This window comes from Bacillus sp. FJAT-27225 (genome assembly GCF_001685025.1).
In the GTDB taxonomy this organism is placed as follows: Bacteria; Bacillota; Bacilli; order Bacillales; family Cytobacillaceae; genus Bacillus_D.
In genome coordinates, this window is sequence record NZ_MAYU01000022.1 from 227,641 (window position 1) to 458,326 (window position 230,686).

The following is a 230,686-nucleotide window of genomic DNA, read 5'->3' on the forward strand; positions in this document are numbered from 1 at the left end:
CGACTTATTTTAACGCACAAAACTCCTCCTTCCTGCCTATACAGGCACATAAAAAGCCGCCTTCATCTAGGCAGCCTCGTGTTTAGTTTTTGTATAAAAAATGCTTAACACATACCCATAAAGCGCATGGCCCACTAGCCAATAAAACATTGCCTTGAAATCCAATAATCCTGGTGTTCGGTTAGACAGTAATGTCGTCGGATATAAAACTACACCAATCACCATTCCAGCAAAAATATAAAACGCCTTGCTGTGGGGTCTCGCTCCAAGAATTACGCTGATTAGGATGGATATAAACAAATGAAAGCCAAACTCCACCGACTCAGGAAATGCTATACGATTAAGTATTGGAATATAGTCGACGTTTAAAAGCAGGACATATACGTTTGTACCCGTAAATCCCTGAGCTGCTTTAAGAAAAAGTCCAAGCACGCATCCTGATGTCAGCCCCCGCAACAATATCGTTTGTCCGATTGCAGCTTTTCACCATCCTCACCTCTCCTCCCCCATACCCATTCTATTCTATTGGCCAATCATTCCGTTTATCCTAGTCATTGGTTAAGGCTGTTTGAATGCCACTGAACTAGGAAATGCTAGTGTAAGCATCAAAGTGAAGGATGTGTGGTTTATGGAATTTTTACACGGCCAGGAAACTCTTACGGCTCTCCAATGGGTGCTTCGGGCAGCAACTGGCTTCCTTTTTTTAATCATCATTGCCAAGGTGTTGGGGCAGCGTGCCATTTCCCAATTAAGGCTGCTGGACTTTGTGATTGCCCTCGTCATTGGTGATATCATCGCTCATCCTCTTTCTGATCCTGGCCTTGGCATGAAAGGGGCAATGATCACGACAATTGTACTCGTCATCCTCTATCTCTTGGGAATCTTCGGCATACTCAACTCCCCCCGATTTCGGACGTTGGTCAACAATGCACCTATCACAATTGTAGAGAACGGCGAAATTATTTATTCAGGTATGAAGAAGGCGAGAATTTCTCTGGATGTGCTGCTCGAAGAGATGCGTGAACGCCAAATCGACTCTATCAAGAAAGTAGCCTTATCGCTTTGGGAAGCAGACGGGAAAATATCCTTTTTTATTGATCCGAAGCATCAGCCGCTTACCCCATCCCAAACCCAGATTGAAACGGAACCATTTGATTTGCCGAGGACGATTATTAAGGAAGGATATCTAAATAGTGAAGAAATAAAACAAAGCAGGCGGGATAAAGATTGGATTATAGCGAGGCTTGCGGAGATGTACGGTGTAAATGTGGAAGATGTCCTTCTAGGAACACTTGATAAAAAGGACAACCTTACCATCTTTTTGTATAAAAATAACTAAAAGGAGTGCCCCGACACTCCTTTCGTTTATTCATCATCGACTTCCCCATCACTAATTTCGTCTTCTTCCTCGACGTCCTCGATTTGTTCGTCTTCCTTCGGCCGTTCATCATTGCCACAGCCAGCGATGGAAAACAATGAGAAGGCCAGGGTAAAGATCAAGAAATAATTTTTCACATTTTTCACCATCCTCTTTTGCCTTAGCTTTTCCAGCAGGGTGGCTGATATGTGTTTTCAGAAACTTAATTTGGAACTGATGCGTATCATTCAAATCATTGTCAACTCAGTTACAAATGTTACTGTTCTGCGGTTGAAAAAATTCATTTTTCCAGGCAGAAAAGACGAATAAAGAACATTTGTTCGTGTATAATAGGAATAGAAAGAAGGTGTTGGGTATGAATGGAATGCTGCTCCGTTCCATGGAAGATAATATGCCTCTTGAAGTAATTTACCTGTCTAAGAAAAATGAGCTCACACAGCGGAAGATGATCATCCGAGCAGTAAAAGGCAATGAAGTCTACGCCTATTGTCTTCTGCGCGGAAAGATGAGAACATTTAAACTTGAAAATATCCTGTCAGCCAGGCCTGAAAAGCCTAAGCGTGCAAGCTAAATAGAGAGAATGGGCCCTGCTCGATTGCAGGGCTTTTTTTGTTTGAGAAGAGCATATGTGCCACTATAAATTTACATTTCTTAACGGTCAAAGATGCGATAATCGGAGACATTATGGTAACGTTAATTTGTAAAGAAAATAGGGTACGTTAATCAAAAGAAGGGAGTTGTTTACGATGGCAGAAATCAAAAAGGGTAACAATGAGTTTTATATTGAGGAAGGCGGCGAGAAAATCGCCAGGATTGAATATGTACCCCAAGGACCTGATGAACAAGGCAAGGACATCATAACGGTCACCCACACGGTTGTAGATGAGGCACATGGCGGAAAAGGCCTGGGCAAGGAACTTGTTAACAAGATCGCCGAGTACGCACGTGCTGAAGATAAAAAAATCAATGCCCAATGCTCCTATGCACATCACGTTCTTGGCAAGGATGAAAATAAGGATCTATTGGTCTAATTAAATGAAAAGGGACCATGGCTGGAAGACCCGGCCATAGTCCCTTTTAATCTTGTTTATTGAACTCGATAAGCGCCTGCTGGACAGTTGAGAATGTCCTTAATGAATTGAAATTGATTCCCCTTGAAATAATGTCGGTTGCAAGCTGAGGCCTTAAGCCGGTGATAATGACTTTTATCCCCAGTAAATCAAGAACCTTATGGATATTAAAGACATGACCAGCTGCATCTATATCGATATTCGCTACCCCTGAAAAATCAAGAATGAGTTCATTTACTTCAAGCCTGGGGAATTTTGGAATCACATTGTTCATTAAATGTTCTGCTCGCTCGGAATCAATTGTCCCTATCAGCGGCAGAACAGCCAGGCCGTTTTGTACAGGAACAATCGGTGCCGACAACTCCAGGAATTCTTTTCTGTTTTTGGCAGCAATTGTGGAGCGGTACTCTTCATAAAAAATAATCGATTCAGTCAGGCTTATATCAAGCGAATAATTCAGCCTCGTTGTAATCGTTTTAAACTCTTCAAGGGACAGCCCGTTTTCCCGGCTAATTTCGTACATTATTTCTGCAAGAAGCATTCTGATTTCAGGATATGGCTTGATCAGGCTCGAAACTTTATCCAGCAGGACTGTTTCTTCGTGCTGTGCATGTGCATTGTTCCATTCCATGAAGCCCTTCGCTACCTGTTCTTCATCTTCAAACGTAATTGCCTTTGATATGAATTCAAGGAAGTCCTGCTGGTAGGAAATTGATTTCGTTATAATTTCCTCGGGCACCTCAAAGTCAAGTTTATCCAAGTTAAATGTTACTACCCTTTCGGCCAGTTGCTTTGCATGATCATGAATATAACGGGAAACTTCAGTCAGCTTGTCCATCCGTATTTGTATCCCCCTGCCCCTGTTTCATTTTGGTAGAAAAAATGACTTTATGTGGAATATAATGCATTTTCAGAATATCTGCAACTGTAAAGAGGGACGGTTCTGGTCTGCATCGGCAAACCAGAACCGTCCCCCCTTGCTACACGATTAAATCTGCTTCGAGTTCTTCCTGGGCCTCTTCCCAGTCACGCTTACGATGAGCGAGCCTTGATGCTGCCGTGGCTGCAATTGAGGCAACTATATCATCAAGGAATGTATGCACTCCGGTTCCAGTGTCAAGCTCTTTAATGATCCCGATTTTATTTTTATCAAGATGGCCAAAGGTAGTGACTGCAATGCTCCCATAGCCGAGAGTGGCTCCAAACGCAATCGTTTCGTCTATTCCGAACAGCCCTTCATCTCCCTCAATTATTGATTGAAGAGGTTCTGACAGCTTTTTTTGCTCAGCAAGCCTGTCCAGTTCGACACCGACAAGGATGGCATGCTGAATTTCCCGTTTTAATAATACTTTTTCGACACTATCCATGCACTCGGCAATGGTAAGTCCATCGTGATATGGAACTTGCATTTCAAAAACGATTGCTGCAATCGATTCAATTGAAACACCGCGTTCTAGTAAAAAGTTGCGTGCCGCTTCAGTTACAACCCTGCTATTTACTCTAGTCAATCTAGGTTCCTCCGTTCTTTAAAACAATAACACTATTATAACATTGAAAATCTCATATTATTGTGAATCTTTTGGAACTGCTTTTTCAACAATCCTATGGTAAAATGCGAGTGTTATGGGCCAACCTTACGCGACAAAGGTTAGCCGATGCTACTAAATAGGCGGAGGAAAATCTAATGGAATACCCACGTGGCACAGTTCAGGATTTGGTAATTAAAAGCGCTGCATTAGGTGAGGATGTGCAGATACTGGTCCATTTGCCAGCCTCCTTTTCACACCTCTACAAATATTCCTTGCTGATTGTCCAGGATGGCCACGATTATTTCCGACTAGGCAGAATTGGAAGAATGGCCGATGAACTTTTAGCAAAAAAGGAAATTGAAAATCTTATTATTGTTGGCATTCCCTATAAGAATGTGGAAGATCGGCGCAGTAAATATCACCCGGATGGTGAGAAAAATAGTGCGTACATTCGCTTCCTCGCCCACGAGCTTGTTCCTTATCTTGACAGAGAGTTTCCGACCCTGCAAATGGGCTCGACCAGGGCACTCGGCGGCGATTCACTTGCTGGCACCGTTTCGTTAATGGCAGCACTTGCTTATCCGCACACATTTGGCAAAGTCATGATGCAATCTCCTTATGTTAATGACAGGGTCCTTCAGGCTGCCAAAGAGTTCAATGATCAATTTACACTCGATATCTATCATACAATTGGACAGGAAGAAGATAAGGCAAAGCTTCCGAACGGAAGAATAGCCGATTTCTTGACTCCTAACCGTGAATTGACTGCTGCTCTGTCCGGGAGGTCGATCAATCATATGTATAAGGAAATTGACGGAGGCCATGCTTGGACATATTGGCAGCCGGGGATTCGCGACGGGCTGAGATCTCTATTCTAAGGAGTAGTTTTTATGGATAGGAAAGAGGGAACCCCCACAGAAACCTTTCTGTTGTACTTTACCTTGCAATTGATAAGTTGGACCATGGCGAGTGAGTTAAATGAAAATACAAACGATAAGCAAAACTAAGCCGATTTTCCAATATATTAGGGAAAATCGGCTTTCATTTATTCCTTTGTTTTGAAAAATGTGGGAAGGCATCGCTACAAACTATCCCAACAAATAATCTTTCAACTCTTGGTCAATATTCCGCTTTCTTTAGTTTGTCCAGATAGACGTTTTGTCTTGTATATCACCGTTCCTAATGAATCGATAATAAATGAAGTGTTGATCCCACATAACCGTAATGTTGGGAAAACTATTTAAATTATGTAAATCGCTTCTTCAAATTATATTTTCAAGAGCATATTTGCTATAATATTCAGAAAGACAAATACCAGGGGCTCTTTTTGGGCTTCATGGATCTTGGAGGTAGGTCGTATGAGATTCGGAGTTGCACTTTTTCCATCAAAAAAGCTTCAGGATTGGGTAAATTCATACCGAAAACGGTATGACCCCCACTATGCCCTGATTGCACCGCACCTTACTCTCGTCAATGCGTTTGAAGCAACTGAAGAAGAAGCGGGGACATTGGCCAGAAAGCTTCGCAATGCTGCAAGGCAGCACGAACCATTCACAATCAGGACATCCAAGATTAGTTCCTTTCATCCAGTTAACAATGTAATCTATCTAAAGATAGAACCAGATGAAAAGATTGAAGCACTTCATAAAGGTTTAAATGAAATCACCGGAGCTCCTGGTACGGAATATTCATTTGTCCCGCATATCACAATAGGCCAGAAACTTTCCGATGCCGAACATTCTGATGTATATGGCAACCTGAAAATGCAGGCAATTACTCACGAGGAAGAAGTCGATCGTTTCCACTTGCTCTACCAGCTTGAGAATGGGCAGTGGACCGTTTATGAAACATTCCGGTTTGGAAAGGAAGCAGAATAAAAGATGGATGTCGTTTTAGTCAGCAGCGAGAAGGAAAAGCAGGATGCCTTTTCCGTCAGAAAAACCGTATTTATTGAGGAACAACACGTTCCTGAAGAAGAGGAAATCGATCAGTACGAAGATGCGTGCGCCCATTTTGTCCTTTATGACGGAGCAAATCCTGTCGGAGCGGGCAGATTCAGAGTAATAGACGATTACGGTAAAGTACAGCGAATTTGTGTGTTAAAAGACGCCCGTGGTACAGGCGCAGGTTCAGCGATTATGAACAAGATTGAGGAGTATGCCAAAACCCAGGGGGTAAAAAAGCTGAAGCTGGATGCACAGGTTCATGCAATCCCATTCTATTCGAGGCTCGGCTATGAAGTCGTTTCCGAGGAATTTCTTGATGCTGGAATCCCCCATAAAACAATGGTTAAAAAAATATAATCAAACAAGCTCCGCCCAGATTGTGCTGGCGGGGCTTTTATTTTCTCGGGCTTATCTCGCAAATAAAACTATTCCTTCACACGTAGGATGCAGTTTTTAAAATTCAGCATTTTTCTACTATCGGTTTTATTAGATTATTCTCCTTTCGCCCACCTGCGATTAATCTATTCAAGGTCCCTTTTTGTTTTTAAAATTTTCCTGCTATTCCAATCTTAGTGAACTAAATCTGGGAAATTCGAAACTTTCGGGAGTCCCTTTTCTCTGGTATGATAGAATTTGTGTACTTTTTACTAGATATGGGGAATTGCAATGAAATCAGCTCTTTATCAAAACTCAGCGATCCATCTGGATACAGTTGGACGAGACCGTTACCAACATTATTATCTTTCCGGCCGGAATGGCGAATTATCGTGCCCTTCCTGCCGCGAACCGGTTCGCCTCTATCTTGGAATAGAAAAGGAACCGCATTTTTATCATATATATAATCCTGACAAAAAATGCGCGGAGGCTCCCTCTCAACCGGAACCTTTGAATGCTGGTGAGGTTCAGGGCTTCAAGCTGCCTAAAGGCCGACCAATCGGCGGGGCTGTTGCCAACTCTGCATTTCAGGCTGCACAGGCTTTGGCAATCAGCAGCAGAGCGAGTGCGTCGGCCATGCCAATACTTGATAACCCTCCCGACTACATAAAACTTCTAGAAACGGAAGGGTTCACGCTTGATGGCAATCAGGCGGCTGCTGTTACACAAACAGAAGGTCCAATCCTTGTTCTAGCGGGAGCTGGCAGCGGGAAAACGCGCGTATTAACAGCAAGGACGGCCTACATGATTGACGTTGCCGACATTGATCCTTCAGAAATTATGCTGGTCACTTTTACAACAAAGGCTGCCCAGGAGATGAAATCGCGGCTGCTCCGCTATCCGAACATGAAAAGCAATTTGCTTTCAAAACTTGTTTCCGGTACATTCCACAGCATTTTTTACCGCATCCTCATGCATTCAGATGGTGCGAAATGGCGGCAGGACAAGCTTTTGAAAAAAGAATGGCAGCGTGAAAAAATTGTTAAGGATGCCGGCAGGGAACTTGGTTTTTCCGAGAAGGAGTATGCCTATGACCTTGCCTTGCAGCAAATCGGCTTTTGGAAAAACTCCCTCCTTTCACCAAAGGATGTAAAGGCTGAGTCCGACTGGGAAGAAACAGCACTTCTCCTTTATGAACACTATGAAAATTTCAAGCAGCAACACGGTTTGTTTGATTTTGATGACATGCTGACCGGCTGTTATGAGTTGTTCCGGACAAATCCCGATATACTCGGAATGTACCAGAACCGCTTCCATTATTTCTTGATTGACGAGTTCCAGGATATCAACAAAGTACAGTACGAATTAATCAGGATGCTGTCAGCTCAATCCAAAAATGTTTGTGCGGTTGGCGATGATGACCAGACCATCTATTCATTCCGCGGCAGCTCCCCGGAGTTTTTGCTTAACTTTGAGAATGACTTTCCGGGCACACGGCTCGTCCTGCTCAGCCAGAATTACCGCTCCTCCAATGAAATCGTCGCTGCCGCAAACCGGATTATTTCCTACAATAAAAAGAGGCGAAGAAAAGAAATGGCGGCCAATATGTCAGCGGGCCTTCCGCCAGTCGTCTTCTTTCCTCACGACGAGGAAGAAGAAGCAACGATGATAGTGACCGATATCCAGGAGAAAATTGCTGAGGGTGCTGATCCAAGTGAGTTTGCAGTCCTGTATAGGACCCATGCCGGTTCGCGGGCAATTTTTGAAAGGCTCGCCTCCTCCAACCTTCCTTTTCGGATTGAGCAGGATGCAGAGTCCTTTTATGAACGGCGGACTGTCAAAACCGTACTGGGATTCCTGCGGCTTGCCATCGATGAGGATGACATTGAGGCAGTCGCCTCAGTCCTTCCTGCCCTGTTTTTAAAGCAGGAGGTGCTGACAGACATTAAAGCGGCCAGCATCCTTGACGATTGCAGCGCACTTGAAGCACTTGGAAAAGTAAAAACCGCTCATGCGTTTCAAATGAAGAAGCTCCAAACCGCTGTAACTGCTATTAAAGCGATGAAGGGCATTTCCCCCTTCACTGCAATTGAACGGATTGAAAAAGACCTTGGCTACCTGGACTATCTGAAGAAGCGGGGCAGCGAAGGCAATAAGCTTGAAAAAGGTTCAGATGATATCAAGGACCTAAAGGTTGCTGCGAGAAGTTTCTCCAGTATCCATGCTTTACTTGAGCATGCAGACCACATGGCGGCAATGAACAGGGAAATCAAGAGCCTCAGCAAGCATTTTACAAGTTCGATTACTTTAAGCACAATCCACCGTGCCAAAGGCCTAGAATACAAGACGGTGTATATTATTGGCGCCGTCGATGGAAGTTTGCCCCATGATTATGCATTGGACAGCCTTCGCAACGGCGACCCGGCTCCACTGGAAGAGGAAAGGCGGCTCTTTTATGTCGCCATCACCCGGGCAATGGAGCGGCTGTATATTTCGGTTCCATCAATGCGCCGGAACCGGAGTGCTAATCCGACTAGATTCTTGACACCGATTAAGAAGGATTTGAAGATATAATAAAAGAGCCATCAGATGGACTTGACCATTCGCCTTGTACATCCGTTAGGACCTTTTCGGCCGCTGATACAGCCTATCAGCGGCGTTTTTTTTCTTTTTGTTAATGGTTCTTAATGTATATCAATGCAGTATCATCAGCAGGACTCCTGAAGGCTACATTTTATTACCACTCCAGTCCCTTAATCAGTCACTTTTCACTAGTAGTACTCTGAGACTCACTAGTCATTCCGCTGAAAAAATTAGTAGTACTCTGAGTAGTACTAGAATGACTATATATCGGAGGCTACACTTTATTACTACTGAATGTATATATTGGTAACTTATCACTAGCAATACTCAGAGACTCACTAGTCATTCCACTGAAAAAATTAGCAGTACTCTGAGTAGTACTAGAATGACTATATATCGAAGGCTACACTTTATTACTACTTGAATGTATATATTGGTCACTTATCACTAGCAATACTCGGAGACTCACTAGTCATTCCACTGAAAAAATTAGTAGTACTCTGAGTAGTACTAGAATGACTATTTATCGGAGGCTACACTTTATTACTACCTGAATGTATATATTGGTCACTTTTCACTAGCAATACTCAGAGACTCACTAGTCATTCCACTGAAAAAATTAGCAGTACTCTGAGTAGTACTAGAATGACTATATATCGAAGGCTACACTTTATTACTACTCAAATGCATTAATCAGTCACTTTTCACTAGCAGCACTCGGAGACTTACTAGTCAATCAACTGAAAAAATTAGCAATACTAAGAGACTCACTACTCATCCTTACAAAAAAACCAGCAGTTATCAAAAATCGACATTCTGTAGATAATTCATCCCGAAAATGTTTTGAGCTTTTACATCACCCAGCTCGCAATGTACTCCGTGTGCACATTGGGAACTTCCAACCCAGGATTCACTTTCGCCCAGCTTCCCTTTATCCCGAGCTCTTCGCACGCAAGCTCAAACTGGCACATGGCGATTCCAATATCAAGCAGCTGCATGTTATAGCCTAGTGACGCGCTATAGTTTGGCGTATATTCAATAAAAAAATGGCATGTTCTCCGGTCATCCGTTACAACAAGCCTCCACGGCTGTTTGTTGGATGCAGAAGGCCCAAGCCTGACCATTTCAATTGGTGTTTCAAATGAGCCGGCGTTTTCCTGTATCAATGGAATTTCAAAACTTGTGTCAAAAAAGAGTTTATCCCATGGCTTTTTGTTATCTGATTTAACAACTGCCCTTACCGCTTTATCAAACAAACGCCGGTTCTCTTTTGGATAGCCAATTGGTGTAACACAAGGAATGAAAGAGCCTGAAGGAATTGACAGCTCCCGCTCAAATGAGTGTCTAGTGAAAGTCCCGCCCATCCAGCATGTCCCCAATCCCAGGCTGCATACATGCAGGACCAATTTATGAAAGCCATATCCAAAATCAATTAGTGAATCTTTTTCATTTGCACAAATTCCAACAAGATAGGCGCGCGGATTTTTGATAAATCCATATGTTCCAACCTTCAGCCCTTTATCCGTTTCATTGTTGGTTACCCGGACAAATTCTGCCTTGCCTTCTCTGCCTAAAGGACCAGCAATGCTCTTATTCCTTCCGAGGTATTCCCGTATACTCTGGACAAGCTCATCCGGCAGCTCATCGGCACTAAATGTCCGGATTGACTTCCTTTTCTGCATTATTTCAATTTGAGACACTGGACCACTCCTTACTGAATCGAAATCTTCCAAATCATATGATCCTGTCCTTTTCCCCAATAATCCTTTAGCCAATAATCAGGGGAACCGAACTTGTTTTTCCAGATAACCTGGGAACTTAGATACCCGCTGTCGAGGCAATATTCATCTATACCTTCCTCCAACAAATGACCAGCCATGGCGGCCAGCAGCTTATTTCCTATCCCCTTGCCCTGATAATCGGGATGAACAAAAATGGTTCCGACCTCAACCAGCTCCTGTAATACCCCCTTGGTAAGTTCATTAATCAAACTGCTTGCAGGGCCACATTCAATTGAACCAAGAATCATTCCGTTCTCTGAAGCAACCAGGAAGTAACGTTCAGCTCCCCCACTTGCAAAATCCTCTTTAAGATACTTCTTCTTAGTGTCTATTTCTTCCTCCATATCGTACACAAGTTCACTAATGCCATTTTTCTCAAACGTATCGGTTATAACCGCCTTGAAGAAGCGGTACAATTTCTCCCTATCAGCCAATATCGGCCTTTTAATTTCCAATTTGACTGCCTCCCCTCCATATAAAAAAGCGCAGCTGCATCGCAGTGCGCCATTTATATGATCACTTTTATTATACCAGGAATATCCAATTATTATCAGCCTTTTTCTTTTAAAAATTTCTGATAGCGTTGATTGAAAGGGGGCTGCGGAATGATTGATTATCGTATTGTACAAACTGAAGGGTTTACTGAAAAAATAGGGGAACTTGTATCCATGCTCAGCCATACTAGGGATGTTACTTTGGCTGATTTAGAAGGTTTATCAAAGGAAGAGCTAGACTATTTGCCGAGCCCGGGGGGCAATTCTATTGGGGCACTGCTGCTTCATATAGCGGCTATTGAGGTTGCTTATCAGGTCATTACCTTTGAAAACAGGGACTTGAACGAACAGGAATTGCAAATATGGGGAGCTGCGCTCGACCTTGGGGAACAAGCGCGTGAAACGATTAAAGGAAAACCGCTAGACTATTATCTGGAGGTGCTTTCCGATGTTCGGACCAAAAGCCTTGCACTTCTTTCCGTTTGCAAGGACAGCTGGCTTTTTGAGGAGGGCAAATGGGAGAATGGTGTAAGATACAACAATTACTGGCGCTGGTTCCATGTCATGGAGGATGAGCTGAACCACCGGGGCCAGATTAGAAGCATCAAACGACTGCAGACAAAATGAAAGAATCCGGCCTTGGGGGAGTCGAGGCCGGATTCTTTCCTATTTTTTATTCAGCATATTCGAGATCGTATTAAAATCGAGTTGTTTCCCATCCTTAATAATTGATTGGACGATTTTATCCTCTGTTTCCCGGTTCACTGGTTTATTAGCAATTTTGGAAACCCGCTGGATGACACTGCGAACAGTTCGTTCATCCTGGAAATTTGCATTTTGCAGGGACGCGGCAAGGTCGAAGATATCCTTCATGTTCACGCCGGTCTTTTTTTCAAGGTTTTTGAAAAATCCGTTATCCATTCAATTGTCACGCTCCTTCATAGGCTACTCTTATCATATGAAGGCAATATGAAATGGTGAAAAATACTTTAAAAGAAAATGGCCTGGAGGGAACGTCCCACCAGGCCATTTCTTTATTCTTAATAGAAGCTAGCTCCAACGATAATCAAAAGGATGAACAATACTACGATTAACACAAACGTTGAACCGTAGCCGCCACCGCCGTAGCCGCCACCGCCGTAGCCGCCATATCCGTAACCGCCGCCACACCACATAGGTTTGTCACCTCACTTTTCTGCTTTCACCACTACTGTATGTAAAAAGCTGAAAAGTGTATAGGTTTGTACCTATTTAGAAAGATTTCAATTAGCCTTTGGGCTTGAATAGAAGTGCGCCAATAAAACCGAAAACAATCGCAGCTGAAATGCCCGAACTTGTTACCTCAAACATGCCTGTCAATACGCCGACAAGCCCGTGCTGTTCAGCTTCCTGCATCGCTCCATGGACAAGTGAATTGCCAAAGCTCGTAATGGGTACAGACGCACCTGCACCGGCGAAATCCATAAACGGTTCGTATAGGCCGAAACCATCAAGAATTGCCCCCAATACAACCAACGTACAAAGCATATGCCCAGGGGTTACCCTTCCTATATCAAGGATTAGCTGGCCGACTACACATAAAAGCCCCCCTACAACAAAAGCCCAAAAGAACATCGCCAGCATCGTTATTCCCTCCCGTCCATCTCAATTGAAACTGCATGTGCTATACATGGAATCGACTCTTTCTGCTGAAAGGTCAATGGCGACAGCAAGGCTCCAGTCGCAACAACGAGAATGCGTCTGTATGTTCCTTTTTTCATTTCATTCAAAAGATGGCCATACACAACTGTCGCTGAACAGCCTGCGCCGCTCCCTCCTGCCTGGACTGGCTGGTCTTCTTTATAAATCATCAACCCGCAATCCCTGAACTTTTCCTCTTCAAGCTTAATGCCTTTTTCGGAAAGAAGATCCATTGCGGCACTTCTGCCTACTTTGGCTAGATCCCCTGTAACAATCAAGTCATAGTAAGACGGATCGAGTCCTGTATCCTCAAAATGAGCTTTTATTGTGTCAGCAGCTGCGGGAGCCATGGCCCCGCCCATATTGAATGGATCGGATAGCCCCATATCGACAACTTTGCCGATAGTTGCCGAGGTTACAACTGGCAGCTCGCCTTTGCTTTGATTTTTTTGCAAAAGTGCCATGCCCGACCCGGTTATGGTCCACTGGGCTGTCGGAGGTTTCTGTCCGCCATATTCGGTCGGATACCTGAATTGCTTTTCCACAGCAGCATTGTGGCTTGTTGCACCGGTCAGTATGTACTCCGCTCCGCCATGATTCACAATGAAAGCTGAAAGCGCAAGGCCTTCCATTGACGTCGAGCATGCACCAAACAGCCCAAAGTATGGAATTTGGGCCGTCCTGGCCGCAAAGCTTGTCGGTGTAATCTGGTTTATCAGATCTCCCGCCAATAAAAATTGGACCTCGCTGCCATGGACATCCCCCTTTTTCAATGCAATGTCTATAGCCTTGTCCATTAAGAGCCGATGTGCTTTTTCATAAGAGTCCTCACCCATCCACAAATCTTCATGGAGGATATCAAAGTCTGCAGCCAGATTGCCTGCTGCCTCAAATGGGCCCCCTGTTACACCTGTCGAACGGATTTCAGGGCGATTATCAAAAATCCATGTCCGTCTGCCTCTTAGCATCAAATAACCCCCCACATAATCAGCAAGGTTTTAATCAATGCAACTACAAATGCCGAAAACACACCAAATAAAATAACCGACCCGGCGAGCTTGAACATGTTGCCGCCAACACCCAGAACCCAGCCCTCTGTCCTGTGTTCGATCGCAGCCGAAATCACGGCATTCCCAAACCCAGTGACAGGCACCGCACTCCCGGCTCCTGCATATTGGCCTAGATGGTCGTAAACCCCAAAGCCTGTTAGGAGCATCGATAGAAATACCATTGTTGCGACTGTTGGGTTGCTTGCTGTTTGTTCCGTAAAATTAAAAAAATAAATATAAAAATAGGTAAAAGCCTGCCCGATAAGACAGATTGTACCCCCTACCCAAAATGCTTTGATACAGTTTTTAAAAACTGGCCTTCTCAGCTCATGCTTTTTTTGAAGTTGGCCATATTGTTCCTGTTCTGCAGTCTTCTTTTTCCCGGCCATCATGGTTCCTCCTCACGTTTTCTCTTTTTGGAGCTTGACGATCTCCTGAAGCCGTTTTTCAGCCTCTTTGCCGTTATAGTTTCCGTTTTTAATTTTTTCTTGTAGCCTGGTTGCCTCAAGGAAGATTTTATAATCACTTGAAACTGTAAATTTTTCCTTTGGGAACTTTTTTTCAAGCCTGGTGGTCAGTTTTTTTTCAATGTTTTTCATTCTGAATCGCTGCAAATGTCTGACCTTATAGGCAACAAGGAACTCCTTTTTGCCTTTGATTACAGCAACGTCGTAAAGCTCCGGCAGGGACTCAACTTCCTTTTCAACTTTCTCCTCAGAGACTCTTGAACCATTGTCCTCAGTATGTACAGGCTCTGGATTTGTCCTATTCATCAGGGCAAGATTGCTGCTTCCTTCATTTTGGCCGCAGCCAGCCAGAAGCATGGTAAAACCTACAATTAGAATGACTGATTTTTTCATTGTCCATACCCTTCCTGCAAATTTCCATTTGTTTTTTTATTGTTTGCACGAAGGGGGTTTTTATGCTCTTCAGCTTGAAAAGAGAATAACCAGTAGAAGAAAGAAAACGATTTGGTTTAAGGAACATCCGGAATTTATTCGTATATTTTGTGTCAGGGTTTGTTTTTACTTTCCTATTAACAAAAAAAGAAGCTAGCCAAACGGCAGCTTCCTTACTATGCTCCATATCCCCGCTTGCGGCGTTTTCTTCTTCCGCCGCCGCATCCGCAGCCTCTTCTTTTCTTTTCTACAGGTTTATGGGCCTGCTGTTCGGAGTACTGTTGCCCCTCACGATGCTGATTGTTTTCTGTGGCCATGTCCAATTCTCCTTTGCTTTATGCTTCTCAAGGTTACTATATGTGCAAGGAGAAGAGTTGCACAGTTCAGTCGCCCAGCAACCTGCCTATTATTGTTTCAATGATGCCACTAATGGCTGCTACGGCAAAAATTACAATAACGGCAATCCCTGCTTTAGGCAAAAAAACATAAGAGGCGAGCAGCCCGGCACTCACCCAGACCCCCGTGCACCAATAGCAGCTTAGCAGCTTTCCTATCCAGCTTCGGATCGGGCCTTTCCTTGGTACACTATACACCTCGTCTCCTTCTATTACTTCTTCAATGAACGGGGCGCGAATAAATTCGGCAATTTTGTCAAAAACAAGCAGTCTTGTCAGCCGAAAGGAAGCGAGCCCAATAATAAGCAGGATGTTTAATGTAAAATTCCCCATTTTCATATTCTCCTTTACATTTGTCCAATAGGCTTGTATTCCTAATGAAAATAACTAAAATTGGGCTGTTTGCCCATCCCATATGACTCCTCCATACATACTCTGATAATGCAAATAATTATTTACCTAGAAGGAGGATAATCCATGAGTTGTGGTTCAGAGTTCTTCACAAGCAATTGCGTGTGTGATACCCTGCTCGCAATCGTGAAGGCCCAGGAGAAAGTAAGTCCAATTATGGAAGATAACGATTGTGAATTTGGCTGCGAAAGGGCAATTCAAGAGTTGGTGGGCGGAGTTCAGAACAATGCTCCAATGAATGACACAATACCGGTCATTCTGATTTGCAAAAGCACATGTGAGCCATTCAAAGGTGTCGGCGTTAAAAGGAGCGGCAATCAACATAAGCCGTTTAAAGTTGTAACTGGCTGTATTTTCAGAGTTGTAGACGTAGATCCAGAAACCTGCTGTGCGACCCTTGAAATTTTAGTAAAGGATGGTTCCCACGGTTCAGGTTCGGGCGATTCGGAAGATACATTTGACTGTGTAAAAGACCTTGAGAAAGCGCATGAGCTTAAACCTACAGGGGTGTGCATTACAATTGACCTTAATTGCTTCTGCGGAGTATCTTGTATCTTCCCACAAAATTTATTCTAACAAGTGCGCAGACTGTTTCACTTTATGAAACAGTCTTTTTTTGGTTTTAATTCGGTTTGTTCTTTCTTACTTTATGATGAATGACTTTAGTTCTGACCTTTGCTGGCACAAAAATTTAAACAGGGAGCTGCAATGGGCAGCTCCCTGTTATTAATCCAAAACTTTTATTGAAGTGATATCATCGATCGTAATCGTCTTATATTTTTCATCCATTTTCACGAGCAATTCCCTATTACGTTTGCGGTGAACTTCGAAAATCATTTTTTGGCCGCCTACAACGGCTTCGGCCAATGGCTTCTTTAGAAATATTGGATACCTGGATAAACGGGTGACAGTCTGCCAAATTTCCCTTGTCTCTTCATCCCCGGCTTCTAACGGATTTGTTGTTGGCTGTTCTGAACTTAATACGGGCAAATCCACTTGGTTTCTGTTCGCTTCTTCAAATTGCTTCATAAATTTTTCCACTAAGCTTTGGTTTACTGGATGTGCTGATTGTTCTTCCTGAGTAGGAATCTCTTCTATTAAGCCATTGCCAGGTTGCAGTTCGGGTTCTTCCAGGATCCTATCTTTTGTTTCGCTCTGCTGTAATTCAGTTTCTCTTTTAACCGGTTTCTTCAGTGGGCGTTGCTCTTCTAGTTGGTCTTTATCCTCGATTATCTTTTCTGGAATGATTGTTTGCATCTCATTTGAATCTGTTTTTGGTACTTCCTTCAATTCCAACTGTTTTCTCCATATGAACCTGTCCTGCATGTTTGTATTTACAGTCGTAAACTCCGGTTGAATAATATAAAGCAGCGGCTTGGCTATTATTTTTCTTTCCATCCTCATCCCTCGTTTCTTTAATGGGCAAAACTCTACAATCCATGTGTATGCAGGGACAGGCCTGGGCGTTAAAGGACAATTCATATAGGCATTTTTTCAAAAAAAAAGATCCTGCCCAAGTAAAAGAGACAGGATCGATGTTTATTAAAGAATGTGGTATCCAGAGTCGACATGGATATTTTCGCCGGTAATTCCGCGGGACATATCGCTGAACAGGAATACAGCGGTATCTCCGACTTCTTCAGTAGTTGTCGCACGGTGCAGCGGAGCCTTTTCCTCGATTTCCTTGAGGATTTGGTTGAAGTCGCTGACTCCTTTTGCAGAAAGTGTCCGGATTGGTCCGGCAGAAATCGAATTAATGCGGATGTTTTGCTGGCCAAGGTCGCGGGCCAGGTAGCGGACACTCGCATCAAGAGATGCCTTTGCGACACCCATGACGTTATAGTTCGTAATCGCTCTTTCGCCACCAAGGTACGTGAGTGTAACAATGCTGCCACCGTCTGCAATCATGTCACGCGCTTCCTTCACAACCGCAGTCAGTGAATAAGAAGAAATGTTATGCGCAAGCAGGAAGCCGTCACGGGTTGTGTTCAAATATTCGCCGCTAAGCTCTTCTTTGTTTGCAAACGCAATACAGTGGGCGATGCCATGAATTGTTCCAACTTCCGCACGAATCGTATCGAAGCACTGTTTAATTTCTTCATCAGAAGAAATATCGCAAGGAAGGACAAGTGTGCCTTCTGCTTCAAGGGAACCAGCAAGCTCCCGGACTGAATCTCCGAGGCGTTCTCCAGCATAAGTGAAGATAAGGCGCGCGCCTGCATTGTGGAGCGACCGTGCAATCCCCCAGGCAATACTGCGCTTATTAGCAACTCCCATTACGACATATGTTTTCCCTTTAAGTGATATTGTCATTGTGAAAAAATCCCCCTATTAATACAAGTTATTAGTAGTTGGTACTAATTGTACACTACTATCTTTAAAAAGAAAAGTCTCCGGCATGACAATTGTCATATTTACTATCTGAGTAGTGTTTTTGATTTATAAGCGGGGTCGGATCAGGACAATTTTAGGGTCTCCCTAGTTTCCAGTCTGGTAAAATACAACTATTATCATAATGCAAATTTCCCTGGAATTGTCTGTTGCCCGCCACTATACAATGGGTACTAGCTGACCAATACTAATATGATTAGGGGGCTACTGTATAATGAATAACGTTTCCCTTATTAGATTAATCTCCCTTTTCACGGATGTATCTTAATCCAATTGGATGGCTATTAGATTATTCTCCCTTTTCACGATTAGTTTAATCTAATTGGATGGCTTTATTAGTTTCCACAACCTCATTGCATTTAATGAATCCCCAACCGGCTCCATTACGAAAGAAATGAGCATACTAAATCACAGTGTTGGCACTTAAATTGAGGGTAAACTATATAAGAAGAAAGTACCTCGGAGGTTAGAAATGAAGATTGATATCATTGGTGATATACATGGCTGCTATGAAGAATTTGTTGAACTAACCAAACTGCTTGGATACAAGTGGGATACGGGTGTGCCTTTTCATCAAGGAGGGCGGCGTCTTGGTTTTGTCGGCGATTTGACCGACCGGGGCCCGGCGTCCCTTAAAACAGCAGACCTGGTATGGAGGCTGGTTGTTGAACGCAGCGAAGCCTATTATGTACCAGGAAATCATTGCAATAAATTGTATCGCTATTTTCTGGGCAACAAGGTTCAAATCTCGCATGGGCTTGAGACGACGGTCGCAGAATACCTGGATTTGGGCAGTCAATCACAAGAACAGATAAGGAGCCGTTTTATTGAGTTATATGAACGCAGCCAACTTCACCTCGTCCTGGACGGGGGCAAACTTGTCATCGCACACGCCGGGATCCGCGAAGATCTTATTGGTAAAACTGGCTCTAAAGTAAAGACATTTGTGCTTTACGGAGATATAACGGGAGAAAAGCATCCAGATGGATCACCGGTGAGGAGGGATTGGGCAGCAACATACAAGGGGAAGTCCATCATTGTATATGGCCATACACCGGTCAGTGAACCGCGCATCCTGAACAATACATACAATATTGATACAGGTGCTGTCTTCGGCGGGAAACTGACTGCGCTTAGGTACCCAGAATTGGAGCTCGTTTCTGTCCAGTCTTCCATGCCGTATATCCAAGAAAAGTTCCGGGAAATTGAATGAGCCGACTTTGAAGGAAAACGTCGATGTAATTAATTCAGCGATTTTTGAATTAATTCAGCGGGTTTGAAAATAATTCAGCGATTTTTGAATTAATTCAGCGGGTTTGAAAATAATACAGCGTTTACGCTGCTACAAAAAACAGAAAAATAAGCCGGCAGTTCAGCCGGCTTTCACGTGTGTAACAAAGTGGCCATATCGGCAGGCATGTCTGCCCGAAAGGTCATCTGCTCGTTGTAAAACGGATGGACAAAACTGATTTCCAGGCAATGAAGCGCCTGCCGTGAAATTCTCCCGACACTTCCGCCATACAGGGTATCGCCAAGCAGCGGGTGCCCAACATAGGACATATGTACACGAATTTGATGTGTCCGGCCAGTCTCCAGACTTAACTTAAGATGGGAAAATGCTTGCCCAATCTCCCGCAGAACCTTGTAGTGCGTTGCCGCGTATTGTCCATCGCTTCGGACTTCCCGTTCAATGATGCTGTCAGGCTTCCGTCCGATTGGCGCTATGACCGAGCCTGTTTTTTCCACGAAAAGCCCCTGGGCAAATGCTTCGTACGTCCTTTTCACCTTTCCCTGCTTTTGGAGTTTGCTGAAAAGATGGTGGACATGGCGATGCTTGGCGACCAGAACAATTCCAGACGTATCCCGGTCAAGGCGCGTTACGATATGGGTGGTTGCAATAAGTCCAATCGATTGATAGTAACCTATCAATGCATTGGCGAGACTTCCTTTTGGATGCTCCCGGGATGGGATTGTATTCATGTCAGGAGGCTTGTTGACGACTAGCAGGTAGTCATCCTCATACAGAATCTCAAGCGGAATATTCTCCCCCGCCATTCCCTGTGATGGCTCCTCAAGCGGGAAAAATACTTCAAGTGTGTCCCCCTCTTTAAGCCTGTATAGGACATTCACTTCAGCTCCGCCGACAAGAATGGAACCTCCGCGGAATTTGATATCTGTCAGTGAAGCTGAACTAACATCGTTTTCCTTCAGGAATTCCTTTATTAATTTCTCTTGATCATCAGCTTGTATGTTCCATGTTAAAGTAAAGCGGCTTGAAGCCATATCGTTTGCCCTCTGTTTTGTATCTAGTCTTATCGTTAGTCAGAATCTGAAATGAATGAATCATGGACCCGTTTCCAGAATGGGAAAGGCCTGAAGCGTGCAAAGCGGATTTTTTCCTCCGGCACTCGGAACTGAATCGACTTCACTTCTTTATGAAGCATCGTCAAGTGATCAATTGTTACCTCAAAATCGGTGCGGTTGACTGGTTTTAGCATACACGTATGATGGGAAGGCAAGATAAGCGGCGAGCCGACGGTCCTGAACACGCGGTTGTTGATTGAAGCCATTTCAGTGAGCTGAAGTGCTTCAATTGAAGGATGAATAATCGCTCCGCCCAGCGCTTTATTATAGGCCGTACTCCCAGAAGGTGTCGAAACACACAGCCCATCACCTCGGAACCGTTCAAAATGCTGGCCGCGAATGTCCACATCCATGACAAGTGTTCCTTCGAGCCCCTTGACAGTCGATTCATTAAGGGCCAGATACCGCGACTCTTTGCCGGCATGCTGGTAGCGGATAATCACTTCCAGAAGCGGATATTCAACAATTTGATAGGGTGTTTTGGCAATGGCAATGACAAGTTTCTCTATTTCCTCCGGCACCCAGTCCGCATAAAAGCCAAGATGCCCTGTATGAACACCAACAAACGCAGTTTTGGATAACCGGCTGCTATAGCGGTGAAACGCATAGAGCAGCGTTCCGTCACCGCCTATGGAAATGACGATATCCGGCTGGTCTTCGTCATACACAAGATCAAAATCGAGTAAATACGTCCTCATCTTATGCATCAGTGTATTCGATTTCTCATCGCCCTTTGTCGTAATCGCAAATTTCATTTCACTGCTCCTCAACTTAGAACTTTTACCGCATGAACATTGCCGGTCAGGATTGGTCCTCTTTATCTTGCTGGGCTTCTTTTTTTCGTGTAAAAAAGGCCTGGGCTTCCTGAATTTCGCCGCGGATGAGCGACATTTCCTCATCCAGGCGGAAAGCCGCCTCAGCCGCGCGCTGCAGTCTGTTTTTTATATCTTCGGGGAACTGGCCTTTATATTTATAATTTAATGAATGCTCAATCGTCGCCCAGAAATTCATCGCTAGCGTCCTGATTTGAATTTCAGCAAGAATATTTTTTTCACCGGTAATGGTTTGGACGGGGTAGCGGATCACCACATGATAGGAACGGTAGCCACTTGTTTTTTCATGGGAGATATAATCGCGCTCCTCGACTATTTCAAAATCGTTCCGGTTCCGGAGCAGCTGGACAACTGTCCGGATATCATCCACGAACTGGCACATCAGCCTAAGCCCGGCAATGTCCTGCATTTCCTCCTCTAATCTATCAAGCGGAATGGCCTTTTGGTTCGCTTTGTCGAGAATGCTTGCAATCGGCTTGACCCGGCCAGTTACAAATTCGATTGGGGAATGGCTTGAATCCAGTTGAAACTGGCTCCTCATCCCTTTTAGTTTAATTTTTAACTCCTCTACAGCCTGTTTATATGGTGCGAGGAATGTTTCCCAATTCTTCATTCCATCTGTCCCCCCAAAAGTGAAAACGGGGCAGCGTCATATGCTGTAGCGCTGGCGTTGCCACATGTTTTAAAATATACTCTCTACTTTTGCCACCATTTCATCGCCGTAATTCCCATTGCCTTTTATATTTTCAATGAGGTATTCAAGCTCATTATAAAAATTGTCCATCTCCACCCGGCTTCCATTTGATTGTAAGAAGACATTTACCGGCTGGCCAAGTCCATTTTTCAAATCTCCCCAAATTTCTTCCGGCAGGCTTATGTATATATATACTTCATCCTTTTCCATCAAATAAATAAACGATAAATTGTCCGAATCTACAAGCATTTGGCCCCTCGGACTCAGGCCTTCGATACTTTCAGCTGTTTCGAGGATAAGCTCCCCTTCCAGCATGTTTGCATTTGTTACAGTTAGTTTTGTTTTCACGAAATCAACCTCCATCTATCAATTCACTATTTTAGCATATCTGGTGCCATTCTCCCAAAAATTGCATCAATGAAAAAAACAAAGGATAATGGACTCAGGAAATCGAAAGCGGGTGTTGATGTGGGACAGAATATCGAAATTGAATTTAAGAACCTTTTATATAAAGAAGAGTTTAACAAAATCGCCGGCAAATTCTCGCTTGGTCAATCAGACTTCAAGCATCAGGTTAATCATTACTTTGATACTGATTCATTCGATTTAAAAAAAGCCGGTTCAGCTTTAAGGATCCGTGAAAAAGGCGGCAGCTATATTCTAACGTTAAAGCAGCCATATGGTGACGGCCTGCTTGAAACCGATCAGAGACTCACACTGGAGGAAGCCACGGATGCAATCCAAGGCGGCTGCCTGCCTGCCGGCGAGGTTAAGCATGAAGTTGAAAAACTGGGTATTCAGTTTAATGGGCTGGCTTATTTTGGCACTCTTGAAACGTCCCGTGCTGAGGTCGAATATCAAGGCGGCCTCCTCGTACTTGACCATAGTCGCTATTTGGATACAGAAGATTATGAACTGGAGTTTGAGGCTGAGGAATTTGATATAGGAAGAAGAACGTTTACCTCGCTTTTAGAGAAACTGGGAATCCCAAAACGGGAAACACCGAATAAAATACGGCGATTTTACACAAGAAAACTCGTGCTACAAGATGAGAAAGACAAATGAGTACCGAACGCACGCATCCAAAAAGGGAACGAGGTACTCACCAGGCTACCTATCTAAAGACTCAGAAAAGCAAAAGCGAATTTCGAACTGGCAGGGTATTTCCTTTTCAAAGCGATTTATTTGAGATATAAATAGGGCATTGCTAAAATAGAGAGACATTCCACACGCTTTATAGTGGAAAAGCTATCAGCACACTAAAGGAGTTGTCAACATGACCGGGAAAATGCCTGTGCCTTATGAGGCCCTCGGGAAAGAAACATTGCATCGGCTTGTAGATGCTTTTTATAGACGCGTTGGACAGCATCCTGACCTTGCCCCTATTTTTCCGGATGATTTAACGGAAACGGCGAGAAAACAAAAGCAATTCTTAACACAATATCTTGGGGGCCCAGCCCTTTATACTGAAGAACACGGACATCCGATGATGCGTGCAAGGCATCTGCCTTTTCCGATAACTCCCAAACGTGCCCGTACCTGGCTATCGTGCATGAGTCGGGCAATGGATGAAGTGGGCTTGGAAGGCCCGCTTCGGGACGATTTTTTTGCCAGGTTGACTTTGACCGCCCAGCACATGATCAATACGCCCGAGAGCGGAGAAGATTTGGGTGAAGAAGAATGATGGAACACGATAAACGGTTCTTAGGCAGCCAATCGCCCCATCATTGCCACGGTGTGGAGAAAAAGCCCCTTGAGATTTATATTTTCATCGACCCACTCTGCCCTGAATGCTGGGCAATGGAGCCGATTATGAAAAAGCTGCAAATTGAATATGGACGTTATTTTACAATGAAAACGGTCTTGAGCGGTAAGCTGACAATGCTCAATATGGGGAAAAAGAAAAAGTTTGAAAGCATGGCTCAGCTATGGGAAAAGACGGCGAGCCGATCCGGCATGTCATGCGATGCCTCGCTATGGGAAGAAAATCCGGTTATATCGCCTTATATCGCATCCATTGCGATTAAAGCAGCCGAACTGCAGGGCAGGAAGCCGGGTGCCCGCTTCCTAAGAAGACTTCAGGAAGTACTTTTTCTTGAAAAACAAAACATTTCCAACTTTGATGTCTTAAAAGATGTAGCCCGTACAGTCGGTCTTGATGTTGAAGAATTTATCACGGATATTCATTCCGAAACAGCCGCAAAGGCATTTCAGCAGGATTTGAAAATAACAGCCGAAATGGAAGTCGATGAAATTCCAACCCTCGTTTTCTTTAATCAAAACTCGGATGAGGAAGGCATCAAGATTGCTGGATATTATCCATACGAGGTTTACGTCCAGGTCCTGCAGGAAATGCTTCCTGAGGAGCCTCAGCAGGCCCCGCCCCCGTCTTTGGAAGCATTTATGAAATTCTTCCGCCTGGTGGCATCCAAAGAAATCGCTGTCGTTTATGACTTATCAATCCCTCAAGTCGACCGGGAAATGAAAAAATTGCTCCTTAAGCAAAAAGTAGAACAAATCCCGGCAAAGCACGGAACATTTTGGAAATATGTAAATTATTAATTAAAAAGGCCATCCCCGGCAAGCGCCAGGGATGGCCTTTGTGTTTAGTAAAATTAGATTATAGAATGTCTGTGGTTACCCCCACATTTACATATCATTAAAATGAAAAATGCCCCGCTGCGGCAGGGCATTTTTCTATTATACGAACAAAGGGGATGGGAGAAATTTTTCACGGTTCAAACAAAGGGGTATATGTTTGTTGTGATCAACTTCACGTATAAAATATAACATGGTAAGCTGATTTGTTTCAACAAGAATGTGCCTTTTTTCACATAATTGTCATATTCTCCACCCAACCCTTTCCAGTAATCGTTTTCAGCCAGGCAAGAATATTGACAACTTAAAAATATCCCTTTTTATTCTCATGATATTCTACTTTGGACAATACATTTTAACTAAAGATTGCTGATTGGAGGCTGTGGTTGATGAGCGGGTTTAAACTGTCTATCTTGATTTTATTATTCGTTTTTTCTTTGTTCCTGAATTTTCTTGGACTTATGAATATTTTCCCGGTCCTTGTAAGCGGACCACTCTTGTTCGTGTCTATCTTCTTTCTCGTATCCATGTTTAATAACCGCCGCAGATTCCGGGGCTTCTAGGAGAATTTCGAAAATACGCACTGCCTTCCTCCATCTCCATCCTAAAAAATGAAAAACCCCCATCTTCCTGGGTTCAGACACCCTGGAAGATGGGGTTTTTTTGCTCCTAGCTTAGCAGCTGCTCCATTTCGTTCAGCTTTTCTTCGAACACTTTGCAGGCACCCTTGACCGGCTCTGGGCTTGTCATATCGACGCCCGCCTTTTTCAGGACTTCAATTGGGTAATCGGAGCTTCCTGCTTTCAGGAAGTCCAGATAACGGTTTACAGCTGGCTGTCCCTCCTCGAGGATCTGCTTGCTCAGTGCAGTCGCAGCACTGTACCCGGTCGCATACTGATACACATAATAGTTGTAATAGAAATGCGGAATCCTTGACCACTCAAGGCCAATTTCCTCATCAATGATTACATCCTTGCTGCCAAAATACTTCTTGTTCAGTTCATAATAATCTTTTGTCAGTGATTCGGCTGTCAGCGGCTCATTGTTTTGTGCCTTGACATGGATTTGATGTTCGAACTCAGCAAACATCGTCTGGCGGAACACAGTGCCCCTGAAGCCTTCAAGGAAGTGGTTCAGGAGGTACAGGCGCTTCTGCTCATCATCAATCGTTTTTAACAAATAATCATTAAGCAGTGCCTCATTGCAGGTTGAAGCTACCTCCGCAACAAAAATGCTGTAGTTGCCATATGGATAAGGCTGGTTTTTCCTCGTATAGTAGCTGTGGACTGAATGGCCGAACTCATGGGCAAGCGTGAACAGGTTGTTGACGTTGTTTTGCCAGTTCATCAGGATGTATGGGTTTGTGCCATACGCACCAGACGAATAAGCGCCGCTCCGTTTTCCTTTATTCTCGTTGATGTCGACCCAACGGTTTTCGAATCCCTCTTTCAGAATGCCCTGATACTCTTCGCCGAGAGGTGCCAGCCCTTTCAGCACATACTCTCGCGCTTCATCATAGGAAACATCCATCTTAACGTCCTTTACAAGTGGAGTATAAAGATCATACATATGCAATTCGTCCAAACCGAGCACCTTTTTGCGCAGCTTCACATAGCGGTGCAGCAAGTGAAGGTTTTCATTAACGGTGTCTACAAGGTTGTCATAGACACTTTCAGGAATGTTATTGGCTGATAGTGCAGCATGGCGTGCAGAATCATATTTCCGGACACGTGCATAGAAATTATCCTTTTTAACCTGGCCTCCGAGCGTCGAGGCAAATGTATTGCGGAACTTTCCATACGTATCGTAGACAGCCTTGAATGCATCACGGCGGACACGCGGGTCGGCGCTCTCAAGGAAGCGGGAATAGCGGCCGTGTGTTACTTCAACCTCTTCGCCGTTCTCATCCTTAATGGAAGGAAACTCAAGGTCTGCATTGTTAAGTGACCCAAACGTATTCGATGATGCACCCATTACCTCGCCAGCTTCAGCAAGAAGCGCCTCCTGATCTGCAGTTAATACATGCGGGCGCTGCAGGTTGATTTCTTCGAGTGCATGCCCATACAGCTTCAGTTCCGGTTTTTCTTCAAGGAAACCATTAATCTTTTGCTCATCCACCGCGAGAATTTCCGGGACAATATAAGCCAACTGGCTCGCAGCCTGTGAATATAAGGCCTTCATCCTGTCATCCAAGCCTTGGTAGAAGGAATTGCTTGTATCCTGGTCGTAGCGCATATGCGCATATGTATACAGCCTTCCAAGCCGCTCCAAGAGCTGATCCTGCTCCTGTAAAGCTGTAAAAAGATTTTCCGCACTCTCGCCAAGCTTGCCGCGATGTGCTGCTACACCAGGAATCAGGCCTTTCACTTCCTGAAATTCCTTCTCCCATTCGTCATCTGTTGCAAAAATATCTTCCAGGCGCCATGTTTCTTCAACAGGAACCTCGCTTCTCGCCGGCAGTTTCTTTACTGCAGTTTCGTTCGTCATGTTCATCCTCCATTCGACATTTCGGTTAACGAAGTAATACCATAATACTATTCTCGCCTTTTCAGCAAATTCCTGCAACGATTTTGAAAAACATGCTGCCCTTCTATCTTTCCCAAAGATTTGAATTACTTCACATCAGGAGATTTTCATTTTTGTGATGAGGGTTAGTGTCAGTTAAAACAGAATAAAAATTCTCTTCCATCTCCCATTGTTCCGCAGCCGTTTTAGGAAAGGACACTTCCTTCCGAAACAGAAACAGCCCGTTTTGGTTCCGTTCGAGAAAGCCCTGTTTAGCCAGACGAAACAAGTATTCATAAGCAAGCGTTCTAAGGGTGATATCCTTGGCCAGCGGGAGCTCGCGAAGTTGGATATCCCCTTTCGACGCACGCTCTGCCAAGCATTGAACAATCTCTTCAACTGCTACTGTGGTACCCGCGGTTCTTTCGGATAAAACATCCAGAAAAACATAGGTCTGCCAGATAACCGGAAAGCTCGTTATTGGAACAGAAAACAACCCCGGGATGCCGATTTCAGGTGGGAGAAGGAATATATTTTTACGGGCAGAGTAAAGTTGTTGAAGGAATGGTTTGTACGGAGAGTGCGGATTGGCTCCGATTGCCAATTTGCTTTGGCGAACTTTTCTTTTCCATAAAGAGACGAGCACCTCTTTTGGTTGAGGCGGTACGAGAATATCCAGGAGGCCAACCTGCTTGATCCCAAACTGTGCCTTTTTCGCAAATGCCTTCAAGGGGGAGGCCGGTATTATGCTGTGGAGGATAGTGAAACTGGCTTTCTCCGGGCAAAAAAACGGAATATAGCCGGGACTGCCTGGTGAGCAGCGATAAAACAAATAATGAAATCCTGATAGCTTGAAAACCTGCGCTGAATGGGTTGGTGACTGGTTTCCGCCGAGAATCCATAACGGGATATAGCCCCGTTTTTCATAGTTGGAAGTCCGCTTTACAAACAATTCTTGCGGGATTGGGCTGCACTGGAATTCCAGTGCATAGTGACGGTTTTCGTAGAGGAAGACAATGTCGGGGCGCTGTTGAATGCTGGAGTCATATTGTTCAAGAGCTGCGGGTATTCCCAGGCTCCTAAGCCAGTGGAAGAGGGCCTGTTTACCAGAAAGGTGGTACTGGGATTCCCTGTCGTACATACTTTCCGCGCACCCCTCTCGCAGATGCGCAAAATGAAATATTTTTTTTGTACCGAGTTTAAGGATTACTTTCTCTCGGCAGCAAGGACAATAAAATTCCTCATCTTCGCGAAGCTGTTTCAGCGCCTCACGGCTATAGCCAATTGCGAGGTTTATGGTTTGGCCATTCTTTGTTTTGGCAGTCAGCACATGTAATCTCCTCCTTTTCTACTATGTTACATTCTCCTATTGGGCAGCGAACTCCTTCTTCAAAAAGCGGCCTCTTTTGACAAAATTCTGCTGGATTACGTTTATTTTAAAAGTGCTCGGATTGGATTTTTCATTTCCCAATCGCTGGCATAATAATCAGGACAAACTCTAACGTACGCAAAAAACCTCGCCTTTCCAGCGAGGTTTTCAGAAGAAGTTTAGCTTTTTTATTCCAATCCCTTATGGCCCCAGTTAGTTTAGAGTAATGGCGACAACAGCCTTGAGGTGGATTCAAGCAGCCTGTAACCAAAATGGCGCTTGTTGAAGGTTTCGAGTTCGAGCCGTTTTGAATCTTTTAAGTCTTTCCCGTAATCAGCAACTAGTTTCCTTGTGCTATCGGTACGGTAAAGAAAGGCATTCACCTCAAAATTCAGGTGGAAGCTTCTCATGTCCATATTGGAGGTACCTATCGATGCAAGCTCGCCGTCAACAATGACAATTTTACTGTGCATGAAGCCGCGGGTATATTCGTATATTTTCACACCGGCCTCCAGCATGTCCGGGAAGTAAGAACGGGACGCATGAAAGACGATCCATTTATCTGGTTTATTCGGCATAAGAATCCTGACATCGATTCCACTTAGTGCAGCTATTTTTAAGGCAGAAAAGATATCTTCATCTGGAATGAAGTACGGAGAGGCGATCCAAACAGATTTTTCAGCTGCTGTGATCATTGAGAATAGCATATTCTTGATGGTTGTATATTCGTTATCAGGCCCTCCAGCAATGAGATGGACACCGCCCTGGAATCTGCTTCCTTTACCCTGGGGCAGGTATTCCTCAGTAAGCAGGCTGTGATTGGTCATATAATACCAGTCTTGGGCGAAAATAACCTGAAGGCTTCTTACAGCTTCACCCTTCAGCATTAAATGGGTGTCCCGCCAAAATCCTATTTTTTTGATTCGGCCAAGGTATTCATCCCCAATGTTGAGTCCTCCGACAAAACCGACGACTCCATCGATGACAATGATTTTACGATGATTCCTGAAATTGAATTTACTGCTAAGGAAAGGGAGCTTTACCGGACCAAATGGCACAATTTCCACACCGGCATTTTTTAAGTCATTGATATATTTTCTGGAAAGCTTCCATGAACCTACATCATCGAATAAAACCCTGACTTTTACACCTTCCCGTGCTTTATTGGCAAGTACTGATTTTATTTCTTTTCCGATTCCATCATCACGGATAATATAATATTCAAGATGAATATGATGCTTTGCTTTTTTTAATTCCCTAAGGATATTGCCAAACGTTTCTTCTCCATTCGTGAGTGTCTTCGTTTCAGTTGTAAATGAAATTGGTGAGTTGCCAAGCTTTTGTGCCAATGAAACAAGCCTGTGCTGCTGGCCGACAAATTCGGGAGGAGTTTTAGGATTTGGGAGCGGTTCTCCTTCAACTGTAAGATAAGCCTGCTTGTCAAGAAGGTATTTTTTTCGATACATCCGCTCTTTTTTGTAATTCCTTCCAAATAAAATGTAAAAAATAAAGCCAAGAAGCGGAAGGCTCCCAAGCACTACAAGCCACGTAATGGTTTGGGTCGGATGCCGATTTTCAAGGAAGATGACAAGGCTAATAAAAACAACCGATAAAGACAACAAAACGCTTATAGTTCCAAAGATATCCCATTCAAGATAATCCCTAAATAAAAAAATAGCTCCTGCAAGGATTCCAGCAAAGAAGATGATTCTTACTGTGTTTTTCAACCGTTATCACCGCCGTTATACTACAATACGATACAGAAGTTAAAAAGTTTCGATTCTGGTGGCCAATCACCCACCACCATCATGCCATAGTTATGAATTCTTTCAAAGGAAATTGTAAAAAAAGCACAAGCTTTCGTTTAGGGCTTTGTTTGACTTGAATAAATAGCTCTGGAAACAAAAAAAGCCGGCGTCAGTGCCTTTCCGGCCTGGGACGACGGCTTATATTTAGAAGTGCTTCCTAATTTCCATGAATACATTTTGGTTCATGACTTCTTTTCCATACTCCTCGAGGCGATGAATTGTGATTTGGCTCTCCTCACCATATTCAAGGAGAATGCTAAGAAGATCGTCAATTTTATCCTCTTCAAATTCCCCTTCAGGGAATTCGATGTATAAATAATATTTACCTTCAAAGTGGAATAGCCTCGTTTGAATTTCATCCAGGCCTCCACGTTTCGAAAGATGGATAAGGTCTTCAAAATCTTTGAATGAAAGCAGGAAATCCATTGCTTCTTCTTCGCCAATTCCTTCCTCATCACCAGGGGTAAAATGATGCTCGAGGATATCCTCAAGATGCTCCTCCATGTGAAGCTCCTTTATTTTATCATTCGGAATTGGCAATTCAAACTTTTGCCCATCCTTAGACATTTGTGCTTTGGTAACCAGGACCTCAAGCCCCTTATCAAGAGCTTGAACCTGAATCCATAGCGGACCTTCGACTGTGAACTCTTCCTCCTGATGAATTTCATCCATCATTTCCCAAAAGAGTTCTTCGCTTCGTTCGCGGTTATACCAGATTTCCTCACGATCGAAGCCGCGTTCTTCTATATCTATATACGAAATGTAAAACTTTACAGTATTTTCATTGATACGTTCTATCTCCATTTTTAACTCTCCCTTCCGGCAGCAAGAGTGAAGGGACTGATTACCCCCATGCAGACGGTATTGCTTATCTATTACCCATACGAAGGCTGTTTATTCCAGCATTTGTCTTAGTACAGCCTTGTACTTTTATTTTATGACAATCCAGAGAATTAGGGAAACAAAAGATACCAATTCCAGAAAAATGAGCAAATGCCCTTGGTGTTGTCGCAAAACTGGTCCCTGCTCCTTATAACCCGACTGGAATAGTAAGCTGCTTTTTAAGTTTCCTTCTAGTTTATCAAAGGCCTGGACGTAATACAACGAAAATTTACTGGGAATTTTCTATATTTTCAGGACAAAAAAAACCTCCACATCTCATGGAGGTCGTAAGTTCATGTTTAATTGACCAGCTTCTGCGCCTCGCGCAACTGGAATGTCCGTACCTTCCTTGGCAGGAAGCGGCGAATTTCATCTTCATTATAGCCTACCTGCAGCCTTTTTTCATCGAGGATAATCGGCCGGCGCAATAATCCAGGGTTTTCCTTGATTAACTCAAATAAGTTTTGCAACGGCATTGTTTCAAGATTAACATCCAGCTTTTGGAATGTCTTTGAACGGGTTGAAATGATTTCATCCGTTCCGTCTTCTGTCATCCGAAGAATTTCTTTAATTTCGTCGATTGACAAGGGTTCGGAGAAGATATTCCTTTCTTTGTATGGAATTTCATGCTCTTCCAACCATGATTTAGCTTTTCTGCATGATGTGCAACTTGGTGAAGTGTATAGCGTTACCATTGGTTTTTCACACTCCTTCTAAATTAAGGCCATCTATATGGTAGTACTAGAAATGACAGTTAACAACTTAATTATAATAATTACAATAAAGTAATATCTACTATTAATTATACAATACTAAGGAGTAAAACGATATAGTTTTTTACAAATTTACAAGTACGGCATTTCACTCATACTTTCTTATAGACGATTATTCTCGGGAAAAGTTTCATTTTTTCAAAAAATTATTATTGGTAAATGTCCTCAACTCCCCAAATCGATATAAGATTCGAAACCAATGATTCAGTTTATGTACGTATTCTGCAAAAATTTTAAAGATATAATCAAATACCCCTTTTAATCCGGTTTAAAACATTTTTTTGTAAAAAATTCTTTTCTCAATTAATTTTTTAAATGAAAATAATGATCTCATATACTGGACCCCCTCACTTTTTCTTTGAAACATGCTTGTTTTTCTTTTAATATTTGTAAATTTCTATTAAACTATAAGAAGATACATAGGGTACTGACATTATGAGGGGCAGGGGAAAGAACCATGGGTGAATATTTATTTGACTTTGCAGTTGTGACAATCCTGATTGTCGGGATAACAGCGGTGATGGGCGTCCTGACCAATGGAATTGGCATTAGTTTATTTGGAAGAGGAAAAAAGAATGAATTTGTCGACCAGATAGCCGGTAATCAAAAAGGCTGGAAACAGATTGGCGGTAAACGAAAATAAATGGCTGCTGTACCCTCAAAAGGGTGCAGTTTTTTTTACAGATAAAGTGAAACTTCAATCAGAGGGGGAAGGCTTTATCCCCCTACTGATTGTTAGTTGAACCAATCGGGCTTTTACGGGCTGTTGTCCCCACCCACGCTTCTTAGATTTATCTAAAGCCTTAAGGTGGGGACTTACAGCGCGTTAATGCGGGATAAAGTGAAACTTCAATCAGTGGGGGAGGGCTTTATCCCCCACTCATTGTTAGTTCCATTCTACTGCCGCTAATCTGCCGAAGAGCGCGGCGACTAAGCGGCACTACCAATCCGATTGGTTCAACTATGCCGCTGAATTTCTCATCGGCAAGCTTCACTGTATCTCACCAAATCGGGCTTTTACGGGCAGTTTATCGATAAAATGGAGCGGCCCCTGAAATCATCCAGGGGCCGCTCCATTTTTTTTTATTTATACTGTGCCTTATACTGCTGGAATTCCTTCTCTGAGCAGAGAACAAAGTGGCCAGGGGCTACTTCGCGCATCTCGATGTTCTCATTTTCAGCATAGTTATGGACATCCGGGTTGTACGCTTTACGTCTCCTTGTTCGCTCACTATCAGGGTCTGGAAGCGGGATTGCAGACAATAGCGATTGGGTATAAGGATGAAGAGGATTCTTGTACAAATCTTCAGCCGGTGCCAATTCAACAAGTTTCCCAAAGTACATAACACCAATTCGATCGCTGATGTATTTAACCATTGATAGGTCGTGGGCAATGAATAAATAGGTCAGGCCCTTTTCACGCTGAAGTTTTTTCAAAAGGTTGACAACCTGTGCCTGAATTGAAACATCGAGTGCGGAAATAGGTTCATCGGCAATAATGAAGTCAGGCTGGACTGCCAGTGCACGGGCAATTCCAATCCTTTGCCTCTGGCCGCCAGAGAATTCGTGCGGGTAACGGTTCGCGTGCTCTTTGTTCAATCCTACAGTTTCAAGGAGGTCGTAAACCTGTTCCATCCGCTCTTTTCTATTCTTGGCAAGACCGTGGATGTCAATGCCTTCAGCAATGATATCGGCAACCGTCATCCTAGGGTTAAGAGAAGCATAAGGATCCTGGAAAATCATTTGCATTTTCCGGTTAAATTCCTTTAGTTTCTTTTTGGACTTATGGCCATGGACATCCTCACCATTAAAGAGGACCTGTCCATCGGTTGCATCGTAAAGGCGGATGATGGTTCGGCCAGTAGTTGACTTACCACAGCCTGATTCACCAACCAGTCCAAGTGTTTCGCCTCTATAAATATCAAAGGTAACGCCATCTACAGCCTTAACCATATTTGGGCGACCTACATTAAAGTGCTGCTTTAAATTCTTAATTTCAAGTAATTTATCGGTCATTATTTCCCCTCCTTAACAAGCTGGGGCTGCTCAAACGTGTTTGCTACTTTCCTCATCCGCTTTTTGACAGCTTCCGGCGGCTCAACCTTTGGCGCATCCGGATGAAGGAGCCAAGTCCTCGCAAAGTGTGTCTCTGAAATTTGATACAATGGCGGCTCTTCTTCAAAGTCAATTGCCATTGCATATGGGTTTCTTGCAGCAAACGCATCACCCTTCGGAGGGTTCGTCAAGTCTGGCGGAGTACCCGGAATGGCTGCTAGCTCCGATTTATCATCGCTGTCGAGGCTAGGCATGGATGCCAGTAAGCCCCATGTGTATGGGTGGCGCGGGTCATAGAAGATTTCATCTACTGTGCCCATTTCAACAATTTGGCCTGCATACATGACAACGACCCGATCGGCGACATTGGCTACTACACCAAGGTCGTGAGTAATGAAGATGATCGATGTATCCATTTTGCTTTGCAAATCATTCATCAAGTCAAGAATTTGCGCCTGAATGGTAACGTCCAATGCAGTTGTAGGTTCATCAGCAATTAGAAGCTGTGGATTTGCTGCGAGAGCTATCGCAATCATCGCACGCTGCCTCATACCACCGGAAAACTCATGGGGATATTGGTCCACACGGCGTTCAGGCATTGGAATACCAACAAGGCGAAGCAATTCAATAGCGCGCTCCCTTGCAGCCTGCTTGCTCATATTTTGGTGCTTAATCAGGCCTTCCATGATTTGAGTTCCTATTTTCATAGTTGGATTCAAAGATGTCATTGGGTCCTGAAAAATCATACTGATTTCTTTTCCGCGGATTTTCTCCATCTCACGTTCTTTTTTAGGTACAATATCCTCTCCGTTAAAAAGAACCTGGCCGCCTTTGATTTTACCAGGTGGCATCGGAACAAGTTTCATCAAAGTCTGGGCTGTAACACTCTTTCCTGAACCAGATTCCCCTACAATTGCAAGGGTTTCTCCTTTATATAGATCAAAGCTGACACCACGGACAGCTTGAACTTCTCCGCCGTAAGTCTGGAAGGATACTTCCAGGTTTTTTACTTCTAGCAATTTTTTGCTCATTCCTCATACCCCCCTATTTTCGTAGTCTTGGATCAAGTGCATCTCGCAGGCCGTCACCGATAACGTTGAATGCAAAAATAGTCAAACAGATAAACGTTGCCGGGAAAAACAGCCTCCATGGATACGATTGAAGTGCCGGCAGTCCGTCAGAAGCCATCGTTCCCCAGCTTGCAAGCGGAGGTGTCAATCCAAGTCCAAGGTAACTCAGGAATGATTCTGTAAAAATGGCAGAAGGAACAGAAAGCGTCATTGTGACCAGAATAGGCCCCATTGTATTTGGAATTAAGTGTTTTCCCATAACACGTGGCAAGTCTGCACCGAGCGTCCGGGACGCCAGAACGAATTCCTGATTTTTTAAAGAAAGCACCTGTCCCCTCACAATCCGGGCCATGTTAATCCAGCCTGTGATGGTCATTGCCAATACCATTGTCGCGACACTCTGTCCCAAAACAACCATGAACAGAATAACGAGCAAGAGGTATGGTACGCCCCATAGGACATCGGCTATCCTCATCATTAAATCATCGGTCCGTCCGCCTTTATAGCCTGCAAGACCTCCATAAATAACCCCAATGAAAAAGTCAATTAGAGCAGCAGCTACACCGATGAATAAGGAGATCCTCGCCCCTGCCCATGTACGTGCAAACACGTCACGCCCAAGGTCATCAGTTCCGAACCAGTGTTCACTGCTTGGTGGCTTGTTTGTATTCATCAAGTCATTTGTCCTATAGTCATGCGGAGTCATATATGGTCCGAAAATCGCCATGAATACAAGAAGGATAAGAAGAACCATCCCAAACATGGCAAGCTTATTTCTTTTGAAACGAATGGACACGTCTTTCCAGAAGGATAGACTCGGCTTTTCAATTTTTTCAGCCGCAGAAGCATGTCCGCCAACGATCTGAAATTTTTCTTTAGGTATCTGCATGGTCTATTCTCCTTTCTTCCCGCCAGCCAATTTAATCCGCGGATCAATTAAGCCATATGCGATATCGACAAGGAAAATGGCCATTAGCAAGATGATACTATAGAAGACGGTAACACCCATAATCACTGTATAATCGCGGTTGTTAATTGACGTTACGAAATGTGACCCAAGGCCTGGAATACCGAAGATTTTTTCGATAACAAAGCTTCCTGTGACAACGCTGGCCGTAAGCGGGCCTAAGTAGGTAACTACCGGAAGCAAAGCATTCCGGATCGCATGCTTGACGGTTATTACACGTTCACTAAGCCCTTTGGATTTAGCTGTACGGATATAGTCATTCGCCATGACCTCAAGCATGCTGGAACGGGTCAGGCGGGCGATGAATGCCATTGGCGATGAGGCTAGAGCCAATGAAGGCAAAATCGTATGCGCAAAGCTTTCCCATCTCGCAACTGGAAGAAGTTTGAGTTCAATTGCAAATATATATTGAAGTACGGATGCCATAATAAATGATGGTACAGAAATTCCTAAAACGGCAATGATCATTGCTGTATAGTCCTGCCACTTATTATGCCTTAGAGCTGCGATAATCCCCAGAAGGACACCGATCGAAACAGCAATTAAAATAGCTTGAAGTCCAAGAGCCAATGAAACAGGGAAACCAGATTCAATCAAGTCATTGACAGTACGGGACTTCCATTTGAATGAAGGACCAAAGTCAAATTGAGCTACCCGTGCTAGATAGTCTCCGTATTGGACATACCATGGTTGATCCAAACCATAATGTTCATTTAAAGCAGCCTGAATCTCAGGTGGAAGCTGCTTTTCCGATGCAAACGGGTTACCTGGCGCCATCCTCATAAGGAAAAATGTGGCCGTGACAATCAGGTAAAGAGATAGCAAGATAAAAAGTAAACGTCTTACGATGTATTTCGCCAAAGTACACACCTCCATTAATTCTTGGGCTTACATGCAGGAAAATCTGATATTGATACCAGCTTTACAGGAACACCTAATTTTTGAAAGATACGGGTTCATTTTCCAAAAAACTCTGAAAGCCTAGAAAAACTTGGCATTCAACGCCAAGTCACATAAATGATGCCTAACTTTTCTATGTTTCAGAATTTTTGTTTAATAAGCTCTCATTCAGAAAGGAAGGTATATGGGGAGCAGCCCCATATACCTACCGTGTTAGTATTTCTATTTACGTTTTTTTACTCGATATAAGCCCACTTCAGCTGAACATCGCCAAGACCGGATACTACAACACCCTTAACGTTCTCGCTTTGCAGCCAGGAGTTTGTGTAGAAGTAGATAGGTGCAACAGGCATTTCATCCATGAAGATTGCTTCTGCATCTTTCAGCATTTGCATACGCTTAGCTGAATCGCTCTCTTTTTGAGAATCGTTCAACAGTTGCTTGAATTCAGCATTTTCCCAGAATGTGTTGTTGTTGCCGCCCAATTTATCACGGTATAGCTCAAGGAAGTTGATTGGGTCGTTAAAGTCACCAAGCCAGCCCATACGGCCAACCATGTAGTCACCTTTGTTTAGCTTGTCAATATAAACTTGCCACTCAGCGTTGTCAAGAGTTACTTCTACGCCAAGCTCCTTCACCCACATATCCTGGATTGCCTGTGCAATCTTTTGGTGAGCTTCGGAAGTATTGTAAGAAAGAGTGATGGCAGGAAGTTCACTTACATCCTTATAACCTAGTTCTTTCAAGCCTTGTGCAAGGAATTCCTTTGCCTTTGCTACATCGTTATCAGCAAAGTAGCCTTTTTCGTTTTCCTCGATCATGGATGGAGGAACGATTGCCATTGCAGGCATCTGGCCGCCTTGTGTAATGTTTTCTACGATAGCCTTACGGTTGATTGCGTAAGCAAGTGCCTTACGAATATTCTTGTTGTTCAATGGTGGCTTTTCAGTTTGGAACTTGTACCAGTAAGTACCGGCAATTGCCTGGTTGTGGTAGTCGTCCCTATCCTTCATTTCTGCCATACGGTCAGTTGGAAGGCTTCCGAAAGGAGATCCGGCCCAGTCAAGCTCGCCATTTTCAAACATGGAAAGTTCGGTGTTAGGGTCGTTGATCATAACCATTTGGATTTTATCAAGCTTAACACTTTTGGCATCCCAGTAGTCCTTGTTCTTTTCAAGATTGATTTCGTTTTGGTGATCCCATGCAGTCAACTTGAAAGGACCGTTGGAAACATAATCTTCACCAGCTTCTGTATGCCAGTCAGGATTTGCAGTTGCAACTTTTTCGTTTACAGGGAAATACGTATAGAACGCAGTCAGCTCCAGGAAGTATGGAGTTGGGTTTTCCAGAGTGACTTCAAGAGTCTTTTCATCGAGAGCTTTTACGCCAAGAGTGTCAGGGCTTGCACCTTCAAGGTTGATAGCCTGTGCACCTTTCACGTAGTAAAGCTGGTAAGCGTATGTTGACTCGTTTTTAGGGTCAAGAGCCCATTTCCAGGCATAAACAAAGTCTGATGCCTTAACAGGATCCCCATTTGACCACTTTGCATCGCGAAGTTTAAATGTATAAGTAGTCAGGTCATCGGAAGTCTTGATATCTTCTGCCATTGCTGGTTGTGGCTTACCGTCTTTATCAATACGTGTCAAACCTTCGAAAGCCTGAAGCAATACGCCGCCAGAAGTTGCGTCACTAGCCAGCCCTGGATGGAGGGAATATGGCTCGGAGTTGATGTTTACACGGAATAACTGTTCTTTCTTCTCGTCTTTCTCGTTGCTAGCATTGTTGCCGCTGCCTGCACATGCAGTTAGGAACATGCTCATAACAAGAAGCAAGCTAAAAAAGATAGAAAATCTTTTCTTCACGGTCTTACCCCCTATTTTTATATTTTCCGCAAACAGATAACACAAGAATGTCCACCATTAGGAATACATTTGTACGCTCCAGATGTATTGATTAAATAGTCCGACAATTTTCTTTAAAAAGAATATGCTGACTATTAAAAAATCAATAAAAAAAAGCAATTTCATAGTTTTGCAGGTTTCTAGTCCCCAAAATTCAGAAATAGGCTCTTTTTCTCTACTTCCGATATTAACGTACAAATGTAATAAATGTGACAATTTCGTAAAGTTATCGTTTGTTAGGTTTATTATAAATAGTTTAAATATTTAATGCAAGTACCAATTTATCGAGAAAATATATTATTCCAAAATAACTTTGGCTATATTATCAAAAAAGCAGTCAAAATCTACATCCTCAGTCATGCAGGTAATTATTGGACATATCGTCTAGATGTTTTTACAAAGCTTGATTTTACAGGTTTTTTCGTGTATTTTATAACTACGGAAAATTAGATTTTAGATATCTTTTAAACGTACCTTTGAAATATAACTAGTTAATTAAATAGTAATGGCTATGATAAAGAATAGTACTGTTCGATCGCGTTTCCAGAGAGTTTGTGGTTGGTGAAAACAAACAGCCGGTGTACAGGAATGGGCTTTTGAGCCCCGGGAAGGAACTGCAGTATGTCCCGGCGTATGCCAAGCGTTACATTGGCACCCCATTTCGCATGGGGATTAAGAGGCTTGAACAAGCAATTAGGGTGGCACCACGGACCATTCGTCCCTATCCATAGGGGACGAATGGTCTTTTTTTTATTTTAGTAACAAAAAAAGGAGGCATTTTCTTATGAAAACCATATTTTCCGGCATTCAGCCGAGCGGCACGATTACTCTTGGAAACTATATCGGAGCCTTAAAACAATTCGTGGAACTTCAAGAAGAATACAATTGTTATTTTTGCATAGTTGATCAACATGCAATAACTGTCCCTCAGGACCGTCTTGAGCTGCGCAAAAATATTAGGAGCCTTGCCGCTCTCTACCTTGCAGTCGGCCTTGACCCTGAACGTGCAACTTTGTTTATTCAATCCGAGGTTCCGGCCCATGCCCAGGCAGGATGGATGATGCAATGCATTTCCTATATAGGAGAGCTTGAAAGAATGACTCAATTCAAAGATAAGTCAGCGGGCAAAGAAGCCGTATCGGCAGGACTTCTGACATATCCTCCGCTAATGGTTGCAGATATCCTTCTTTATAGCGCCGACCTTGTTCCTGTTGGGGAAGACCAAAAACAGCATCTTGAGCTAACACGTGACCTTGCTGAACGGTTTAATAATAAGTATAACGAAATATTTACTATTCCGGACGTGAGGATACCTGAGGTTGGCGCAAGAATCATGTCTCTTCAAGATCCGACGAAAAAAATGAGCAAATCTGATCCTAATACAAAATCGTTTATTTCTATATTGGATGAACCGAAGCTTATTGAGAAGAAAATTAAGAGTGCTGTAACAGACTCAGAAGGAAAAGTCCGTTTTGACAAAGACAACAAACCTGGTGTTTCTAACTTGTTGACTATCTATTCCATCCTTGGCGAAAAGTCGATTGCTGAGATTGAAAAAGCCTATGAAGGACAAGGCTATGGAGAATTTAAAGCTGATTTGGCTGAAGTGGTTATTCAAGCACTCAAACCAATCCAGGACAGATATCATGAGCTTATGCAATCGACAGAGCTCGACGAAATTCTTGACCGCGGCGCGGAAAAAGCGAACCGTACAGCATCTAAAATGCTTAAAAAAATGGAAAACGCCATGGGTCTTGGCAGGAAAAGGCGTTAACCTATCTGGTTTTAGAAAAGTATAGCAGCAAAAAAGGCATTCCCCTTTGTACGAAGGGAAATGCCTTTTTAGACTGATACATTTCGGAACTCAAACTATCTACTATTATATAGAAGAAACGGAACCGCTTTCAAGGAACAAAAGCGTAAGCGCCTCCGTGACAGGCATAATGCACCTTCTCTTCGTCCATGACTTATCGTAGGGAGGAGACCTAAAGTTTGTGCACACGTAGGCGCTCCTCTAAAAAGCTTTGTTTTTTCTTTGTGCAATGATTATGCTGTCGAAGCTTTCCTTGTGGTGCTTAGACGCGGACAATCTCGATAAAGAGTTATCCAAAAATACCAAATCTAACTGTCAGTTCACTTTTGGCCCTGTTTCCATTTCCCAGAGTTTTTCAAAAAACGGCTGCCCTTTAATCAAATTTTCACAGAATTGCTCATGCTTCTCACTCCAGCCGAGTTTTACATTTGCAAAAAGCTGCCGCCACGCTTCATCAAATGTCAGCCGTTGAATGGCTTCATATCGTTCAGGAGACCATTCTGTAAACCAATAGCGGACTTCCGCATCATTTCCTGATGATTGAAGCTGGTCAAGTGCCATGAACAATAATTGTTTTAATTGCCGTTCTTTCCGTGTAAGGCCTGTCATTAATTCAGGTTCTGGAGAAAGAATATGGAATTCTTTACTGCCTTGGAACTCCTTAAAGGAATAGCGGACACAATCGTGGTTTTCAACCATTTCATAAACAAGCTGTTCTTGCCTAGGAATTAATCGGCTTTTTCTGACAGGTATATTATATCCTATCGTATCAACTACAAGAATTTCGTTACCATCCGTGACAATAAAGCAATATTCGAGTTGGACGCGCTCGTGGTTTTTCCTTAAGTAGGCTTTCTGGAATACATCATCGAGAAGCTGTTGAGGGAGTGGAGCCAAGTCATTTTCAATATAGTTAAAAAGGACAGGCTCTATTTTAAGCAGAGGAACCTGGTCTAGCAATTCAACTCCATCATCTTTTCTCCATTCATGAAAATGGCAGACATTATAGCCATTTTCTTCGCCTTCAAACCAATTTACCCAGACATCATGAAGATATAGCATAGATCGACCCCTCACTTCAAGAATCCATTTGTCAATCAGTATAGGCAGTCTCAAGTTAAATTATTCCTCCCATTCCATTCATTTGGCCTGGTTTTTCATAGGATATTTTTTCAAACCCCAAATTTATAAAAGAACAGTCTATATAGAACGAACTATTAGTTAATGTACATTCACAGGAGAAAATGCGATTTTTGAAATTTCGAACGAGACTTCAGGATGTCCGCTCCAATAAATTAGGTATCTTTTTAGAAAAACCTATATAGTTTTATTTTTTAAAAATGAAATGTCTAAACTAATCGGATGGCCAAAAAATACTTATTGTTATAATCGAGATTCCTATAGGAAGCAAATAGCATTCCGGCCTATACATGATGAAGCTTAAGTATTCTTCGTAGGTATAGCCGGCAGCAAGCAAATTTAAATAGGCAATTACGCTTATTCCTCCAGAAACAGCAATTCCAAATCCAATCAGCAAAAACAATCCCCTGATTACCATAGCTTGTCCCCTTTTTAAAGCTAAAACCTGCTTGGCCCTCCTGGTTAATCTATATGCAGCTTGCTTTCAGGTTATGAATTATGCCGGGTTCGCCAGAATATGATGCCATTCTTTTTTGGAATAAAAAAAGGCACTCGCCAGTATTACAGGCGAATGCCATCGTTATACTCATTCCTTTAGAAAGCATGGCTGTATGCATTCCTAGAAAGCAAAAAAATCTACCATGTTGGCATGGTAGATTTTATCTTCTCGATTTAGGGTTGAATGCATCTTTCAAACCCTCTCCAATAAAGTTGATGGATAAGATGGTCATTGTAATGACCAAAGCGGGCGGAACCCAAATCCATGGCTTTGCTGAAAGCACATCCGGCTCGTTCGCACTTGATAACATGTTGCCCCAGCTAGGAGTTTCCTGAGGTACCCCGAATCCCAGATAGCTAAGCCCTGTTTCTGCGACAATCATGCTTGCGAAAAGGATTGTGGCCTGTACAATTATTGTCGACATGACATTCGGTAATAGATGCTTTGTGATGACTTTATACGGTGAACAACCTATTGAGACTGCCGCAATGATATATTCATTTTCCTTTTCAGAGAGAATTTTACTGCGGACAATCCTGGCTACTCCTCCCCAGCTCAAGAGGCTGATGGTACCAATCAAGACCCATACACCAGAAACAATTCCAAAAAGGATTGTGTTCAGGACTATGACGAATACCAGGAACGGGAAGTTCAGGATGAAGTCCGTAAACCTCATCAAAAGGTTGTCAACTGTTCCGCCGAAGTAACCTGCAATTGAACCAACCAATGTTCCCAGGAAGACAACAAAGACCGTACACGAAATCCCAACCATCAAGGAGATCCGGCCGCCGTATAGCAGCCTTGTGAAAACATCCCTGCCGCTTTTATCTGTCCCAAGCCAGTGGTCGGCAGATGGTTTCAAGGACATTTCACCAATGTTAATCCTGGTTATATCGATAGTTGTAATATATGGCGCCAAAAACGATACAATTGACACAATAATTAGGAATATAAGGCTGCTCATTGCAAGCTTATTCTTTAAGAATTTCTTACGGGCAAGCGCCATTGGAGACAAGCTTCTCTTAGGGGGCGCCACGTTTACTTCTGAATCTTTATGTGTTGCAATTTCCATTTTTCGTTCCCCCTAATCCAGTCTGATTCTCGGATCGACTACACCATACAGGATGTCCGCTACTAGGTTGCCAATCAACGTCAAGAATGAAAATAGCATAGTAAGCGCCATCATGACCGGATAATCACTCGTCCTTACTGACTGAAGGAACAGCTGGCCGATACCGGGATAGGTAAAGATCGTTTCTGTAATAATAGCTCCACTGATGATTGCGACAATATCAAAACCAAGAAAGGTTATCAAAGGGATAATGGAGTTCCGGAGAATATGTACATTGTATATCTTCTTTTCCGGTGTTCCTTTTGCCCTGGCTGTTCTTACATAATCCTTGCGGCTGTTTTCAATAATGTCATTGCGCAGGAACTGGGTATAGCTGGCTGTGCTTAGCAAGCCTAGGACAACTGCAGGAAGAAGAACATGGTGAAGCTTACTTAGATAGTAATCCAAGGTGCCATCCTGAATTGTAATATCGACAGATCCGTTGGATGGAAACCAGTTCAGCCAAAAAGAAAAAATATAAATCGCGAATACACCAGCAATAAATGAAGGTATCGATAGACCGAGGTAATTAGCACCTGCTATCAGGTTATCCCCAAGGGTGTACGGTTTTCTTCCGGAAAATGTCCCCATTATAAAAGCAAGAATATACGTAATTAGAATTGCCGTACCCCCAAGCATCAGGGTATTTGGCACTTTCTCCATGATGACATCCGCAACCGGTACCTTAAAACGAGTCGATTGGCCGAAGTCGCCCTGGACAAAGTCTGAAATCCAGTTAAAATATTGAACTGGAAGCGGGTCATAATAGCCCAGTTTCTGCCGCATTTCTTCAATATATTGCGGATCCGTGTTGTTAGGGTCAATTTCTCCACTGAGGCCATCACCTGGCATTAATTTTGCAAGTGTGAATACAACAATGGAGATAAGGAGTAACATTGGGAGCATGCCCAACAGTCTTCGGAGCGAATATTTCAACATATGAATTCTCCTTACCTTTGCTGCGCCTTTAGCCGCGTTTAATACCTGCTTAAAGGACATAGTGGCTCCCACCACTGCCCTTAGGCTTGGGTGGAAGCCAGCTGCCCTTCTTTATTCAGGTTCGGTACTTTAATTGGTTCCCGCTGCGGCTTACAGCGGTTTTCCAAACCATCAGTGAGGCAGATGCCCCACTGATGAATCAACTTTTATTATTGCTTAAGCCACCATTCGTGCGGACGGTTAGAGCCTGAAACGTCGTACTCAACGCCTTGGACACGCTTGTTTAGAGCAACAATTTCTTCAAGTTCAGCGATTGGAAGAGCTGGCAGCTCATCCATGAAATGTTTTTGCCATTCAACATAAAGTGATTTACGTTTCTCCTGGTCTGTGCCTACAACAGATACATCAAGAGCCTGGTCAAGAAGCTGATCGCTCTTCTCGCTTACCCAGCGCGGGTAGTTCCAAAGTGCGTCAGATTTCCAAAGACCTGATGGATCTGGATCTGCACCAGTAGACCAGCCGCCGAAGAATACTTCCATTTTCTTGTCGGACTTTTCAAGCATGTCGTAGTACAGGCCTGCATCAGTCATAGTAAGTTTAGACTTCAATCCGATTTCTTCCCAATATTGAGTCAATGCTTTTGCACGGGCTTCGAACGTTGGGTTCTGAGTAGCATAGTGTGCGAAGTTCACTTCGAATTTCTTACCTTGTGGATCTTCACGGAATCCATCTCCGTCTTTATCTTTCCAGCCTGCATCTTCAAGGATTTGTTTTGCTTTCTCTGGATCATACTCGAATTGTTCAAGGTCCTTGTTGTCAGCAGCAATCCAGTGGCTTGAAGGGATTGGACGGTTAACCGGCTTGCCTACGCCATAGAAGAATGCTTTAACCCACTCTTCGCGGTTGATTGCATGGTACATAGCCTGGCGAAGTGCCTTGTCTGCATACTTTGGCTCGTCCATTACGTTTTTCTTGCCATCCCAGTTACCAAGTTTGAAACCAACATAGTAGTAAGATAGGCCTGGATATTTAACAACATTAACAGTATCAAGTGCAGAAACTTGATCGATGATGCTTGGGTGGAACGAAGTCATATCAAGTGTACCGTTTTGAAGTTCCCCAACAGTAAGGGAAGGATCGATAACCTTCATAACTACCTTTTCGATATGAGGCTTGCCAAGGAAATATTCATCAAAGCGCTCAAGTTCGACGGATTCACCTGGAACAACTTTTGTTACCTTGAATGGTCCAAGGCCGACTGGCTTAGTACGAACCTGCTCGGAAGCCATCATGTCTTTTACAGCTACGCCTTCGAATTCTTTACGGGACATTGCGTATGTCCAGAAGTTTTCAAGGTTGTTTACACGGGCTTTGTCAAATGTAACTTCCATTTCGTAATCGTTTAGGATTTTGATACCGGAAATGGAGTCAGCTTTGCCATCTTTGTATTCAGGAACACCTACTACAGTTTGGACGTTCACATAACGTGGGCCTTCATAATCTTTGTCAGCAAGAACTTTGATTGCAAATTCCCAGTCCTGGATTTTCAGTTCCTCACCGTTATGCCATTTTACGCCTTCTTTGATTTTGAACTTGTAGACTTTGTTGTCAGTTGTTTCCCATGAAGCGATGTGCTCCTGTGGCTTCAGGTTTTCATCAAAATCAATCAAGTTTTCATCGAAGAAATCAATTACATACGCGTCAGTTGCAGTGCCATAGAAGTTGATATTAAACTTTCCTTCTGGTGAAGAGTCAAGAGAGTAAGTAAGGGTACCGCCATCTTGCGGCTTATTCTCTTCAGTCTTTTTTCCATCATCTCCGCCCTTAGGCTTTTCGTTAGTGCCAGCTTTTTCTCCTCCGCTGCATGCCGCTAGGAACATTGATAATACAAGGACCAGCGCAGACAGCCATAACCAATTCTTCTTCATTTCTTTTCCCCCAGTTAAGTATTTGGTACTGCAAACGCCCGGGATATGTAAGGTGGGCGCGTTCAAAACTCGGCATAAGCCGGGTTTGATTAAATTGGGTAAAGCTCATCGGCAGTGCTGCCGCAAAACAAGTGCTTGCGTGATTCTATTTCTAGTATAGGTGGCAAGCCACTCGGTGCGATGGCTTCACCTCCTTTAATTCCGGTTTTGTTACGGAACATTGCTCCATTGCCATTGGGCAGCGCGGATGGAACGGGCATCCCGTTGGAGGATTCAATGGGCTTGGCACATCGCCTTTCAAAATGATTCGTTCCTTTTTCTTTCTTGGATCCGGAGAAGGGATGGCGGATATCAATGCTTGGGTATATGGGTGAAGCGGTTCGGCATACAAGCTGTCCTTTTCCGCCATTTCAACCATGTTGCCCAGATACATAACCCCGATCCGGTCGCTCATATGCTTTACGACACTTAAATCGTGGGCAATGAACAGAAAAGTAAGGTCAAATTCTTCCTGCAGGTCTTTCAGCAGGTTCAGCACCTGTGATTGGACCGATACGTCCAGTGCGGAGACCGGCTCATCGGCAATAATCAGTTTTGGGCGGAGGGCAAGTGCCCGGGCGATGCCGATCCTTTGCCTTTGCCCGCCTGAAAATTCATGGGCATACTTGTAATATGCATCCTCTGGAAGGCCTACCTTTAGAAGCAATTCCATTACTTCCTTTTTCAGCTCTTCCTTTGGCTTTTTCATATAATTATAGATTGGCTCAGCGATAATATCGCCGACCATTTGCATCGGGTTAAGAGATGCATATGGATCCTGGAAGACCATCTGCAGGTCTTTGCGGATATCGCGGAGCGTCTTTCCGCTCAGGTTTGTAATATCCTTGCCGTCAAACAGGATTTTCCCATCAGTCGGCTTCAGCAGCCTCAGTATTGTCCGGCCCGCTGTCGATTTCCCGCAGCCGGATTCACCAACAAGGCCGAGGGTCTCACCTTTTTTTATTTCAAAGGAGATATCGTCGACAGCCTTAACGTTGCCAACAGTCCGTCTAAAAAATCCGCCTTTGACAGGATAATAGGTTTTGAGATTCTTTACTTCAAGCAAGTTATCTCCGCTGGGTACAGCCTGTCCCTTGTTTGCTTCTGCTGTCAATGTACCGCTCATCGGCTGGCCACTCCTTCCTTTGGTCTGGATGTTTCGAAGAGCAGGCAGGCAACCTCATGTCCGCCGCCGGTATCGGCAAGCTTCGGAGTGACCGTATGGCACTCCGGCATCGCCATAGGGCAGCGGTTTGCAAACCTGCAGCCGGTCTTCTTCATGTTGGTAAGCGAAGGAACGATTCCCTGAATCGAACTTAAACGTTCAGTTTCTTCCTCCATCTTCGGAATAGCGCCGAGAAGGAGTGTCGTATATGGATGCTTTGGATTATAGAAAAGTGTTTCTACATCTGTACGTTCAACAATTCTCCCTGCATACATGACGAGGACTTCGTCGCACATTTCAGCAACAACGCCAAGATCATGAGTGATCAGGATGACAGACATATCATTGACTTCCTGGATTTCCTTAAGGAGTTCAAGAATTTGTGCCTGAACTGTAACATCAAGCGCTGTAGTAGGCTCATCGGCTATCAGAAGCTTCGGCTGGCAGGCAATGGCCATTGCAATCATGACACGCTGCCTCATACCGCCCGATAGCTGATGCGGATATTCGTCAACAAGCTTCTCTGGGCGGGAAATCCCTACGCTCTCTAACAGTGCGATCGACTTTAGCCGCGCTTCTTTTTTACTGATTTTTTGATGGTTAAACAGGACTTCCTGTATTTGGTATCCAATTGTAAAGACCGGATTAAGGGATGTCATTGGTTCCTGGAAAATCATTGATATATCTTTTCCACGAATCTTATTTACTTCATTTTCATTCAGCTCTGCTATATTGGTGCCATCAAAAATGATTTCTCCGGCTTTAATCTTTCCGATTCCCTTAGGGAGGAGCTGCATGATGGAGAGGCTCATGACGGACTTCCCGCAGCCTGATTCTCCTACGACACCAACAATCTGGCGGGGCTTGACCGTAAATGATACATTGTCAACCGCATTATAGTATGTACCGTCAATATCAAAGGCTGTTTCCAAATTCTTCACTTGCAGTAATGGTGTTCCGCCTTGTTGGGAAATTTTTGTGTTCAATACGACACCTTCTTACTTTTAAATTATTCTGTCAATTCGTTATATTTAAATAAATACTATTACAAAATTGTTACAATTGCAAGACTTTTTTGCATTTACTAACAATGGGGCTGGTAACCGTTTCCAACTATGTTTGCTCAGGGTTTCTGCCCTTTTTGTTGGGAAAATATTATGGAAAAAAAGAAATTTTTTTAATTTTGAATGAGTTCTTTACATCAAATTTACGTTTGTGATAATAATTTTTGACTAGCCAGAACCCAACAGAGTAACCGGCGAGGGCTGGAATTCTTCCTCCTCCAAAAAGGAGCCTGTCATGTGACCTGTCCTTTTTTTTAAGATTGAGATTATGTTGGAAAAATTCCTTCCACATCTGCTCTGTTTTCCAATCCGGGTATTTTTTGCTCCATTCAGCTAGATATCCCTCACCGCATTCAGCCAAAACCGCATGTTCTGCCAGTCCTTCCATCACCATTGAATCCATTAGTGTATTCTCCTCAATTTTCCCTTCTGAAAAGTTCATACGGCAGACATGGTGGTACTCATGCACGAAAATGGCTTTCAGTTCTTTTTTTTCAATATCGTTGGGCAGAAATAGAAATAGCTTATCCTTATAGGCAACGCCTGATTTCCTCATGGTTTCCTTCCTGAAAAGATGTTTCTTATTGGCGACTGGAAAAATAAACAATGGGATTTCAGGCCCCTCCCACTTTTTCATATAGATTTCCAAAAACTCCTGTGCCCATTCCCATATTTCTTTTCTGTCTGTAAGTCTGTCAATATCTTCTTTAACTCCGGGATAAGTCCTATACATGCCAAAATGGGCAAGTTCCCTTTGGATTTTTGCATGGTCCTTTTCAGGATAATAGCTTTGGAGTTTCCTGCAAATCTCATTAAGGTTATTTCCATCTTTCTTTAGCCATTCATCCGTATTGATTACGCCCACTATCCACACCCCGCTTTTTGATTTCTTTACATTGTATGTTCGGTTTATGGCACTGACCCTCGACAGGATAATTTAAGATTGAGGATCTGGTTATTTATCCAGCTCATATCAAAATAGCTTTACATAGGGAATCTTCAACGAAAATACATAACATAAAAGAAATTATTCGTTAGCATAATTAAGGGCCATAAGGATTTCTTATAAGGCTTCACGCCTTCCTTTTTATAACCAAATTGCTTTAATTCACAAAGATAGCTAAGAAAAAGAATAAATAATTCAAAAAAAAAGAAGGGCAGTCCGGCTTAAGGCCGAATGCCCTTCTTTTTGTTAATCAATCTTATCATTATTTTAAAAATTTTATTTTAAAAATTTCAGCAGAGCTTTCGTAGGCTGACAGCCACCCCGCCTGTTTACTCGTATTTCTTGAAAGTGAGTGTTGCATTATGGCCGCCGAATCCTAATGAATTGCTGATGGCTGCCTTAATTTCCTTTTGCCTCGATTGATTCGGAACGTAGTCAAGGTCACATTCCGGGTCTGGTGTTTCATAGTTTATAGTTGGCGGAAGGATTGAATCCCTCATTGCAAGTACAGTGAAGATAGCCTCGACCCCGCCGGCAGCTCCGAGCAAATGTCCTGTCATCGACTTTGTTGAACTGATTGCCAGATTGTACGCATGTTCTCCAAACACTTCTTTGATTGCAAGTGTTTCGTACTTGTCGTTATATTCGGTACTTGTACCGTGGGCATTGATGTAGTCAATATCTTCAGGGTTCAAGCCCGCGTCCTCAATGGCCATTTTCATAGCCCTGACGCCGCCTTCTCCGCCTGGTGCCGGCGCTGTGATATGATAGGCATCCCCAGTGGCTCCATAGCCGACGATTTCGGCATATATTTTTGCTCCCCTTGCTTTGGCATGCTCCAGCTCCTCTAAGACAAGGATACCGGCACCTTCTCCCATAACAAAGCCATCACGGTTTTTATCAAACGGCCTGCTTGCAGTTGCCGGGTCCGGATTCGTTGACAAGGCTGTGTTTGCACAGAAGCCCGCTACTGCCATTCTCGTAATTGGCGCTTCAGTTCCACCCGTGATCATAGCATCCGCGTCACCACGCTGAATTACTTTAAAAGCATCTCCAATCGAATTTGTTCCAGTGGCACATGCGGTAACCGTACACGAATTAAAGCCTTTTGCGCCAAGCATAATCGACACCTGGCCGGCTGCCATATCCGGAATCATCATCGGTACAAAAAATGGGCTTACCCTTTTGTATCCCCGGTTTTGAAAAACTTCGAATTGATTTTCGAACGTCTCCATACCGCCAATTCCTGAGCCAATCCAGACACCGACCCGATCGGCATTTTCGTCAACAATTGCGAGGCCTGAATCTTCCACAGCCATTTTGGAGGCTGCAATAGCATATTGGGTGAAGCGGTCCATTTTCCTTGCTTCCCTCTTCTCCATATAGCTTTCGGGATTAAAATCATTAATTTGCGCAGCTACCTTTGCCGGATACTCATCAGCGTTTACCCTTGTAAGGGGACCGACACCGGATTTTCCGGCAATGATATTTTTCCAGGTTGTTTCAGCATCATTGCCTAGTGGCGTTACAGCGCCAACACCTGTTACAACTACCCTACGATTTGCCATTTATTAGAGACAACTCCTTTACAGTGTTTTTTCTTTAAAAGGGGACAGCCCTTATTATTTCAATACGTTTCTGATTTTAGCTTCAGTTCCTTGCTGTATTGGACAACCGGAAAACCTAGTTGGTGGACATTTACTCAAATTCAAACAACCACATTCTCCACGAAAGCCTTGTTGCTCTATTTGCCCCATTTCATCGCAATGGCTCCCCAAGTAAGCCCGCCGCCGAAACCGACCATTACAACAATGTCATCGTCCTTAATCTTCCCTGCGGCGATATCATCGACAATTGAAATCGGAATTGATGCGGCCGAAGTATTTCCATACTTATTGATTGTATACGAGACTTTTTCAACAGGCAATTCCAGGCGCTGCCGGGCTGCTTCGATGATCCGGATATTAGCCTGATGGGGAACAAGATAATCAACATCTTCCTTCGTCAATCCCGCTTTTTTCACGACATTCAAGCTGCTCTCACCCATTTGGCGGACCGCGAATTTAAACACTTCCCGGCCATTCATGATGATGTGTTCTTCCTGATAAAGATGCTTCCCGCCTGTGCCGTCTGCTCCCAGTTCAAACGACAGGATTCCCCTGTCCCCTGAAGCTGGCCCAAGAACAACAGCACCTGCTCCATCTCCAAATAGGACTGCCGTATTACGGTCTTCCCAATTCGTGATTTTAGAAAGTTTTTCAACCCCTACTACTAGGATGTTCTTATAAACGCCAGTTTCAATAAACTGCTTTCCGGTAATGATACCGTACATGAATCCTGCACATGCAGCACTGACATCCATCGCAGCAGCTTTTGTTGCCCCAAGCTTTTCCTGGAGCATGCATGCCACCGACGGGAACGGCCTGTCAGGTGTAACGGTTGCGACAAGAATCATATCGATTTCATCGGCAGCAACGCCTGCATCTTTTAGCGCACAAACAGCGGCTTCATACCCCATGTCCGATGTGTCCATCGATTCATCTGCCATTCGCCTTTCCTCAATTCCAGTCCGGGTACGAATCCACTCATCAGATGTATCCATTCTTTTTTCAAGATCAAAATTTGTTATGACTTTTTCCGGTACATATTTTCCTATCCCAATTATGCCAGCTCGCATGGCGGCCAACTCCTTATTTAAAAGATTATTTTTTTATTATCAATTATTATGACTTGGTACTAATTTTAACAATCAAACTGGATATTGGCAATAGCGATTTCAAAACCATCTCCGCATTTGTCCTTGCATTTAACTTACCCTTACATACTTTAAAGTAAGAGATAAATTTGATAAGGAGGGCCATTATGGCGGATGAATATTTGGAACAAAACGAACCAAAAGAAAGTGAAGGTTCTGCTGCACACGAAGACCGCTTTTCAAGGATGATGTTTGGAACAGGCAGGAGGCCGGTACAGCCCCAAAAGAACGAGAATCCACTTTTTGAACTATTTGGGAGCGGTCAAGGCAAAGAATCAATTGATTATGCACTCTTGCTGGATGTAATTGAAGGCCTTGCCAATTCAGCAGAGAAATTGAAGCCTGTTATTTCAAAGATTTATCCACATATTCAGCAATTCTTGAAAAAATAAAGACGTCTGGCCCAATCATGCTGTTGGGTCAGGCGTCTTTTGGATAATGTGAATAGAGTTGCAGTGAATACCGGTTGCGATTTTACTTAACCTAGTTAATAAACAAATGAAGTGCCTAGAGGAAAACGCAAACTTTATGTCTATGGCAAAAACCAAGAGCCACTCATTGCCCCCATTGAAACGCGCTTTTGCAAATCAAGGCCCTCCTCATTTGTTATCGAAGCAGGCACTTCCACTATTTCCAGTCCGGCAACCGGTTTAAACCGGCTTTGATTCCGGATTGGGGTGGGTATTCCCAGTATTTCAGCACACGCCTGCCAGTTGGCCCCAGAGCTGCTCTTTAATAAAACATCCCTTTTCCGCCCCTGTTCAATTAGTTCGATAGCTTTTTCAGCAGCGTCCTCGCAATATAGTGCATCTTCTATATATTCCTCAGAAGGGTCATGGTCACGAAACCCGGAAATGGCCTTTTGAAATGCATATCGTTCTGGCTGGTAAGGGCCAAAAAGGGTGGGGAGGTAAATAGTAAGGGTGTTTTTTTGCTCTTGCTGAATGAGGTCAACAATCATAGCGGCCTTTTCTGAATTGAGTGCCAGTTCAATTGGTACGGCCAGCACAGTTTTCCTTTGGTTGTTTGGGGAAATCGTCTTTCTAAGCAACTCTATTACATCGCTCTCATCCTCACAATAAATCCAATCATAAAGAGACAGAATAAGAACTTCTGATTGGCTTCCACCACCTGGGACCTCATTGAACGTCTTTTGAAAGTTCCCATTCCTGCCAATTAGATCTTCCATTTCATCCTGAAAGGAGGCGGATTCCTTCCCGTATGCAACACCTGCGACCTCATAACCTTTCTCCAGCATTTTTTTACAGAGATGAAATCCAAAAAAACCAAATGCCCCAACAATTACTGCCTTTTCCATCACAGCTCCTCCTTGAAGATTTCACTGATCCTTCTGCCTTTACCTTTTTACCTTTACTTGAAGCTGCCTTTTATAAAACCTTTTCATACCTTGACATAAATTTGGCTATTTCTCCGCCTATCTGAGTCACTTTTTCAGGAAGCATAAAGGTTTCGGTTATTTGTGCTTCGCCCCGTGCAGCCTCAAGAAGATCTTTGCAAGTGCGTGACTGTTTATACGCTCTTCCCCCAGACAGAATATAAAATATTCGGATTGGTGCGCCAACCGCCATGTCTGGCGGGGGTTCGGCCTCGATTTGCCGCGTTGCCTCCTTACTGTCGACCTCATAAGCTTTTGCTATCTCAAACAGGACCTTTTTATAAAAGAACTTATGCTCCTTTTCCTGTTCTAAATGCAACTTTAAAGAAAGAATTGGGTTAATTAATACAATTGACCTGATTTGCCCTTCCATTTCCTTTGCGAACTTCAAGGCAGCCAATGCTCCCATTCCTTCTGCCAGGATATGAATCTTTCCATTGAGGATTTCATTTTTCATAACATAGCTATAAAGCGTTGAGGCAAGCAGGACAGCTTTCGTGGAACCCCAATGCTTCCCATGGAAATTGGAAGTAAACAGCGTATAGCCGGCTCCCTTCAAAGCGGAGAGAATTTGGCGCTTTCCGGTATTTTGCTTCCAAAAGCTTGTTTTACCATTCACAAAATGCCTTTCATCCCCAAATACCATTACCCCGAATCCGGTCGGCTTCTCAGGATAATAAATTGCACTCCATTCGTTTTCCAGTTGAAAATGACGGTTTTCCATACGTAAAACTCCTTTTGCCTTTTTCCACTAACTAGTGTATGTAGCCGTGCAAGGAATGAGATAGGGACTTATCCCAAAAGTGTATACGTTCTCATATTTTGGTTTTCTTCTTTTTGGACAGTATGATAAGATGAAAAGAGATTATGACGGGTTGAGGTGACAATATGAAATATTTCTGGACATTTTTCTGGGTAATTTTGTTGGTTGAAATGTTAAGCTATGTTGTAACATCGATGATTGGCGCTGCTTTTGATTTCAAAAATGCTGCAGTAGTTGGAGTGATTACCGCTGCAATTATTTCAATCGCTCCTGTTTTGCTCCCAAACGATCCGGTTGAACACCAGAACCATTAAGCCAGAATGGCCATCCAAAGAAGGATGGCCATTTATTTTTCACCTATTCCCATTCCTCTTACCCGGAATGAAATTTGTTCAACCGTAACCAACTCCGGTGAGGGAAAGATTTTTCTGTGGTATATAGTATGGGGCAAAGGAAAAAGCCATCCGCAGTGATGGCTTTTTGCTTACTAATTTAGTGACCCCGTTTATCTGTATAGGTCCATAGCCTTTCATGGTTTGATGCTTCAGGGAATGGCTGCCCCTTCTTCAGATGAATTTTTTGCGGGTTGATCACTCCGCTCCCGGTATCGCCTATTTCAATATACGTACCATTATTAGGTGCCTTTTGGCCAGGCTTGAATTGACGATTTTGCCCCATGGAATTCCTCCTTGTCTAACTTCTTTACTGCCTACCATTAGTATGACCGCCGATTTCCTCATCATTTAGGGAAAGTTTTTACATTCCCAGCCAATAGTGATATTTGTCATTTGTATGAACCTTCTCCTTGACATATAGTTTTTTTATTTTGTAAGCAATATAATTATAGTAATAACTATTATTGACATATGCAGAACTATCCATTTAAAGGTAGGTGGCGATCGTGCATTCTCTTGCAGGAGCACCGGTAAAACTTAATGAGGTTTTAAAACAGACTCATCATATCCAAAAGTTTGAAAAAGGGAGTTTCCTTTTCCAGGAAGGCTCGCCTTCAAAAGAGATATATGTCCTTCTAAGTGGATTAATTCAAATAGGCAAAATCATTCCGGATGGAAGGGAATTGACTCTGAGGATTTGTTCGGAAGGAGACCTCATCGGCGAGCTGAACATTTTTTGCGCTACACCAAGAAACCTCTTAAGCGCAAAGGCAGTAGAAAGCGGAGAAGTGGCTGTCATCATGAAGGACCAACTTGAAGCAAAGCTTGCCGAGGACAACGAGCTGGCGCTGGAATTTATGAAATGGATGAGCCAGCAATATAGAAAAACGCAAACCAAATTCCGTGATCTGGTTCTTCACGGCAAAAAAGGTGCTTTATATTCAACATTGATTCGGATGGCCAACAGCTACGGAGTCAGAACAAGCAATGGTATTATGATTGACTTGCTCTTAACAAACCAGGAAGTCGCAAACTTTTGTGGCACTTCCCGGGAAGTGGTAAACCGGCTTTTGAGCGAGCTTCGCAAACAAGGAATCATCTCGATTGATAAAGGAATCATCACAATTCATCAGCTTTCCTTCTTGAGACGCGAAATTGACTGCGAAAACTGTCCAAAGGAAATTTGTAATATTGATTAAAGACAAAGCCTGCCGGCATTTGACCCGGCAGGCTATTTTTAATTTGGGTGTGTTTAGAGGCGTTTGATTCTCACTACAATGTAAGGGTAAGCTAAAAAAAAGAGGAGCAGGTTTTCGGCCCTCTCCTCGTTTGCTTATATAAGATGAATGGTGACAAAAATGAAGAACAACACTGAGTTTACAATTTCTGCGATACCGATTTGGCTTGGGCTCATCTTTTTTCCATAAAACACGATTGCCCGACCCAGGCTTGGCAGGAAGGCTAACGCGAGCAGCCAATGCCCAAGAAACGCCAGAACAGCTGGTACAGCAGCATGATATCCCCATGAAATCCACTTAAAATGAACGTTTTTCTTTTCCCTAATCATTGTTTTCACGAAGAATGTACTTCCAATAAAGAAAAGAGCGGAAAGTATGAAAATGAGCATAGCATCAGCGGTTATTATTCCCTCGGGGAGATATGCGCTTGCCAGTCCGGCAAATGAAAAAGCGAAGATTGCGCTAAAATCATTCAATAAATGCCGATCCTTATTTTTGGATGAAAAATAACCGTTAATTGCAAAAAACGGAAGCATCATTAGGCCAAAATAGACAATCGATGGACGTTCATACAAAGGGAACAATAAAAGCAAAAGCGCCGGGATTATATAAATTACCGTCCACTTGATATGGAAACCCATTTTCTTTTTCTTAAAAAGAAGGAGCATTGGGTATGTCGCTAAATACAAGAATATCCAGCCAAGAAAGAATGGAACATGCTCCCAGACAAATCCGGAAGCCACAACTCCCAACCAGAAAGGTACAATCAGCATCGCCCACGCCCCGTGCTGTTTAGGCATAAATAATTTCATATTAAACACCCCTGTTAGCTATTTCATACCTCCATCATAGGCTAGCAACATGAGTGAAAAAGTGAAGTTCGTCACAGATAGTGTTAATTAAAATGGCGAAATTCGTAACGAAGCAGATTCAATTTGAAACTAAGGAGTTCGGGAACAAAACGGTCTGGCGGAAATGTGAAAATGTCCTTGAGCGGCACCTTCAAGAACAAAACGGCATGTGAAATTAGGAAAATGTCCTTGAGCAAGTTGCTCCTCAGTAAACTCAACAAAAAGACACAAAGGCTTTTCCCTTTTGTTTTTGTATGCACAAATTGTCATTAAAAATCGGCATGGCTTTCAGCCTCTTTAAGTATAATTTCCGATATGTGTTCCACTGCTTCTTCAGACTTAATCCAGAAAGCCGGTACGCCAGGAATTTTTTCGGGTGCAGTTTCCCAATAAAGGACAGCCAGAGTTCCATCAAGGCGGCTTAGCAGTTCTTCATCTTCCTTGTTGCGGACAAGGACAATTTTCGGATAACCCGCCCGTTTATGGCCTTCTATCAGGATAATATCCGGTCCAAGCGTATCCAAAAGTGTAATCTGCTGTTCCAGCTTCCAGCTTTCCTGTACCGCCTGCAATAAAAGAGTTCCGTCCCCTTCGACAATGGAGGCTTCAGCTCCGGCAGCTAGATGCCTGGATGAATCTTTCCCTTCCGGAACCGATGGCCTGCCTCCATGACCATGATGTTTGATGGTTGCCACCTTGAGGCCTTTTTTCGAAAGAATTTGAATTAAGCCCACTGACAGAGTCGTCTTGCCGCTGTTCTGGTAGCCGACAATTTGAAAAACGAATGGCCTTACCATGGCCATTCGCTTCCTTCCTGGTCTTCAAGCAAAAGGGTTTCCACTTCCGTTCCCGCTTTAAATCCTCTTGTTCCGCCTGGAAGAATCATAAGTGAATTCGCCCCGGCAAGACTCATAACAATATTTGATTTATCCAGCCCGCTTGGTGTTGCGAACAGTTTCCCCTTTTGATAGGAGATTGTACTTCTGACAAACCTGGTAAATGGATTTGCCTTCGCGAAATCGGTATCTAGTACCGCAAGTTCCTTACGGAGATGCGGCTTTTCAGAGCAAAGCATTGTCCGGATAACAGGCCTTGCAAATAGCTCAAACCCCACATAACAGGCAGATGGATTCCCTGAAAGGCCAAATAACAGCTTTCCATTGTGATGGGCTACTGTTGTCACGCTTCCAGGCCGCATTCCCACTTTATTAAACAAAATTTCAGCTCCAAGTTTTTCGTAGATGGCAGGCATATAATCAAAATCACCTACCGAAACGCCCCCTGTTGTGACAAGCATATCGACTTGATCCAGTGCTTCCTTGACAGCTTCAAAACAAGTATCAAAATCATCGGGAAGGCTGCCGAGATAGTTTACTTTCGCTCCGGCACGCTCAATTTGTGCGGCAATCATATAGGAGTTGCTATTCCGGATTTTACCTGGTACAAGCGGATCATTGACTTCGAGCAGCTCGGTGCCCGTCGCATAAAGCCCGACAACCGGTTTCTTGGCAACCGGTACTTCTCCATAGCCAAAAGTTGCCAGCATTGCCTGAATTCCCGGATTAATGATCGTCCCTTTCTTTACAAGGACTTCCCCTTCCTTCGCATCCTCGCCCTGGAAGGATACATTTTCACCTTTTTTAATTTTGCGTTTTATTGTCATGTAGCTTTTTCCATCGCGTTCAGAGGTTTTGGCAAGCTCAAGCATCATGACAGCATCTGCACCTTCCGGCATCATCGCTCCTGTCATAATTCTGACAGCCTGTCTTCTGCCCAGTACTTTAGAGGTTGTTTGGCCGGCTCCAATATGGTCGATAACCTCAAATTCAATTGGGTTTTCCAAGCCTGCTTCAAGTGAATCTTCGGCGCGAATCGCAAAGCCATCATATGGCGCGCGTGTAAAGTGTGGAACATCACTAGTCGCAATTAGATTCTCTGCCAAAAAGCGTCCAAAACTTTCGTTAATTGATATAAATTCGGCCTGGCCGGTTTGTTTGATTGACATGATTCGTTGAACGGCTTCACTAATCGAAATTGGCTTTCTCATTTCGAGCATCTAATCATCTCCTGAGCCATATCTTTATTTACCTATCTCCACTATAAGGGTACTTGAAACAATCCCCTATGGCAAACGTGCAAATCGTGAATATTTTATGTCCAAATCACTAATTTCCTAAAATTAATTTAATAGTGTGATGCGCGTCACCAACTTCTATTTTCCTATGCTGTATCTTACATATATAAGCTGAATTACTACCTTTTACAAGGAGGATATATTGCAAATGTTAAAAACATATTCTGAACAGACACTTGTCCGAGATCTCGTGAATGATTTTCCAAAAACGGCTGATGTATTCAAGAAAGTACGAATCGATTTTTGCTGCGGAGGCGCCACTCCAATAGCAGAAGCAGCGGCTTCAGGAAATGTAAACCTTGAGACACTGATGGCCAACCTTAATGAAGTAATCGAAAAAAGCAGCGGAGCCGCCAGTGACATGAAGGTTTGGATCGATTCTGATTCAAACACAATTATTGACCATATCATTGTTCAATACCATAACCCGCTCCGCGAAGAATTTGCCACTCTGAGCCCATATGTTACAAAAGTAGCACGTGTCCACGGTTCTAATCACCCGGAACTGCTTAAAATGAATGAACTTTTTTACGAATTGAAAAAGGAAATGCTTGAGCATGTGGATAAAGAAGAAGCATCTGTCTTCCCGCTCATTAACCAGCTTGACACTGACACCATTGAAGACCGGGAGCAAGCACTCCATTACATTAAGGAGCTAGAGCAGGAGCATGACCATGCAGGGGCGATCTTGAAACAGCTTCGTGAGGTAACAGGTGACTTTACCCCTCCACTGGATGCATGCGGAACATACCGTCTCGTATACCGCCGCCTCGAGATGCTGGAAGAGCAAACTTTCATGCATGTCCACCTGGAAAACAACATCCTGTTCCCTAGATACTTTTAATATAGAAAAAGCTTGATTCAAATGGAGGCTGGCCCAAATAAGTTTTTGGGGGCCTCTTTATGTTGGGTTGAAAATCGAAGAAGTGGTGATCGCACACTTCACTGAAGTCCTGCCTCTTGACGACCCTGCCGGTGAGAAAATTGAGTGCACAGTCGTCAATAGGAGTTCTTGACGACTTTATGGTAAAAAAATTGAGTGCACTGTCGTCAATTGAGTGACCAATACGAGCTGGACTTTTTATAGTAGAGTTATATTTCGTTTCATAGAGTTTACGTGTTGCCGGGATGTGTCTGAAGTGTGAATAGGGGCGATATATGGTTCGTTCAGGGCGATAAAATGGTGAAAACGGGTGATAAATTTTTGGCCCGATTGTGGTGCGGATTTTAATCCTACTAAAAAACTGCCCGAAGCTCTTGCTCCGGGCAGTTTTTCTATATCTATCCACCAATATAAGACATTTCAATTTTTTTGCGAGTGGCGGCTGATTCTTCGGTCCGTTCATCCGAATACCGGTCGGCGCGGCCGTTCCAAATCGATGTAACCCGCTCGGCGATTTCCTCATCTGTGGCACCATTTCTCATGAAATTGCGCAGATCGTGGCCATTTCCGTTGAAAAGGCAAGTAAAGATTTGGCCATTGGCTGATAACCGTGACCGTGTACAGCTTGAGCAGAATGATTCCGATACTGAGGTTATGAAGCCTACTTCCATATCTGTCCCTTTATATCGATACAACTTGGCTACTTCACCAAAGTATGCGGGATCTACAGGCTCGAGCTCATACTTTTCACAAAGCATTTCGTAAATCTGCTTTTTCGTAACGACATCATCCATTTTCCAGCCATTAGTGCTGCCGACGTCCATAAATTCAATATAGCGAAGCTGAAGCCCATTGTTCTTGCAGTATTCAGCCATCGGGATGATTTCCTGATCGTTCAGGCCTTTTTTGACAACCATATTTACCTTTACACCCAGGCCGGCTTTGCGTGCAGCGGCAATTCCGTCAAGAACAGGTTTAGTCCCGACATTCCTCCCGTTGATTTCACCAAAAAGTTTGTCGTCTAGGCTGTCAAGGGAGACGTTCACACGTTTCAGACCCGCTGCTTTCAACTGCTCCGCAAACTTAGGCAACAAGACTCCATTCGTTGTCAGCCCAATATCGCTCAATCCTTCAATCTTTGACAGCTTTTCAACGAGAATCGGCAAGTCCATGCGCAGAAGCGGTTCGCCGCCTGTAAGCCGGATTTTTTCGACACCAAGACTGACAAATATATTTGCGAGTCTTTCAATCTCTTCATAGCTAAGCAGGGCAGCCTTTGGCAAAAACACAAAATCAGGACCAAACTTATCAGCCGGCATGCAATATTGGCAGCGGAAGTTGCAGCGATCAATGACCGAAATCCTCAAATCCCTCAATGGCCTGTTCAATTTATCTTTAATAATGGTTTTATCCACTTTATCAACTCCAATATATGGGGTTTGTTTTCAGTCAAAGCTTGGTGTATATGCTCACACTAACGCCTGGTTACCAGTAAAAAGAACTTTACGATCGCTAAACCCATTCAAGGAAAATTTATATACTATTAAACTTAATTTAAACATATACATATTGTTTACTTTATTTTCTTATTTTAGCATAGATAGACTCTGTTGGGTTACGTCTTTGCCTATTTAAAAGCAGTTGTCAAAGAATGTTCACCGATTCTGCCTATTATTTGAGGTTTTCACTATATTGTCATTGTTAATCAGTTTTTAACCTTTTGAGCTGATGTAGAATGATAGTAACAAAAATCACAGACGGACTTACAAAAATCCTAAGCAAAGAGGTGGCTGCCATGGGTGCTGTTAAAGTAATGAAACCAACCCACTCAATTGAAATAAAAGAGATTCTTCACTTTGCAGACCGGAAGTTTAAAACGGAACGCGGCACATTTTTATTTCAGGAAGGCATGGAGGCACAGGAACTCTATATCGTTCTTTCTGGAAAAATTCAAATCTCTAAGATTACGTCAGATGGCCGTGAGCTTTCACTTCGCATTTGCGGGGAAAATGATATATGCGGTGAGCTGACTTTATTTACCGCCAATCCGAAATACCTTCTTAGCGCAAAAGTTATTGAGGAAGCCGAAGTCGCGGCTATCCGAAAGGAAATCATTGAAACTGAAATTTTCCAAAACAGCGCCCTCGCCTTTGAATTCATGAAATGGATGAGTGACCATTTCAGGAAAACACAAACGAAGTTTCGTGACCTTGTCCTGAACGGTAAACGGGGAGCCTTGTTTTCTACGCTGATCCGAATGACCAACAGCTATGGCATTCACAAGGATGATGGCATATTAATTGATTTACCCCTTACAAACCAGGATCTAGCTAATTTTTGCGGTACATCCAGGGAAAGCACGAATCGAATTTTAAGCGAACTAAAGCGGGACGGAATCGTCACAATTAAAAAAGGGAAAATTACTGTTCATGATCTTGATTACCTTAAGCTTGAAATTGGCTGCGAAAACTGTCCTGCGGTTTATTGCAGTATTGAATAACGTCTAACCTGCAGGGGGTGTTTCGACGCCCCTTTCATTCGATACAAATACAGGAAGCCCTGAAGCTGAGGGCTTCCTGTTTTTCATTTATGCTTGGTTTGCTTTTTCTCTCATTGCTTTAGGAATGTATACACAGAACGGTTCGCTCTCAAGGTAATCCCCAGTCATGGCGTAAGCCCTTGAGCGGGAACCGCCGCAAACATGGCGGAATTCGCAGACACCGCATTTGCCCTTGTATTCGTCCGGATTGCGCAGCGACTTGAATACTGGCGAGTTTCGATAAATTTCCGCAAGCGGGGTTTCCCTCACATTTCCTGCCTGGATTGGCAGCAATCCACTCGGATACACATCACCGATATGGGATATAAACACAAAGCCATTTCCATCGTTTACTCCCTTTGGCGCACGGCCAAGGCCATCGATCGAACCGGTCAGGCCATGCTCGGTCAATGCATCAAGATACTCGATTTTTCCTCGTTGCTGCCTGGCTTCGCGTGCTTTCTGCTGAATGACAACCCGCCGGTAATGCTGGCCGGCTGTTGTTTTAATATCAAATGAAACACGCTTGCTCAGGTCGTACAGCCAGCGGAATACATGCTCATGCTGTACAGGGGATATCATATCGCTTTCTTGTCCTCTTCCAGTTGGAACAAGGAAAAATACGCTCCACAGCACACACTGCAGTTCTTCCATCAGCTGAGCCATTTCCTCCAGGTAGTCGATATTGTACCTTGAAATGACGGTATTGATTTGAATCGGAATTTCAAGCTCATGCAAATAGTTAATCCGTTCAAGGGTCAAATCAAAGCTTCCCGCAGTTCCCCTGAAGTGGTCATGTATTTCAGCATTAGGGCCGTCAAGGCTGAATGCCCATCGGGAAAGGCCGACTTCCTTCGCCTTTTCAATCGCTTCCTTCGTTACATTTGGTGTCGCACTTGGTGTCATCGAAACGCGGACACCTTTTTCGACAGCATATTTGGCAATATCAAATACATCTTTTCGCATCAGCGGATCCCCGCCTGTAAATACCAGCATTGGGTTCTGCATTTCGTAAATTTGATCGATCAAATTCTTGCCTTCTTCAAATGTTAGTTCGCGGGGGTCGCGCATATATTGAGCTTCTGCCCGGCAGTGCAGGCACTTAAGCTGGCACGCACGCGTCAGCTCCCATATAACAATAAATGGATTTTCATTAAAATCCCTTGCGAATGGATTCTTTTTCATTATTAGTTCAGGATCAAAAGCCATATTTGGACCAAATGCCATATTAAAAACGCCTCCTAATTGGCTGGCAGTTACTAGCCTTGTTACTCGTTATTATAAAACTGTATGGATAGTGGAAATGTGAGGTAGGTCACATCAGGAGAGGTTTCTTTGACGTATTTGTGAAAGAATACAACATAAACAACATGTGTATATTTGAAAGAGGTATGAATCTTTGGAGAGTCGTGGAACATTTGGTTGTGAAACAAGAAAAACCGGGGCGTGCCTGGCACTGTTCGCATTTTTCAGCAAAAAAACAGCAGCCGCACTGGCTGCTGTTTTTAAGATATGGTCATTATTTCATATTTTGCGGAAAGTTCGACGAATTCACCCATTGTGCTAATTTTCCCAACTGAAATCGAGTCTGTGAGTCCATAATGCTCGACACACGTCTTGCAGGCAAGGATTTCGACGCCTTTCTGCTCAAGCTCCTTCAAATGGACTGACACAAAGGAATCATCGGTCATCAAGTATACTCCGGAGTTCATACAGAAAACTGCTCTTGGAAGTTCATCGCGCTGCTTCAGCAATGTGAAAAAAGTTTCGAGCACATTGACACCAAGTTGCTCGTCCCCTCTGCCAAGCTGGTTGGAGCTGGCTAGTATAACCTTATTCTTCATATCATTAGCCTGCCTTCCGTCTAATTACCTTATTCCTAATGCGATTTTTGCATAACGGGACATCATTTCTTTGCTCCAAGGCGGATTGAACACAATGTTAACCTCTGTATCCTTAACCTCCGGAATATCAGCAAGCGCACGCTTTACCTGATCAACAATCGTTCCCGCAAGCGGGCAGCCCATTGATGTCAATGTCATTGTTACCGTGGCTACGCCTTCCTCATCCATTGTTACATCATAAACCAATCCCAGGTTAACAATGTCAACTCCGAGTTCCGGGTCAATAACAAGCTCGAGTGCACCCATAATACTGTCTTTTAATTCTTGATCCATCTTTATCGCTCCTTACGTTAGTTTGATTTCTATACATTACTTACTATTTCAATACCCATATTTACCTGCTCTTCATCCTGTGAAATTCCAGTTCCGAGATGAAGGCTAAACCAGTCCACAAGGCCGTATGTACCTTGTCGTGTCACCTTATGGCCAGCGTGCTGTTCGGATATAAATTTCACGTCGCCTTGCCCGTTTTTGCCAGCAAGAAGTGATTTATAAAAATCCCAGGCAAACCGGTGCGGAACAGTCGTATCTGCTTGGCCATGCCAGAACAATAGAGGCCTGCCTGCCAGTTTTTCCGGTTGAAGCGTTAGGTCGTATTCCTTTAATGCTTCAAGCTGAACCATTAATTCCTCTTCAGATTGTGGAAGCTCATAGCCGAGCCTTTTCAGCTCGGAAACTTGCCAATTAGCCATATCATAATAACTTGGAGAGCCCATCAAACTTACGGCTGCACGAACCCACTCAAACTTTGTCAGCGCCCCGAGCGTAATAATCCCGCCCATTGATGTGCCGGCAAGCCCTATCCGGTCCGGGTCGGCAAGTTCTTTTTTTACATAAAAGTCCTTCACGCCATTTACTTCATGGATTGTATTTATTACGATATCCCAAAAGCGAATGGATAACTCATTTTGAGAGAGGCCCTGTTCACGTTCACCATGGTGAACAGCTTCTGGAAGGACTACCCGAAAGCCTTTCTCAGCAAGTAAATAGGCAATATGGAGATTGTTTTCCTTTGCACTCCCAAAACCATGCACGAACATGACAAATGGCAAACGTTCCGCCTGCAGGTGCTCATCAACTACATGCAGGACGGGAATACTGTTTACAACTTCCTTGCTTATTCCGATCAACTGAAAAACCCTCCCACATATTTGCATTATATCGGATAAAAAATCCGTTTGGTGTGAATTTTTTTACACCTTGGCTGTTTTATTGGTAACATGATGATTATAACCGCTGTGATTAAAGTCTCAACCTTAGTGTATCATTTTTGCAGCGTGAATCATAAAGAAGTAACTTGTATGCAAATTCCCCATTTTGAGAAGGAGATGCCATGACAGAAAAACACTTGATCGCACTTGATTTAGACGGGACGCTGCTTACGGATGACAAGGTCGTCTCAGAAAAGACGAAAGATGTTTTAATGAAGGCGAAAGCTGAAGGCCATATCGTTATGATTTCAACAGGCCGGCCGTACCGTTCCAGCGAAATGTATTATCACGAGCTCGGGCTTGAAACTCCAATTGTTAACTTTAACGGCGCTTTCGTCCATCATCCTCTTGACCATAGCTGGGGTGCCTATCACACTCCTCTGGATATTAAGACTGCGAAGGATATCGTAGAGGCATGCCGGAATTTCACATTCCACAATATTATCGCTGAAGTCATTGATGATGTGTATTTCCACTATCACGATGAAAAGCTGATTGACTTGTTTACCTTTGGCAACCCGAAAATTACATCCGGCGACCTTGCAGAGAAACTTGAGGATTCCCCAACTGCTATGCTGATTCACAGTGAGGAAGAAGATGTTAAAAAAATCCGGGCTCATCTAAGCGAGGTCCATGCCGAGGTGATTGACCACCGCAGTTGGGCGGCTCCGTGGCATGTTATTGAAATTATTAAATCCGGCATGAATAAAGCTGTCGGAGTGAAGCGCGTTGCAGACTTTTACGGCATTCCGCAGCAACGTGTCATTGCTTTCGGAGATGAGGACAATGACCTAGAAATGATTGAGTATGCTGGTAAAGGCGTGGCCATGGGGAATGCTATTGATGCCCTAAAGACCATTGCCAAGGATATAACATTAACCAATCAGGAAGATGGGATTGGTGTGTACCTTGAAGAAACATTGAATTTAAAAACAAAAATATATTAATCAGTTTTTTCCTTGCCCGCCACAGTTGGCTGGGCTTTTATTTTTCCATTGTATTCGTATTACCTGTCATCGTTTTCCTATTTAGGCATTGCCCCATAAGAGCATACTAGCAATGAAACAGCTTTCTGTTTCATCAGCTCATAAATGGAGGGATTTCGAATGGGTCGACGATCAAGGCGCTTTGTAAAGCAAGGATCGGATTCAGTAGAGAGGCATAGCCAGCGCATCCCGTACCATATGACGTTTGCCGAGGCTGAAGAACGTAAATTGGCCAATGCCCGTGAAAACGCAAACGGGGGGTTATAACGGATGGCGAATCAACTTTTTCAGCAAGCCAGGCATTATACAGCTGCCGCGCTGACTGCATCGCCGGAAGGAAGGCAGGAGGCAATCGCCAAAGCGAAAAATGCGCTTAGCTCTGCCTATGCCAATTCAACAAGGGCTGAGCAAATCCAGCTTGGCGAAATGCAATCAAGGCTTGATAACCTTGAACAGTAGATTATACGGGCAGTTGTGTGCGTCACAATGAGCGAAGAAAGGCCGGCACAGCAGCCGGCCTTTTCTATTCCTAATTGGTTCCCCTAAATTGCTGAAGGACGATGGCCACTGGCTCTCCTGTAATCGATCCTCCGGCAGTCTTTTCATATAAATTCAATATGAGCGTGCCATTTTTAGGGAGCTGTTTGGCTGGAATCGTCAGCTTTAATTCAAATTCGGCCCAATCGGGGTATTTGCTCCCCGACACAACTTTCATTTCTTTTATCAGCTGGTTATGGCCATCTTCAACCGTGTAAAAGAATTCTCCTGTCCGTGGCCTGGCCTTCCCTGTCACTGTATAGCTGCCATTGGAACCAGTTACGTTTATTTCATGGAAAACAGTGTTTTCCCCAGGTGCTTCCGATCTGGAATCGCGCTCTTTGCCAGGCACCTTGATATCGATAGAAGCTTCCATCCCTTGAGGGTCTACCGGCTTCCCGCTAAGCTTTACAGCTTTAACATTTACAGTGGCTTTATAGAGCCCCGCAGGAACCCGAATTCCATCTGCCGAATAGTTCCAGGCCTCCTTCCACTGCTTCGATCCGCCTGGCGGAATCGTTATATACTGGAATGCCTGGAGAAAGGCTTTTCCTTTCGAGGATGAATAGACTTCACTTCCACTATTGTCGAGAACCACGACTTCATAGAATTCCGATGTTGGAAACTCAAGCTTCACCGGTGCGTTTGTTGCATTCGTAATTGTAATCGTTAGCTGGGCGGCCTCTGTACCGGGCTCGGCCTGGATTGCCACTGAAATACCTTGGCCCGGGTTTCCTTGGTTTTGAGTAACCGGCAGCCAGAAAGAAAGAAGCAGCCAGGCAGCAATTAGCAGATTCAAACATATCCCTCCATATCGTTATATTGGCTCCATTCATATGTTCTTTTTTTCTGGCTGAAAAAATACATCAGTCGCGCCGAAACAATCCAAGTACAGCGGTGGTTGGCATAATATTGGTAAATGCCTTCGGGTCTATTTGTTTAATAACCCGCTCAAGATCAAACAGCTCATAGCGGGTAATGACAACCATTAGGATTTGCTTCTGTTCATTGGTATAACTTCCCTTGGCCGGAATTTCTGTTATACCCCTGACCAGGGCTGATTGAATCGCTTTGCTTAACTCGTCGCTTTTTTTCGAAACAATCATGGCGGTGAGTTTTTGGGCACGGGTATGGATTGCATCTATGACCCTGGTTGAAGCATAGAGATTCACCAGCGTATACAGTGCCTTCTCCCAACCAAACAAATAACCTGCCGATATTGTAATGATGGAATTGAGTGCGAAAATATAGATTCCGACTGGTTTGTCCTTTACCCTCGAAAGAACCATCGCAATAATATCGAGTCCGCCCGTGGATGCCCCCCACTTCAAGGTAATCCCAATTCCAACCGCAGCGATCACCCCGCCAAAAACCGCGTTTAAAAGGATATCATTTGAGATATGCCTTATTGGGATTAATTCAAGGAAAAATGACATGAGGACAACACTAATAAAGCTGTAAATGGTAAAGGACTTCCCAACCTTTTTCCAGGCAAGGATGGTAACCGGAATATTCAGGATCAGCACCAAGAAGCCAGTTGAAATGGAAAATGGGGTGATTCCTGTCAATATTCTTGAGAGAAGTTGTGCCGCACCGGTGAATCCTGAAGCGTATACATCCGCCGGGATTAAAAATAAGTTCATGCCAATGGCATTTAGAAATGATCCAATAATAACGATCGATAATTTCTTTGCGTGAAGCCAATACATATTTTTTTCTCCTTTCATCCTTCTTTGTATATTTCCCGTTTTAGGTTAATTATGCCGAACTTCATTGTATTTTTTAGGTAAAACCGCTAAACTGAGGAAAGAGAATGAGATTTGAAAGCAGGTGAATTTTATGTCAGTAAGACTATTTGCGGACAGTGCTTGCGATTTGCCGCTGTCATTTTATGAAGAGAATGGGGTGGGCCTTTTCCCATTGAAAGTCCATCTGGACGGGGAAGAATACGAGGATGTACGTACCATTTCATCAAAGACGGTTTTTGAAGCGATCCGGAACGGCAAAATGCCAAAAACATCACAGGCCTCACCTGCAGGTTTTGAAAAAACCTTTACCGAAATGGCAGAAAACAAGGAAGATGGTATTTACATAGCATTTTCATCCGAACTATCAGGCACGTACCAGACCGCTGTGATGATGCTTGAGCAGGTTAAAGAGAAATATCCGGATTTCAACCTAACGATTGTTGATACAAAAAATGCATCTCTCGGCTATGGCCTGATCGTCCTTGAAGCATCCAAGCTTGCCGCATCAGGGGCTACCAAGGAAGAAATACTCGCCGATGTTGAGTTCCGCAGCACACATATGGAAAGCTTATTTACTGTTGAAGACCTCGATCATTTGGCCAAAGGCGGACGTGTTTCCAAGGCATCCGCATTTCTTGGCGGACTATTGAACATTAAGCCGCTTCTCAATGTGGAGGACGGCAAGCTCGTTCCTATTGAAAAAATCCGCGGCAAAAAGAAACTGTTGCGCCGTGTGATTGAAGTGATGGAAGAGCGGGGCCGCGATATGGATCAGCAAGTGATTGGAATCAGCCATGCCGATGACCTTGAAACTGCGAATGAAATGAAGAGAATGATTGTGGAAGCATTCACACCAAAGGAAGTTTTTATTACTGAGATTGGCGCTGCAGTTGGCGCACATACCGGCCCTGGCACCATTGCGATCTTCTTTTTGAACCAGCTCCCCGAATCCTGATTTTTCTTGGCAAAAACACTTGTCTTGCATACTCCTTTCTGGCAATACAGACACTAAGACTGTATTTCCCGGAAAGGAGTTTTTACTATGCCCCACACTTCAGACAATGACAAAAAGGCAAAAGACAATAACGCGCTCCGCCACGAAAAGAACATGATGCGCGAAAAGAACCGCAAAGCTGGCAGGGATTCGTATTCTAAAAAAACGGATCATTTGTAAAGTTGAACGGCCCGTATTGATCGGGCCTTTTCGTTTTTTCTGGGATGTGGCTGCTCGGATTTAGTACAAGTTTTCGCTAAATTCGGTTTGGGATATAGCTGTTTTTCACTAGTACTACTCAGAGACTTACTAGTTATTCTGTGAGAAATTATAGTCGTACTCTGAGTAGTACTAGAAATGACTATTCGCCGGGACCACACTTTTTCACTAAGTCCGGTTCAGATATAGCTGTATTTCACTAGTACTACTCAGAGACTAACTGGTCACAGTTTGCTACTTAATCTGACGAAACAAAAACCGGACCCACTATATTGGATCCGGCAGCAAAATGATTATTCTTCTTTCTTATACGTCCAGGCACCCTCCTGATAGACCTTTCCATCCTTCATCAATTTCCCAAGCGCACGCTTGAACGCACCTTTACTTATTCCAAAGCGCTCCTGAATATCCTCGGCCTGGCTTTTATCGTTAAACGGCATTGCGCCATTTCTCGAAAGCAAGTAGTCGTAGATTGAAGCTGCATCCTCATCAAGCGCATCCTGCTTCCGTGCCAAAAGCGACACGTTGACAGTGCCATCTTCCTTGACATCAATAATCCTTCCCTCGACCATCTGTCCAAGGCGCGGTTCCTCCGCCCGCTGTGATTCATGGATAAAGCCACGGTATCCCTCGATAGTGTAGATCCAACTTCCAACCTTTGCGGTCCTGTAAATATGGCCCTGTACATTTTTATTAAAATCAGATCGTGTTGCTTTTGATGAAATCTCCTGTATCACAGGGTCTGTCGCAAGCTTTGCGTAAAGCCGGTACTGCCTGTTGACGCGAATAGTCGCATAGACCATGTCGCCAACTGTCGGCCAGATGGACTTATGTACTGGCAAGTCCTCTTCACCAAGAAGAATGTCCTTCTGAATGCCAATATCAAGGAACACACCCACTCCCGCCTTGGTGTCGACTACCTTAAGCCAGCCGTATTCCCCTGCCTTAATTGAAGGCATTTTCGATGTTGCAACGACTCTGCCGTGTGAATCTGGATAAAGGAACACTTCAACCTTGTCCCCTTCTCCATACTCTTCCGCTGCTTCATTGCTGTGAAGCAGGACATCCTCTTCTCCATCTGTTAAAAAATATCCATAAGCAGCTGTTCTGGCCACCTCGAGGGTAACTGTCTGTCCTACCTGTTCAATTAATGCCATTTCTTTAACCTCCATCTATTTAATCCTGGGACAAGGGTATTCCGTTTGGAAATTTCCCTCTCCTGTGCCATTTGTTGTTTCACCTTTTATATTCTACTATAATGGAACAAGGAAAGAAAAATTGTATCGGAGGTACCACATGTCAAAAGATAGCTCATTCGATATTGTATCCAAAGTTGATTTCGAAGAAGTAAAGAATGCACTGACAGCGACAGCTAAAGAAATTTCAACCCGCTATGACTTTAAGGGCTCTAAAAGCCAGGTAACGCTTGATAAGGAAGAGCTTGTGCTAGTATCGGATGATGAATACAAGCTGGGCCAGCTGAAGGATGTTCTCCTCAGCAAATTGATCAAGCGCGGTGTGCCAATCAAGAATCTTGATTACGGAAAAATGGAAGGTGCTTCCGGCGGGACTGTCCGCCAGCGTGCAAAGCTCGTTCAGGGCATTGACAAGGACAACGCAAAGAAAATCAACACCATCATTAAAAACAGCGGCCTAAAGGTAAAAAGCCAAATCCAGGATGACCAAATCCGGGTAACCGCAAAAAGCCGCGATGACTTGCAGCGCATCATTGCGGCAGTCAAGGAAGCAGACCTTACAGTTGATGTTCAGTTCATCAACTATCGCTAATACCTAATGAAAGCAACCGGGATGAATTCGTCCCGGTTGCTTTTTACAATCATTATTCTTTTAAATAGTCTCTGGAACCATTCAACTTTGCTCTCTAGGCCTTCATTTTCTGGCCAGCCATTCTCCCCAACTGCCTCACCACATTTTTCACTTACTACTAAGACGACTAAAAATGTTTTTGGTTTCATTATTTAGGCTCAGGCTGTGCGAACTCAACCTCCCCTTCTGATGAAGGATGGAGAGCCATGATTTTTCCAGCTGTTCCCGTCTTCTAATTGGATACTTCTATTTTTTTCCACGTTATAATCCCTTTCAAAAAAGGAATTATGGGGGTAGGACTAATTATAGGAGGCTGATACGATGAACGAAGAAAAACTTCCAAAGGAGTTCCCGCCACAGGAGCAGGATCACCAGCCAGGTGTTGAAGGAAAAATGCATCCTGAGCCAATTTCTGTCGACCCGAACTATAAGGGCAGCGGCAAGCTGAAGGATAAAGTGGTTTTAATTACCGGAGGTGACAGCGGCATTGGGAAATCCGCTGCGATTTATTTTGCCAAGGAAGGCGCAGATGTGGCGATTGTATATTTGGATGAAACCTCTGATGCAGATGACACGCGGCGACAGATTGAAGATGAAGGCAGGAAATGCCTGCTGATTCCCGGCGATGTAGGCAATGAATCGTTTTGTAAAGTGGCAGTTGAAAAAACAATTGAGAAATTTGGCAAACTCGATGTCCTAGTCAACAATGCTGCAGAACAGCATCCGCAGCAAAGCCTGCTCGATATCTCAGCCGAGCAGCTAGAAAAGACATTCCGAACAAACATTTTCTCAATGTTTTACCTAACAAAGGCCGCCTTGCCGCACCTGAAAAAAGGTGCTTCCATCATTAATACAGCATCCGTTACGGCGTATGAAGGAAGTCCAACGTTAATCGATTATTCATCAACGAAAGGGGCTATCGTGTCGTTTACACGCGCGCTCTCCAACTCCCTTTCAAAGGACGGAATCAGAGTGAATGGAGTTGCTCCAGGGCCGATTTGGACTCCGCTCATTCCGGCGACATTCGATGCTGAAAATGTTAAAAAATTCGGCACCGATACACCAATGGGACGCGCGGGACAGCCATTTGAGCTTGCGGCTGCCTACGTATTCCTGGCTTCTGATGATTCTTCCTATATCAGTGGACAAATGATTCATATTAATGGTGGTAAAGTCTTAAATGGCTAATGACACCAAAAAAGAAGCCGCCTATTTCGACGGCTTCTTTCATATTTTTAAGATAGTACAATTCTTTCTCCACTAGGGCCAGCTGAGGAACTGCGTTTAACAAGATGATGTTTGATGATAATCCTTTTTGTCGGTTCATCCGGTTTCTTGATCATCTGAATTAAGCTTCTCGACGCCTGGAAGCCAAGGTCGAAAATATTGATATCAACAGAAGTCAATGGCGGCCGGGCCAGCTCTGCCAGAAGGACATTATTGAAACTGACAACCGAAATATCCTCTGGAATCCTTACACCAAGCTCATCAAGCATATTAAGTACTCCAAGTGCCATAAAGTCATCGGCGACGAGCATGGCTGTCGGCTGATTCTCCAGCTCCATCAGTTCGCGGACAGCCTCCATCCCGCCCTCCCGAAGGAACTCTTCATGCGATATATACTCGTTGCATAGTTCAATTCCGTTTTCCTTTAATGCAAGCTGATAGCCATGCAAACGGTCAATCGTTACTACTAGCTCCTTGCTTCCACCAATGAAAGCAATTTTCTGATGGCCAAGGTTGATTAGGAATTCGGTCGCTTGTTTGGCTGCCTGAACATTATCATTATCGACATGGGTGATTTGGCCAACAGCTTTATAAGGCTTCCCCACTACCACAAACGGAAAATCCCGGTCAATCAAGTAATTGATGACTTTATCCTTCACCTTTGAATATAGAAGGACGACACCATCAACACGCCTTCCCTGGACCATATGAATCACTGCATCAAGTATTTCCTCATCCGTACCTCCAGTTGTCATCTGGAGCGCATAATTTTTCGCCCTCGCACCTTCACTGATTCCTTGAAGGACGACCGGGAAAAATGGATTCTGAAAACCAACATCCGCCGCTGGCATGATGACGCCTATCGCCTGAGTGGATTGGCTGGCAAGGCTCCGGGCAATAAAATTCGGATGGTATCCCAGCTTGTTCATTGCATCTTTTACTTTCTGCTTCGTTTTTTCACTAATCCGCGGATTATTGGCGATTACCCTTGAGACGGTTGAAGGGGCCACATTTGCCAATTTAGCTACATCTTTAATTGTAACAGCCACGCTATTCCCCCTTTCCAACTGTACTATATCGTTCAAGCCTAAAGTTTACTAATAATACTATTTTTCAATAATTCTTAAAGAAATGCTACCGTTTTTTCATTTTGGACGAATTATTTTTAATTTGGCTACCGCTGCCTTCATACAGCATATTTCCCATGTTATTTTAGGTTTGAAATCTTGCTTATCATTTCCTGGCTCTATTTCTAAAAAAGAATAATCCTGTTGCTGCAGCCAAGAAGGCTGCCGTGCCGAAAATAATAGGGATAGAATTGGAGGTTTGCTCCTCAAGTGAATAGATTTCTGCTACTCCACTCTCAAGCGATAGTTCGTATCCATCATCGAGGGCTTGACCAGAATAGCCGATAAGCAAACCTTGCAGTCGTTTGTTTTCACCGAGCTTCTCAATAGGAATTGTAACTTTTTGGCCTTTGGATGTATTATTGATGGCGATGAGGGTTGTTTCTCCCTTATAGTCCCTTTTATAAACGGCCATGCCGTCCTTCTCGTGAAGCTTTTCCATATCGCCTCTTGTCAGCGATATCCGTTTTTCGCGGAGTTCCCCAAGCTTGGAAATATACTCTACCAGCCCGTTATCGGCTGTAAAATCCATCAGCCTCCGGTTATCCGGATCATTTGCCCCATCCATGGCAATTTCACTTCCATAGTAGATGATTGGGATTCCAGGAGCTGTATACATATAAGCAAGAGCCAGCTTCCAGCGGGCCACCGGATCCTCCTTGGCAAGCAGCACCTCGCGCGTAAAGCGGACCATATCATGATTATCAATGAATGTCCCCATTAAATATGGGTCCTCATACAAAACTTTATTCCTTGCGGCAGTCGAAAACAGCCAATCGAGTGTTTGGTCTGGCTTGGCAAAAGCCTCCCGAAGCTGTTCGTGAAGCGGGAAATCAACAAAACCATCTATTCCAGCCTTATCATATTGGGCGATATAGTTCGGATCATCCGTCCACACCTCTCCAATCAAATAGAAATCTTCTTTTTGTGCCTTTACTTCCTTTGAAAATTCTTCCCAGAAACTGACTGGTACATGGCGGACAGTATCGAGACGATAACCATCTACCCCTGTTTCGTTGATCCACCATTTGGCTGCATCGAGAAGAAATTTTCTCACATCAGGATTGTCCTGATTGAAATCGGGAAGGTCATACAGCCAATTATTTTCAAGTTCGTCCTGGCTCTCCCAGTTTACAATTGGTTTCTTTTCATGAAACCAGCCCAGCTTTTCAGGATCCATCTGCCATGGATGAGAAGGGCCGACATGGTTGACAACGAAGTCCAAGATGATTTTAATGTCACGCTTATGGGCTTCTTTTACCAATTGCTTGAACTCATCGATGGTTCCGAAATGTTCATCGGTTTTATAAAAGTCGTTAATCCAATAGCCATGGTATCCACCTTTTTCATTGTCAAAAACAGGTGTCATCCAGATGGCTGTAAAACCCATGCTTTTCAAGTAATCAAGTTTGGCGATGATTCCCTTAAAATCACCGCCATGGTAAGCCTTTGGATCGTTCGGGTCGGAATCAAAATCATTGCTTTTATCCCCATTATTGAACCGATCAACCATCAGGAAGTAAATGGTTTCGTCCTGCCATATCGTTTTTTCTTTCCCAGTCGCTTGAGTTTGTAAAGCTCCCATCACAAACCAAAGTGCCAAAAACAGCACTGCCGCCCTTTTCCCCATAGTACATGATCTCCTTTAGCTAATAGGGACGGTTTTCCCCTACCTTCAGCAAAGGAGAACCGTCCCTATTTGTTTACCCTTTCGTACCGCCGGCGGTCAGGCCTGATACGAAGAAACGCTGGAAGGATAGGAACAATATTGCAATCGGTACAGCGATTAACACTGCTCCGGCTGCAAATGTTGTAAACTCGGCGCCAAATTGCTTGGCAACCATGTCATAGAGCCCCACAGCAAGCGTATATTTTGTTTCAGTCCTAAGCAGGATGCTCGCAATAATAAAGTCACCGAATGGTGCAATAAAAGCGAACAGTGCAACGACAGCTATGATAGGAGTTGCCAGAGGCATGACAATCTGAAGAAAAATCCTCATATGGCCAGCACCATCAATTTTGGCTGACTCATCCAGTTCCTTGGGAATGGTATCCAAATACCCTTTCATCAGCCACGTATTCATTGGAATCTGGCCGCCCGCATAGACAAGTACAAGGCCAAAATGCGTGTCCAAAAGTCCTGTTAGCTGCGCCAGAATAAAGATAGCAATCAAGGCTGCAAAGTTAGGAATCATTTGCAGAACCAAGAATGTCATCAAGCTATTTTTCCTACCCACGAAGCGGTAACGCGAGAAAGAATAGGCTGTCAGGCTGACGAGGACAACGGTAAGCACCATTGTCATCACACTGACCTTCAATGAGTTCCAGTACCAATGCAAATAATTGCTTTGAGTTAAATCGAACAGCTCACGATAGTGTGCTGTCGTCGCATTTTTCGGGATAATGGACGATCCTGAAAGGCTTTGGCCCGGATTGAAGGAGGAACCGACAATCCATGCGAGCGGGTATAAAATGATAGCAAACATAATTGCTACGACTAAATACGTTAGGGACAGACGGATTATTTTCTGTTTTTTCATATCCATAGTTACATCATATCCTCTTCCTGGAATGACTTCGTCTTCTTAAACTGCCACACGGCTACTGTAATGACGATGATAGATAACAGTAGGGTGATGGCTGCCGCTTTTGAATACTGCGCTGATGTCATTGTCAGGCGGTAAATCCATGAAATCAATATATCGGTACCGCCGGCGTTTTGCCCAGTAATTGCGGGGCCGCCGCCATTGAATAGATAAATAATGTTAAAGTTATTGAAGTTAAATGTATATTGCGTAATCAGGATTGGCGCGGTTGCGAACAAGACAAGCGGCAGTGTAATGTTCCTGAACTTCTGCCAGATTGTCGCACCGTCGACCGTGGCAGCTTCGTACAGTTCATTCGGAATGGCCTGAAGCACGCCAGTCGTCATCGCAAAAATGAACGGGAAACCCAGCCAGGTCTGAATCAGGATTAAAGCAAGCCTTGTAAAGAAAGGCTCGGTCATCCACGGAACATTCTCAATCCCAAAGAAAGCTAGAATATGAATATTGATTGTACCGAAAGACTCATTGAACATACCAGCGAACACCAGGATTGAAACAAATGCAGGTACCGCCCAAGGCAGGATGAACACAGTACGGATTATCGCTTTGCCTTTCAAGTCTTTCTGATTTACCAGGATGGCCAGGAAAATCCCAAGGGCAACCTGGAAAGTCGTCGCAATGAACGTCCAGACTATTGTCCAGCCAAATACACCAAAGAATGTTTTCCTCCAGATATCGACTTTAAAAATATCAAAAAAGTTTTTGAGTCCTACCCAATCAACCAGCTTTGCAGGCGGAGAATGGTAAAGATCATAGTTGGTAAACGCAAGCAGGATGACGAAGATGATCGGGAAAATAACAACGAATACAAGCAACATAAAGCCTGGCGACATGATTAAATAGGGAAAGCCGTTGTCAATCAGGTTTTTGTATTGTTCCCTGATCGTGCTGATCGGTTCATTTTCATCACGCTTTTTGCCAATTTTGTAGGCGTCATTCAAATTGAAAGCGTAAAAACCGAGCCCGAAAATAGTAATGATGATGGCAAGGATGCCATATACCATATAAAAAATGGAATGGTCTTCGAATGGAATTTCTCCGAGCGTAAAAATCCCCCAAAATCCGTAGTCCAGCAAATTGCCGAACACGATGAAGAAAGACACTGCCAGGATGAGAAAAACACTTCCCTTTAGGGCTTGTTTGTTATAAAACTGCCCCAGCCCCGGAATGATGGATAATAGCAATGCGGTTTTGCGGTGTTTGGTTGAATAGGAATCAGACATCCTCTATTCCCCTTTCTTTTTCTCTAAAAAACTACTAAACTTCCATAGTCCCGAATTCAAGGATTCAGGCCTTCCCGCAGTGGCTTTCCATGTTGTCAGGTGGGTAAACCAAACCGGGGCTCCAAACTATTCTTCGTTCAGAGACTTGGTCAAAAAGGAATGGCTTTCTTTCTCAACAAGTATCTGAGGAATATTTTGGTACGTGAAATTTTTAAAAAAGATAGCAGTATCCCTTTGCCAGGGATACCGCTATGCTTCTTAAACTGCATTACTTGGAGTGGTTAGCTTCAATGTTTGCGTTGATTTGCTCAACTGCGGACTTCATTGCAGCATCTGGCTTGTTTTTGCCAGTGGCAATAGTTTGAAGTGCGTCAGCCATTGGCTTCCATACTTCAGCCATTTCCGGAATGTTTGGCATTGGAATCGCCACTTGAGTTTGAAGTGCTACCGCTTGTGCACCTGGGTCATTCTTGATCGCTTCATCTTCAACAAGCGCTACGTTTGTTGGAACTTCAGCAGTTTGCTCAAAACGGTATTTTGCATTTTCATCGTTCGTGATGAACTCAAGGAACTTTGTTGCCCACTCTTTATTTTTCGAATGAGCAGATACGTGCCAGCCTTTAACACCCATGAACGTAGTCATTGGAGTGCCATCAGCGAATTTTGGAAGTGGAGCAATACCGATATCAATTCCGGCATCGCGGTAAGGGCCAAATGCCCAAGGACCACTCATGACAGAGTAAGCGTTGCCATCCTGGAACAATCCATCCATTGCCGAGCCGCCAGACTCACCAACGATACCAGCTGGGAACAATTTTTCTGAATACCACTTGGAGATATACTCGGCACCTTTGATTGCGCCATCATTTGCAAGGCCTACATCTTTAGGGTCTAGAGTGCCATTATTGTCTTTGAAAACATATCCGCCGTTTCCGCCAATTACAGCATGAGCGAAGTAGTAGTTATCCCAAAGAGCAAGGAAACCGAATTTGCCGCCTTTTGAGTTTTCTTTTGAAAAATCATAAAGTTCTTCCATTGTTCCAGGAACTTCAGTCATGAGAGCTTTGTTATAAATGAACACTGGAGTTTCTGCAGACTTTGGAAGTCCATAAAGTTTTCCATCAAATGTTTGTGCAGCGATGGATGATTCAGAGAATGTTCCCTTTACAGAATCGCTGACTTCTAGCGGGGTAATTAAGCCTTCAGTTGCCACCTGGCCGATTTGGTCATGTGGGAGAGTTACGATATCCGGGCCAGTTCCTGCAGGTCCATCCAAGCGGAGCTGGTCACGCATTTTAGTTGCCATCTCTACTTCTTTGAATTCGATCTTGACGCCTTCTTTGGCTTCGAAGTCTGCCGCTACTTTTTCTAGCCATTTGGATTTGTCTTTATCTTCCCAGACTACTAGCTTTTCAGGTTTTGATGTCTCTTCTTCCTTCTTGCCGCCGGTCTCTGTACCTCCGGTCTGTTTGCGCTCTGGTCCGCAAGCTGCAAGGACACCAAGGACTAGAACGACCATCAAAAGCATGGATAAAGCTTTTTTCATTTGAACCCCTCCTGGAATGTCTTCCATTTATTAATAGATTGTTCAACCCGCTTCCGACACCATGCAATAAAACGTTTACATTTAGTGAAAACGATTGCACAACTTAATTTTTATTATAGAGCATTTGGGCGATTTGACAACTAATTTTTTTACACCCAATGAAGTTTTATTATCTTTTTTTGGCTATAAATTAGCAAAATACTCTTCTAGCATAGTTTATTACTAGAATAATTGCTTAAAAATTAACAACAAGCTTTCTGTCTTGCCTTTGGCCAGATGAAATAACCCGGGCATACGGTTGCACATTTTCACTATAGGATTATAGCAAACGGTATTTATTAACGGCTGGATTGTCCTTCCAACTAAAAAGAGCCAACCCAATGGGCTGGCCTCTTTTCTTCAATATGAATCAAGCGTTGTTTTTTCGCTGGCTGCGCTTTGCCAGAATGACTAAAAATACGGCAAAGAGAATCCAGACGAGTGCGACACCGCCAATCAAACCAAGATTCAGGCCCTGTTTTTCCATCAGGACATAAACCTCACTTTCTTCGCGGTCAAGAATTAGCGTATAGCCTTCCTTGCTGCCTTCCGCCTCATCCCCCATCAGCAAGCCTCTCAGTTCCATGCCGTCGCTTTCAACCTGCTGCGCATCAAGGTTAATCTTTTGAGTTTTACTGGAATTATTTATTGCAATGATAGCTGTTTCCTGGTCATATTCTCGTTTAAAAACAGCTACTCCATCCTGCTCATACAGCTTTTCCATTGTCCCTCTTGTAAGCGACGGAAGCTTCTGGCGTAAAGTACTCAATTTCCCGATATGGTCAATCAATTCTTTGTCAGATCGGAAATTCATCAATTTCCGGTTATCAGGCGCTTCTCCCCCATCAAGGGCAATTTCACTGCCGTAGTAGACAATCGGGATGCCCGGGGCAGTAAACAAATAGGTTAAAGCCTGCATCCAGGGCGCCCCCGGAAAAATGTTATTAGAAATAATATCCCTGGTAAATCTCACTGAATTTTCATTATCAACGAAGGTTCCAAGTTCAAAAGGATTTTGAGCGGAAACTTGTGCATGTTCCCATTTAGTAAAAATCCCTTCCAATTCCTGGTCAGGTTTCGAAAAACCCTTCCTTATGTCATTTAGGGAAGTGTAATCATAGTATCCATTAAAACCAGCATTCTTGTATTCCTGAATGAGTCCCGGATCTGATGAATTTAAGTCGGCTATTAAATAGAAATTTTCCTTTTCTTCCTTTACTGCTTGTTCAAAAGCAGTCCAAAAGCTTGCAGGCACTCTGTCAGCAGCGCTTAACCGGTACCCATCAATACTTGTCTCTTTAATCCACCATTTAGCGGCATCAATCAAATACTGTTTAACATCCGGGTTTTCATGGTTTAGGTCTGGCAGCCCATCAACCCACTCAGCCAGCTGTTGTTCCCGGCCGGATAAACCTGCAGCTTCTTCTTTATTATTGAACCATTCCTCGCCCTTTTCACGTACTAATTTGCTGTTTTCCCCAACACTATTAGCAGGAAAATCCACGATTACCTTCATATCGTAGTTATGAGCTTTATTGACAAGCTCCTTAAATTTCTTCATGGTGCCAAAATGCTCTTCTGTTTTATAATAATCGTTTACCCAATATCCATGGTAACCATTTTCCACATTGTCAACTACTGGTGAAAGCATAATTGCCGTGAAACCCATATCCTTTATATAGCCAAGCCGGTCAATGATTCCCTGGAAATCCCCTCCGTTGTACGCGTTCGGATCGTTTGCATTGATGCCTGCATGATCCTTGCTGCTATTGTTAAAGCGGTCAATCATGATGGAGTAAACCATTTCATCCTGCCATAGCCTTTCCTCTTTTTCCAGCGCCTGAACCGGCAATGCCCATAGAAGCAGTAACAGTATCAGGATGCATCTCGCAAGTCTCCCTTTCATAATCCCATCCCCTTATATCCAGGCAGCAGAACTGCCATTAGTAGAAAATTCATTCTTATTGCCCTATAGTATTTTACCATACTCCTAGTCATTGTCAGCCATCGCCTAATAATTGATTTTTCTGGAACCGTTTAGTACCCTGTTTCTATTGGTATAAATGAATAGATTGATAGGAAGGGAGCAACCAGATTGTTTAAAGAAGCCATTTACCACCGTCCGCTTGATAATTATGCCTACTTATCCAAACATGATGAATTACATATTCGCCTCAGGACAAAGAAACAGGATGTTACGTCCGTTACCCTTATTCATGGTGATCCATATGGGTTTGAGGATAACACGTGGCAATTCGAAGAAACCGAAATGGTGAAAACCGGAACGGATTCGTTGTTTGATTATTGGTTTATCGCAGTTGTTCCACCGCTTCGCAGAATTCGATATGGGTTTAAAATCGTTAGTGGAGACGAAACAATTATTTATGGTGAGCGTGGTTTTTCAGAAGACGTTCCATCTGATATCGGGTTTCTTTTTGCTATCCCTTATATGCATTCCTCCTCCTTATTTCAAGCTCCTGAGTGGGTGAAAGATACGGTTTGGTATCAAATTTTCCCGGAGCGCTTTGCCAATGGCGATCCTGATAATGATCCGGAAGGCGCACTTCCATGGGGAAGCGCCGAGCCTGAGCGTGACAACTTCTTTGGCGGGGACCTGCAGGGAGTTATCGACCATATCGGCTATCTTAAGGAGCTGGGAATCAACGGGATTTATTTCACTCCAATTTTTAAAGCGTTTTCGAACCATAAATATGACACAATTGATTATCTTGAAATCGACCCGGCATTCGGGACGAAGGAAACATTGAAAGAACTTCTCAAAACCTGCCACGAAAACGGCATAAAAGTCATGCTCGATGCGGTCTTTAATCATAGCGGCTTTTACTTCCCTCAATTTCAGGACGTTCTTGAAAAAGGTGAAAAGTCCAGCTATAAGGACTGGTTTCATCTTTGGGAGTTCCCAGTAAAAACAAAGCCGCTCCCGAATTACGATACATTTGGGTTTGTTGCAGAAATGCCAAAATTGAACACCGAGAATCCAGAAGTGTCCGAGTATTTGCTCAAGGTCGGACGCTATTGGATTGAGGAGTTCGACATCGACGGCTGGAGGCTCGATGTTGCCAACGAGGTAAGCCCGGAATTTTGGAAGCTTTTTAACAAAGAAGTGAAAAAGATTAAACCTGACTTGTATGTACTTGGTGAAATCTGGCATGACTCAATGCCATGGCTGCGCGGCGGACAGTTTGATGCCGTCATGAATTATCCTTTTACGATGAACGTTCTCGATCTTTTCGCAAAAGAAGCGATCACTCCAAAACAATTTGTTGAAGGCATGACTTCAGTTCTCCATATGTATCCCGAAAATGTCAATGCAGTTGCATTCAACCTGATTGGCAGCCATGATACACCAAGGATACTGACCGAATGTGGCGGAGACATGGATAAAGTGAAACAGATTTTCACGATTCTCTTAACCTTCAATGGCACTCCATGCATTTATTATGGTGATGAAATTGGAATGGAAGGTGAGCAGGATCCTGGCTGCCGCAAATGCATGGAATGGGATGAGGATGAACAAAACATCCAGCTTAAGGAACATGTCCGAAAGCTGATTGCTTTGAGAAAAGAAAATCCAGTTCTGGCTAACAGCGGCAGCCTCCGGTTTCTTGATCCAGCCGAAGATGATCAGTGTGTGGCATACAAACGGACTGATGGGAAAAATACATTCCTAGTTGTCCTGAATGCAACAGATAAAGAAGCCACTTACCGCCTGCCGGAAGAGTTTGCTGGGAAGAGAGCTAGGGATGCTTGGACGGGGAAAGACTTGGACACAGGCAGTGGTCCGCTTGAACTGGACAGCATGGGATTTGCAATTATTGAGTTTGTTTAAAAATATACGTGCAAAACGCCAGCCTACCCGGCTGGCGTTTTGCATATTTCCCCGGAAATTGTAGAAACTAGTTTTCTACTATGTTTACATTGTACTTTGCAAACTAGGAGAAAAGCTGGACAAATTGAGCCCTCAGTTTAGGTCCCCATCAGTTGCCCGATTCTTCCGCTTTTTAGCAAATCCTGTGAAAGTTTTTCGAAAGAAGAACGGATGATTGGTGGCTAAAGCCTTCCTTGTCATTCTTCCTTTTAAGACTTCAGCTTGCCAACGCCTTTTTCATTCCCAAAGTAAAATGAAGGCAACACCTTCTGTATCAGAATGGCGATTAAAAGAATATCCTTTAAGGAGGAGTTCTTTTCGCAGCTCCTCAATGTTGGCGATTCATAGTTGCAGCAAATTGCATATGTATCGATGGCCCTTATTTCGCCATCGCTTTCTGCCCCTGCCAAGTCTACTGCAGCAAGTCTTCATCGCCAAAACCGTTGTCACGGTCGGTCCAACTAATCTTGTCATCCAAGCCTCGTTTTGATGATTGTTTTTGCCATTTCTTCAAGGATGGCCTTCGCCTTTTCCATATTCCGCCGAAAACCAACCGCCGGCATTTCCGCACATACTTCCGCTCCTCATATACAGTTCCTGTGGACGCCTTCACTGGAATCCGAATTCCACTGTTATGAAGAAATCCGCTCTTCCTATGGTGGTTATAGTGTATGCAGGTTTTAAAAATGGGTTAATTGTCCGGGTTTTGCTGGCAAGAGTTATAAAAAAGGAGGATTATGTCTACAAAGAATATAGCACCGTTCACGGAGGTAAAGTGATGAATCGACAGCAGCGCGAAAAAATATACGAACTACAGGCAAGAGCCTATACCGAAGGGTCTATTGAACATATTAATGGCCAATGGGTATTTTTTGATGAAGAAACGGAAGAAGCCTCGCTGCTTGATGACTATTTGCTTCAGGAAGTGGAAGTACTCAAAGTAAACCGCTGGAGAAAAGGTTTACTGACCGAGCCAGGCAAGGTAACCTTTAATGATGACAGCCTGTTCCTTCGCGACCATGACCAGCTCAGAGTGAGGAAGCATTTAATTTATTCGCTGGAAAGGCTGCTTGAGCAAATCAATGACGATGCTTTCTTCCAGTTCATCACGACCCTGAATTCACTGGAATTCTCCTTATTCGACTGCCTGTACTGCTATAATCATTTGAACTTTTTAAGCGATCATTCCAAGCGAAATGGAGTCAATATCATGATTTTTGATAACCAGGAAGAGATTTGCAATGTCCAGCACCATTTCACCTATTTCGAAAAAGAAAGCGACCGGTTTGAATTCACGCTGAATACTGGGAAAAGGCTGATAATTGAAAAGCTTGCTTCTTCTTAGGAAAAGTGTAAGCGTGTTTTAGGCTAGATTTATGCAACCCGATTTGAGGGAAAGGTGTTCTTACATGCGATTTGTGGCGAAAATGTGAATTTCTCGGATATCTAGCGGAAACTCTCGGATATATGAAGATTTTCTCGGATATATTCGGATTTTCTCGGATAAATGCTCAGAAATTTCGGATATAATGTTTTGAGCGGAAATCCCAACCCAGGTAAACTAAAAAGCTGCCAGGCTGAAGTGACCCCATAAAGTTAGACACGGGTATTTCATTAGGCAGCTTTTTGCATTATTCATTAAATTTAGAACCAGTCAAAGCCCATCGGCATGCTTAGGCCAAGCAGCAAGACAAGAACCAATGCAATCACGAATTGAATCCAAAGGACTTTCGCATCTACCTTTTTCCCTGTTTTAATTAGCAGCATTTCCATAATGGCTATTACCCAAAGTCCAACTGCTGTTTTAAGGATATAAAGTAGTCCAATCTTACTTAAATCGAATAAAATCATGAAGCCTGTTACTAAAATAAGAATGTACAGAACTCTCAAAATCATGTGGGTTATTTTTGCCCCTTTTTCATTGCCGCCTTTGTACAGGTTAAGCGCAACGAAGAATAGGATTAAACCTAACACCCATGTAGTAATATGAGCGTGCGTCATTGTGTTCCCTCCTCTATCTATTTCGCAACCTATCATAACATAGCCACAGTGCAAATCCTAAAAATTAAGAGAAATTTAATAAGTGGCAGCCTATGGTGCAATAATGTTTTTTAATACCCCAATACCTTGAATTTCAATCTCGACTGTATCCCCAGGATGGAGGAATTTCGGGGGCTTGAAGCCTTTTCCGACGCCTGCTGGGGTTCCGGTTGCGATGATATCACCCGGTTCAAGTGTCATCCCTTTTGACAAATCCTCAATCAGATTTTCAATTGGGAAAATTAGATGCTTTGTATTGGAATCCTGCCTTACTTCCCCATTTACTTTTGTTTGGATCTGCAGGTTACCATGGTCAGGAATTTCATCCTTTGTTACAATCCACGGGCCCATTGGACAGGAACCATCAAGCCCTTTTCCAAGGAAGTACTGTTTGTGCCGTTTTTGTAAATCTCGAGCCGTAACATCGTTCAGGATTGTATAACCAAATACATACTCCAGTGCGTCTTCCCTGGAAATTGATTTGCCCTTTTTGCCGATAATGACAGCAAGTTCACCCTCATAATCAAGCTGTTCAGTAACATCCGAATGAGAAGGAATTTCAGTATTAGGTCCACTGACTGCTGTTGGAGGCTTGGTAAACACCATGACATGCTCCGGAATATCCTCCGCACTCCCCATTTCAATTGCATGCTCCTCATAGTTTTTCCCAATACACATAACATTTTTAGCAGGACGTGGAATTGGAGCGAGGAGCTTAACATCGCTAACAGGAATCCAAAGCGCCTTCGCTTCTTCTGATATGGCAAAGGATTTCACCTTTTCCTTAAAAACTTCACCTTGCTCGATGCAGCCCAGGATGGTTGCCGGGAATTCAATACCCGCATGAGATTTTAACGGCAAAACGGCTTGGCCATCCTGACTGACTAACGCAGGAAGAGTTTCCTCATTATGTATGACTGTTGCAAGTTTCAATTCTTTCTACCCCCTTTACATTTGTTACCTTAAGTATACAAAAAGAGCCCTTCCTTCTGAAAAGGAAAGGGCTTGGAAATTATTAAATACCGTTCAAAAATTGTATCACCACTGGGCCTAGCAGGACGATAAATAAGCTAGGGAATATGAACAAGACGAGCGGAAAAAGCATTTTGATTGGCGCCTTCATTGCAGCTTCCTCAGCCCTTTGCTTCCTTTGAGCGCGGACTTCAACAGATTGAGCCCTCAACACCTGGACCATTCCAATTCCCAGCTTTTCAGCCTGAATGATACTGCTAATAAAATTCTTTACCGCGTCCACTCCTTCAAGCCTGTCACGGACACCACCCAACGCATCCCTCCGTACCTTTCCAAGGCGCATTTCTTCAAGGGAGCGCTGGAATTCATCGGAAAGCACACCCGTTCTTTTTGAAACAAGCTTGGCTACAGCTGCATCAAACCCTAATCCTGCTTCCAGGCTTACGGTAAGGAGGTCAAGCGTATCAGGAAGTTCCTTTAAGGCAAGAGTTTCCCTCGTTTTTGCTTTTTGTTTCAAATAATAGTGAGGGGCAATTCCACCTAGTGCCAATCCAACAAAGGCAGCAATAAATACCTTAGAGGAAGAAAGTTCTATCAGCAATCCATAACCGGCAAATGCTAATGGAAACCCTATACTGCATGCCGCCTGAAGAAGCCTGAAATCAACTGGTGTCATGCCAAAAGGATTGCCTGCCCTCTGAAGTTTCCTTTCAATTTTCGCTTCTTTCTCCCCCGGCATTCTTTTCTTAAAGCTCTTTTTAAAGTCGTTTAAAATGGGCAGTAAAAATCTCTCGTTAAAGGATGCCTGTACTTCCTTCCCTGTTTTAGTATCTGTGTTTTCTGTTTGGCCAAGGTAGTGCTCTAGCCGTTTTTCCAACTTTTCCTTTTTCTTATATCTAAGCGAGAGAATACCGTAGAATAATAAGCTGAAAGTTATGAAAAATGTAAGGTAAATCACCTCTTACACCTCAATCTGCGTAATCTTTTTAATGACCACAAGCCCGACTCCACAAGAAATAATGCCCGCTGCAACCATACCTAAACCAATAGGATGCTTAAACATCGGCCCAATGTAGGATGGATCCATTAAATACAAGGCTCCACCAAGGAGAAATGGCAGCAATCCTATTACCAAGCCCGACATTCTTCCTTGTGCAGTCAACGTTTTAATCTGACGTTGAATTTGTGTTCTATCTCTGATGGTTTCAACTATTTTTTCTAAGACTGCAGCAAGGTTTCCACCAACCTGACGTTGAATCAGGATTGCTTGAATCATTAAATCAAGGTCATCACTAGGCATCCGTTCCTTCAATTCGTTTAATGCCTCTTCAATGCTGCTGCCGTATTGCATTGATTTAATAACGGACTCAATTTCATCTTTTATAGGTGAAGGGGATTCTTCCGCAACGGATTTCAATGCTTGCGGGAAACTGAAACCCGCCCTGAGAGATCCAATAATAGTAGAAATCATATCGGCGAGTCCTTCATTGAATTTGTCCATCCGTTCCTTTTCCTTCTTCTTCACTATAAACCCTGGCAACAAATATCCCGTAACTGCTCCTGGAATGAACAATATCCAATGTTCAAAAAGCAGGTAAAGGAAAAACCCTCCGAATGCTGTCGAAATCCACTGAAAAGCAACAAACTCATCGGGTTTAAGAGGCACCCCAGATCTTGCAAGCATCATTTCTAGTTTGTTTGTTTTTTGTTTTGTTACCAGCTTCTTTGTAATGTTCTTTCTAGCTGCCGTATATCTCGTTAAAAAGTCCATATCCTCATTGCTAATTTCAACCTTTTCTGTTGAAGACAAATACCTCTGCATTCTTTGTTCAATTTTTTGGTTTCGGTTAACAATAAGCTGGAGCAATCCATAATAAATTAAAAAGGATGATAGAAGGATGAGAACCAGAAGTATCAATTTCATTTTCTAGGCCTCCTGCTCAATAAATACGGTAGGCGGGATATGGATGCCTGTATTTTCAAGCCTTTCATAAAACTTAGGGCGGACCCCGGTTGGAACAAGCCTTCCGACATACTTCCCTTGTTCATTCACACCCAACTGCTGATAAACAAAGATATCCTGAAGGACGATTACATCACCCTCCATGCCTTGCACCTCTGTAATATGGGTTATCTTCCGCGAACCATCCTTTAATCTTGTTTGCTGAATGATGACATCAAGCGCACCTGATATTTGTTCGCGGATTGCCTTGATGGGCAAATCCACACCGCCAAGCAATACCATTGTCTCAAGCCTCGAAATCATATCCCTTGGAGAATTTGAGTGGCCGGTCGCAAGTGAACCATCATGTCCCGTATTCATTGCCTGAAGCATATCCAGTGCTTCGCCACCCCTTACTTCACCTATGACGACTCGGTCGGGGCGCATCCTCAGGGAGTTCCTGACTAGATCCCTTATTGAAATAGCCCCTTTCCCTTCAATATTTGGAGGCCTTGACTCTAAGGAAACAACATGATCCTGCCGAAGCTGAAGTTCCGCGGCATCCTCAATTGTAACAATGCGCTCATCATTCGGGATAAAGTTGGAAAGCACATTCAGCGTGGTAGTCTTACCAGAACCCGTTCCTCCACTGACAAACATATTTAGCCTTGCTTTGACACACGCATCAAGGAAAACAGCCATTTCCTTTGTGATAGTGCCAAAGTTTATTAAATCGTCAATCATAAACGGATCCTTTGAAAACTTACGGATTGTGATGGTCGGACCATTCAACGCAAGAGGCGGTATAATCGCATTGACACGGGAACCATCTGGAAGCCTCGCATCAACCATGGGAGAGCTTTCATCAATTCTTCTGCCTATTGGAGCAACAATCTTTTCAATTACATTCATAACATGTTCGTTGTCACGGAATTTAATATCAGTCAGGACCAATTTCCCTTTTCGCTCGCAATACACCTGGTTAGGCCCATTCACCATAACCTCCGAAACCGCGTCATCCAACAGGAGGGGGTTGATTGGGCCAAACCCCGTTAAATCATTCGCCAATTCGTTTACTACTCTTTTGCGGTCAACAATTCCCCGGAAGGTTTCATCTTCCTTGATTGCCTCCATTGCCATTCCGTCCAGTTTTGTAACAATCGCGTCGACTTCCTGGTCCTTTAATTCCTGAAGGATTTTTTTATGAAGGATGCTTTTTAACTCTTGTTCCTTGTCATATTGTTTTTGGCGGATGGGTTCAACTTTAGGCTCCTTTGCATGTTCTTTCTCTAAATTTAGTTCCCGTGTTTCTACTTTAGGTGGAATACTGGTGAGAGCAGCCACCTCCAACTTAGCTGTAGACTCTTCATTTGCCGGTTGGTTGGTTTTCTGGTTTATACGGTCAAGCAGCTTCATTGGGTTACTCCTCCCTTCTTGCGTTTCCAAGGAAATATCGATTTAGATTTCGTCTTTTTCTTAATGGTTTTTTCAGGGGACATTGAGGCAATCATTTCTCCCATTTTAAACATTGCTTTGGCAATATCCGATTTTGAATGACTAATGACAAATGGTACCCCTACGTTCAAGGATCTTGAACAAATTTGAAAATCATTAGGAATATATATCGGTGCTTCTTCACCCAAAATCTTGGCCCCATCCTCAGCCTTTAAGACACTTTCCATATTGGCCCTGTTGAGCACAACCCTCACTTTTTCCCGCATCCCTAAGATTCCCAACGTTTCCAGCATTAGTTTGGTGTTCTTCATTGCCGCCATTTCCAAAGTGGTGACAACAAGAATTTCATCCGCTTTTTCTAAAAGAGAAAGTGTGTGCTCGTTTAACCCTGCACCAGTATCACATACAACAAATTCATTTTTTATTAATAAAAGATCAATAATTTTAAGACAGGCTTCTTTCGTGACTAAATCCGCATATTCCGGGCGTTCCGGAGCAGGCAGAACGCGAACTCCGCTTGTATGGGTCGACATGTATTCTTCCAGTCTACTTTCATCAAGGCTTGTGATGCCCTCCATTGCTTCCTTTATTGTAAAAACAGGCTGGAGATCCATTGCCAGTGATACATCACCAAATTGAAAGTCGCCATCAAGTACAGCAACTGAATTATTTCGTTTCGATAATGCAACAGCTAAATTGACGGAAAGGATGGTGCGGCCAATTCCGCCCTTCGCGCTGCAGACTGCAATCATCCTTCCTCGGGCGGGGGGATTGCTATTTTCTGAAGTTCTCATTTCAATATTCCCTGCCATCCTTATCACCTTTCATCAATTAGCTTTCTTTCTCTGTTTCCAACGGGGTTCCATCATCGTTCATTACTGGTCTGGTATGAAGGGTAAAATGAAGCTGCCCTTCCTTATAAGCATTCACTAATTTGAGAGCGTCGTTTGGATTCAATTCAAGGGTGACAGTCGTATATTCCTCAACTTGTTCCTCTGTATTTTCTCCATCCTTGACATCCTCCGCCAGAACCAACTTTTTGCCTACTGCAAGAACCCTTGCTTTTTCCAACAAAACGATTGATTTAAATACTGGCTTCTCTTTTGCCTGCTGATCTTCCTTAGAAACTATCACATCCACAAAATCTTCCACTTCGATAAGATTGGAGACTGTCTGTGGTAAATTCGCAGATACAGAAACAGCTCGAAAACCGTCTCTAACCTTACGAGAGACGTATACCTCTTCTTCTATTTGTGAAATAAGACGGTGGGCAAGTATTGGCTCACCTTTTTCAATCTTTGCTTCGGCCAGTTTCCCTTCAGCTTCTGAAATAGAATTGATTGATTTAGCCAGAACGCTTTCCTTTGGTACCTGAACAACTTCAAGCATTTCCGCAGTTATTTTTTTATTTTTATTTATCGTTTCTTTTGCTACAATCACATCTGTCATTGGTGTGGCAGCCACTGTCTCTTTTTTGACGGCTTGATTCATATATTGAAAGAAGAGGGCTGTCGTAATGATTCCCATGACAAGGGACAAAAGTAAAACCGTTTTTGACTTCATTCTCTCCACCTACTCTGTTAACCGGATGCTATAAGCTCCTCTGTCCGGGCTGCCTTCACCGGCAAATCCTTTTCCAGTTCTCTTAATAAACATTCCGGTGATTGATGTATCATTGTTGGACATTGGCTCGGTGATGTAAAAATAGGCAAAGCCGGTGATTTTTACTTGCTTCAGTTGATTCGTATCATACTGATAAGGCTGGTAAACTGGGATGAGGAGCACTCTTGAACACTTCTGGTTCCCAAGATCATCTACCGGAATGGAACAGCCTTTTATTAATTCATTTACTACTAATTGAGTTTTCCCAGCAATATTACCTGTTTGAGTGTTAAAAATATCACCTTGCTTTACCTCCTGCTGAAACCCGTTGCGAAGATTATCCTCGTAAATCTTCGCACCCGGGCCCTCAAGTGCAAGAACACCAAAGCTTCCGCTTACAGTAGAATCCGGTTCAATTTTTAATTTATAAGTCTTTTTATACTCAAGGGGAATGCTTTCATCAATACCCAGTGGCGCTGCACCTGCTGCTCGTCCCATTGGTTTTATGGAAGCGGCCGCCGCCGCCTTAATATCGACAATATCAAAGCCAAACAAGCCAGCAAATGAAGTTTTCGCCTTTCTGTTCAGGACTACTCTAACACTTTGGTCCTTAACAACCGTTACACTTTCCAACGAGCTTGTTTCATTATGGGATCCTAATATATCATTTACAATTCTTTTTACTTTTTCTTCCGAGGTAGTAAGCTCCTGGGAACCAGAAAGGACTGCTGCATTGGCAGCCTTTTGCAATTTGGTTTTTGTCATATAAAGCATGCTTCCATCAATCGCAAGCCCTACCATGCCTAGTATTGCAACCATTGCCAGCGCCACTATAACCGCAGCATTTGCTTTTTCTTCTCTGCAAAATTTCCGCATCTCTCACCTCTCCTCACTCAACACGTATTGTGGAATTTGTTTCAGCGTAAAACGGGGAGGGGAAGAGGCTTGAGACGAACGGAGTAAAAAGCTTGATAGGATATTTCAGCTTGACGGTCACATATTCCCCTGAACGCCTATTTGTACCGGTAGGAGAAATTTCAACAATTAATTTACTTGATTCCCCTAAATGAACGTAATTCCTCGCAAACTCTGTAACTTGTGTATCTGTTGCGCCTAACCCGGCTTTTCTGACAGTTTCCTGGGCGGCCATGTGTAGATGTGCATAAGAGTAAGTGACCCTGCCTATATCAAGAATACCTGAAATTAGCAACACCAGAATTGGGAGGATAAGGGCTGTTTCCACTATGGATTGGCCGCGCTCATCCTTTCTCATGGCAGCATCCCGGCCTGAAAAAACTGAATTGTTGCCCCTGCTGCAATTGCAACCCCATATGGATAGGTTGCTTGCATGGCTGCCTTGTCCTGAAAGAGCGGAAGTTTAAGCCCGTTCAACAATCCTAAAATACAAAGGACCATTCCCCTAATTCTTTCCTTTGCTCCTTTCTTGAACAAAATGACCAAGATGGCAATTGCTCCGCCAACCAGGGCCATATATACGGCTGACAGGAAAACAAATTCCGGTCCCATTAATGCACCGATAACGGCTAGCAGTTTTACATCGCCTGCACCCATTCCACCCATCAAATATGGAATTAATAGAATTCCCAGGCCTATAAGCATTCCGAGGAGAGCGTCTCCCAACCCTTGAACCCCCCCGGTAAAACTGTTAACAATAAGAGCTATAAGCAGGAATGGAAAAAGGACAACATTGTATATTTTTCGTTCCCTCATATCCGTAATGACACAAATAACCAATAAAAGAAAAAGCATGATTGCGTTTATCATCTATGAAACCTCTCTCCCACAGGAACCTTATTAAAAAAAGCCTCACGTCTCTATTCAACGCAAGGCTTTCAGCTGTCTGCAAAGACACGATAAAATTCAAGTTTATTAATCAATGGCTGCCAGGAAATCCCCTTTACTATAGCGGGGAAGGTTTAGCAAAAAGCTATTTGTCAGCATTTTTAGAATGCTATTAAAATATATATTAAGTTGGAGTACTTCCACCAGTGATTTTGCCAAGTTCAGTAACTGCTTTGTTGAAAACTGCAATGATTTGATCCTTGAATGTTCCAAGTACAACAACTACACCTAGTGCGATAACACCCAAAACCAACCCATACTCAGTCATACCCTGTCCTTGTTCTTCTTTAAGCAATGCTTTCATTTTGTTCATCATTCTCAAAAACTCCCTTTTTTAATATATTTTTAAAAATTAATTAAAAGATAAATGATTACCTACTTTAAGTTCTGTATCCCGGATAGTTCCATCTGGCAGTTCCAGCACACTGGAAGCCTTCCGATACACCTTTCCAACCTTTGATGGCTTCATGGATTGGTCCAGGGCCACAATTTCGTTGTTTCCGTCCAAATATACAACGTCGATTGGATAGTTCATGAAAAATGTGTGGATCGATTGGCAGGGCTTGATCAACAGGCCGTGTCCTGCTGGCAGGCTTTTCGTGAACATCAGCCCTTTTAGCCTTCGAAAGAAGCTGTCAGCGTTCTCGATGTTGTCTGCAATTTCTGTCCCGTTCGACAGATTCACGACCTTCAACAAATTTCACCTCCGGAAAAATAAAATGACCCCGCCTTTACCGAAAGGGGGATCATGGGAAGACATACCTATGGTGCACCCTGATCTTTCGGTAACTGGCTGGCGTAGTACGAAAGTACCTTAGCCCCTGTAGCTTTGCGTCACTGATTTTCATCAGCTTTGCCTTTATCGAGATACAGTGCATTATTTGTCGACTGTTCTCTTATATCCATAGTAAATCGTTTATGGGGGTAATAGAATCAGACTTTTTTACCATTTTTAATAAAAATTAACTAGGTAAAAAGTACTATTTTTGATTATTTTAACATTAAAAGGTATTTTATTCTAGTTTATTACTAAAATCAATGGCTTTTGTACCGATTTATTCCTTCCAATGTTTTCCTGCTCCTTCATACTGCTCTCTTTTACGGTTTTTTTGCCAAGAAAGGTAGGTAAAACTCCTCCATACCCATTCAACAGGCCCAAACCTGTAGTTTCTAAGCCAAAGCTTGCTTAAAAGAATCTGAAGCATATACCCCCCGATTACCATCAGGGTACCTTGAGCCAATGAAATCTGTCCGTATAATCCAAGGCCATATCCATAAAATATAAAGGTTGATACAAGTGACTGGAGCAGATAGTTGGTCATCGACATTCGCCCAACACTGGTAACGTACCCTTTCCCAGGTCCTCTTACCTCATAATAGATCGCCACTATTCCGGCATAAGCTAGCGCCAGAAGTGGGCCACCAAAGAAATCCTGGAAAAACTCAGCAGAATAGCTGCCCGGCAATATGTAAGGCAGTACCTTTATGAGGGTCCCCAGTAAAAATACTGCAGTTGTCACCTGCTTTAGTCGTCTGAAATGACTGGACACATCCTCAAGCCATTTTAATTTTGCAAAAGCAGCTCCAATTAGAAACAACGGGAGGAGTGAAAAGAGCAAAATCGGTGCGGTTTCCAGGTTGTTGTTTGAAAGCCATTCCTCTGACCGCATCCCGGTCACTTCCCAGAAAGAACCTTCCCCGTAGATAATTAGCGCTTTTTCAGCCTGCTCAGGTTCATTGGGAGTCGCAGCTCCAGGATTTATGATATCCACCAACACTAGCAGCAAGCCAAGCATCAAGTTCGGTATCACATACATGGCGGCCCCCACCATAAGGAGTACCTTCTCCCTCAAGCGAAGAAAAAATAACGTTAGTAAACCAATAATTGAGTAGGTAATTAAAATGTCTCCCGTCCAGACAAAAAAAGCATGGAGAAATCCCACTGCAAGCAAGAACAATAATCTTCTGGCAGCGAGAACGGGGAATCTCCCGCCCCTTGCAAGTACACGTTCCCTCGTTAAAGCTAGTCCGTAACCGAACATCATTGAAAAAAGCGGGTAAAAGCTAGCTTGAACAAATACATCAATTATGGTGTAAACGAACCTGTCTAGCCCGCTATCCCACCATTCCAATGGGTTTATATACAAGTAAGGAGAGTGGAAGGCCATCATATTGACGAAGTAGATTCCTAGAATTGCCAATCCCCTCATTGCGTCCAATGAGGGGATTCTTCCTTTTTCCCCAGTAGGAACCACACTATTTTTCATCTATATATCTTCCGCCTTTCTATACATCAGAACTTTCATTATACAGGAAAAACCATCCATCAGGATGGTTACTGTCCGGGAAAATTCGGGCTGATTGCTCACAATTACGCCCTGTATACATACGATAAAAGAAGAATGATGAAAAAGGGTGTAACTGATGCCAGCAATTGTGGGAATTGTCCAAGTCATTTCACTAGGAACCAGCGCAATCTTCAATATTGGGGATGTATACAGTATCGCACCGATTTCTAACGCGAAGACATTTTCCGGTGCAGGATCGTTCAATACGGGGGATGCGATTCACAATCTAAACCATTTATCTTCAACAAATGTTTATGACACCGATGGAATTGACCAGCCTATTTCATTCAATGTCTAAGGAGGCTGTAAATGAATATCTATATCCAACAATCAATTCAGATTCAAAGCATCCGAATAGGCGGCATCTCGAACTCTTCTGTTTTTCAAATAGGCAGTTCCGGTATCATTAAACCAGCATCCTATCTTTACAATACAGGCGGCTTTACGGGTCCGGCCCCAAAAACTCAAAAGCCGTTTCAGCCACAACAGCAGCAACAGGATTTTAGCAGCCAGTTGCCTTTATCGCAGGCCCCAGCTGTTCCTCTAAGACTCAGCGATTTATAAGCGAGGTGTTACGATGGATATTTACCAGGTGCTTCAATGGATGCAAGGCCAAATCCAAGCGTTTGGGCAAAAAATAGCAACGTTGGAGGAATCGCTCCGCTGTGCAGAAGAGGAAATCAGGCTCCTGAAGGAAAAGCCTGCTATCCAGGTTGGCACCATTCAATATAAATTTGACCAATTAAAAGTGGAAACGCTTGATGGTACCTTAAATATCGGCTTAAATCCAAAAGACCTGCAGGGGATTGAGGAAATGGCTATTGCCGAAGGACAGCAGGGGCTCGCAGGGCAATCTGGATTTCCAGGTCAGCCAGGATTTCCAGGCCATTCAGATTTTAATAGCCAGCAACCGTTTGGCCTTAACCCCGGGTACTATCCGCACCCTATCCAGCCTGTACAAGGAATGGATGGATTGCAGCGAAACCAGGAAATTGAAAATGCGATAGACGTGTATCTTGAGGAGGACCTTCCTCCACTCATTGAAAGTCTCAAGGAAAATCTCGGTCTTCAAAAGCCGGATGATTATCTTTCCTTTATTAAAAATGATGTAAAAAGACAGCTGCCCGCAAGAATAGACTCTCATGTAAGGCGGGCGGAAGCATCCGGCCAAACAGTGGACGACGGAATCATTATCTCTTCATTGAAAAAAGAAATTGAAAATGGTGTCCGAACCTTTCTTGCTAATCTTCCAGATACTATGAAAGGGGGATCTTCGTGATTTTCCAAGTTTATAACAACGAACTAACCGTTGGCAGCATAAAAGTGCTGGGTGTATCCAGCTCCTCCATGCTCCTTGTCGGGGATGCACAAACAATCCAGCTTGCCTCCGCTTTCGATACACCGGCAGAATCATTGATTATTGGACCATTCGTCCCTCTTCAGTCAGAGGGACGCTAATGTTACAGAGAGTTTCTTCCGTCGACACTATTTCTGTTAAATCGATGCTATTTTCCTCTGTGCTGCAGATAGGCGATACATCGAGGATACAGAACTTTTCGAGGGCACTCGCTGTCCAAAGGGAAAGGGATCAATTTTTTGATAATGAAGGGAATTTCATCCAATTCCCTATATTCACTAGGGAGATTCCTCTTCGTGATATATATGAGCCAGTACAAATGCTTTCATTCAATGAAAAGCCGCTCATTAAAGTAGGATCAATCACTATAAAAGGGATTTCAGCCGCCTCTTTTTTGCATATTGGCAACGTTGGATCTGTTAGCCTTGAGGGAAGGATTAAGCATATCCGCCAGCTAGAAGACCGGCCCGATCGCCAAGGGAGATAGAAAAAACTTATATAGGAAAGTGAGATGAACGTATGCCAGCACTTGTTGGCCCAGTGGTCATTCATAATGTCAGCGGAGGGTCCGTTCATTTTGGCGATGCATTGAACATTTCACCAAAAAGTACAGGTAAAACCTTTGCTGGAGCCGGAAGCAGCAATACAGGGGTATTGATTGGAACAGGGAGCGCTGTAAGCGGTACAAATGTGCTCGATACAAAGCTGCTTGACCAGCCGATAGCCGGAAACAAATAAATGGCATGAACCAATTGGTTCATGCCATTTTCTATTTACCCTTTTTTCTGGCTGACTTGCTTACTCTCGGGAGTTTGCCCGATGGCTGTTTTCTAATCCATTTTAGAAATTTTCCTATTTGCGGATCGTCCTTCAGCCGTTCAATCGTATTAAGACGAAATGCCAATTCTTCGTTAGAATAGAGGGCGTGAATCTGCTTATGGCAAGGTTTGCACAGGTTTGCAGTGGGCAAGAAGGTCCCGCCCATCTCCCTTGGAGTCAGGTGGTGAGTTGTTGTTTCAACATCCTCGCGCAAACAAAGCTCGCACTGCCTTATTGCTGACTTCATCCCGCTTCACCCTTCCTGGTGCATTAATCCAAGCTTTCCCTTTCCAGCTTTAGAATATGGGCACCATCAAAGAAAAACAGATACCGCTCATCCACACGGCGCCTCCAAATTTTTTCAAGTGCCTTCGTGTATAGCTCAATTTGAAGCCTATACCGGTCTTCAAGGATAGGCGCCGCGCCTGCCCAGCCGCTGTGGTAACGGCCGGTAATGCGATCCGATTTAAAGTCAATCATGACCAGTCCCTTGCTATCTTCAAACAGGCAGTCAATGATACCCTGAATGAAAATTTGTTCATTTTCATCCTTCCAGTCAGGGTACACCTCTCTTGCAGTTAGAGAAGCTGTAAACGGAACCTCACGCTGAATCTTTTCTGCTGCAATCATCCGCCTGCCGATTTCGGTTTCAAAGAATTTAACAATCAGGCTTGGTTCAATCACTTCCGCCTGTTCCGCGGTAAGCAATTCGTTTGAAACCATCCCTTCAACGAGATGTCTTACTGATTCCACAGTAATCGGCCCAGAAAGGTTAATATGCTGCATAACACTGTGAAGGGCTGTCCCTCGTTCTGCGGGGCTAAGCGATTTTTCCTGCATGAAACGGGGGCGCTCAAGGACTTGTTTCGCTGTTCTTGTTCTTCTCAGGATGTCAGTCCCGCTTTGCTCATCGGCTATTTCACGATTCCGTTTCATTTCGGATACGGTTTGTTTTGCCCTATGGGTAGACGCATCCTCAAAAGCATAGTTCCAAGTCAGCCTTTCAATGACTCTGGCCTCCTTGTCAGATGCGGCAGGAACAGGTTTCATCTCTTTTACAAAGTCGAGCCATCCATCCTGTTCCTCCCCGCCCTGTTCAGATTCAAGCCTTATATCAGCGGCGTCTATCATTTCTACTGACCAATTTGAAGGATCGCGCGATATGCTTTCATCAACCTCAGGGCCAATTTCCTTCCTGCGCAGCGTGACGCAGTCGGCATGGCGGACAAGCGCAGGCCCGACCCAGTCGAAATATCCCGAGGCAGCCGCCCGGTCGGAATCATCAAGCAGCCAATTAGGATAGCTGGCAATATCCTCCCACTGCTCAAGCTTTTTGTCCGCATCCTTTAGTGTCGCAAGCATAAATAGCTTTTCTTTTGCCCGAGTCATTGCAACGTACAGGACACGCATTTCCTCCGCTAGCATTTCCATTTTCTTTTTACGCTTGAAAGCAAGCTGTGGAAGTGATGGATACGAAATCCGCTTGTCCGGATTGATATACTTCGATGCAAACCCGAACTCCTTATCAAGCATGTAAGGACTGCGGATATCCATCATATTAAAGCTCCTCCCAAGGCCAGCCATGAATACAACAGGAAATTCAAGCCCCTTGCTTGAGTGGATTGTCATAATCCGGATAACATCTTCCTGTTCACCAAGCGCCCGGGCAGCCCCAAGATCATCGCCGCGATCCATCATCCGCTCAATGAACCTGAGGAACCTGAACAGCCCTCTAAAAGATGTTTCCTCGTATTGCCTTGCCCTGTCATAAAGGGCCCGCAAGTTTGCCTGGCGCTGTTTTCCCCCTGGCAACCCGCCAGAAAAATCATAAAACCCGGTATCTCGGTAAAGCTGCCAGATAAGCTCGGATAGTGATCCTTGCCTTGCCAGTGAACGCCAGCCTTCAAGGTTTTCGCTGAATCGGCAGATTTTTTCATGAAGCTCTTCGCGCCCTGATGGTGCTGCATTTTTGCAAAACGCTATTACACTATCCCAATAAGAGCCTTTATTATTCTGGATTTTTATAAAAGCAAGTTCTTCCTCGTTCAAGCCAATAATTGGCGACCGCATTACTGCCGCAAGCGGAACATCCTGATATGGATTATCGATGATTCTCAGAAGGGACATCATGACCGCAACTTCGGTTGCCTGGAAATAACCGGTCGACAAATCCGCATAGATTGGCAGACCCTGCTGCTTGAATTCTTCCATGATTTGCGGTGCCCACGTCATCGAGCGGAGCAGAATCACAATATCCCTGTACCGGACTGGCCTTGAACTATCCTTTTTTGCCTCATAGACAGGCCGTCCGGCTGAAATCATTTCTTTGATTTTCGCAGCCATCACCCTGGCCTCCAGCTGGGATTGTTCAAGGTCTTCCGCATCAAGCAGCTCATCTTCAAATTCCTCGCTCGTATCTTCCCTTTCACCTTTCGAACCTTGGTCAATGATAAGCATTTCGGCCGGGAACGGCTCATCTGGATACTTTGCGCCTTCCTTCAGCTCGGCAGATTCATCATAGACAATCTCGCCAACCTTTTCCCCCATAATCTGGCGGAACAAATAGTTGGTTGCATCAAGGATTTCCCTGCGGCTTCGGAAATTTCGGGCAAGATCAATCCTCAATCCTTCCGATACCGTCCCTTCTCTTGAAAAACGATTATACTTTCCTAGGAACAAGTTAGGTTCGGCAAGCCGGAACCGGTAGATGGATTGCTTTACATCCCCGACCATGAACAGATTGCCGTTTTCGCCATGCCCCCCGGATACGAGCTGCAGAATTGTTTCCTGAACCATGTTCGTGTCCTGATACTCATCAACCAGCACTTCCCGGAACCTATTCTTATAAGATAGCGCCGCCGCTGAAGGAATAAGAGTACCTTTCTCTGTTTCTTCCTGGCCAAGAATGTCAAGGCAATAGTGTTCAAGATCGGAGAAGTCCACAAGTCCCCGTTCGCGCTTTGCCGCTTCAAATCTGACCGCAAATTTCCTGACTAGGGAAGTGAGCGTTTCGATGACTGGCTTCATGTCGGCCATGTCACGAAGAAAGCTTTCAGGCCTTCTTGAAAAAAGCTCATCACGGAGGTCATTGATGATTTTTTTGGTTTTATCCCTAAATTTGCCGGCCTTTTTCTTCAATTCCTCATCAACTGTGCCTTTCCTGATGGAGCTGGCCTTGGCAAATGTATAGGATTGCATTGCAGCATAGAGCGAATCCCAGGAATCACAGACCGCCAACATGGAATCAATCAAACTGATGTCTGAAAGAAAGGCTTCGGCATGGGGTGCTGGTCCATCTGGAAGCTTTGAAACAGCCAAAGCCTTCTCCGCAAAGTGCCTTGCAGTTCTTAATTGAAGCTGAATATCGAACAGAAGAGAGCCGATGAATGGCAGCTCTTCGACCTTAGCGATTTTCGTTGTGTCATACATCGAAACAATATCTTCAAGATAACGCTCCGGATTCGGATTTGAACGGGCAAAGTTAAAAATATCGGAGACGATTTCCTGAAGCGCATCATCGCTCCTGTCCGATGTAAACGTGTCGACAAGCCGGAAAAAAGGCTCGTTGCCTTTTGTTCCATACTCTTCCTCAAGCAAGCTGTCCATCACTTCATCCCTTAGCAGCTGGGCTTCAGTATCATCCGCAATCCGGAAGCCTGGATCGACATCAATCAAGTAATAATATTTCCTGACTACGTCAAGGCAGAATGAATGAAGCGTTGAAATGGACGCTTTGTTCAAAAGGCTGAATTGTTTGCGCAGATGGCGGGATTCAGGATTCTCGTTAATTGCCTTTTCGAGCGCTTCCCCGATCCGGTGCCGCATTTCGGCAGCAGAGGCATTTGTGAATGTAACAACGAGCAGCTCGTCCACATCCATTGGGTTATCAGTCGAAATGATTTTGCGGATGATCCGTTCAACAAGGACGGCAGTTTTTCCCGAACCTGCAGCAGCCGCGACAAGAATGTCCGTGTCTTTTGCCATAATTGCCTTCCACTGGTCATCCGTCCATTTCAGCCCCTGCGGCATCGGGGGTATCATTACCTTACTCATGTTCATTTACCTCCTTCCGAATCAATTCCATTGCTTCCTTATCATTCCTTGGCACAAGCCTGCGGAACTTCGAGCCCTCAATCGACTCATCGAACTGGCAGACAGACTTATAAGAGCAGAACTGGCAAGGATTTTTATCCTTCATCCTATAAGGGTCAATTCCAACTTCGCCGGATATAATCGCATTTCCGGTATCCTCATATATCTTACGGACGAACTTCCTTAAGTCTTTCATTTCCTCGGCTGTTGCGGTTTTGGAGCCGTTCCTGATTGAGCCATTGGCATTAATTCCCGCTGAAATGATATGGGACACACCAGTCTCCAGGCTTTTATCCATAAGCCGGATGACTTCCTCATCCTCGAGGACCAATCCGCTCATTTTGAATTGCTTAAGGATTTCACGTTCAAGCTCCTCTTCGGACATGTTTTTCTTAGCCGTAATCATTGGATTATGAACATGGAAGTAAAATACGCCCGCAGGCTCTGCATCCCTTCTAGTCAGCTCAGTTGAATTGGCGATCGCAATATCAAGATAGGTCAGCATCTGCAGAGCGATCCCGTAGTAAACCTCGGAGAGATTCAAGCCTTTGCTGCTGGACTTGTAATCAATGACTCTTAAAAACAGCTCCCCATTCTTTCCTTCGCCGCTGTCAATTCGGTCTATTCTGCCGGCAAGCTCCATTCTTCGCCCGTTCTTCAGGCCGAATGTAAGAGGCGGGAGCTGTCCGCCGCGCCCGAAACCAACCTCAAGCCCGATTGGCTCGAATTCACTCAGTTTCGAATGCTCGCTGAGGACGAGCGATGCCCTCGTAATGATTTGTTCCAGCTTTCTTTTTATATAGTGATGGCGCTCAGAGCTTAGCAATATTTCATTTTGAAGCCTTGGGGCAATTGCCTCGACAGCCTGTTTTGCGAGGCTTTCACACTGTTCGCGAGATAGCTGGGCCCAGGCAATATTCTGTTCATTGACTGTTTCGGCAATATACTTTAAAGCCGCATGGAAAAGCTCACCAATATCCGGTGCCTCAAGCCGGTATATCTGCCGGTCGCGAAGCTTTAAGCCATGCTGGACGTAATGGGAGAATGGGCAGCTATTGAACAGTTCCATCCTTGACACACTTCCCTGGATATCTTCCCCGTACAGCTCTTCTGCGAGTTCCTGCGGCAGGCTCACTGTTCTGTTTGTATAAAACAGACTTGATAGGACAGTATCCGCCCGATTTTTCCAAGCAGGATTTTCCACAAAATAATTGTACACATCCCACCAGAAGGTGTAGACTGGATAATTTCTTTGTTTTTGCTGCAGCTGGGATGTCAGATAGGACAATGCTGTCCCCTTGTTTGAAATAAATGCAAGCTGCTCGTCTTCATGCTGGTCGGCAGGGTCGGCAGCGTACATCCTCTCTTTTGATTCAGGGAACAAATCTTTTACCCTTGAAATATAGGAAGATGGAATAAGTGATTTCCCTTCCGCATTTGCAAGAGGGTAGCTCACATACAGAGCGTCAGCAGGAGTCACAAATGCCTTATAGGCAATGAAATTTTCATCAAGCAGCCGTTCGGTGCTGCTTGGGCCGAGCTTGAGTCCGGCGCTGAGAAGCAGTCCCCTTTCTGCATCGCCGATGATTCCATCGTCACTGACTTTTGCAGGCAGGACACCCTCATTCAGCCCTATTACAAACGCAACCTTGATTTCTGCCAATCTTGATTTATCGAGATTGGCAACCATTACTTGATCAATTGCTGGTGGAATTAACGAGAATTCCAGGGCTTCTATTCCCGCTTCAAGAATGGATGCGAATGCTTTAGGAGTAACCTTTTCATCTCCCAGCATTTCAACATACTGGTCCAGAAGGTCAATGACAGCATTCCAGACCTGGTCATGCTCACGCCCTCTAATCAGGTTCCCTTCCTCTTCAGCTTCCGCTCTCCATCTTTCAAGCTTCGTTGGAACATCCAGTTCCTCAAGCAGCAAATAAACAGCCTCACACATTTTCCGCCCCGAGTCCGCCCTTTTCAGCCGCCTGGAGAACCTCATCAATGGTGCCGAAATGATTAAGCGTAGTTCATTTAGCTCGCGCTCTGTTCTTATTTCCTCATCAGTCTGTTGGCGTGAAACAAATTCAAGGCCGCGGACTCTCCTGAAATGCCAGCGGTCTTTCTTTGTCCATTTACTGCCCTGTATTCCGTGTGAAAGAACATAGTTCTCGAGCCTGTCCATTTGCCTTCTTATTGTAGCCGCATTGATTTCAGGCGGAAAAAGCAGTTCGGTTTTAACGGCACGAAATACAGGCTCATAGCGCCAATTGCCGTTCACGGTCTCAAGAGCGGATCGGATAAATTCAACAAGCGGGTGGTTAAGCATCGTTCTCTTTTGGTCTATGAAATAGGGAATCTCATAATCAAAGAATACTGGTTCAATCGTTTCATGATAATCCTGGCCGTTCCGGACAAGGACGGCGATGTCCTTATACCTGTAGCCCTTTTCCCTGACAAGGCTTCTAATTTCCCTTGCAATTCCTTCTACCTCTGCACGCCGGTTAACAGCCTGAATGATGGTAACTGCGGAATCTCCTTCATACGAAACAGCCGGCCTTGAATCAAAATGTGCTTCAAGGTGGCGAAGTGAACCATTACGAAAGCGCTTTTGGCCTTCAAGTATGACAGGAGCTTCCATTTCGATGTTTCCGTTCCTGGCAAGGTCAAAGAAGTTTTTGCATGCCACCCCGGACATCCTGAATAAATTCAGCTCATCAGGTGCCATGTCGGGGCAAGGTTTATCAAGAGTCAGGGTCACCGTAACCCTTTTGCATACCTTTAAGAGTTCTTCAATTACTCTATATTCCTGAGGAGTAAAGCTGTAAAAGCCGTCAATATAGACTTCGGCATCCTTCAGGTAGGATGACTGGGCAGTCTTCTCTGCAAGCAGGCGGAAATAGTCCTCCGAATCTATGTACTTGCCTGAAGCTGCCTCCTCGAAATGCTTGTAGATGATTTCCAAATCATGCATCTTATCGGCAAGCGATTTTGCATCATTGCGATTTCCATCGATCCTGTTTCGGCCTTCTGCAAGCTTGGCCGGGTCGACCAGGTACCGTTTGAATTCAATAATCATGTCTTCGACTTGGGAGATAAAACCGTTTTTATCCGCGGCGCGCCGGAACAGGACAAGTTGATCCTTTTGCTCTTCAATAATTTTCCTGATCAGCATATTCAGCCCGACACTGCTTAAATGATAACGGCTTGAGCCCCCTGTTTCCTGAAGCACTCTCCAGGCGAGACGCGAAAAACTATAAACCTGGGCCCTGATCATTCCGCCAATCGCCTCATCGGTAGCCAGCCTGTATTCGGACAGGAAAGTCATTTGTTCCGGAACAAGATAAATGATCGCCGGACCCTCTGGGCTTTCAATCAGCCTGCTTTTAATTTCATCCAGGCAGGTAAGCGTCTTTCCGCTTCCGGCTCTTCCAATCAGCATTCGTAGCGACATAGATTATCCTCCGTCCTTTTTCTGCATACTTACTATTTTATCACAAAAAGGGTACAAACGTTTGCATCCAGGCATGGATGCCGGGACCAAATATTGGTGTTTTTTTGAATATATTTCATACAAAAAACCCGGCCTCGGCCGGGTTCAATTGTCCATATTCATTTTCTAAGGTGAGATTGCCACGTCCTTGATTGGCCAATACAAAAGGTTTACTTTCCCAACTACCTCGTGGGAAGGAATAAATCCAAAATGGCGGCTATCCCAGCTTTCAAGCCGGTTATCCCCCATCACAAACAGTTTTCCCTCAGGAACCTTTTTTTTGCCTGTAATGTCGGTCAGAGTAAAATCCCCTGTAAGCGGCTGTCCAGGCTGCATTTGCCTGTATCCATCCAGATACGGCTCCTCATATTCCTCGCCATTTATATAAAGCTTGTCATCCTTATACTCAATCTCATCACCAGGCAATCCGATAATCCTCTTGACGTAATCCTCCCGTTCATTGGCATGGAAAACAATCACGTCAAATCGATCAAGATCGGTTATCTGAAAGCCGATTTTATTGACCATAAGCTTATTTCCATCCTTCAGTGTCGGCATCATCGATTCACCTTCCACTACATAATTGGAAAAGAAGAAGGTTCTGATGAAGATAAATATGATGATTCCGACAATGAAGGCTTTCATCCATTCGAGTACTTCCTTTTTCCAGCCTGACACCTTAACCGCCCCCGCGCAAAATCAATCGTGCTTTTCGCTGGCTATCGTCAATCTCCGTTCAATCTGCTTGCCAACCAGCCATAGGATGAATATCACAATTAACACAATGAATGTCCTGAGCGGCTGAGTAAAGAGGGAACGGATATCATGACCAATAAAACTAATCATGAAAATCATCGCCATTTTTCCAGCACCAACCGCCAGCATATACTGTTTCGTACTGACTTTTGAAAGGCCGGCGACGATATTAACGACAGCTGAAGGAGTAAACGGGAAACATAGCAGTAAAAACAGTGGCCCGAATCCATGCCGTTCCACCCAATTCATTAACTTCCTGACAGTTGAATGCTTTTTAAGAATGGACAGGAACCGTCTTTGGCCATACTTCCGAAAAAGGAAGAATACAAGAAAAGCACCAATGCAGGCTCCAAGCCAGGAATAAAGAAAGCCCAGCCACAATCCAAATGCACTAGCATTTGCCATGACGAACAGGAACAGAGGCAAAAACGGAAGAAACGCCTCAAGCATCGGAAGGACAATACCAGGTATTGGTCCGAACGATTTATATTCCTGAATTAGGTCCATGATATTTTCCAGGGTAAACCACGATTTTAACAATTCTGCATCCATTTGAAACTCCTTATTGCCAGCTTCTTTTTTTTATATCCTTTTTTGACAATTTTTAATCTTTAGGGGCAAAACTTAATGTTTCTGTAATAAAGTGAAACTTCCATTATTAAGATTACTTTTGGATGAATTCATGAAGGGCTTGTTTGTTTTTTTCTAGATCCAACAGAAGGACCGCGCCGTCACCACTTACCCTCGCATCTGAATATCCATCTTTAACCGGGATGCGGAGCGTTTCAATGTTGCCGCTCCCGTTCCTTATAAAATTGGTTGCCATTGATATCATATCACCCGTTTTTACATTCGTGTTCACAAATGGCTGAACGATGCCAATAAGTTTTGGAAGCTTTGGGATCATTTCGATGCTGGACAAGTCCCTGGCCACCTTGCCCACGACCTTTTGCTGGCGCTCTACCCTGCCAAAATCGCCAACTGCATCATTCCTGAACCTGACATAGCCAAGCAAATGCTGGCCGTCAAGCCTTTGTACGCCTGGTTCAAGCGTGACGCCGATGTTTACTTCCATTCTTTTTTCCACGTCGATTTCTACACCTTCAGGGAATGCTTCATCAATGAGCTGGACGAACCCCTCAAAGTCGACAATCGCATAATATTGCAAATCAATATCGAAGTTTTCCTTAATGGTTTTTCTCATCAACTCCGGGCCTCCCTCTAGGAATGCCCTGTTAATTTTATGCTTTCCATGCCCGGGAATTTCCACATAACTGTCCCTCATGATCGAGGTGAGCTTATATGTCCCCTTGGCATCGTTATAATGGGCAATCATGATTGTATCTGCCCTTGAATTTTCATCACCCCGTGCATCTGCTCCCAATAGGAGGATATTCGTACCTCCGTACTGATCCTTTTTCCCTGAAAATTCGTATTCAACCTTTTCCTTATCCCCGATTTTTTCCAACGATTGATTGACACCTTTTCTATATTGAATAAAAGAATAAGCTGCAATGCTCATAAAAAGCAGGACCAGCACGGTGAAAAACGGTTTCCAAAAGCGTCTTTTCCTTTGTCTGTGCCTCTGTTCATATCGCATAAAGACCCACCATCCAGTTAGTATTGCCTCTTTCAATAGGGCTGTAGGTCTATTCTACCAATTCGACAAATGAATACCTAATTGGGATGCAATTGAAAAACGAATACTCGCCGGGTTCCTTCCTTTACCGAAACATTTCCGCTGTACCAAAAAGCCGCACTTGGCGGCTTTCTGAATTATTTAGCAAACTGATTGTTGATAGCTCTTTTATCTGATTTATCTACGTCTAGGTTCACTAGGAAAGCTTCAGCAGAATGAATCACCGCAGGGACACAAAAGAAAGCTCGTATGAGTAATCATCGCAGAGACAGGCGCATTCTGCCTGTCGCGAGGCGTGCTTGCCTGTCGGGAAGGCGCTTGCGCTTTTGTTCCTTTCCTACTTAAGATATTGGTCGAACCAGTCGGCAATATAATTGAGCCGGGCAATCCTCAAGTTAGGTTTGCCGCTCCTTGACAGCTCGTGATTTGCTTCTGGGAAACGAACGAATTTCGCCTCTTTGCCAAGCCGCTTCATTGCTATAAAGAGCTGCTCTGCCTGCTCAATCGGGCAACGGTAATCTTTTTCGCCATGAAGGATCAATAAAGGTGTTTCAATGTTTTTTACATAGGCTAGTGGAGAGTGCTTCCACAGCTTTTCAATATCCTCAAGGCCGGAACCGATCTGCCATTCGGTGAAGTAGTAGCCGATATCGCTCACCCCATAAAAGCTTACCCAGTTGGAAATGGACCGCTGGGTCACAGCAGCTTTAAATCTGTTTGTGTGGCCGACAATCCAATTTGTCATGAATCCCCCATAGCTTCCCCCGGTAACGCCGAGCCGGTTTTCATCTATGAAATCATACATTTCGAGGGCATAATCGACTGCCTTCATAACGTCCCGGTAGTCACCGCCGCCATAATCCCCGCGGACTGCATTCACATACTCCTGGCCGTAACCATGGCTCCCGCGCGGATTTATGTAAAGGACAGCGTATCCTCTTGATGCGAGGATTTGGAACTCATTCATATACGAGTTTCCATACATCGCATGAGGCCCGCCATGAATTTCAAGGATAGCCGGGTATTTCTTCCCTTCCACAAAGCCAGCTGGTTTCATAATCCACCCGTTCAGCTCGTGGCCTTCACTTCCTTCAAACGTGATTGGCTCTGCTTTGGAAAGAGTTTTGTCCTTAAGAAATGCTTCGTTTACGGATGTAAGCCTTGCTAGGGCACCATCGGTAATTGACAGAAAATATAAATCCCCAGGCTCGTGGGGTTTGCTGATGGCAACGGCCGCCTTCTGATTTTTACTGTCGACCGACAGGCCGTAAACATGCTGGTCACCCAGGAGTGCAGGATAGAGTTCTCCATCGGTATTACCGTAGTAAACAACTGTATTGCCCAAGTCGCTTGCAATAAAATAAAAGCTGCTATTATCGTCTCCCCAGATAAAGCCCGGGGTGGCAGCGCCCTGATGAAAATCGGCAGCAACCACATCGCTGGCTGTTGCATCAAGGCCCTCTGTCTGGCACGTAAAGGCCTTTGTTTCAAAATCGTACAACCAAACCCGTGCCAGAGTAGCATTTTCGTAGGTTCGCGCTTGGCCGATCAATCCAAGCTTACTGCCGTCTGGTGACCAGGCAGCCCGCCAAAACGAGGTGTCACCTGAATCAAGCTTCGTCAACTCAGCAGTTTCGATAGTAAAAAGGTATAGGCCGAGCGTAAACGAGTTATCCTTGTCATCAGAGAGGTCAGCCCCGATTGCAAGTGTTTTGCCATCTGGCGACCAGCAGTGGAGATGATAATCCTCCTTGCCATCCGTCAATTGCCTGACTTCGCCTGACTCTGCGTCGACGATGGCAATCTGTGAATAATTCCCCTTCCAGAAACCATTGGAATCGGATTTGTACTTCATCCTAGTTACCTCAAGAGGTGTAAGCTCCTTCTCCTTTTTCTCGTCGGATTTGTCAGTCGCTTTCTTTCCCGTTTCCACCGAAACCTGGAACGCAAGACTGGAACCATCCGGAGACCATATCGGACTTCCGGCGCCATTTTTCAGGTCGGTAAGCTGCCTGGCTTCGCCTCCAGCGGCACTCACAACATATAGTTGGTTCTTCCCGCTGCGGTTTGAAACAAAAGCAAGCTTCGATCCATCCGGCGACCAGCGCGGCGAGTGGTTTCTATGTTTCCCAAAGGTCCATTGGGCAGGTTTTGCCTTTCCCTCTGTGGACACAATAAAAATATTCGAGTAGTATTCTTTCTTTTCACTGCAAATCCCGGTCTCTGTATAAGCGCATAGCGTACCGTCCGGCGAAAGCTGCGGGTCGACCGCCGATTTTAGTTCAAGTAAGTCTTCTGCTTTTATGCCTGTAAAGCTCATCATTTTCCCACCTTCTATGTTGTTAATTAAATTATTTCGACAACAGAAATAATTTTCCTGCAACAATTTCTCGTTTTTTATAATTTTTACGCATAAATTAAATACGAAGACAAATTCATCGTTTTCATATTGCGTATTCTTTTTAAATTTCGTATGATAAAAACGAACAAATGTTCTTATTTTGGAAGGAGTTATCAAGATGACAAGAATACCTGAAAAAGACCGCGATATCATGGAGCTGGCCATTTATTTACCTATGGTACTGACGATTTTGAACAGGGACATTGCTGTTATTGAAAATAGCCCATTCAAATTAAGAAAACCGTACAAGGAACTCGTCGAGGACACGATAAAGGCTGTACAGAAAGAGCTTTTCAGGGTAAAGGCATATATGAAGGCAAACAAGCTGAAGGTGATGGAGACGAAGCGGGATGAGGCATTTACGATGTTCCTATTCCTTTACAATGGGTACGAAGAATACCACAACTATTTTAACCCCCGTATCCGCAATAAAGTGCAGGAGTTGATGGAGTATTATTTTATCGGCAGACATCGTAAGAAAGAGGAAGCATCAACAGATCAGTCAGCGAAAGGCCAACTCGGTGAATCTGGCACAGGCTGAAAAGCCGGGATTTTAAAATGGTGCTATACATTTTACTCCATAAACTGGCCATACCTGCGGTGCTGTTCGGAAGCTTCTAATGGCCTTGGCCTATGGACGACATAATAGGATTTGCGTTCCATTTGCTCGATTCGCTGCATGAGTTTTGTACGGAGCAATGCTGTGCGCAAAAGCTGGTTTTTGAAGGAACTATAGGAGACCGGAAGCGGGTAGGAGTGCTTATTCTGGAACGTCACCAGCGTATCCCCAACCGAGGTTCGTTCATGATGCATGACATGTTCATGCGAAATCCAAATACACTCTGGACGGTTTGGCGATGTTGTAGGGAAAAGGTAAATAAAGTTGGTGGGGTCAACAACGATGGGGACCTTGTGGGTGATGCCAATTAATTGCCGTGTTCCTTCTCTCCTGCCGTCAAAGGAGCTGCCAAAGTATTCACAGCTTTTCCGGACAATTTCAATTGGCTTAAACGGGGAGATGAACTCATCATCGAGCTCAAAAATTTGCGAATACACCTTGCTTCCGTATACAAACGGTTTAATGAACATCGTACAAGGGTTAATCTCATATTCTTCTATTTGCTTTTGCTTCACAGTTTCAACTCCTCAAAATTAATCGGTACTTGTCCATCATATCATTCCTCTTCCATAAATTTTCAATCGCAATCAAAAGTTGCGAATTTATACACAATCTAATTGCAGAAATATTTTTCTGAAAATTAAAATAATTAGTTGATTTTACTTCCTCCACCCAATATAATAAAAAAAAGCAGCAGGGGGGATAGAAAATGAATGAAAAATCCTATACGGAATTAATGAAAATTAGCGCAATGAAAAAGGAAAAGGCTGAAGGATCGCTCCAGGACATGTACATTGAGATGCTGCTGCACGAAATCCAGCTGAATCTTGAAAAAGAAAGATTGCTGAAAAAAATTGATGAGGCACTTGAACAGCGAAACAAACCGGTATTCCTCAACTTGACAGGAAGCCTCAGGGAATTGAACGAAAAATATGGGGCTTAAAAGAGCCAAATGACGTCACAAAAAAAGATAAATCCGTCCCGAAGCCGGGGCGGATTTTTTTGGTTTTCTTATAGCCGCGGAGCTCAAATGAGATACATTTCGCGCACCCCTGGCGTCTGAAACGCTATCAATATTGGCGGAAATTTGCGAGTGATTTCGTTCCCGGCGGTAAATCACAGCATGTCCATTGAAAATCGATGACCTACTTGCTATTCAAGGGAACAATAATTTGCTTGTCTTCATTCCTCGCCGAATTTACGAGAGTCGAGACCTCGTAGAAGTCAACTTTTTCGGAAGGATATGGCGCAAGCAGTGATGTTAATTCAAGCGGATCATTTACACTGGGATCAAGCCAGATTTCCTGTTGTTCCGGCTCAAGGATTGCTGGCATCCGGTCGTGGATGGCACCTGTTTTTTCGTTTGCTGCGGTCGTAATGATGGTACATGAAAAAATGGTTTTTCCATCCTTGTCCCAGCGGTCGAATAACCCTGCAAAAGCAAACGGGGTATCGTCCGAACTGACAAACCGGTAAGGCTGTTTGATTTTCCCCTCCCGCTTCCACTCAAAATAGCCATCAGCCGGGATTAAACATCTTCGGGTCTTCAACGGATGTTTGAAGCTCGGCTTCTCATGGACTGATTCTGAACGGGCATTTATCATTTTATAGCCGATTTTTTCATCATTGGCCCAAAACGGAATGAGTCCCCAGCGAAATTCCATTCCAACACGCTTTCCATTCCTATTTACAATTGCAAGGATATCCGTACCTGGGGCTATGTTATATCGGGGAGCCAATTCCCCGGCAAACTCGAAATCGTATTGCTGCATTAAAGCATATACGTCAGTAATAAGTGAGAAACGTCCGCACATCTTATTTCATCCCCCGTTCATGTTAAAAAAATTTTAACATGAACGAGAATGTTTATAAAAGAAATGGCCTTAATTGGAAAGCACGGCACCTTTTCTGTGGAACATAGTCTGTGGAACAAGAAAAAACGGGTGGTGCCTGGCACTGTTCGCATTATACATACAAGCCGGCCAGAAAAATCCCCAGGCTTTCTTCATATATTTCATTGAATTGTGTAAGTGGAAGTGGATTCACTCCCCTGCCAAGCTCAACGGTAAAGCCTGGCCGGCGCCAGTCCTGGATGAACCAATCCTTGTAGCCGGCATAGCTCTCAATGGTTTTAACAGGTTCATAGCCGCTGACTCTTGCAAACTCATTGACCATTGTTTCGGATACTGGCGGCTCCAAATTTTCAAAGCCCCAATAAATGACCTGTCCTTGGGTATGGAAGGCTAGTACTCTTGCAAAATCCCGTTCTCTTGTCAGGTTAGCCATCGCAATTGCTTCAGGTTCCGATAACGGGCTTTCGCCGCCGTAATTCCTCGGTCCTGGCACCTTTGGATTCCGGGCCCGTTCCAGTTCCCATCTTGCCGGGAACTGATCATTCAAATCAACCCCGCGCAAGTTCGCCTTCCAGTTTGAAAAATCTGTGCTTCCATTGTTCCAGCCAACCACCCTTCTGTACCATGGATCAGTTGGCGGGAGACCGTTGATAACGAGATGGACTCCATCCGGGTTGACCATCGGAACCATCGAGAGGGTTGATTGCTGATACAACCGGAAAACCGAAAGGCCCCGGATTCCTGTCTGATTTGCCAATGCCAATAAATAGTCATTCAAAAACGTCATTAAAACAGGCGTCGTAATCCATTCATTTGCGTGGAAAGATCCATTGTAATGGACCCGCCTGCTGCCATTGCCAATCAGAACCTCTGGAATGCTCCTGCCGGCGACCGAATTTCCAATCGAAGAAACGCGCAAAAAAGGATAGACAGTTTGCAGTCTAGAAAGGTCGTTCATCATCGCCCGATGGTCATACTGACGTCTGCCCTGGACAAGTCTCCACGTAATTCTAAGCGGCAGGGAAATGGTTTGGCCGACTTGAAGCCTGTTCGGATTAATGCCTGGATTCACAAGCAGGACAGCATCGAGCGAAAGATTCCTGCTTTGCGCAATCCTCCACAAAGTATCGCCAGGCCTGATTTGATAACGAGTGGCGACAAATCCCGGAATCCTAATTCGTTGCCCGATAGCCAGTGCCTGTGTATTTATCCCTCTGTTGGAATCAACAATAAGCTGCAACGTAATTTTAAACAGCTGGCTGTAATACCAGAGTGTATCGCCTCTCCTGACGGTTATATCCATGCCTCTCCCCACCCTATTTAAACATGTATTCACCACACTATATGTATCGATAATCCGATTTATCCCGTTTCAGCATACGGCCGAGGATGCTGTATTTTTTAAAAAAGAAAAGGCCGGGAAGCCCCGGCCTAACGTTAATCTTTCTTGTGTTTGATCTCATATTCCTCCAGCCTGGATATGCGCTCAAGCATAGTGGGATGCCCATAGCGGAATACCTTAACCAAAAATGGCGGATTTACCTGGCTTAGTCCGCTCCGGGTCAACTCCTGAAAACTGCCGATAGCCGCCTGCGGGTTCTTTGTTAAATTGATTGCGTACGTATCCGCTCTTGTTTCCTGATAACGTGAAACGGCATTCGAGACGGGGCTTGAGATGAACATCAGCATCGACAGAATGACTAAGATGAGCGGCAGGCTGCGGATATCGTCGGCGGATGGAACTTTTAATTCCTTCCCCCATTTTCCAAGAACTCGTTTCATAATTACTTGGACCAGATATAACCCTAGAAGCGTCAGCAGCAAGTAGCCCGCTATCCCGATATACAAGTGCTTTTCAACATAATGGGCCATTTCGTGCGCCATAATGAATAATATTTGGTCGTCGTCAAGGCGGTTCAGCGTCGTATCCCAGAGAACGATTCTCGAATTGGAGCCAATCCCGTTAACGTAGGCATTCATCGCATTCGTTTTTTCCGCCATATTCACCTCGTACACATGCTCGGCAGGTATATGGGCCTGGCTTGCCAGGTCAAGGATTTTGGCTTCAAGTTCCTTGTTTTTCAGCGGGTAAAAATCATTGTATAACGGATCAATAATCACCGGCTGCAGGAACATCATGAACAGCGTAAATGGAATGGTCAAGAGCCATGCAGGCAGCCACCAGCGCCTTGGGAATTTTTTTAACAGAAAATAAAGAACGGGGATAATAATTAGTAAAGTTGCATAGTTAATCCAAAAATCAATCAGTTCATCCTTCATCCAGGATGGAAAGGTTTGGGTTGAAATATTATACGTCTTTGACAGCTTGTAGCCAATATAGCTCAGCGGGAGCACGGCTACATATCCAGCCAGGGATAACCAGAACAAGTAAATCGGCGTCCGGAGGAACTTTCTTGGGGCAGAGTCATCAGCCCAGCGTTTAAAGCACGTATTGAGCCCGGTAAGCATGATTAAAATGTAAAACAGCCATTCCCATGGAGATGCCAGGAAAAACAGCAGATTTCGTATTTTTGAATATTCCCCGGTCAATTCAAGTTCGCGGCCATTCAAAAATGTCGCGGGGTCGGCACTCGTTCCCTGGTATTCGAACGGAAGCGCGGAACTTGAGAAATGAAACAAATACCAATAAAAGAAAAGTCCGTAGAGCGCAAAAGCCAGGATTGCAAATACCCCTATCTTCCTTGCCATAGTGTGTCCTCCTTTTTGTACAGCCTCTCTCTTATTAGTTTAGTATAAAAGTCTTTGTTTAGAACGAGCTTGCCCTAAGCTTTGAGGACATGTTCCAATTATTCCAGAAAAAGCAGGAATCAAACCCCGAAAAAAACCGTTCCCCTGTAAGGAACGGCACTTAAAGGAAACTTGATATGACAGACAGGACAGCAATGCTGCCAATTACGACAACAATTACATTTGCCCCAAGGAAGGCGATGACAAACGCTGAAGCAGCTCCGATCAGCCCGAATCTCAAATCCTCGTTGATGGATAGGATTCCCGGAAAAATCAAGGCACCGAGTGTAGCGAACGGAACATTTTTTAAAACGCCCTGCAGGAATGGCGGCAGCTCCTTCCCTTTAAAAAGGACAAATGGCAGCATTCGCGGGATATACGTGACGATTCCCATCCCGATAATCATCCATACTATTTCACTCTTCATTGCCGGCCACCTTCTTTCCTCTCAAATGCACAACTGCTTCTGCTATAACTGCGGACAGCAGTGTTGATGCTACAATCGACCAGCCAGTCTCAAGCAGGCCACCGATTGTAAAAATCGTATTGAAAGCAGCTGCCATTACAGCCAGATAGACGACCTTTGCATTGCCCTTCATCGACGGGACTAGCAAACCGATAAACATTGCAAACAGGGCGACAGACATTCCATCCTGCAGCGATTGCGGCAAATTGGCGCCGATCAAATGGCCGATGCCCGAGAAAACGACCCAGCTCGAATACGAAATCAGAATGAGGCCAAACATATACCCCTTCCTGACTTCTCCCTCCTTCGTTGCGGCGACCGAAAATGTTTCGTCGGTCAAACCAAAGGAATAAATGGCCTTGGCCGCAACATCGCCCTCTGGCGCTTTTTCATTCAATGAAGTAGCCATTAAAAAGTGCCTAATATTGACAATGAACGTCGTCAGGACAATTTCGAAAATGCCCGTCCCAAGGCTCAATAGGCTTAATGATATGTATTGGGCCGCCCCGGCAAAGACAATCAGGCTCATCAACAATGTTTCACTAGCTGAAAGACCCGCCGACTTTGCCAGAAGCCCGAACGTTAGCGCAATTGGAAAATAGCCAATTGCAATACTGACTCCAGCCTGTAGGCCAGACTTAAAATCCGTTGAAGCAGGTATTCTGCCAGCTGTAGTTTCCGCCATTTTCCATCCCCCTCGTCATGCGCAATCTCTTTAAGGATAGATTTTACCAAAAACTTTCGAGATCGGCATCTATATTTTGCGGTTTTCGGAATTTTCCCGGACTCCTCAACAGTAGAAACTCTATTTAATAGTTAAAATTCAGTTGGTTCACGGATAAATTCCAGCCCACTTGTTTTGTAGATTAATATCATGTTGTGTGGGTGAGATTTATCCAGTAAACCGCATTTCGTAGATTAATCTCGTGGCGTCCGGGTGAGATTAATCCAGTAAACCTCATTTCGTAGATTAATCTCGTGCCACCCGGAGGAGATTTATCCAGTAAACCGCGTTTCGTAGATTAATCTCGTGGCGTCCGGGTGAGATTAATCCAGTAAACTTCATTTCGTAGATTAATCTCGTGCTGCCCGGAGGAGATTAATCCAGTAAACTTCATTTCGTAGATTAATCTCGTGCCACCCGGAGGAGATTAATCCAGTAAATAACATGTCGTAGATTAATCTCGTACTGCTCAAGTTAGATTAATCTAGTAAAATAATTAACCAAATTATTTGATGCCCTTAATATGGTAATTAATCCTGATAAAAATAAAAACAAGCCGTCCACCACTCGGCAGCCGGCCTCCAATCTATAAATACTAGCCTTACTTCCCTTTAAAATTTGGCTTTCGCTTTTCACTGAAGGCAACAAGCGCTTCAACCCTGTCTTCTGTCGGAATCAACGCCTCATAGGCTTCGCGCTCAATCTTCAACCCCGTCTGCAAGTCGGTCTCCATGCCGTGCTTAATGGCAAGCTTTGCCTGCCTTAACGCAATCGGCCCGTTAGCCAAAAATCCCTCAGCGAATTCCAGGCTGGCCTCCATCACCTTGCCTTCCTCGGCAAGCCTCGTTAGAAGTCCATACTGGTCCGCTTCCCCGGCGGTCAACCGATGGGCGCCGAGGATGAGTTCAAGTGCCTTTGCCTGGCCAATCAGCCTTGGAAGACGCTGTGTCCCGCCAGCACCAGGGATAATCGCCAGGCTCGTCTCTGTCAATCCGAGCTGGATGCCCTCCTCGGCAATCCTGAAGTCGCATGCCAGTGCGAGTTCCATTCCACCGCCAAATGCAAACCCGTTGATGGCGGCAATCGTCGGCTGCGGCATCTCATCAACAAGATTAAAGACTTCACTTATTTTACTAACATTCCGCAATACTTGGTCGACAGTCAGCGTCTTTCTTTCCTTCAGGTCCGCTCCTACGCTGAATGCCTTCTCCCCGGCCCCAGTGAAAATAACAACTCTGATTGTCTCATCACTACTAACCTCTTCAACTACTTCCTGAAGCCTCAGCAATGTTTCATAGTTGAAGGCATTCATAGCTTCTGGCCTATTGATGGTTATAATCGCAATATGGCCTTTTCTCTCCAACAAAATCAAATCCAAACTTAAACAGCCCCCTTTATGCTCCAATAGAAAGGGCAGGTCCATCTCCTGCCCTCCGTATACCATATGTTCCTTCCAAACCGATTCTATAAACACTGGCTGGCAGATTTCCTAACCGCTATTTATTTTTTGCAGCCTCCGCCACCTGAGACCGGAGCGCCCTGCGGAGTATCTTACCAGTCGTATTTTTAGGGAGTTCTTCAAGGAATTCAATTGTTTTTGGCACCTTGTATTTGGCAAGGTGGGCCGCACAGAAATCGCGTAGCTCCTCCGCCGTAAGCGCTGGACTCTTTGGTACAACATAAGCAACAACTGCCTCACCGAAATCGGGATCAGGCACACCGAGGACTGCGGCCTCGACTATCCCGGGATGATCGTAAAGGACCTCCTCGACCTCGCGCGGATACACATTGTAGCCGCCAACGATCACCATATCTTTTTTCCGGTCCACGATATAGAAATAGCCTTCCTCATCCATTCTGGCTAGGTCGCCTGTATAAAGCCAGCCATCCTTAATGGTTGCGGCTGTTTCTTCCGGCATCTTATAGTAGCCCTTCATCACATTCGGCCCACGGACAATCAGCTCGCCAACCTGGCCTGGAGGCAGCTCTTCACCTAACTCATTGACCACTTTATTCTCGACATTGACAATCGACGTGCCAATCGAACCTGGTTTCCGTTCCCTGTCGAGCGGATTGAAGCAGGTAACCGGTGATGCTTCCGAAAGGCCATATCCTTCTGAAACCCTGACATTGAAGGTTTTTTCAAAATTGTACAGGAGGGCAACTGGCATGGATGCTCCGCCTGATACACAAAGACGCACATGTTTGAAGTCCTCGACATTTCCGCCCGCTCCGACAAATTGGAGGAGGAAATTGTACATCGTGGGTACTCCGGCAAAAATCGTCGCCTCGCACTCCCGGGCCAAGTCAAATATTTCCTTAGGGCTGAAGCGAGGGGCAATCAGCATTGTCGCTCCTCTCATAAGCGGAGCGTTCAAAGCAACCGTCAGGCAAAACACATGGAACATCGGCAGCGCCGTGATAATGCGGTCGTTTTCATCCATTTTCAAATACGCTCCGGTATCAATCGCATTGCTGTAAAGATTCTTATGTGTCAGCATGGCCCCCTTCGGCTTGCCTGTTGTTCCAGACGTATAAAGAATGATTGCCGTATCATCTTCATCAAGTTCAGGTCCTATGTAATCAAGGCGGCCCGATGCGAGCACGTTTGTAAACGGTTTCATTTTTGAGTAAATGGATAGTTCCTCTGCTTTGATTCCCGCAGCTTCAGGCTGGTTGGAGTCACAAATAATATAATGTTCAATTGCAGGAAGCAGGTGATGGGACTTTTCAGCAACTGGCAAGAGCAAGTCGAGAGAAACGACAGCTTTTACATCCCCATTGGTCAAAATATAGCTAATTTCATCTGCACTATAAAGCGGATTTACCGGAATAACCGTCGCACCCAGCCTGAGTGCGCCATAAAGGCTTATAACAAAATAAGGCGAGTTCCCAAGCAGAAGTGCGACATTGTCCCCTTGTTTAATCCCCAACTGCTCCAGGCCTGATGCAAATTTGGTAACAGCAGCATCCAGCTCGCCATAGGCAGTTGGGTTACCCATGAAATAATATGCTGGTTTAGCCGGTACCGCCCGAGCTGTCTCATGCAACTTTGCTGATAGATTCAACTCCATCTCCCCTTTGCAGGAGTAATGAATGACTATTTATTCACTTCCCCTGTAAAATTTAAAATATTCTAAATACATTATAGATGCATAGGCAGGCCCCATCAAGTTTTACTCTTCCATTCTTCAAACGCAAAAAGTTCCCGCCAGCAATTTGGCGGGAACTCACTTTTAATATACAAGTCCTATAAATTCTTCTTTTGTAACGTTGCCAAAGTAGTGTTTGATGTCAACATCCTGAAGGACCTTTTCAATTTCGGAACGCTCATACCGGATACCCTTTAATTTCTCTTCTATTTCACTCACATCGCCAACTCCAAAGAAGTCACCATAAATCTTGCAGTCCTCAATCCGGCCTTTGTTCACTTCGAGTCTCAAATCAATCGATCCAACAGGGAAACGATGTGAACGCTGCAAATTAAACTTCGGCGATTTTCCATAATTCCAATCCCAATTCTGGTAGCGCTCCTCAGAAAGCTGATGGATTTTCTCCCAATCACTATCAGTCAGTTTATACTCCGGAATGGATTCTGCTCCATCAAAAATATAGTTCAGTAGCAGGGAACGGAATTCATCCATGGTGATTTTCCTGTCGAGAAATTCGGAAATGTTTGCTACCCGGCTGCGGATAGATTTAATTCCCTTTGATTCAATCTTTTCTTTCTTCACCTTCAGGGCAGAAACTACGGCATCGATTTCAGAATCAAGCATCAGTGTGCCGTGGCTGAACATTCTGCCCCTGGTCGAAAACATTGCATTCCCGGAAATCTTGCGGCCCTCCACAACAATGTCATTCCTGCCGCTCAGTTCAGCATTTACACCAAGCCGATGAAGCGCTGCGACAACAGGCTCGGTAAACTTCTTGAAATTATGGAAGCTCTCACCATCGTCCTTCGTAATAAAGCTGAAATTCAGGTTGCCAAGATCGTGATAGACCGCTCCCCCGCCGGAAAGCCTGCGGACAACATGAATTCCGTTTGCTTCCACATAATCCGTATTGATTTCTTCGACTGTATTTTGGTTTTTCCCAATGATGATGGATGGCCCATTTATGTAAAATAGCAAATAGGTCTCATTAATATCTAGGTTTTTCAAGGCATATTCTTCAATTGCCAAATTAATTCGGGGATCGGTAATCCCCTTGTTATCAATAAATAACATGTTCATTCTCCTTTTTTATGCCCGACAGCTGTTAAATTAAATTTCCACAACCATGAATTCATGTGCCAGGCTGATTGGCCCGTCCCATTCTTCTGCAGCCTCGGCAACAAGGTTTTCAGGAGTTCCATAGTGAGGGAGATGCGTCAGAACCAGTCTCTTTACTTCGGCCCGGCGCGCTAAATTGCCGCAGTCCCTGCTATTCATATGGCCCGCACCTTTGCCTTCCTGATTTGAATAAAAATTGCATTCAGACAGCAGTACATCTGTATTCTTTGCAAAATCGATAAACTCCTCTTTAAAGGAGGTATCAGCTGTATAGACAAAGGATTTTCCGCCTGCTTCAAACCTCATTGCGTAGCACGGGACCGGATGTTCAGTTTTAAGAAACGACACTTTAAAAGGCCCGACCTCAAGGGGCTTCCCTGGGTCATAGGCAATGCCTTTCGTCTTATCATCATGGGTCAGCTTGGCGAATTCAGCCTGGTCCTCCCTATGTGCGTAAATGGGCAGTACCGGAAGCTTTCCAACGAGGAAGCTTTGAATCAGCCTTGCATGGTAGAGAACCCCAATATCTGCAATATGGTCAGGATGATAATGCGACAGAATCACCGCATCAAGTTCTTCCAGCTTCACCACATGCTGCATTTTGGCAAGGACACCGCTGCCGCAGTCTATTAACAGCTTGAAGCCGTCGTGCTCCAATAGATAACCAGAGCTTGCCCCATCCTTTTTAGGATATCCGCCCCAAAAACCGATAACCGTCAGTTTCATTTGTTTCCACCTCTTTTGAATAGGATTCCCTTAGTATTTACTATACTGAAAAAGACAATCTTTTAACAGCGAATGTCCCCCGTTCGTCCAACACTAATTTAACAAAAAAAGCACCCGTGCCGATTTGGCGCGGATGCCAGCATTTAGTTTTCAAATCCTAAAAAGTTCAACACAGACTTCACTGCTGCTTCACCCTGGTCAATACAATCCGGAAGCCCGACACCTTCATAGGATGCCCCGGCCAAATATACACCTGGCAGCTCTGCTGCCATTGATTGCTTCAGCATTTCCAGCCGCTGTTTGTGGCCTACCGTATATTGCGGCATTGAATCCTTCCATCGTGAGATAATCACAAACTCGGGTTTCTCAGTGATGTTCATTGACTTTTTCAAGTCTTCCAGAACGATCTCGGTGATTTTATCATCGGATAAATCAACAACTGTATCATCCCCGGCCCTGCCGACATAGCAGCGAAGGAGTGCTTTCCCGGGTGGTGCGGAATGGGCCCATTTTTTGTGAGTCCACGTACAGGCTGTAATTGTGTAATCCGCATTCCTCGAAACAAGAAAACCGGTTCCGTTGAGACTTTCCTTTATCGCGCTTTCGGGAAAGACAAGAGCCACTGTAGCAACAGATGTAGCCGGCATGCTCTTTAATGGCTCGAAGAAGCTGAAAGCGGAAAAAACCGACTGGGCTACATGATGCGGAACCGCCGAAATAATACAGTCTGCAATCAGAGGTTCCCCGTTAAAGAGATTCACCTCATAATAGCCATCTTCCTTTACGACACTCTTGATTTTGTGCCCTTTCAGCACCGTTTTTGGATCGAGCTTTGATTCAATCGCATCAGCAAATGACTGAAAACCGGTACGGAAAGCAAGGAAGGCTCCGCCTTTGGAAGGGGTGCCAGGCTGACTGGACAGCGGCTTCGGTGCTGGAGTTGTTTTTTTCATCCCAACAATGAGGCTCCGATGTTTTTGTTCCACTTCGTAGAATTGCGGGAATGTCGACATTAGGCTCAGTTGATAAATATCTCCTGCATAAATCCCGGACAATAGCGGCTCAATCAGATTTTCAACGACTTCCGGCCCCAGCCGCCTTTTGAAAAACTTGCCGAGTGATTGATCTTGTCCCTCAGGCGACTTTGGCAAAATAAAATCGGCAGCGGCCCTCATTTTCCCTGGAACCGAAAACAAACCTGTTGTAAGAAAAGGTGCAATTTGCGTTGGGATTCCCATTATGGAGCCCCCAGGCATCGGGTGGAGCTTTTCATTTACGAGCACATAGGATTGTCCCGTGGAATTGCTGACAAGCTTATCGTCCATCCCGACTTCCGCTGCAAGCCGGGACATACTCTTTTTCCGCGCCAGAAACGAGTCAGGGCCTCGTTCAATCACAAATCCATCCCGTACAACAGTCTGCATTTTTCCGCCGAGGCGATGAGAAGCCTCAATAAGCAGCACTTCCAAAGGGAGGTTCCGCTCACGAACCATTTTCTGAAGGTAGTAAGCAGCCGTTAGACCTGCGATTCCACCACCCATGATAATAACTCGTTTATTTCCTTGCTCCACATCTATCGCCTCATTTATTGAATCTTATTGGCCGTTCAGCTTTTTCAAAATTACATCCGCTAACGCATCAAGAAATCGCGGATGGCTGTTTGGCATGTCCGGTCGATAATAGGCAGCGCCTACCTCGTCACAGACCACTTTGCATTCGTAATCGTTATCATATAGAACTTCCAGGTGCTCCGCCACGAAACCGGCAGGCACGTAGACAAACGTTTTATAGCCATGCTCGGCATGCAGGTCCCTTGTCAGGTCCTGGACATCCGGCCCAAGCCATGGCTCAGGCGTCTGGCCGGCACTTTGCCAGCCTACCGCATAATGTTGTATACCCGCTTCGCTGGCAATTAAATCAGCCGTTTCCTTCAGTTGGTCTGGATATGGATCGCCAACCTGGAGGATTTTTTCCGGAAGGCTGTGAGCTGAAACAATAAGGATAGCATTGTCACGTTCTTCTGCAGGCATTTGAGCAAATGTGTTCTTCACTTGGTCTGCCCAGTAGGAAATGAACTTCGGTTCTTTGTACCAACTTTCTACAGAAACGATGGATGGGCCGCCGAGCTTTTCAGCTTCATCCTTTGCCCTGCCGTTGTAGGATTTTACACTAAACGTTGAGAAGTGCGGCGCAAGCACGATGCTTACCGCCTCTTCGATCCCATCTTCATGCATTTGCTTAACAGCATCTTCAATAAACGGATCAATATGCTTAAGCCCAAGATACATCTTGAACTCGATCTCATCCTGAATTTCATTTAAGCGCTTTTCGATGCCTTGTGCCTGCTTTTCGGTGATGTCAGCTAGCGGGGAGATGCCGCCAATTGCCTCATACCTGCTTCTTAAATCCTCCAGCATCTCTTCGGATGGTTTCCTGCCGTGGCGGATATGCGTATAGTACCGTTCAAGGTCATCCAATGTATGAGGAGTTCCGTAGGCCATTACCAGCAAGCCCATTTTCTTTATTGCCATTTTCCACACCTCTTTAATCTCCCGGACCGGCCGGGCATTTTTCTACTGTAAGTGTTTTCAACCTCAATAGGCAGGGATTTCTCCCTGCCGATGCGAGTTTAACTTAACCCTTTAATGGGGCCGGCCCTTGGCGGCGGTTCAGTTTCGGCTCCTAGCCTCTCGAGGTCACGGTCTGACCGTCCGCAGAAGTCAAAAAACGACTTCTTTGCCGGCTTTTGGAGCGCTGGTCGAGGCTGTACAGTCGCCTGTACTTTTCGGGAAACCCCCGTTTCGGGAAGGCTCTCTTTATTTTGCCAAATAATCAGTCTCTATACCACTATTTAAACTCAGCTTAGCGGCTTAACTTTGATGCTGAATATTCATGTACAAAGGAAGTCAGCCTTTTTAGCACTTCTGGATTGACGGACGGGAATACTCCATGGCCAAGGTTGAAAATATAGCCTGGCTGTGCCATGCCCTGGTCAAGAATCGCTTTTGTGCGTTCCTCAATGACTTCCCATGGAGCAAGGAGGATTGCTGGGTCAAGGTTGCCCTGGACAGTCTTGGTGATGCCCATTGCCCTCGCTTCGCTGATTGGCAGTCTCCAGTCAAGGCCGACTACATCCACAGGCAGATCGTGCCACTCCTTGGCAAGATGGCTTGCCCCAACACCGAACATGATCAGCGGCACATTTTCCTCACGAAGCTCGGAGAAAATCCTGTTCATAACAGGCTTGATAAAATAACGGTAATCTTCAACATTCAATGCGCCAACCCATGAGTCAAAAATCTGGATTGCCCGTGCGCCCGCTTTAATTTGTGCCTTAACATACGTAATCGTAGTGTCTGCAAGCTTATCCATGAGCGCGAACCATGCTTTTGGTTCGGCATACATAAACGACTTAGTTTTGTTGTAATTTTTTGAAGGGCCTCCTTCAATCATATAGCTTGCCAGTGTGAACGGAGCACCTGAGAAGCCGATCAACGGGACGGATAGCTGTTCTTCAGTCAGAAGCTTGATTGTTTCAATGACATACGGTACATCCTCTTCAGGATTAAGCTCGCCAAGCTTCTCAACATCGGCAAGCGAAGTAATTGGGTTAGAAATGACAGGGCCGATTCCGGACTGAATTTCAACATCCACACCTAGTGCAGGAAGCGGTGTCATAATATCTTTATAAAGAATGGCGGCATCCACATTGTACTGTTCAACCGGAAGCCTGGTCACGTATGCACACAATTCTGGCTGGTGGGTGATTTCAAACAGGGAATACTTTTCCTTGATTGCCCTGTACTCAGGCTGCGAACGGCCGGCCTGGCGCATATACCATACAGGAACATGGTCCGTTTTTTCACCTCTTGCTGCTTTTAGGAATGTTTCGTTGATCTCTCTCAATTAAAGTACCACCTTTCACGACATATCTCTCAATATTGTAATATAATCATGCTAAAAATAGAAATTATCCAATTTCGTAGCTGTTTTCACTATATCTATAAAAGGTATGTGTGCATAGAGAACTCGCTCATCTGTCAAAAAAAAGTCGTTTTTGAGTTTGCAGGTCTGTAATATTCGGGAAACCTATAAGGGAGATCTAGTCCGTATCCAACTTTACTAGAAAAGGAGAGATTTGATTGAACATTTATATCACCACTGGAACGTATGAGTTTCTTGAAAAGCTTTCAGAAAAGTATGCCAGTGACAATATGGTTCTAATGTCCGGCGAAGAAGGTGCAGCACTGCTTCATGAGACTGTTGGAAAAACAGTCTTCAATTCTGCCAGAAAATATGAAGTGCTTGAATCAGTTGGAAAAATTGAAGGCGAGGGCCTTGTCATCATGAATAATATCCCCGTCACCGACGAAGGCAGGCCCGTCTTTGAATACCGCTTTAAAAACCGGGCCGGAAAGATCGAGAACACGAAAGGCTTTAAAGCGCTACGGGTCCTCCGCCCGCTCGGTTCCAACACATATGTGATTTTAACCGTCTGGGAAGATGAAATAGCTTTCCACCGCTGGAAGGAATCCGAAGAATTCAGCCAGGGGCACGGAAATGGCGGTTCAGGCAAGGCATCTACTATTTTCTCCGGCCAGTCCTATGTTTCCAGGTATACGATTTCATAGTCTTAAAGAGAGCAGGCGAAGGTCTGCTCTCTTTGCTGTAAAAAAGTACTGCTTAACTAGTCCAAAACCTGCTTCGTGGACATTTCTCTGATCCCCGACACCCGATTTATCCACGAAAGCCTGGTTGGTGGACATTTCCGCGACCTCAGAACTCGAATTGTCCACGAAACCCTTGTTGGTGGACATTTCCGCGACCTCGGACACCCGAATTGCCACGAAACCTTATTTGGTGGACATTTCCGCGACCTCGGACACCCGAATTGTTCACGAAACCAATATGCCGGATATTTCCGATCAACCTTTTGGTCTATTGGTTACATTTCGCATCGGTCCAGAGCCCGAAACGTTACCAATAAGTTTAAGTTAACCATTCACACTAAAATTTTCGCATTTCCCCTTTCCTCCGTTCCCACAAGCCTATTTGGTGGGCATTATACTGGATTGTCCACGAACCTGGTTGGTTGACATTTCATATCCAACTTGCCACCCCTCCAAACTTTCATACTTTGCCCATTTTCCCCTCACCCATCGCCCACTTTTTCATATCCTGTAGTACATCTCGCCCAAATTGGGCGCGGTCTACGAAAGGAGGATTCGTTATATGCTTGTGGAGCTCACGGCACTCCATTGGATATATGTTGTGTTTATCGGACTTATTATTGGTTTTATGGTTATGAGGCGTGATACGACGCTTGTTTGTATCGCGGGTATTTTCCTCATTGCCCTGACTGCGACCGGGAGTTTAAGCGGCTCAATCAGCAGTATTTTCAACAGCTTTATTTATGCCATTACCGAGCTCCTGTCGACCATCCTGATTATTTCCATCATTGTCGGGATGAGCAAAACGTTGACGACAACGGGAATTAACGATGTCATGATTTCCCCTTTTACAAAACTTATCCGAAATCCTACACTCGCTTATTGGACAATCGGAATTCTGATGATGCTGATATCCTGGTTCTTCTGGCCATCGCCTGCTGTCGCACTCCTCGGTGCCGTCCTGCTTCCGGTAGCACTTCGGGCGGGATTGCCCGCTTTGGGCGTTGCGATGGCAATGAACTTGTTCGGTCACGGAATTGCCCTCTCCGGGGACTTTGTCATTCAGGCTGCGCCAAAGCTGACAGGAGATGCTGCAGGACTTTCAGCCGGCGAAGTCATCAGCGCCAGCATCCCGCTCGTTTTTGTAATGGGTGCTGTTACAACCATTGCTGCCTTTTATTTCTTAAAACGTGATATGCGGCTTGGCAAAGTAACCCATAAAACCGGTTTGACCGGCGGTAAAGAAGAAGCAACAAAAGCGGATCAAACACTGATGTCCCTTGGCAAAAGGAAATTCTTTGCCCTTCTTATCCCTCTCTTATTCGCGTTGGATGTAGCAGCCATGTATATCCTGAACCTTCAGGGTGGCGATGCAACCGCACTTCTAGGCGGAACTTCCGTCTTAATCCTTCTTGCCATCACCCTTACAGCACACAAAGGCAAAGGACTTGAAAAAACGACACAGTATCTGATTGATGGTTTCGTATTCGGCTTTAAAGTTTTTGGCCCTGTTATCCCGATTGCCGCCTTCTTCTATCTTGGTGACTCCGGGTTTGGAAAAATCATCGGCGACTTCCTCCCAAAGGCATCCCAGGGCATTGTCAACGACCTTGGTGTTGCGCTCGCTGGAGTTGTACCGCTCACTAAAGAAGTTGCCGCCGTCACTCTGACCGCAGTCGGTGCAATCACAGGTCTTGATGGTTCAGGCTTCTCTGGCATCTCTCTTGCCGGCTCGGTTGCCGGGCTGTTCGCAGTGGCCATCGGCAAGGGAGCAGCCACCCTGACTGCCCTTGGCCAAATCGCCGCCATCTGGGTCGGAGGCGGAACACTTGTCCCGTGGGCACTTATTCCAGCCGCTGCGATATGCAACATCGACCCGTTCGAACTTGCCAGAAGAAATATTCTGCCTGTAGCAATTGGCCTTGTTGTTACAACGATTGTTGCTATGTTTCTTATTTAAAAAGCAAAAAACAGCCATCCGGCTGTTTTTTGCTGTCTACGCTCATTTTTTTCCATTACATATCTACGCCCGTTTTTAGCCAAGGGATACTTTCTCCTAATAAACTCATATACAAACAGCCAACTCACCGCCCAAATAAATCCGAAAGCATACCCACCAAGAACATCGGTCGGATAATGGACATTCAGAATAACCCTGCTTGCACCAATCAGGAGAATAAGAATCACACAAACTGTTGCAATTAGCTGTTTCTGTTTTGGTCGGCGATATTCCTTCATCAGGAAGTACCCGACAAGCAAATAAAGAATTGAGCCGACCATCGCATGGCCACTCGGGAAGCTAAGGCTGTTCACCTCGACCAGGTGTTCAAGTGTTGGCCTTTCACGGCCGATGATCTCTTTCAGCAGCTTGTTTACCTCATTGCCGAGTGCAACGGCAAGTGCGAAAATTCCCATTGCAAAAAAATCGCGCCTTTTAATCAATAGCCACCCAAGCATCAAGAGGGCTACCACACCTACCCCCCTTTTGTCTCCCAGTTCGGTAGTTGCCTTAAATATCGGATCCCAGGCCTCCGGCACGTAGGAGAGTAATCCAGCAAAGGCTTCATCAATGAGCAGCGGCCGGCCCTGCTTCACCCCAATCAGTAAAAAAGGAATTGCTAAGAGTGCAATAACAAGCAGATTATATAGCATGTTGCGTTTGGTCATCAATTTTCTCCTTCGAACAAGTAAGTTAAATTTCAGTTTGCCTTTCATTCATCAGCCTCAGACGGTATGCATTCATTGCGGTTGCTCCCAGATGGCCAAGCAATTTGTTATTGGCAACCGCTCCTACAACCGCCCCTATGCCAGGAACGAGTTGAAGCATTTTTGCCAAATCAATGTAATCCCTGTACTCCTGCTGGAATTCCCGCCAGTCCATGTCCGCAACTGACTTCTTCGTTTCCTGCCACTTATCGATGATATCCAATGTTTCAAAGCGAGTCTCATCACTGGAAAATGCCAGCAGGAAAACATGCAGGATAAATAGCCTCTCTTCATATTCATCCGTATCGAAGCCATAAACTGAAGCAAGTTCAAAAAGGAACTTCATTTTTATCGTCAAAAGAAGCGGAAAATCAGCGAGGCCGAGCAAAAGGCCTCCCGCCCCGGTTCCGGCACCTTCAATCATCGCCGTCTTCTGATATACATTCAGCCTCTTTTCCGCTTCCTCATCCATCGCTTGAAGAGACGGTCGCGGATAAGCCGGTTTTTTCGTCGTAAAGCCCGAGCCTGCAAGTGTTGCTTTTACCATTCCTTTAATAGCTTCTGTTAGCGCAGAATGGACCTTCTCGGGAATCATTCGATTCATTTTCGTCTGTGCTTTTTTTGAAAGCCGGTTAAGAAGGCCCGAACGGGAGGACAGCTTCCACTTCCACTCCTGCACTTCCCTATGCACCTTTTGTTCGTACGCATTCATTTTGCCCACACCTTTTTTAAATTTAGTACGTATGTTACGGAGCGAACAGCTCTACGGTTTCAAAAAATAACGTAAAAAGGAAAAGCGCCAAAATGACGCTTCCTTAATCTCACTTTTTCAGTTTCCTTCCACTATAAAAGCGCACAAATGCATACGAGAAAATCGTGCCTGCGACGAGCGAACCAAACCCGGTTATGTACGCGCCTGAAATAAATATCGCAACCGAAAAGGCTATTGTTTGAATCCCAAGAACCACACCAAGCAAAAGCTGGAATGCCGCTAACCTGGTTGTTGGGCGGATAGGATATAATTCTCCCCAAAAATTATTCTGATGATGTGAGGCTAGGGGCATAAGTTGAAAGCCGGTTAAATAAAGGAATAAAAGCGCGAGAAAAATTTGCGCAGGCCCATATGGAATGAACCATATGCCAAGGATGCCAATGGCTGTCAGCCTTACCGTAAGCTCCAGGTAATCACCGGAGCGCAAATAGGTCCTTGACAATAAATAAAGTTGAGCATGCTCCTGCCCATACTTGATTCTGGCTAGCAGGAAATCCAGCCAGGCACGCCTCTTGACGCTTTCCTTTATTGCCGGGACATCGGTAAACATATTGGCAAGCCTGTAAAAGGCATTCATCCTTCTTTCTTCCCCAGCAATCAACGCCTCCCACTTCAATCCTCTCTGCCTTGCAGCAGACAGGAAATACCCAAGATAAGAAAGCATCAACCCGGCAACCGGGAATAGGAATAGCCACCCATTCCAGATAAACAAAAGGTAAGCAAACGTGACATTTATAAAAAACCTGACGATTCGGTCCATCGGCAGCTTTGGAGTGTCTCCCTGGAAGGATGCTTTCCACTCGGCTGCAATGTTCCATGCCTTTGCCGCAAGCAAAATCATTAAAAACGGCAGGAACATCCCAAAGCCTACATTGCCTGTCCTTGCCAGAAGGGGCATGAAAACAGCCAACAAAAGCAGTAAAACATATGCATGCAGCACACCGCTCACAATTGCAGACCGCAAAAAGTAGCCTTTAAGCTTGTCTTCGACCGGAATAAGAAACACTTTATCAGGTTCCTTCAGGAAATTGTATACCGGGCTGACTGTCAAAAAGAATCCGAATACGACTGCCATAATCCATTCAGAAGGGAAGCCTTGATCCAGTGTCTTTAGCCACTCTTGATAATAATACGCTGCAGTGCCAACCAAAAACAGGAGCACAATGACGAGATGACCATTGAATATATATTTCAGGTACCGGCTTAAGTCCTTCATGCGCTGGCCGGCCCGTTCTTTCCAAAGCTTATTGCCGTCAAACATGGCTTTCTTCCTTTGTCAGCTGGATATAAATATCATCCAGAGTTGCACCCGGCATTGAAAATTCGGATCTTAAGTCTTCAAGAGTCCCTTTTGCCCGTATTTTTCCTTCATGCAGGATTACAAAACGGTCGCAGTATCGCTCAGCGGTAGCAAGTATATGGGTTGACATCAAGATGCCCGCCCCATCCTCTTTCATTTTTCGCATTAAGTCCAGCAAGGATTGAATCCCAAGCGGATCAAGGCCGACAAATGGTTCATCGACAATATAAAGCGATGGCTGGACCAGGAATGCACACATAATCATTGCCTTTTGCTTCATCCCCTTTGAAAAATGGGCCGGGAACCATTTGAGGCGTTTTTCCATCCTGAATTCTTTTAATAAAGCTGGCATTCTTTCCTTGTACTGGCTCCGTTCAAGCCCGTAGGCCATGGCAGTCAATTCAAGATGCTCTTCAAGGGTCAATTCCTCATACAGGATCGGCGTTTCAGGAATGAATGTAAATTGCCGTCTATATGCTTCTTTTCCTTCAAGAAAAGACTTGCCGTTTATCCTGATTTCACCCGAATGCGGCTCCATAAGGCCGATGACATGCTTAATGGTTGTGCTTTTGCCAGCCCCATTCAAGCCGATCAGGCCAACCAGTTCACCTGAGTTTAGTTCAAACGATACATCCTTTAAAACAGGATTCCTTGTGTATCCACCAGTTAAATGTTGAATTGATAATAACGTCATGGCAAAACGCCCTTCCTAAACTTAATCCATTATAGTTGATAACCTGAAAATCGGGGATAATTCCCACAAACGAACGTATCTTTATTTTAGCAAAAATTGCCCCTGCTTTGCGAATGTTGAGACAGAAGCCGTCCATAGTGGCAACTCATTCCAATCATACTTTTTCCGCAGGCGGGGATTCTAATCTATGAAGGGGAACCAACAGCTATTGTGAAGAGGGGTGTCTGTCAAAGACAGTTTCCATTCAATAAAAGCTGCTTCTCATCACGTTCTACATGAGGGGATGGTTGTCTTGCACAGGCCTTTAGTCTAGCGAGCACCGGACTGCTTGACTTGCAAGCAGCATTTCACAAAAAATGAGGTGTTTACCAAAGAACCATCAGACTGATTTATATGTTGTCACACAACTATAAATGTTTGGAGATGGTTAGCTTGGACAAAGTAAAGGAAAGCCTGGACATTTCATTTCAATGAAAATGAGGTGTTTGTCAAAGAAACTTCCTGAATGAACGCACACAGAAGATTTCCCCTTCAACTGGGCGGGAACCAATGGGTTCCTGCCCTTTTAGCTGTTAAGGGGCGGAGCTCCGCATCTATATATGATTATAAATGCGGTTTTAAGAAACTTTTTATTTGGTGATTAAACCTTTTTCCCTCGCTACTCTCCACCACCTTTTTTAAATTACCTTTATCACTGTTTTGCACCTCTTCCCCCCGGCGTTATCAACCGCCTTTTTAATTTGGTGGACTTCGCATTAGACTACCAAAAGTTCTAAATATATTTGAACGAAGAAATAATTTCCTCAATTACATGTGAGCGGAAGGCGCGAAGACTCCTGTGGGAGAGAAGGGACAGTGGGAGACCCCACAGGCGCTAAAAGCGCCGAGGAGGCTCCCCGCCCGCCCACGGAAAGCGAAGCGCCTGGAGCGGAAATGGCAAATTCCATTTGGGTGTTTAGAACCCTCCGCCTTTTCAATTGATTTATTTCTCTCCCGAGAGAAATTATGCTAAAATGCAGGCAAAACCGATGAAAGGCTGTGAGACGATGGACAATTGTATTTTTTGCAAGATCGTAAAAGGGGAAATTCCTTCTGCCAAGGTATATGAGGACGAGCATGTTCTCGCATTTCTTGATATAAGCCAGGTCACCAAGGGGCATACACTCGTCATTCCAAAGGTACATAAAGAAAACATTTTCGAACTTACACCTGAAATCGCTGCGAATTTATACAGCAAAGTGCCGGCTATTGCCAATGCATTAAAAGACGAGTTCTCCCCGGTTGGACTCAATACGTTAAACAACAACGGAGCGGAGGCCTACCAATCCGTATTTCACTTCCACCTTCATCTCATTCCCCGTTACGGGAAGGATGATGATTTTGGACTTAAGTGGGGCAACAATCAGGCAGACTATACAGGTGAGCAACTAGCTGAAATAGCAAATGCGATTGGAAGGCACCTTAAGGGGTAGCCGTCCACGAAATAATCTGAAAATTCATCTTCCCATTCTTTCAGGGAATGTGATATAATGACAACAAGTTTTTCGCTGCAGGCATTGAGCGCACTGCAGGAGGAACCAAAATTTTAGCTTAGATAAGCTGAGGAGAGATGAGAATTGAATACAAAAAATCTTGTTGCACTATCTTTATTGATGGGGATCGGTGTTGTCCTTCATTCAATCATTCCCGGAATTGGGAACGGAATGAAGCCAGATATGATGCTGACCATGATGTTCCTTGGGATATTGTTGTTTCCTGACAAAAAGAATGTTTTGCTTGTCGGACTCGTTACAGGCATTTTATCGGGGTTGACTACCAGTTTCCCTGCAGGCCTGTTCCCAAATATCATCGATAAGTTTGTGACTGCATTCGTATTTTACTTGATGTTCCTTGGATTGAAGAAGTACGGCAAAACTGTTGCTGGCGCAGGCGCTTTGACTGCTGTTGGCACATTGGTTTCAGGGACTGTGTTCCTAGCTTCAGCTGTTATAATCGCCGGCTTGCCTGGCGAAGCTACATTCATGGCTTTGTTCGTTGGGATTGTGTTGCCGACAATTGCTTTGAATACGATTATTATGGTTGTCGTCTACCCAATTGTTCAAACAATATTGAAGCGGACCAGCTTTGCAGCCCGTCCTGCCATTCAGGAACAGAAATAACAAATTGATAGAACCCGCGAAAGCTTCGCGGGTTCTTTTTTTAACACGATCAGTGTTTGATGAGCCAGGTAACTGCGCCGACGAAAAAAAATATCCCCGCACCCGCTGCCATCTGAACAGCCCTTCTTCTGACAAGCTGCCTCGGCGGATACATTCCGCCCTTCGCATACAAAACAATAAAATAAAGGCAGCCAAGTATAAACAGCGAAGCCAATGCAAAGAAAAATGATGTCAAAATTTAACCACCCCAATTCTAAAAGACAAACAGCGCATCTAAACTTCACTGAGAAACCCATAATTCCAAAACCATCCATTGGAAAAGCTATATTCCTCTAAATATATATGTACGCATACACCTGCCTATGAAGGAAGGTTTAGTTTAGTGAATTTGTGATATTTACTATATGGAGAGATTTGGCATGCTTTTCACATTTTGGGTACAATAAAGAAAAGTGAATACATGCAGAAAGGTGTTGAAAAATATGGGAGCTAAAAAATTCCTGTATGGTTTCCTACTTGGAACCGCAGCTGCCGGAATTGCAACTTTGTTTACTACCCCAAAATCAGGGAGTGAATTGAGGGAAGATATCAAACAAAATAAAGACCTATACCTCAATCAATTAAAGGACTTAAAAGCGAGTATCATGGATGTTAAAGACGCTTCGTTACACGCTACAAAAGAAGGCCGTGTCCACCTTTCTTTCTTTATCAATGAGGTCAATACAGCAATAAAAAGATGGCAGTCGGACACTTTGCCACAGCAAATTGAAATTCAAAAGGAAATTAGCGAAATTGAAGCTGCGATCGGCCAGCTGGAATCGGAGCTTGCCTCACAGGGATTTTCAAAGGACGGCCAACAAGAGAGCAAGGATGAAGTGGCATCAAGATGATTCGACTTCCTTCTCCCTTAATCGGGAGGAGGGTTTTTAAAAAATGTTCTATCATACATACTCTCGACACAGGTGGAATAATATGTCGAAAAAATATTTTGCTCAATTTCTAAAAATTTAGTAAATTTATATCTTTATTAATTTTTGTTTTATTGGCATAATGTTAATATAGAAAAGAAAGGCGATTTTCTTAAGTGTTGTATGACAAGCCCTTTTTTCACACGAAAAGGGAGATTGGTACGAACAGGGGCAAAGGGGAATAGATTTTTAGAGAGGTGAATGAAGGGATGGCCGAAAGACATTATAATGTAAAGGAAGCAATGCTTTTTAGCCAAAGGATCTCGCAATTGAGCAAGGCACTTTGGAAATCTGTTGAGAAAGATTGGCAAAACTGGATCAAGCCTTATGACCTTAACATCAATGAACACCATATTCTTTGGATTGCGTATCATTTAAACGGTGCTTCAATATCGGATGTGGCCAAGTTTGGTGTTATGCATGTTTCAACCGCTTTTAATTTTTCCAAAAAGCTTGAGGAGAGGGGTCTCCTTCAGTTTTCAAAGAAAGAAAATGACAAACGGAATACGTATATCCAATTAACGAAAGAAGGAGAAGCGCTCTTGCTGGATTTGATGGAATCCTATGAACCTAGTACAAATTCAGTTTTTTCCGGCGCGCTTCCATTAAGGGACTTGTATGGAAAATTTCCTGATATCATTGAAATGATGGCGATTGTCCGCAATATCTATGGCGATGACTTTATGGAAATCTTCGAAAAATCCTTCCACAACATTGAATGTGAATTCAGTGAAGAAGAAGGAAAGCTCCGTAAAATTGGAAAATCCGAAGAACTGGTATAGTTACGTAAATTTCTTGAATTCATTCATCAACGGTATAAATATTTTTTGCTTCATGCAAGCGTTAACAACTTCACTGGGATTTAACTTTGAAGACAATGAGGCTGCAAACTCCTCGAAAAGCGGATGAAAATGTAAAAATCCTTCCGCTTTTTGTTCTTCCATCAATTTGCTCAATCTCTCACACAAATCAAAGAGTTCTGCTGTTTCCCGTTCGGCCACATTCCTTTTTACAAGCAATTTATTCAGTTCATACTCAGGTTTCTCAACAGCTTCAGCCAGAAGCCGCATATGGTACTCTAATACTTGAATCCGTTCCAGCAAATCCCTGCTTTCCATTTACAGACCTCGTTTCCGCACATATACCATTCTATTATTTACCGAATCCATTCCGGAGTAAACAAAAAAGCGCCGAAGAAAGAGAAGTATTTGAACTTCCTTTTTTGGACGGTTTTTGTTATTGTAAATAGCATGAGAAAAACAAGGGGAGAGTCGGGATGTTTATCGTTTATGCCGTATTTGCTTTGTTTATTTTATTTTCTATTAACAAATTGACCAACTCCCTCTGTATCCAGAAGGAAATTCCGGAGGAGAAGCAGCCTGGCCTTTTCCGGACCATAAATGTACTGGTTACGATTTTGTTGGTTTCGTCCTACGTCGAAGTGCTATTTACGTGAACGGCTTGGTTACAAAACTTAAAAATTAATAGCGGTGGGTTTGCTGCCCACCGCTTTTTTTATGTTCTGTGTTAGCCATCCCCCAGCTGGGGATTATGATTGCAATTTTAGGAACATGGAGCCAAACCGCCCATGTCCCATTGCACTATCGATTATAGCCAGGCAGCGCCTACAATAACCAACAGAATAAACAGAACTACGATTAAGGCAAAGCCTGCACCGTAACCACCAGATCCACCCATACTGGCACCTCCTTTCAGGAAGTTACCATATACTATTCATTCTGCATCCATTTCGAATAGGCGAATATCCATTCCTTATATATTTATTGAATTCCTTTTCCCACCATTTTTGTTTACAGATTGGTTTTGAAAATTTTTGGCATGCCTGTCCATTTATGTTATAGTATTGGATGTGGGTTGAAAACCTGCTGGAAATTTACTTTTAGGAGAGATCACATCATGAAAAAATGGATGCTTGCGCTTGCTCTCACTGGCGGGGTTCTAACCCTTGGTGCTTGCAATAATACAGATAATGGAAGCGGTGAAGTTGTTGCCGAATCCAAAGCTGGCGATATCACTAAGGACGACCTGTATAACCTTATGAAGGACAAGTATGGCAGCCCAGCCCTGCAACAGCTTGTATATGAAAAGGTACTATCTGATAAATATAAAGTCACTGACGAAGAAGTCGATAAAAAAGTGGATGAATTGAAAAACGACCTTGGCCCCAACTTTGAAATGGCACTTGCCCAATATGGCTTCAACAGTGAAGATGATCTGAAGGAAACATTCCGCATCGGCTTACTTCAAGAAAAAGCTGCCCTTAAAGACGTGGAAGCCACTGAAGAAGAAATGAAGGAATACTACGAAAACTACAAGCCTGAAATCAAGGCACGCCATATTCTTATTGGAACTGAAAATCAAACACCTGAAGCTGCTGAAAAGACAGCAAAAGAGGTAAAAGCAAGGCTTGATAAAGGTGAAAAATTCGAGGATGTAGCCAAAGAAGTATCAACTGATACCCTTTCCGCTCAGGAAGGCGGAGACCTAGGCTGGTTCCAGCCTGGTACTGGCAAAATGGTGCCTGAATTTGATGCAGCTGCTGCAAAGTTGAAGAAGGGTGAGATTAGTGCCCCTGTCCAAACAGAATACGGCTATCACATCATCCAGGTTACTGACATCAAAGAAAAGAAATCGTATGAGGACATGAAAGACGAGATCGAATACCAGGTTAAAGTTGCGAAGCTGACACCTGAAATGATCAATGAGGCAATGCAGCGTGAACTTAAGGATGCCAAAGTAAAAATTAATGACAAAGAACTTAAGAATGCATTGGAATCAAATCCACAACAATAAAATGCAGGGGGACTCCGAATGGAGACCCCCTTTTTATATTATAATACTTTATATTTCTCCACTCTGGAGACCCCGCCTTTCCCTCTCCAGTTCAAGCCGTCTCATGTAAACCTCGCCTTCCTTTTCAATCAGTTCCATCTCCTGTTTCCGCTCTTCTTTACCGGTCTTGACTGCCATCACTGCGCTGATTGCAATGCCAAGTACAATTGAATAAATCCAAAGAGGTATAGTCATATTCGCTGCTCCTTTCCCTGTAATGGTTGTCCGCTACTGTAAACATATTTCGACCAGTGATCATTTATGCTTCTTCAAAGTGACTTTCGCGGCCACTTTTTCTAACTTGGATTCGTTTACCAAGCGAAACAAGGCATAGACAAACCTTTTTATGGAATAAAGAAAGGAACCTGCTGATCGTGCAGGTCCCTTCCTAACTTACTTATGAAATGTTGGTTTGTAAAATGAGCGATTGTCGAGGGCAAAAACCCGCTCGGAAAATTCGCCTGGGCGAACTCGTTCAAGTGCGCCGTCAAGCATGTTCATTTTTGCATCCAGGTTATCAATGTAATGCAGAATTTCTGCTTCCTTGATCAACGGCGGCTTTGGGCTGCCCCATTCAGCTTTTCCATGATGGGAAAGTACCAAATGCTGAAGCACAAGAACTTCTTCTCCCGTGATTCCGAGTTCATCGGCACCCTTGCCGATTTCATTCACCATAATGGTAATATGTCCAAGCAAATTCCCTTGTACCGTGTAAACGGTGGAAACCGGTCCGGATAGTTCCAGAACCTTGCCCATATCATGAAGGATGATGCCTGCATACAGCAGGTCCCTGTCAAGGCTTGGATAAAGACTGGAAATTGCCTTTGCCAAATCAAGCATGCTGACAACATGGTAGGCAAGCCCAGAAACGAATTCATGATGGTTTTTGGTTGCTGCCGGAAATTCCATGAAAGCCTGCTGATGCTTCCTCATGAGGTGGCGGGTAATCCGCTGGATATTCGGATTTTTCATCTCAAATATATACTGTGTAAGCTTTCCCGCCATTTCCTCCCTGGATAGCGGAGCAGTTTCAAGGAAGTCATCCAGTTTGACCCCATCCTGTGGGCCGGCAGGACGGATTTGCCTGATTTTCAGCTGATTTCTGCCTCTATAATTCTGGATATCTCCAATTATCTTGACAATACTTTGTGCACAGTAGTTCTTCTCTTCTTCTTCGCCTGCATCCCATAGTTTTGCCTCAATATCACCACTCTGGTCCTGGAGGATCAAGGTCAAGAATGGCTTCCCATTGCTTGCAATCCCTTTTGTCGCGGTTTTTATTAAAAGAAATTGTTCAACCTGTTCACCGGTTTCATATTCTAGTATCTTTTTCCCCATAAGCTCGCGCTCCTTCCCATACCATCACTATATCATAGAGTTTTAAAAGTTTTATCTCCTAATAGTTCCAGCAGGCTCCTTGCCAAGCCTGTGGATTTGGCGGCTGTCGAATTGTCCAAGGAGATGCTCGTGGCAAGTAAAAAACAATACCTGCCTGTTTTCAAGGTTTTTTAACAGTTCAATAACCCGTTTCACTCTGTTTCCGTCAAAGTTTACAAAACTGTCATCGATAATGAATGGAAATGTAAATTTTTCATAGATTGTCCCGGCCAGAGCCAGCCTCAAGGCTACATACACCTGTTCAGTTGTTGCCTGGCTTAATTCATTCGCTTCAAAACGTGTAAGGTCCTTTCGCTCAATTAAAAATCCATTCCCGTCCGGGGCAATGTATAGTTTGATATAATTGCCTTCAGTCAAATAGGCCAAGTATTCCTCTGCTTTCTTTAGCATTTTCGGAAGATGGTATTCCTTAAATCGGTCTGTCGTCCGGTTCAGCAAATCCTTCGCAAGCTGCAAAACAGCCCATTCCCTGGCCTCCTCCTCTGCTTCCGATTTAGCAAGTCTGAATGAATGAAGCAATTCCGAGTATGTCCCTCCTTCTTCCAACACTGAAATTTCATGTTGAATTTCCGGAAGCTTTCGCTGAAACCTTTTAACTAAAGCCTCTTTTTCAATCTTTTTTTGCTCAAGCACATGAATACGCTCATCTGTATCCAGCATCATTAGAAGAGCCTGCCGCTCAGAATCTGGTATCGAAGAATAAGAGAGTTCCCTTTTAATATTGGTTAATCGTTCTTTCATTTTCTCGATTTTAGCAGCCATCTCTCCGAGTCTGAAAAAGGCTTCTTCATCCTCTGCCCCTGCCTGCCTGATAAGACTTGCAATTTCCAGCTGTCGGGATTCCCTCTCCTTCTTTTGTTCCTCAAGGTCTTGTTCAATTTCCTTAACATTTCCAGCCTTCTCATTAAAAAGAATGCTTTTCTTTCTTTCAGCCTCCAACTCGGCCTTCGCGAGCTGGCCTGCGACAAGAAGGTCACTAGGCATGCTTTTCGTGAACAACGGCGACAAATCCGCCCATTTACGTTCCATGCCTGATTCAAATTCCTTCATTGAAGAAGCTTTTTCAAGAAGCCTTCGCTTTGAACGAATGCTGGCTTTACACTCGTCAATCAGCCTGTATGCTTCCATAATCATTTGCCTGCCAATTTGTTCACTAATCCTTAATTCCCCCGAAAGTCTGGCAATGTTTTTTTCCAGTTCCCGTTCGTCCCTTTCTATCTGTTCGAATCTTGCCAGGACCTTCTCAAATTGCATAGTTTGCTGTTCCAGCCTGACTGCAAGGCTATGAACCTTGCTTTTCTGCTGGTTGTCATGTTCGAGCCTGATTAACGCTTCGCCTGCAGAACTTTGGTTCATACTGGCCAATTCGGCTTTAAGCTGCTTTGCTTTTTCTTTTTCCTTTAAAAGTTGTTCCTGTTTTGCTGCTGGCTTTCGTTTCTTTCCAGAGTTTATAAAAGCTGCCCCGGCAAGAATCGCGCAAACCAATCCTACACCTGCCAGCGGGAATTGCTGAATGGCCAGTCCATAAACAAGGACCAGGATACCTGTAACAAGGATACAACTGCTTAATATTTTAGTCCGCTTTTGATAGTGTGCTTCTTCCCTGGCAGCTTCTTCAAGAAGGGTGATCTTTTCATGGCAATCTTCAAGCCGCCTTTCCATCTCTGCTTTGTTTACGATTCGGGAAGCCTTTTCAAGTCTTGTGCGCTCTGTCTCCGGAAGCAGCGAAGCTTTTGCGGTTTGGAGCTCTGATTCAAGTTTTTCGAGAGCGGATTTTTCATCCTGGAAGCTTGCATCAAGCTGGGCTTTTAAATTATCCAGCCTTTGCCTTGTATTGGCTACCTCTTCTGCCTGCTGCTTTATGTAAATGTCGGTATTAATTTCTTCAATTTGTTCTTCTTCCAATGTAAAATGAAGCTTTTCCTTCATTACAGCAACTGTCTCGTCAAGACGCGCAATTTCATCACGCAGGAAAATGCCTTCCTGCTTGGTTTGTTCATACTTGGGCAGCTTTTCAAGAAAAGCTGCTATCTCAGGTTCATGGTCAAGGAGTTCTTGATTAACTTTGAGACTGTCAAGCTCTTTCAATAATGCCGTGCGCCGCTGCTCAAGGCTTTCAATTTGAACCTGATAGGGTCCCATCAGCTGCTTCAGGGATTCGAGCCGCTCAACTCCCCTTACAGGAAACTCGAATCCTTCAAAGGTTTGGAGTTCTTCTTTTAGCCCAGCTTCTTCACGGGCCAAATCACCAATCCTCGACCACTCCTTCAGCTTCCTGATTTGCCCGTCTATTTCCTTAAGTTCAGCCTGTAATGTTCGCTGCTCCCTCTCGACAGCATCTTTTTCCTTTATTAAACCCTCATACCGGCTGCTCTTTTCGCTTGCCTTATTCAGGTCTGCTTCAAGTGCTTTCAAAGTCGCCAGCTTTTTGTTCAAGCTTGGTTTTTTGCCAGAAGGTTTGAATCTCGCTTCCAGCTCCTTCTGCAGCTCAATCTCGGCTTTTGCCAGCCTGTCAGTGCCCAGGGTTCCGGATGAGAACAGGAACCTGCCGATATCTTCAGTGTTCATCTGATGGACATTTTGCAAGCCTTGCAGGTTAAAAGAAAAAATCGCTTGAAACATACTTTTATCAAAATTCCCCAGAAGCTTCTTTAGAAGCTGCTCTCCCCCGGATGTTCCATCCTCAAGTGTAACTGATACATCGCCTGCTGCCTTGCCGCGCACTCTCTCAATAAGTGCAACACCATAATCAGGAAGCCTGAGGGTAATCCGTCCCCCATACTTTCCGCCTGTCTTGGGCTCATATCGCAGGTCAAGCTGCTGCCTGGTCGGAAATCCAAATAAAATTCCATGGATGAAAGCCATGATTGTTGATTTGCCAGCCTCGTTTTCACCATAAAACACCTGAAAGTCTTCCAGGTTATCTAGATGGATATTTTCAAGTTTTCCATACCCATAGATGTGAATTTGTTCAATCTTCATGTTTCCTCCTCCTTTCCTGTCAATTTCCTTTCAGAAGTTTTACAATCAGATGCTCTGCCTCCAAGATGAGTTTTTGCTGTTCTTCTTCGGTAGGGCGGTCCAAATACCTTCTTCCCGGCAGCCTCCCATAAACAGGCTCGAGGACATCGTGCCCCTGTTCGAAATGGTCAACAATTTCGAACAGCTCTGAATAAAAGTCAGCCTCTTTACGCAACTCTTCACGTCGCCATGCCACTTCTTCCTCAATCAAGACCTTTATCGTCCAAACAAACGAAGCCTCTTCCTCTTCCCCATCCTGAAGGATATCAAGTACCTCCTGGTATAGGCTTTTCCGTTCCCTTTCATCAGCGACATCTACATCGGTCAGCTTTAATGACAGCAATACCCCGGTATGTTCTTTCCTATGCCTTTCCTTCTCTTCAAGGCAAAGGCTGTATATACCCGAAAAGTCCTTTATCCCTTTCGCACTTATTTCGGTTTCCTTCCAAACGCAATCGTTCATCTCTATAAATTCAAGGGAAGCTCCCATTTCATCGAGTGAAACGAGGTAGCAGCCCTTTTCATCCTTTTCCTTACGGTTCCTGCCTTGAATATTGCCAGGGTAAACCACCGGCGGTTCAGAAGAAAGGACTGCGCGCTTATGAATATGGCCAAGCGCCCAATAATCAAACTGTTTCCCAACCAGCTCTGGGACAGTGAACGGGCTGTAATTTCCATGTTCCGGGCTTGATCCGTCACTGCCATGTAGAATGCCGATATGATAATCACCATTGTTTTCTTTTATGTAAGAATGGACTCTTTTCTCCTTGATATGTCTTGTTCCATAGCTGAAACCGTACAGGCACACGTCCACGCCTGCCCTTGTTATATGACGGAGCATTTCTGTCTCACCGCCAAAAATAAACACGTTGTCAGGCATGGAAAGCTTTACCCAGTCCCCCCCGAGATGATCATGGTTGCCATGAATGGCAAAGACGGGAATAGCGTGTTCCTGGAGCCGTTCCATTTCTTTTCGGAACCTTGATTGGGCCCTGAGGCTCCTGTCCTCCCCGTCATACAAATCGCCTGCAATGATCACAAAATCTACTTGATGATTGATAGCGGCATCGACAATTCTGGAGAATGATTTAAAAGTACTTTCCCGGAGCCGATCCAGTATTGGTTTTGGAACACCGGTCAGTCCAGCCATTGGGCTGTCAAGATGCAGATCCGCCGTGTGAATGAACCGTATCTTTTTCATAACGCCACTCCTTTCTATTATAAATTGGGCATATCGCTAATTCTGTTATAGCTTATTTCCTTTATTCTACCATCCATAAAAAGCGAATGCACGTTCTCTTTAACTAGGACTCTTATTCTTTTTGCGGAAAATTGCTGGATATGCAAAAATGAGGATAGGAATGATATGGGGAGGGAATGAATTGAAAACGTACAAGTTGACGGTTTTTGAACAAGACGGGGAAAAGCTTCTTGATGATTCATTTCAAGCGGAAAACGATGATCAAGCAAAGGAAATGGGAACGAAGACATTGGAAGAAAAGGGGTTTGCCGAGAAGACACATCGCTGCACCTCGCCAAGCGGCAAGCTGATTCTGTTCCATTCCTAAATTTCAGCCTATGTTTCATAAAAGTATAATGTAAACAGAAGAATGGCGCTCGGAGTTTTGTCACTCAGAGCGCCATTCGCTTCAAACCTTATCCCGCATTAACGGGCTGTAAGCCCCTCACCTTGATGCCTTAGAATCGAAGTTTCATTTTATTTCCCTTTAAATCTTGGTTTCCGTTTCTCGGTAAATGCGAGAATTCCTTCTTTATGATCTTCGGTTTCCCTCATCTTCCTCTGGGCATATTTCTCAAGTTCCAATACCTTCAATAAATGCGGGCGATTTAATTCCGCAAGGATTTTTTTGGTTTTAATCATCGCCTGTATTGGCTGCTGCAAATAGTCAGCAATCCTCTTCTGAAGGACTTCCTCCATGTTTTCCGCAACCTCATGAATAAGTCCCTTCTCACGCGCTTCGGCTGCGCTCATCGTCTTCCCTTCCCAAATCAGCTGCTTCGCCTTCATATCCCCAAGGCACTTGGTTAAGAAAAAGTGAGCGCCTCCATCAGGAATTAAGCCAATGCCAATAAAATTCATGGCAAGCTTTGCATTCTGGTCAGCGATAATATGATCGGTTGCCAGAGCGATGCTAAAACCGAGGCCAGCTGCGGCGCCTGAAACAGCACTAATCGTTATTTTCGGAAGGCTATACAATGTAACGATCAATTCATTTATGCAATCCATTATCGAAAAAAATTCATATTCATCATTCAACGACAGCATCGCCTTAATATCCCCGCCTGATGAAAACGCCCTGTCGGTGCCCGTGAGGACAACTATATCAACATCATCCGAATCACTTATTTCCTTCAGCCTTCCAACTAGCCCTTTAATCATCTCTTTATCAAGGGCATTTAAGGCTTCTGGCCTGTTCATCTGTACTGTTGCTACCCGGCCATTTACGGAAACGCTTACTTTTTCCGTCAGACTGTTTAAAGACAACCCCATCGCCTCCTATTTTGGTTTCACTTTTATTATACCTATTGTCAGCATAAGTAGTAAGAATTTTCCCAAAAATAATAAGGACACTATAATTCTATGTCACACATTTGAAAAAGAATTTGACAGGGATATGAAAAAAACCCGCATCACAATGATGCGGGTTCCCCAGCTTTCGAGAATAGTTCTTCAAGGATTTTGATTTTTTCAATTGTATAGTGCTCAAAATTATCGTTATACGATTTTGGGTCCTTTGGATTCGCAAAATGAGTGATTGCACCAGTAACGGGATGGACAAACTTACTGGCTGCACCGCAGCCAAGTCCAATGATTGTCTGCATTTCTTCCATGATGATAATGTTGTATATACTCTCCTGTCCTGGGAACGAGTAGCCAACATTCTCGAGGTTGCCAAGGATGTTCTTTTGCCGGTACAAATAGTACGGCTCATATCCATGTTCTTTCGTCCAGGTTTCTGCAAGGTCCATCATTTTTTCAACCTCGCCCCGGTCCGCAACCCGGTATTTATCCTTATTCTTCGTCATTTCCGAGGCGCGCTTGAATGAAAGGGTATGGACAGTCAGAGATTCCGGCATCAGCTTTTCTGTTTCGTTGAGAGTGTGGGTGAATTCCTTCGTTCCTTCACCTGGCAGGCCAATAATTAAATCCATATTAATGTTGTCCATTCCCATTTCTCTGGCAAGCTTGAATTTGTCAACTGTCTCCTCGACTGTATGATGGCGGCCAATCGCCTTCAAGGTTTGCTGGATATACGATTGCGGGTTAATGCTGATTCTGTTAATGTTCCATTTTTTCAACACTTCTAGCTTTTCAGGAGTGATTGTATCAGGGCGCCCCGCCTCGACTGTGACCTCCCTGATTTCTGTTGCGTCTGGGAAAGACGTATACATTTCCTCATAAAGCATGTCCATTTCGTCGGCCGTGATGCTTGTCGGCGTTCCGCCCCCAAAATAGACAGTTGTAATTTTGATTCCTTTTTCCTTCAGCCATTTGCCCATCTGCCTCATTTCAAAATGAAGTCCGCCAAGGAACGAGTTGACCGAGCCTTGCCGTCCGTTGATTGCATAGGCAGGGAACGTGCAATAAGCGCATTTTGTTGGACAGAATGGAATGCCAATGTAAATACTGACTTCTTTTCTTAAGGAATAAAGGTCAGGAACTGCCGCGAGCTGCCGGTCAACAATCCGCTGCATGAGTGAAGCCTTTTCCGGTGTAATTAAATATTCTTTTGACAATTCCTGCTGGGCAGTTTCAGGGTCTATGCCTTGTCTAAGCTTCCGATGCAAAAGCTTTGTTGGACGGACTCCGGTAAGGATCCCCCACTTCTGGGTAATACCGGTCAGATCTTGAAGCAGCATAAGATACACTTGGGAAACTGCATTTTTCACCTGTTTAAACTGTTCCTTTTCAGGAAGCGACAGGTTAAGCCCGGCCCTATGCTCTGCTGTAATTGGATCATGCCCTGATAGGGATCCAGAGACAACCACTTCCGTTTCTGTTTGTTGCAGGGAGATATCTATAGAAATATCGGCATCTTGTACATTATGAAAATGAACTTGTGATTCTTCAAAAAACAAATTTGCAATAAGCTGGAGCGGCCGCTCAAATCGTGGGTCCGAAAGGCCGGTAATCGAAATATGCACACTCATCCACCTTTTCATTTTTTGCTTCCTTAAGTGTACAAAAACAGCTACCCGGGGTCAACAAGAGTAAAAACTTCCCATGCTAATTTGGAGAATATCCGGAAAATTCAAAGCAAAAAACAGCACAGGCTATCCGTCTATGCTGCTAAATCACTATTTTCACTTTATCCTGTATTAACGGGCTGTAAAAGCCCCACTGATTACGTCTTTCCCTTATTTTATAATATTCATCTTCTTCAAGAAGGCAATGGGGTGCTGCCTCCTGAAGTGTTCCTTGACCATATAGGCTACACCATGGTCACCGACCCCACGGGTTACCCAGTCTGCCGCCCGCTTTACTTCATAAGGGGCGTTCCCCATTGCGACCCCAAGACCGGCAGCCTCAATGACCGGAATATCGTCAACGCTATCCCCAATTGCTACAGCTTCCCTGCAGCTAATTCCAAGCTGGTCGCATAAATAAAGCAAGCCAGTAAGCTTCGAGACACCAGAAGGGACAATATCAAGTCTGAATCCTTCGCTTTGTTCAGCTTTCACTTCAGTGAACATCGCCCCAATTGCAAGGCGTGCGTCTTCCAGATCGTGTTGAGATTCGAAGTACGCTTCAATTTTTGGAGGAGCGACAGGTGTATCGGCCAGTGAATCACTTAAATCGGTGACAAATTGATGAGAATAACCGAGCGGATCACCAGATGTGAAAATCGCTTTAGCCAGCAGGTTATTGTTCAACTGTAGTTTATTTGCCAGCGAAAACTTTTCGTGAACGAGGCGGATCTGGCATGGAAAACTTTCCAAAAACCTAGCAATCTCATATGTTACATCTTCATTTATTCTTTTTACATAAACAGGCTGGTCCTCCGCATTTGCAATATACGCTCCCTGATGGGAAACAAATAGGCCATTCATCTTCAATGCCTTAGCCACTTTCCTGGCAGAAGCATAATTGCGAGATGTTACAAGAGTCACAAAGATACCTTTATTTTGCACATATTGGACTGCTTCCTTTGTGGATTTATGCAGTTTCCCGCCGCTGTCAACAAGCGTTCCGTCTATATTTAACGCAAGCATCCGGTAAATCATCGTTGGTGCCCCCTGTCCTGATGAAATCATTCTTATTCACTCTTATGTAAAACAAGTTTTTTCTAGAACATTAGGCCCAAAATAATATTTCTATTTATGCAAAATCTTAAAAACCCGACAGAGAATTCTGCCGGGTTGAAACACACTATTTATTCCGCATTAACGGGCTGTAAAACCCCCGCCTCAAGGCTGGGGAATCGATGAAGCGTAGGTGGGGGGATGAAGAACCCCCCACTGTTGAAGTTTCACTTTATCCCGCATTAAGGGGCAGTAAGCCTCTTTTCAGAGGCAACTGTCCCTAAATGCCCGATTGGTTCAACTAACAATCAGTGGGGGATGAAGACTCCCCACTGATTGAAGTTTCACTTTATTGCTGCTGCATTGGGCCATACAGTTCTTCCAACGGCTTCATGATAATCCTGTTCAATTCACCGATAATCATTCCCATCCGTTGTTCCGTTTCCATCAAACGGGAAATGGCTGGATGCTGCTGGACAAGCGCTACCGTTTTTTGAGCCTGGTCGACCTCTTCCTGGCTAATCGGCTGGCCAGCCATTTGCTTTTGCTGCAGGTTCATTTGGATCTGCCTGAAATTCTCAAACATTCTGCGCGCTGATTCATCCGCGTTCACCTCATCGTATACCCGCTTCAACTGCTTATACTCATCGCTTTGCCGGACTGCTCTTTCAAGCTCGTTTGCGGCATCATATAAATTAACAGCCATGAAAACACTCCTTAAATTAAATTGCATTCCTGTCCACTATACCAGACACTGCTAATGAAAGAAAATCATATCAGTTAAACCTATGCATCCAAATAATGAACTAGAACTACGAAAACAGGATTGCAAATATTCCCTGGAATATTCCGATTAACCCGCCGAGAAGAGCCCCCAGATAGGTAATCATCTTCAATTCGCTGCGTGTAATCCCAAGGACCATATCCTCAACCCTCTCCAATGAAAAAGTTGCAACCTGGGCACGGACAAGTTCTTTTAAATGTATTTTTTCCAGCATCACATCCAGCCTGGTTGTCAGCCAGTCTCCCATCATGGTAACGAGATTCGGTGCCATCCTTTCAAGTATCGTCTCTTTATACGAAGCCAGCAGCTCGGAAATTGGGGTATCGAGGAGCTTTTCAGTCCCGGCAAGACTCGTTGCATAGTCTTTTAATGTATCCACAACCTTGTCCCGGCCTACCATAGCCTCAATCTCGGACGCATCCCGCTCGAGCAGCTTCGCCCATTCATTCCTAAGAATGCTGGAAATCAGCCCATGCGCCCCTTCGCTTTTAAAAAATTTCAGGATTTCCGGCTGGATGCGGTCGGCAATACTTACATTACCAAGGACCATCTGAAGCATCCCGCCAACCATTCCTTTATCCCGAAAGAATTCGTCAAACATAATTTGAATGCGCAGCTTCCCTTCCTGGCTTGAAAAATAATCCGCCCCTTTGCCAAGGATATACGAGCTGATTTCCGGGATTTTTTTCGACGCACCTTCCAGGAAGGCTTCAGGCAGGACACTGCTGATCGGCTGGCCGCGATATTGGGACATCGCCCGCTCGTAAACACCCTCAACGAGTTTCTCAATCCGCCGGTCAATCCTCGCTGCCCCATCTACTATCCCAGCTTTATCGAGCAAGCCGCCGATTGTCATATCGGACTCGAGAAGCGTCCGCAGCTCCTTTTTAACAAGCTCGGTCATATCGTTCTGAAAATCTTTTTGCAGGAACTTATCTTTAATACTTTGAGGAGTTAAAAGATGCTCTACAACCATCCTCCCCATCTGCTCGGCAAGCTCATCCCGGCGCTTTGGGATCAGCCCCGGCGTGAACGGCACCCGCCACTTCCCGATATAAATAGGGTTGTATGGCCGAAACAGCATCTTTATCGCCAAATGATTCGTAAATCCGCCTATAAGGGCACCTATCACAACCATAAACAATAGTGTCACTAACGCATCCATGTATAGCATCAACCTTTCCAAAAAAATCATCCGAACGTTTTATTTGTCCTTTACATACGATACTATAACAGTTTTTGACCTTCTATACCCTATTTTAACCATCCAAAGACTGGCTCCTTGAAATTTCCCGGCTGGTTCAGGCTGGATTTTTTACTTCCTACACTTGAAAGGATGTGAACAATATGGTGAGGTACTATCCTATTGAAGCCATCGAAGGTGACAAGCCCATTATCCATTTTCCAAAATCTTTAAAGCTGCCGCCTTCCCTAAAAAAAGTGGCGTTTGGATCGGCACAGGTTGAAGCTGCCTTTCTCCCTCACCCCGACAGAAATGAGGAGATCGCCTTATCAAGGTCCATCATTGAATCCTTGCGGCTACCCGAAACCGATCTTAACCTAAGGCCTTATTCCAATCATGATACCCTTTATCTTGGCCCTCTTATCGGGATATTCACGACAGGAGTCCTGGAATCATCCTCAAAGCCTGCGGGAGGGCGAACCGATTATTTCTCCAAGCTGCTTCAAACATGCGAAGCAAATGGAGCGTTCGGCTATTTGTTCACCCCACAATCAATTGACTGGACCACTTTGACAATAAAGGGACAATTCCTGGCAAACGGGATGTGGGAGACAATGCTCCTTCCTTTCCCTTCAGCAATATATGACCGAGTCCCGTCGAGAAGGGCCGAACAGCATCCGCAATGTCAATATGCAAAGGAGAAGCTGACGAAGGAATATAAGATTCCCACGTTTAATCCAGGCTTCTTCAATAAAATTGATATCCATACTAAACTTAAGCAAAACCCTAAAGCCCGCATATATCTTCCCGAAACGACGCTTTTCAACTCCGTCCCGGAAGCAAGGCGGCTGCTTGACCAATACGGCTCTATCTACCTAAAGCCTGCGAACGGAACCCTTGGGATCGGCATTTGCCAAGTTATCGCCGACTTTCCCGGATCTGCCTGCTATTGCCGCTTCCGTAATAAAAAAGGTGAAAACAAGCTTCTGAAATTTCCTACACTTGAAGCACTGGCATCCAAAATGTTCAATTCCAGAACACTGAAAAACCTGCTAGTCCAGCAGAGAATTGCATTAATGAAAGTAGATGGGAGACCTGTCGACTTTAGGGTTCACACGAACAAAGACGGCAGCGGACAATGGCAGGTAACCGCCATCGCTGCCAAACTCGCAGGAAACGGAAGCATAACGACCCATGCCACAAATGGCGGCAAAATCTCCCCGTTGCACGAATTATTCGGGAACGAATCAACTGAAATTGAAACTAAATTAACAAATGCCGCACTCGAGCTCAGCCACATCCTTGAAGAAAAAATCGACGGCTTTGCCGGGGAATTTGGCTGGGACTTCGGCATCGACAAAAACGGACGCGTCTGGTTATTCGAAGCGAACTCAAAGCCGGGCCGCGCCATCTTTCATTACAGCGCCATGCGCCACAGTGAAAAGCAGACAAGGAAGCTCATAATCGACTTTGCGATTCGCCTCGCCGAAAAATCTGCCGTTGCCCCTCAGGAGCTTTTTTTATAAAGTCTCAGATATTATTCATTGTTGTTTTTCGTGTAGGAATGAGAATTCATAGGCGGAAAGTTTCCGGCTAATGTATGTAGAGGTAGCTTATGAAACAGAAATAAGCGGAGATATTCCGATTAACCGCTCTAAATAAATCAAAATCCAATGATTTGGATTATATAACCGGAAAAACATCCCTTATTTTTATGGAAATATCGCTATTTCCCAATTTAGCCGGAATTTTTCCGTTTAGTTTTCAAACAATGAGATCAACGCTTAGTTATAATAGAGCATTTATAAAAAAAAGCTGCGGGAAAATCCCGCAGCTTTGCCTATGCCACCCATTTGGTCATCCTTTGAAGCATTACACCCATATTGTCTTTGACGCCACCCTCCACGAAACAGATACAGCAACAAGCATAATTAAAATATACAAATACGGGCCATAAGGAACGAATGTAAACAGCCAATGGATGCCCATCAGCCCAAACATTGGAATTAAATAAACAAATGTCATTAATCCATTATTTTCCTGGCTCGCCTCGAATGACTCCGAAAAAGGCAGCGAGCCCTTTATGAGTACCATACAGAAAATGCTGTATACAACGGCTGCCAAAAATGCCCCAATCAGGCTCGGCAGAACATCTATCCCAAAAATGAAGCAAAACCCCACAGCGGTCAAAGAGTAAACAGGCAGATAAAGCCGGACAAGAAAAGCTTTCAGTGTACCTCCAAAAAGTGGCGCATTTGATTCGATTGGCACCGCCCTGAATAGCCAGGACGCCTTGTACCGCCCCGAAAATTTCAGCATCATCACTGAGGTCGGTATAACCAGGGCCGCCATATAGATTGACAAATAATATTTGCTTTCCGATAGCTCTCCAAAGGAGCTCCATTGCAGCTGGTTCAATACAAGGATCAGCGGTATCATCACAGACAATCCTATCGATGGATAGACCTTCAGGCGAAAGTCACGCTCACTCTTCATCATCGCCAGTGCAAACCGGTAAAAAGCCCTTTCGACCTTATCAGGGCAAATCAGTTTTTCCGATAGTGTATTGAGTGGCGGGACACGAACACGGCTCGGCCCGCTTCCCGCCGCTAGCTTTTGCATTTTTTTCTCAAACGAGGGCATCAGACGGATATAAACGGCTAAACCTATGATCGGACCAAGAAATGCCAGGGCAGCAAATACGCCAAGCTCCTGGCTTTTCGTCCCGTTTAGAAATAGTTCAAAAAGTGACGCCAGCCACACGGGAGGAATGAATGCCTGCCACCACTCGGGCTGGACAGCTTCACCAAAATTAATAAATTCAAAGGTCCTGCCGACAAGCTGATAGCCAAGCGCAAGTGAGACTGTCAGCAAAATCTGTATATAATTAATGATGTCCCTCATTTTCTCGCCGTCAAAAAAGCGGAGAATAAAATAATAGACGAGAGCAGTCACAGCTATAATCAATAAATCCACGAGAATTAGAGAAACAAGTAAAAGCAGGAAGAAAACCGGTCCATGAACAGTCAGCCCTACGATCAGCGATGCGGCAGCCAATGCCATTGTTAAAAAAAACATATAAACGGAAATATGGACTGCCCGTGCCATACTGACCGTTTTCCGGCTTACCGGCTTGGGGAGCAGGATTGTCCGATCACGCACATCTAAGAGGACCGAGGAAAAATCTGAAATAAGCGATGTCATTAAAATGAACATCAATGCCCCAAAATAAATCGTCATCTGCAGCAGAAAATGGTCACCCAACAGGATAATCGGCATGAGAAGGAGCCCGAATAACCCATACAGCCACAGTGATTTGATAAACTTATTTTCTTCCTTATCCTCCTTCTTTCGCATCCCGCCAAGGATAACAGGAGCCCTGCGGCCATCCATTGCCAGCTTTACAGCCAATATCGCGCGCATCATCTTGTAATCCGCTCCGAGTCTCTCAAATAACCCGCTAAACTTGTCAAGGAACTTCAATGTCCGGAAATCTTGCAAGATTACACCTCCCTGACAATTGATACAAACTCGTCTGCCAGCTGGCGATATTCATCAAATCCTGTCAATTGATTGAAGATTTGTTCCAGCGAGCCTTCCTCACTCCTTGCCTTCAATTCCTCAAAACTGCCATCAGCAACAATTACCCCGCCATTTATCAGAACAATCCGGTTACTGATTTTTTCAACGACATCCATAATATGCGAAGAGTAAAAGATTGTTTTCCCGCTTGCGGCCAGCTGGGAAAGGATTTCCTTGAAGATCATGACCGAATTTGCATCAAGCCCGCTCAAAGGCTCATCGAGGAAAAGAAGCTCCGGGTCGTGCAGCATACTTGAGATAATCAGCACCTTTTGCTTCATGCCTTTTGAAAACGAGGAAATTCGGCTGTAAAAAACATTGTCCAGTCCAAATGCCTTCATCAGCTTCTTGGCCTTCTCCTCTGCCCTTGATGCCTCCATCCCGTACAATTCTCCCACGAAGGTCAGATACTCAATGGCAGTCAGATTATCGTAAAGTTCGGCTATCTCCGGGACATAGCCAATCTTTTGCTTATAACTGTTATCATTTTGATTTAACGATACTCCGAAAATCTTTATTTCCCCTTCATAGCCTTCTTCAAGGCCTAGAAGCAGCTTAATGGTTGTGCTTTTCCCTGCCCCATTCGGCCCAATATAGCCAATAATCTGGCCCCGGGAAACTTCAAGGTCAATTCCTTTCAGGACTTCCTTATACCCGTAGCTTTTCTTCAGCCCTTTTAAAGAAAGGACCGCTTCTTCTGTATGTAAAATAAGGATCACCCGTTTCTGCTAGTCTAGGATTATTTTAACACAATGTTTGCAAGATTTTGGAAGAGTTTTAAGATAGTGAATAACTATCTTTTAGACGAAAGCGGCTCATATGAAGTATAAAAAAAAGGAGTGGCAGCTATAAAAGCTGCCTGCTCCTTTCCAGTGTCAAATATGCTTTTATCATAAAATAGGAAACTTCCTCGGGGAGCAATTCTTTAATCGGCTTTAACCGCTCGTTTCCCGCTTCCTCAACCGCTTCTTTAAGCATCGGCAGGAATTCTTCAGGAATGATTTTTTGAATGTCGACCGGCAAGCCTTGTTCCATGCAGGCAATCAGGTGATTTTCAATTGTGATTTTGGAAAGCTCCCTCATTTTCGCAATTTCATCAATAGCATGCCCCTCAAGATAAAGCTTATGGGTTTCCAGATGGGAATTGGCAACCGGTTTTGCGGCGGGACGCTTTTGAACCGGTTCTGCTTTTTCAAATACAGGTTTTCTTTCAGGGTTCGTCTCTAAGAATTCTTTGATGGCAGCAATAAAAGCTGATCCGAACTTCTCATGCTTGCTTTTTCCAACACCGCTCACATCGAGGAATTCTTCATCCGTTTTTGGCAGCTTTAAACACATGTCTTTAAGGGCAGCATCAGAAAATATGACAAAGGGAGGTACATTGGCTTCATCAGCAAGGATTTTACGGACACTTTTCAATTCCTCGAACAATGGATCTGCAGAGGATATTGATTCCGATTTTACTGCCTGTTTCCTAACCACAGGCAGCCTGCCGCCAAGCACCTCTTTTCCCTTCTCTGCAACAAAAATGGTCGGATACGTCCCATGAGCCACACCGATGATCTCTTCGGAAATCAGGAACTCGATAAAGCTTCCCGTCTCTTTGGCAGTCCAGTTTTTCAAAATTCCATACGTGGATAACGCATCAAATCCCAATTCCCTGATTTTCTGGTTTGCAGACCCGGTCAGCACCTGGGCAGTCAGCCCTTTCCCAAAACGCTGTCCCATCCGAACAATACAGGACAGAACCATTTGTGCTTCCTTCGTAACATCTTCTGTCTCCCTGGAATCAGTACAATTTCCGCACCGTCCGCATGGCTTCGTAGTTATTTCTCCAAAATAGCGAAGGATGAATTCCTGCAAACAGCTTTCCGTATGGCAATAATCAGCCATTCCCTGCAGCTTTGCAAGTTCACTTGCCGCTCTTTCCCCTGCTGCCGACTGGTCGATCAGAAAGCGCTGAACCTGGATATCCTGCGGGGAATACAGTACGGTGCAGACTGACGGCAAACCATCCCGGCCAGCGCGCCCCGCCTCCTGATAATAGCTCTCCATATTCCGGGGAAGCTGGTAATGGAGAACGAACCGAATATTGCTTTTATCGATACCCATTCCAAACGCCGATGTTGCGACCATCACCGAGGCTTCATCCCGTAAAAACCGATCCTGCTCCGAAAAGCGGTCGGCATCAGACATCCCGGCATGATAGCGGGCCACGGAAATACCGCCCTTTTTGAGGTTTTCATAAAGCATATCAACTGTCTTTCGTGTAGCAGCATAGATCACGCCGGTTTCTTTTTCGTTTTCTTTTAAAAATCGCTTCAGGAAAAGTCCCCGGTCCTGTCCTTTAACAACCGAAAATGAAAGGTTTTCCCGCTCAAATCCTGTAATGACCTCATTTTCTTCTGGTATTCCCAGCGAGCCCTTTATATCGTCTCTTACCAGTGGTGTCGCTGTCGCTGTCAGGGCAAGGATTGCCGGTTTTCTGGAAAGAAGACCGGAAAGCTTAGAAATATACCTGTAGCTTGGCCGAAAATCATGTCCCCATTGGGAAATACAATGCGCCTCATCCACTGCAATCAGCCCGATTTCCATTTCCTGAAGTTCCCGGATGAATTCTGCGGATTCCAATCTTTCCGGCGCGACATAAAGCAGCTTGTACTCGCCGTACCGCGCAGCTTCCATCCGCTCGGCTGCTTCTTTTCCTGAAATCGAACTGTTAATATAGGTTGCAGCAATGCCAAGTTGTACAAGCGCATCAACCTGGTCCTTCATCAGGGAAATTAGCGGTGAAATGACGATTGCAGTTCCCGGCATCATTAGAGCTGGTATTTGATAGCAAACCGATTTCCCTCCACCTGTCGGCATGACACATAAAGTATTTCTGCCGAACAAGACTTCCGCGATTGCCCTTTCCTGCCCATTCCTAAAATTATCGTAACCAAAATAGGTTTTTAATAGCTTCTGTGCTTCTTCCAACAATAGGTTCACCTTTTTTCATCGGGTTCTCTTACCTTCATTATATCAAAAATTTTCGATTTCCCCTGTTGCTGGCACAATTGGAAAGCATATATATAACTACATACCAAAAAGGGGTTGAATTTCTTTGTTTAAAACTAGGTCCTCGTTCTTCCTATTTCTTTTCGCCAGCTTGGCTCATGCGCTTACCCTAATCTATTTTGTTGCCAGTACTGTATCAACTGGGCTTGATGGGTCACATCGCGAATCTTTGCTTGATTGGTTCCCGTTCCTTTTGTTCGCTGCCACTTTTGCCTTCCATGGATTACCGGAATTAAGGGCTGTCTGGAAGTCTGCACCCCTCCGGGCATTTCTCCTGCTTATCGTTATAATAGGGGTACTTTCCTGGCTACTGACAGCAGTAATGGGAATACGCTTTTAACTGCCACTTCAATATGTGGAGCAGTGTATTTCAGACAATAACGTCTATCGGGCAAAACTATAAATTGGGCTCGCTTCAATAATAGAAAGCCATTCGGAAAATGTATCGCCCGTCACAACTTTATCTTTATCACCCTGAATGAACTTTTTTTATCCCTCAATCACAAGTTTTTAACCCTGAACGAACCATATTTCACCCTGAACGGAGCATATATCGCCCTTATTCACCTTTCCGACACAATCCTTCCGAATAAACACTACCATACGATTAAAAAACCTCTGCGAACTCGCCACTCCGCATGCGGTTAGTATAAAATGGTGTCGAGGGAGGAAGGGATAGATGCTGACACATTTTCAGTTTAAACCGCTTTATAAAAATGAAGTGATCCCAGGTTGGGAATTCTCGGGGTTTTTTAAAAAGCAAAAACGCTCTGGCCGCTATCTTCAAGATGGGCGAATTGAATGGGTTTTGAATCCGCCGGATCATGAAGACAAGGATATCCTTGAAAATCAGGTCCATGAATTGATGCTTTTCCATGTATATGACCGTTGATGCCGGGGAGTCCCATCCGGCATTTTTTGTTGCTCTTTAATAATTGGTATAATAGAAAAAATGAATGAATAAATGGGGAAATGCTATGTTCGCAAATTTACTGGAGCTATATCCTGGCTCAACGATCACTGACTTCCCGCCTGGCAATGTAGGCGGAAGCGTCCATATTTTCAACAATCCCTTAACTGGAGAGTGGATTTCAATTCCTGCAGACGTAATCAGCGGGAGGGAGCTTGATCTGCTCGGAAGATTATACGGTAAAACCGAACCAATCACAGAGAAATCACCTCTTCTTCAACTATGGAGGAATTTCCTTTTGTCTGGCGGTGAACTTCCCTCCACTCATGAAAATGAATTTGTCCGGCTTCTGCAAATCCAGTTTTACGGCCAGGGAAATGAACGGGAGGAACTTGAAACGGCAGTAAAAGGATTTTTCCCAAATGATGTGCTGATCCTTTGGGAAAATCAACGTGAAGCAATTATCATCCAAGTAGGAGACACTCTTCTGGAAGAGCGGGATATAGCTTCCATGGCTGCAGCATTCGAGAGTGATTTTTACATAAAAACATTGCTTTATATTGGCAAAAAACTTCGGATTAATGCCGACTTGCCAGGACACTTTGGGAAGGAACGCACCCTTTTTTCATTTGCTAAAAAGAGCATGCCCAGAGAAGAATATTATACCTTCGAGAAGATTTTCCCGGCCTATATTGCATCCCAGCTGCCGGAACAGCTTGCCGAGGCGCTCCTTAATGAATTCCAGGAAGCGTTTAGCAATGACGAAGAAATGTTCATTACTGTAAAAGGATTTCTTGAAAATGGATCAAACGCAAGCCTTACTGCAAAAAAATTGTTTATCCACCGCAACACACTACAGTACCGAATCGATAAATTTACGGACCGGACAGGAGTCGGTTTAAAGGATTTCCACTCAGCTTTTACCGTCTATCTTGCCTGCCTGCTTTATGACAAAAATCGAAACAGCACCACCGAATGAAGCTGCCCCTAATCAAGGCAGTTTTTTTCGATTACTCCACCTTTTGAAAGGGCTTACAGCAATGTGCCCAATTCTTCGTACGAAACTTTGTGCAGCCTGTCCATATAGTTTTCGACAAAGATTTTATAAAATGAATATATGAAAACAGTTTAAACAGGAGGCTACAACACATGGCAGAATTAAAGCTTGACCATATTTATAAAGTCTATGATAACAAGGTAACTGCAGTTGAAGACTTCAACCTTCATATTCAGGACAAGGAATTCATCGTATTCGTCGGCCCGTCCGGCTGTGGTAAATCTACGACTCTTCGTATGATTGCCGGCCTTGAAGAAATTTCAAAAGGCGATTTTTACATTGATGGCAAAAGGGTTAATGATGTCGCTCCGAAGGACCGTGACATCGCGATGGTTTTCCAGAACTATGCCCTTTACCCGCATATGTCCGTTTACGATAACATGGCATTTGGCCTGAAACTCCGCAAAATTCCGAAAGCTGAAATCGACCAAAAGGTAAAAGAAGCAGCAAGGATTCTTGGCCTTGAAACGTACCTTGACCGTAAGCCAAAAGCGCTTTCCGGCGGTCAGCGCCAGCGTGTTGCTCTTGGCCGCGCCATTGTCCGTGACGCGAAGGTGTTCCTAATGGACGAGCCGCTTTCCAACCTTGATGCAAAGCTCCGTGTCCAGATGCGTGCTGAAATTGCCAAGCTTCACCGCCGCTTGAACACAACGACTATTTACGTTACACACGACCAGACTGAAGCGATGACAATGGCGACGCGCCTTGTTGTTATGAAAGATGGCGTTATCCAGCAGGTTGGTACTCCTAAAGAAGTTTATGAAAGGCCTGAGAATGTATTCGTTGGCGGTTTCATCGGGTCACCTGCGATGAACTTTTTCCGCGGAACATTGGAGGAAGGCACATTTGTTATCGGCAATTCCAAAATTGCCGTGCCTGAGGGCAAGATGAAATTTCTCCGCGAGCAGGGCTATACTGGCAAGCCAATCATCCTCGGTGTCCGTCCTGAAGATATCCATGACGAGCCGGTATTCATTGACGCTTCTGCAGGTTCTAAAATCACTGCAACTGTCGATGTTGCAGAATTGACTGGTGCCGAAACGATGGTTTACTCCAGCCTCGGCGGACAAGATTTCGTGGCACGGCTTGATTCCCGTTCTGATATTCACCCTAATGACAAGCTCGAGCTTGCTTTTGATATGAACAAAGTTCACTTCTTTGATGTAGAATCCGAGCTTCGCCTTCGTCCAGCAGGAGATAAATAATCTAAATATCAAAAGCGCCTAGACCATTTGAAAGGTCCAGGCGCTTTTTGTTTTCTAAAAAAATGAATTACTCGTCAATCAGGACTACCTTGTCATTTCCACATGCAGGGCAGCGGTACAGGTGCGGACACTGTTGATTTTTGTGATCATTTGGAATGCCGTCCTCAAGCTTCATTAAATCGATTGGCATGTATGGGCTATAGTCATCGAAATAATCCATGTAGCGGCCTTTCTCTTCCATCCGGCTACTGCATTCGCTGCAGGGAATATCCAGTTGTTTTAGTCCATTGCAGACTGGGCATACCGCCATTTGAATCCCCCGCTTTTTTGTTAGTGTTTGCAGTGCTCTTTTTTCTATACAAAATAGCTCCTTACTACAATAAAAGAACAGGTAGTATGAAGCGACTATCAACATGATTTGTGGCATTAATTACCACTATCGGTATAGTATAAACCAGTACATACGGCTCATACTAGAACCAATATCACCGATGGGTTCCAGGGCCGGGACTAGACGTCTTCCCGGCGAGCCGGTGCAACTCCGGCCAACCCAGCCATACCAAAATTTTCAAAAAGACTGAGGAGATGAAACAGCATGGCCAACAACAATTCAAACCAATTGTTAGTACCAGGTGCAGAACAAGCTTTGCAACAAATGAAGATTGAAATTGCACAAGAATTTGGCGTTAACCTTGGTGCAGAAACTACTTCCCGTGCAAACGGCTCGGTCGGTGGAGAAATTACTAAGCGTCTCGTTTCAATGGCTCAGGGTCAACTAGGTGGCGGCTTCAGCCGTTAATTGGCTGGATCCTCGAGAACACGAAGAATCTGTAAAAGCTTTAAAAGTGAATATACTGGATACGCCCCCTCCTTTAGGCAGGGGGCACTTATTTTTTATAAAAAAGATTCTTTACCAAAAGAAGTGGTTGAAAATAGTCTGTTCTTTTAGTGAAAGCCAGCACCGTATGGTAGTAAAGATACTATAACCGTTTTGCCGATTCTTTCGAACTAGACCATATTTTCCGGCTTCACCCATTCATCAAATTCCTGCCCGGTCAGGTAGCCGGTCCTGATCGCTGCTTCTTTTAATGTCAGGGATTCGGTAAATGCCAGCTTGGCAATTTGTGCTGCCTTTTCATAGCCAATATGCGGATTTAGAGCCGTAACAAGCATCAGCGACCGTTCCATTTGCTCGGCAATGGCTGTTTCGTTTGCGGTAATCCCAACAGCGCAATTTTTGTTGAATGAATTGATTCCGTCAGCCAGCAGCCTGACTGACTGCAGGAAGTTATGGATGATAACCGGCTTAAATACATTCAGTTCAAAATTCCCCTGGCTTGCCGCAAAGGCGATTGCAGCATCGTTGCCGAAAACCTGGCATACTGCCATAGTCAAAGCCTCGCTTTGAGTCGGGTTAACCTTACCAGGCATTATAGAACTGCCCGGCTCATTGGCAGGAATCGCAATCTCCCCAATTCCGCTCCGCGGTCCACTGGCCAGCCATCTTACATCATTGGCAATTTTCATCAAATCAGCCGCAAGAGCCTTACACGCACCGTGCACATAGACAAGCTCATCATGGCTGGTCAGGGCATGAAATTTATTTTTCGAAGAACGGAAGGGATGGCCAGTAACGCTTGCGATGACTTCTGCCGTCCTGCTTCCAAAATCCTTCGGAGCATTAATACCTGTACCAACTGCGGTTCCTCCAATGGCAAGATCGAGCAGCGACTTGCTGGACTCTCTTATCATCTTTGCAGTTTTCTCAAGCATTGTCCGCCAGCCGCTCACTTCCTGTTCAAGTGTCAAAGGGGTTGCATCCTGCAGATGCGTCCGTCCGATTTTAATAATATGCGCAAACTCTTTTTCTTTTTGCCTGAAGGTTTCAGTCAGTCCTTCAAGGGCCGGCAGCAAGGTTGAACTCAATTTCCCGTAGGCGGCAATGTGCATGGCTGTTGGAAATGTATCATTCGAGCTTTGCGACATATTCACATCATCATTTGGGTGAATTCTCGTTGAACTGCCCTCCTGCTCTAGCAGGGCATTCGCCCGGTTCGCAATTACTTCATTGACGTTCATGTTTGTCTGGGTTCCGCTTCCTGTTTGCCAGACTACAAGTGGAAAGTGTTCGTCATACTTACCTTCCAGGATTTCGGTGCATACGTGAACAATAATTTCCTTTTTTTCATCAGAAAGCCTTCCAGACTCATTGTTGGCTATAGCCGCTGCTAGCTTGACAGTTGCCAGGCTATATATGAGGTCAAGCGGCATTTTCTCTGTACTGATCTTAAAGTTTTCGAGGCTCCGTTGTGTTTGCGCGCCCCAGTAGCTGTCTTTTGGAACCTTCACTTCACCGAGTGTATCTTTTTCAATCCGGTAGTCCAATTTGATCCCTCCCTTGTTCATCCTTATATCATTTTCCCTTTTTTGCTTAAAACAAGCCTATTCTCTCTTTATTCATTGAACTCCTTTGGGTACACCACTGTCTCTGATTTATTTTCCAATGAGCCCCTGTTTAGTTCCATAGCCATGAATACTTCATCTGGTACATCCCATGGAGCCTTGATTCCCCATTTGGATGCTTTTTCAAAACCGAACCCGGAGTAATAACGAGGATGGCCGAGTACAATGACAGAACTGAAATCAGAGTGTCTTGCCCTTTCCAACGCCTCATTTATGAGTCGGGTTCCAATACCTTTATTTTGATATTCCGGCAGTACCGAAACAGGTGCGAGGGTCAGTGTTTCAGCTGATTGTATGTTTGCCTTTGTCATAAGAACATGGCCGACAATTTCCCCGCTGACGTCGTCAAAAGCGACTAGCGATAGCTCAGGCACAAACGATTTTGAGCCTCTAAGCCGCGCTACAAGCTTATGTTCGGTTTTATCGCTGATAGCGACATTGGCAAAGGCACGTTGAATTAGTTTTTCTGTATTCAGGTAATCCTTTTCATTCTCCTGCCTTATATAAACGGCCATTATCCCATCCCCTTTATGAAGTCTTATCTTGAGTATACCTGCAGTCTTTGGCAAAATAAAAACTGCAGACAGTGTCTGCAGCTTTATTGTTTCACTATCATATACCCGATGTAGTAGACCAGACTCATCAAACTGCCAATTGTTAATGTTACCGAGAACATCTCCATCCCGCTCCTTTAGGTTGAGTTGCATCCATTACTAAAGTACCATGAACAGCCTCAAAAGATTTTCAATTTCGTGACAGAAAGGTGAACTTTACGTGAACATATGTCTTTTTGGTGCCACAGGGAGGGTTGGCGGAGTTGTCTTGGAAAATTGTTTGAAGTCCGGCCATAACGTACACGCTCTCGTAAGAAATCCTGAAAAACTTTCTTATACCCATCCTGCTTTAAGAGTGTTACATGGTGATGCTTTAAATCAGCAAGATGTTCATACCGCTGTTAAAGGCTGTGATGCTGTCATCAGCTGTTTGAACACGGGAGGCACTGATTTCCTCTCAAGTTCCATGCCCATTATCATCTCGGCAATGAAAGCCCATGATGTGCACCGAATCATTATGGTCAGCACTGCAGGGATTCTGCAGGCACGCTCTGAACCGGAACTGTACAGATTTCAATCATCAGAATCAAGGCGGTCCACCACAAAGGATGCCGAGGAACACCTCAAGGCTTTTTTGATTATGGAGGAATCCGGCCTTGACTGGACAGCTGTTTGCCCTACCTACTTGCCAGTCGGGGAACGGATTGGGACTTATCGAATTGGCAGGAATATCTTGCCGGAACACCCAAGCTCAATCTCAATCTACGACACCGGGGATTTTACGTTTCATCAGCTTCAAAGCCTTGAATACCTGCACTGCCGGGTGGGGCTGACGTATTAAGGATAGGAGCCAACGTAAGTAGAATCTGCCACAGATGGTTTAGCAATCCGCACCTGATTAAATATTGATGTAAAGGGTAGTATACCTTTGTATACATTAATGAGGTGATATAATGTCTAATATAATCAAACAAGAAGAAATGGAAACCTTAAGAGAGTTAATTAAAGACGTAGATACCGCCATGCTGACTACGGTTACTGAAGAAGGACTTGTTTCTCGTCCCATGAAAACACAAGAGGTAGAGTTTGATGGTGACTTATGGTTTTTTACCAAAAAAGAGACGAATAAATATGAAGAAATTTTACATGATCAAGAAGTTAATGTCGCATATGCAGGTAAATCGTATGTTTCAGTCCGTGGAAGAGCGGAAATCGTTCAGGATTTAAACAAGAAAAAGGAATTGTGGAGCAAAGCATACGAGAAAATTATGCAAACTTCCTATGATGATCCTAATGTTGTCTTGATAAAGGTAAAAGCGGAAGCTGCGGAATATTGGGAAACAGGTAATTTTACGAAAAAAATCGCCTTTTTCTACAAACGGATGACAGGGCAAAGTGGTAAATCGGCAGAAGTCAATGAAACTGTTGAACTGAAAGAATAAGGTAACAAGCTGTTTTTTTGTTATGTCATTTAAATGAGGGTATCCCATGTTAAAAAACATGGGACACCCTCTTTTTCTATTACCCCGCTAAATTCCCTTTTCCCAGCTGAAGCTGATACATTTGATAGTAGCGGCCTTTTTGTTCCATCAGGTCGTCATGGTTGCCTTTTTCAACTATCTCGCCCTTATCCAGAACAAGGATTTGATCTGCGTTGCGGATTGTCGAGAGGCGATGGGCGATGATAAACGTGGTTCTGCCCTTTTTCAGTACCTCCATCGCTTCCTGGATAATCGCTTCAGTTTCGCTATCGATACTTGACGTCGCTTCATCAAGAATCAGGATGGCGGGATCGAAGGAAAGCGCACGTGCAAATGAAATAAGCTGCCGCTGCCCGCTTGAGAACGTCGAGCCTTTTTCAGTCACCGCGGAATCATATCCGTTTTCAAGATTTTTAAAGATTTCGTCAGCGCCGACATCTTTAAGCGCTTTTTCAACCCGTTCACGGGAAATCGAGGGGTCGCCAAGGCTGACATTTGAAGCAATCGTACCTGTAAACAGGTACGGATCTTGAAGGACGATTCCCATTTGCCGGCGCAATGAGTTTCTGGAAATATGTTTAACATCTATACCGTCAATGGTAATCGCACCTTTCTGGCAATCATAAAACCTAAAGAGCAGATTCATGATTGAGCTTTTGCCAGAGCCAGTATGGCCGACAAGAGCAACCGTTTCTCCAGGCCGGGCTTCAAAATTGATATTTTTCAAAACCCACTCGCCTTCCTTATACGCAAAGGAGACATTGTCAAAGCGGACGTTCCCGTTGTACCTTTCAAGCTCGGTGCCCCGTTCCTCTTCCTCGGGTTCATCCATCAGCTGGAACACCCTTTCGCCTGCAACGAGCGCCTGCTCAAGGTTCGCCTGCTGGTTGACCATGCCGACAACCGGCTCGAATAGCCTGTTAATGTAATCGACAAAAGCGTAGAGCATCCCGAGCGAAATCGCGGACGATGCTTCCAGTGATTCGCCTCCAAAGTACCAGATGAACACGACAAAGACGATGTTGCGAAGTACATTGACAAGATTGAAGGATGTCAGCGAGTTGAGGTTCAGCATTTTATTTTGGTTTCGGAAATGGTCCTCATTCAATTTTTCAAAATCGGCAATTGATTCCTTCTCGCGCCCGAAGGCCTGTATCACGTTCATGCCCTGGATCGACTCATTGACCATCGCGTTGATTTCACTGTTCCGCGATCGGATTTTATGGTTGTACCGGGATGCAAACTTCCGGTATATCACCATCCAGGCGTAAAGGATTGGCAGGAGCAGCAACGTAATCGCTGCCAGGTTTGGATTCAGAATAAATAAAGCGATGTAAATCCCAATTATATATATTCCGCCTGTAAAAAAGGTCGAGAGCACGGTTACATACAACTCCCGGACAGCCTCTGTATCATTGGTAATACGGGCGACAATTTTTCCGGCAGGCAAATTATCAAAAAAACTCACAGGCAATTTTTGAATCCTGGCATACACATCTTCACGCATTTTCTGGATAACCCGGTTTGCCGACTTTTGCAGCATGTAGCGCTGCCAGTACTGGAAAAATGCCGAAACTACCGCCAACCCGAAATATAGTGCCAAGAGCCAAACAATACCCGGCAATTCGGGGGCTGAAAACCGCATGACGTCTCCTGCGGACAGAGCGGTTGCGGGATAGTTTTTTTCGATATCCCCATTTTTAATCGTTAACGTCCCATTGCTGTAACTCCGATCGCCGTCAGCATCTACTTCTTCTCCTACAAAAACAAATCCGGTTCCTGCCTGGAAGATTTCAGCAGGGGCGCCTTTTGTTTCACCTTCGTTAAAATAAATGTCCCGCTTATAATACGTGCCATCATATTCGACAGCTTTATCTCCCTGTTCCGTTTCATGCCAGACCGATTCGATGCCAAGGATATGAATATCAATGACCCGCTTGGCAATAAACGGCCCAGCGAGGTCAGCCGCTGCAGAAAAAGTAAGTAAAACCAAGGCCCCCGCTATGATCGATTTGAATTGAAGCGCATAATGATATAATCGTTTTCCTGTGGTCATATCGACACCCCCTCCTCCGCAGCTGTTTCTGCCTGCTGGCGCTCATACTGCTCCCTGTACCAGCCGCCCTTGGCCATCAATTCCTCATGCGTTCCCTCTTCGATGATTTTTCCTTCTTCGAGAACAATAATCCGGTCAGCATGCATGACAGCCGACATTCTATGGGTTGTAATAACAGTCGTCTTGCCAGCCCGATCCGTACGGATATTTTCAATGATTTTTTGTTCTGTTTTCGCATCAACCGCCGAGAGTGAATCATCAAGGATCAGGATTTCAGGGTCTTTGATAAGTGCCCTGGCAATCGAAATCCTTTGTTTTTGCCCGCCGGACAAGGAGACACCTTTTTCGCCAACAAGAGTTTCAAGCCCCTCTGGAAGGTTTTCCAAATCACTTCTGAAAGCGGCTGAATCAATCGCCTGCTGGAGCTCCTCCTCACCGGCATTCCGGTTTCCGAACAGGATGTTTTCACGGATACTCCTTGAGAACAGAACATGGTCCTGAGGAACATAACCAATCCAGTTCCGGATCCCTTCTAGCGGCTGATCCTCGATAGGTACATCGGCAATTGAAATCGTTCCGCTTCCGGCCGGATATTCACGAAGAAGCTGCTTGATGAATGTTGTTTTGCCGCTGCCAGTTTTGCCGACGACACCAAGCGTTTCACCCTGGTTCAGTTTCACATTGATATCCTGAAGGTTATCCTGGGCGGAGCTAGGGTACCTGAACGTCACCTCGTCATAGTGAATGGTTTCAGGAGAGCCCACAGTGAGAGGAACTTCAGGGTCCTTTACATCTTCCTTATAAGCAAGTGTCTCCTGGACCCTGCCAAGAGAGGCATTACCCCTTTGCATTATGTTAATCAACTCGCCTATTGCCAGCATTGGCCATATCAGCATCCCAAGATACACATTGAAGGAAACCAGGTCGCCAAGGGTAATCTGCTGGCTGAAAACAAGCTTTGCGCCGTAGCCAAGCCCGATGACATAGCTGACTCCAATCAATATCTTGATTGTTGGCTGAAACAGCGAATCGATTCTGGATACAGCCACATTTTTTGCAAAAAGATCTTCGGTTTGGGCATGGAATCGCTTGATTTCTTCTTGTTCCTGTACGTAAGCACGAATGACGCGTGTTCCCGCGATTGATTCAAGCACCTTGTCATTCAATTCGCCAAAAGCGTCCTGCGCCTTTACGAAACGGGTATGGATCCGCTTTCCATACAAATTCACCAAAAGGGCCATAATCGGTAAGGGTATAATCGACATTAGCGTCAGTTCCCAACTGATTGTAAAGCCCATCGTTAACAATATCGTCAGCATCCAGACCGACGAATCGATCATCGTCAGAATCCCGAATCCCGCTGTCATCGAAATCGCCTTGATATCGTTTGTTGCCCTGGCCATTAAATCGCCAGTCCTGTTTTTCTCATAAAATGTCGGTGTCATTCTGAGTAAATGATTCATAAAATTGCTTCGCAGCTGCCGTTCAACAAGGAATGCAGCGCCAAACAGCAAGTAATGCCAAATGTAGGTGACGGTATAAGAAAGAACTGTAATGACTGCCAACCCTAATACGAGCTGGAGGATTAGTTCCTTTGACATCGCTCCTTTTTGAATCGTGTCAATCGCCATCCCAAGAAGCCTTGGCGGCAGAATGTCAATCAAGCCGGCAAGGATTAACAGCGCAATCGCGATTGTATACCGCCGCCAATTTTCTTTAAAAAACCAGCCCAACTTTTTTAAAACTGAAAACATAGTACCACTCCCCTTGTTTACGCATCCAACCCCTTAAAGACGCAAAAAGGACATACCGCAGCAAAGCGATATGTCCCGAATTTCATTTTGAAGCTTGGAGACAAACCATGTCGTGCGCGTTAAAACGCACTGGCCCGTCTGTTATTTTTCACCTAATTGTGAGGAAAACAGAGATAGAGTGCGCTTCTTTCGATATTCAGCTGTTTGAAGATGACCAATCATTCTGAGCATGACGCGCCCTCCTTTTCCTTTTTGTTAACCGGTCGGGTCCGGCCTTTTCTACTTTGTAAGGGTATCACCGGTACTAGCTACTTGTCAATTTAATTTTCCAGATTAGGATTTATTTTCTAAAAACTTCATTCAAATGTGCCCTTCACGATTGCTTTTCCGTTTTCCACCATCATCCTGCCCATCGCAAATACGTCCTTGATGGTCAGGTCCTCTTTATTAAGCAAGACAAGGTCTGCGTCCTTTCCTTCAGCAATCATTCCTTTACGGTTAAGCTTTAAAATAGATGCCGGGTTTTGCGTAATAACTCTGAGGGCAACCTCGATTGGAATGCCTTCCTGCATAATTGCAGCCCGAACTTCTTCAAAAAGTGTTGAAACCTTGCCTATTTTTAAACCGAGCAGTTCTCCAAATTCATCAAAATCAGGCAGGCTAGCCTGGCCATCAGACGTGAAGGTAATTTGTGAGATATCGATATGCTGATCCAGCATCCTCCTTAACCCAACCGAGCATTTTACTTCCCCTTCATCAAAAAACTTTGGCACTGAGCTAGTAGTAAAATCCACATAGCCACCCTTTTTTGCAAAACGGATTCCCGCTTCAAACAAGTGCTGACTCCTATTCATATGAGTCGGATAAAATTGCCTGATTGGGATATCGGTTTTTTCGACAACCTCATCGATCACTTTAAGATGATCATAACTGTCTCCGACATGGATATTCACGATTCCTGCTTTTCCGGACAACAGGCCGCCAATCCTTGCAGCAGAAGCGATTTTTGCCATTTCTTCCGCGGTCGGTTGTGAGGAACGGTGATCAGCAATCGCTACCTCCCCGGCTCCAATAATTTTATCAATCAAAATGATATCGTCCTCTATTTTTCCGGTAAGGGTTTTTAGAGGAACCTGATAGGAGCCGGTATGGACGTAACACGTGATCCCTTCTTCATCCAGCGCACGAGCCTTTGCAATCAAGTTAGTCATTGTCCGTGTTGTGCCATCTGTCCCAAGGACACCGATAACAGTCGTAACCCCTGCAAGAGTCGCATCTGTGAGTTTAAGCTCGGGTGTGCGGGTGCGGTAACTGCCTTCGCCGCCTCCTCCCGTAATATGTACATGCGAATCAATAAAGCCCGGGACAATATATTTTCCTTCAGCATCAACCACTTCCACTTTTGCAAACCGTTCCGGGACTTGAATGTCTTCGGATATCCAGCCAATCCGGGAATCAATAAGCAATAAATCTTTTTTACCAAGATAATGCGGTGCGTATAATTCACCATTCTTAATGAGAGTTAACATATAAAAATCCTCCCTTTCCGTTTTCCATTATTAACTATACCCATTTACTACTTGGGCTTGCAAATGGGCGAATTGTGAAAGCTTGCCAGGTTTAAAAGTGAGTGGCCTGTGGGTAAAAGAACACTACAACACACATATAGGATTTAAGACAAAAGGAGAATGTATGATGAAAGAAATTATGAGTGCAAATGTTATTATTCTAAATAAATTCAATATGAAGAAGATGCTTGAAATTTATCAAACTGCGAAGCAATTCAAGGGCTCCACTTATCTATATTGCCGCCACCGTGCAGTTGATGCAGAAAATTTACCAAAGCTCGTTTCCTTCCTGCTCACATTGGAGTCCGGCAGCATGGTTAAAATTATTGCTGAAGGCGAAGACGTATCAAAACATCTTGATGGTATTCAATCAATTTGTACTTCCGATATTTCACTTATGCAAAAAAGCAAGAAGCATTTCCTGAATACAAGCGAAACATTCCAAATCTAGGGTTCCCCTTTAAGGAAGCGAGGTGTGAAGGATGGAAGAAAGGCGCAATGTCGAAGTGAGAAAAGAGAAGCATTCAGATAGTTCCCGAGTTGGAAGCACCTTCATCAAGTATGCCGCATACCTCATTATCTTCTTCGGGGTTCTCTGGTTTTTGATTAACTACATTATGCCAATGTTCTAAAACAGGGTGAATGCCCTGTTTTTTGTTTACTAAAAGATTGGTTTTCTACTATATAAAAAGAACTTGATTAAGGTACACTGCTGTTGATCTTCGTTCCACAAAGGAAAGCCCCCTGAATAATCATCGCAGAGACAGGCGACTTTTGCCTGTCGCGAGGCACTTTGCTTTCCGTGGGGCGGGCGGTGAGCCTGTCTACCTGCGGCTCCTAGCTCCTCGAGGTCGCTTCGGTCCTTCAGCTGAAGTCAAAAATCGACTTCTGCTTCAGGCCCCCCACAAGAGTAAGCTTCGAAAGCATAGACATCGCACGAAGAAAATGCGTTTTTTGCATTTTCGAGGAGCGCTTGTCGGAGCTGGGCAGTCGCCTCGGTTTTCTTTCTCCTCGGCGTAAACGCCTGTGGGGTCTCACCTGTCCCACTGCTCCCACAGGAGTCTTCGTGCCTTCTACTCCATTCAACAGAACGAGATTCATTAGTTCGTTTTATATTATAGTTGATTTCCATTCAACTAATGGATTTCTATTAATTACTTTGTCTTAGAAATTTCCCCTGCAAAGTTCTAAGTATTTTTATTAGTTACTTTGTTACAAATTTTTTCATTACAAAGTCACTTAGACCCTCTATTAATGACTTTGCCACAATTTTTTTCTATGTACAGTCCCTTAGAACTTCTACTTCTAATTGTCCTTAAAATTCACAAAGAAAAAACGGTTATATGCCTCCTCTGCGGGTTGCATATAACCGTCTTTTTTTTTACTTATTTTGCTGATTGAAGTTTAACACGAATGACTTTAATGATTTCCATTAGGATGACTGCTGCAACAGCAAGGGCGGCTGCAATCAAGAAATCATTCATGCCAAATTCAGCAGGGATTCCAAAAATGTCTCGGGTAAACGGAAGGATCGTTACCCCATAAAGGACAAAACCAAGCAGTACTGCGCCTATTACCGGTTTGTTGCTAAAGAAACCGGCACCAATCGCTGTCTGTGTAGCGGAACGGGCAGCAAATGTTTGCAGAGTCCTTGATAAAATTAAGGTTGTGAATGCCATTGCTACTCCCATTTGCATGGATTGGGCCAAGCCGATATGGAGCGAAAGAATAACAGCCAAACCAATTAACGCACCACGTACGGCAACAGCCTGGAAGGTACCTCCTGCAAACAAGCCTTCTTTCGGGTCGCGCGGTTTCTTCTTCATTACATTTGGTTCAGCTTTTTCCATCCCCAATGCAATCGCAGGAAGGGAATCATTTACAAGGTTGATGTACAACAACTGAATGGCAGTGAACGGATTTGGCAAGTTGAACAATACTGCGTATAAAATCGCGATGATTGCTCCAAGGTTCCCTGCGAACAAATAGCCAATCGCTTTCTTTATGTTGGCATAAACTGTCCTGCCGACACTTACAGCTCTAACTATCGATGCAAAGTTATCATCAGTCAGGATCATGGAAGCCGCATCCTTCGCTACATCTGTCCCGCTTCCCATAGCAACGCCGATATCTGCCTGTTTTAATGCTGGAGCATCGTTCACGCCGTCACCTGTCATCGCTGTAACCTTATCTTTCCGCTGCCATGCACGGACGATCCTGATTTTATTCTCCGGTGAAACACGTGCGTAGACAGAAACATGTTCAAGTTTCCTGTCAAGCTCCTCATCGGTCATGGCATCAAGTTCTTGTCCTGATAAGGCAATATCATCTCCAGACATCAGCCCGATATCACGGCCAATCGCCTGGGCAGTTGTCTTGTGGTCACCAGTAATCATAACAGTTTTGATGCCTGCACTTTTTGCATTTTTAATTGCTTCATATACTTCCTCACGTGGAGGGTCAATCATTGCGGTAAGCCCGACTAAAACAAGATTGTTTTCATCACCTTCGTCAATGGTTGTCTGGCCCTCAGGGAGTACCCTGTAGCCATAAGCCAGTACACGAAGTGCCTGATTGGAGAAATCTTCATTGGCTTTACTAAATTGTTTCAGCTTATCCTCTGTTAGAGGTTCTTCTTTGCCGTTTATTAATACATGGGTAGCACGGCCAAACATAATATCAGGGCCGCCTTTTGTCAAAATCATCCGAGAACCGTTGATGCTGTTGACAGTGGACATCAACTTCCGGTCTGAATCAAAGGGCAATTCCGCCTCACGCGGATACGTATTGCGTAGCTCGTTATAATTCCTGTTGTTTTTATTGGCAAAATTGATAAGAGCTACCTCTGTCGGATCGCCAACCTCCTGGCCGCTGTCATTAATGTAGGAATCATTGCAAAGAGCCGCAATATTAATGAGCATCTGTTCGGCTTTATTCCAGTCGTCCGGATTTTCCTTCAAAGGCTTTTGTACATTCCCTGGAAGGAAATAATCTGTGACGGTCATTTTGTTTTTCGTTAACGTACCTGTTTTATCCGTTGCAATAACACTGGCCGAACCCAGGGTTTCAACAGCCGGAAGTTTCCGGATTATTGCATGTTGCTTTGCCATTTTATTCGTCCCGACTGAGAGGACAATCGTGACAATCGCGGATAAAGCTTCCGGTATTGCTGCTACTGCAACAGCTACTGAAAACATGAGTGCATTCAGGAGGGCGGTGCCCGTATCAACAACTCCATCCCCAAGCCAAATCCTGGCAGCCTGCAATGCAAAGATAAATATACTTAGAATAAGAATGCCAATTCCCAACTTCTTACTAAATGCATCAAGCTTACGCTGAAGCGGTGTTTGTTTCGCCTCGGCAGTCGCAAGCATGTCTGCAATTTTCCCGATTTCCGTTTTTTCAGCTGTACCTGTTACAGCAAATTGCCCATGGCCATAAACAACCAGGGAACCACTAAACACCATATTTTTCCGATCACCAAGAGGCGCCTCACCGGAGATGGCATCCGTGTGCTTTTCAACTGCCTCGGATTCACCTGTCAGCATTCCTTCGTTTACTTTCAAGGACGCACTTTCAAGAATCCGTCCATCTGCTGGAACATAGTCACCTGCTTCTAGAAAGACAATATCGCCCTGAACCAGCTCCCGGGCAGGTATGGTTTGTTTTGTACCGCCCCTGATTATTTTCGCCTCGGGGGCTGACATATTGCGCAAGGCTTCTAGTGACCCTTCTGCTTTCTTTGTCTGGACAACACTAATAATTGAATTCAGAATCAAGACAAGCAGGATGATCAGTGCTTCAACAACTTCACCGAGGATTAGCTGAACTCCGGCGGCAATGACTAACACGATGACCATCGGATCTTTAAAGGTTTCAAGGAACAGCTTCCAGGTTGGAACCTTTTCTTTATCCTTTATTTCGTTATAGCCATCTCGTTCAAGACGGTGCTGAACTTCTTCCTCTTTTAAGCCTTCACGCGAAGACTCTACAGATTGCAGAACTTCTTCCTTTGTTTGTTGAAAGTATTCCATTTGAGCGCTCCTTTCCTCACTATGCATTATTAAAATTCAGGAGTAAATTGGCAATAAAAAAAGCGAGACCTGTACCATATAGGCAAAGGTCTCGCTTAGCTCATTTTAGAAGCCAACAAAGCCGATGATGTTACCACCATGTAATGACGACTTTATTGCGAATCGGTTCCCAATTCGAAGCTACTCCCCTTTGACAAACGTCAAAGTGTTATTTCGATATAGTTACATTATCACACTTTACACATTGACAAAAATAGTTTGCTCACAGATACGGCATACAACTCATATATCAAACGATATAGGGGGACAGTAGTCCGCTTTAGTCATTATCTTTATTTTTATCTTTTTCTTTGCCTTTTCCTTTTTCTTTTTCTTTGACCTTATCTTTACCTTTTTCTTTTCCTTTATCTTTCTTCTTTCCTTGCTCTTTCCATTTTTTCTCCCACTTTTTCTTTTCTTCCTTCACCCTTTCTTCCCACTTCTTGGCGCCCTCATTTAGTCCATTCCAAAAGGATTTCCGTTCCCTTTCCTTAATTAAATCCCCCACATCCTGGACGTTAAAACTTGTTGGCTCCATTCCCTCGAGAGCAGCCGTCATGAATCGTTGAAAAACCCGGCCTGCCCCCTCGCTGCTTGTAGTCGTTAAATAGTGATCCTTATCGGTTTTGTCATAGCCAATCCAAACCGCACTGACAAGGTCAGGTGTATATCCGACAAACCACTGGTCTTTTACCCCGTCAATTCCTTCAATCGCTACCTGGGTAGAGCCCGTCTTGCCTGCGACTTCGCGCCCCTCGATTTGCGCGCTTTTTCCAGTACCGTATTCAACCACCCCAAGCAGCATTGCATTCATCTTATCTGCCACCTCTGCAGTGGTAACTTTTTTCTTTTCTTCCTTACGCTCTGCTACCACTTGGCCGGACGGATCCTCAATCCGGATAATTGTGTGGGCATCAGTGCGAACACCACGATTTGCAAAAACCGAAAACGCCTCTGCCATTTGCTTTGGGGAAACACCTGTATGCAAGCCCCCCAATGCGACAGCCAAATTACGGTCTTCCTTTTCAAGTGGCAGTCCGAATTGTTTAACTGATTCAAGGCCTTTTTCAATGCCCAGCTCATTTAATAACCAGACAGGGGCAATGTTCTTCGATTCCATCAAAGCTTCATACATTGGCACTTCGCCTTCGTATTGGTCATTATAATTACTTGGTTGATAGTTTCCAAAGCTCATTTTTTCATCCTTGACCATATCAGTAATTTCCCAGCCCTCTTCAAGCGCGGGTGTATAGGATACGATTGGTTTAATGACTGAGCCTGGCTGTGCCTTCAGCTGGGTAGCCCGATTATAGCCCCTGAATACATGCTCTCCCCTGCCGCCAACCAACGCCCGAATGCCTCCGGATTTTGCATCAACAAGGACCGCCCCGCTTTGGACAGGGTCACTGCTGTTCCCGACATTGAACAAAGACTCATCTTTAAAAGACTCTTCAACTGCTGCTTGCATCTTCGGGTCCAGCTCGGTATAAATTTTATAACCGCCTGTCAGCAATTCATCCTGGGTAAACCCGTATTTTGCAATAGCTTCTTCAAGGACGGCATCAACGTAATATGGATATTTACCGGTAAATGGGTCAACACTTTTGTCGACAAGCTTAACCTCTTCTGCCATTGCCTTTTCGGCTTGATCCTTTGTTATGAACTCATGCTGAACCATGGCCGTCAGCACGACATTGCGTCGGGCGATTGACTTTTCCAAATCGTTATATGGATTTAGCGCGGATGGCGCCTTAATCAGTCCAGCCAGCATGGCGGATTCAGCTAGTGAGAGTTCTTCGACTTCTTTGCCAAAATACTTTTTCGCTGCCCGATTGATTCCCCAGGCACCATCACCAAAATAAATTGTATTTAAATACATTTGCAGTATTTCATCCTTCGAAAATTCCTTTTCAATAGCTCTTGCGAGAGTTGCTTCCCGAAGCTTCCTGCTGTAGGTTTTTTCAGAATCGAGCAGTGCGTTTTTCGCCAGCTGCTGGGTGATCGTGCTTCCTCCTTCAACAACCCCGCCAGCCATCAGGTTTCGGAAAAACGCCCTGGCTATGCCGATTAAGTCGACACCGGAATGGTTGTAAAAACGATGATCCTCTATTGCCACAAGAGCATCCTTCATATGGTCAGGCACCTTTTCAATGGGTGTCCCTTCATTCTTATTGGCGGTTACCTTACTGGCTACTTCTTCGTTGATATCATAAATGACCGTTGCTTGGTTTAATACATTATCAAGTGCGGAAATATCAGCATCTTTTGAAAAAAAGCTAAAGGCTGCTAATAACCCCAGCAAAGCTACTGCTATTGTCAGGAGCATTATCTGATTCATATGCCATTTCTTCCAATTTTCAACTATACCGCTAAACACTAACTTTCTCATCATTGCCCTCCTGGTGTAACCAACAGTTCGTATCCTTACTAACTTCTACCCTTGGCTGTCATCGGATATTCCGAAGCAAAAGCCAAGCAAAAAATAAAAAGCATCCGATTGCTCGTCTGCTTTTTAGCTGGATTTTTTGGTTTCACATTTATAGTCGCTCAATTCCTTGTGTAAAGATTCCATATACATATAAACGATTTGTTTAATTTTGTCATCAGCTTCAAGTATATCTAAATGTTGGAGGCATTTCCGTATGGTAGGGTGCACCTGTGTACTCATCATCATCACCTCATGGTCTCTTTTTAAGATTTTTCGCCAGAACATTGCCATTTTTGGGGGTAAGAGTATTAAAAAGGCCATCTAAAAGCAAATGGCTTAGACTAGTTTTATTAATAAAGGGTAAATAAAAATAGACAGAAACTTCTGAAAAGGGGCGGGATAGTATGTTTAGTTTTAGAAGAATAATCTTGGCCTATGATGGCAGTGAAGGAAGCAACAAGGCACTTAAACTGGCAGCATCAATCGCGAAACACGAAAAGGATGCTGCGCTTACAGTCATTAATGTGTATGAAGAAAAAATAGAAACCAGACGGGTAGATATCGTGGGGAATGCTCCTTCCTCTATGCATGGCTATATAATTGAAGGAATCCCAGCATCTCCCTCCACTCTTGGCTTCAGCCAAACGGAACAGTCGACCCAGGCAATTATTACCAATAGTGTTGACCAAATCTTTTTTGAAGCACAAAGAGAGCTGGAAGGGATTAGCACAAGCTTTCAGGTTTTAGAGGGCACACCGGCCGAAAGCATTTGTGCCTATGCAGAGGAAGTCAATGCAGATTTAATCATCGTGGGCAGTTCCGGCAAGAGCGGATTCAAAGGGTTTCTGTTAGGAAATAATACAGAGAAAATTTCAAAACTCGCGCACTGCCATGTCCTAATTGCAAAATAAATGAAAGACCCAATTGATTCAGCTAAGCCGAGTATATTTGAAGCTACAAGGTTCACTGATCTCAAAGTCATTAAGGCAGGAGTTTTACAGACCGTTAATGCAGGAAAATAAGCTGGGTATCCCCCGCTTATTTTCCTGCTGCTATTTCATCAAAACGCTGGCTTGCACTTTCTTCATCAAATGAACTATATATCCTGTAATGTTCCTCATCCAGAATGCGGAGGTGCTTACTAAGAATGTTCTGCTGCAGGATATAGCCATTTTTCCTTTTTATCTCGCGCCACCATATTTTCCCGCCCATCGTTTTTCCCTTACGGTAATCAATGCCTTCCCGCGCAACGGTCTCTAGTACTTCCAGTGGCTCGTTCCCAAATAGGAACTGCACGGTCTCAGTTTCCCGGAATAATGCACAGACAGCGACTACTGTCGACCATCCTGCAGGCACTCGGCCCTTCTCAATTTGGACAAGTGTTTTTTTGGAAACTCCGATGATATCAGCCATTTTATCCTGTGTATAACCGGCTTCCGTCCGAATAAGGCGGAGCTTTTCAGACACTTTCATGATTATGTCATCTCTTGTCACAAAAAACCCTTCCTTCATGTTTCTTAAGTGTAATTTTACACAATAAAAGTATAAAATAAAAGCCGTTTAGGGTAGGTTGGAAAAAAATAATTAGCGCCCTGCTTTTTAAAGCGAGGGCGCTGACACTTTTTCTCTTATTTTTCTTTCGGTGAGCAGGTGTTGGTCGAGCAATTATCCGACAAAGAGCATGCTGCACACTTCCCTTTTTTTGAACGGTTGATGAAGCGCATGAACGCCCAGCCCGCATAGATGAATATTGCTCCGCCAATCACTATGTTGGTTATCATTCCTGTCATTCCTGAACATCTCCTTCCGTTAGGCCAGACCCAGCAATTTTCCTCCCTGGTAAATGACAAGGCAGAGAATGTAGGCGATGGCAAATGCGTAGGCCATTGAAAAAACTGTCCACTTTTTTGAACCGGTTTCCTTATAAATCGTGGCCACTGTTGCCAGGCAGGGAATATAAAGCAGAATGAAAGCCATGAAACTATAGGCCGCGAGCGGTGTAAAATACACTGTCATCATCCCCTGGAGCTGTGCTTCCGATGGCGCGAAGTAAATAATATTCATTGTCGAGACAACTGATTCCTTTGCGAAAAAGCCAGTTAATAATGAAGCGCTTGCCTGCCAGGTACCAAAACCGATCGGGTCAAATATTGGGGCCAGTACTCCGCCAATTGCGGCCAGGAAACTATGGTCCAACTCGACATTTGTTCCGCCCGGGCCTATATAAGACAAGAGCCAGATAAAGACAGAACCGGCAAAGATGAATGTCCCGGCCTTTTTAACAAACCCTTTTCCTTTATCCCATGTGCTCCTCCACAATGCCCTGAATTGGGGAAAACGGTAAGGTGGAAGCTCGATAACAAAAAGCGATGCTTCGGATTTAAGGATGGTTCTTGAGAATAATTTTGCCAGAAGAAGTGCGATGATAATTCCGATTACATACAGGCTTAAGACAATGCCCGCACTGTTTTTCGCAAAGAATGCCCCGACGAACAGCGCATAGACCGGCAACCGGGCAGAACAGGACATGAGTGGTGTCAAAAGGATTGTCAACAATCTCTCCCTTGGCGTTTCAATTGTTCGGGCGGCCATGATCCCAGGCACATTGCATCCGAAACCAATCATCATTGGAATGAATGCTTTCCCGTTCAGGCCGACTGATTCCATAATTCTGTCCATGACCAATGCGACTCGTGCCATATATCCCGAGTCCTCAAGTAAAGATATGAAGAAGAACAGGATAAAAATTTGCGGTACGAAAACGAGTACACCGCCGACTCCGGCAATCAACCCTTCATGAACAAGAGCCTGAAGAAATGGGGAAGCCTGTGCGGCGTTCAGTGTCTGTTCCGCCCAGGTGGCAATCGGACCGGTAATAAAACCATCAAGAATATCTGAAAGCGGAGACCCGAGCCAATCGAAAGTTAGCATAAACATAAAGTACATCAGCAATAGGAAGATCGGCATGCCAAGAAACCTATTGGTTACGATCGCATCAATCCGTTCGGAAAGAGGGATTACGTCACCTTTCTTTCTGACTGCTTCAGCAACTATCTTTTCAATAACGCGTTTTCGCTTTTCATGGATACTATGGGCAAGGGACGGCTTCCCTTTGGATGCCAGGGAATCGGACAGGCTTGCAACAATCGCTTTAACTTTGCTGCTGTCTGCAATTGAGTGCAGGTAATCTTCAACATATTGATTTCCCTCGAATAACTGAAGTGCAAGCCATCTGTCTGAATGTGATGTCTTTCCTTTGACCAGGACACTGAGCGAATCAATGGCTTCTTCAATTTCCTGTCCATAATAAACAAGGTTTTTTGTTGGAGGAAGAGCACTTTCGGCGGCAGCCATATCCTGGAGCCTGTCACAGCCTTTCCCGCTTCTTGCAACGACAGGTACAACCGGGATACCGAGCAGACTAGCCAGCTTTTCAGAATCAATGTGGATGCCCCGCTTGCTGGCCACATCCATCATGTTCAATCCGATTAAAACCGGTCTTCCAAATTCGATTAATTGTAGTGTGAGATGTAGATTCCGTTCAATTTGCGAAGCATCAAGGATATTCAAAAGGCGGTCCACCGGTCCATCCAGAAAGAACCTCGTTACAACTCCTTCATCTTTCGATAGTGGATTTAAGGTATATATACCGGGCAAATCAATCAGGCGGCCCTTTTTGTTCCGGAATACTCCAACCTTCTTCTCAACTGTTACACCGCTCCAGTTGCCAACGTATTCATAAGAACCAGTCAGATTGTTAAACAGCGATGTTTTCCCGGTATTGGGATTACCGATTAATGCGATTTCCATTATATTCTCTCCAGTTCGATGCATTTCGCTTCTTTGCGCCGGATTCCTATACATTGTCCACAGGATTCAATCATAATCGGCCCGCCGAATGGCAGGATGCATTTAATACAAACCTCACTGCCCTCTGTAATGCCAAGATCAAGCAGCCTTCTTTGCACCAGCCGGTCAACCATGGAAATATTTTTAATCGTTGCTTTTTCTCCTGTTTTTAATTGAGCCAGCATGATGATCACCCTTTATTTTCAAATGAGAATGATTCTCTTTCTTATGTTTTAATTTTATCATCATTTAAATAGGAGTTTGCTGGGTAGTTGTGAAGATTATGTTAAAAATATACAGGTAAACAGTGCGTTTTGCTCCTTGCCTGCCTAGTGTTTCAGGGACATTTCGTTAGGTGGGTTGAAAGCGGAAATATACTTGGGCAAAGGGGGCCAAGGACAAAACTACACATCGGACTTGTGAATACATCCTTGAGAAACGGTTTCAAGAACAAAACCACATGACGAAAATGTGAATATGTCCTTTAGCAACGATTCAAGGAATTTGGCGCCCGGAGAAACGCTGAATTGCCGAAGACATAAAAAAAGGAAAAGGGAGTCCCTTTTCCTCTTTAATCATGTATTAGAATGATGCACTGAGCGGCCCTCGACAGCTATCAGCCTTGGGGATGCCCCAAAGACAAGGACTACGGCAATTGCACAGAAAATCGCATTTGGCAGCATGTACGTCCCGTTATATAAGAATGAAAAGAGTACTGTCGGAGTTCCTGCCGGCGCTGAGTCGGCAAAGAAAACGATGCCACCGATAAAATGAGCAATAAATCTCAATGCGCTTCCCAGCAGAATGCCAAGGGTAGTAAAGGTCATCCAGCGCGTTTTCCTTCCTTCTGCCTGTGCTTTTTTTACCGATGCGGAAAAGACTCCCGCCGCCCCGGCTGCTGTAAAAGCAACGATATAGTCCAGCGCTCCTTGCACAGGATGCATAACATATGCCTGGCCAAGCACGATTTGCAATAATCCGAGCAAAAATCCTGTAAGAAGGCCTCCTCTTAATCCCCATCGAAAAGCCATTAAAAAGATTGGAACCATTGCTATTGAAATGGAGCCTCCCTGAGGCCAGATTTTAAGTGAAAGAAGATTTGCTGCATAATCGAGCAATAATGCAATGGCCGTAAAGACAGCAACTTCCACTAAAAAAAGTGTTTTCTTGCTTTGTTCCATAAACGATTCCCCCTAATAGTAGATTATAGGCTAACAGGGAATTAATCCCATGTTTTCCTACAGCTTATTTCGGGTATCCGTTTGAAACCTTCCTTTTTGATATGGGTATTTTCCGCCAATGCAAAAAGGCAATACAAAACGCACATAAAGGGTTCTGTATTGCCATACATTCGGCATGCCACATCCCTACGCTAGCGTTAACTAACAGGTTCAAAGGGTAAGAACTCAAACGTTCACTCTCAGCCGCTTTTGGCAGCTCCCCTTGTGGAAGTATTCAATTGATATCCACGTTCACTATACTATTTCCAGCTAATTTTGACAACAATAAGGATTGGTTGTTGTTGGATGTTCAATTCCTTTTTTGATAATGTGGAGTTGTACCATATGTAGGAGGTCAAATAATGGAGAGGGAAAACCAACTGAAGTCTGGGGAGACGGGTGCATGGATCAGTATCATTGCATACATCTTCCTGTCCTCCTGCAAGCTGACTGCGGGATATATGGGCAATTCTGATGGACTATGGGCTGACGGGTTAAACAACCTGACAGATGTCATGGCCTCTGTAGCTGTACTGATTGGACTAAAAATTTCAAAAAAACCACCGGATAAGGACCATCATTATGGCCATTACCGGGCTGAAACAATCGCCTCCCTTGTTGCCGCGTTTATTATGCTCGGGGTCGGCTTCCAAGTTTTACTGGATGGTGCCCAATCACTTTTTTCTGAATCCAAAGAAGAGCCAGAGTGGCTGACAGCCTGGGTGGCTATTGGGTCAGCTGTCTTCATGATGGGCGTTTATCGTTACAATATGAACCTGAGCAAGAAAATAAATTCCCATGCTATTCGAGCGGTCGCCCAGGATAACCGGTCTGATGCACTTGTCTCGGTAGGGGCCTTTGTGGGGATTGTCGGTGCCAAATTCGGCGTTGCCTGGCTGGATATGATTGCTGCCATCCTAGTTGGATTAATCATATGCAAAACCGCATGGGAAATTTTCCATGATGCTTCTCATGCACTAACAGATGGTTTCGATGTGACAAAAGTTCCTGAACTTCAGCGGACAATTGAAGGTACTTCCGGAGTGAAAGGTGTAACGGAAATAAAAGCAAGGATGCATGGAAATCAGACTCTGATAGAATCAACGATCCTCGTAGATCCGACCCTTACAATTATTGAGGGCCATGCCATAACGGAGGCGATTGAAAAAGGTCTTCAAACAAAGCATGGGGTTCGGTATGCCATTATTCATGTTGAGCCGTATTTAGAAACGAAAAGCGAATAAATATCGAAAATAAACCCGCAGCAGTCTATATGCTGCGGGTCCTTTTTGCACGTTCATTCTTTCTCGTCATAAGATTGTCCTTAATTTACAGCAATGACAGTACTGGGTTTTTAAATACTCGGGATGCTAATATAGTAAGAAATAACCGTGGAAGCGCGCCAGCAACAGGGCAACAGTCTTTCTTAATTTTAACTTGTTTGGAATATTTTCTTGGAAATCGCACCATGGCGCAAAAAGGAGAACCATCTATTGTATACTATTTTTATAGGGAGGAGTATGGATGTTTACTTTAAAGGTTGACCAGGAAATAGAATTGCAGCTATTCCTGCCCCATGATGGCAAAGAGTTATTTAATTTGGTGGACAGGAACAGGCACCATTTAAGAGAGTGGCTCCCTTGGGTCGATGATATGGCCAGCCATTACCAATACGAAACCATTATTCCAATGTGGCTTAAGCAATTTGCGGACAATAACGGCTTCAACGCTGGAATCCGCTATCGGGGGCAGTTGGTTGGCTGTATCGGGATGCACTACATCGATTGGCGGAACAGGCATACGTCGGTCGGATATTATCTTGCTGAACAAGTGCAGGGAAAAGGAATTATGACACGTTCTGTCAATGCCCTTTTGAATTATGCTTTCTACACTTTAGGTTTGAATCGAGTCGAAATCCGCTGCGGGGAACATAACCTGAAAAGCCGGGCAATACCTGAACGGCTGGGCTTTACCCTTGAAGGGAAAATCAGAGATGGCGAACTGCTTCACGGAGGATTTCACGATTTGTTTGTTTATGGAATCCTTGCCCGTGACTGGATTAAACATAGATAGTTTTGCTCATAACATGCAAGCCAATCCCATAAACTGTTTTAAGGAAGTGTATACACCAACTGGAACGTTTGACTGTATAGTTTGTTATCGCTTATAATTATTTTTAATTTTAAAAAGTCGAGGTGGTAAGATGGGGTTTTCTATCGAATTGGCGAACTAGCAACAAGGGCCGGGGTTTCCAAACGGACGATTGATTATTATACGTCCATAGGACTTCTCAATGCAGAACGGACCCGCTCCAACTACCGGCTATACGATCAAAAAGCCCTTGCCGACCTTAGGTATATCGAGGAATGCAAAAGCATGCACTTTCCACTTGAGGAGATTAAGAGAAAGCTAGAAATCAAGAAAGCCGGAGAAATCCGCGTTTCAGAATTGGAAGACCAGGCCCATTCAGTCGCCCTGCAAATGAAGCAGCTTCAAGATGATCTGTCGGCCCTTATGCCGCTGATCCAAAAGCTTGATACGAAAAAAAGGGATATCGTGTCAAGGAACTTGAATGAGGAGGGAAATGCCCTGCTCAAATCCCTTAAGGAATTGACAAGTTAGTTTTTAAACTCTCAGGAGGTGACTCCTTTACCCGAAAGAATCGGGATAAGGAAATTTATTGGACATATTAAACTTGGTTTTAATAGCCATTTTGATCGCTTTGACAGCCTTTTTTGTCGCATCTGAATTTGCGATCATCAGGGTAAGAAGTTCCCGGATTGATCAGTTGATTGAAGAGGGCAGCAGCAGTGCCAAAGCAGTTAAGAAGGTAATTACCAATCTGGATGAATATCTGTCAGCCTGCCAGCTCGGAATTACCGTCACTGCACTTGGCCTCGGCTGGATTGCCGAACCAACTATGGAAGGTCTGCTTGAGCCTGTCCTTCACTGGCTAAATGTCGCGCCAGGGGTTTCCAAGGTATTTACATTTGCTTTGGCATTCGGCCTCATCACGTTCCTCCATGTTGTTATAGGGGAATTGGCTCCAAAAACATTGGCTATTCAAAAGGCAGAGACCATTTCACTGCTGGTGGCAAGGCCGCTGATCTTTTTCTATAAGCTGCTGTATCCTTTCATCTGGGCGTTAAACGGTTCCGCAAGGCTTACTGTCGGGCTCTTTGGCCTCAAGATGGCTTCAGAAAATGACCTTGCCCATACGGAGGAAGAACTTCGCATCATTCTGTCTGAAAGCTATAAAAGTGGTGAAATTAACCAGTCTGAGTTTAAGTATGTGAATAGAATTTTTGAATTTGATAACCGGATAGCCAAGGAAATTATGGTTCCGCGGACAGAAATTGTTTCCCTTTCAAAGGATGATACACTTCAGGGTATCCTTGCTATCATCAAGGATGAAAAATTCACCCGCTATCCCGTCATTGATGGAGACAAGGACCATATCATTGGTTTAATCAATATAAAAGAAATTATGACCGAATTGATTGGCACAGGCAAATATGCAGATAGAAAAATCGAGCATTATGCAAGGCCTATCATCCGGGTCATTGATACAATCCCAATTCACGATTTACTTTTGAAAATGCAGAAAGACCGCATCCATATGGCAATTCTCATGGATGAATATGGCGGTACATCAGGACTAGTAACTGTTGAGGATATTTTGGAGGAAATTGTCGGCGATATTCGCGACGAATTTGATATGGATGAAATCCCGGATGTCCGTAAAGTCGAGGATAATCACTACATTATTGATTCAAAGGTACTGATAAGTGAAGTGAATGATCTGCTCGGCCTTGAAATCAACGATGAGGATATTGACACAATCGGCGGCTGGATTTTGACAGTTAATTTCGATGCCCGTGAAGGCGACATTATTCAGTGGGAGCAATGTTCTTTCAAAATACTTGAAATGGAAGAACACCATATTCGATATATTGAGGTCATTAAGACGGCCGATGCGGAAGAACCTGCCATGGCGCAGCAAATCCCGGTTGCCAATCCGGGAATCATTTCATAATCACAAAAATAGGCTGGCCCCAATTTTATCTGGGCCAGCCTATTTGTTCGTGAATTACCTATTATTACGCAAAATGATCAATTCTTCTTCGGCCTTGGCCAGTTTAACTAAATGCGAATCAAGCCTTCTGTTAATATGCTTGATATCCTCATGGGCAGAACCGCCTGTTGCTTCCCTGATTTCTTTTACAGCTTTAAGGATTTCATCAGTCTGTCTTTCTTCAATTCTCTCTAGAGAATCCTTAATGTCGGATAGGTCGATTTGATTGACAGCAACCCGGTGTTCAATGCTATCCATCTTTTCAAGTCTGGCAAGCCTTTTTTCTATATTTTCAAGTGACGAACTGAATCCTTCGATCATTGTTTTTATGTCATTTATTGCTTGAGTGAGTTCCCTATTGTTCTCATCCATTTTTTGGTCTCCTTCGTTCTTTTGTTACATCATAACACCATATCTACTATAAGGATGTTACAAAAAGGCGAAAACTATAAAATCAATAAAAAACGTGAACACTCTATGAACATCACTCCAGGTGTGAATAATATCATAGTACCCGGCATCGAAACCGTTTAATCTAAAGGCAGGAGGCAGAAGCTTCCCAATATTCCTGTAAAGGCTGGTGTAAATGTATGATTTTATCCCTGGATGAAAAGGCATTTTCCTGGTTTTCCACTGAATTTGATATAAAAGCTCCACTAAGCATTCGCCTGTATCCCCAATACGCTGGACTTGGGGTCAAACATAAAGGCTTTACTCTGGCCTTTTCCGCCGAACCTCCAACAAATGCGGGTTATTTAAAAGAATACAATGGGATTACCTTTTACGTCGAAGAAAATGATCGTTGGTTCTTTGAAGATACAAAAACAATTTTGAGCTTTGATGATACATTGAGTGAGATTGTCGTTAAATATGAGAATGAACCAAACGTGTTGAACTAATTTAATCTACTTTTGCTCCACCCTGACTCCAACCAGAGTCAGGTTTTTTGCTTTGAATGAAAATATTTCGTCAAAAATATGACAATTGACATGTGAAGTTCCAAAAATATTATGAATAGTGTTACAATTAATGCGGAAAGCTCATAACTTAGGAATGAATAACCAGATGCGCTCCGTCTTATTACCTTATACCCCCCTGCTCTGCACGTCTGTAAGAAACTATTTGCGGCAAACCGTTTGCAAATCAAATTTCTTCAGGCTGTACATACTTTATATAGATAGAGGTGAAAGGGGTAGGAAATTATGCATTACGGAAAGCCATTGGTTACATGGCTTGGCATCACTTTTGATTTATCCATTGTTTTAACTAGCACCATCGCCTCCTTACTCGTCTTCCTCATTGCGCTCCTCTCAATAAGAAGGCTAGAAAAAGGGGTCCCTAAGGGCCTTCAGAATTTTATGGAATGGACGATTGAGTTTGTCCAGGGCATCATGAGCAACTCTATGGGAGCATCAAAAAATCTATTCATCTTATCTACAGGCGTCTCACTGCTATTGTATTTAGTTATTTCCAACAGTATGGGCATCCCCTTCTCTTTTGTCACTGGTGATGAGCACCAGGTTGTCTGGTGGAAATCACCGACAGCCGATGCCCATGTAACCATGACGCTTGCCATCATGATTATGGCCTATACTCACTTCATCGATATCCACATGCACGGATTCAAACATTACTTCAAAAATTACTTCAAACCAGTTAAAGCATTCCTTCCCATCAACCTCCTTGAACAGCTAAGTACAACACTGACCCTTGGCCTCCGCCTCTTCGGAAATATCTACGCAGGTGAAGTAATGCTTGTCATTCTTGCCGGATCGATTGTTAACGGTTTCTTCCCTGCTTTACTTGCTGCCTTGCCATTATTGATCTGGCAAGCATATTGCTTGTTTATCGGAGCTATTCAGGCCTATATTTTTGTAACCTTGACAATGGTTTATATTGCTCATAGGCTCACATAATTTTAGGGCAGCAGAGACTTTATTTTTTAAAAAAAGGGAGTGTTTCAAATGGGGGACTTCGAAATGTTCGGTGTTCCTATTTCATTAGGAACAATGATTTATCAAGCTATTATCTTTACGATCTTAGTGTTTCTGATTAAAAAATTTGTAATGAAGAAACTATTAATTGTGATGGAAAATAGGCAAGCTTATATAGAAAAGCAGATGATGCTGGCGGAAAAATACAAAGCCGAAACCGAACAAAAGCTGCTCGAACAGCAGCAGATTATTCTGGAAGCAAAAGCGGAAGCAAGGCTGATCAAGGCAAGGGGCGAAAAAGAAGCAAGGGAAATCTTTGAGCGATCTCAGGCGGAGGCTATGGAAATTCTCCATATGGCCAAAAATGATGCAAGAAGATTAGTGACCGCCCAGGATTGCCACAAGGGGGCATAACCATGAAGAAGACTTTCTCTGCAAAGTTTGGGAGAACAACCGAAGACCTGGAACTCGGCCTTGAGGAGAAGTTAATTTATATACATTACAAAAAGGGCAATCATGAAAAATCCGCATGCATTTTAAAAAGCGAAGACAAGCCGCTTGATGAATACCTTTATCCTTTTTTGGAAGAAAACAATGTTTCGGACACCTTGAAATCATCAATCAATGACTATTTGAAAAATGTTAAAGACCTTAAAAACCAGCAGTGGAGTGAATTCTCAATTTTTTTAATGAAAGCGCTGTCCCTGCATATGGTATTTGCTTTTACGATTGCCATTGCTGTTTTTCTTGGTTATCAGGGCGGCAGTAAGCTGGACGAATTCCTTGGTATCTATCCGCTTTTCACAGTGATTGGACTGATTGGGGGGATTTCCCTTGGTGGCTTTACCACCTATTCAATGGCTATTAAATACTTCAAGCCTGCAGCATCCAAGGTTGAAAAGAGAAAGCAGAAAAAAGATGCGGCTGACGCAATTCCCCCAAAAGAATGGCCAGAAGTGGATGTTTCACTGGATGAGGTTAGACAGGCAATCAGGAAGTTCGCAGACGGGCTGGCGAAAGGGATTTATCGGACTATTCTAGTCAACGATGATAATAGTATTGATTTTCTCCAGCTCGCTCATATATTGGGTGGGATCCCCAAAAAGAAATTCTACATGTCGAAGGAAACTTATGATCTCTTTGAGGAATGCGACAAAGCTATTGCAGTGGAGATGGATAAAGTCCAAAGAGCTGTCGACCTATACGTAAAGGAAAAACGAGAATACCCAATGCTTAAATTTGATCCAAGCAAGCGCGTCAATTATTATCAGCTCCTGCAGGGCCATTATTTAAAAGAACTTCCGGAAATACAGTTCTATATAACCGATGTTGACGGCCTAGTTTCCCATATTAGGCCATCCCAAACAAAGCGAGGCTAAACGCTTACCTGAATTTACCTGTAAAAAACCTGGATAGTTTAATCCTTGTTGGCGTTTGCTTGATTCCCTTTTTGGGGATAAGTACAATATACTGGAATATCAACCTTAAGGCCTTATTTTTCCCGGGTTGAATGCCCAGCGTCAGGAAAGGAGGGATTGACACAGTGTTAAAACAGGTTCAGCTTTCAGACTATCACCTATGGATGTGCCAGCAAATCAGAGAAAAACTAGCTGAGCAAAACCAAATCTCTCCCCTGGATACCTTTACTTATTCGGAACGCGATTTAGTTACAATCGCCTTAAGTGAGCTTGTTTTTCAACTAAACACGACAAACCCGATTAAGCAGAGCTGAAGCGATGTGAATTTCCCTAAAATGGTAAAGGCCTGAAAACGGCCTTTTTGTTTTGTTTACATATAAGCTATGCACCACAAAAGGGCTGCCCCAACAGCAGAAATTTTGGAACATCTGTTTTTAGAGGATTTTCCTGCCGCTTTGTCCCAGGGCATAGTAAATTCCATGCTGTAAAGTCTGAAAACATTGGAACTTTGACAAATTAATGCCCGACTGAGTAACAGCAGCGCCTAATTCAGAAGAAATCCCCACCAGAATTGTTTCGATTCCAACTAGAGATGCAGCTGAACCAAGCTTTTGGATAAAGTCAATTCCATATTCCTCAACTTCATGGTCAAGGCCTGTAAGATCAAGGATGAGATAATTCGCCTTGTATGCGGGGAGATTAAATAACGTCTTCACAAGCAGGTTTTCCGAACGGCTTTCATCGTATTTCCCAATCAACGGTACAACAACGATGCCTTCCAAAACTGGGATAATCGGTGAAGAAATTTCCTTAACCAATTCCTGCAAGTCTTTAGTCTTTTCCTCAACCAACTCTTCTAATTCACGAATTTTCTCTGATTCCTTTCGCCTAGCAAGTTCATGGATATTAGTTGAAACGGTAATGCTGGAAGGGAAGTACTCAACCACAGTGCATTCATCACCTGCTAACTGGTCTTCAACAACCCTATACCACAGATTTGTACCAAGCATGCCGCCAAAAATGCCTGCGTAATGAGCAGGCAGGTATTTTCCGCTGGCTTTTTTTCCTTGTGCCTTATTGATCTTGTACTCCCAGCTATTTTTCATCTCGATTTTCAGTGTCTTATTTTCTATATCCAATTCTTTAATGATTGCCGTACCCCATCCTGCAGATGCATATGTGTTGGGAATCAAGCTTGATGCCTCTTTTACAGAGACATTTAGGTTTGTAAAATAGTTGCTGACAATCAGCCCCTGGCGGAAACCAGTCGCTTCAAGAACCAATGCTGCAGCTTCCCCTCCCGAAACTTCCTCAATCGTGTCAAAAAATGTTTTCATTGCTGAACTTATCCAAAAGAGTACAGCATCTTCCTTTTCAAAAAGAAATTGCCCCTTTTTAAGGTTCCATTCAAAGTCCAATCCGCCCACATTAATATGCGGGCTTTCAACTTTCTTTTCTATCGCCATCCTTTTTGCTCCCCTTTCTTGCTAATTTGGAGAAACGTACTACGTGCCCTTATTCTGATACTAATTTACATCTTTCTATACTTTATGTCTAATGTTCGGTTTTATCGGATTCCAAGCCAGGCCATCTCAGGGTCCACCATTTCTAGTGCTGCTTCTCCCATGTAACAAAGCTAGTCGCAAGACCAACTGATAGAACCGTTAGCACCGAAAGGATAAACGTTTCTTTGGCAAACAGAAAACCGCCTATTGTAATCACAAGAATATCAATTATAAAGATGAGTACACCGACATTTAGGCCACTCAAATCTGAAATGAATTGGGCAACAAGGTCTGTCCCACCAGTGCTTGTCTTATATTTAAGCATGACACCAATTCCCAAACCAACCAGAATCCCGCCAATAATAGAACACCATGCTGAGTCAACCGGATGCCTGCCTGGCCCAAGGAAATGAAACAGATCTATAAAGAATGAAGATACCAGCAGTCCATGGAGACTATTATAAAAATAGACGCGATACTTAAACCATGCAAGAACAAACACTGGCACACTCAGAAACATAATGGATTTTCCAGGCTCAATTCCCCATACATAATTGATAATGAGCCCTAACCCAATTACCCCGCCATCGAGAACTTTATGGGGAACCAAGAACAAATTAATCCCAATAGCGACGAGAGTACTTCCTATGATGATTGCAATTCCTTTCTCTACCCATGCCATATACATTCACGCCCTTCCATTGGACATGTAATGTATATGAAATTTCAAGCAAAAATAGACGAACCTCCCTATCATGTCATAATGTCGAACCCCTCAATGATTCAAACCTAGCTTACCCTGAGTATTGCGGTATGCAGATAGCCAAATATCTCCATAAGATAAAAGGGTGTCCCCTCCTATCTATGGGACACCCTCAAACTAACCATCTTCAAATTATTGATTACCTTTTTTCACCCATTCAGCCACTGTGACTGTCCGTTTTGCTTGGTATTTTACAGCCGCCTCAACATCCTCTACCATTTTCCCTTCCTGGTTGACAGTTACACTAGTACCGTATGGGTTTCCTCCGGCACCATAAATAACATCATTTGTATACCCAGGTGTGGCGACAATTGCTCCCCAGTGGTACATCGTCGTATAAAGTGAAAGAATAGTTGCTTCTTGTCCGCCATGCGGATTTTGGGCTGAACTCATTGCAGAAACGACCTTATTGGCCAATTTCCCCTGGAACCAGAGACCGCCTGTTGTATCAAGGAATTGTTTCATCTGTGCTGGCATATTCCCAAACCTGGTCGGCACACTGAAGATTATGCTATCGGCCCACTCAAGGTCATCAAGCGAAACCTCAGGAACATCCTTTGTTTCCTCAACATGCTGTTTCCAGGCAGGGTTTGAATCAATCGATGATTGCGGAGCAAGCTCAGGCACCTTGACTACCTTTACCTCAGCTCCAGCTTCCTTCGCACCTTCTGCAGCCCATTTGGCAAGCTGATAATTTGTTCCGGTTGAACTGTAATAAACGATTGCCAAGTTTACATTTGTCATAACGTGTTCCTCCTTCAGGGAAAGTTTCTCAGTATGGACATCCTGCCCCCTATCCTTACTTCCCTAAATTCAGAAGATTAATCGCGAAATGCTTCCTTGTACCAGTGCCTCGCCTGTTCCACTTCACTCATCGTTAATTGGTGGCCATATTGTTCCCAATGGATATCCACAGTGGCCCCAGCTTCCTCGAGCAATTGCTTTAATTCCTCAGACTCCCTCGCAGGACAGATTGGATCATTTGTGCCCGCTCCGATAAATACAGGGGTACCTGCCAAGTCCGGCAGTTCCAATCCCCGCCTTGGAACCATTGGATGATGAAGAACCGCTCCCTTTAAAGCGTTTTGATAATGGAACAGCAAGCTGCCTGCGATATTGGCGCCATTTGAGTAGCCAACGGCTACAATATTCGTTCGATCGAATTTATACTGTTGAGCCGCTTCATCGAGAAAATCATTTAACTCCCTTGTACGGAAAATTAAATCCTCTTCGTCAAAAACACCTTCGGCCAGACGTCGGAAAAAGCGTGGCATTCCATTCTCAAGTACATTGCCACGGACACTCAGGACAGCCGCTTCAGGGTCAATGATATCTGCCAAAGGCAATAGATCCTCTTCATTTCCGCCTGTGCCATGGAGCAATAGAAGCACGGGACCATTGGGATTTTTGCCTTGCTTAAAAATATGTTTCATAAGTATAATCCACCCTTCGATATTTTCAATTAAAATATTATTAATTAGAGATAACAATAATTTCATATAAGTAAATTGTCAACCGATTCGCGTCAGGCTATTCCCTAATCGCTAATCCTGATTTCCTAACGGCGGGTGTTAGCAAATGCATTTTCAAATGTGTCTCGCTCCTTCCACCTCAATCAACTTACTATCTCTCCTAATTGAAAGTTTACTAAAACAGCAAAAAAACATGGACGGCCCCGCCCATGTTTTTACCTATCTTAATTACAAACCTCGTGTGGATTGGCGCAGCCTTTATCTGCTTTTTCCACCTGGATGGTACTGTGTTCAATCCCGTAATGATCATGCAGTAAGCTCTGCGCCTGCCGCAAAATGGTATCATGCTTACCATCCTGAGCAATCGCAATATGGCAGCTTAGCATCGGCATCCCTGATGTCACTGACCAGATATGCAAATCATGAACATCATTTACATATGGAATTTGGAGTAACTCTCCCCGAAGTGCTTCGAAATCAATTTGTTCAGGTGCCCCTTCCATAAGAATATGGAAAGAATCCTTTGTCACCCTCCAGCCGGAGATAATAATTAATATCGCAACAATCACACTCGCAATCGGATCTGCAATTCCCCAGCCAAAAAAGATCATCAATAATGCAGCGACAATGGCGCCGACAGATCCAAGCATATCTCCCAGGACATGGAGGAAAGCACTGCGGACGTTCAGATTTTCTTCCTTATCACCTTTCATTAAAATAAAGGCTGCAGCAATATTAACCAGAAGTCCGATTGTTGAAATAATCAGCATTCCGCTGCTTTGTACTTCAGGAGGATTCGAAAATCTTTCGATTGCTTCTATAAAAATAAATACCGAAATAACAATGAGCGTGAGCCCATTCAGCGCCGCAGCAATAATTTCAAATCGTTTGTAACCATATGTTTTTGCTTGGGTCGATTTTTTCTCCCCGAGCTTAATTGCAAAATAACTTAACCCAAGTGCAGCTGCATCGCTCAGCATATGTCCGGCATCTGATAAAAGGGCGAGGCTGTTTGTTAAAATGCCTCCGATTACCTCAATGACCATAAACGTTGCGATCAAAATGAAAGCTAGAAGAAGTGCCCGCTTATTGCTCGTATGGTGATGATGACCATGCCCGTGATCATGTGAATGGTGGTGTCCCATGATGTTATTCTCCCTTTATTATTTCTTCTCCCACTTCTTCTGTAATAAGATAGATCTATACATTCCATTAAAGAGGATTCCTTTATTTTGTTTAATAAAAATATCCTTCCGAGCCCGCTCAGTTAACGTCTCAAAAGATAGTCCGATATCCGTCCCTAACAGGCGGATAAGCGGCCTTGCCATTTTCTTTGGGAGACTAAGGCCGCGTTCACCTTGAATAAACTTGTCAAAAATAATGATTTGGCCGCCTTTTTTCGAAACCCTCACCATTTCGGTAAGAGCTTTTCCCCCATCAGGTACGACGGTTAAAATCAAACTTCCAATCACCCAGTCAAACGTATCGTCTTCAAACTTCAAGTCTTGGGCATCCATCTGAATAAACTGGATATGGGTGTCGGGAAATTTGCTTTTTGCTTTATCAAGCATTTCCTGCGAATAATCAATTGCGGTAATATCAAGATCCTGTGGGATATGGGCTAAATCGGCGCCTGTTCCGACACCTGCCAACAGGACTTTTTCCCCTGGGTGAAAGGATAGTGTGCTGAAAATTTGCCTTCGCGCCTTTAGAAATGGCCCTTTCGTAAACAATTGGTCATAGACAGGAGCCCAAAGCTTATAAATGAACGTGTTCCATTTATTATTCATGTCATTACCGCCTTCTTTGGCTTGGCGTTAATCTTTTACTTTTAATAACCGAAGACTATTAAGAGTTACAAGGAGTGTCGCTCCCATATCTGCAAAAATCGCAATCCATAATGTCAGCCAGCCCGGAACTACAAGGAGTAATGCCAAGAGCTTGACTGCAAGTGAGAAAGTAATGTTTTGTTTGATTATCGAAAGTGCTTTCCGGCTCAGCTTAATCATGAACGGAAGCTTCCGCAAATCATCACCCATGAGAGCAACATCCGCTGTTTCAAGGGCGGTATCCGCCCCTGCTCCTCCCATCGCAATCCCAACCGTTGCTGCCGCAAGTGCCGGGGCATCGTTTATTCCATCGCCAACCATCCCAATACTGCCGTATCCCTTACGCAGTTCATTGACGTGCTTCAATTTTCCCTCTGGCATGAGTTCCGCATGGAAATCTGTTACACCAACCTGCTTGCTGATTGCCCGTGCGGTCCCTTCATTATCGCCTGTCAGCATAATTGTCTTCTTTATTCCCGCTTCATGGAGTCGCGCAATTACTTCCCTGCTGCTTTCCCGGACTTCATCGGCAACTGCTATGAGTGCAAGTATATCGGATTCAGTAAAGAGAGCCATGACAGTTTTGCCACGTTCCTGAAATTCACTAATAAGATTTGATTTCTCTTGATCTATCCTCTTGCTGCAAACCTCTTCGATGAGTTTACTGTTTCCAACATAGTAAGTCATTCCAGCGATTTCGCCTTTCAATCCCTTGCCTGTAATTGAGGCAGCATTTTCTACCTCTATATCTCTATAGTTTACCCAGATGCTGTCAGCCTTTTTAAGGATAGCCGAGGCAAGGGGATGCTGTGAACCATATTCAAGAGCCGCAACTATTGTGAGCACTTCTCTTTCATTCATTGAATGAAACGTTTTGATATCGGTCATCGCAGGAACACCCCTGGTCAGTGTCCCTGTTTTGTCAAAGGCAACGGCCTTTAAAGAGCCTGCCTCTTCCAAATGAATGCCTCCCTTTATCAAGACACCGTTCCGCGCGGCATTCCCAATGGCGGTTACAATTGATACCGGGGTTGAAATAACAAGAGCACACGGGCAACCAACCACCAGAACGGAAAGCCCCTGGTAAACCCATGTATTCCACTCAGCTCCAAAAATAAGCGGAGGAACAATAGCAACGAGGGCCGCAACAAACATGATGGCCGGCGTATAATATTTTGCAAACCGATCAACAAACGCCTGTGAGGGAGCCTTTTCTGCCTGAGCCTCTTCAACGAGGTGAATGATTCTCGCAATCGTTGTATCGTCGACAAGACGCGTTACCTTAACTTCAAGTAAGCCCTCGCCATTTAATGTACCGGCAAAAACTTCATCCTCCCGTTTCTTCTCGACAGGAACGGATTCACCCGTAATGGCGGCCTGATTGATGGAAGAATGACCTTTGATCACTACGCCATCCATTGCCAGCTTTTGTCCGGGTTTTACAATCATGATATCTCCAATCATGATTTCTTCTACCTCAATCAACCTATCAATGCCATCCCGGCGCACCAAAGCTTCTCTCGGGGCAATGTCCATGAGCGTCCTGATTGAGGCGCGTGCTTTATCCATCGAGTATTTTTCAAGCTCTTCACTGATGGCGAACAGGATTACGACAATTGCTCCCTCACTCCATTCCCCAATTAGGGCTGCGCCAATAATCGCCACCGTCATCAGCGTCCTCATATCAAATTCGAGGCTGGCCAGGTTTTTAAATCCTGTTTTGAACAACGGATAACCGCCAATGAGGATTGCCGCTGCAAACAGTGCTACTGTTACTGCTGATTCCTCACCATTTACAAAAAGCGATCCATATCCCGCTGCTATAAATAGAAGGGATAACAATACCCTCTGGTATTTAGCCCAAAACGGAATGTCGGGTTTGGGTTCCTGTTTAGCCTTTTCAGGTACAACCTGCAGGTTCTCAAATGCTCCCGCTCGTTCCAATTCTTGAATTGAAGCCTCTCCGTAAACAGTCAGCTTGGAGGCACCAAAATTAACTGCTGCTTCTAAAACACCATCCAGGTGTTTAACGTTCTTCTCGAACTTTGCGGCGCAGCTTGCTCAAGAAAGGCCTTCAATTCGATATACTTGTTTTTGTGTTTCAGCCACGGCTGGCCACCTCCTCCTGGTGCGTAAAAGCTATATCCACAAGTTGCTTCACATGTTCGTCATCGAGGGAATAATAGACCATCTTTCCTTCTTTCCGGTACTTTGCAATTCCTAAATTTTTCAGGGTCCGCAAATGATGGGAAGCTGTTGCGACAGAAGAACCGACGATATTTGCAACATCACACACACAAAGCTCATTTTCCATCGCAAGTGCATAGGTGATTTTTACTCTATTTTCATCTGCAAGTGCCTTGAAAATTTTAGCGACATCAACTGTACTTTTTTGTCCCAAGGCAGTTTTTACACGGGTGACTTTCGGCTCGTCAACACAGGAAGTTTCACAAACATCATGCTCTTTCATCCGGATCCCTCATTCAAATAGTCGTTTGAGTATATATTATTCAAATGAGTGTTTGATTGTCAAACAATTTCGCATTATTTTCAGAAAAATATCTGTACTGAAATAAATCCCTTCTCGGCCACCGAGAAGGGATTTACTACAAATTCAGCACGCTCCTTGATTGCCGAGTACAATGAGCCTTTTTGTTTGATCGTTATAATCAATTGTGACTCCTGAAGTGTACCCTTCAATCGTCGAATCTATTGCGACCTGAATTCCATTAATTGTACTGATGTCATCCTCTGCTTCCGGCTCATCCAGAGCCAGACCAAACTGCGGGCCTCCTCAACCCAGCCCAGCTAAATAGATCCTAATTCCCTCCGCGCCTTCATTACTTATTATTGTTTTCAGAAAATCACGGGCTTTGTCGGTAATGTTCACTTAAGGCACCTCGCTTTTCACTTTCTGTTAGTATACCCGCAAGCTAAATCAAGATAACTTTCCGTTCCTGAGGTCAATCTTAAATTTTCCTTAAGGAAAATTTGTTTCTAGGCTCTTATAGAGTTCCGCAACTGCAAAAAGGTTGCCCTAGACCCACCCAATTGTCAAATGCTATTGTAGTGAGGGTTGGTTTTTCGGGAGGTTTCAAATACATATGGACGAGCAAAAATATAAGAATCTTAAGCTGGGCGAACGCGGCGCCCTGCTTAGTATCGTAGCCTACATACTACTTTCTGCTTTAAAACTTGCAGTCGGGCATTATAGTGATTCGGCTGCCCTAAAAGCAGATGGTCTAAATAATACAACCGATATCATCGCATCGGTAGCGGTGCTGATTGGATTAAAAATTTCCCAGCGTCCCCCGGACAGAAACCATGGGTATGGACATTGGAAAAGCGAAACGATTGCTTCAATGGTCGCGTCTTTTGTGATGATTGCAGTGGGCATACAGGTATTGACCGATGCAATCGGCTCAATCTTCCAGGAGGGGAAGCAGGCACCGGACATGATCGCCGCCTATACCGGCCTTTTCTCTGCATTTGTAATGTACCTTGTCTTTTTGTACAATAAAAGGCTTGCCATCAGGATTCAAAGCAAGTCCGTTATGGCAGCCGCGAAGGATAATCGTTCAGATGCCTGGGTCAGTATCGGAACGGCAATCGGTATATTCGGATCTCAGTTGAGCATGCCCTGGCTTGATACAGTGACTGCCTTTATCGTCGGTTTGTTGATATGCAAGACGGCTTGGGACATATTCAAGGATGCATCCCACGAGCTTTCGGATGGGTTTGATGAGGAGAAAATCCAGCTTTACAAACAAGTTATTTTGGAAGTGAATGGCGTCAAAGGGATTAAGGAAATCAAAGGAAGAAACTATGGAAATAACGAAGTCATTGATTGCGTCATCCTTGTCAATTCAACGCTTGATATAAAAGAGGCACACGATATTGCAACACATGTTGAAAAAATCATGATGGACGAGCACGGCGTTTACGATGTCCACGTACACGTGGAACCAAGCTAAAGAAGAAGTTAACACTTTGTGTTAGCTTCTTTTTTTCGGCTAGCAACTGGAATTTGGAGGGCCTTTAGCATATGGGCGTTGCCATTCCGCCTCGCACTTCCAAGGGTTTACACGACTCTTATTTTCCATACCAACCCTCTACTTGGTGGCTTAGGGAACCGTCGCAAACCCTTAAGTCCGGCCAAAGTATCATCCAGAAACAATGAAATAATCTACAAAACTTCCTCAATTAAAATCTATGCAAATTCCATTTTGTGTCGCGCTGACCATTTCTAGAGTCGGGGGATAGAATGGTATTACACATTTCATGTCCTAAAAACTTATTGGTTACGTTTCTAGGTTCTGAAGGCTCCAATATGTGGTCAATAGGCTGTATTGGTAACGTTTTGGGTTTTTCAAAGTCTCAAAAACTTAAACAATGGAAATGTAACCAATAAGGTGAAACATGGATATAAAAAAGAAGCAGTATCCTCTTTAAAGATTCTTATTTCATATACGACCCCACCGCATCTTATTTTCCCTTAAACCTTTACCCACTCCAACTAGAGATTGATCTACGAAAGCCTGTTTACTGGAGGAATCCTCCCACTCCAACTAGAGATTAATCTACGAAAACCTGTTTACTGGATAAGTTCAAAAGCGCGGCTCAAAGACTGAAAAAGGCAACATAGTATAAACTATTGTATTGACAATTTGGTTCAGCGGTAGTAAATTCAATATGTTATATTCAAAAAATCAAATATACAAATATTCAAAAGAGGGGTGTTAATGTGCGTCGGCAAGGTTTATTTTTTACAGGGAGATATGAAAACTACTCCCTTCAATCGTTCCGGAAGGACCTTATTTCCGGAGTTGTCGTTGGTGTAATTGCCATACCGCTTGGGATGGCATTCGCAATTGCGTCTGGCGTAAAGCCGGAATACGGAATTTACACCACCATCATTGCCGGTATTCTGATCTCTCTTCTTGGCGGTTCCAAGTTTCAAATCGGTGGGCCGACTGGTGCTTTCATCCCGATTTTGTTTGGAATTGTTTCAGTCTATGGTTTTGAGAACCTGTTGATTGCCGGCTTTATGGCTGGAATCATGCTGTTTTTGATGGGTGCCCTCAAACTCGGTTCGTTGATCAAATTTATACCGAAGCCTGTGACAATCGGCTTTACAGCAGGAATTGCGGTTATCATTTTTACCGGACAACTAGCGAACTTTCTCGGTTTGACCGGCGTGGAAAAACACGAATATTTTTTCAGCAATATTAAAGAAATTTTCATCCGAATAGATACAATTAATTTATACAGTATAGTGACAGCAGTCATCTGCCTTGGGACTGTGCTGCTCACACCGAAATTGTTTCCGAAGATTCCCGGTCCGCTGATTGGGCTGATTGTTTCTACTTTGGCCGCAACGCTTTTCTTTCCTGGCCAAGTCGCGACAATCGGTTCGACATACGGTGAAATACCGAAATCACTCCCGGAATTTCAAATACCTGAAATTACACTAGAAAAAATTCAATACCTTCTCAAACCAGCATTTATCATTGCAATACTCGGGGCAATTGAATCGCTCTTGTCAGCAGTTGTAGCAGACGGCATGTCCGGAACCAGGCATAACAGCAACCGGGAGTTGATGGGACAGGGTATTGCCAACATGATTACACCGTTTTTCGGAGGAATTCCTGCGACTGGCGCGCTTGCCCGTACAGCTACCAATATTAAAAGCGGTGCTGTCTCCCCTCTTTCAGGAATCATCCATGGATTCGTTGTATTGCTCGTCCTTGTCCTGTTTGCGCCTTTTGCCTCAAAAATTCCATTGGCAAGTATGGCGCCCATATTGATGGTCGTGGCCTGGAATATGAGTGAAAGGCATGTATTTAGTCATATACTAAAAACAAAAACCCAGGATTCTCTTATACTGCTTGTAACGTTTCTCTTAACTGTGTTTGTTAATTTAACGGTTGCAGTTCAGGCTGGGCTGGTTTTGGCAGTCATTGCATTCTTAAAACAAATGAGTGAAGCCTTGGTTACCTCCAAGGTCCTTCCAGATCCGAATCATAAGCATCATAGAGTCGACAGCCAGGTTGTCACGAATTCACATGATTGCCCGCAAATCAGCATTTTCAGCGTTGAGGGGCCGTTGTTCTTTGGGGCAGCCCAGACATTTGAACAAACTCTCCTTAACACAATCAATTTACGGCCAAAGGTCCTGCTTCTACGGCTTGGAAGGGTTCCTTATATGGATACGACAGGCGAAGCCCATCTTGCAAGCATTGTAAATGACTTTTCCAAACATGGTGTTGTCCTTATTAGCGGAATCAGGCCTGAGCCAAAGGAATTGTTGATTAAAACTGGGCTTTATGATGTTATAGGAGAGAAGCACTTTTTCGAACATACAGGAGATGCAATTGAATATGCAATGGCCCACCTGGACAGGAATGCTTGTATCGGGTGCAGGCATTTGGCTTTCAGGGAATGTTCATCTCTTTCCGGTATAAAAGAACCGTCGCGGGCAAAAGGCAAATCTCTGCCAGTCAGCCCCACAAGCAGGGAGGTAACCAGTTGAATCTTGAAATGCAGCAATTTAAGGCAGATTTTTTCAAAGCATTAGCCCATCCGCTCAGAATTAGAATTCTCGAACTTCTGGCGGATGGGGACAAAAGTGTCAATGAACTCCAAAGCCTTTCAGGAACGGAAGGCTCGGCGATTTCTCAGCAGCTGATGACTCTTCGCGCAAAAAATATCGTCACCGGAACAAAGGACGGCAATCGGGTCATTTATTCATTGCGTGATCCGTTAATTGTTGACTTATTGGCTGTTGCACGCCAGATCTTTAATAACCACCTTGTCGACGCCAAAAACCTGCTCGACAAACTAAATGACTACTAAAAGGCGAATCCCCGGCATGTGGGGCATTCGCCTTTTTGTTTTCATTTCCATAGTTCAATTAAACATTATTTATATTTCATTCATAACATTTATCTCTTTGGTGATAGGGAGTCCTAAATATTTGTACTTAATGGTTATGGATTCAATTGGCTCCGTAAAGTTCTTAATTCTAATTCCGTAATGAATAGGAGTCATTTCTTTTTTATTGAGGGCATCTTTTACTTGATTACTCTGTATCCTTGGATTAACAAACACATCACCTAACTCAAAAAATTTTATCATCTCGTTGCGCGTCCCACTTTGAACAATTTGCGGGGTGTCATAACTAATTCCTAAGTCAACCTTTTTATTGTCAACTTGGTTATTTATTAACACTTTTTTTATTGACACCTTACTTATTCCTTCGTTGTATAAGTGAAATACAATGTCTCTGCTGCCGTTTGGATCTTCATACGTTGAACTTCCGTTTAAAACAATAGGATTACTAAGGTAAATGAAACCCAAAAACAGAACGATGGTGCCAGTTAAAATAATTGACACAACAGTTAAAAGTTTTTTCAAATACTTTCCCCCTAATGCTTACATACAAAATTCCTCTTCAAAACTGCCTTTTACTTTTAACAAAATAGCTGTAAATCCTAATTGTTTCCTGAGAAAACAAAAGGACCAAACAGCTATGCAACTTTGGTCCATAAAACCAGGGCATTTTATTGATACACTTAACACCACTTTTTCTAATATATATTTATTTTTTGTGATAAATATTCAACCCCGTTATAGGGTGGCTGCCTTGTTACTAATTGAAGAGTTTTGAATGAATAGATTCGGACCTGGATTATTCTCTTTCCCTAGCCCTCTGCGTATCCCTTATATTCTTCTGAACCGTGATGGCTGCAAATAAACTGAGCACAAATGCCATGCCGTAAAATCCTTTTTCGCTTAGGACAATACTTCCTGCATTGTACAAACCAATGGCCATTAAAGAAATAGCTACAATAAGTGCAAACCAGCTAATGCCATAATAAATATTGGTGACAGGGATCCCTTCTTCTTTATCCCTTACTGCCTTTTGTAAGGATACGGCTGAGTAAAGGCCAAAAACCAGAACAGCAAAGTAATAGCCTTTCTCGTTAAGCTGCATGTCTGCATTATATAAGCCGATTAAATACGCTACAATACCGACTAACAATGCCGCCCAGGATGCCCCAACAAAAGCTCCAGTCGGTTCCCCTTCTTTTCTTTCAATTTTCCTTTTGATGACAGCTTGTTTTTCTTTATCTGCTACAAGTTCTTGATCGTTAGACATGGATTGATTCCCCCATCCTTTTTTCTAATACTATAGTAAAGCACAACTTTACCAGCCCCCTCTTTACCCATTATATAGAAAATCTTTACAAGGAATAGAGGGTTTTCCAAAAATATCTGATAATTTATAAAAAAAGAACTAACCGGGAACAAGTCCTGGTTAGCTCTCAGCGTTTGATAGTATTAAGCTTTTACTGCAGAAAGTTTTTTTGCTGCTTCTTTCACTTTTTCCAATCCATTTGAGATAATTTTCTCAGCTTGATCAGGTGCCATAGCATGTCCTTCAATGACAACCTCATCTATGATTTGCATACCGAATACGCCGCCAGCAATATTTTTAATGTAGTTGACGGACATTTCCATTGCAGCTGCTGGACCTTCAGAATAAATGCCGCCACGCGCACTAAGGATGATTGCTTTCTTATCAGTCAGAAGCTGGACTGCATTGCCGTTTTCATCATATTTGAAGGAATAACCTGCCTCATATACATAATCAATAAATGTTTGCAGCTTAGCTGGAATTGTCATGTTCCACAATGGGAAAGCAAAGACAACAACATCAGCGGCTGTTAAAGCATCCTTTGCTTTTTGTTTTGCTGCCAAAATACGTTTTTCAACATCTGTGAGTTCCTCACCAGATTGCAGCTTGCCAAATGCATTGAAAAGATCTTGTCCAAAATACGGCATGTCTTCAGCGAAAACATCAAAAGTTGTAACATTGACACCTTCAAGGTTTTCCATGAAAGTCTCATACATCTTGCTTGATACAGCTTCTGAAGCTGGTCTATTATTTGCTTTTACTACTAATACGTTCATTTATTTTTTGTCTCCTTTTTGCAAATTATGAGATTCTTCATTTTATATATCTCAAATTAAAGATATACTATCATAACGTCTACTGTCAACCAGTTGAGCTTTCCTAATATTTCCTCAACAGTTTGGTGGGATATTAATTTCTTTAATAAAACAGCTGGAATATGGTTCATTGTTTCTGCCTTCTCTAAAATGCCAATAAAAAAGAAATAGAGACTGTCCTTAGTTGAAATCAATCTTAGGCCAGTCTCTTTCTCTTATATCAATGTTCGTATAAATATGGTTTTAACTAGCAACTTAATATTTAAAGGATTGTCCACCATCAATTGGTACAACTGTCGCATTAACAAAACCTGCTTGATCAGACAAAAGGAAGGCAGTTAGGTAACCCACTTCCTCCGGTTTTCCAAAACGTTTCATTGGGTTTGGCTCAACAAATGCTTTTCCTACCTCTTCCCAGCCTTCTTCGCCACCAATTTGTTTTAACGAACCTTCAACCATCGGTGTCATTATTGCTCCCGGTGCTATCGCATTAATTGTAATACCGTATTGACCATACTCAATTGCAGAGTTACGGGTTAAACCTACTACACCATGCTTGCTAGCCGCATAGCCTGATTGGTTGCCAACACCTCGAATGCCACCAACAGAAGCAGTATTTACAATGTGGCCAGTCCCATTTTCTTTCATCACTTTAAGAACATACTTCAAACCATAAAATACGCCATTCAAGTTAATATCAACAACTTTACGGAATTCGTCAGATCCAAAATCTTCTGTAAGATTTTGTTTCCCCTCAATCCCTGCATTATTAAAGAAGCCATCAATCGTACCAAATGTTTGTACTGTTTTGTCTACATAGTTTTTTACTTCTTCTTCGTTAGCCACGTTAGCCTTTACTAATAGAATTTCAGCATTAGGAGCTACTTTCTGGACCTCGTTTTTTGTTTCCTCTAATCCTTTTTCATTTAAATCAACTAAAGATAGTTTTGCACCTTCTTTTGCTACCTGTAAAGCAACAGCACGGCCTAAACCTGACCCTGCTCCAGTAATAAGTACCACTTTCTGCTCGAATCTTTCCATGTATGTCATCCCTCTCTGTTATTTCTTGAATTTGTATATTATTAATTTGTTTGTTATTAATTAATATATATTTAATTCAAGATAAATATAACTCATTATTATTCTACTATCAAATTAAAAGCTTTTCGAAAATAGTATTTGTGGCTTTTGCCTAAACTATTTTATCTTCAGAAACAGGCAAACCGCGAGTGTGATTGAGCAGGGAATCAAGCAGTTTTGTATCAAAAGTGTAAAAAGGCGGTCCCAATTTATGAATAACCACCTTCTTTAGCTCTATATTTCTAATTTCTTGCCCGTCATATCCTTTGCTTTCTGCTTGCTTCTTTCCAAGCCTCAAAAATTTATACTGGGCCCAATACAATTGGCTGATTTGTATTTATAGGGTATAACTTTCCGTCTATTGCAAGAGAGATCTTCCCTGTTTCTTCAGATACAACAAGTACTAAAGCATCGCTTACTTCAGAAATTCCCAAGGCTGCCCTATGCCGTGTCCCAAGTTTTTTATTCGTTTTATTAATTTTTTTCAAAGGTAATACATTTGCAGCTGATTCAACAATATTTCCCTTAATTAGGACTGCCCCATCATGTAGTGGGTTACCTGGATAAAAAATCGATTCCAATAATTTAGGGGTTACTAACGCTCCTATTTCCGTCCCTTTTTGGATGAGCGGAGTAATAGGAGTTTGCCGCTCTACCACAATTAATGCTCCGTGATTTAAATTTGAAAGATAATTTACAGCATCCGATAAATATTCATATGTATCCGTATATTGAGAAAGATAACAACCCAAATAATAAGATGACGCCACGGATTCAATTTCAATAAGCCGCTCCTTAATATCCTCCAGGCTACCCAAAACACAATAATTTTCATTGCCAAGTATCGTTAAATTCGTTTGCAGAAGCTGTATAAGATGTTGAAGCCCGGTTTCTAATTGAACTTTTAAAGGTGAAAAATCACATGCATTATTTTCCATAATGTCCTCCCGCTGCATGAAATGAATTAAACTTATTATGCGTATTAGAACAGTATATTAAAACGATATTAATTTTACTTTGCTCCCATCTGTAGGGTTTTGTTATTTAAAATAAGGCTCTGTTAAACAAGGACGTTGATTTTCGCTGCAGGCACTTCGCTTTCCGCGGGCGGTCTGGGAGCCTCCTCGGCGCTAGCGCCTGTGGGGTCTCCCACTGACCTTTTCTCCCGCAGGAGTCTTCGCGCCTTACGCTGCAATCAACACTTTAAAAAAATCAACAATATCCTTTAACACAGCCTAAAATTAAAAAAGGTCCGCGGAAACGGACCTTTTTGAAGAGTAGTATTTATCTTTTCTATTTAAGCAGCTTTCTTTTCACGATTTTTGGAGATGATTTGATCAACCGAAAGAAGGTTGCTTCCGTTTAGCGCAAGGAAGATAGCCATTGCAAGGAAAGCCAAATCCAATTCATACCCAGCCATTTGACCGTTTCCTAAAAATCCTACTGCCAATTTTACTTTAATGATTGCTCCAATCATTACAAGTGACACGAGGACGGATACAATTTTGGTTCCCAAACCAATTACCAAAAGAATTCCGCCAACCAACTCGATTGCCGCTACTACATATGCAAAAAATCCAGGAATTCCAATGCTGTCAAACCAGCCGACAGTGTTTTCAATTCCACCCTGGAACTTTGCTAGTCCGTGAATAAAGAAGCTTATTCCAAGAACCACTCGTAATATTAATGTACCTACTTCAATTTTATTATTCATTTTCATTTCCCCCATAAATTTTTCTTTAATTATCCGAATTGCCACACGCTATGGCTCAAGTTCCCATAACGGTAGCTGCGGTGTAATAATTTTCCGATTTGATTGTCCGCGGCACCCATTGCATAAAAGATAGGAATAAAATGTTCATTCCCATAAGGCGGTACTGCGAGGTTGGCCGCCGGTGCAAGTGTTTCGTATTGAAACAGCGATTCCAGGTCCCACTCCTCAATATTCCTGGCAAGCCACTGGTCAAAGTCATAAGCCCACTTGTCTTCTTCTCCCTGGTCATTGGCCCAGTTTAAAGCTCTCAAATTATGGACTGTACCGCCGCTTGCAATAATGAGGATGTCTTTCTCCCGCAATTGCGATATTGATTTTCCAATCTTATATTGTTCCTCTGGGGCAAGATGCCTATTGACAGACATAGAAATGACAGGAATATCTGCATCCGGGTAAAGCATTCTTAGAACCACCCAGGCTCCATGGTCCAATCCACGCCTTGAATCCACATGAAAAGAGATCTCCTGGCTTTTAAACAACGCTTCAATTTCTTCTGAAATTTCCTTACTTCCCTTTGCCGGATACTGAATGCGGTAGAGCTCTTCAGAAAATCCTCCAAAATCATAAATAGTACTATATTCTTTTACATTGCTTACTTCTTGTACATTGGATTCCCAATGGGCAGAAAACAATACAATTGCTTTTGGACGAGGCAATGTCTGGCCAAGGTTTTTCAGGAATCGGGTATACTCATTATTTTCAATTGCCAGCATCGGTGATCCATGAGCTATAAATAAAGACGGAAGCATATGGTCATCTCCTCAATATGTTTAATTTATTGATTTCAGAAGCCACTTCACATAATCCTGGTAGTTTGCCATGGATACAGTATGGCCCTCAGGATAAACGTTAAATGCTACGTCTGCCCCTAAGCGTTCCAAATATTCCTTATTTGCCTTTCCCCATTCAAGTGGAAATACCGTGTCATGTTCTCCATGAGAGACAAACGCCGATAAATGGCCAATAGGTTGAACAGGATATTCCTCTTTTACAAATTGAGGAATGTATCCATTTAAAGCTACGATTCCCTTTATCCTGCTTCCAAGAGTCAGGGCAAGGGTCATCGACAGGATGGCTCCCTGGCTGAACCCAAGTAAAAAGATGCGGCTTTCATCAATTGGGTACTGGCTGCTTGCAGAGGAAATAAAATCCGAAAGTCTGGCAATTGCATCATCAAATACTGGCCTATGCGGTTTCCCATAGCCTTCAATTGTGAAATAGGCAAACCCGGGCGGCTGCTCCAAATGGCCGCGAATGCTAAAAATAATAAATTCCTCTTCTAATCCATTTACTAGAGAGAGCATGTTTTGTTCATTTGAGCCAATCCCATGCATCACAAATAAAGCAGGGTATTTTTTATTCGGGTCAGCTTCTTTAGGCTCTAGAACGGTATACATCATTGATGAAGTCATGTTTACCTTCCTTTCTTTTAGACGGTTATTCATATTTTCCACTATATAAGCAAAATCAGTCATATACCCATAAAAATAAAATATTCATATTAGTAAACTTTATAACAAAATTAAAACCCTTGGCCAAGGGAATGAGTTTTTTAATATGAATAAAATTTATTTATAAGATAACAAGAGCTCAATGGATTGTCAATAACTTTTTTGCTAATATAGAATTAAGTTTCTTATAATGCAACCTTATGAGGTGAATAAATTGGATTTAGGGACGAAAATACGATCGATACGGAATAGAAAAAAAATTACCATTGCTCAAATGAGTGAAGGAACCGGATTGTCAAAAGGATTTATCAGCAATGTAGAAAATAACAATACCTCTCCATCTATTAACACCTTGCAAGCTATTGCCAGCTATCTTGATGTGCCGATGCCTTATCTATTGCTTGAAAAGGAACAGCATATGCGGGTAGTTAAAAAAGATAAAAGAACATATTCCACTTTTAACAACCTGAAAATTGAACACTTAACAACAAAGGGCGGTTTGAAAATGATGATTGTTGAGTTCCCTCCAGGTGGATCGATGGGAGAAGCAAATGCCCATGAGGGAGAGGAATGCCATTTGGTCCTGAAGGGGAAAATACTGGCCGAGCAAGGAGAAGATTCCTTCATTTTGGAGGAAGGAGACTCTTTCAGCTGGAATGCGAGTGTTCCTCATTTTGTTAAAAATATTTCTGATGAGAAAGCGATTGTTTTAATATCAATTTATTCAGATACCGGACTTGCAGATATTTTTTAGTTAATGGATGGCTAGTAAAAAGCTGCTATAATCCATTTAACATTAAGCTCAATTCCTTCGTACCAGTGCTTCAGGTATAGCTCACCGTTCCCATGGCATAATCATTTCAAGAAAAGGAGATGGGTAACCCCAGCTCCTTTTTTTGTCCACATTTCATTATGTCTTCCTAGTAATAAGTTGAGAAGCAGAACTCCATTTATTTCTCCATATTAAATATTTTATCCTGTTATATTGGCACAAGCTATTCCCTCTATAACTGAATACTTTGTTGTATAAAAGTAAAGGGGTGAATTTAATGTTTGGAAATGACGACAGGGAACGTGATAGAGACCACGACAGGGACCGCGACAGAAACCGCGACAGAGACCACGACAGGGACCGCGACAGGGACCGCGACAGAAACCGCGACAGAGACCGCGACAGGGACCGCGACAGAGACCGCGACAGGGACCGCGACAGAGACCGCGACAGAGACCGCGACAGAGACCGCGACAGAGACCGCGACAGAGACCGCGACAGAGACCGCGACAGAGACCGCGACAGAGACCGCGACAGAGACCGCGACAGAGACCGCGACAGAGACCGCGACAGAGACCGCGACAGAGACCGCGACAGAGACCGCGACAGAGACCGCGACAGAGACCGCGACAGAGACCGCGACAGAGACCGCGACAGAGACCGCGACAGAGACCGCGACAGAGACCGCGACAGAGACCGCGACAGAGACCGCGACAGAGACCGCGACAGAGACCGCGACAGAGACCGCGACAGAGACCGCGACAGAGACCGCGACAGAGACCGCGACAGAGACCGCGACAGAGACCGCGACAGAGACCGCGACAGAGACCGCGACAGAGACCGCGACAGAGACCGCGACAGAGACCGCGACAGAGACCGCGACAGAGACCGCGACAGAGACCGCGACAGAGACCGCGACAGAGACCGCGACAGAGACCGCGACAGAGACCGCGACAGAGACCGCGACAGAGACCGCGACAGAGACCGCGACAGAGACCGCGACAGAGACCGCGACAGAGACCGCGACAGAGACCGCGACAGAGACTGCGACAGAGACCGCGACAGAGACTGCAGGGACAGAGACCGCAGGGATAGAGGCTGCAGGGACAGAGACTGCAGGGACAGAGGCTGCAAGGACAGAGACCGCAGGGACAGAGGCTGCAGGGACAGAGGCTGCAGGGACAGAGACCGCCGACACCGCCGGAACAGACACCGTGACAGAGACTGCAGATGTGATTAGTAACCATTTCGAACTAAAATAGTAACTGGATTTTAAAACATCTTAAAAGACAAGTGGGGTGTAGCTACTTGTCCTTTTTATTAAATAGAGATGTTAGCTTACTATTTTTTAAAGGTACTATTCCTTTCAATTCACCATTACTACTGTGGTTTCATAAGATGTGCCTCAAATAAGTCTATGATTTCTAAGAACCTCTCCGCTTCTCTAAATGTATGATCAGCTAAAAGTGGATGAATATTACTTTTAATACGGCAAGCCTCTATTAAATCTCTTGCTGTTTTTTTAAAGTCCCTTAATGAAGCAACGGAAACTCTATTTTGATCCAAGAATTGGTCCAAAATTGGAACTGTTTCCGATTGGGGACGCATCGAGTCTAAATCAACTGCTTGGAATACTAATTGGTCAAAATCATGACTAAACTCTTTAGCCTGCTCTACTAGTTTTCTTTCAGAAGGATCTAAAAGATGTCCGATAAATTTTGCATGGTCTGCCATAATTTTCAAAAAGAAGAGGTTTTCCTGGATAATAGTATCAGGTTGGGGGGCAAGTTTTCCTTCGTTAAGTTCTTTTAGTCTATTGGCAAAATAAGCAGCTTCTCTACTTACATGGTCAACTAATAGTGGAAAGTTGTTTGTCCTTATTTCACAGCGTAAAGTTAACCCTAATACTTTTCTCTTGTAACTCCAAATGGCAACGGCAGCCTGATAAACCTCATTGTTAAAGGTCTGAATTTGACGTACATCCGAGTTTACAGAAAACCTTGCCAACTTTTCCTCAATTCTTTCAAAAAGAGTAATGAATTGTTGAGCTTCTGCTATCAATTGTTGCTGTTCATAAGTAAATCCCAGACTTAAAAATAGAGCATGTTCCTTCATAATTCTTGACCAAAACTGTATTTCATCCAACGACCTAACAACAATTGGATTCGCCACTCCACCCACCCCTTATACAGACTTCACCTCATAATATGTTTGTTTTTTTGCCCTTATTCATTTATTTTCCCTTCCATTATTATTTAAAAAGCCTGCTCTATTTATAAAATAAAGGATTTCAACAAAAATGGCGATAATCCTTTTGGATTATCGCACTCGTATGGTTAAGTCAAATTTGATACTTTAATCGTCAATATCTTGATTCTGTTTCCATTTCTTTATAAATACTTTCTATGCACAGCCTTCCCATCATAACTGAACAGCATGGCCCTGTCCTCTATCATTGTCTCGATGTGAACTGTCCTACCCCATAACTGGCGGATGTATGGCAGCACCTTCTCAAGGTATTTCACATCAAGTTCGATTCCTTCGTACCAGTGCTTCAGATATAGCTCACCGTTCCGCATATAATCGCCGTCATTGACCGTGATATATGGAAACCCGCCGTTCACTCTCATGCTGACGAGCCTGTCACGGACATGCTCCCATTCCTTATCGACAATTTTGTAATCCTTGCCCTGTTTTTGGAACAGGTACATGTCTTCCCTCATCACCAAATCCTTGGTGAGATAATTCCTCAGGAAGGAAATATCCGAATCCATTTCCCTGACCTCAAACATCTTCTCACGGCCAGACCCAGGCTTGACACCGCGGCGCTTCATTTCCTCGGTTGGGTCGTTATAGCGTTCCTCGATATCCTCAAAAATCTTGATGCCCAGGTAATAAGGATTAATTCCCGTTTTCGATGGCTGGACAACTCCCGCGTTCAGCTTCGCAAACTCAATGGCCTCCCCGCTTGTCAGGTCCATTTCTCTGATAATCCGCTGGTGCCAGTAGGAAGCCCAGCCTTCGTTCATGATTTTCGTTTCCAGCTGCGGCCAAAAATACAGCATTTCTTCTCTCATCATCGTAAGGATATCTCTCTGCCACTGCTCGAGTTCCCGACTGTACGATTCAATAAATAACAGTATGTCTTTTTCAGGCCGCGGCGGAAACATTTTTGTTTTATTTTTCCTCGAATCTGTTTTAGGTTTCTCATCCAAGTTCCACAAATCATCATACGGGGAAGGTGCAGGCCCCGTATCTTCATCCTGATCATCATCCTCAATCGACCAAGATAGCTTCGGGCGCATCAGAGATGGATCGATATGCTCATCTATTGCAAGCACAGCATCCAGGAAGGTTTCTACTTCCTTTTTGCCATATTTTATTTCATAGCTGCGGACCCTTTCAGCTGTAGCCGCCATGCTTTCAACCATGTCACGCTTCGTATTTTGGAAACGAACATTATTTTTGAAAAAATCACAGTGAGCCAGAACGTGGGCGACAATCAGTTTGTTCTGAATGAGACTGTTACTGTCGAGCAGGAATGCATAACAAGGATTTGAATTAATGACAAGCTCGTAAATTTTGCTGAGTCCAAGATCATATTGGAGCTTCATTTTGTAAAACTGCTTTCCAAAGCTCCAGTGTGAAAAACGGGTAGGCATTCCGTAAGCGCCAAACGTATATATGATGTCGGCAGGGCAAATTTCATAGCGCATCGGATAAAAATCAAGCCCGAAGCCGCTTGCAATTTCGGTAATCTCGCCGATTGCAAGCTCCAGCTCCCTTTTCTCTTCGCTGTTCATTAACACTCCCCCTTTTCCTCTTACCACAATGTATGAAGGAACTAGGGGAATGATGAAAGAACACTATCGCTTTTCAGGTACGACCCTAAGCGTAACAGCTTTTTCCGCAGTCAAATTATGCTGGACAATCACCCGTACAAAGAATGTTTTTCCTTTTTCCTCTACCTCAAATCGGAAGGTATCAGCAACATCGCTTTCATTGACATTTTTCCTGCCAATGTATTCATACTCCCTGATCGGGTCACCAGGATAATCGCTCGAGATAATTGCAACAGCCATTCTCCCATACTTTTCATAATCAGGATTTTGCCTTTCTGCCTGAGTTTCATGGGCTTGGGAAACAAAAAGGAGCAGTACAGCGGCAAATGCCATAAATTTCCTCATATAGACCTCCTGTTGGTAAAGATCAAGGTTAGTTTTGCCAAAGTGCGGCGCCGTATTCATTGCTCATCTCATACCAAATTTATACTGCCATATGTTTGAATCCCCACTAAACGTGCATCTCCAACATTTTCAGTGAAACTTTACCCGTAAACTCCATAAACTATTTTCAACTCCTGACAGGGAGGAACCAAAATGAATAAGATGGATTACGACAGGGCGCTGTACTATACGTATCGCTCACAGTGGGATAATCTCCTGATCTTGATGGTCCGGACCCGGGACCAATTTTTAGCGAAGAAAATTGAGCACTTTCTTCACGCATATCATTATGAACATGATTATGCGGTCATTGAGCAAACCTTATACTCCCTTTTGCGTTACATCGACCATGCGCAAGAGAATCCTGAAATTGCAAGCGATGAAACTCCAGCTTACCTTTTATGAATTCCACCACCAAACATTTAAGCACAGCCAAAAAGCGGCTGTGCTCTTTTTAAAGTTAAGGGACACAATTAGAATAATCATCTCAGCAAAGGCGGTTTTCCTGTCATGAACGCGCCTGTCCTTTTCTATTTTGCAAGTCCGTTTTTGACTGCGTACAAGGCGGCTTGTGTCCTGTCGGCAAGCCCCAGCTTGCCAAGGATATTTGAGACATGGGTCTTCACGGTCTTTTCCGTTATAAATAGAGCCGAGGAGATTTCCTTGTTGCTTTTGCCGCTCGCTATTTCTTGTAGGACCTCCTTTTCTCTTCGGGTCAGCTCATCGACCTGCCTGCCTGATTTTATACTGGTTAGCAGGTGTGTGGTTGCTTTCGGGTGAATTTGTGCCTCTCCTGATACAAGCTTTCTAATTGAAGCTGCAAGCTCGTCTGGTTGCACATCCTTCAACTGATAACCTGCAGCCCCTGCTTCAATGGCCGGCAGGACATGATCCTGGTCCGAGAAACTCGTCAAAATCATCACTTTGCTCGTAGGATCCTGCTCCCTGATTTTTGCCGTAGCCGATATTCCGTCCATTACGGGCATATCCAAGTCCATTAAGGTAATATCAGGCTTCAAGTCAACGGCCAGCTTAACAGCTTCCACACCATTGGAGGCTTCACCTATAATTTCGAAATCGTCCTGTGTTTTCAAAAAAAAGGCCAGTCCACGTCTGACCACATGGTGGTCATCAGCTATTACAATTCGAATCGTCAAACTCTTCTCCCCCTCTTTCCCGCATTAACCGGCTGTAAGCCCCCCCATTAAGAGTAATCGAAGAAGCATTAGCGTGGGATAACAGCCCCTAAATGCCCGATTGGTGAAATACAGTGAAACTTGCCGCTGTGCAATTCAGCGGCATAGTTGAACCAATCGGGTTCGTAGTGCCGTTTACTCGCCGCGCTCTTTAGCGAGTTAGCGGCAGTAGAACGGGACTACCCATCGGAAGTTTCACTTTATCCCGCATTAAGGGTCAGTAAGCCTCTTTCGGAGGCAACTGTCCCTAAATACCCGATTGGTTCAACTAACCATCAGCAAAAAGCGCTGATGGAAGTTTCCCTTATAGTGGTATTTCGGCTGTCAGCTTTGTGCCTGCTCCCACAGCACTTTCAATCAAAAAATTACCGCCAAGCGCTTTTACTCTCTCTTTCATTCCTTTAAGGCCCAATGATGGCAGATCGCATCGCTCATTATAATTAAAGCCTTCACCTTGGTCACAAAGGACGACAAAAATACTGTTTTTCGAAGCTTGGATATCGATGGTTATCTTCAGCTGACCCGAATGCTTTTTGCAGTTGGCCATTGCTTCCTGGGCTACCCGCCAAATACATTCTTCAATTCGGCCCGGCAGATTCATGATCCCCTTCACATTGATTTCAGCTTCAACACCAAGCATTCCTGCATAGCTTTTTAATGCTGCAACTAATCCGTTTTCAAGCCCCTGTGGCCGCAGTTGCCATATGAGCGCTCGCATTTCATTCAACGCTTCCTGAGCAAGGCTTTGTATGTAGGAAAAGGTTTCTTCCATTTCTTTATCCTTTGCAATGGCTGCGCCGCCCCTGGCTGTCAAATTTAGTGAAAATAAAAGCTGGTTTACCGAATCATGAAGATCTCTGGCAAGCCGATTCCGTTCTGCCACCAAGGCCAGCTCTTGTTCGCGTTCGACAAGTTGAATTCTTTGGAGTGCGGCGCCAATCTGGAGGGAAACTGATTCAAGCAGAGCCAATTCATCTTTTTCAAAATGGGTTTTATGAGGCGCAGTAACATTCAGGATTCCAAATTTTTCGCGGCCTGCCTTTAGCGGAACTGTCGCATGATGGCTGAGCCCGCCTGTATCACCACAACGATTGAGAATGGCGTCCTCAAGCCGTTTGCATTCAATTATATTTGTCGCCTTATCAAGCCGGCCGTTTCTATAACGCTCCGTGCACCAGCATTCACCAAAGCACATTGGGGCATAATCGGCACGAGACAAAGCTTCAGGCAAGTTTTCGTGTGCTGCCAGCCGGTACGATCCCTCTTTGTCAAAAAGAAAAATCCATCCCGATCCAAGGCCGGTGACGTCAAGCAATTTTTGCAGAACCTCCGGCAGGATGATAGTTATATCTGTCCCCTTATTCAGAAGTTCGGCAATCTCCTTTAAAATTGAGAGCCTATCCATCCCATCCCCCCTCGTCTAAAATTATACTGCTTTTAAACTTTTTTGGAACTTTAAATTTCGAAATGTTCTGCACATAACCAATTAATAAACAAGCCGCTGAATTATTTATCGAAACTCAAAAAACCAGAAAAACCCGGCAACCAAATGGCTGCCGGGCAAAGATTAGATTTTGGAATTAACCAATTCCATAAACGCTGATTCAATTTCAGCCAATTTCTGTTTGCTTAATTCAAAGCTTCTGTCATTGACGCCAAAATAAAACTTGATCTTCGGTTCAGTGCCGGATGGACGCAGGCAAACCCATGATCCGTCCTCGAGGAAAAACTTCAAAACGTTTGATTTTGGCAAGTCTATTACAGAATTCCCTTCGGATGATGACCGGACACTTTCAAGGTAATCCTCTGATGCCGTTACCGAGAGTCCTGCCAGTGAAGAAGGGGGATCGATGCGGAAGCTCGCCATGATATTTGCGATTGCCTCTGCACCATCCTTCCCTTTCATCGTCATGGAGCGGAGCCCCTCTAGGAAGTATCCATATTTTTCGAACACTTGCATCAAGCCTTCATATAAGCTCATGCCCTTTTCCTTATAATAAGCACACACTTCAGCAGCCAAAAGAGCCGCCTGGACCGCATCCTTGTCACGGGCAAAATCGCCAATCAGATAACCGTATGATTCCTCATAGCCAAACAGGAAGGTGTTCTCGCCTGTCTTCTCATATTGCTTGATTTTTTCAGCAATGAATTTAAACCCTGTCAAAACATCAATCGTTTCCAGACCATAGACTTCGGCAATTTTCCTGCCAAGCTCAGACGTAACAATTGTTTTCAGGACAACACCGTTTTCAGGAAGTGTCCCCTTTTCCTTCTTCTGGCTTAAGATATAATCAAGCAACAGTGCACCGGTTTGGTTTCCGGTCAGGACAACGTATTCTCCTTCAGTGTTTTTGACTGCGATGCCAAGCCTGTCTGCATCAGGGTCTGTGGCAATCAGGATATCAGCATTGACCTTTTTGCCATCGCGGATAGCCAGTTCAAATGCTGCATGCTCTTCCGGGTTGGGGCTTTTCACCGTTGAGAAATCCGCGTCCGGCAGCTCCTGCTCGCTGACGACATGGACTTTATCATAGCCAAGTGCCGCCAGCCCTGCTCTTACCGGCTTGTTGGCCGTTCCATGCAGAGGGGTAAATACGATCTCAATAGGAGACTCGGAGGAAATAGCCGGGTTTTCAGAAATAGTTGTCAGTTTTTCCGTATAGGCAGCATCAATCTCAGCCCCAATTGTTTCAATTAATCCCGATGCTTTTAACGTGTCCTCACTCTCGACTTGAATTAGAAGTTCACTTTCAACCTCATTCACTTTATCAATGACCAAATCTGCTTCCTTTGGCGGCAATTGGGCACCGTCATCCCCGTATACCTTAAATCCATTATATTCAGGCGGGTTGTGGCTTGCGGTAATCACAATCCCCGCTGCGGCATTGAGATGCCTTACCGCAAATGACAATTCGGGAGTCGGCCTTAATTCATCGAACACATACGCCTTGATACCCCTCGTAGCCAAGGTTTTTGCAGCCTCCATCGCAAATTCAGGGGATTTATGCCTTGAATCATAGGCAATCGCCACCCCGCGCTGTTTTGCTTCGTTGCCTTGTTCTTCAATAAACGAAGCAAGGCCGGCAGATGCTTTACGGATTGTGTAGATGTTCATCCTGTTCGTACCTGCACCGATTTCTCCTCTCATCCCGCCCGTACCAAACTCAAGATCTTTGTAAAAAGCTTCCTCAAGCGATTTTTCGTTTCCTTTCAGCTTGTCCAGTTCGACCCGCAATTCAGGGTCGAGCCGATCAAATCCAATCCATTTTTCTGCTTTAGCTCTCCAATCCATCATTATACCTCCGCTCATAAAACTCTTACTTTTTTCTAACCATGCCAAAAAAGGGCACTAATGTGTATACCCATTATTTTATCGGGTTGCGGGCTATATTTCCAACATTCACTAATTCCAATTTATTGTACAAAAAAATGTTTTCCCTTAAGATATGAAAAAGGGGTGATACATTGAAAAAAGATAGCAGGGAGAACATTTTGTTTTTGGCCTGGGCAGCCTCCATCATCGCCATATTTGGAAGCCTCTATTTTTCTGAAATCCGAAAGTATGAACCATGTGTCCTGTGCTGGTATCAGCGGATACTCATGTACCCGATGGCCCTTCTGCTGGGAATTGCGATTGTAAAAAAAGATTACCGGATTGCCCTATACAGCGTGTGGCTGTCAGGAATCGGCATGGCTGTTTCTGCCTATCATTATTCACTGCAAAAATTATCGTTTTTGGCCAAAGCATCTCCTGAATGTGGAAGGATTCCTTGTACCGGGGAATACATTAATTGGCTTGGGTTTATCACTATTCCCTTTCTGGCTTTGACGGCTTTTGCGATTATCTTTATATGTAGCCTAATTCTTGTAAGGAAAAACAAGGGGGAATCCATCTCATGAAAAAGATACTTATTTTTCTTGGAATCATTATTATTTTATTTGCAGGAACAGCTTATCTTACCAATTTGAGCAACAAAGAAACAGTTGATGCGAAAAATCCGTATGGAAAAGACAATCTGCATCCTGAAACCGTTGCACAGCTCAAGGATCCACATTACCAAAATATCATTACTTTGAATGGCTTGAATGAAAAACTCGAAAGCGGCGAAGATGCTACTGTCTACTTTTATAGCCCAACTTGTTCGTATTGCAAAGAATCGACTCCAATTTTAATGCCACTGGCCAAAGATATGGATATAACCATTGATCAGTTGAATGTACTGGAATATGAGAGCGCATGGGATGAATTCGCGATTGAGGGAACCCCGACATTAATTCACTTTGAAGGCGGCAAGGAAGTCGCAAGGGTAACAGGCGGACAGGATAAGGAACAATACCAGCAATGGCTCGCTGACAATGTAAAAGATTAAAAAACAGCCAAAAACGCCCGCAACTTTTACCTGCAGGCGTTTTTGTTAGGACTTATTTTAGACAGGCAATTGATTGGCGGCAGGTGCGTACATATTGAAGATTGAATCTGCGCCTTTTTTTTCGGGAACGAAAGAACTATAATCAAAAGGAAAATAAAGTCCATAATCACGCAGATTATCGGCATTTTTTTCAAAGAGAGCCCTGTGGTAGTCTCCAGGCACTGGCGCTTCAAGGATAAAAATGATAGTCTGCAGGCTGGCCATCACATAGAAAGCGTCCCTCAGGGTTCCATATGAAGCGCTTTCCATATGTAGGACAGAGAGCCGTTTAAACTCCAAAATCTCTTTCTCAGTAAAATACAAAGGCAAAATCCGTGAATAAAAACAATGAATAAGTCCGTTAATTTCTTCCTCCTGGCCGGGGGTTGATGCGAAAACAATCCTCACTAAAAAGCCCACCTTTTGTTACATTTGTAAACTTCGCGTAATATACCAATAGAATAGCATATTCCAACTGTAAAAAGGCTGGTAATTTAAACCACGATTCAGGAAGGAAGGATAATCGGATGCTGACCACTAAAATGCTTGGGAACAAGCTAGAATTAACCATTCCCTTTGCCTGGCAAGGGATTACGGTCCAACAGATTTTCAGGGAAAAATGGAAAACTTCCAAAAAACAGGCACATTTATTCCGGATGGAAGGAAGAGTGACCTTCAAAGGGGAAAAAATTGGCTGGGACAAGCCGCTGGATGCTGGTTCAAAGCTCCTGATGGATCTCTTTGATACTCAACCCACGGAGGTTGAGCCTTTTTACCTTGACCTGGCGATTTTATATGAAGATGAACATGTCCTGGTTGTCAATAAACCCGCTTTTTTAAATACCCATCCCAATACTCCCGGGGAAACAGAAACACTCCTTAATGCTGTCTCCTTCCATCTTCAATCAGAAGGAAAAGGCGCTTCAGTTCAGCAAACCCATCGGCTGGACCGGGATACGACCGGAGCGATATTGTTTGCAAAACACCCATTGGCAGGCGCCATTCTGGATGGGATGCTTGAAAAGCGATTGATCAAACGAACGTATATTGCTGCGGTGTGCGGAACAGGATTAAAGAAAAAAGACACAATCAACCTGCCGATTGGGAGAGACCGGCACCATTCTGTTCGAAGAAGGGTTTCACCTTCGGGACAGGCAGCCATCACCCATTACAAAGTTCTGAAAACCGAGCCATACAATAAACTAACCTTTGTGGCCTGCCGGCTTGATACAGGCCGGACACATCAAATCAGGGTCCACTTTAGCCACATTGGCTATCCCCTGGCGGGTGATGAGCTTTACGGCGGAAGACCGCTGTTCACCAGGCAGGCCTTGCACGCTGCTAAACTTGAGTTCACCCATCCAATTACGCTCGAAAGGTTGGCTGTACGTGCTCCATTCATGGACAGCCCACCGATATTCAAGGACATTGACCTCGAAAAAATTTAGGATTTTACCAAAAAACTAAAGGCCTCCCATGGTTGGGAGGCCTTTAACCTTGTTAGTGATTAGATTTTCTGAATGCCTTCATAATCATGCTTAGCAGGAATACCAGGATAACTGCTCCAATAATGGCAGGAATTATCGCAAAGCCGCCGACTACAGGACCCCAATCGCCCAAGATCGCTGTACCTAACCATGCACCAACGAAACCTGCAATAATATTACCTATAATTCCGCCCGGAATATCCCTGCCTACTACCATCCCTGCTAACCAACCTATAATACCGCCTACTATTAATGCCCATAGAAATTCCATGTGGTTTTCACTCCTTGAAAGTTTGTGTTTGTATATTCTGCTGCAGCAGCAAACAGTTATTAGAACGGTTTGTTCCTTCGTGTCTCGCTAACTGTTTGTACCTTTAAATTACCCGCATTTTTTTATAATAAACACTCCCTTGAAAAGTAGCTTGCCCATATTTAATATTTTTATTTATCCGGCAATTTATTATCTAAATATAATGAACATGGTTGTCGTTTTATAGCAGGATTTCACTTTATTATAGAAATAGGTTGATTATTTTCTCTATACATAAGAACAACCCGCCGTTCGCGAGTTTTATCGGTGAATGAAATTCTTATACGATAGGAATGATTAAATCAAACTTTTCCTATTATATAGATTGAAAAAATAATTTTTCTAAATAGGTCTGTTTATTTCCGTTCTACATTAGGAAAGCTTCTTAGAATTTTCATCGCAGGGACAGACGTTCTTTGCCTGTCACGAGGCGCTTCGCGGACCTTAGGGGCGTGCGGTGAGCCTATCTAGCTGCTCCCACGCATGACGTTGAAAAAGCTTCCCTGAAAAAACATCGCAGGAGAAAATGCGCTTTTTGCATTTTCGAACGAACTTCGCGCCTTCCTCTCTCATCCAGGACTTCAAAAAAATTTTCAAATTCACCATATATAATAAAAAAACCTCCCTCAAAATGAGGGAGGACAAATAAATGAATTAAAAATCAAAGTTTTCGGGATCGGGTCCGAAGCGAGTATTGGCATCCAGGCCATCTATTAATGCCATATCTTCATCCGAGAGTTCAAAGTCATATATAGCAGCATTCTCCTGTAGTCTTGCAGGAGTAACAGATTTTGGAATAATCGCAACCCCGTTCTGCAAATGCCACCTTAAAATAATTTGTGCCGGTGTTTTTCCATAGTTGCCTGCAATCGCAGTTAATACAGGATCCGCTAATATCCGGCCTCTCGCTAAAGGCGACCAGGCTTGGAGCAATATCCCTTGTTCGCTGCAAAATTTCACCAAGTCCTTTTGTGCCAATACCGGGTGGAGTTCCACTTGATTAACCATTGGCTTAATCGTGCTTTGTTCCATTAAGTCTTCGAGGTGATGAATATTGAAATTACTCACCCCGATTGCCCGAACTTTTCCATTCGAATAAAGCTCTTCCAGTGCCTTCCAGGTATCTTTGTATTTTTCCTTGACCGGCCAGTGGATGAGATACAAATCAATATAGTCCAGCCCAAGCTTTTGAAGGCTTGTATCAAAGGCCTTTAGTGTGCTTTCATAACCTTGTTCACTGTTCCACACCTTTGTTGTAATGAATATTTCCTCACGGGGAATTCCGCTGTTTCTAACCGCCCGCCCGACTCCTTCTTCATTTTCATAAAGGGCGGCAGTGTCAATCAGCCTGTAGCCTAGCCGGAGTGCCTCTGCAACAGTGGCTTCTGTTTGTTTCCCCTCTTCCACTTTATATACTCCCAGTCCAAAATAGGGCATTTCGACACCGTTATGTAAGCGGAATGTATCGTTTAATGATGACAATGAAAAAATCCCTCCTTTACAGTTTCACCCTTATTCTACATGGATTTGCAGTTGCTTGCACAAGATAAGAAAATCAATTAGTACAGTTTCGGTTTGTTAAGATAAAAAAGGGTATAAGAAAAAGTAATGTAAATAACAAATAAATTTTTTGTAAACTTCATTAAAAAAACGCCTCAATAATGAACTTTATAATGTTAAGTTTTTGTAAATTTAGCGTAAACCACTTCCCAATTTCGACAAGTTTCTTATACAATTAGTAAGCTTACGAAATCATTAATCTAGTAAATGGAGGAAGACCATGGTTTTCAAGAAAAATGATAAATTCAGCAGCCTGCTAAGTGAAATCGCATCAAACCTAAAGGAAAGCGCAAATTATTTCACCGATTACAAACTGAAAAATGTCTCAGACCTCAAAATCTTTTCAGAAAGCATGAAGGAATTCGAATCCAAAGGCGATACGTTTGTCCATTCTGTTATAAAGGAATTGAACGATGCGTTCATTACACCGATTGAAAGAGAAGATATCCTCCACCTTTCAAACAGCATGGATGATGTCCTCGACGGACTTGAACATTGCGCTGCCCTATTTGAGATGTATTCCATAACAGAGGCAGATGATTATATGAAGCAATTCACAATTGCGATTCAAAGCAGTGTTTTAGAAATTGAGAAAGCTGTAACTCTGCTTGCTTCGAAAAAGCTGTTGCAAATCCGCGAGCATGCAATCTCAATTAAGGATTATGAATCAAAATGCGATGGCATCCTCCGTCAGTCTATTAAGAACCTGTTCACTGTTGAAAAGGATCCAATCCGGATTATCCAGTACAAAGAAATTTATGAGACACTCGAGGATATCGCAGATAGCTGCCAGGGAGTAGCCAATACACTTGAAACCATCATAATGAAAAACGCATAAGGAGCGGAACAATGGATCCAGTATTTATTTTAACAGTAGCGATCGTCATTTTCGCTCTTGCGTTCGATTTCATCAATGGGTTCCATGATACGGCAAATGCGATCGCAACGTCTGTTTCCACTAAGGCATTAAAACCGAGGCATGCCATTATTTTGGCTGCTGTCATGAATTTCGTGGGCGCAATGACGTTTACTGGTGTAGCAAAGACAATCACGAAGGACATTGTTGACCCTTTCACTTTGCAGAACGGTTCAATTGTTATTTTGGCTGCACTGCTGTCCGGTATAACATGGAACCTCCTGACATGGTACTATGGGATTCCGAGCAGTTCGTCACACACACTTATTGGTTCAATTGCAGGCGCTGCCATAGCCTCTGCAGGCATTAGTTCACTGAACTACACTGGTTTCCTGAAAATACTGCAGGCACTCATCTTCTCGCCAATTTTAGCTTTCGTTGTTGGTTATATTGTTTACAGCATTTTTAAAATTCTTTTCAAAGATGCCAACCTCACGAAAACAAACAGGAATTTCAGGTTTATCCAAATTGGAACTGCCGCCCTTCAATCCTATACGCATGGAACGAATGATGCCCAGAAGGCTATGGGGATTATTACGATGGCCTTAATTGCCAACAACTATGTTGACTCAACCGATATCCCATTCTGGGTTCAATTCTCCTGTGCTGTTGCAATGGGGCTTGGAACTTCGGTTGGCGGATGGAAAATCATCAAGACGGTTGGCGGCAAGATTATGAAAATCCGCCCAATCAATGGTGTTGCAGCTGATTTGACTGGCGCGATGATTATCTTTGGCGCGACTTATATTCATATGCCAGTCAGTACTACCCATGTCATTTCTTCTGGTATTCTTGGTGTAGGCGCTTCCCATCGCCTGAAGGGCGTTAAATGGGGGACTGCGCAACGGATGCTGATTACATGGGTAATCACGTTACCGATTTCGGCGACAATAGCGGCACTTTTCTACTACATCCTCAATATTTTCATTTAAAGGTAAAATGGCATCTTCCCCTTTGGGAAGATGCCATTCTTGCGTTTATGCTTCAATTAAGTTTCGTTTTCTAAGCAGCTCTTTTCCGGATATACCTGGGTCTGTCATTTCGAATGGATCAAGGATGATATCCAGTTCCTCCCGAGTCAGGACTCCCTTCTCAATGCACAGCTCCCGAACCGATTTCCCAGCCTCAATTGCCTCGTTGGCAATAGCAGCGGCTGTTTCGTATCCAACATGGGGATTAATAGCAGTTATGATCCCGACACTATTGTTTACATATTCCTCAAGCCGCTCCCGATTGGCTTCAATGCCTTCAAGGCAATAGCGCTGGAACACATCAAAAACATTTGTCATAATTTTAATCGACTGAAGCAGGTTGAAAACGAGTACCGGCTCCATTACATTCAATTCAAATTGGCCAGCCTCCGCTGCCAGACAAATCGTATGGTCATTCCCGATAACCTGGAATGCTACCTGGTTCAGCACTTCCACCATGACCGGGTTCACTTTCCCCGGCATAATCGACGAGCCAGGCTGGCGGGCAGGAAGTTTGATTTCCGCAAGACCGGCCCGCGGCCCTGAAGCCATCATCCTTAGGTCATTGGCTATTTTGGACATATTCATCATGCAAACCTTAAGGGCTGCCGAGACTTCCAGATAGCTATCCGTATTTTGGGTGGCATCGACAAGGTGGTCAGCCTTTTCCAGAGGGAAGCCACTGTATTCGGCTAGGTAGTGAACCACTCTTTCAATATAGGCGGGGTCAGCATTCAGTCCTGTACCTACTGCTGTTGCCCCCATATTTACAACATACAGATGCTGCCTTGATGTTTGGATCCTGCCAATATCCCGGCCAAGCACACGGGCATAAGCCATGAATTCCTGTCCTAGCCTGATGGGAACTGCATCCTGAAGGTGGGTTCTGCCCATCTTGATAACATGATCAAATTCGGCTGATTTTTTGAAAAATGCCTGTTGAAGCTCATCCATGTTCGCCAGCAAACCTTGCAGAGAATCCAGGACGGCAATATGAATTGCGGTTGGAAAAGCATCATTAGTGGATTGGGCCATATTAACATGAGTGTTCGGGCTGATAATATGATAGCTTCCCTTTTGTTTTCCGATTAGCTCCAGTGCCCTGTTGGCAATTACCTCATTGGCATTCATATTGACAGAAGTTCCAGCCCCGCCCTGAATAGGGTCGACAATGAATTGATCATGCCAATTGCCATCAATAATTTCGTCTGCCGCAGCAATAATAGCATCAGCAATTATTTCTTCAAGCTGCCCTGTTGCTTTATTTGCCATAGCCGCGGACCTTTTTACAATCGCCATAGCCTTGATAAGGCTCGTATCAATTTTATAGCCCGTAATTGGGAAATTTTCAACCGCACGCAGTGTTTGAATCCCATAATAGGCATCGAACGGGACCTCTTTTTTCCCAAGAAAATCTTTTTCAATTCTGTATTTATCTCTCTTGTCCAAAGTGCGCATCCCCCTTGTTAGCTCCCTTATAGTATACCTTATCAATGAAGAAGAATGTGAGCAGTGATACTTGACACTGTAAAGTCGGGGCATGGGAAAAACTTTTACATCTTTTTGTCTTCCCTGCCTGGAATGAAAATCTGCCCGTTCTTCCCAACGCCAAGGAGAGGTCCTTTAGCATACATAAGGGATTACCTTTTTAATTAAAACACTAACTACATATTAGTGTATTTGCAGAAGAATCCAGAAACAATAAAATGACTTGTAAACAAATTTATGAACATTGACTTTATTCCCTCATGTAAAAGATTACAACAGTTCCTACAGGGGAAGGTAGAAAATAAGTTTATGTTTAGGAGAAGATCAATGAATCATTCACATGTCACGCTGGAGCCCCTCGAAGATGAATTTTATGGGCAGCCTACCCTTGAACTGGCAAAGGCCTTGCTTGGCTGCATTCTTGCAAAAGAAACAGCCGATGGGATGACAGCAGGCTATATTGTCGAAACAGAAGCATATATCGGACCTTTCGACCAGGCAGCCCATAGCTATATGAACCGGAGAACGAAACGGACAGAGATCATGTTTGCAGAATCAGGCTTTGCCTACACATATGTGATGCACACCCACTGCCTTGTCAATGTCGTGAGTGGTGGCAAAGGCAATCCGGAAGCGATTTTGATCCGGGCTGTTGAACCATGCCTGGGGGAAGAATTAATGGAGAAAAGGCGAGGTATCCAAATCAGGCGGAATTTGACGAACGGACCCGGGAAACTTACAAAAGCATTAGGCATTACCATGGAGGATTACGGAAGAAAGCTGAACCAGCTCCCGCTGCTTATCGCCAAAGGATATCAGCCTTCATCCATTTCATCGGGAAAGCGGATTGGAATAGACAACTCAGGCGAGGCCCGTGATTATCCCTGGCGGTTCTGGGTTACAGGCAATGAGTTTGTATCAAGGAAATCCTAATCTTCATAGAACTTAAAGAAGCTGACCCAAAAGATATACTTTTGGGCCAGCTTCTTTTTTTATAGGTTCTGTTATTAATTATTGTTGATGTTCGTGAAGGTATGACAATCCATAGGCGGAGAATTTCCGGCTAATGTATATAGAGGCAGCTTAAGAAGCAGTATAAAAGGAGATATTCCGATTAACTACTCTAAATAAGACAAAATCCAATGAATTGTATCATATAACCGGAAAAACATCCCTTATTTTTAAGGAAATATGGCTGTTTTCCAATTTAGCAGGAATTTATCCGTTTATTTTCAAACAAAGTGAAATCAACGTTCAGTTATAACAGAACGTTCTTATAAAAATTAACCAAGGTCTATTGGCGAAAAGGCTCCTGGAAGAAGGTCCTCCGAACGGACCCTTAGGATATCACCTTTAAGATTGGTTAAAATAATATCAACGTCAGGCCCAAGCAATTCGGCTATAACCTGGCGGCAAGCCCCGCAAGGAGATACAGGCCTCTCGGTATCTGCTACTACCGCCAATGCAGAAAATTCCCTTACTCCTTCAGAGACAGCTTTAAAAATCGCGGTGCGCTCGCCGCAGTTTGCCATTGAATAGGCTGCATTTTCAATGTTGCAGCCCCGGAAAACCCGTCCATCCTTTGACAATAGCGCGGCTCCCACCCCAAATTTTGAATACGGAATATATGCGAATTCCCTTGCCTTTATGGCCTCTTGAATCAATTCTTTTTCTTCCATGTCACTGTTCCCCCTATATGTCAGCTTTGGAAAAACTTAATTAGCCACTCGAAAACGACACCGCCAAAATAAACACCAAATACACCAACAACTGCGGAAAAGACTGGTGGCGCCGGCAGAGGCAGTTTCAGAAACTTAAACAGAATTCCGACTGCCGTGCCGGCAATTAACGCAAGAATTACTTCTTTCATTGTCATTCCCTCAAATCACGTTAGTATGAACCAGTTGATGTCTCTCCTTTGACAATGGCCACCCCGGAGCTGGCACCAATCCTCGTTGCACCTGCTTCAACCATTGCAAGGGCATCTTCGCGGCTGCGGACTCCGCCTGAAGCTTTGACACCTATTTCAGGCCCCACTGTTTCACGCATTAAACGCACGTCTTCAACGGTAGCACCGCCAGTCGAAAACCCAGTGGAGGTTTTTACAAAGTCAGCACCTGCTTTTACTGAAAGCTTGCATGCCCGCACCTTCTCTTCATCAGTCAGGAGCGATGTTTCAATGATCACTTTTGTTAGCGCTTTTCCTTTTGCAGCTTCGACAACCGCACGAATATCACGCTCTACAAGTTCATCGTCACCATCCTTCAATGCTCCGATATTGATTACCATATCAACTTCCGTAGCCCCATTTTCAATAGCATTTCTCGTTTCAAATGCCTTTGTTTCAGGGGTACTGGCTCCCAATGGGAATCCAATTACTGTGCAAACCTTTACTTCAGGGGACTTTTCAAGGAGCTGAGCCGCCGTTTTTACCCAAGCCGGATTAATGCAGACAGAAGCAAATTTATACTCGCTTGCTTCTTCGGCGAGCTTTGTTATTTCTGCTCTAGTTGCATTTGCTTTTAATAGTGTATGATCGATCATTGCAGCAATGTTTTGAACCATAATGATTTCCTCCTTTTTCTTGCATTTTTACTATATCAAAAATCATGAACATCTGTAACCTATTATTTGAACAAATGTGTAACTTTAATTGGGTTTTGTTTTTTCAAGCAGGAATTGCGCCGTATATTGATCAGTAATTAAAACGTTTGCATAATGGCCGTTAAGAGCTCCGAAGATCCCCTCGACTTTATTCTGTCCCCCTGCTACCAAAATCGAATATTCCTTGCTTTTCAAATCCTCTAGATTAATGCCAAGCGTTCGCTCGTTCAAACTCTCATTGACAATCTTTCCTTCACTATCAAAAAACCGGGAACATATATCTCCAGCAGCCTTCCCGTACAAGGAATCGAGGTCGCTTTCTGAAAAGTACCCCAGCTGGAATAACAGGGATTCTTTGCGAATAGGCCCAATTGTGAACATTGCTATGTTTGACTGTTTTCCTAAGTCAAGGATTCTCTTAATATGTCGGTCTGCCTCCATTGCCTGTTTTACAACAGGATGATCGACTATTGCAGGCAGTGGCAAGTAGTGTGGAGCAGTATTGAATGCTTTGCCAAACAGGTACAGAATTTCAGAGGCGTAGGTATTTGTCTCTGAATGGCTGACTCCGCCTTTCAATTGGACAACTTTGACATTCGTCAAAGGTTTTTGCCTGAGTTCGACGGCAACATGATAGATGGTTGTCCCCCAGGTTACCCCAATAATATCCCCGTCTTTAACAATTTCATTCAGGAAACCTGCAGCCCTTTCTCCCAGAAATGTTTTAATAACCGTTCCCTCATACTGCGGAACTGAAACAACGATTGCCTTTTTCAAACCAAATCTTGATTGCAGCGCTGCTGAAAGGTTCTCAATGTTTTCAACCGGATCCTTAATTGTGATTTGGACAATGCCCTTATCCTTTGCCAGCTGCAGTAGCCTTGAGACAGTCGGGCGAGATACCCCCAGCACCTTTGAGATTTCATTTTGGTTATAATCAAGTAAATAATATAACTTTGCGGCTTCTATCACTTTGGCAAGCTTGTCTTTTTCCATACTATCACCTGCTACATCATTATGGTTATATCGTACCAAAAATGGTTGCATACTGCCCACCAATTTTACATTTGTTATTTTTAAAATGAACATTTTTTTAGATTTTTGACACAATCTCGGGGTAAAAGAATCAGAAAGATTATCTTCTTTGTCAAAATCATTGACTACATGCAAAGAAAAATATGGCAAAATGAGATAGTAGTGAGAGTGGAAATAGGAGGTCTTTCATTACATGGAACGCTTAGGAAGATTAACAAGTAAATATAAATATCCGATTCTGCTCGTTTGGGTAGCCATGATTGTTTTCTTTTCAATTTTTGCAATCAGGCTGCCGAACGTTCTGAGCGGAAACGGCTTTGAGTTTGATGGGGACTATAATGAAACGAGGGATATCCTTAAAAAGGATTTTGGCAATCCCAAATCCACGATTCTGCTTCTTTTTGAAAAAGACGCTGCAGTTGACGGGGACGAATGGAAAGAGTACATAGAGGCCACATTTACAAGGTTGGAAGACTTTAAACACGCAGAATCAGTGACCTCCCCTTTCGAAGGGCAAGGGATGGTCAAGGATGATTTCGCCTATGGAGTTATTGCCTTTGATAAGCAATCTGGGAGTCTCGCAGATGAAATCGATGAGCTGAAATCCATGTTGGTGGATAAAGATGGGATGACTGTCAAGCTGACAGGCGAGCCTGTTATTGTGAAGGACTTAAATGAAGCCAGCCAGAAGGATTTGGCTAAAGCTGAAATGATTGGCTTGCCGATTGCTTTGATTGTACTTATCCTCGCGTTTGGAAGCCTCGTCGCTGCCTCAATTCCTCTCATTATCGGGATTGTTTCAATTTTATCGGCGATGGGGATTGTTTACTTTTTCAGTTATGCCGCTGATCTTTCCATCTTTATTTTAAACATTGTCCCGATGATAGGCCTGGCGCTAAGCATTGACTTTGCGTTATTGATTATAAACCGTTTTAAGGAAGAGTTGAAAAATCACTCGGTCTCTGACAGTATTGCGATTACGGTCGCAACAGCGGGAAGGTCGATCATTTTTTCAGGATTATGTGTATTTATTGGCCTTTCAGGTCTTTTATTCATTCAGATTGACATATTTCAAAATGTTGCGCTCGGAGGAATGGCGGTTGTTTTCATTTCAGCTCTTTGCGCGATTACATTCCTGCCTGCGTTCCTTGCTTTGCTTGGAGAACGCATTAACAAGTTTACGGTAATAAAACCCGACAGAAAAAAAGGAAACCGATGGCATTCCTTTGCCCAATTTGTCATGAAACATCCTGCAAAAATGATGCTTGCGGCTTTTGCAATCTTGCTTGTCTTCTTAATCCCTGTACGTGATATGCAGCTTGTCATTCCAGGGACCGATTCGCTTCCAGCCAACTATGAATCTAGGGAAGCTTACGAGACGTTCATGGACCACTTCCAGCCTGAAGGAAAACGTGACTATCAAAAGGTTACGGTCATTCTTGAATCGGAAGATAATATAGCTGAAGGGCCAAACCTTGAAAAAGCACTGAATATTATTGACAGATTAAAAGATGACAAGCTGGTTGGCTCAGTTGAATCGTTTTTTGAAGCAGCAGGGATTTCAAGTCCCGAAGAGTATGAACAACTGAAGCTCCTCTCTTCCGGAGGCGGTGGTCAGGCTCAACAACTTCAGGCTCTGGAGGACTATTTTATTCAAGGCAATAAGATGATCGTCAATGTATTCCTCGAAACGGAAGAGCATTCGGTGGAGGCGCGCGAATGGGTGCGTACCTGGTCTGAAAAAGAATTTGGGCTCGAAACATATGTTGGCGGACATATAAAATTTGAACAGGAGATTTTCGATGAAATCTATGCGAAGGCCCCCTACGGGCTTCTGCTGATTTTCATCTCAACGTTTATTATTCTGATGATCGCATTCCGCTCATTGTTAATACCGATAAAGGCTATTCTGATGAACATGCTGAGCCTCGGCTCAACCTTCGGGATTGTCGTTTATATTTTCCAGCAAGGCCATTTTGGGATGGAGCCTGTTGAGATCGCCTTGATTTTACCGGTGTTTGTATTTTCTCTCGTTTTCGGCCTGTCAATGGACTACGAAGTGTTCCTTATTTCCAGAATTCAGGAATACTATCTGGAGACCGGCGATAACAGCAAAGCGACGATACTTGGCTTAACAACAACCAGCAAAATCATCACCTCCGCTGCTGCCATCATGATTGTTGTAACCGGGGCCTTTGCCTTCACCGGTGTCATGCCTGTCAAGCAGCTCGGCGTCGGAATCGCGATTGCGATTTTCATCGATGCAACGATTATCCGGATGGTATTAGTACCTTCCCTTATGAAACTTCTGGGCGACTGGAACTGGTGGTTTTTTGGAAGAGGAAAGAAAGCCGCGAGTACTGAATAAGTGCAAAGAGGGACGATTCTCATAGCCGCGGCAAATGAGAAACGTCCCCCTTTTCTGTTTTAACTATTTTTCGCATACTCCGGTGATGGGACTTTGCTTAGGATGACATACAAGCTGACAGGTTCTTTTCCATTATTGTTGAAGGCCATCATTTCTTCTCCGCCGCAATGGACCACGTCATTAGCCGAAACCTCCTGCTCCACTCCGTCAATAATAAATGTTCCTTTACCGGTAACCACAAACAGGAAAACTTCCGTGCCGGGGTGTTTGTGGGGCGGAAGCTGCTGGCCTGGATTAAAATTCAGGACAAATGCAGTGCTCTCCCCTTTTTTAAAAACGACTCTCTTCGTAAATTTCTCTTCGCTGTATTCAATAAAAGATGACAATGATTGCCTTTCCATGTATAACGCCTCCGTTATCTAGATTTTTCC

Annotated in this window: 237 protein-coding genes, 1 pseudogene, 2 riboswitches and 1 other annotated feature; of the genes and pseudogenes, 78 read left to right on the plus strand and 160 right to left on the minus strand. The window is 43.9% G+C overall.

Going from position 1 to position 230,686, the window contains the following annotated elements:
- Nucleotides 1-66: 66 nt before the first annotated feature.
- Nucleotides 67-432, minus strand: coding sequence for a hypothetical protein (locus A8F94_RS17300; protein WP_077247796.1), 366 nt, complete (start codon nt 430-432; stop codon nt 67-69).
- Nucleotides 433-628: 196 nt separating this feature from the next.
- On the opposite strand from A8F94_RS17300, the gene A8F94_RS17305 reads away from it, so the two are divergent.
- Nucleotides 629-1,339 carry a DUF421 domain-containing protein gene (locus tag A8F94_RS17305; RefSeq protein ID WP_066203115.1) on the plus strand — a complete coding sequence of 237 codons (711 nt, stop codon included), beginning with the start codon at nt 629-631 and terminating at the stop codon, nt 1,337-1,339.
- A gap of 26 nt (nt 1,340-1,365) precedes the next feature.
- Here A8F94_RS17305 and A8F94_RS25860 read toward each other — a convergent pair whose 3' ends face one another.
- A complete protein-coding gene (locus A8F94_RS25860; protein ID WP_175384446.1) occupies nt 1,366-1,515 on the minus strand; it encodes a hypothetical protein in 150 nt (49 codons plus the stop codon).
- A 218-nt stretch (nt 1,516-1,733) separates the two neighbouring features.
- Here A8F94_RS25860 and A8F94_RS17310 point away from each other — a divergent pair, with 218 nt between their 5' ends.
- Nucleotides 1,734-1,949, plus strand: a complete 216-nt coding sequence (locus A8F94_RS17310; protein ID WP_066203118.1) for a hypothetical protein — start codon at nt 1,734-1,736, stop codon at nt 1,947-1,949.
- A gap of 175 nt (nt 1,950-2,124) precedes the next feature.
- Nucleotides 2,125-2,409, plus strand: a complete 285-nt coding sequence (locus A8F94_RS17315; RefSeq protein ID WP_066203119.1) for a GNAT family N-acetyltransferase — start codon at nt 2,125-2,127, stop codon at nt 2,407-2,409.
- 46 nt (nt 2,410-2,455) lie between these two features.
- Here the strand turns inward: A8F94_RS17315 and A8F94_RS17320 are convergent, their stop codons facing one another.
- Together A8F94_RS17320 and A8F94_RS17325 are read right to left on the minus strand one after the other, a co-directional pair.
- Nucleotides 2,456-3,286: an STAS domain-containing protein gene (locus tag A8F94_RS17320; RefSeq protein WP_066203121.1), complete on the minus strand. Its 831-nt coding sequence runs from the start codon at nt 3,284-3,286 to the stop codon at nt 2,456-2,458.
- Nucleotides 3,287-3,428: 142 nt separating this feature from the next.
- Nucleotides 3,429-3,956 carry a phosphatidylglycerophosphatase A family protein gene (locus tag A8F94_RS17325; RefSeq protein WP_066203123.1) on the minus strand — a complete coding sequence of 176 codons (528 nt, stop codon included), beginning with the start codon at nt 3,954-3,956 and terminating at the stop codon, nt 3,429-3,431.
- 176 nt (nt 3,957-4,132) lie between these two features.
- On the opposite strand from A8F94_RS17325, the gene A8F94_RS17330 reads away from it, so the two are divergent.
- The 4 genes from A8F94_RS17330 to A8F94_RS17345 all read left to right on the plus strand — a co-directional run bounded on the left by A8F94_RS17330 (nt 4,133) and on the right by A8F94_RS17345 (nt 8,872).
- Entirely contained in the window at nt 4,133-4,855 is a 723-nt protein-coding gene (locus A8F94_RS17330; protein WP_066203125.1) for an alpha/beta hydrolase, read from the plus strand.
- A 480-nt stretch (nt 4,856-5,335) separates the two neighbouring features.
- Nucleotides 5,336-5,854, plus strand: a complete 519-nt coding sequence (locus A8F94_RS17335) for a YjcG family protein (protein ID WP_066203129.1) — start codon at nt 5,336-5,338, stop codon at nt 5,852-5,854.
- Nucleotides 5,855-5,857: 3 nt separating this feature from the next.
- The gene (locus A8F94_RS17340) at nt 5,858-6,280 is read left to right on the plus strand and encodes a GNAT family N-acetyltransferase (protein WP_066203130.1); all 423 of its coding nucleotides are present in this window, start codon (nt 5,858-5,860) and stop codon (nt 6,278-6,280) included.
- A 309-nt stretch (nt 6,281-6,589) separates the two neighbouring features.
- Nucleotides 6,590-8,872: a UvrD-helicase domain-containing protein gene (locus A8F94_RS17345; protein WP_066203132.1), complete on the plus strand. Its 2,283-nt coding sequence runs from the start codon at nt 6,590-6,592 to the stop codon at nt 8,870-8,872.
- Between the two features lie 860 nt (nt 8,873-9,732).
- Here A8F94_RS17345 and A8F94_RS17350 read toward each other — a convergent pair.
- Both A8F94_RS17350 and A8F94_RS17355 read right to left on the minus strand, forming a co-directional pair.
- On the minus strand, nt 9,733-10,581 hold the full coding sequence (locus A8F94_RS17350; protein ID WP_254660889.1) for a nitroreductase family protein: 849 nt from the start codon (nt 10,579-10,581) through the stop codon (nt 9,733-9,735).
- Nucleotides 10,582-10,592: 11 nt separating this feature from the next.
- Nucleotides 10,593-11,117: a GNAT family N-acetyltransferase gene (locus A8F94_RS17355; protein WP_066203138.1), complete on the minus strand. Its 525-nt coding sequence runs from the start codon at nt 11,115-11,117 to the stop codon at nt 10,593-10,595.
- A 150-nt stretch (nt 11,118-11,267) separates the two neighbouring features.
- Here A8F94_RS17355 and A8F94_RS17360 point away from each other — a divergent pair, with 150 nt between their 5' ends.
- Nucleotides 11,268-11,783, plus strand: a complete 516-nt coding sequence (locus A8F94_RS17360) for a DinB family protein (protein WP_066203140.1) — start codon at nt 11,268-11,270, stop codon at nt 11,781-11,783.
- Nucleotides 11,784-11,822: 39 nt separating this feature from the next.
- Here the strand turns inward: A8F94_RS17360 and A8F94_RS17365 are convergent, their stop codons facing one another.
- The 8 genes from A8F94_RS17365 to A8F94_RS17390 all read right to left on the minus strand — a co-directional run bounded on the left by A8F94_RS17365 (nt 11,823) and on the right by A8F94_RS17390 (nt 15,512).
- Entirely contained in the window at nt 11,823-12,077 is a 255-nt protein-coding gene (locus tag A8F94_RS17365) for a stage VI sporulation protein F (protein WP_066203143.1), read from the minus strand.
- Nucleotides 12,078-12,196: 119 nt separating this feature from the next.
- Nucleotides 12,197-12,331: a YjcZ family sporulation protein gene (locus A8F94_RS25130; protein ID WP_077247797.1), complete on the minus strand. Its 135-nt coding sequence runs from the start codon at nt 12,329-12,331 to the stop codon at nt 12,197-12,199.
- Between the two features lie 91 nt (nt 12,332-12,422).
- Nucleotides 12,423-12,779, minus strand: coding sequence for a stage V sporulation protein AE (gene spoVAE / locus A8F94_RS17370; RefSeq protein WP_066203146.1), 357 nt, complete (start codon nt 12,777-12,779; stop codon nt 12,423-12,425).
- 2 nt (nt 12,780-12,781) lie between these two features.
- Nucleotides 12,782-13,804, minus strand: coding sequence for a stage V sporulation protein AD (gene spoVAD, locus A8F94_RS17375; RefSeq protein WP_066203149.1), 1,023 nt, complete (start codon nt 13,802-13,804; stop codon nt 12,782-12,784).
- Nucleotides 13,804-14,274, minus strand: coding sequence for a stage V sporulation protein AC (gene spoVAC / locus A8F94_RS17380; RefSeq protein WP_066203151.1), 471 nt, complete (start codon nt 14,272-14,274; stop codon nt 13,804-13,806). The genes spoVAD and spoVAC overlap by 1 nt, the downstream gene beginning before the upstream one ends.
- A gap of 12 nt (nt 14,275-14,286) precedes the next feature.
- Nucleotides 14,287-14,745 carry a YhcN/YlaJ family sporulation lipoprotein gene (locus tag A8F94_RS17385; protein ID WP_066203154.1) on the minus strand — a complete coding sequence of 153 codons (459 nt, stop codon included), beginning with the start codon at nt 14,743-14,745 and terminating at the stop codon, nt 14,287-14,289.
- Between the two features lie 215 nt (nt 14,746-14,960).
- On the minus strand, nt 14,961-15,101 hold the full coding sequence (locus A8F94_RS25865; protein ID WP_175384456.1) for a hypothetical protein: 141 nt from the start codon (nt 15,099-15,101) through the stop codon (nt 14,961-14,963).
- 66 nt (nt 15,102-15,167) lie between these two features.
- Nucleotides 15,168-15,512, minus strand: coding sequence for a DUF1360 domain-containing protein (locus A8F94_RS17390; RefSeq protein ID WP_066203156.1), 345 nt, complete (start codon nt 15,510-15,512; stop codon nt 15,168-15,170).
- 144 nt (nt 15,513-15,656) lie between these two features.
- Here A8F94_RS17390 and A8F94_RS17395 point away from each other — a divergent pair, with 144 nt between their 5' ends.
- Nucleotides 15,657-16,166, plus strand: coding sequence for a CotY/CotZ family spore coat protein (locus tag A8F94_RS17395; RefSeq protein ID WP_066203157.1), 510 nt, complete (start codon nt 15,657-15,659; stop codon nt 16,164-16,166).
- A 150-nt stretch (nt 16,167-16,316) separates the two neighbouring features.
- Here A8F94_RS17395 and A8F94_RS17400 read toward each other — a convergent pair whose 3' ends face one another.
- Nucleotides 16,317-16,988, minus strand: coding sequence for a hypothetical protein (locus A8F94_RS17400; protein WP_066203161.1), 672 nt, complete (start codon nt 16,986-16,988; stop codon nt 16,317-16,319).
- Between the two features lie 144 nt (nt 16,989-17,132).
- Nucleotides 17,133-17,903 (minus strand): enoyl-ACP reductase FabI, encoded by a 771-nt coding sequence (fabI, locus tag A8F94_RS17405; protein ID WP_066203163.1) that lies wholly within the window; start codon nt 17,901-17,903, stop codon nt 17,133-17,135.
- 550 nt (nt 17,904-18,453) lie between these two features.
- Between fabI and prpE the strand changes: the two genes are divergently transcribed.
- Complete coding sequence (prpE, locus tag A8F94_RS17410; RefSeq protein WP_066203166.1) at nt 18,454-19,194, plus strand: bis(5'-nucleosyl)-tetraphosphatase PrpE; 741 nt, start codon at nt 18,454-18,456, stop codon at nt 19,192-19,194.
- Between the two features lie 170 nt (nt 19,195-19,364).
- Here prpE and A8F94_RS17415 read toward each other — a convergent pair whose 3' ends face one another.
- The 4 genes from A8F94_RS17415 to A8F94_RS17430 all read right to left on the minus strand — a co-directional run bounded on the left by A8F94_RS17415 (nt 19,365) and on the right by A8F94_RS17430 (nt 22,220).
- A complete protein-coding gene (locus tag A8F94_RS17415; RefSeq protein ID WP_066203169.1) occupies nt 19,365-20,264 on the minus strand; it encodes an RluA family pseudouridine synthase in 900 nt (299 codons plus the stop codon).
- Between the two features lie 35 nt (nt 20,265-20,299).
- Nucleotides 20,300-21,100, minus strand: a complete 801-nt coding sequence (locus tag A8F94_RS17420; protein ID WP_066203172.1) for an NAD kinase — start codon at nt 21,098-21,100, stop codon at nt 20,300-20,302.
- 46 nt (nt 21,101-21,146) lie between these two features.
- On the minus strand, nt 21,147-21,791 hold the full coding sequence (locus A8F94_RS17425; RefSeq protein WP_066203175.1) for a GTP pyrophosphokinase: 645 nt from the start codon (nt 21,789-21,791) through the stop codon (nt 21,147-21,149).
- Nucleotides 21,792-21,860: 69 nt separating this feature from the next.
- Nucleotides 21,861-22,220 carry a hypothetical protein gene (locus A8F94_RS17430; protein ID WP_066203179.1) on the minus strand — a complete coding sequence of 120 codons (360 nt, stop codon included), beginning with the start codon at nt 22,218-22,220 and terminating at the stop codon, nt 21,861-21,863.
- Between the two features lie 120 nt (nt 22,221-22,340).
- Between A8F94_RS17430 and A8F94_RS17435 the strand changes: the two genes are divergently transcribed.
- The 3 genes from A8F94_RS17435 (at nt 22,341) to A8F94_RS17445 (ending at nt 24,434) form a co-directional block, all read left to right on the plus strand.
- Nucleotides 22,341-22,937, plus strand: coding sequence for a CYTH domain-containing protein (locus A8F94_RS17435; protein WP_066204041.1), 597 nt, complete (start codon nt 22,341-22,343; stop codon nt 22,935-22,937).
- A gap of 211 nt (nt 22,938-23,148) precedes the next feature.
- Nucleotides 23,149-23,556, plus strand: coding sequence for a globin domain-containing protein (locus tag A8F94_RS17440; protein WP_066203181.1), 408 nt, complete (start codon nt 23,149-23,151; stop codon nt 23,554-23,556).
- Complete coding sequence (locus tag A8F94_RS17445) at nt 23,556-24,434, plus strand: ClpXP adapter SpxH family protein (RefSeq protein WP_139070136.1); 879 nt, start codon at nt 23,556-23,558, stop codon at nt 24,432-24,434. Before A8F94_RS17440 ends, A8F94_RS17445 begins: the two co-directional genes overlap by 1 nt.
- Nucleotides 24,435-24,892: 458 nt before the next feature.
- Here A8F94_RS17445 and A8F94_RS25870 read toward each other — a convergent pair whose 3' ends face one another.
- The 6 genes from A8F94_RS25870 to spxA all read right to left on the minus strand — a co-directional run bounded on the left by A8F94_RS25870 (nt 24,893) and on the right by spxA (nt 31,729).
- The gene (locus tag A8F94_RS25870; protein WP_175384457.1) at nt 24,893-25,054 is read right to left on the minus strand and encodes a hypothetical protein; all 162 of its coding nucleotides are present in this window, start codon (nt 25,052-25,054) and stop codon (nt 24,893-24,895) included.
- A gap of 85 nt (nt 25,055-25,139) precedes the next feature.
- Nucleotides 25,140-26,957: an oligoendopeptidase F gene (gene pepF / locus A8F94_RS17450; RefSeq protein WP_066203187.1), complete on the minus strand. Its 1,818-nt coding sequence runs from the start codon at nt 26,955-26,957 to the stop codon at nt 25,140-25,142.
- Between the two features lie 130 nt (nt 26,958-27,087).
- Nucleotides 27,088-28,305 carry a competence protein CoiA gene (locus tag A8F94_RS17455; RefSeq protein WP_066203188.1) on the minus strand — a complete coding sequence of 406 codons (1,218 nt, stop codon included), beginning with the start codon at nt 28,303-28,305 and terminating at the stop codon, nt 27,088-27,090.
- A gap of 257 nt (nt 28,306-28,562) precedes the next feature.
- Nucleotides 28,563-30,071, minus strand: coding sequence for a cardiolipin synthase (gene cls, locus A8F94_RS17460; protein ID WP_066203190.1), 1,509 nt, complete (start codon nt 30,069-30,071; stop codon nt 28,563-28,565).
- A gap of 225 nt (nt 30,072-30,296) precedes the next feature.
- Nucleotides 30,297-30,956 carry an adaptor protein MecA gene (gene mecA / locus A8F94_RS17465; protein WP_066203193.1) on the minus strand — a complete coding sequence of 220 codons (660 nt, stop codon included), beginning with the start codon at nt 30,954-30,956 and terminating at the stop codon, nt 30,297-30,299.
- A 377-nt stretch (nt 30,957-31,333) separates the two neighbouring features.
- Nucleotides 31,334-31,729 carry a transcriptional regulator SpxA gene (gene spxA / locus A8F94_RS17470; RefSeq protein ID WP_066203196.1) on the minus strand — a complete coding sequence of 132 codons (396 nt, stop codon included), beginning with the start codon at nt 31,727-31,729 and terminating at the stop codon, nt 31,334-31,336.
- 535 nt (nt 31,730-32,264) lie between these two features.
- On the opposite strand from spxA, the gene A8F94_RS17475 reads away from it, so the two are divergent.
- Complete coding sequence (locus A8F94_RS17475) at nt 32,265-32,450, plus strand: hypothetical protein (RefSeq protein ID WP_066203201.1); 186 nt, start codon at nt 32,265-32,267, stop codon at nt 32,448-32,450.
- 440 nt (nt 32,451-32,890) lie between these two features.
- Here A8F94_RS17475 and A8F94_RS17480 read toward each other — a convergent pair whose 3' ends face one another.
- The 5 genes from A8F94_RS17480 to A8F94_RS17500 form a co-directional block, all read right to left on the minus strand.
- Nucleotides 32,891-33,823 (minus strand): ABC transporter ATP-binding protein, encoded by a 933-nt coding sequence (locus tag A8F94_RS17480; RefSeq protein ID WP_066203203.1) that lies wholly within the window; start codon nt 33,821-33,823, stop codon nt 32,891-32,893.
- A complete protein-coding gene (locus A8F94_RS17485; RefSeq protein ID WP_066203205.1) occupies nt 33,823-34,893 on the minus strand; it encodes an ABC transporter ATP-binding protein in 1,071 nt (356 codons plus the stop codon). Before A8F94_RS17485 ends, A8F94_RS17480 begins: the two co-directional genes overlap by 1 nt.
- 13 nt (nt 34,894-34,906) lie before the next feature.
- On the minus strand, nt 34,907-35,821 hold the full coding sequence (locus tag A8F94_RS17490; protein WP_066203208.1) for an ABC transporter permease: 915 nt from the start codon (nt 35,819-35,821) through the stop codon (nt 34,907-34,909).
- 3 nt (nt 35,822-35,824) lie between these two features.
- Nucleotides 35,825-36,760 carry an ABC transporter permease gene (locus tag A8F94_RS17495; RefSeq protein WP_066203211.1) on the minus strand — a complete coding sequence of 312 codons (936 nt, stop codon included), beginning with the start codon at nt 36,758-36,760 and terminating at the stop codon, nt 35,825-35,827.
- Between the two features lie 275 nt (nt 36,761-37,035).
- Nucleotides 37,036-38,661 (minus strand): peptide ABC transporter substrate-binding protein, encoded by a 1,626-nt coding sequence (locus tag A8F94_RS17500; protein WP_066203215.1) that lies wholly within the window; start codon nt 38,659-38,661, stop codon nt 37,036-37,038.
- Nucleotides 38,662-39,202: 541 nt separating this feature from the next.
- Nucleotides 39,203-39,426: a binding site (T-box leader), on the plus strand.
- A 58-nt stretch (nt 39,427-39,484) separates the two neighbouring features.
- On the opposite strand from A8F94_RS17500, the gene trpS reads away from it, so the two are divergent.
- A complete protein-coding gene (gene trpS, locus A8F94_RS17505; protein WP_066203218.1) occupies nt 39,485-40,474 on the plus strand; it encodes a tryptophan--tRNA ligase in 990 nt (329 codons plus the stop codon).
- A 354-nt stretch (nt 40,475-40,828) separates the two neighbouring features.
- Here the strand turns inward: trpS and A8F94_RS17510 are convergent, their stop codons facing one another.
- The 10 genes from A8F94_RS17510 to A8F94_RS17555 form a co-directional block, all read right to left on the minus strand.
- Nucleotides 40,829-41,575 carry a YjbA family protein gene (locus A8F94_RS17510; RefSeq protein WP_066203222.1) on the minus strand — a complete coding sequence of 249 codons (747 nt, stop codon included), beginning with the start codon at nt 41,573-41,575 and terminating at the stop codon, nt 40,829-40,831.
- 292 nt (nt 41,576-41,867) lie between these two features.
- Nucleotides 41,868-42,071, minus strand: coding sequence for a hypothetical protein (locus A8F94_RS17515; protein WP_175384458.1), 204 nt, complete (start codon nt 42,069-42,071; stop codon nt 41,868-41,870).
- Nucleotides 42,072-42,312: 241 nt separating this feature from the next.
- The gene (gene opp4C / locus A8F94_RS17520) at nt 42,313-43,224 is read right to left on the minus strand and encodes an oligopeptide ABC transporter permease (protein WP_066203225.1); all 912 of its coding nucleotides are present in this window, start codon (nt 43,222-43,224) and stop codon (nt 42,313-42,315) included.
- A 12-nt stretch (nt 43,225-43,236) separates the two neighbouring features.
- Nucleotides 43,237-44,202 carry an oligopeptide ABC transporter permease gene (gene opp4B / locus A8F94_RS17525; RefSeq protein WP_066204045.1) on the minus strand — a complete coding sequence of 322 codons (966 nt, stop codon included), beginning with the start codon at nt 44,200-44,202 and terminating at the stop codon, nt 43,237-43,239.
- 209 nt (nt 44,203-44,411) lie between these two features.
- Nucleotides 44,412-46,130: an oligopeptide ABC transporter substrate-binding protein gene (gene opp4A / locus A8F94_RS17530; RefSeq protein ID WP_066203229.1), complete on the minus strand. Its 1,719-nt coding sequence runs from the start codon at nt 46,128-46,130 to the stop codon at nt 44,412-44,414.
- Nucleotides 46,131-46,281: 151 nt separating this feature from the next.
- Nucleotides 46,282-47,295, minus strand: coding sequence for an ABC transporter ATP-binding protein (locus A8F94_RS17535; protein WP_066203232.1), 1,014 nt, complete (start codon nt 47,293-47,295; stop codon nt 46,282-46,284).
- Complete coding sequence (locus A8F94_RS17540) at nt 47,292-48,308, minus strand: ABC transporter ATP-binding protein (protein ID WP_441294206.1); 1,017 nt, start codon at nt 48,306-48,308, stop codon at nt 47,292-47,294. The genes A8F94_RS17535 and A8F94_RS17540 overlap by 4 nt, the downstream gene beginning before the upstream one ends.
- A gap of 181 nt (nt 48,309-48,489) precedes the next feature.
- Entirely contained in the window at nt 48,490-49,263 is a 774-nt protein-coding gene (locus A8F94_RS17545; RefSeq protein WP_066203237.1) for a DUF2268 domain-containing protein, read from the minus strand.
- A gap of 410 nt (nt 49,264-49,673) precedes the next feature.
- On the minus strand, nt 49,674-50,912 hold the full coding sequence (fabF, locus tag A8F94_RS17550; protein WP_066203239.1) for a beta-ketoacyl-ACP synthase II: 1,239 nt from the start codon (nt 50,910-50,912) through the stop codon (nt 49,674-49,676).
- A gap of 176 nt (nt 50,913-51,088) precedes the next feature.
- Complete coding sequence (locus A8F94_RS17555) at nt 51,089-52,021, minus strand: beta-ketoacyl-ACP synthase III (RefSeq protein WP_066203242.1); 933 nt, start codon at nt 52,019-52,021, stop codon at nt 51,089-51,091.
- Between the two features lie 185 nt (nt 52,022-52,206).
- Between A8F94_RS17555 and A8F94_RS17560 the strand changes: the two genes are divergently transcribed.
- A complete protein-coding gene (locus tag A8F94_RS17560; protein WP_066203244.1) occupies nt 52,207-52,491 on the plus strand; it encodes a hypothetical protein in 285 nt (94 codons plus the stop codon).
- 140 nt (nt 52,492-52,631) lie between these two features.
- Here the strand turns inward: A8F94_RS17560 and A8F94_RS17565 are convergent, their stop codons facing one another.
- Both A8F94_RS17565 and A8F94_RS17570 read right to left on the minus strand, forming a co-directional pair.
- A complete protein-coding gene (locus A8F94_RS17565) occupies nt 52,632-53,417 on the minus strand; it encodes a hypothetical protein (protein ID WP_066203246.1) in 786 nt (261 codons plus the stop codon).
- 70 nt (nt 53,418-53,487) lie between these two features.
- Complete coding sequence (locus tag A8F94_RS17570) at nt 53,488-54,219, minus strand: hydrolase (protein ID WP_066203249.1); 732 nt, start codon at nt 54,217-54,219, stop codon at nt 53,488-53,490.
- Between the two features lie 164 nt (nt 54,220-54,383).
- Here A8F94_RS17570 and A8F94_RS17575 point away from each other — a divergent pair, with 164 nt between their 5' ends.
- Nucleotides 54,384-54,572: a YjzD family protein gene (locus tag A8F94_RS17575; RefSeq protein WP_066203252.1), complete on the plus strand. Its 189-nt coding sequence runs from the start codon at nt 54,384-54,386 to the stop codon at nt 54,570-54,572.
- Nucleotides 54,573-54,750: 178 nt separating this feature from the next.
- Here the strand turns inward: A8F94_RS17575 and A8F94_RS17580 are convergent, their stop codons facing one another.
- Complete coding sequence (locus A8F94_RS17580) at nt 54,751-54,936, minus strand: YjzC family protein (protein WP_066203254.1); 186 nt, start codon at nt 54,934-54,936, stop codon at nt 54,751-54,753.
- 223 nt (nt 54,937-55,159) lie between these two features.
- Here A8F94_RS17580 and A8F94_RS17585 point away from each other — a divergent pair, with 223 nt between their 5' ends.
- Nucleotides 55,160-55,852: a Crp/Fnr family transcriptional regulator gene (locus A8F94_RS17585; RefSeq protein WP_066203258.1), complete on the plus strand. Its 693-nt coding sequence runs from the start codon at nt 55,160-55,162 to the stop codon at nt 55,850-55,852.
- Between the two features lie 134 nt (nt 55,853-55,986).
- Here the strand turns inward: A8F94_RS17585 and A8F94_RS17590 are convergent, their stop codons facing one another.
- The 3 genes from A8F94_RS17590 to A8F94_RS17600 all read right to left on the minus strand — a co-directional run bounded on the left by A8F94_RS17590 (nt 55,987) and on the right by A8F94_RS17600 (nt 58,798).
- Nucleotides 55,987-56,703: a YwiC-like family protein gene (locus tag A8F94_RS17590; RefSeq protein WP_066203261.1), complete on the minus strand. Its 717-nt coding sequence runs from the start codon at nt 56,701-56,703 to the stop codon at nt 55,987-55,989.
- 308 nt (nt 56,704-57,011) lie between these two features.
- The gene (mobB, locus tag A8F94_RS17595; protein WP_066203264.1) at nt 57,012-57,545 is read right to left on the minus strand and encodes a molybdopterin-guanine dinucleotide biosynthesis protein B; all 534 of its coding nucleotides are present in this window, start codon (nt 57,543-57,545) and stop codon (nt 57,012-57,014) included.
- A complete protein-coding gene (locus A8F94_RS17600) occupies nt 57,533-58,798 on the minus strand; it encodes a molybdopterin molybdotransferase MoeA (RefSeq protein ID WP_066203269.1) in 1,266 nt (421 codons plus the stop codon). The genes mobB and A8F94_RS17600 overlap by 13 nt, the downstream gene beginning before the upstream one ends.
- Nucleotides 58,799-59,024: 226 nt before the next feature.
- Here A8F94_RS17600 and ric point away from each other — a divergent pair, with 226 nt between their 5' ends.
- Complete coding sequence (ric, locus tag A8F94_RS17605) at nt 59,025-59,720, plus strand: iron-sulfur cluster repair di-iron protein (RefSeq protein WP_066203273.1); 696 nt, start codon at nt 59,025-59,027, stop codon at nt 59,718-59,720.
- Between the two features lie 437 nt (nt 59,721-60,157).
- On the opposite strand, the gene moaA is transcribed toward ric, so the two are convergent.
- Complete coding sequence (gene moaA, locus A8F94_RS17610; RefSeq protein ID WP_066203276.1) at nt 60,158-61,174, minus strand: GTP 3',8-cyclase MoaA; 1,017 nt, start codon at nt 61,172-61,174, stop codon at nt 60,158-60,160.
- 398 nt (nt 61,175-61,572) lie between these two features.
- Between moaA and A8F94_RS17615 the strand changes: the two genes are divergently transcribed.
- Nucleotides 61,573-62,259, plus strand: a complete 687-nt coding sequence (locus A8F94_RS17615; protein ID WP_066204047.1) for a Crp/Fnr family transcriptional regulator — start codon at nt 61,573-61,575, stop codon at nt 62,257-62,259.
- Nucleotides 62,260-62,346: 87 nt separating this feature from the next.
- On the opposite strand, the gene A8F94_RS17620 is transcribed toward A8F94_RS17615, so the two are convergent.
- The 4 genes from A8F94_RS17620 to A8F94_RS17635 form a co-directional block, all read right to left on the minus strand.
- Nucleotides 62,347-63,483 carry a TIGR04053 family radical SAM/SPASM domain-containing protein gene (locus A8F94_RS17620; RefSeq protein WP_066204049.1) on the minus strand — a complete coding sequence of 379 codons (1,137 nt, stop codon included), beginning with the start codon at nt 63,481-63,483 and terminating at the stop codon, nt 62,347-62,349.
- A 320-nt stretch (nt 63,484-63,803) separates the two neighbouring features.
- Complete coding sequence (locus A8F94_RS17625; RefSeq protein WP_066203279.1) at nt 63,804-64,142, minus strand: DsrE family protein; 339 nt, start codon at nt 64,140-64,142, stop codon at nt 63,804-63,806.
- 24 nt (nt 64,143-64,166) lie between these two features.
- Nucleotides 64,167-64,475: a metal-sulfur cluster assembly factor gene (locus A8F94_RS17630; protein WP_066203281.1), complete on the minus strand. Its 309-nt coding sequence runs from the start codon at nt 64,473-64,475 to the stop codon at nt 64,167-64,169.
- Nucleotides 64,476-64,504: 29 nt separating this feature from the next.
- Nucleotides 64,505-65,332, minus strand: coding sequence for an alpha/beta fold hydrolase (locus tag A8F94_RS17635; protein ID WP_066203284.1), 828 nt, complete (start codon nt 65,330-65,332; stop codon nt 64,505-64,507).
- Between the two features lie 203 nt (nt 65,333-65,535).
- Here A8F94_RS17635 and A8F94_RS17640 point away from each other — a divergent pair, with 203 nt between their 5' ends.
- The 3 genes from A8F94_RS17640 to A8F94_RS17645 all read left to right on the plus strand — a co-directional run bounded on the left by A8F94_RS17640 (nt 65,536) and on the right by A8F94_RS17645 (nt 66,858).
- Nucleotides 65,536-66,360, plus strand: a complete 825-nt coding sequence (locus tag A8F94_RS17640; protein ID WP_066203287.1) for a Cof-type HAD-IIB family hydrolase — start codon at nt 65,536-65,538, stop codon at nt 66,358-66,360.
- Between the two features lie 159 nt (nt 66,361-66,519).
- Nucleotides 66,520-66,666 (plus strand): hypothetical protein, encoded by a 147-nt coding sequence (locus A8F94_RS25875; RefSeq protein ID WP_175384459.1) that lies wholly within the window; start codon nt 66,520-66,522, stop codon nt 66,664-66,666.
- 3 nt (nt 66,667-66,669) lie between these two features.
- Nucleotides 66,670-66,858: a DUF3813 domain-containing protein gene (locus A8F94_RS17645; RefSeq protein ID WP_066203289.1), complete on the plus strand. Its 189-nt coding sequence runs from the start codon at nt 66,670-66,672 to the stop codon at nt 66,856-66,858.
- 70 nt (nt 66,859-66,928) lie between these two features.
- On the opposite strand, the gene A8F94_RS17650 is transcribed toward A8F94_RS17645, so the two are convergent.
- Both A8F94_RS17650 and A8F94_RS17655 read right to left on the minus strand, forming a co-directional pair.
- Entirely contained in the window at nt 66,929-67,735 is an 807-nt protein-coding gene (locus tag A8F94_RS17650) for a BsuPI-related putative proteinase inhibitor (protein ID WP_066203292.1), read from the minus strand.
- 67 nt (nt 67,736-67,802) lie between these two features.
- The gene (locus A8F94_RS17655; RefSeq protein WP_066203295.1) at nt 67,803-68,645 is read right to left on the minus strand and encodes a YitT family protein; all 843 of its coding nucleotides are present in this window, start codon (nt 68,643-68,645) and stop codon (nt 67,803-67,805) included.
- A 130-nt stretch (nt 68,646-68,775) separates the two neighbouring features.
- Between A8F94_RS17655 and A8F94_RS17660 the strand changes: the two genes are divergently transcribed.
- Complete coding sequence (locus A8F94_RS17660) at nt 68,776-69,639, plus strand: DegV family protein (RefSeq protein WP_066203298.1); 864 nt, start codon at nt 68,776-68,778, stop codon at nt 69,637-69,639.
- An 87-nt stretch (nt 69,640-69,726) separates the two neighbouring features.
- Nucleotides 69,727-69,858, plus strand: a complete 132-nt coding sequence (locus A8F94_RS25135; RefSeq protein WP_077247798.1) for a DUF3941 domain-containing protein — start codon at nt 69,727-69,729, stop codon at nt 69,856-69,858.
- Between the two features lie 332 nt (nt 69,859-70,190).
- Here the strand turns inward: A8F94_RS25135 and A8F94_RS17665 are convergent, their stop codons facing one another.
- Nucleotides 70,191-71,054, minus strand: a complete 864-nt coding sequence (locus A8F94_RS17665; protein ID WP_066203300.1) for a CvfB family protein — start codon at nt 71,052-71,054, stop codon at nt 70,191-70,193.
- A 139-nt stretch (nt 71,055-71,193) separates the two neighbouring features.
- On the opposite strand from A8F94_RS17665, the gene A8F94_RS17670 reads away from it, so the two are divergent.
- Nucleotides 71,194-71,685 (plus strand): YajQ family cyclic di-GMP-binding protein, encoded by a 492-nt coding sequence (locus A8F94_RS17670; RefSeq protein WP_066203303.1) that lies wholly within the window; start codon nt 71,194-71,196, stop codon nt 71,683-71,685.
- On the opposite strand, the gene A8F94_RS17675 is transcribed toward A8F94_RS17670, so the two are convergent.
- Nucleotides 71,682-71,873, minus strand: coding sequence for a hypothetical protein (locus tag A8F94_RS17675; protein ID WP_066203305.1), 192 nt, complete (start codon nt 71,871-71,873; stop codon nt 71,682-71,684). The genes A8F94_RS17670 and A8F94_RS17675 overlap by 4 nt on opposite strands.
- Nucleotides 71,874-72,045: 172 nt before the next feature.
- On the opposite strand from A8F94_RS17675, the gene A8F94_RS17680 reads away from it, so the two are divergent.
- Nucleotides 72,046-72,912: an SDR family oxidoreductase gene (locus tag A8F94_RS17680; protein ID WP_066203308.1), complete on the plus strand. Its 867-nt coding sequence runs from the start codon at nt 72,046-72,048 to the stop codon at nt 72,910-72,912.
- A gap of 47 nt (nt 72,913-72,959) precedes the next feature.
- Here the strand turns inward: A8F94_RS17680 and A8F94_RS17685 are convergent, their stop codons facing one another.
- The 6 genes from A8F94_RS17685 to A8F94_RS17710 form a co-directional block, all read right to left on the minus strand.
- On the minus strand, nt 72,960-74,000 hold the full coding sequence (locus A8F94_RS17685) for a LacI family DNA-binding transcriptional regulator (protein ID WP_066203311.1): 1,041 nt from the start codon (nt 73,998-74,000) through the stop codon (nt 72,960-72,962).
- A gap of 184 nt (nt 74,001-74,184) precedes the next feature.
- Nucleotides 74,185-75,708, minus strand: a complete 1,524-nt coding sequence (locus A8F94_RS17690; protein WP_066203315.1) for an alpha-amylase family glycosyl hydrolase — start codon at nt 75,706-75,708, stop codon at nt 74,185-74,187.
- Between the two features lie 73 nt (nt 75,709-75,781).
- Nucleotides 75,782-76,624, minus strand: coding sequence for a sugar ABC transporter permease (locus tag A8F94_RS17695; RefSeq protein ID WP_066203317.1), 843 nt, complete (start codon nt 76,622-76,624; stop codon nt 75,782-75,784).
- Nucleotides 76,625-76,626: 2 nt separating this feature from the next.
- Nucleotides 76,627-77,907, minus strand: a complete 1,281-nt coding sequence (locus tag A8F94_RS17700; protein ID WP_066203321.1) for a carbohydrate ABC transporter permease — start codon at nt 77,905-77,907, stop codon at nt 76,627-76,629.
- A 268-nt stretch (nt 77,908-78,175) separates the two neighbouring features.
- Nucleotides 78,176-79,453 (minus strand): extracellular solute-binding protein, encoded by a 1,278-nt coding sequence (locus A8F94_RS17705; RefSeq protein ID WP_066203323.1) that lies wholly within the window; start codon nt 79,451-79,453, stop codon nt 78,176-78,178.
- Between the two features lie 409 nt (nt 79,454-79,862).
- Complete coding sequence (locus tag A8F94_RS17710) at nt 79,863-81,398, minus strand: alpha-amylase family glycosyl hydrolase (protein ID WP_066203330.1); 1,536 nt, start codon at nt 81,396-81,398, stop codon at nt 79,863-79,865.
- A gap of 189 nt (nt 81,399-81,587) precedes the next feature.
- Here A8F94_RS17710 and A8F94_RS17715 point away from each other — a divergent pair, with 189 nt between their 5' ends.
- On the plus strand, nt 81,588-83,342 hold the full coding sequence (locus tag A8F94_RS17715) for an alpha-glycosidase (protein WP_066203333.1): 1,755 nt from the start codon (nt 81,588-81,590) through the stop codon (nt 83,340-83,342).
- Nucleotides 83,343-84,159: 817 nt separating this feature from the next.
- Nucleotides 84,160-84,726 (plus strand): DUF2777 domain-containing protein, encoded by a 567-nt coding sequence (locus A8F94_RS17725; protein ID WP_066204050.1) that lies wholly within the window; start codon nt 84,160-84,162, stop codon nt 84,724-84,726.
- Between the two features lie 299 nt (nt 84,727-85,025).
- Here the strand turns inward: A8F94_RS17725 and A8F94_RS17730 are convergent, their stop codons facing one another.
- The 13 genes from A8F94_RS17730 to A8F94_RS17790 form a co-directional block, all read right to left on the minus strand.
- Nucleotides 85,026-85,382 (minus strand): YisL family protein, encoded by a 357-nt coding sequence (locus tag A8F94_RS17730; protein ID WP_066203340.1) that lies wholly within the window; start codon nt 85,380-85,382, stop codon nt 85,026-85,028.
- A gap of 90 nt (nt 85,383-85,472) precedes the next feature.
- Complete coding sequence (locus tag A8F94_RS17735; RefSeq protein WP_066203343.1) at nt 85,473-86,354, minus strand: fumarylacetoacetate hydrolase family protein; 882 nt, start codon at nt 86,352-86,354, stop codon at nt 85,473-85,475.
- 82 nt (nt 86,355-86,436) lie between these two features.
- Nucleotides 86,437-87,270 (minus strand): type II secretion system F family protein, encoded by an 834-nt coding sequence (locus A8F94_RS17740; protein WP_254660890.1) that lies wholly within the window; start codon nt 87,268-87,270, stop codon nt 86,437-86,439.
- Between the two features lie 84 nt (nt 87,271-87,354).
- Nucleotides 87,355-88,317: a type II secretion system F family protein gene (locus A8F94_RS17745; protein WP_066203352.1), complete on the minus strand. Its 963-nt coding sequence runs from the start codon at nt 88,315-88,317 to the stop codon at nt 87,355-87,357.
- Between the two features lie 3 nt (nt 88,318-88,320).
- A complete protein-coding gene (locus A8F94_RS17750) occupies nt 88,321-89,751 on the minus strand; it encodes a CpaF family protein (RefSeq protein ID WP_066203355.1) in 1,431 nt (476 codons plus the stop codon).
- A complete protein-coding gene (locus A8F94_RS17755; RefSeq protein ID WP_139070128.1) occupies nt 89,748-90,584 on the minus strand; it encodes an AAA family ATPase in 837 nt (278 codons plus the stop codon). Before A8F94_RS17755 ends, A8F94_RS17750 begins: the two co-directional genes overlap by 4 nt.
- Before the next feature lie 37 nt (nt 90,585-90,621).
- Nucleotides 90,622-91,353, minus strand: coding sequence for a Flp pilus assembly protein CpaB (gene cpaB / locus A8F94_RS17760; RefSeq protein ID WP_066203361.1), 732 nt, complete (start codon nt 91,351-91,353; stop codon nt 90,622-90,624).
- Nucleotides 91,354-91,362: 9 nt separating this feature from the next.
- On the minus strand, nt 91,363-92,268 hold the full coding sequence (locus A8F94_RS17765; protein WP_066203364.1) for a TadE/TadG family type IV pilus assembly protein: 906 nt from the start codon (nt 92,266-92,268) through the stop codon (nt 91,363-91,365).
- A 13-nt stretch (nt 92,269-92,281) separates the two neighbouring features.
- Nucleotides 92,282-92,665 carry a TadE/TadG family type IV pilus assembly protein gene (locus A8F94_RS17770; RefSeq protein ID WP_066203366.1) on the minus strand — a complete coding sequence of 128 codons (384 nt, stop codon included), beginning with the start codon at nt 92,663-92,665 and terminating at the stop codon, nt 92,282-92,284.
- Nucleotides 92,662-93,177 carry an A24 family peptidase gene (locus A8F94_RS17775; protein ID WP_066203369.1) on the minus strand — a complete coding sequence of 172 codons (516 nt, stop codon included), beginning with the start codon at nt 93,175-93,177 and terminating at the stop codon, nt 92,662-92,664. Before A8F94_RS17775 ends, A8F94_RS17770 begins: the two co-directional genes overlap by 4 nt.
- Before the next feature lie 202 nt (nt 93,178-93,379).
- Complete coding sequence (locus A8F94_RS17780; protein WP_066203373.1) at nt 93,380-93,571, minus strand: Flp family type IVb pilin; 192 nt, start codon at nt 93,569-93,571, stop codon at nt 93,380-93,382.
- Between the two features lie 36 nt (nt 93,572-93,607).
- Nucleotides 93,608-93,952: a DUF192 domain-containing protein gene (locus tag A8F94_RS17785; RefSeq protein ID WP_254660891.1), complete on the minus strand. Its 345-nt coding sequence runs from the start codon at nt 93,950-93,952 to the stop codon at nt 93,608-93,610.
- An 84-nt stretch (nt 93,953-94,036) separates the two neighbouring features.
- A riboswitch (cyclic di-GMP riboswitch) is annotated at nt 94,037-94,123 on the minus strand.
- 187 nt (nt 94,124-94,310) lie between these two features.
- Nucleotides 94,311-95,522, minus strand: coding sequence for a DUF418 domain-containing protein (locus A8F94_RS17790; RefSeq protein WP_066203378.1), 1,212 nt, complete (start codon nt 95,520-95,522; stop codon nt 94,311-94,313).
- 157 nt (nt 95,523-95,679) lie between these two features.
- Between A8F94_RS17790 and A8F94_RS17795 the strand changes: the two genes are divergently transcribed.
- Genes A8F94_RS17795 through A8F94_RS17820 form a run of 6 tightly spaced genes read left to right on the plus strand, consistent with a single transcriptional unit; the run spans nt 95,680 to nt 97,698 of the window.
- Complete coding sequence (locus A8F94_RS17795) at nt 95,680-95,901, plus strand: spore germination protein (RefSeq protein WP_066203381.1); 222 nt, start codon at nt 95,680-95,682, stop codon at nt 95,899-95,901.
- Nucleotides 95,902-95,912: 11 nt separating this feature from the next.
- Nucleotides 95,913-96,167 (plus strand): spore germination protein GerPB, encoded by a 255-nt coding sequence (locus A8F94_RS17800; protein WP_066203382.1) that lies wholly within the window; start codon nt 95,913-95,915, stop codon nt 96,165-96,167.
- Between the two features lie 13 nt (nt 96,168-96,180).
- On the plus strand, nt 96,181-96,882 hold the full coding sequence (gene gerPC / locus A8F94_RS25880; protein ID WP_066203385.1) for a spore germination protein GerPC: 702 nt from the start codon (nt 96,181-96,183) through the stop codon (nt 96,880-96,882).
- On the plus strand, nt 96,879-97,061 hold the full coding sequence (locus A8F94_RS17810) for a spore gernimation protein GerPD (protein WP_066203387.1): 183 nt from the start codon (nt 96,879-96,881) through the stop codon (nt 97,059-97,061). Before gerPC ends, A8F94_RS17810 begins: the two co-directional genes overlap by 4 nt.
- The gene (locus A8F94_RS17815; protein WP_066203390.1) at nt 97,061-97,447 is read left to right on the plus strand and encodes a spore germination protein GerPE; all 387 of its coding nucleotides are present in this window, start codon (nt 97,061-97,063) and stop codon (nt 97,445-97,447) included. Before A8F94_RS17810 ends, A8F94_RS17815 begins: the two co-directional genes overlap by 1 nt.
- A 32-nt stretch (nt 97,448-97,479) precedes the next feature.
- The gene (locus tag A8F94_RS17820) at nt 97,480-97,698 is read left to right on the plus strand and encodes a spore germination protein (protein ID WP_066203395.1); all 219 of its coding nucleotides are present in this window, start codon (nt 97,480-97,482) and stop codon (nt 97,696-97,698) included.
- A gap of 31 nt (nt 97,699-97,729) precedes the next feature.
- Here A8F94_RS17820 and A8F94_RS17825 read toward each other — a convergent pair whose 3' ends face one another.
- The 7 genes from A8F94_RS17825 to A8F94_RS17855 form a co-directional block, all read right to left on the minus strand.
- Nucleotides 97,730-98,026: a hypothetical protein gene (locus tag A8F94_RS17825; protein WP_066203402.1), complete on the minus strand. Its 297-nt coding sequence runs from the start codon at nt 98,024-98,026 to the stop codon at nt 97,730-97,732.
- Nucleotides 98,027-98,049: 23 nt separating this feature from the next.
- Nucleotides 98,050-101,832 carry a helicase-exonuclease AddAB subunit AddA gene (addA, locus tag A8F94_RS17830; protein ID WP_066203404.1) on the minus strand — a complete coding sequence of 1,261 codons (3,783 nt, stop codon included), beginning with the start codon at nt 101,830-101,832 and terminating at the stop codon, nt 98,050-98,052.
- Nucleotides 101,825-105,322 (minus strand): helicase-exonuclease AddAB subunit AddB, encoded by a 3,498-nt coding sequence (addB, locus tag A8F94_RS17835; RefSeq protein ID WP_066203407.1) that lies wholly within the window; start codon nt 105,320-105,322, stop codon nt 101,825-101,827. The genes addA and addB overlap by 8 nt, the downstream gene beginning before the upstream one ends.
- Before the next feature lie 165 nt (nt 105,323-105,487).
- Nucleotides 105,488-106,006, minus strand: a complete 519-nt coding sequence (gene lepB / locus A8F94_RS17840; RefSeq protein WP_066204054.1) for a signal peptidase I — start codon at nt 106,004-106,006, stop codon at nt 105,488-105,490.
- A gap of 54 nt (nt 106,007-106,060) precedes the next feature.
- Nucleotides 106,061-106,669, minus strand: a complete 609-nt coding sequence (locus tag A8F94_RS17845) for a TVP38/TMEM64 family protein (RefSeq protein ID WP_066203413.1) — start codon at nt 106,667-106,669, stop codon at nt 106,061-106,063.
- Between the two features lie 112 nt (nt 106,670-106,781).
- Nucleotides 106,782-107,717: an LCP family protein gene (locus A8F94_RS17850; protein WP_077247799.1), complete on the minus strand. Its 936-nt coding sequence runs from the start codon at nt 107,715-107,717 to the stop codon at nt 106,782-106,784.
- A gap of 376 nt (nt 107,718-108,093) precedes the next feature.
- Nucleotides 108,094-110,079: a S9 family peptidase gene (locus A8F94_RS17855; RefSeq protein WP_066203419.1), complete on the minus strand. Its 1,986-nt coding sequence runs from the start codon at nt 110,077-110,079 to the stop codon at nt 108,094-108,096.
- A gap of 196 nt (nt 110,080-110,275) precedes the next feature.
- Here A8F94_RS17855 and A8F94_RS17860 point away from each other — a divergent pair, with 196 nt between their 5' ends.
- Nucleotides 110,276-110,698, plus strand: a complete 423-nt coding sequence (locus tag A8F94_RS17860) for a hypothetical protein (protein WP_066203421.1) — start codon at nt 110,276-110,278, stop codon at nt 110,696-110,698.
- Nucleotides 110,699-110,730: 32 nt separating this feature from the next.
- Here A8F94_RS17860 and A8F94_RS17865 read toward each other — a convergent pair whose 3' ends face one another.
- On the minus strand, nt 110,731-111,291 hold the full coding sequence (locus tag A8F94_RS17865) for a competence protein ComK (RefSeq protein WP_254660892.1): 561 nt from the start codon (nt 111,289-111,291) through the stop codon (nt 110,731-110,733).
- Between the two features lie 194 nt (nt 111,292-111,485).
- On the opposite strand from A8F94_RS17865, the gene A8F94_RS17870 reads away from it, so the two are divergent.
- On the plus strand, nt 111,486-111,719 hold the full coding sequence (locus A8F94_RS17870) for an IDEAL domain-containing protein (RefSeq protein WP_066203423.1): 234 nt from the start codon (nt 111,486-111,488) through the stop codon (nt 111,717-111,719).
- 202 nt (nt 111,720-111,921) lie between these two features.
- On the opposite strand, the gene A8F94_RS17875 is transcribed toward A8F94_RS17870, so the two are convergent.
- The 12 genes from A8F94_RS17875 to hemE all read right to left on the minus strand — a co-directional run bounded on the left by A8F94_RS17875 (nt 111,922) and on the right by hemE (nt 125,470).
- The gene (locus tag A8F94_RS17875; RefSeq protein ID WP_066203426.1) at nt 111,922-112,590 is read right to left on the minus strand and encodes an SOS response-associated peptidase; all 669 of its coding nucleotides are present in this window, start codon (nt 112,588-112,590) and stop codon (nt 111,922-111,924) included.
- Nucleotides 112,591-112,741: 151 nt separating this feature from the next.
- On the minus strand, nt 112,742-113,932 hold the full coding sequence (locus tag A8F94_RS17880) for a M14 family metallopeptidase (RefSeq protein ID WP_066203429.1): 1,191 nt from the start codon (nt 113,930-113,932) through the stop codon (nt 112,742-112,744).
- A gap of 134 nt (nt 113,933-114,066) precedes the next feature.
- Complete coding sequence (locus A8F94_RS17885) at nt 114,067-115,338, minus strand: M48 family metallopeptidase (RefSeq protein ID WP_066203431.1); 1,272 nt, start codon at nt 115,336-115,338, stop codon at nt 114,067-114,069.
- Nucleotides 115,339-115,498: 160 nt separating this feature from the next.
- Nucleotides 115,499-115,804, minus strand: coding sequence for an AzlD domain-containing protein (locus A8F94_RS17890; RefSeq protein WP_066203433.1), 306 nt, complete (start codon nt 115,802-115,804; stop codon nt 115,499-115,501).
- The gene (locus A8F94_RS17895; RefSeq protein ID WP_066203434.1) at nt 115,794-116,528 is read right to left on the minus strand and encodes an AzlC family ABC transporter permease; all 735 of its coding nucleotides are present in this window, start codon (nt 116,526-116,528) and stop codon (nt 115,794-115,796) included. The genes A8F94_RS17890 and A8F94_RS17895 overlap by 11 nt, the downstream gene beginning before the upstream one ends.
- A 640-nt stretch (nt 116,529-117,168) precedes the next feature.
- A complete protein-coding gene (locus tag A8F94_RS17900) occupies nt 117,169-117,945 on the minus strand; it encodes an enoyl-CoA hydratase-related protein (RefSeq protein ID WP_066204058.1) in 777 nt (258 codons plus the stop codon).
- A 118-nt stretch (nt 117,946-118,063) separates the two neighbouring features.
- Nucleotides 118,064-119,635, minus strand: coding sequence for a fatty acid--CoA ligase family protein (locus A8F94_RS17905; RefSeq protein WP_066203437.1), 1,572 nt, complete (start codon nt 119,633-119,635; stop codon nt 118,064-118,066).
- Nucleotides 119,636-119,803: 168 nt separating this feature from the next.
- Complete coding sequence (locus tag A8F94_RS17910) at nt 119,804-120,793, minus strand: lipoate--protein ligase (protein ID WP_066203440.1); 990 nt, start codon at nt 120,791-120,793, stop codon at nt 119,804-119,806.
- Between the two features lie 36 nt (nt 120,794-120,829).
- Nucleotides 120,830-121,564 carry an MBL fold metallo-hydrolase gene (locus A8F94_RS17915; RefSeq protein ID WP_066203443.1) on the minus strand — a complete coding sequence of 245 codons (735 nt, stop codon included), beginning with the start codon at nt 121,562-121,564 and terminating at the stop codon, nt 120,830-120,832.
- A 143-nt stretch (nt 121,565-121,707) separates the two neighbouring features.
- Complete coding sequence (gene hemY, locus A8F94_RS17920; protein WP_066203446.1) at nt 121,708-123,135, minus strand: protoporphyrinogen oxidase; 1,428 nt, start codon at nt 123,133-123,135, stop codon at nt 121,708-121,710.
- Between the two features lie 24 nt (nt 123,136-123,159).
- Nucleotides 123,160-124,095, minus strand: a complete 936-nt coding sequence (gene hemH, locus A8F94_RS17925; RefSeq protein ID WP_066203451.1) for a ferrochelatase — start codon at nt 124,093-124,095, stop codon at nt 123,160-123,162.
- A gap of 331 nt (nt 124,096-124,426) precedes the next feature.
- Entirely contained in the window at nt 124,427-125,470 is a 1,044-nt protein-coding gene (gene hemE, locus A8F94_RS17930; RefSeq protein WP_066203454.1) for a uroporphyrinogen decarboxylase, read from the minus strand.
- Nucleotides 125,471-125,706: 236 nt separating this feature from the next.
- Here hemE and A8F94_RS17935 point away from each other — a divergent pair, with 236 nt between their 5' ends.
- Nucleotides 125,707-126,195, plus strand: coding sequence for an antibiotic biosynthesis monooxygenase family protein (locus A8F94_RS17935; protein WP_066203457.1), 489 nt, complete (start codon nt 125,707-125,709; stop codon nt 126,193-126,195).
- Nucleotides 126,196-126,796: 601 nt separating this feature from the next.
- Complete coding sequence (locus tag A8F94_RS17945; RefSeq protein WP_066203463.1) at nt 126,797-128,194, plus strand: hypothetical protein; 1,398 nt, start codon at nt 126,797-126,799, stop codon at nt 128,192-128,194.
- On the opposite strand, the gene A8F94_RS17950 is transcribed toward A8F94_RS17945, so the two are convergent.
- The 4 genes from A8F94_RS17950 to A8F94_RS17965 form a co-directional block, all read right to left on the minus strand.
- Complete coding sequence (locus A8F94_RS17950) at nt 128,191-128,901, minus strand: phosphatase PAP2 family protein (protein WP_066203466.1); 711 nt, start codon at nt 128,899-128,901, stop codon at nt 128,191-128,193. The two genes, A8F94_RS17945 and A8F94_RS17950, sit on opposite strands and share 4 nt — an antisense overlap.
- Before the next feature lie 25 nt (nt 128,902-128,926).
- Nucleotides 128,927-129,652 carry an EcsC family protein gene (locus A8F94_RS17955; protein ID WP_066203469.1) on the minus strand — a complete coding sequence of 242 codons (726 nt, stop codon included), beginning with the start codon at nt 129,650-129,652 and terminating at the stop codon, nt 128,927-128,929.
- Between the two features lie 109 nt (nt 129,653-129,761).
- Nucleotides 129,762-130,973 carry an ABC transporter permease gene (locus tag A8F94_RS17960; RefSeq protein ID WP_066203474.1) on the minus strand — a complete coding sequence of 404 codons (1,212 nt, stop codon included), beginning with the start codon at nt 130,971-130,973 and terminating at the stop codon, nt 129,762-129,764.
- A complete protein-coding gene (locus tag A8F94_RS17965) occupies nt 130,966-131,706 on the minus strand; it encodes an ABC transporter ATP-binding protein (protein ID WP_066203477.1) in 741 nt (246 codons plus the stop codon). The genes A8F94_RS17960 and A8F94_RS17965 overlap by 8 nt, the downstream gene beginning before the upstream one ends.
- Nucleotides 131,707-132,752: 1,046 nt before the next feature.
- Here A8F94_RS17965 and A8F94_RS17970 point away from each other — a divergent pair.
- On the plus strand, nt 132,753-133,178 hold the full coding sequence (locus A8F94_RS17970) for an HIT family protein (RefSeq protein WP_066204060.1): 426 nt from the start codon (nt 132,753-132,755) through the stop codon (nt 133,176-133,178).
- Nucleotides 133,179-133,322: 144 nt separating this feature from the next.
- Complete coding sequence (locus A8F94_RS17975) at nt 133,323-133,865, plus strand: tryptophan transporter (RefSeq protein ID WP_066203480.1); 543 nt, start codon at nt 133,323-133,325, stop codon at nt 133,863-133,865.
- Nucleotides 133,866-133,914: 49 nt separating this feature from the next.
- On the opposite strand, the gene A8F94_RS17980 is transcribed toward A8F94_RS17975, so the two are convergent.
- Nucleotides 133,915-134,100: a hypothetical protein gene (locus tag A8F94_RS17980; protein ID WP_066203483.1), complete on the minus strand. Its 186-nt coding sequence runs from the start codon at nt 134,098-134,100 to the stop codon at nt 133,915-133,917.
- Nucleotides 134,101-134,347: 247 nt separating this feature from the next.
- On the opposite strand from A8F94_RS17980, the gene A8F94_RS17985 reads away from it, so the two are divergent.
- The gene (locus tag A8F94_RS17985) at nt 134,348-134,755 is read left to right on the plus strand and encodes a YtxH domain-containing protein (protein ID WP_066203486.1); all 408 of its coding nucleotides are present in this window, start codon (nt 134,348-134,350) and stop codon (nt 134,753-134,755) included.
- A 287-nt stretch (nt 134,756-135,042) separates the two neighbouring features.
- On the plus strand, nt 135,043-135,615 hold the full coding sequence (locus A8F94_RS17990; RefSeq protein WP_066203489.1) for an HTH-type transcriptional regulator Hpr: 573 nt from the start codon (nt 135,043-135,045) through the stop codon (nt 135,613-135,615).
- On the opposite strand, the gene A8F94_RS17995 is transcribed toward A8F94_RS17990, so the two are convergent.
- Nucleotides 135,616-135,951, minus strand: a complete 336-nt coding sequence (locus A8F94_RS17995) for a DUF1878 family protein (protein WP_066203491.1) — start codon at nt 135,949-135,951, stop codon at nt 135,616-135,618.
- 158 nt (nt 135,952-136,109) lie between these two features.
- On the opposite strand from A8F94_RS17995, the gene A8F94_RS18000 reads away from it, so the two are divergent.
- A complete protein-coding gene (locus A8F94_RS18000; protein WP_066203493.1) occupies nt 136,110-136,289 on the plus strand; it encodes a hypothetical protein in 180 nt (59 codons plus the stop codon).
- 152 nt (nt 136,290-136,441) lie between these two features.
- Here the strand turns inward: A8F94_RS18000 and A8F94_RS18005 are convergent, their stop codons facing one another.
- Complete coding sequence (locus A8F94_RS18005; protein WP_066203496.1) at nt 136,442-136,531, minus strand: YjcZ family sporulation protein; 90 nt, start codon at nt 136,529-136,531, stop codon at nt 136,442-136,444.
- A 219-nt stretch (nt 136,532-136,750) separates the two neighbouring features.
- Between A8F94_RS18005 and A8F94_RS18010 the strand changes: the two genes are divergently transcribed.
- Nucleotides 136,751-137,647: a peptidylprolyl isomerase gene (locus A8F94_RS18010; protein WP_066203502.1), complete on the plus strand. Its 897-nt coding sequence runs from the start codon at nt 136,751-136,753 to the stop codon at nt 137,645-137,647.
- A gap of 48 nt (nt 137,648-137,695) precedes the next feature.
- Here A8F94_RS18010 and A8F94_RS18015 read toward each other — a convergent pair whose 3' ends face one another.
- The 4 genes from A8F94_RS18015 to A8F94_RS18030 all read right to left on the minus strand — a co-directional run bounded on the left by A8F94_RS18015 (nt 137,696) and on the right by A8F94_RS18030 (nt 143,306).
- Nucleotides 137,696-137,881 (minus strand): sporulation YhaL family protein, encoded by a 186-nt coding sequence (locus A8F94_RS18015; protein WP_066203504.1) that lies wholly within the window; start codon nt 137,879-137,881, stop codon nt 137,696-137,698.
- Nucleotides 137,882-138,079: 198 nt separating this feature from the next.
- Entirely contained in the window at nt 138,080-139,024 is a 945-nt protein-coding gene (gene yhaM, locus A8F94_RS18020; protein ID WP_066203506.1) for a 3'-5' exoribonuclease YhaM, read from the minus strand.
- A gap of 51 nt (nt 139,025-139,075) precedes the next feature.
- The gene (locus A8F94_RS18025) at nt 139,076-142,066 is read right to left on the minus strand and encodes an ATP-binding protein (RefSeq protein ID WP_066203509.1); all 2,991 of its coding nucleotides are present in this window, start codon (nt 142,064-142,066) and stop codon (nt 139,076-139,078) included.
- A gap of 19 nt (nt 142,067-142,085) precedes the next feature.
- Complete coding sequence (locus A8F94_RS18030; RefSeq protein ID WP_066203512.1) at nt 142,086-143,306, minus strand: metallophosphoesterase family protein; 1,221 nt, start codon at nt 143,304-143,306, stop codon at nt 142,086-142,088.
- A 181-nt stretch (nt 143,307-143,487) separates the two neighbouring features.
- Between A8F94_RS18030 and A8F94_RS18035 the strand changes: the two genes are divergently transcribed.
- On the plus strand, nt 143,488-143,673 hold the full coding sequence (locus A8F94_RS18035; protein ID WP_066204062.1) for a YhzD family protein: 186 nt from the start codon (nt 143,488-143,490) through the stop codon (nt 143,671-143,673).
- Nucleotides 143,674-143,822: 149 nt separating this feature from the next.
- Here the strand turns inward: A8F94_RS18035 and A8F94_RS18040 are convergent, their stop codons facing one another.
- The 5 genes from A8F94_RS18040 to A8F94_RS18060 form a co-directional block, all read right to left on the minus strand.
- Complete coding sequence (locus A8F94_RS18040; protein WP_066203516.1) at nt 143,823-144,611, minus strand: enoyl-CoA hydratase; 789 nt, start codon at nt 144,609-144,611, stop codon at nt 143,823-143,825.
- A 146-nt stretch (nt 144,612-144,757) separates the two neighbouring features.
- Nucleotides 144,758-146,290, minus strand: a complete 1,533-nt coding sequence (locus A8F94_RS18045; RefSeq protein ID WP_441294202.1) for a coproporphyrinogen III oxidase — start codon at nt 146,288-146,290, stop codon at nt 144,758-144,760.
- Between the two features lie 195 nt (nt 146,291-146,485).
- Nucleotides 146,486-147,352: a Cof-type HAD-IIB family hydrolase gene (locus A8F94_RS18050; protein ID WP_066203519.1), complete on the minus strand. Its 867-nt coding sequence runs from the start codon at nt 147,350-147,352 to the stop codon at nt 146,486-146,488.
- A 367-nt stretch (nt 147,353-147,719) separates the two neighbouring features.
- On the minus strand, nt 147,720-148,076 hold the full coding sequence (locus A8F94_RS18055) for a YlbF family regulator (RefSeq protein WP_066203522.1): 357 nt from the start codon (nt 148,074-148,076) through the stop codon (nt 147,720-147,722).
- Between the two features lie 106 nt (nt 148,077-148,182).
- Nucleotides 148,183-149,319: a DUF445 domain-containing protein gene (locus tag A8F94_RS18060; protein ID WP_254660893.1), complete on the minus strand. Its 1,137-nt coding sequence runs from the start codon at nt 149,317-149,319 to the stop codon at nt 148,183-148,185.
- A gap of 182 nt (nt 149,320-149,501) precedes the next feature.
- On the opposite strand from A8F94_RS18060, the gene A8F94_RS18065 reads away from it, so the two are divergent.
- On the plus strand, nt 149,502-150,863 hold the full coding sequence (locus tag A8F94_RS18065) for a YheC/YheD family endospore coat-associated protein (protein ID WP_066203525.1): 1,362 nt from the start codon (nt 149,502-149,504) through the stop codon (nt 150,861-150,863).
- Nucleotides 150,864-151,209: 346 nt separating this feature from the next.
- On the opposite strand, the gene A8F94_RS18070 is transcribed toward A8F94_RS18065, so the two are convergent.
- From A8F94_RS18070 to recQ, 3 genes are all read right to left on the minus strand, one after another.
- Entirely contained in the window at nt 151,210-152,838 is a 1,629-nt protein-coding gene (locus A8F94_RS18070) for a hypothetical protein (RefSeq protein ID WP_066203528.1), read from the minus strand.
- Between the two features lie 2 nt (nt 152,839-152,840).
- Nucleotides 152,841-153,638, minus strand: a complete 798-nt coding sequence (locus A8F94_RS18075) for an ABC transporter ATP-binding protein (protein WP_077247801.1) — start codon at nt 153,636-153,638, stop codon at nt 152,841-152,843.
- Between the two features lie 127 nt (nt 153,639-153,765).
- Nucleotides 153,766-155,901 carry a DNA helicase RecQ gene (recQ, locus tag A8F94_RS18080; RefSeq protein ID WP_066203532.1) on the minus strand — a complete coding sequence of 712 codons (2,136 nt, stop codon included), beginning with the start codon at nt 155,899-155,901 and terminating at the stop codon, nt 153,766-153,768.
- A gap of 124 nt (nt 155,902-156,025) precedes the next feature.
- On the opposite strand from recQ, the gene A8F94_RS18085 reads away from it, so the two are divergent.
- From A8F94_RS18085 to A8F94_RS18100, 4 genes are all read left to right on the plus strand, one after another.
- Nucleotides 156,026-156,319 carry a hypothetical protein gene (locus A8F94_RS18085; protein WP_066203535.1) on the plus strand — a complete coding sequence of 98 codons (294 nt, stop codon included), beginning with the start codon at nt 156,026-156,028 and terminating at the stop codon, nt 156,317-156,319.
- 339 nt (nt 156,320-156,658) lie between these two features.
- Nucleotides 156,659-156,871: a YheE family protein gene (locus tag A8F94_RS18090; RefSeq protein WP_066203537.1), complete on the plus strand. Its 213-nt coding sequence runs from the start codon at nt 156,659-156,661 to the stop codon at nt 156,869-156,871.
- 85 nt (nt 156,872-156,956) lie between these two features.
- Complete coding sequence (locus A8F94_RS18095) at nt 156,957-157,868, plus strand: PucR family transcriptional regulator (RefSeq protein ID WP_066203540.1); 912 nt, start codon at nt 156,957-156,959, stop codon at nt 157,866-157,868.
- 170 nt (nt 157,869-158,038) lie between these two features.
- Entirely contained in the window at nt 158,039-159,151 is a 1,113-nt protein-coding gene (locus tag A8F94_RS18100) for an ABC transporter ATP-binding protein (protein WP_066203546.1), read from the plus strand.
- 67 nt (nt 159,152-159,218) lie between these two features.
- Here A8F94_RS18100 and A8F94_RS18105 read toward each other — a convergent pair whose 3' ends face one another.
- The gene (locus A8F94_RS18105) at nt 159,219-159,461 is read right to left on the minus strand and encodes a hypothetical protein (RefSeq protein WP_066203550.1); all 243 of its coding nucleotides are present in this window, start codon (nt 159,459-159,461) and stop codon (nt 159,219-159,221) included.
- A 285-nt stretch (nt 159,462-159,746) separates the two neighbouring features.
- Here A8F94_RS18105 and A8F94_RS18110 point away from each other — a divergent pair, with 285 nt between their 5' ends.
- Entirely contained in the window at nt 159,747-159,950 is a 204-nt protein-coding gene (locus A8F94_RS18110) for an alpha/beta-type small acid-soluble spore protein (RefSeq protein WP_066203552.1), read from the plus strand.
- A gap of 209 nt (nt 159,951-160,159) precedes the next feature.
- On the opposite strand, the gene fumC is transcribed toward A8F94_RS18110, so the two are convergent.
- Both fumC and A8F94_RS18120 read right to left on the minus strand, forming a co-directional pair.
- The gene (fumC, locus tag A8F94_RS18115) at nt 160,160-161,536 is read right to left on the minus strand and encodes a class II fumarate hydratase (protein ID WP_175384462.1); all 1,377 of its coding nucleotides are present in this window, start codon (nt 161,534-161,536) and stop codon (nt 160,160-160,162) included.
- 68 nt (nt 161,537-161,604) lie between these two features.
- A complete protein-coding gene (locus tag A8F94_RS18120; protein ID WP_066203556.1) occupies nt 161,605-162,129 on the minus strand; it encodes a GNAT family N-acetyltransferase in 525 nt (174 codons plus the stop codon).
- 259 nt (nt 162,130-162,388) lie between these two features.
- On the opposite strand from A8F94_RS18120, the gene A8F94_RS18125 reads away from it, so the two are divergent.
- Together A8F94_RS18125 and A8F94_RS18130 are read left to right on the plus strand one after the other, a co-directional pair.
- Entirely contained in the window at nt 162,389-163,009 is a 621-nt protein-coding gene (locus A8F94_RS18125; RefSeq protein ID WP_066203559.1) for an NAD(P)-dependent oxidoreductase, read from the plus strand.
- 112 nt (nt 163,010-163,121) lie between these two features.
- Nucleotides 163,122-163,610, plus strand: a complete 489-nt coding sequence (locus A8F94_RS18130; protein ID WP_066203561.1) for a pyridoxamine 5'-phosphate oxidase family protein — start codon at nt 163,122-163,124, stop codon at nt 163,608-163,610.
- A 79-nt stretch (nt 163,611-163,689) separates the two neighbouring features.
- Here the strand turns inward: A8F94_RS18130 and A8F94_RS18135 are convergent, their stop codons facing one another.
- From A8F94_RS18135 to iadA, 3 genes are all read right to left on the minus strand, one after another.
- The gene (locus tag A8F94_RS18135) at nt 163,690-165,705 is read right to left on the minus strand and encodes an ABC transporter ATP-binding protein (protein WP_066203564.1); all 2,016 of its coding nucleotides are present in this window, start codon (nt 165,703-165,705) and stop codon (nt 163,690-163,692) included.
- Nucleotides 165,702-167,459 (minus strand): ABC transporter ATP-binding protein, encoded by a 1,758-nt coding sequence (locus A8F94_RS18140; protein ID WP_066203566.1) that lies wholly within the window; start codon nt 167,457-167,459, stop codon nt 165,702-165,704. The genes A8F94_RS18135 and A8F94_RS18140 overlap by 4 nt, the downstream gene beginning before the upstream one ends.
- A 356-nt stretch (nt 167,460-167,815) precedes the next feature.
- Complete coding sequence (iadA, locus tag A8F94_RS18145; RefSeq protein ID WP_066203569.1) at nt 167,816-168,988, minus strand: beta-aspartyl-peptidase; 1,173 nt, start codon at nt 168,986-168,988, stop codon at nt 167,816-167,818.
- A 166-nt stretch (nt 168,989-169,154) separates the two neighbouring features.
- Between iadA and A8F94_RS18150 the strand changes: the two genes are divergently transcribed.
- Nucleotides 169,155-169,478 carry an HPr family phosphocarrier protein gene (locus A8F94_RS18150; protein ID WP_066203571.1) on the plus strand — a complete coding sequence of 108 codons (324 nt, stop codon included), beginning with the start codon at nt 169,155-169,157 and terminating at the stop codon, nt 169,476-169,478.
- A gap of 934 nt (nt 169,479-170,412) precedes the next feature.
- Here the strand turns inward: A8F94_RS18150 and A8F94_RS18155 are convergent.
- Together A8F94_RS18155 and A8F94_RS18160 are read right to left on the minus strand one after the other, a co-directional pair.
- A complete protein-coding gene (locus A8F94_RS18155) occupies nt 170,413-173,061 on the minus strand; it encodes a cation-translocating P-type ATPase (protein ID WP_066203573.1) in 2,649 nt (882 codons plus the stop codon).
- Nucleotides 173,062-173,380: 319 nt separating this feature from the next.
- Complete coding sequence (locus A8F94_RS18160) at nt 173,381-175,489, minus strand: transglycosylase domain-containing protein (RefSeq protein WP_066203575.1); 2,109 nt, start codon at nt 175,487-175,489, stop codon at nt 173,381-173,383.
- A 443-nt stretch (nt 175,490-175,932) separates the two neighbouring features.
- Here A8F94_RS18160 and A8F94_RS18165 point away from each other — a divergent pair, with 443 nt between their 5' ends.
- Complete coding sequence (locus A8F94_RS18165) at nt 175,933-176,439, plus strand: universal stress protein (protein WP_066203578.1); 507 nt, start codon at nt 175,933-175,935, stop codon at nt 176,437-176,439.
- Between the two features lie 127 nt (nt 176,440-176,566).
- On the opposite strand, the gene A8F94_RS18170 is transcribed toward A8F94_RS18165, so the two are convergent.
- From A8F94_RS18170 to thiT, 5 genes are all read right to left on the minus strand, one after another.
- Nucleotides 176,567-177,022: a helix-turn-helix transcriptional regulator gene (locus tag A8F94_RS18170; RefSeq protein WP_066203581.1), complete on the minus strand. Its 456-nt coding sequence runs from the start codon at nt 177,020-177,022 to the stop codon at nt 176,567-176,569.
- A 134-nt stretch (nt 177,023-177,156) separates the two neighbouring features.
- On the minus strand, nt 177,157-177,309 hold the full coding sequence (locus A8F94_RS18175; protein WP_066204070.1) for a FeoB-associated Cys-rich membrane protein: 153 nt from the start codon (nt 177,307-177,309) through the stop codon (nt 177,157-177,159).
- 28 nt (nt 177,310-177,337) lie between these two features.
- Entirely contained in the window at nt 177,338-179,338 is a 2,001-nt protein-coding gene (gene feoB, locus A8F94_RS18180) for a ferrous iron transport protein B (protein WP_066203585.1), read from the minus strand.
- Nucleotides 179,338-179,562 carry a FeoA family protein gene (locus tag A8F94_RS18185; RefSeq protein ID WP_077247803.1) on the minus strand — a complete coding sequence of 75 codons (225 nt, stop codon included), beginning with the start codon at nt 179,560-179,562 and terminating at the stop codon, nt 179,338-179,340. Before A8F94_RS18185 ends, feoB begins: the two co-directional genes overlap by 1 nt.
- Nucleotides 179,563-179,952: 390 nt before the next feature.
- Complete coding sequence (gene thiT, locus A8F94_RS18190; RefSeq protein ID WP_066203588.1) at nt 179,953-180,558, minus strand: energy-coupled thiamine transporter ThiT; 606 nt, start codon at nt 180,556-180,558, stop codon at nt 179,953-179,955.
- Nucleotides 180,559-180,724: 166 nt separating this feature from the next.
- Nucleotides 180,725-180,831, minus strand: a riboswitch (TPP riboswitch).
- A gap of 128 nt (nt 180,832-180,959) precedes the next feature.
- On the opposite strand from thiT, the gene A8F94_RS18195 reads away from it, so the two are divergent.
- The 5 genes and pseudogenes from A8F94_RS18195 (at nt 180,960) to A8F94_RS18210 (ending at nt 184,633) form a co-directional block, all read left to right on the plus strand.
- Nucleotides 180,960-181,841, plus strand: a complete 882-nt coding sequence (locus A8F94_RS18195; protein WP_066203591.1) for a cation diffusion facilitator family transporter — start codon at nt 180,960-180,962, stop codon at nt 181,839-181,841.
- 280 nt (nt 181,842-182,121) lie between these two features.
- Nucleotides 182,122-182,670, plus strand: coding sequence for a GNAT family N-acetyltransferase (locus tag A8F94_RS18200; protein ID WP_066203594.1), 549 nt, complete (start codon nt 182,122-182,124; stop codon nt 182,668-182,670).
- 189 nt (nt 182,671-182,859) lie between these two features.
- Nucleotides 182,860-182,949, plus strand: a pseudogene (locus A8F94_RS26685) (MerR family transcriptional regulator); the annotation flags it as partial.
- A 24-nt stretch (nt 182,950-182,973) separates the two neighbouring features.
- Complete coding sequence (locus A8F94_RS26690; RefSeq protein WP_066203597.1) at nt 182,974-183,219, plus strand: hypothetical protein; 246 nt, start codon at nt 182,974-182,976, stop codon at nt 183,217-183,219.
- Between the two features lie 58 nt (nt 183,220-183,277).
- Nucleotides 183,278-184,633, plus strand: a complete 1,356-nt coding sequence (locus A8F94_RS18210; protein ID WP_066203602.1) for a hemolysin family protein — start codon at nt 183,278-183,280, stop codon at nt 184,631-184,633.
- Nucleotides 184,634-184,687: 54 nt separating this feature from the next.
- On the opposite strand, the gene A8F94_RS18215 is transcribed toward A8F94_RS18210, so the two are convergent.
- Complete coding sequence (locus A8F94_RS18215; RefSeq protein WP_066203605.1) at nt 184,688-185,044, minus strand: hypothetical protein; 357 nt, start codon at nt 185,042-185,044, stop codon at nt 184,688-184,690.
- Between the two features lie 218 nt (nt 185,045-185,262).
- On the opposite strand from A8F94_RS18215, the gene A8F94_RS18220 reads away from it, so the two are divergent.
- The 5 genes from A8F94_RS18220 (at nt 185,263) to A8F94_RS18240 (ending at nt 188,338) form a co-directional block, all read left to right on the plus strand.
- Entirely contained in the window at nt 185,263-185,571 is a 309-nt protein-coding gene (locus tag A8F94_RS18220) for a HesB/YadR/YfhF family protein (RefSeq protein ID WP_066203607.1), read from the plus strand.
- 303 nt (nt 185,572-185,874) lie between these two features.
- A complete protein-coding gene (atpB, locus tag A8F94_RS18225; RefSeq protein WP_066203609.1) occupies nt 185,875-186,588 on the plus strand; it encodes a F0F1 ATP synthase subunit A in 714 nt (237 codons plus the stop codon).
- 48 nt (nt 186,589-186,636) lie between these two features.
- Nucleotides 186,637-187,020, plus strand: coding sequence for an ATP synthase F0 subunit B (locus tag A8F94_RS18230; RefSeq protein WP_066203612.1), 384 nt, complete (start codon nt 186,637-186,639; stop codon nt 187,018-187,020).
- Nucleotides 187,021-187,022: 2 nt separating this feature from the next.
- Nucleotides 187,023-187,985 (plus strand): AtpZ/AtpI family protein, encoded by a 963-nt coding sequence (locus tag A8F94_RS18235; protein ID WP_066203615.1) that lies wholly within the window; start codon nt 187,023-187,025, stop codon nt 187,983-187,985.
- Between the two features lie 164 nt (nt 187,986-188,149).
- Nucleotides 188,150-188,338, plus strand: a complete 189-nt coding sequence (locus tag A8F94_RS18240; protein WP_066203622.1) for a hypothetical protein — start codon at nt 188,150-188,152, stop codon at nt 188,336-188,338.
- 120 nt (nt 188,339-188,458) lie between these two features.
- On the opposite strand, the gene A8F94_RS18245 is transcribed toward A8F94_RS18240, so the two are convergent.
- The 8 genes from A8F94_RS18245 to A8F94_RS18280 all read right to left on the minus strand — a co-directional run bounded on the left by A8F94_RS18245 (nt 188,459) and on the right by A8F94_RS18280 (nt 196,063).
- Entirely contained in the window at nt 188,459-189,490 is a 1,032-nt protein-coding gene (locus tag A8F94_RS18245) for an STAS domain-containing protein (RefSeq protein WP_066203625.1), read from the minus strand.
- A 142-nt stretch (nt 189,491-189,632) separates the two neighbouring features.
- Nucleotides 189,633-190,211: a YitT family protein gene (locus tag A8F94_RS18250; protein ID WP_066204074.1), complete on the minus strand. Its 579-nt coding sequence runs from the start codon at nt 190,209-190,211 to the stop codon at nt 189,633-189,635.
- A gap of 213 nt (nt 190,212-190,424) precedes the next feature.
- Nucleotides 190,425-191,036 carry an NAD(P)H:quinone oxidoreductase gene (gene wrbA / locus A8F94_RS18255; RefSeq protein ID WP_066203628.1) on the minus strand — a complete coding sequence of 204 codons (612 nt, stop codon included), beginning with the start codon at nt 191,034-191,036 and terminating at the stop codon, nt 190,425-190,427.
- Between the two features lie 77 nt (nt 191,037-191,113).
- The gene (locus A8F94_RS18260) at nt 191,114-191,725 is read right to left on the minus strand and encodes an alpha/beta hydrolase (protein WP_066203630.1); all 612 of its coding nucleotides are present in this window, start codon (nt 191,723-191,725) and stop codon (nt 191,114-191,116) included.
- Between the two features lie 263 nt (nt 191,726-191,988).
- Nucleotides 191,989-192,909 (minus strand): cation diffusion facilitator family transporter, encoded by a 921-nt coding sequence (locus A8F94_RS18265; protein ID WP_066203633.1) that lies wholly within the window; start codon nt 192,907-192,909, stop codon nt 191,989-191,991.
- A gap of 18 nt (nt 192,910-192,927) precedes the next feature.
- Nucleotides 192,928-193,554, minus strand: a complete 627-nt coding sequence (locus A8F94_RS18270) for a class I SAM-dependent methyltransferase (RefSeq protein ID WP_066203636.1) — start codon at nt 193,552-193,554, stop codon at nt 192,928-192,930.
- A gap of 27 nt (nt 193,555-193,581) precedes the next feature.
- A complete protein-coding gene (locus A8F94_RS18275; RefSeq protein WP_077247805.1) occupies nt 193,582-195,702 on the minus strand; it encodes a heavy metal translocating P-type ATPase in 2,121 nt (706 codons plus the stop codon).
- Entirely contained in the window at nt 195,695-196,063 is a 369-nt protein-coding gene (locus A8F94_RS18280) for an ArsR/SmtB family transcription factor (RefSeq protein WP_066203640.1), read from the minus strand. The genes A8F94_RS18275 and A8F94_RS18280 overlap by 8 nt, the downstream gene beginning before the upstream one ends.
- A 634-nt stretch (nt 196,064-196,697) precedes the next feature.
- Between A8F94_RS18280 and A8F94_RS18285 the strand changes: the two genes are divergently transcribed.
- From A8F94_RS18285 to A8F94_RS18295, 3 genes are all read left to right on the plus strand, one after another.
- Nucleotides 196,698-197,567: a cation diffusion facilitator family transporter gene (locus A8F94_RS18285; protein WP_066203643.1), complete on the plus strand. Its 870-nt coding sequence runs from the start codon at nt 196,698-196,700 to the stop codon at nt 197,565-197,567.
- A 770-nt stretch (nt 197,568-198,337) separates the two neighbouring features.
- A complete protein-coding gene (locus A8F94_RS18290) occupies nt 198,338-200,125 on the plus strand; it encodes a SulP family inorganic anion transporter (RefSeq protein ID WP_066203646.1) in 1,788 nt (595 codons plus the stop codon).
- Nucleotides 200,122-200,448 carry an ArsR/SmtB family transcription factor gene (locus tag A8F94_RS18295; RefSeq protein ID WP_066203649.1) on the plus strand — a complete coding sequence of 109 codons (327 nt, stop codon included), beginning with the start codon at nt 200,122-200,124 and terminating at the stop codon, nt 200,446-200,448. The genes A8F94_RS18290 and A8F94_RS18295 overlap by 4 nt, the downstream gene beginning before the upstream one ends.
- Nucleotides 200,449-200,517: 69 nt before the next feature.
- Here the strand turns inward: A8F94_RS18295 and A8F94_RS18300 are convergent, their stop codons facing one another.
- The 8 genes from A8F94_RS18300 to A8F94_RS18340 all read right to left on the minus strand — a co-directional run bounded on the left by A8F94_RS18300 (nt 200,518) and on the right by A8F94_RS18340 (nt 206,874).
- Nucleotides 200,518-201,009 (minus strand): hypothetical protein, encoded by a 492-nt coding sequence (locus A8F94_RS18300; protein WP_066203652.1) that lies wholly within the window; start codon nt 201,007-201,009, stop codon nt 200,518-200,520.
- A 274-nt stretch (nt 201,010-201,283) separates the two neighbouring features.
- Nucleotides 201,284-201,754 (minus strand): inner membrane protein YiaA, encoded by a 471-nt coding sequence (yiaA, locus tag A8F94_RS18305; protein WP_066203655.1) that lies wholly within the window; start codon nt 201,752-201,754, stop codon nt 201,284-201,286.
- A 182-nt stretch (nt 201,755-201,936) separates the two neighbouring features.
- Nucleotides 201,937-202,569: an FMN-dependent NADH-azoreductase gene (locus tag A8F94_RS18310; RefSeq protein ID WP_066203658.1), complete on the minus strand. Its 633-nt coding sequence runs from the start codon at nt 202,567-202,569 to the stop codon at nt 201,937-201,939.
- A 294-nt stretch (nt 202,570-202,863) separates the two neighbouring features.
- Complete coding sequence (locus A8F94_RS18315) at nt 202,864-203,649, minus strand: SDR family oxidoreductase (protein WP_066203661.1); 786 nt, start codon at nt 203,647-203,649, stop codon at nt 202,864-202,866.
- A gap of 341 nt (nt 203,650-203,990) precedes the next feature.
- A complete protein-coding gene (gene cdaS / locus A8F94_RS18325; RefSeq protein WP_066203667.1) occupies nt 203,991-204,626 on the minus strand; it encodes a sporulation-specific diadenylate cyclase CdaS in 636 nt (211 codons plus the stop codon).
- A 359-nt stretch (nt 204,627-204,985) separates the two neighbouring features.
- Nucleotides 204,986-205,402 (minus strand): DoxX family protein, encoded by a 417-nt coding sequence (locus A8F94_RS18330; RefSeq protein WP_066203671.1) that lies wholly within the window; start codon nt 205,400-205,402, stop codon nt 204,986-204,988.
- A gap of 29 nt (nt 205,403-205,431) precedes the next feature.
- Entirely contained in the window at nt 205,432-206,211 is a 780-nt protein-coding gene (locus A8F94_RS18335; protein WP_066203675.1) for a DODA-type extradiol aromatic ring-opening family dioxygenase, read from the minus strand.
- Between the two features lie 21 nt (nt 206,212-206,232).
- Nucleotides 206,233-206,874 (minus strand): alpha/beta hydrolase, encoded by a 642-nt coding sequence (locus tag A8F94_RS18340; RefSeq protein WP_066203679.1) that lies wholly within the window; start codon nt 206,872-206,874, stop codon nt 206,233-206,235.
- 253 nt (nt 206,875-207,127) lie between these two features.
- On the opposite strand from A8F94_RS18340, the gene A8F94_RS18345 reads away from it, so the two are divergent.
- On the plus strand, nt 207,128-207,667 hold the full coding sequence (locus tag A8F94_RS18345) for a helix-turn-helix domain-containing protein (protein WP_066203682.1): 540 nt from the start codon (nt 207,128-207,130) through the stop codon (nt 207,665-207,667).
- Between the two features lie 156 nt (nt 207,668-207,823).
- On the opposite strand, the gene A8F94_RS26595 is transcribed toward A8F94_RS18345, so the two are convergent.
- The 4 genes from A8F94_RS26595 to A8F94_RS18365 all read right to left on the minus strand — a co-directional run bounded on the left by A8F94_RS26595 (nt 207,824) and on the right by A8F94_RS18365 (nt 211,872).
- Nucleotides 207,824-208,819 carry a DUF445 family protein gene (locus A8F94_RS26595; RefSeq protein ID WP_368072798.1) on the minus strand — a complete coding sequence of 332 codons (996 nt, stop codon included), beginning with the start codon at nt 208,817-208,819 and terminating at the stop codon, nt 207,824-207,826.
- A 246-nt stretch (nt 208,820-209,065) separates the two neighbouring features.
- On the minus strand, nt 209,066-209,857 hold the full coding sequence (locus A8F94_RS18355; RefSeq protein ID WP_066203690.1) for a DUF2935 domain-containing protein: 792 nt from the start codon (nt 209,855-209,857) through the stop codon (nt 209,066-209,068).
- A 218-nt stretch (nt 209,858-210,075) separates the two neighbouring features.
- Nucleotides 210,076-211,488, minus strand: a complete 1,413-nt coding sequence (locus tag A8F94_RS18360; RefSeq protein WP_066203694.1) for a SpoVR family protein — start codon at nt 211,486-211,488, stop codon at nt 210,076-210,078.
- Nucleotides 211,489-211,551: 63 nt separating this feature from the next.
- The gene (locus A8F94_RS18365; protein ID WP_066203698.1) at nt 211,552-211,872 is read right to left on the minus strand and encodes a DUF3889 domain-containing protein; all 321 of its coding nucleotides are present in this window, start codon (nt 211,870-211,872) and stop codon (nt 211,552-211,554) included.
- A gap of 192 nt (nt 211,873-212,064) precedes the next feature.
- Here A8F94_RS18365 and A8F94_RS18370 point away from each other — a divergent pair, with 192 nt between their 5' ends.
- The gene (locus A8F94_RS18370) at nt 212,065-212,316 is read left to right on the plus strand and encodes a YhdB family protein (RefSeq protein ID WP_066203700.1); all 252 of its coding nucleotides are present in this window, start codon (nt 212,065-212,067) and stop codon (nt 212,314-212,316) included.
- Nucleotides 212,317-212,441: 125 nt separating this feature from the next.
- On the opposite strand, the gene A8F94_RS18375 is transcribed toward A8F94_RS18370, so the two are convergent.
- From A8F94_RS18375 to A8F94_RS18385, 3 genes are all read right to left on the minus strand, one after another.
- Nucleotides 212,442-213,068 (minus strand): response regulator, encoded by a 627-nt coding sequence (locus A8F94_RS18375; RefSeq protein WP_066203705.1) that lies wholly within the window; start codon nt 213,066-213,068, stop codon nt 212,442-212,444.
- Nucleotides 213,069-213,411: 343 nt separating this feature from the next.
- Nucleotides 213,412-214,512: a GAF domain-containing sensor histidine kinase gene (locus tag A8F94_RS18380; protein WP_066203708.1), complete on the minus strand. Its 1,101-nt coding sequence runs from the start codon at nt 214,510-214,512 to the stop codon at nt 213,412-213,414.
- Nucleotides 214,513-214,674: 162 nt separating this feature from the next.
- Nucleotides 214,675-216,399 (minus strand): phospho-sugar mutase, encoded by a 1,725-nt coding sequence (locus tag A8F94_RS18385; RefSeq protein ID WP_066203713.1) that lies wholly within the window; start codon nt 216,397-216,399, stop codon nt 214,675-214,677.
- A gap of 173 nt (nt 216,400-216,572) precedes the next feature.
- On the opposite strand from A8F94_RS18385, the gene A8F94_RS18390 reads away from it, so the two are divergent.
- Nucleotides 216,573-217,007, plus strand: coding sequence for a disulfide oxidoreductase (locus tag A8F94_RS18390; protein ID WP_066203716.1), 435 nt, complete (start codon nt 216,573-216,575; stop codon nt 217,005-217,007).
- Nucleotides 217,004-217,477, plus strand: coding sequence for a thioredoxin family protein (locus tag A8F94_RS18395; protein WP_066203719.1), 474 nt, complete (start codon nt 217,004-217,006; stop codon nt 217,475-217,477). Before A8F94_RS18390 ends, A8F94_RS18395 begins: the two co-directional genes overlap by 4 nt.
- Before the next feature lie 57 nt (nt 217,478-217,534).
- Here A8F94_RS18395 and A8F94_RS18400 read toward each other — a convergent pair whose 3' ends face one another.
- Complete coding sequence (locus A8F94_RS18400; protein WP_066203725.1) at nt 217,535-217,924, minus strand: DUF5365 family protein; 390 nt, start codon at nt 217,922-217,924, stop codon at nt 217,535-217,537.
- 119 nt (nt 217,925-218,043) lie between these two features.
- On the opposite strand from A8F94_RS18400, the gene A8F94_RS18405 reads away from it, so the two are divergent.
- Nucleotides 218,044-218,964: an RluA family pseudouridine synthase gene (locus A8F94_RS18405; protein ID WP_066203728.1), complete on the plus strand. Its 921-nt coding sequence runs from the start codon at nt 218,044-218,046 to the stop codon at nt 218,962-218,964.
- A 52-nt stretch (nt 218,965-219,016) separates the two neighbouring features.
- Here the strand turns inward: A8F94_RS18405 and A8F94_RS18410 are convergent, their stop codons facing one another.
- The gene (locus A8F94_RS18410; RefSeq protein WP_043932198.1) at nt 219,017-219,274 is read right to left on the minus strand and encodes a GlsB/YeaQ/YmgE family stress response membrane protein; all 258 of its coding nucleotides are present in this window, start codon (nt 219,272-219,274) and stop codon (nt 219,017-219,019) included.
- Nucleotides 219,275-219,967: 693 nt separating this feature from the next.
- Nucleotides 219,968-220,750 (minus strand): aldo/keto reductase, encoded by a 783-nt coding sequence (locus A8F94_RS18415; RefSeq protein WP_077247825.1) that lies wholly within the window; start codon nt 220,748-220,750, stop codon nt 219,968-219,970.
- Nucleotides 220,751-221,093: 343 nt separating this feature from the next.
- Between A8F94_RS18415 and A8F94_RS18420 the strand changes: the two genes are divergently transcribed.
- Entirely contained in the window at nt 221,094-221,711 is a 618-nt protein-coding gene (locus A8F94_RS18420; protein WP_066203733.1) for a DUF47 domain-containing protein, read from the plus strand.
- Between the two features lie 11 nt (nt 221,712-221,722).
- Nucleotides 221,723-222,721 (plus strand): inorganic phosphate transporter, encoded by a 999-nt coding sequence (locus tag A8F94_RS18425; protein ID WP_066203735.1) that lies wholly within the window; start codon nt 221,723-221,725, stop codon nt 222,719-222,721.
- A 45-nt stretch (nt 222,722-222,766) separates the two neighbouring features.
- Here A8F94_RS18425 and aspA read toward each other — a convergent pair whose 3' ends face one another.
- Nucleotides 222,767-224,209 (minus strand): aspartate ammonia-lyase, encoded by a 1,443-nt coding sequence (gene aspA / locus A8F94_RS18430; RefSeq protein WP_441294203.1) that lies wholly within the window; start codon nt 224,207-224,209, stop codon nt 222,767-222,769.
- Between the two features lie 366 nt (nt 224,210-224,575).
- Here aspA and A8F94_RS18435 point away from each other — a divergent pair, with 366 nt between their 5' ends.
- Nucleotides 224,576-225,181: a DNA-3-methyladenine glycosylase gene (locus A8F94_RS18435; protein ID WP_066203740.1), complete on the plus strand. Its 606-nt coding sequence runs from the start codon at nt 224,576-224,578 to the stop codon at nt 225,179-225,181.
- A 350-nt stretch (nt 225,182-225,531) separates the two neighbouring features.
- On the opposite strand, the gene A8F94_RS18440 is transcribed toward A8F94_RS18435, so the two are convergent.
- The 4 genes from A8F94_RS18440 to A8F94_RS18455 form a co-directional block, all read right to left on the minus strand.
- A complete protein-coding gene (locus A8F94_RS18440) occupies nt 225,532-225,927 on the minus strand; it encodes a cytidine deaminase (RefSeq protein ID WP_066203743.1) in 396 nt (131 codons plus the stop codon).
- A gap of 20 nt (nt 225,928-225,947) precedes the next feature.
- Complete coding sequence (locus A8F94_RS18445) at nt 225,948-226,118, minus strand: XapX domain-containing protein (protein ID WP_066203747.1); 171 nt, start codon at nt 226,116-226,118, stop codon at nt 225,948-225,950.
- 20 nt (nt 226,119-226,138) lie between these two features.
- A complete protein-coding gene (deoC, locus tag A8F94_RS18450) occupies nt 226,139-226,813 on the minus strand; it encodes a deoxyribose-phosphate aldolase (RefSeq protein ID WP_066203752.1) in 675 nt (224 codons plus the stop codon).
- Between the two features lie 84 nt (nt 226,814-226,897).
- The gene (locus A8F94_RS18455) at nt 226,898-227,848 is read right to left on the minus strand and encodes a sugar-binding transcriptional regulator (protein ID WP_066203755.1); all 951 of its coding nucleotides are present in this window, start codon (nt 227,846-227,848) and stop codon (nt 226,898-226,900) included.
- Between the two features lie 232 nt (nt 227,849-228,080).
- On the opposite strand from A8F94_RS18455, the gene A8F94_RS18460 reads away from it, so the two are divergent.
- Nucleotides 228,081-230,255 carry an MMPL family transporter gene (locus tag A8F94_RS18460; RefSeq protein ID WP_066203757.1) on the plus strand — a complete coding sequence of 725 codons (2,175 nt, stop codon included), beginning with the start codon at nt 228,081-228,083 and terminating at the stop codon, nt 230,253-230,255.
- Between the two features lie 59 nt (nt 230,256-230,314).
- On the opposite strand, the gene A8F94_RS18465 is transcribed toward A8F94_RS18460, so the two are convergent.
- Nucleotides 230,315-230,656 (minus strand): cupin domain-containing protein, encoded by a 342-nt coding sequence (locus A8F94_RS18465; RefSeq protein ID WP_066203762.1) that lies wholly within the window; start codon nt 230,654-230,656, stop codon nt 230,315-230,317.
- Nucleotides 230,657-230,686 lie beyond the last annotated feature (30 nt).

Coding starts and splice junctions, on each gene's coding strand:
- A8F94_RS17305 (WP_066203115.1), top strand. CDS start 629: ATGGAATTTTTACACGGCCAGGAAACTCTTACGGCTCTCCAATGGGTG.
- A8F94_RS17310 (WP_066203118.1), top strand. CDS start 1,734: ATGAATGGAATGCTGCTCCGTTCCATGGAAGATAATATGCCTCTTGAA.
- A8F94_RS17315 (WP_066203119.1), top strand. CDS start 2,125: ATGGCAGAAATCAAAAAGGGTAACAATGAGTTTTATATTGAGGAAGGC.
- A8F94_RS17320 (WP_066203121.1), bottom strand. CDS start 3,286: ATGGACAAGCTGACTGAAGTTTCCCGTTATATTCATGATCATGCAAAG.
- A8F94_RS17330 (WP_066203125.1), top strand. CDS start 4,133: ATGGAATACCCACGTGGCACAGTTCAGGATTTGGTAATTAAAAGCGCT.
- A8F94_RS17335 (WP_066203129.1), top strand. CDS start 5,336: ATGAGATTCGGAGTTGCACTTTTTCCATCAAAAAAGCTTCAGGATTGG.
- A8F94_RS17340 (WP_066203130.1), top strand. CDS start 5,858: ATGGATGTCGTTTTAGTCAGCAGCGAGAAGGAAAAGCAGGATGCCTTT.
- A8F94_RS17345 (WP_066203132.1), top strand. CDS start 6,590: ATGAAATCAGCTCTTTATCAAAACTCAGCGATCCATCTGGATACAGTT.
- A8F94_RS17360 (WP_066203140.1), top strand. CDS start 11,268: ATGATTGATTATCGTATTGTACAAACTGAAGGGTTTACTGAAAAAATA.
- A8F94_RS17365 (WP_066203143.1), bottom strand. CDS start 12,077: ATGGATAACGGATTTTTCAAAAACCTTGAAAAAAAGACCGGCGTGAAC.
- A8F94_RS25130 (WP_077247797.1), bottom strand. CDS start 12,331: ATGTGGTGTGGCGGCGGTTACGGATATGGCGGCTACGGCGGTGGCGGC.
- spoVAE (WP_066203146.1), bottom strand. CDS start 12,779: ATGCTGGCGATGTTCTTTTGGGCTTTTGTTGTAGGGGGGCTTTTATGT.
- spoVAD (WP_066203149.1), bottom strand. CDS start 13,804: ATGCTAAGAGGCAGACGGACATGGATTTTTGATAATCGCCCTGAAATC.
- spoVAC (WP_066203151.1), bottom strand. CDS start 14,274: ATGGCCGGGAAAAAGAAGACTGCAGAACAGGAACAATATGGCCAACTT.
- A8F94_RS17385 (WP_066203154.1), bottom strand. CDS start 14,745: ATGAAAAAATCAGTCATTCTAATTGTAGGTTTTACCATGCTTCTGGCT.
- A8F94_RS25865 (WP_175384456.1), bottom strand. CDS start 15,101: ATGGCCACAGAAAACAATCAGCATCGTGAGGGGCAACAGTACTCCGAA.
- A8F94_RS17390 (WP_066203156.1), bottom strand. CDS start 15,512: ATGGGGAATTTTACATTAAACATCCTGCTTATTATTGGGCTCGCTTCC.
- A8F94_RS17395 (WP_066203157.1), top strand. CDS start 15,657: ATGAGTTGTGGTTCAGAGTTCTTCACAAGCAATTGCGTGTGTGATACC.
- A8F94_RS17400 (WP_066203161.1), bottom strand. CDS start 16,988: ATGGAAAGAAAAATAATAGCCAAGCCGCTGCTTTATATTATTCAACCG.
- fabI (WP_066203163.1), bottom strand. CDS start 17,903: ATGACAATATCACTTAAAGGGAAAACATATGTCGTAATGGGAGTTGCT.
- prpE (WP_066203166.1), top strand. CDS start 18,454: ATGAAGATTGATATCATTGGTGATATACATGGCTGCTATGAAGAATTT.
- A8F94_RS17415 (WP_066203169.1), bottom strand. CDS start 20,264: ATGGCTTCAAGCCGCTTTACTTTAACATGGAACATACAAGCTGATGAT.
- A8F94_RS17420 (WP_066203172.1), bottom strand. CDS start 21,100: ATGAAATTTGCGATTACGACAAAGGGCGATGAGAAATCGAATACACTG.
- A8F94_RS17425 (WP_066203175.1), bottom strand. CDS start 21,791: ATGAAGAATTGGGAAACATTCCTCGCACCATATAAACAGGCTGTAGAG.
- A8F94_RS17440 (WP_066203181.1), top strand. CDS start 23,149: ATGACCGGGAAAATGCCTGTGCCTTATGAGGCCCTCGGGAAAGAAACA.
- A8F94_RS17445 (WP_139070136.1), top strand. CDS start 23,556: ATGGAACACGATAAACGGTTCTTAGGCAGCCAATCGCCCCATCATTGC.
- pepF (WP_066203187.1), bottom strand. CDS start 26,957: ATGACGAACGAAACTGCAGTAAAGAAACTGCCGGCGAGAAGCGAGGTT.
- mecA (WP_066203193.1), bottom strand. CDS start 30,956: ATGGAGATAGAACGTATCAATGAAAATACTGTAAAGTTTTACATTTCG.
- spxA (WP_066203196.1), bottom strand. CDS start 31,729: ATGGTAACGCTATACACTTCACCAAGTTGCACATCATGCAGAAAAGCT.
- A8F94_RS17475 (WP_066203201.1), top strand. CDS start 32,265: ATGGGTGAATATTTATTTGACTTTGCAGTTGTGACAATCCTGATTGTC.
- A8F94_RS17480 (WP_066203203.1), bottom strand. CDS start 33,823: ATGACCGATAAATTACTTGAAATTAAGAATTTAAAGCAGCACTTTAAT.
- A8F94_RS17485 (WP_066203205.1), bottom strand. CDS start 34,893: ATGAGCAAAAAATTGCTAGAAGTAAAAAACCTGGAAGTATCCTTCCAG.
- A8F94_RS17490 (WP_066203208.1), bottom strand. CDS start 35,821: ATGCAGATACCTAAAGAAAAATTTCAGATCGTTGGCGGACATGCTTCT.
- trpS (WP_066203218.1), top strand. CDS start 39,485: ATGAAAACCATATTTTCCGGCATTCAGCCGAGCGGCACGATTACTCTT.
- A8F94_RS17510 (WP_066203222.1), bottom strand. CDS start 41,575: ATGCTATATCTTCATGATGTCTGGGTAAATTGGTTTGAAGGCGAAGAA.
- A8F94_RS17515 (WP_175384458.1), bottom strand. CDS start 42,071: ATGGTAATCAGGGGATTGTTTTTGCTGATTGGATTTGGAATTGCTGTT.
- opp4C (WP_066203225.1), bottom strand. CDS start 43,224: ATGGAAATTGCAACACATAAAGATTCAGAAGTAAACGTGGCGCCCCCT.
- opp4B (WP_066204045.1), bottom strand. CDS start 44,202: ATGTTGAAATATTCGCTCCGAAGACTGTTGGGCATGCTCCCAATGTTA.
- opp4A (WP_066203229.1), bottom strand. CDS start 46,130: ATGAAGAAGAATTGGTTATGGCTGTCTGCGCTGGTCCTTGTATTATCA.
- A8F94_RS17535 (WP_066203232.1), bottom strand. CDS start 47,295: ATGAGCGGTACATTGACAGCAGAAGCAAACAAGGGACAGGCTGTACCC.
- fabF (WP_066203239.1), bottom strand. CDS start 50,912: ATGGCAAATCGTAGGGTAGTTGTAACAGGTGTTGGCGCTGTAACGCCA.
- A8F94_RS17555 (WP_066203242.1), bottom strand. CDS start 52,021: ATGCGAGCTGGCATAATTGGGATAGGAAAATATGTACCGGAAAAAGTC.
- A8F94_RS17560 (WP_066203244.1), top strand. CDS start 52,207: ATGGCGGATGAATATTTGGAACAAAACGAACCAAAAGAAAGTGAAGGT.
- A8F94_RS17565 (WP_066203246.1), bottom strand. CDS start 53,417: ATGGAAAAGGCAGTAATTGTTGGGGCATTTGGTTTTTTTGGATTTCAT.
- A8F94_RS17570 (WP_066203249.1), bottom strand. CDS start 54,219: ATGGAAAACCGTCATTTTCAACTGGAAAACGAATGGAGTGCAATTTAT.
- A8F94_RS17575 (WP_066203252.1), top strand. CDS start 54,384: ATGAAATATTTCTGGACATTTTTCTGGGTAATTTTGTTGGTTGAAATG.
- A8F94_RS17580 (WP_066203254.1), bottom strand. CDS start 54,936: ATGGGGCAAAATCGTCAATTCAAGCCTGGCCAAAAGGCACCTAATAAT.
- A8F94_RS17590 (WP_066203261.1), bottom strand. CDS start 56,703: ATGAAATTATTTATGCCTAAACAGCACGGGGCGTGGGCGATGCTGATT.
- mobB (WP_066203264.1), bottom strand. CDS start 57,545: ATGGCCATGGTAAGGCCATTCGTTTTTCAAATTGTCGGCTACCAGAAC.
- A8F94_RS17600 (WP_066203269.1), bottom strand. CDS start 58,798: ATGCTCGAAATGAGAAAGCCAATTTCGATTAGTGAAGCCGTTCAACGA.
- ric (WP_066203273.1), top strand. CDS start 59,025: ATGTTAAAAACATATTCTGAACAGACACTTGTCCGAGATCTCGTGAAT.
- A8F94_RS17615 (WP_066204047.1), top strand. CDS start 61,573: ATGAAACCAACCCACTCAATTGAAATAAAAGAGATTCTTCACTTTGCA.
- A8F94_RS17620 (WP_066204049.1), bottom strand. CDS start 63,483: ATGAAAAAGAATCCATTCGCAAGGGATTTTAATGAAAATCCATTTATT.
- A8F94_RS17625 (WP_066203279.1), bottom strand. CDS start 64,142: ATGAAGAATAAGGTTATACTAGCCAGCTCCAACCAGCTTGGCAGAGGG.
- A8F94_RS17630 (WP_066203281.1), bottom strand. CDS start 64,475: ATGGATCAAGAATTAAAAGACAGTATTATGGGTGCACTCGAGCTTGTT.
- A8F94_RS17640 (WP_066203287.1), top strand. CDS start 65,536: ATGACAGAAAAACACTTGATCGCACTTGATTTAGACGGGACGCTGCTT.
- A8F94_RS25875 (WP_175384459.1), top strand. CDS start 66,520: ATGGGTCGACGATCAAGGCGCTTTGTAAAGCAAGGATCGGATTCAGTA.
- A8F94_RS17645 (WP_066203289.1), top strand. CDS start 66,670: ATGGCGAATCAACTTTTTCAGCAAGCCAGGCATTATACAGCTGCCGCG.
- A8F94_RS17655 (WP_066203295.1), bottom strand. CDS start 68,645: ATGTATTGGCTTCACGCAAAGAAATTATCGATCGTTATTATTGGATCA.
- A8F94_RS17660 (WP_066203298.1), top strand. CDS start 68,776: ATGTCAGTAAGACTATTTGCGGACAGTGCTTGCGATTTGCCGCTGTCA.
- A8F94_RS25135 (WP_077247798.1), top strand. CDS start 69,727: ATGCCCCACACTTCAGACAATGACAAAAAGGCAAAAGACAATAACGCG.
- A8F94_RS17665 (WP_066203300.1), bottom strand. CDS start 71,054: ATGGCATTAATTGAACAGGTAGGACAGACAGTTACCCTCGAGGTGGCC.
- A8F94_RS17670 (WP_066203303.1), top strand. CDS start 71,194: ATGTCAAAAGATAGCTCATTCGATATTGTATCCAAAGTTGATTTCGAA.
- A8F94_RS17675 (WP_066203305.1), bottom strand. CDS start 71,873: ATGAAACCAAAAACATTTTTAGTCGTCTTAGTAGTAAGTGAAAAATGT.
- A8F94_RS17680 (WP_066203308.1), top strand. CDS start 72,046: ATGAACGAAGAAAAACTTCCAAAGGAGTTCCCGCCACAGGAGCAGGAT.
- A8F94_RS17690 (WP_066203315.1), bottom strand. CDS start 75,708: ATGGGGAAAAGGGCGGCAGTGCTGTTTTTGGCACTTTGGTTTGTGATG.
- A8F94_RS17695 (WP_066203317.1), bottom strand. CDS start 76,624: ATGGATATGAAAAAACAGAAAATAATCCGTCTGTCCCTAACGTATTTA.
- A8F94_RS17700 (WP_066203321.1), bottom strand. CDS start 77,907: ATGTCTGATTCCTATTCAACCAAACACCGCAAAACCGCATTGCTATTA.
- A8F94_RS17705 (WP_066203323.1), bottom strand. CDS start 79,453: ATGAAAAAAGCTTTATCCATGCTTTTGATGGTCGTTCTAGTCCTTGGT.
- A8F94_RS17710 (WP_066203330.1), bottom strand. CDS start 81,398: ATGAAAGGGAGACTTGCGAGATGCATCCTGATACTGTTACTGCTTCTA.
- A8F94_RS17725 (WP_066204050.1), top strand. CDS start 84,160: ATGAATCGACAGCAGCGCGAAAAAATATACGAACTACAGGCAAGAGCC.
- A8F94_RS17730 (WP_066203340.1), bottom strand. CDS start 85,382: ATGACGCACGCTCATATTACTACATGGGTGTTAGGTTTAATCCTATTC.
- A8F94_RS17745 (WP_066203352.1), bottom strand. CDS start 88,317: ATGAAATTGATACTTCTGGTTCTCATCCTTCTATCATCCTTTTTAATT.
- A8F94_RS17750 (WP_066203355.1), bottom strand. CDS start 89,751: ATGAAGCTGCTTGACCGTATAAACCAGAAAACCAACCAACCGGCAAAT.
- A8F94_RS17755 (WP_139070128.1), bottom strand. CDS start 90,584: ATGAGAACTTCAGAAAATAGCAATCCCCCCGCCCGAGGAAGGATGATT.
- cpaB (WP_066203361.1), bottom strand. CDS start 91,353: ATGAAGTCAAAAACGGTTTTACTTTTGTCCCTTGTCATGGGAATCATT.
- A8F94_RS17765 (WP_066203364.1), bottom strand. CDS start 92,268: ATGCGGAAATTTTGCAGAGAAGAAAAAGCAAATGCTGCGGTTATAGTG.
- A8F94_RS17770 (WP_066203366.1), bottom strand. CDS start 92,665: ATGAGAAAGGATGAGCGCGGCCAATCCATAGTGGAAACAGCCCTTATC.
- A8F94_RS17775 (WP_066203369.1), bottom strand. CDS start 93,177: ATGATAAACGCAATCATGCTTTTTCTTTTATTGGTTATTTGTGTCATT.
- A8F94_RS17780 (WP_066203373.1), bottom strand. CDS start 93,571: ATGATGAACAAAATGAAAGCATTGCTTAAAGAAGAACAAGGACAGGGT.
- A8F94_RS17790 (WP_066203378.1), bottom strand. CDS start 95,522: ATGAAAAATAGTGTGGTTCCTACTGGGGAAAAAGGAAGAATCCCCTCA.
- A8F94_RS17795 (WP_066203381.1), top strand. CDS start 95,680: ATGCCAGCAATTGTGGGAATTGTCCAAGTCATTTCACTAGGAACCAGC.
- A8F94_RS17800 (WP_066203382.1), top strand. CDS start 95,913: ATGAATATCTATATCCAACAATCAATTCAGATTCAAAGCATCCGAATA.
- gerPC (WP_066203385.1), top strand. CDS start 96,181: ATGGATATTTACCAGGTGCTTCAATGGATGCAAGGCCAAATCCAAGCG.
- A8F94_RS17815 (WP_066203390.1), top strand. CDS start 97,061: ATGTTACAGAGAGTTTCTTCCGTCGACACTATTTCTGTTAAATCGATG.
- A8F94_RS17820 (WP_066203395.1), top strand. CDS start 97,480: ATGCCAGCACTTGTTGGCCCAGTGGTCATTCATAATGTCAGCGGAGGG.
- A8F94_RS17825 (WP_066203402.1), bottom strand. CDS start 98,026: ATGAAGTCAGCAATAAGGCAGTGCGAGCTTTGTTTGCGCGAGGATGTT.
- addA (WP_066203404.1), bottom strand. CDS start 101,832: ATGAGTAAGGTAATGATACCCCCGATGCCGCAGGGGCTGAAATGGACG.
- addB (WP_066203407.1), bottom strand. CDS start 105,322: ATGTCGCTACGAATGCTGATTGGAAGAGCCGGAAGCGGAAAGACGCTT.
- lepB (WP_066204054.1), bottom strand. CDS start 106,006: ATGAAAGCCTTCATTGTCGGAATCATCATATTTATCTTCATCAGAACC.
- A8F94_RS17845 (WP_066203413.1), bottom strand. CDS start 106,669: ATGGATGCAGAATTGTTAAAATCGTGGTTTACCCTGGAAAATATCATG.
- A8F94_RS17850 (WP_077247799.1), bottom strand. CDS start 107,717: ATGCGATATGAACAGAGGCACAGACAAAGGAAAAGACGCTTTTGGAAA.
- A8F94_RS17855 (WP_066203419.1), bottom strand. CDS start 110,079: ATGATGAGCTTTACAGGCATAAAAGCAGAAGACTTACTTGAACTAAAA.
- A8F94_RS17860 (WP_066203421.1), top strand. CDS start 110,276: ATGACAAGAATACCTGAAAAAGACCGCGATATCATGGAGCTGGCCATT.
- A8F94_RS17870 (WP_066203423.1), top strand. CDS start 111,486: ATGAATGAAAAATCCTATACGGAATTAATGAAAATTAGCGCAATGAAA.
- A8F94_RS17875 (WP_066203426.1), bottom strand. CDS start 112,590: ATGTGCGGACGTTTCTCACTTATTACTGACGTATATGCTTTAATGCAG.
- A8F94_RS17880 (WP_066203429.1), bottom strand. CDS start 113,932: ATGGATATAACCGTCAGGAGAGGCGATACACTCTGGTATTACAGCCAG.
- A8F94_RS17885 (WP_066203431.1), bottom strand. CDS start 115,338: ATGGCAAGGAAGATAGGGGTATTTGCAATCCTGGCTTTTGCGCTCTAC.
- A8F94_RS17890 (WP_066203433.1), bottom strand. CDS start 115,804: ATGAAGAGTGAAATAGTATGGATGATTATCGGGATGGGAATCGTCACG.
- A8F94_RS17895 (WP_066203434.1), bottom strand. CDS start 116,528: ATGGCGGAAACTACAGCTGGCAGAATACCTGCTTCAACGGATTTTAAG.
- A8F94_RS17910 (WP_066203440.1), bottom strand. CDS start 120,793: ATGTTATTTATTGATAACAAGGGGATTACCGATCCCCGAATTAATTTG.
- A8F94_RS17915 (WP_066203443.1), bottom strand. CDS start 121,564: ATGAAACTGACGGTTATCGGTTTTTGGGGCGGATATCCTAAAAAGGAT.
- hemH (WP_066203451.1), bottom strand. CDS start 124,095: ATGGCAATAAAGAAAATGGGCTTGCTGGTAATGGCCTACGGAACTCCT.
- A8F94_RS17945 (WP_066203463.1), top strand. CDS start 126,797: ATGCTTGTGGAGCTCACGGCACTCCATTGGATATATGTTGTGTTTATC.
- A8F94_RS17950 (WP_066203466.1), bottom strand. CDS start 128,901: ATGACCAAACGCAACATGCTATATAATCTGCTTGTTATTGCACTCTTA.
- A8F94_RS17955 (WP_066203469.1), bottom strand. CDS start 129,652: ATGAATGCGTACGAACAAAAGGTGCATAGGGAAGTGCAGGAGTGGAAG.
- A8F94_RS17960 (WP_066203474.1), bottom strand. CDS start 130,973: ATGTTTGACGGCAATAAGCTTTGGAAAGAACGGGCCGGCCAGCGCATG.
- A8F94_RS17965 (WP_066203477.1), bottom strand. CDS start 131,706: ATGACGTTATTATCAATTCAACATTTAACTGGTGGATACACAAGGAAT.
- A8F94_RS17970 (WP_066204060.1), top strand. CDS start 132,753: ATGGACAATTGTATTTTTTGCAAGATCGTAAAAGGGGAAATTCCTTCT.
- A8F94_RS17985 (WP_066203486.1), top strand. CDS start 134,348: ATGGGAGCTAAAAAATTCCTGTATGGTTTCCTACTTGGAACCGCAGCT.
- A8F94_RS17990 (WP_066203489.1), top strand. CDS start 135,043: ATGGCCGAAAGACATTATAATGTAAAGGAAGCAATGCTTTTTAGCCAA.
- A8F94_RS17995 (WP_066203491.1), bottom strand. CDS start 135,951: ATGGAAAGCAGGGATTTGCTGGAACGGATTCAAGTATTAGAGTACCAT.
- A8F94_RS18000 (WP_066203493.1), top strand. CDS start 136,110: ATGTTTATCGTTTATGCCGTATTTGCTTTGTTTATTTTATTTTCTATT.
- A8F94_RS18005 (WP_066203496.1), bottom strand. CDS start 136,531: ATGGGTGGATCTGGTGGTTACGGTGCAGGCTTTGCCTTAATCGTAGTT.
- A8F94_RS18010 (WP_066203502.1), top strand. CDS start 136,751: ATGAAAAAATGGATGCTTGCGCTTGCTCTCACTGGCGGGGTTCTAACC.
- A8F94_RS18015 (WP_066203504.1), bottom strand. CDS start 137,881: ATGACTATACCTCTTTGGATTTATTCAATTGTACTTGGCATTGCAATC.
- yhaM (WP_066203506.1), bottom strand. CDS start 139,024: ATGGGGAAAAAGATACTAGAATATGAAACCGGTGAACAGGTTGAACAA.
- A8F94_RS18025 (WP_066203509.1), bottom strand. CDS start 142,066: ATGAAGATTGAACAAATTCACATCTATGGGTATGGAAAACTTGAAAAT.
- A8F94_RS18030 (WP_066203512.1), bottom strand. CDS start 143,306: ATGAAAAAGATACGGTTCATTCACACGGCGGATCTGCATCTTGACAGC.
- A8F94_RS18045 (WP_441294202.1), bottom strand. CDS start 146,290: ATGAAAAGGTGGATGAGTGTGCATATTTCGATTACCGGCCTTTCGGAC.
- A8F94_RS18050 (WP_066203519.1), bottom strand. CDS start 147,352: ATGATTTACCGGATGCTTGCGTTAAATATAGACGGAACGCTTGTTGAC.
- A8F94_RS18055 (WP_066203522.1), bottom strand. CDS start 148,076: ATGGCTGTTAATTTATATGATGCCGCAAACGAGCTTGAAAGAGCAGTC.
- A8F94_RS18060 (WP_254660893.1), bottom strand. CDS start 149,319: ATGGATGCGTTAGTGACACTATTGTTTATGGTTGTGATAGGTGCCCTT.
- A8F94_RS18065 (WP_066203525.1), top strand. CDS start 149,502: ATGGTGAGGTACTATCCTATTGAAGCCATCGAAGGTGACAAGCCCATT.
- A8F94_RS18090 (WP_066203537.1), top strand. CDS start 156,659: ATGCTGACACATTTTCAGTTTAAACCGCTTTATAAAAATGAAGTGATC.
- A8F94_RS18095 (WP_066203540.1), top strand. CDS start 156,957: ATGTTCGCAAATTTACTGGAGCTATATCCTGGCTCAACGATCACTGAC.
- A8F94_RS18100 (WP_066203546.1), top strand. CDS start 158,039: ATGGCAGAATTAAAGCTTGACCATATTTATAAAGTCTATGATAACAAG.
- A8F94_RS18105 (WP_066203550.1), bottom strand. CDS start 159,461: ATGGCGGTATGCCCAGTCTGCAATGGACTAAAACAACTGGATATTCCC.
- A8F94_RS18110 (WP_066203552.1), top strand. CDS start 159,747: ATGGCCAACAACAATTCAAACCAATTGTTAGTACCAGGTGCAGAACAA.
- A8F94_RS18120 (WP_066203556.1), bottom strand. CDS start 162,129: ATGGCCGTTTATATAAGGCAGGAGAATGAAAAGGATTACCTGAATACA.
- A8F94_RS18130 (WP_066203561.1), top strand. CDS start 163,122: ATGTCTAATATAATCAAACAAGAAGAAATGGAAACCTTAAGAGAGTTA.
- A8F94_RS18135 (WP_066203564.1), bottom strand. CDS start 165,705: ATGACCACAGGAAAACGATTATATCATTATGCGCTTCAATTCAAATCG.
- A8F94_RS18140 (WP_066203566.1), bottom strand. CDS start 167,459: ATGTTTTCAGTTTTAAAAAAGTTGGGCTGGTTTTTTAAAGAAAATTGG.
- iadA (WP_066203569.1), bottom strand. CDS start 168,988: ATGTTAACTCTCATTAAGAATGGTGAATTATACGCACCGCATTATCTT.
- A8F94_RS18150 (WP_066203571.1), top strand. CDS start 169,155: ATGAAAGAAATTATGAGTGCAAATGTTATTATTCTAAATAAATTCAAT.
- A8F94_RS18155 (WP_066203573.1), bottom strand. CDS start 173,061: ATGGAATACTTTCAACAAACAAAGGAAGAAGTTCTGCAATCTGTAGAG.
- A8F94_RS18160 (WP_066203575.1), bottom strand. CDS start 175,489: ATGAGAAAGTTAGTGTTTAGCGGTATAGTTGAAAATTGGAAGAAATGG.
- A8F94_RS18165 (WP_066203578.1), top strand. CDS start 175,933: ATGTTTAGTTTTAGAAGAATAATCTTGGCCTATGATGGCAGTGAAGGA.
- A8F94_RS18175 (WP_066204070.1), bottom strand. CDS start 177,309: ATGATAACCAACATAGTGATTGGCGGAGCAATATTCATCTATGCGGGC.
- feoB (WP_066203585.1), bottom strand. CDS start 179,338: ATGGAAATCGCATTAATCGGTAATCCCAATACCGGGAAAACATCGCTG.
- A8F94_RS18185 (WP_077247803.1), bottom strand. CDS start 179,562: ATGCTGGCTCAATTAAAAACAGGAGAAAAAGCAACGATTAAAAATATT.
- thiT (WP_066203588.1), bottom strand. CDS start 180,558: ATGGAACAAAGCAAGAAAACACTTTTTTTAGTGGAAGTTGCTGTCTTT.
- A8F94_RS18195 (WP_066203591.1), top strand. CDS start 180,960: ATGGAGAGGGAAAACCAACTGAAGTCTGGGGAGACGGGTGCATGGATC.
- A8F94_RS18200 (WP_066203594.1), top strand. CDS start 182,122: ATGTTTACTTTAAAGGTTGACCAGGAAATAGAATTGCAGCTATTCCTG.
- A8F94_RS26690 (WP_066203597.1), top strand. CDS start 182,974: ATGCACTTTCCACTTGAGGAGATTAAGAGAAAGCTAGAAATCAAGAAA.
- A8F94_RS18215 (WP_066203605.1), bottom strand. CDS start 185,044: ATGGATGAGAACAATAGGGAACTCACTCAAGCAATAAATGACATAAAA.
- A8F94_RS18220 (WP_066203607.1), top strand. CDS start 185,263: ATGATTTTATCCCTGGATGAAAAGGCATTTTCCTGGTTTTCCACTGAA.
- atpB (WP_066203609.1), top strand. CDS start 185,875: ATGCATTACGGAAAGCCATTGGTTACATGGCTTGGCATCACTTTTGAT.
- A8F94_RS18230 (WP_066203612.1), top strand. CDS start 186,637: ATGGGGGACTTCGAAATGTTCGGTGTTCCTATTTCATTAGGAACAATG.
- A8F94_RS18235 (WP_066203615.1), top strand. CDS start 187,023: ATGAAGAAGACTTTCTCTGCAAAGTTTGGGAGAACAACCGAAGACCTG.
- A8F94_RS18245 (WP_066203625.1), bottom strand. CDS start 189,490: ATGGCGATAGAAAAGAAAGTTGAAAGCCCGCATATTAATGTGGGCGGA.
- A8F94_RS18250 (WP_066204074.1), bottom strand. CDS start 190,211: ATGGCATGGGTAGAGAAAGGAATTGCAATCATCATAGGAAGTACTCTC.
- wrbA (WP_066203628.1), bottom strand. CDS start 191,036: ATGACAAATGTAAACTTGGCAATCGTTTATTACAGTTCAACCGGAACA.
- A8F94_RS18260 (WP_066203630.1), bottom strand. CDS start 191,725: ATGAAACATATTTTTAAGCAAGGCAAAAATCCCAATGGTCCCGTGCTT.
- A8F94_RS18265 (WP_066203633.1), bottom strand. CDS start 192,909: ATGGGACACCACCATTCACATGATCACGGGCATGGTCATCATCACCAT.
- A8F94_RS18270 (WP_066203636.1), bottom strand. CDS start 193,554: ATGAATAATAAATGGAACACGTTCATTTATAAGCTTTGGGCTCCTGTC.
- A8F94_RS18280 (WP_066203640.1), bottom strand. CDS start 196,063: ATGAAAGAGCATGATGTTTGTGAAACTTCCTGTGTTGACGAGCCGAAA.
- A8F94_RS18285 (WP_066203643.1), top strand. CDS start 196,698: ATGGACGAGCAAAAATATAAGAATCTTAAGCTGGGCGAACGCGGCGCC.
- yiaA (WP_066203655.1), bottom strand. CDS start 201,754: ATGTCTAACGATCAAGAACTTGTAGCAGATAAAGAAAAACAAGCTGTC.
- A8F94_RS18310 (WP_066203658.1), bottom strand. CDS start 202,569: ATGAACGTATTAGTAGTAAAAGCAAATAATAGACCAGCTTCAGAAGCT.
- A8F94_RS18315 (WP_066203661.1), bottom strand. CDS start 203,649: ATGGAAAGATTCGAGCAGAAAGTGGTACTTATTACTGGAGCAGGGTCA.
- cdaS (WP_066203667.1), bottom strand. CDS start 204,626: ATGGAAAATAATGCATGTGATTTTTCACCTTTAAAAGTTCAATTAGAA.
- A8F94_RS18330 (WP_066203671.1), bottom strand. CDS start 205,402: ATGAATAATAAAATTGAAGTAGGTACATTAATATTACGAGTGGTTCTT.
- A8F94_RS18335 (WP_066203675.1), bottom strand. CDS start 206,211: ATGCTTCCGTCTTTATTTATAGCTCATGGATCACCGATGCTGGCAATT.
- A8F94_RS18340 (WP_066203679.1), bottom strand. CDS start 206,874: ATGACTTCATCAATGATGTATACCGTTCTAGAGCCTAAAGAAGCTGAC.
- A8F94_RS18360 (WP_066203694.1), bottom strand. CDS start 211,488: ATGAACAGCGAAGAGAAAAGGGAGCTGGAGCTTGCAATCGGCGAGATT.
- A8F94_RS18365 (WP_066203698.1), bottom strand. CDS start 211,872: ATGAGGAAATTTATGGCATTTGCCGCTGTACTGCTCCTTTTTGTTTCC.
- A8F94_RS18370 (WP_066203700.1), top strand. CDS start 212,065: ATGAATAAGATGGATTACGACAGGGCGCTGTACTATACGTATCGCTCA.
- A8F94_RS18380 (WP_066203708.1), bottom strand. CDS start 214,512: ATGGATAGGCTCTCAATTTTAAAGGAGATTGCCGAACTTCTGAATAAG.
- A8F94_RS18385 (WP_066203713.1), bottom strand. CDS start 216,399: ATGGATTGGAGAGCTAAAGCAGAAAAATGGATTGGATTTGATCGGCTC.
- A8F94_RS18395 (WP_066203719.1), top strand. CDS start 217,004: ATGAAAAAGATACTTATTTTTCTTGGAATCATTATTATTTTATTTGCA.
- A8F94_RS18405 (WP_066203728.1), top strand. CDS start 218,044: ATGCTGACCACTAAAATGCTTGGGAACAAGCTAGAATTAACCATTCCC.
- A8F94_RS18410 (WP_043932198.1), bottom strand. CDS start 219,274: ATGGAATTTCTATGGGCATTAATAGTAGGCGGTATTATAGGTTGGTTA.
- A8F94_RS18415 (WP_077247825.1), bottom strand. CDS start 220,750: ATGCCCTATTTTGGACTGGGAGTATATAAAGTGGAAGAGGGGAAACAA.
- A8F94_RS18420 (WP_066203733.1), top strand. CDS start 221,094: ATGGTTTTCAAGAAAAATGATAAATTCAGCAGCCTGCTAAGTGAAATC.
- A8F94_RS18425 (WP_066203735.1), top strand. CDS start 221,723: ATGGATCCAGTATTTATTTTAACAGTAGCGATCGTCATTTTCGCTCTT.
- A8F94_RS18435 (WP_066203740.1), top strand. CDS start 224,576: ATGAATCATTCACATGTCACGCTGGAGCCCCTCGAAGATGAATTTTAT.
- A8F94_RS18440 (WP_066203743.1), bottom strand. CDS start 225,927: ATGGAAGAAAAAGAATTGATTCAAGAGGCCATAAAGGCAAGGGAATTC.
- A8F94_RS18445 (WP_066203747.1), bottom strand. CDS start 226,118: ATGAAAGAAGTAATTCTTGCGTTAATTGCCGGCACGGCAGTCGGAATT.
- deoC (WP_066203752.1), bottom strand. CDS start 226,813: ATGGTTCAAAACATTGCTGCAATGATCGATCATACACTATTAAAAGCA.
- A8F94_RS18455 (WP_066203755.1), bottom strand. CDS start 227,848: ATGGAAAAAGACAAGCTTGCCAAAGTGATAGAAGCCGCAAAGTTATAT.
- A8F94_RS18460 (WP_066203757.1), top strand. CDS start 228,081: ATGGAACGCTTAGGAAGATTAACAAGTAAATATAAATATCCGATTCTG.
- A8F94_RS18465 (WP_066203762.1), bottom strand. CDS start 230,656: ATGGAAAGGCAATCATTGTCATCTTTTATTGAATACAGCGAAGAGAAA.